General features: G+C 69.2%; 199 protein-coding genes, 1 other RNA gene, 4 pseudogenes and 1 riboswitch (2 of these 205 running past the window's edge). Of the genes and pseudogenes, 108 read left to right on the top strand and 96 right to left on the bottom strand.

The genetic code is table 11. The annotated features are described in order from the left end of the window. The 3 genes from recQ to Tchl_RS18255 all read right to left on the bottom strand — a co-directional run. On the bottom strand, positions 1-953 hold the 5' portion of the coding sequence (gene recQ, locus Tchl_RS03300) for a DNA helicase RecQ (RefSeq protein ID WP_232311645.1). 895 nt of this gene lie to the left of the window's left edge; 953 of the gene's 1,848 nt are visible here — the first part of the coding sequence; it begins with the start codon at positions 951-953; its stop codon lies beyond the left edge, outside the window. Positions 954-1,073: 120 nt separating this feature from the next. Then, complete coding sequence (locus Tchl_RS03305; RefSeq protein WP_268810521.1) at positions 1,074-2,309, bottom strand: Na/Pi symporter; 1,236 nt, start codon at positions 2,307-2,309, stop codon at positions 1,074-1,076. Next, positions 2,231-2,671, bottom strand: coding sequence for a Na/Pi symporter (locus tag Tchl_RS18255; RefSeq protein WP_268810520.1), 441 nt, complete (start codon positions 2,669-2,671; stop codon positions 2,231-2,233). Before Tchl_RS18255 ends, Tchl_RS03305 begins: the two co-directional genes overlap by 79 nt. A 376-nt stretch (positions 2,672-3,047) precedes the next feature. Here Tchl_RS18255 and coxB point away from each other — a divergent pair, with 376 nt between their 5' ends. The 11 genes from coxB to Tchl_RS03355 all read left to right on the top strand — a co-directional run bounded on the left by coxB (position 3,048) and on the right by Tchl_RS03355 (position 11,932). Further along, positions 3,048-3,878 carry a cytochrome c oxidase subunit II gene (gene coxB / locus Tchl_RS03310; RefSeq protein ID WP_075147136.1) on the top strand — a complete coding sequence of 277 codons (831 nt, stop codon included), beginning with the start codon at positions 3,048-3,050 and terminating at the stop codon, positions 3,876-3,878. Positions 3,879-4,027: 149 nt separating this feature from the next. Continuing rightward, positions 4,028-5,548, top strand: a complete 1,521-nt coding sequence (ctaD, locus tag Tchl_RS03315) for a cytochrome c oxidase subunit I (RefSeq protein WP_103893825.1) — start codon at positions 4,028-4,030, stop codon at positions 5,546-5,548. A gap of 5 nt (positions 5,549-5,553) precedes the next feature. Continuing rightward, the gene (locus Tchl_RS18090; protein ID WP_232311646.1) at positions 5,554-5,667 is read left to right on the top strand and encodes a cytochrome oxidase small assembly protein; all 114 of its coding nucleotides are present in this window, start codon (positions 5,554-5,556) and stop codon (positions 5,665-5,667) included. Then, positions 5,664-6,257, top strand: a complete 594-nt coding sequence (locus Tchl_RS03320; RefSeq protein ID WP_075147138.1) for a cytochrome c oxidase assembly protein — start codon at positions 5,664-5,666, stop codon at positions 6,255-6,257. Before Tchl_RS18090 ends, Tchl_RS03320 begins: the two co-directional genes overlap by 4 nt. After that, positions 6,254-6,481 carry a DUF2970 domain-containing protein gene (locus Tchl_RS03325; protein WP_075147139.1) on the top strand — a complete coding sequence of 76 codons (228 nt, stop codon included), beginning with the start codon at positions 6,254-6,256 and terminating at the stop codon, positions 6,479-6,481. The genes Tchl_RS03320 and Tchl_RS03325 overlap by 4 nt, the downstream gene beginning before the upstream one ends. A gap of 68 nt (positions 6,482-6,549) precedes the next feature. Continuing rightward, complete coding sequence (locus tag Tchl_RS03330) at positions 6,550-7,425, top strand: cytochrome c oxidase subunit 3 (RefSeq protein ID WP_075147140.1); 876 nt, start codon at positions 6,550-6,552, stop codon at positions 7,423-7,425. Between the two features lie 112 nt (positions 7,426-7,537). Continuing rightward, positions 7,538-8,374 (top strand): SURF1 family protein, encoded by an 837-nt coding sequence (locus tag Tchl_RS03335; RefSeq protein WP_075147141.1) that lies wholly within the window; start codon positions 7,538-7,540, stop codon positions 8,372-8,374. Next, positions 8,340-9,062 (top strand): hypothetical protein, encoded by a 723-nt coding sequence (locus Tchl_RS03340; protein ID WP_198158980.1) that lies wholly within the window; start codon positions 8,340-8,342, stop codon positions 9,060-9,062. Before Tchl_RS03335 ends, Tchl_RS03340 begins: the two co-directional genes overlap by 35 nt. A gap of 92 nt (positions 9,063-9,154) precedes the next feature. Beyond that, the gene (locus tag Tchl_RS03345) at positions 9,155-10,246 is read left to right on the top strand and encodes a COX15/CtaA family protein (RefSeq protein ID WP_075147142.1); all 1,092 of its coding nucleotides are present in this window, start codon (positions 9,155-9,157) and stop codon (positions 10,244-10,246) included. Further along, the gene (locus Tchl_RS03350; RefSeq protein ID WP_075147143.1) at positions 10,243-11,139 is read left to right on the top strand and encodes a heme o synthase; all 897 of its coding nucleotides are present in this window, start codon (positions 10,243-10,245) and stop codon (positions 11,137-11,139) included. Before Tchl_RS03345 ends, Tchl_RS03350 begins: the two co-directional genes overlap by 4 nt. Before the next feature lie 148 nt (positions 11,140-11,287). Beyond that, entirely contained in the window at positions 11,288-11,932 is a 645-nt protein-coding gene (locus tag Tchl_RS03355) for an SCO family protein (RefSeq protein ID WP_075147144.1), read from the top strand. A 56-nt stretch (positions 11,933-11,988) separates the two neighbouring features. Here Tchl_RS03355 and rpoH read toward each other — a convergent pair whose 3' ends face one another. Then, the gene (gene rpoH, locus Tchl_RS03360; RefSeq protein WP_075147145.1) at positions 11,989-12,840 is read right to left on the bottom strand and encodes an RNA polymerase sigma factor RpoH; all 852 of its coding nucleotides are present in this window, start codon (positions 12,838-12,840) and stop codon (positions 11,989-11,991) included. A 271-nt stretch (positions 12,841-13,111) separates the two neighbouring features. On the opposite strand from rpoH, the gene Tchl_RS03365 reads away from it, so the two are divergent. From Tchl_RS03365 to Tchl_RS03380, 4 genes are all read left to right on the top strand, one after another. Then, on the top strand, positions 13,112-14,179 hold the full coding sequence (locus Tchl_RS03365; protein ID WP_075147146.1) for a porin: 1,068 nt from the start codon (positions 13,112-13,114) through the stop codon (positions 14,177-14,179). Positions 14,180-14,381: 202 nt separating this feature from the next. Beyond that, the gene (locus Tchl_RS03370; RefSeq protein ID WP_075147147.1) at positions 14,382-14,795 is read left to right on the top strand and encodes a type II toxin-antitoxin system HicB family antitoxin; all 414 of its coding nucleotides are present in this window, start codon (positions 14,382-14,384) and stop codon (positions 14,793-14,795) included. A 304-nt stretch (positions 14,796-15,099) separates the two neighbouring features. Further along, positions 15,100-15,513, top strand: a complete 414-nt coding sequence (locus tag Tchl_RS03375) for a hypothetical protein (RefSeq protein ID WP_075147148.1) — start codon at positions 15,100-15,102, stop codon at positions 15,511-15,513. A gap of 241 nt (positions 15,514-15,754) precedes the next feature. Further along, entirely contained in the window at positions 15,755-16,276 is a 522-nt protein-coding gene (locus tag Tchl_RS03380) for a peroxiredoxin family protein (RefSeq protein ID WP_075147149.1), read from the top strand. Positions 16,277-16,350: 74 nt separating this feature from the next. Here the strand turns inward: Tchl_RS03380 and Tchl_RS03385 are convergent, their stop codons facing one another. The 5 genes from Tchl_RS03385 to Tchl_RS03405 form a co-directional block, all read right to left on the bottom strand. Further along, positions 16,351-16,677, bottom strand: a complete 327-nt coding sequence (locus tag Tchl_RS03385; RefSeq protein ID WP_075147150.1) for a type II toxin-antitoxin system PemK/MazF family toxin — start codon at positions 16,675-16,677, stop codon at positions 16,351-16,353. Continuing rightward, on the bottom strand, positions 16,671-16,907 hold the full coding sequence (locus Tchl_RS03390) for an AbrB/MazE/SpoVT family DNA-binding domain-containing protein (RefSeq protein WP_075147151.1): 237 nt from the start codon (positions 16,905-16,907) through the stop codon (positions 16,671-16,673). Before Tchl_RS03390 ends, Tchl_RS03385 begins: the two co-directional genes overlap by 7 nt. Positions 16,908-17,076: 169 nt before the next feature. Beyond that, the gene (locus tag Tchl_RS03395; RefSeq protein ID WP_075147152.1) at positions 17,077-18,117 is read right to left on the bottom strand and encodes a porin; all 1,041 of its coding nucleotides are present in this window, start codon (positions 18,115-18,117) and stop codon (positions 17,077-17,079) included. Positions 18,118-18,210: 93 nt separating this feature from the next. Beyond that, positions 18,211-19,062: a class I SAM-dependent methyltransferase gene (locus tag Tchl_RS03400; protein ID WP_075147153.1), complete on the bottom strand. Its 852-nt coding sequence runs from the start codon at positions 19,060-19,062 to the stop codon at positions 18,211-18,213. Positions 19,063-19,188: 126 nt separating this feature from the next. Next, the gene (locus Tchl_RS03405) at positions 19,189-21,330 is read right to left on the bottom strand and encodes an alkaline phosphatase D family protein (RefSeq protein ID WP_198158981.1); all 2,142 of its coding nucleotides are present in this window, start codon (positions 21,328-21,330) and stop codon (positions 19,189-19,191) included. A gap of 361 nt (positions 21,331-21,691) precedes the next feature. Here Tchl_RS03405 and Tchl_RS03410 point away from each other — a divergent pair, with 361 nt between their 5' ends. From Tchl_RS03410 to Tchl_RS03450, 9 genes are all read left to right on the top strand, one after another. Beyond that, on the top strand, positions 21,692-22,153 hold the full coding sequence (locus Tchl_RS03410) for a CopD family protein (protein WP_075147155.1): 462 nt from the start codon (positions 21,692-21,694) through the stop codon (positions 22,151-22,153). Between the two features lie 105 nt (positions 22,154-22,258). Continuing rightward, a complete protein-coding gene (locus Tchl_RS03415) occupies positions 22,259-22,996 on the top strand; it encodes an SDR family oxidoreductase (protein ID WP_232311647.1) in 738 nt (245 codons plus the stop codon). A 126-nt stretch (positions 22,997-23,122) separates the two neighbouring features. Further along, a complete protein-coding gene (locus Tchl_RS03420; RefSeq protein WP_075147157.1) occupies positions 23,123-24,703 on the top strand; it encodes a thymidine phosphorylase family protein in 1,581 nt (526 codons plus the stop codon). A 76-nt stretch (positions 24,704-24,779) separates the two neighbouring features. After that, positions 24,780-25,679 carry a ribose-phosphate diphosphokinase gene (locus Tchl_RS03425; protein ID WP_075147158.1) on the top strand — a complete coding sequence of 300 codons (900 nt, stop codon included), beginning with the start codon at positions 24,780-24,782 and terminating at the stop codon, positions 25,677-25,679. A gap of 173 nt (positions 25,680-25,852) precedes the next feature. Further along, on the top strand, positions 25,853-26,767 hold the full coding sequence (locus Tchl_RS03430) for an adenylate/guanylate cyclase domain-containing protein (protein ID WP_075147159.1): 915 nt from the start codon (positions 25,853-25,855) through the stop codon (positions 26,765-26,767). 76 nt (positions 26,768-26,843) lie between these two features. Then, a complete protein-coding gene (locus Tchl_RS03435) occupies positions 26,844-27,833 on the top strand; it encodes an efflux RND transporter periplasmic adaptor subunit (protein WP_075147160.1) in 990 nt (329 codons plus the stop codon). Positions 27,834-27,843: 10 nt separating this feature from the next. Continuing rightward, positions 27,844-30,963 (top strand): efflux RND transporter permease subunit, encoded by a 3,120-nt coding sequence (locus tag Tchl_RS03440; RefSeq protein ID WP_075147161.1) that lies wholly within the window; start codon positions 27,844-27,846, stop codon positions 30,961-30,963. A 67-nt stretch (positions 30,964-31,030) separates the two neighbouring features. Beyond that, positions 31,031-33,685 (top strand): sensor domain-containing protein, encoded by a 2,655-nt coding sequence (locus Tchl_RS03445; RefSeq protein WP_075147162.1) that lies wholly within the window; start codon positions 31,031-31,033, stop codon positions 33,683-33,685. An 18-nt stretch (positions 33,686-33,703) separates the two neighbouring features. Continuing rightward, entirely contained in the window at positions 33,704-34,279 is a 576-nt protein-coding gene (locus Tchl_RS03450) for a TMEM165/GDT1 family protein (RefSeq protein WP_075147163.1), read from the top strand. 85 nt (positions 34,280-34,364) lie between these two features. On the opposite strand, the gene cysN is transcribed toward Tchl_RS03450, so the two are convergent. The 7 genes from cysN to Tchl_RS03480 are packed head-to-tail and all read right to left on the bottom strand — an operon-like array spanning position 34,365 to position 40,585. Further along, a complete protein-coding gene (cysN, locus tag Tchl_RS03455; RefSeq protein ID WP_075147164.1) occupies positions 34,365-35,645 on the bottom strand; it encodes a sulfate adenylyltransferase subunit CysN in 1,281 nt (426 codons plus the stop codon). A gap of 38 nt (positions 35,646-35,683) precedes the next feature. Beyond that, entirely contained in the window at positions 35,684-36,598 is a 915-nt protein-coding gene (cysD, locus tag Tchl_RS03460) for a sulfate adenylyltransferase subunit CysD (RefSeq protein WP_075147165.1), read from the bottom strand. A gap of 7 nt (positions 36,599-36,605) precedes the next feature. After that, positions 36,606-36,758 carry a hypothetical protein gene (locus Tchl_RS17915; RefSeq protein WP_198158982.1) on the bottom strand — a complete coding sequence of 51 codons (153 nt, stop codon included), beginning with the start codon at positions 36,756-36,758 and terminating at the stop codon, positions 36,606-36,608. Between the two features lie 2 nt (positions 36,759-36,760). After that, the gene (locus tag Tchl_RS03465; RefSeq protein ID WP_075147166.1) at positions 36,761-37,531 is read right to left on the bottom strand and encodes a phosphoadenylyl-sulfate reductase; all 771 of its coding nucleotides are present in this window, start codon (positions 37,529-37,531) and stop codon (positions 36,761-36,763) included. Further along, positions 37,528-38,082: a DUF934 domain-containing protein gene (locus tag Tchl_RS03470; protein ID WP_075147167.1), complete on the bottom strand. Its 555-nt coding sequence runs from the start codon at positions 38,080-38,082 to the stop codon at positions 37,528-37,530. Before Tchl_RS03470 ends, Tchl_RS03465 begins: the two co-directional genes overlap by 4 nt. Continuing rightward, complete coding sequence (locus tag Tchl_RS03475; protein WP_075147168.1) at positions 38,075-39,757, bottom strand: nitrite/sulfite reductase; 1,683 nt, start codon at positions 39,755-39,757, stop codon at positions 38,075-38,077. Before Tchl_RS03475 ends, Tchl_RS03470 begins: the two co-directional genes overlap by 8 nt. A gap of 48 nt (positions 39,758-39,805) precedes the next feature. Continuing rightward, positions 39,806-40,585, bottom strand: coding sequence for a sulfite exporter TauE/SafE family protein (locus Tchl_RS03480; protein WP_075147169.1), 780 nt, complete (start codon positions 40,583-40,585; stop codon positions 39,806-39,808). Between the two features lie 106 nt (positions 40,586-40,691). Here Tchl_RS03480 and cysB point away from each other — a divergent pair, with 106 nt between their 5' ends. Further along, entirely contained in the window at positions 40,692-41,633 is a 942-nt protein-coding gene (gene cysB / locus Tchl_RS03485) for an HTH-type transcriptional regulator CysB (protein WP_075149554.1), read from the top strand. 42 nt (positions 41,634-41,675) lie between these two features. Here the strand turns inward: cysB and Tchl_RS03490 are convergent, their stop codons facing one another. The 4 genes from Tchl_RS03490 to Tchl_RS03505 are packed head-to-tail and all read right to left on the bottom strand — an operon-like array spanning position 41,676 to position 47,048. Then, positions 41,676-42,731: an asparaginase gene (locus tag Tchl_RS03490; protein ID WP_083945142.1), complete on the bottom strand. Its 1,056-nt coding sequence runs from the start codon at positions 42,729-42,731 to the stop codon at positions 41,676-41,678. Between the two features lie 11 nt (positions 42,732-42,742). After that, positions 42,743-44,500 carry a cation:proton antiporter domain-containing protein gene (locus tag Tchl_RS03495; protein WP_075147170.1) on the bottom strand — a complete coding sequence of 586 codons (1,758 nt, stop codon included), beginning with the start codon at positions 44,498-44,500 and terminating at the stop codon, positions 42,743-42,745. Positions 44,501-44,529: 29 nt separating this feature from the next. After that, positions 44,530-46,386 (bottom strand): ABCB family ABC transporter ATP-binding protein/permease, encoded by a 1,857-nt coding sequence (locus Tchl_RS03500; RefSeq protein ID WP_075147171.1) that lies wholly within the window; start codon positions 46,384-46,386, stop codon positions 44,530-44,532. An 8-nt stretch (positions 46,387-46,394) separates the two neighbouring features. Continuing rightward, complete coding sequence (locus Tchl_RS03505; protein ID WP_075147172.1) at positions 46,395-47,048, bottom strand: LysE family translocator; 654 nt, start codon at positions 47,046-47,048, stop codon at positions 46,395-46,397. Between the two features lie 276 nt (positions 47,049-47,324). Here Tchl_RS03505 and Tchl_RS03510 point away from each other — a divergent pair, with 276 nt between their 5' ends. The 19 genes from Tchl_RS03510 to Tchl_RS03605 all read left to right on the top strand — a co-directional run bounded on the left by Tchl_RS03510 (position 47,325) and on the right by Tchl_RS03605 (position 69,796). Next, entirely contained in the window at positions 47,325-49,820 is a 2,496-nt protein-coding gene (locus tag Tchl_RS03510) for an acyl-CoA dehydrogenase (protein WP_075147173.1), read from the top strand. Positions 49,821-49,853: 33 nt separating this feature from the next. After that, positions 49,854-50,324 (top strand): acyl-CoA thioesterase, encoded by a 471-nt coding sequence (locus Tchl_RS03515; protein ID WP_083945143.1) that lies wholly within the window; start codon positions 49,854-49,856, stop codon positions 50,322-50,324. 31 nt (positions 50,325-50,355) lie between these two features. Beyond that, the gene (locus Tchl_RS03520) at positions 50,356-52,749 is read left to right on the top strand and encodes a 3-hydroxyacyl-CoA dehydrogenase/enoyl-CoA hydratase family protein (protein WP_075147174.1); all 2,394 of its coding nucleotides are present in this window, start codon (positions 50,356-50,358) and stop codon (positions 52,747-52,749) included. Positions 52,750-52,763: 14 nt separating this feature from the next. Beyond that, positions 52,764-53,963 (top strand): acetyl-CoA C-acyltransferase, encoded by a 1,200-nt coding sequence (locus Tchl_RS03525; protein ID WP_075147175.1) that lies wholly within the window; start codon positions 52,764-52,766, stop codon positions 53,961-53,963. A 210-nt stretch (positions 53,964-54,173) separates the two neighbouring features. Beyond that, a complete protein-coding gene (locus Tchl_RS03530; RefSeq protein WP_075147176.1) occupies positions 54,174-55,526 on the top strand; it encodes a Na(+)-translocating NADH-quinone reductase subunit A in 1,353 nt (450 codons plus the stop codon). Between the two features lie 2 nt (positions 55,527-55,528). Further along, positions 55,529-56,743, top strand: a complete 1,215-nt coding sequence (locus Tchl_RS03535) for an NADH:ubiquinone reductase (Na(+)-transporting) subunit B (protein ID WP_075147177.1) — start codon at positions 55,529-55,531, stop codon at positions 56,741-56,743. Next, entirely contained in the window at positions 56,733-57,524 is a 792-nt protein-coding gene (locus Tchl_RS03540) for a Na(+)-translocating NADH-quinone reductase subunit C (RefSeq protein WP_075147178.1), read from the top strand. Before Tchl_RS03535 ends, Tchl_RS03540 begins: the two co-directional genes overlap by 11 nt. Before the next feature lie 2 nt (positions 57,525-57,526). Then, entirely contained in the window at positions 57,527-58,195 is a 669-nt protein-coding gene (locus Tchl_RS03545) for an NADH:ubiquinone reductase (Na(+)-transporting) subunit D (protein WP_075147179.1), read from the top strand. Between the two features lies 1 nt (position 58,196). Continuing rightward, positions 58,197-58,805: an NADH:ubiquinone reductase (Na(+)-transporting) subunit E gene (gene nqrE / locus Tchl_RS03550; RefSeq protein ID WP_075147180.1), complete on the top strand. Its 609-nt coding sequence runs from the start codon at positions 58,197-58,199 to the stop codon at positions 58,803-58,805. A 15-nt stretch (positions 58,806-58,820) separates the two neighbouring features. Further along, positions 58,821-60,044 (top strand): NADH:ubiquinone reductase (Na(+)-transporting) subunit F, encoded by a 1,224-nt coding sequence (gene nqrF, locus Tchl_RS03555; protein WP_075147181.1) that lies wholly within the window; start codon positions 58,821-58,823, stop codon positions 60,042-60,044. A 143-nt stretch (positions 60,045-60,187) separates the two neighbouring features. Further along, positions 60,188-60,988, top strand: coding sequence for an enoyl-CoA hydratase/isomerase family protein (locus Tchl_RS03560; RefSeq protein ID WP_075149556.1), 801 nt, complete (start codon positions 60,188-60,190; stop codon positions 60,986-60,988). A 131-nt stretch (positions 60,989-61,119) separates the two neighbouring features. Then, entirely contained in the window at positions 61,120-61,500 is a 381-nt protein-coding gene (locus Tchl_RS03565) for a RidA family protein (protein ID WP_075147182.1), read from the top strand. Between the two features lie 27 nt (positions 61,501-61,527). Beyond that, positions 61,528-63,588: an ATP-dependent DNA helicase RecG gene (gene recG, locus Tchl_RS03570; protein WP_075147183.1), complete on the top strand. Its 2,061-nt coding sequence runs from the start codon at positions 61,528-61,530 to the stop codon at positions 63,586-63,588. A gap of 113 nt (positions 63,589-63,701) precedes the next feature. Then, complete coding sequence (gene ubiA / locus Tchl_RS03575; RefSeq protein WP_075147184.1) at positions 63,702-64,574, top strand: 4-hydroxybenzoate octaprenyltransferase; 873 nt, start codon at positions 63,702-63,704, stop codon at positions 64,572-64,574. A gap of 283 nt (positions 64,575-64,857) precedes the next feature. Further along, entirely contained in the window at positions 64,858-66,243 is a 1,386-nt protein-coding gene (locus tag Tchl_RS03585; RefSeq protein WP_075147185.1) for a Fic family protein, read from the top strand. Between the two features lie 83 nt (positions 66,244-66,326). Further along, entirely contained in the window at positions 66,327-66,572 is a 246-nt protein-coding gene (locus tag Tchl_RS03590) for a hypothetical protein (RefSeq protein ID WP_075147186.1), read from the top strand. 216 nt (positions 66,573-66,788) lie between these two features. Further along, entirely contained in the window at positions 66,789-67,616 is an 828-nt protein-coding gene (gene pyrF, locus Tchl_RS03595; RefSeq protein ID WP_075147187.1) for an orotidine-5'-phosphate decarboxylase, read from the top strand. A 100-nt stretch (positions 67,617-67,716) separates the two neighbouring features. Beyond that, the gene (ubiD, locus tag Tchl_RS03600) at positions 67,717-69,207 is read left to right on the top strand and encodes a 4-hydroxy-3-polyprenylbenzoate decarboxylase (RefSeq protein WP_075147188.1); all 1,491 of its coding nucleotides are present in this window, start codon (positions 67,717-67,719) and stop codon (positions 69,205-69,207) included. A gap of 169 nt (positions 69,208-69,376) precedes the next feature. Beyond that, positions 69,377-69,796, top strand: a complete 420-nt coding sequence (locus Tchl_RS03605) for a DUF4870 family protein (protein ID WP_075149557.1) — start codon at positions 69,377-69,379, stop codon at positions 69,794-69,796. 12 nt (positions 69,797-69,808) lie between these two features. Here Tchl_RS03605 and Tchl_RS18335 read toward each other — a convergent pair whose 3' ends face one another. Both Tchl_RS18335 and Tchl_RS03610 read right to left on the bottom strand, forming a co-directional pair. Next, complete coding sequence (locus Tchl_RS18335) at positions 69,809-70,231, bottom strand: D-alanyl-D-alanine carboxypeptidase (protein WP_332307153.1); 423 nt, start codon at positions 70,229-70,231, stop codon at positions 69,809-69,811. Then, positions 70,159-71,322 (bottom strand): D-alanyl-D-alanine carboxypeptidase/D-alanyl-D-alanine-endopeptidase, encoded by a 1,164-nt coding sequence (locus tag Tchl_RS03610; protein ID WP_332307154.1) that lies wholly within the window; start codon positions 71,320-71,322, stop codon positions 70,159-70,161. The genes Tchl_RS18335 and Tchl_RS03610 overlap by 73 nt, the downstream gene beginning before the upstream one ends. A 136-nt stretch (positions 71,323-71,458) precedes the next feature. Here Tchl_RS03610 and Tchl_RS03615 point away from each other — a divergent pair, with 136 nt between their 5' ends. The 3 genes from Tchl_RS03615 to Tchl_RS03625 all read left to right on the top strand — a co-directional run bounded on the left by Tchl_RS03615 (position 71,459) and on the right by Tchl_RS03625 (position 73,606). After that, the gene (locus Tchl_RS03615) at positions 71,459-71,815 is read left to right on the top strand and encodes a hypothetical protein (protein ID WP_075147189.1); all 357 of its coding nucleotides are present in this window, start codon (positions 71,459-71,461) and stop codon (positions 71,813-71,815) included. A 224-nt stretch (positions 71,816-72,039) separates the two neighbouring features. Continuing rightward, a complete protein-coding gene (locus Tchl_RS03620) occupies positions 72,040-72,837 on the top strand; it encodes a lysophospholipid acyltransferase family protein (RefSeq protein WP_075147190.1) in 798 nt (265 codons plus the stop codon). A 16-nt stretch (positions 72,838-72,853) separates the two neighbouring features. After that, complete coding sequence (locus Tchl_RS03625; protein WP_075147191.1) at positions 72,854-73,606, top strand: glycosyltransferase family 2 protein; 753 nt, start codon at positions 72,854-72,856, stop codon at positions 73,604-73,606. A gap of 22 nt (positions 73,607-73,628) precedes the next feature. Here the strand turns inward: Tchl_RS03625 and fabG are convergent, their stop codons facing one another. The 17 genes from fabG to lptM all read right to left on the bottom strand — a co-directional run bounded on the left by fabG (position 73,629) and on the right by lptM (position 88,680). Beyond that, positions 73,629-74,348: a 3-oxoacyl-ACP reductase FabG gene (fabG, locus tag Tchl_RS03630; RefSeq protein ID WP_075147192.1), complete on the bottom strand. Its 720-nt coding sequence runs from the start codon at positions 74,346-74,348 to the stop codon at positions 73,629-73,631. Further along, positions 74,345-74,824, bottom strand: a complete 480-nt coding sequence (locus Tchl_RS03635) for a hydroxymyristoyl-ACP dehydratase (protein ID WP_075147193.1) — start codon at positions 74,822-74,824, stop codon at positions 74,345-74,347. Before Tchl_RS03635 ends, fabG begins: the two co-directional genes overlap by 4 nt. Further along, a complete protein-coding gene (locus Tchl_RS03640) occupies positions 74,821-75,672 on the bottom strand; it encodes a beta-ketoacyl synthase chain length factor (RefSeq protein ID WP_075147194.1) in 852 nt (283 codons plus the stop codon). Before Tchl_RS03640 ends, Tchl_RS03635 begins: the two co-directional genes overlap by 4 nt. Next, a complete protein-coding gene (locus Tchl_RS03645; protein WP_075147195.1) occupies positions 75,669-76,856 on the bottom strand; it encodes a beta-ketoacyl-[acyl-carrier-protein] synthase family protein in 1,188 nt (395 codons plus the stop codon). Before Tchl_RS03645 ends, Tchl_RS03640 begins: the two co-directional genes overlap by 4 nt. A gap of 35 nt (positions 76,857-76,891) precedes the next feature. Beyond that, a complete protein-coding gene (locus Tchl_RS03650) occupies positions 76,892-77,665 on the bottom strand; it encodes a class I SAM-dependent methyltransferase (protein WP_075147196.1) in 774 nt (257 codons plus the stop codon). After that, positions 77,662-78,441, bottom strand: a complete 780-nt coding sequence (locus Tchl_RS03655; protein WP_232311648.1) for a polysaccharide deacetylase family protein — start codon at positions 78,439-78,441, stop codon at positions 77,662-77,664. The genes Tchl_RS03650 and Tchl_RS03655 overlap by 4 nt, the downstream gene beginning before the upstream one ends. A 48-nt stretch (positions 78,442-78,489) precedes the next feature. Further along, positions 78,490-80,853, bottom strand: coding sequence for an MMPL family transporter (locus Tchl_RS03660; protein WP_075147198.1), 2,364 nt, complete (start codon positions 80,851-80,853; stop codon positions 78,490-78,492). Then, positions 80,850-81,425, bottom strand: a complete 576-nt coding sequence (locus tag Tchl_RS03665; RefSeq protein WP_075147199.1) for a LolA family protein — start codon at positions 81,423-81,425, stop codon at positions 80,850-80,852. Before Tchl_RS03665 ends, Tchl_RS03660 begins: the two co-directional genes overlap by 4 nt. Beyond that, the gene (locus tag Tchl_RS03670; protein ID WP_075147200.1) at positions 81,422-82,372 is read right to left on the bottom strand and encodes an LpxL/LpxP family acyltransferase; all 951 of its coding nucleotides are present in this window, start codon (positions 82,370-82,372) and stop codon (positions 81,422-81,424) included. Before Tchl_RS03670 ends, Tchl_RS03665 begins: the two co-directional genes overlap by 4 nt. A gap of 142 nt (positions 82,373-82,514) precedes the next feature. Further along, positions 82,515-82,823: a 3-hydroxylacyl-ACP dehydratase gene (locus Tchl_RS17920; protein ID WP_075147201.1), complete on the bottom strand. Its 309-nt coding sequence runs from the start codon at positions 82,821-82,823 to the stop codon at positions 82,515-82,517. Continuing rightward, the gene (locus Tchl_RS03680) at positions 82,820-84,166 is read right to left on the bottom strand and encodes an AMP-binding protein (protein WP_232311649.1); all 1,347 of its coding nucleotides are present in this window, start codon (positions 84,164-84,166) and stop codon (positions 82,820-82,822) included. The genes Tchl_RS17920 and Tchl_RS03680 overlap by 4 nt, the downstream gene beginning before the upstream one ends. Positions 84,167-84,224: 58 nt before the next feature. After that, a complete protein-coding gene (locus Tchl_RS03685) occupies positions 84,225-84,878 on the bottom strand; it encodes a COG4648 family protein (protein WP_075147202.1) in 654 nt (217 codons plus the stop codon). A gap of 151 nt (positions 84,879-85,029) precedes the next feature. Continuing rightward, positions 85,030-85,326, bottom strand: a complete 297-nt coding sequence (locus Tchl_RS03690; protein WP_075147203.1) for a phosphopantetheine-binding protein — start codon at positions 85,324-85,326, stop codon at positions 85,030-85,032. Between the two features lie 31 nt (positions 85,327-85,357). Next, positions 85,358-86,599 carry a beta-ketoacyl-[acyl-carrier-protein] synthase family protein gene (locus Tchl_RS03695; protein WP_075147204.1) on the bottom strand — a complete coding sequence of 414 codons (1,242 nt, stop codon included), beginning with the start codon at positions 86,597-86,599 and terminating at the stop codon, positions 85,358-85,360. Positions 86,600-86,610: 11 nt separating this feature from the next. After that, positions 86,611-86,841, bottom strand: a complete 231-nt coding sequence (locus tag Tchl_RS03700; RefSeq protein WP_075147205.1) for an acyl carrier protein — start codon at positions 86,839-86,841, stop codon at positions 86,611-86,613. Positions 86,842-87,199: 358 nt separating this feature from the next. Further along, the gene (lysA, locus tag Tchl_RS03705) at positions 87,200-88,510 is read right to left on the bottom strand and encodes a diaminopimelate decarboxylase (RefSeq protein ID WP_075147206.1); all 1,311 of its coding nucleotides are present in this window, start codon (positions 88,508-88,510) and stop codon (positions 87,200-87,202) included. Next, the gene (gene lptM, locus Tchl_RS03710; RefSeq protein WP_075147207.1) at positions 88,507-88,680 is read right to left on the bottom strand and encodes an LPS translocon maturation chaperone LptM; all 174 of its coding nucleotides are present in this window, start codon (positions 88,678-88,680) and stop codon (positions 88,507-88,509) included. The genes lysA and lptM overlap by 4 nt, the downstream gene beginning before the upstream one ends. Before the next feature lie 45 nt (positions 88,681-88,725). On the opposite strand from lptM, the gene cyaY reads away from it, so the two are divergent. Then, positions 88,726-89,052 (top strand): iron donor protein CyaY, encoded by a 327-nt coding sequence (gene cyaY, locus Tchl_RS03715; RefSeq protein ID WP_075147208.1) that lies wholly within the window; start codon positions 88,726-88,728, stop codon positions 89,050-89,052. A gap of 27 nt (positions 89,053-89,079) precedes the next feature. On the opposite strand, the gene Tchl_RS03720 is transcribed toward cyaY, so the two are convergent. Continuing rightward, positions 89,080-91,509, bottom strand: coding sequence for a penicillin-binding protein 1A (locus Tchl_RS03720; protein WP_075147209.1), 2,430 nt, complete (start codon positions 91,507-91,509; stop codon positions 89,080-89,082). 175 nt (positions 91,510-91,684) lie between these two features. Between Tchl_RS03720 and Tchl_RS03725 the strand changes: the two genes are divergently transcribed. From Tchl_RS03725 to Tchl_RS03785, 13 genes are all read left to right on the top strand, one after another. After that, on the top strand, positions 91,685-92,761 hold the full coding sequence (locus Tchl_RS03725; protein ID WP_075147210.1) for a pilus assembly protein PilM: 1,077 nt from the start codon (positions 91,685-91,687) through the stop codon (positions 92,759-92,761). Continuing rightward, on the top strand, positions 92,758-93,348 hold the full coding sequence (locus Tchl_RS03730; protein ID WP_075147211.1) for a PilN domain-containing protein: 591 nt from the start codon (positions 92,758-92,760) through the stop codon (positions 93,346-93,348). Before Tchl_RS03725 ends, Tchl_RS03730 begins: the two co-directional genes overlap by 4 nt. Then, on the top strand, positions 93,345-94,061 hold the full coding sequence (locus Tchl_RS03735) for a type IV pilus inner membrane component PilO (RefSeq protein ID WP_075147212.1): 717 nt from the start codon (positions 93,345-93,347) through the stop codon (positions 94,059-94,061). The genes Tchl_RS03730 and Tchl_RS03735 overlap by 4 nt, the downstream gene beginning before the upstream one ends. Beyond that, positions 94,058-94,576, top strand: coding sequence for a pilus assembly protein PilP (locus Tchl_RS03740; RefSeq protein ID WP_075147213.1), 519 nt, complete (start codon positions 94,058-94,060; stop codon positions 94,574-94,576). The genes Tchl_RS03735 and Tchl_RS03740 overlap by 4 nt, the downstream gene beginning before the upstream one ends. Continuing rightward, positions 94,573-96,741, top strand: coding sequence for a type IV pilus secretin PilQ family protein (pilQ, locus tag Tchl_RS03745; protein WP_198158983.1), 2,169 nt, complete (start codon positions 94,573-94,575; stop codon positions 96,739-96,741). The genes Tchl_RS03740 and pilQ overlap by 4 nt, the downstream gene beginning before the upstream one ends. An 84-nt stretch (positions 96,742-96,825) precedes the next feature. Further along, entirely contained in the window at positions 96,826-97,356 is a 531-nt protein-coding gene (locus Tchl_RS03750) for a shikimate kinase (RefSeq protein WP_075147214.1), read from the top strand. Then, positions 97,344-98,426, top strand: coding sequence for a 3-dehydroquinate synthase (aroB, locus tag Tchl_RS03755; protein WP_075147215.1), 1,083 nt, complete (start codon positions 97,344-97,346; stop codon positions 98,424-98,426). Before Tchl_RS03750 ends, aroB begins: the two co-directional genes overlap by 13 nt. 120 nt (positions 98,427-98,546) lie before the next feature. Continuing rightward, positions 98,547-99,671 (top strand): deoxyguanosinetriphosphate triphosphohydrolase, encoded by a 1,125-nt coding sequence (locus tag Tchl_RS03760; protein WP_075147216.1) that lies wholly within the window; start codon positions 98,547-98,549, stop codon positions 99,669-99,671. 361 nt (positions 99,672-100,032) lie between these two features. Then, positions 100,033-104,730 carry a glutamate synthase-related protein gene (locus Tchl_RS03765; protein ID WP_075147217.1) on the top strand — a complete coding sequence of 1,566 codons (4,698 nt, stop codon included), beginning with the start codon at positions 100,033-100,035 and terminating at the stop codon, positions 104,728-104,730. Beyond that, entirely contained in the window at positions 104,731-106,194 is a 1,464-nt protein-coding gene (locus Tchl_RS03770) for a glutamate synthase subunit beta (protein ID WP_075147218.1), read from the top strand. It abuts the gene before it with no gap. A 208-nt stretch (positions 106,195-106,402) separates the two neighbouring features. Next, a complete protein-coding gene (locus tag Tchl_RS03775; RefSeq protein ID WP_075147219.1) occupies positions 106,403-107,365 on the top strand; it encodes an AEC family transporter in 963 nt (320 codons plus the stop codon). Positions 107,366-107,442: 77 nt separating this feature from the next. After that, the gene (gene aroQ / locus Tchl_RS03780) at positions 107,443-107,880 is read left to right on the top strand and encodes a type II 3-dehydroquinate dehydratase (protein WP_075147220.1); all 438 of its coding nucleotides are present in this window, start codon (positions 107,443-107,445) and stop codon (positions 107,878-107,880) included. Between the two features lie 203 nt (positions 107,881-108,083). Beyond that, complete coding sequence (locus Tchl_RS03785) at positions 108,084-109,964, top strand: LTA synthase family protein (RefSeq protein WP_232311650.1); 1,881 nt, start codon at positions 108,084-108,086, stop codon at positions 109,962-109,964. A gap of 76 nt (positions 109,965-110,040) precedes the next feature. Here the strand turns inward: Tchl_RS03785 and ggt are convergent, their stop codons facing one another. The 4 genes from ggt to Tchl_RS03805 form a co-directional block, all read right to left on the bottom strand. Beyond that, complete coding sequence (gene ggt, locus Tchl_RS03790; protein WP_075147221.1) at positions 110,041-111,780, bottom strand: gamma-glutamyltransferase; 1,740 nt, start codon at positions 111,778-111,780, stop codon at positions 110,041-110,043. 104 nt (positions 111,781-111,884) lie between these two features. Beyond that, complete coding sequence (locus tag Tchl_RS03795; RefSeq protein WP_075147222.1) at positions 111,885-113,090, bottom strand: acetate/propionate family kinase; 1,206 nt, start codon at positions 113,088-113,090, stop codon at positions 111,885-111,887. Further along, positions 113,087-114,490: a bifunctional enoyl-CoA hydratase/phosphate acetyltransferase gene (locus Tchl_RS03800; RefSeq protein ID WP_075147223.1), complete on the bottom strand. Its 1,404-nt coding sequence runs from the start codon at positions 114,488-114,490 to the stop codon at positions 113,087-113,089. Before Tchl_RS03800 ends, Tchl_RS03795 begins: the two co-directional genes overlap by 4 nt. A gap of 71 nt (positions 114,491-114,561) precedes the next feature. Next, positions 114,562-115,068: an HAD domain-containing protein gene (locus Tchl_RS03805; RefSeq protein ID WP_075147224.1), complete on the bottom strand. Its 507-nt coding sequence runs from the start codon at positions 115,066-115,068 to the stop codon at positions 114,562-114,564. A 181-nt stretch (positions 115,069-115,249) separates the two neighbouring features. Here Tchl_RS03805 and fabI point away from each other — a divergent pair, with 181 nt between their 5' ends. Continuing rightward, positions 115,250-116,029, top strand: coding sequence for an enoyl-ACP reductase FabI (gene fabI / locus Tchl_RS03810; protein ID WP_075147225.1), 780 nt, complete (start codon positions 115,250-115,252; stop codon positions 116,027-116,029). Between the two features lie 8 nt (positions 116,030-116,037). Then, positions 116,038-116,634 carry a hypothetical protein gene (locus Tchl_RS03815; protein WP_075147226.1) on the top strand — a complete coding sequence of 199 codons (597 nt, stop codon included), beginning with the start codon at positions 116,038-116,040 and terminating at the stop codon, positions 116,632-116,634. A 41-nt stretch (positions 116,635-116,675) separates the two neighbouring features. Here the strand turns inward: Tchl_RS03815 and Tchl_RS03820 are convergent, their stop codons facing one another. Continuing rightward, positions 116,676-117,125: a MaoC family dehydratase gene (locus tag Tchl_RS03820; protein WP_075147227.1), complete on the bottom strand. Its 450-nt coding sequence runs from the start codon at positions 117,123-117,125 to the stop codon at positions 116,676-116,678. Positions 117,126-117,472: 347 nt separating this feature from the next. Between Tchl_RS03820 and glmU the strand changes: the two genes are divergently transcribed. After that, positions 117,473-118,834 carry a bifunctional UDP-N-acetylglucosamine diphosphorylase/glucosamine-1-phosphate N-acetyltransferase GlmU gene (glmU, locus tag Tchl_RS03825; RefSeq protein WP_075147228.1) on the top strand — a complete coding sequence of 454 codons (1,362 nt, stop codon included), beginning with the start codon at positions 117,473-117,475 and terminating at the stop codon, positions 118,832-118,834. Between the two features lie 100 nt (positions 118,835-118,934). After that, entirely contained in the window at positions 118,935-120,773 is a 1,839-nt protein-coding gene (gene glmS / locus Tchl_RS03830) for a glutamine--fructose-6-phosphate transaminase (isomerizing) (RefSeq protein ID WP_075147229.1), read from the top strand. Between the two features lie 332 nt (positions 120,774-121,105). On the opposite strand, the gene Tchl_RS03835 is transcribed toward glmS, so the two are convergent. After that, positions 121,106-122,509, bottom strand: coding sequence for a heavy metal sensor histidine kinase (locus Tchl_RS03835; protein WP_075149561.1), 1,404 nt, complete (start codon positions 122,507-122,509; stop codon positions 121,106-121,108). Between the two features lie 2 nt (positions 122,510-122,511). Continuing rightward, positions 122,512-123,192 carry a heavy metal response regulator transcription factor gene (locus Tchl_RS03840; RefSeq protein WP_075147230.1) on the bottom strand — a complete coding sequence of 227 codons (681 nt, stop codon included), beginning with the start codon at positions 123,190-123,192 and terminating at the stop codon, positions 122,512-122,514. A 250-nt stretch (positions 123,193-123,442) separates the two neighbouring features. Here Tchl_RS03840 and Tchl_RS03845 point away from each other — a divergent pair, with 250 nt between their 5' ends. The 6 genes from Tchl_RS03845 to Tchl_RS03870 all read left to right on the top strand — a co-directional run bounded on the left by Tchl_RS03845 (position 123,443) and on the right by Tchl_RS03870 (position 132,892). After that, positions 123,443-123,943, top strand: coding sequence for a cupredoxin domain-containing protein (locus Tchl_RS03845; protein WP_075147231.1), 501 nt, complete (start codon positions 123,443-123,445; stop codon positions 123,941-123,943). Between the two features lie 102 nt (positions 123,944-124,045). Continuing rightward, a complete protein-coding gene (locus Tchl_RS03850) occupies positions 124,046-124,393 on the top strand; it encodes a copper-binding protein (RefSeq protein ID WP_075147232.1) in 348 nt (115 codons plus the stop codon). A 133-nt stretch (positions 124,394-124,526) separates the two neighbouring features. After that, entirely contained in the window at positions 124,527-125,834 is a 1,308-nt protein-coding gene (locus Tchl_RS03855) for a TolC family protein (RefSeq protein WP_075147233.1), read from the top strand. A gap of 14 nt (positions 125,835-125,848) precedes the next feature. Next, positions 125,849-127,387 carry an efflux RND transporter periplasmic adaptor subunit gene (locus Tchl_RS03860; RefSeq protein WP_075147234.1) on the top strand — a complete coding sequence of 513 codons (1,539 nt, stop codon included), beginning with the start codon at positions 125,849-125,851 and terminating at the stop codon, positions 127,385-127,387. A gap of 1 nt (position 127,388) precedes the next feature. Next, positions 127,389-130,622 (top strand): efflux RND transporter permease subunit, encoded by a 3,234-nt coding sequence (locus Tchl_RS03865; RefSeq protein WP_269745438.1) that lies wholly within the window; start codon positions 127,389-127,391, stop codon positions 130,620-130,622. Positions 130,623-130,666: 44 nt separating this feature from the next. After that, on the top strand, positions 130,667-132,892 hold the full coding sequence (locus Tchl_RS03870; protein ID WP_408646129.1) for a copper-transporting P-type ATPase: 2,226 nt from the start codon (positions 130,667-130,669) through the stop codon (positions 132,890-132,892). A gap of 130 nt (positions 132,893-133,022) precedes the next feature. Here the strand turns inward: Tchl_RS03870 and fdhE are convergent, their stop codons facing one another. After that, positions 133,023-133,931 carry a formate dehydrogenase accessory protein FdhE gene (gene fdhE / locus Tchl_RS03875; protein ID WP_075147237.1) on the bottom strand — a complete coding sequence of 303 codons (909 nt, stop codon included), beginning with the start codon at positions 133,929-133,931 and terminating at the stop codon, positions 133,023-133,025. A gap of 172 nt (positions 133,932-134,103) precedes the next feature. Here fdhE and Tchl_RS03880 point away from each other — a divergent pair, with 172 nt between their 5' ends. After that, entirely contained in the window at positions 134,104-134,778 is a 675-nt protein-coding gene (locus tag Tchl_RS03880) for an SDR family oxidoreductase (protein ID WP_075147238.1), read from the top strand. A gap of 68 nt (positions 134,779-134,846) precedes the next feature. Here Tchl_RS03880 and Tchl_RS03885 read toward each other — a convergent pair whose 3' ends face one another. Then, positions 134,847-135,902 carry a porin gene (locus tag Tchl_RS03885; protein ID WP_075147239.1) on the bottom strand — a complete coding sequence of 352 codons (1,056 nt, stop codon included), beginning with the start codon at positions 135,900-135,902 and terminating at the stop codon, positions 134,847-134,849. Positions 135,903-136,166: 264 nt separating this feature from the next. Here Tchl_RS03885 and Tchl_RS03890 point away from each other — a divergent pair, with 264 nt between their 5' ends. Continuing rightward, a complete protein-coding gene (locus Tchl_RS03890) occupies positions 136,167-137,282 on the top strand; it encodes an S-(hydroxymethyl)glutathione dehydrogenase/class III alcohol dehydrogenase (protein WP_075147240.1) in 1,116 nt (371 codons plus the stop codon). Positions 137,283-137,372: 90 nt separating this feature from the next. On the opposite strand, the gene Tchl_RS03895 is transcribed toward Tchl_RS03890, so the two are convergent. The 4 genes from Tchl_RS03895 to Tchl_RS03910 all read right to left on the bottom strand — a co-directional run bounded on the left by Tchl_RS03895 (position 137,373) and on the right by Tchl_RS03910 (position 141,859). Continuing rightward, entirely contained in the window at positions 137,373-137,801 is a 429-nt protein-coding gene (locus tag Tchl_RS03895) for an acyl-CoA thioesterase (RefSeq protein ID WP_160113138.1), read from the bottom strand. Between the two features lie 88 nt (positions 137,802-137,889). Next, positions 137,890-138,411: a MaoC family dehydratase gene (locus Tchl_RS03900; protein ID WP_075147242.1), complete on the bottom strand. Its 522-nt coding sequence runs from the start codon at positions 138,409-138,411 to the stop codon at positions 137,890-137,892. Between the two features lie 15 nt (positions 138,412-138,426). After that, on the bottom strand, positions 138,427-138,987 hold the full coding sequence (locus Tchl_RS03905; protein ID WP_075147243.1) for a DUF2889 domain-containing protein: 561 nt from the start codon (positions 138,985-138,987) through the stop codon (positions 138,427-138,429). A gap of 121 nt (positions 138,988-139,108) precedes the next feature. Continuing rightward, positions 139,109-141,859 carry a molybdopterin-dependent oxidoreductase gene (locus Tchl_RS03910; protein ID WP_075147244.1) on the bottom strand — a complete coding sequence of 917 codons (2,751 nt, stop codon included), beginning with the start codon at positions 141,857-141,859 and terminating at the stop codon, positions 139,109-139,111. Positions 141,860-142,117: 258 nt separating this feature from the next. Between Tchl_RS03910 and ampD the strand changes: the two genes are divergently transcribed. Together ampD and Tchl_RS03920 are read left to right on the top strand one after the other, a co-directional pair. Next, positions 142,118-142,735, top strand: a complete 618-nt coding sequence (ampD, locus tag Tchl_RS03915; protein ID WP_408646118.1) for a 1,6-anhydro-N-acetylmuramyl-L-alanine amidase AmpD — start codon at positions 142,118-142,120, stop codon at positions 142,733-142,735. Between the two features lie 363 nt (positions 142,736-143,098). Beyond that, positions 143,099-143,899: a lytic transglycosylase domain-containing protein gene (locus Tchl_RS03920; RefSeq protein ID WP_075147245.1), complete on the top strand. Its 801-nt coding sequence runs from the start codon at positions 143,099-143,101 to the stop codon at positions 143,897-143,899. A 103-nt stretch (positions 143,900-144,002) separates the two neighbouring features. Here Tchl_RS03920 and Tchl_RS03925 read toward each other — a convergent pair whose 3' ends face one another. Next, positions 144,003-145,850, bottom strand: coding sequence for a phosphoenolpyruvate carboxykinase (GTP) (locus Tchl_RS03925; protein ID WP_075147246.1), 1,848 nt, complete (start codon positions 145,848-145,850; stop codon positions 144,003-144,005). Between the two features lie 401 nt (positions 145,851-146,251). Here Tchl_RS03925 and Tchl_RS03930 point away from each other — a divergent pair, with 401 nt between their 5' ends. The 4 genes from Tchl_RS03930 to Tchl_RS03945 all read left to right on the top strand — a co-directional run bounded on the left by Tchl_RS03930 (position 146,252) and on the right by Tchl_RS03945 (position 152,434). Next, positions 146,252-148,525, top strand: a complete 2,274-nt coding sequence (locus tag Tchl_RS03930; protein ID WP_075147247.1) for an NADP-dependent malic enzyme — start codon at positions 146,252-146,254, stop codon at positions 148,523-148,525. Between the two features lie 168 nt (positions 148,526-148,693). Beyond that, positions 148,694-149,770 carry a D-alanyl-D-alanine endopeptidase gene (gene pbpG, locus Tchl_RS03935; protein WP_075147248.1) on the top strand — a complete coding sequence of 359 codons (1,077 nt, stop codon included), beginning with the start codon at positions 148,694-148,696 and terminating at the stop codon, positions 149,768-149,770. Positions 149,771-149,949: 179 nt separating this feature from the next. Next, the gene (locus tag Tchl_RS03940; RefSeq protein ID WP_075147249.1) at positions 149,950-151,818 is read left to right on the top strand and encodes a thiamine pyrophosphate-dependent enzyme; all 1,869 of its coding nucleotides are present in this window, start codon (positions 149,950-149,952) and stop codon (positions 151,816-151,818) included. A gap of 10 nt (positions 151,819-151,828) precedes the next feature. After that, entirely contained in the window at positions 151,829-152,434 is a 606-nt protein-coding gene (locus Tchl_RS03945; RefSeq protein ID WP_075147250.1) for an indolepyruvate oxidoreductase subunit beta, read from the top strand. A gap of 39 nt (positions 152,435-152,473) precedes the next feature. On the opposite strand, the gene Tchl_RS03950 is transcribed toward Tchl_RS03945, so the two are convergent. After that, the gene (locus Tchl_RS03950) at positions 152,474-153,205 is read right to left on the bottom strand and encodes an IclR family transcriptional regulator (protein WP_232311708.1); all 732 of its coding nucleotides are present in this window, start codon (positions 153,203-153,205) and stop codon (positions 152,474-152,476) included. Between the two features lie 286 nt (positions 153,206-153,491). On the opposite strand from Tchl_RS03950, the gene Tchl_RS03955 reads away from it, so the two are divergent. From Tchl_RS03955 to Tchl_RS03980, 6 genes are read left to right on the top strand one after another with little or no spacing between them, the layout of a single operon-like run. Continuing rightward, positions 153,492-156,353, top strand: a complete 2,862-nt coding sequence (locus Tchl_RS03955) for a monovalent cation/H+ antiporter subunit A (protein ID WP_075147252.1) — start codon at positions 153,492-153,494, stop codon at positions 156,351-156,353. After that, complete coding sequence (locus Tchl_RS03960; protein ID WP_075147253.1) at positions 156,354-156,749, top strand: Na+/H+ antiporter subunit C; 396 nt, start codon at positions 156,354-156,356, stop codon at positions 156,747-156,749. Further along, positions 156,746-158,269 (top strand): monovalent cation/H+ antiporter subunit D, encoded by a 1,524-nt coding sequence (locus Tchl_RS03965; protein ID WP_075147254.1) that lies wholly within the window; start codon positions 156,746-156,748, stop codon positions 158,267-158,269. The genes Tchl_RS03960 and Tchl_RS03965 overlap by 4 nt, the downstream gene beginning before the upstream one ends. Then, positions 158,266-158,793, top strand: coding sequence for a Na+/H+ antiporter subunit E (locus Tchl_RS03970; protein WP_075147255.1), 528 nt, complete (start codon positions 158,266-158,268; stop codon positions 158,791-158,793). Before Tchl_RS03965 ends, Tchl_RS03970 begins: the two co-directional genes overlap by 4 nt. Next, entirely contained in the window at positions 158,790-159,059 is a 270-nt protein-coding gene (locus Tchl_RS03975) for a K+/H+ antiporter subunit F (RefSeq protein ID WP_075147256.1), read from the top strand. The genes Tchl_RS03970 and Tchl_RS03975 overlap by 4 nt, the downstream gene beginning before the upstream one ends. Before the next feature lie 7 nt (positions 159,060-159,066). After that, positions 159,067-159,468, top strand: a complete 402-nt coding sequence (locus Tchl_RS03980) for a Na+/H+ antiporter subunit G (protein ID WP_075147257.1) — start codon at positions 159,067-159,069, stop codon at positions 159,466-159,468. A 30-nt stretch (positions 159,469-159,498) separates the two neighbouring features. Here Tchl_RS03980 and Tchl_RS03985 read toward each other — a convergent pair whose 3' ends face one another. Then, positions 159,499-159,912, bottom strand: a complete 414-nt coding sequence (locus Tchl_RS03985) for a transcriptional regulator (RefSeq protein WP_075147258.1) — start codon at positions 159,910-159,912, stop codon at positions 159,499-159,501. 270 nt (positions 159,913-160,182) lie between these two features. Between Tchl_RS03985 and Tchl_RS03990 the strand changes: the two genes are divergently transcribed. Next, positions 160,183-162,015: a sensor domain-containing diguanylate cyclase gene (locus tag Tchl_RS03990; RefSeq protein ID WP_075147259.1), complete on the top strand. Its 1,833-nt coding sequence runs from the start codon at positions 160,183-160,185 to the stop codon at positions 162,013-162,015. Between the two features lie 173 nt (positions 162,016-162,188). Next, complete coding sequence (locus tag Tchl_RS18095) at positions 162,189-163,409, top strand: pseudouridine synthase (RefSeq protein ID WP_075147260.1); 1,221 nt, start codon at positions 162,189-162,191, stop codon at positions 163,407-163,409. Positions 163,410-163,493: 84 nt separating this feature from the next. Here the strand turns inward: Tchl_RS18095 and mnhG are convergent, their stop codons facing one another. The 23 genes from mnhG to Tchl_RS04115 form a co-directional block, all read right to left on the bottom strand. Next, positions 163,494-163,862, bottom strand: coding sequence for a monovalent cation/H(+) antiporter subunit G (gene mnhG / locus Tchl_RS04000; RefSeq protein WP_075147261.1), 369 nt, complete (start codon positions 163,860-163,862; stop codon positions 163,494-163,496). Next, entirely contained in the window at positions 163,859-164,272 is a 414-nt protein-coding gene (locus Tchl_RS04005) for a monovalent cation/H+ antiporter complex subunit F (protein WP_083945147.1), read from the bottom strand. The genes mnhG and Tchl_RS04005 overlap by 4 nt, the downstream gene beginning before the upstream one ends. Then, entirely contained in the window at positions 164,269-164,796 is a 528-nt protein-coding gene (locus Tchl_RS04010) for a Na+/H+ antiporter subunit E (protein WP_075147262.1), read from the bottom strand. Before Tchl_RS04010 ends, Tchl_RS04005 begins: the two co-directional genes overlap by 4 nt. A 2-nt stretch (positions 164,797-164,798) precedes the next feature. Further along, positions 164,799-166,292, bottom strand: coding sequence for a proton-conducting transporter transmembrane domain-containing protein (locus Tchl_RS04015; protein WP_075147263.1), 1,494 nt, complete (start codon positions 166,290-166,292; stop codon positions 164,799-164,801). Further along, positions 166,289-166,771, bottom strand: coding sequence for a sodium:proton antiporter (locus Tchl_RS04020; protein WP_075147264.1), 483 nt, complete (start codon positions 166,769-166,771; stop codon positions 166,289-166,291). Before Tchl_RS04020 ends, Tchl_RS04015 begins: the two co-directional genes overlap by 4 nt. Positions 166,772-166,920: 149 nt before the next feature. Next, complete coding sequence (mbhE, locus tag Tchl_RS04025) at positions 166,921-169,695, bottom strand: hydrogen gas-evolving membrane-bound hydrogenase subunit E (RefSeq protein ID WP_075147265.1); 2,775 nt, start codon at positions 169,693-169,695, stop codon at positions 166,921-166,923. 139 nt (positions 169,696-169,834) lie between these two features. Beyond that, complete coding sequence (locus Tchl_RS04030; protein ID WP_075147266.1) at positions 169,835-170,050, bottom strand: hypothetical protein; 216 nt, start codon at positions 170,048-170,050, stop codon at positions 169,835-169,837. 214 nt (positions 170,051-170,264) lie between these two features. Beyond that, a complete protein-coding gene (locus tag Tchl_RS04040) occupies positions 170,265-173,435 on the bottom strand; it encodes a type I restriction endonuclease subunit R (RefSeq protein WP_075147268.1) in 3,171 nt (1,056 codons plus the stop codon). Continuing rightward, positions 173,432-174,940: an RNA-binding domain-containing protein gene (locus Tchl_RS04045; protein WP_075147269.1), complete on the bottom strand. Its 1,509-nt coding sequence runs from the start codon at positions 174,938-174,940 to the stop codon at positions 173,432-173,434. Before Tchl_RS04045 ends, Tchl_RS04040 begins: the two co-directional genes overlap by 4 nt. Continuing rightward, the gene (locus Tchl_RS17925) at positions 174,940-175,305 is read right to left on the bottom strand and encodes a DUF1016 N-terminal domain-containing protein (RefSeq protein ID WP_083945148.1); all 366 of its coding nucleotides are present in this window, start codon (positions 175,303-175,305) and stop codon (positions 174,940-174,942) included. Before Tchl_RS17925 ends, Tchl_RS04045 begins: the two co-directional genes overlap by 1 nt. Further along, complete coding sequence (tnpC, locus tag Tchl_RS04055; protein ID WP_075147270.1) at positions 175,245-176,861, bottom strand: IS66 family transposase; 1,617 nt, start codon at positions 176,859-176,861, stop codon at positions 175,245-175,247. Before tnpC ends, Tchl_RS17925 begins: the two co-directional genes overlap by 61 nt. 29 nt (positions 176,862-176,890) lie before the next feature. Further along, positions 176,891-177,250 (bottom strand): IS66 family insertion sequence element accessory protein TnpB, encoded by a 360-nt coding sequence (tnpB, locus tag Tchl_RS04060; protein ID WP_083945149.1) that lies wholly within the window; start codon positions 177,248-177,250, stop codon positions 176,891-176,893. Next, on the bottom strand, positions 177,250-177,561 hold the full coding sequence (tnpA, locus tag Tchl_RS04065; protein ID WP_075146703.1) for an IS66 family insertion sequence element accessory protein TnpA: 312 nt from the start codon (positions 177,559-177,561) through the stop codon (positions 177,250-177,252). Before tnpA ends, tnpB begins: the two co-directional genes overlap by 1 nt. 204 nt (positions 177,562-177,765) lie before the next feature. Beyond that, positions 177,766-179,175, bottom strand: coding sequence for an ATP-binding protein (locus Tchl_RS04070; RefSeq protein ID WP_075147271.1), 1,410 nt, complete (start codon positions 179,173-179,175; stop codon positions 177,766-177,768). Then, entirely contained in the window at positions 179,172-180,437 is a 1,266-nt protein-coding gene (locus Tchl_RS04075; RefSeq protein ID WP_075147272.1) for a restriction endonuclease subunit S, read from the bottom strand. The genes Tchl_RS04070 and Tchl_RS04075 overlap by 4 nt, the downstream gene beginning before the upstream one ends. Then, entirely contained in the window at positions 180,434-181,558 is a 1,125-nt protein-coding gene (locus tag Tchl_RS04080; RefSeq protein WP_232311651.1) for a PDDEXK nuclease domain-containing protein, read from the bottom strand. Before Tchl_RS04080 ends, Tchl_RS04075 begins: the two co-directional genes overlap by 4 nt. Continuing rightward, complete coding sequence (locus tag Tchl_RS04085) at positions 181,548-183,095, bottom strand: class I SAM-dependent DNA methyltransferase (protein WP_075149565.1); 1,548 nt, start codon at positions 183,093-183,095, stop codon at positions 181,548-181,550. Before Tchl_RS04085 ends, Tchl_RS04080 begins: the two co-directional genes overlap by 11 nt. 155 nt (positions 183,096-183,250) lie before the next feature. Next, a complete protein-coding gene (locus Tchl_RS04090) occupies positions 183,251-184,450 on the bottom strand; it encodes an ABC transporter permease (RefSeq protein ID WP_075147273.1) in 1,200 nt (399 codons plus the stop codon). Between the two features lie 5 nt (positions 184,451-184,455). Further along, positions 184,456-185,664 carry an ABC transporter permease gene (locus Tchl_RS04095; RefSeq protein ID WP_075147274.1) on the bottom strand — a complete coding sequence of 403 codons (1,209 nt, stop codon included), beginning with the start codon at positions 185,662-185,664 and terminating at the stop codon, positions 184,456-184,458. A 115-nt stretch (positions 185,665-185,779) separates the two neighbouring features. Then, a complete protein-coding gene (locus Tchl_RS04100) occupies positions 185,780-186,472 on the bottom strand; it encodes an ABC transporter ATP-binding protein (RefSeq protein WP_075147275.1) in 693 nt (230 codons plus the stop codon). 33 nt (positions 186,473-186,505) lie between these two features. Next, the gene (locus Tchl_RS04105; protein WP_075147276.1) at positions 186,506-187,657 is read right to left on the bottom strand and encodes an efflux RND transporter periplasmic adaptor subunit; all 1,152 of its coding nucleotides are present in this window, start codon (positions 187,655-187,657) and stop codon (positions 186,506-186,508) included. Positions 187,658-187,670: 13 nt separating this feature from the next. Next, complete coding sequence (locus Tchl_RS04110; RefSeq protein ID WP_232311652.1) at positions 187,671-187,820, bottom strand: nucleotidyltransferase domain-containing protein; 150 nt, start codon at positions 187,818-187,820, stop codon at positions 187,671-187,673. 24 nt (positions 187,821-187,844) lie between these two features. Further along, positions 187,845-189,587 (bottom strand): glutamine--tRNA ligase/YqeY domain fusion protein, encoded by a 1,743-nt coding sequence (locus Tchl_RS04115; protein WP_075147277.1) that lies wholly within the window; start codon positions 189,585-189,587, stop codon positions 187,845-187,847. Positions 189,588-189,768: 181 nt separating this feature from the next. On the opposite strand from Tchl_RS04115, the gene crcB reads away from it, so the two are divergent. Together crcB and Tchl_RS04125 are read left to right on the top strand one after the other, a co-directional pair. After that, positions 189,769-190,152, top strand: a complete 384-nt coding sequence (gene crcB, locus Tchl_RS04120) for a fluoride efflux transporter CrcB (protein WP_075147278.1) — start codon at positions 189,769-189,771, stop codon at positions 190,150-190,152. A gap of 126 nt (positions 190,153-190,278) precedes the next feature. After that, positions 190,279-190,944 carry an OmpA family protein gene (locus Tchl_RS04125; RefSeq protein WP_075147279.1) on the top strand — a complete coding sequence of 222 codons (666 nt, stop codon included), beginning with the start codon at positions 190,279-190,281 and terminating at the stop codon, positions 190,942-190,944. An 80-nt stretch (positions 190,945-191,024) separates the two neighbouring features. Here Tchl_RS04125 and Tchl_RS04130 read toward each other — a convergent pair whose 3' ends face one another. The 3 genes from Tchl_RS04130 to thiD all read right to left on the bottom strand — a co-directional run bounded on the left by Tchl_RS04130 (position 191,025) and on the right by thiD (position 197,192). Further along, on the bottom strand, positions 191,025-194,303 hold the full coding sequence (locus Tchl_RS04130) for a DEAD/DEAH box helicase (protein ID WP_075147280.1): 3,279 nt from the start codon (positions 194,301-194,303) through the stop codon (positions 191,025-191,027). 82 nt (positions 194,304-194,385) lie between these two features. Next, the gene (thiC, locus tag Tchl_RS04135) at positions 194,386-196,305 is read right to left on the bottom strand and encodes a phosphomethylpyrimidine synthase ThiC (RefSeq protein WP_075147281.1); all 1,920 of its coding nucleotides are present in this window, start codon (positions 196,303-196,305) and stop codon (positions 194,386-194,388) included. Next, complete coding sequence (thiD, locus tag Tchl_RS04140; RefSeq protein ID WP_075147282.1) at positions 196,302-197,192, bottom strand: bifunctional hydroxymethylpyrimidine kinase/phosphomethylpyrimidine kinase; 891 nt, start codon at positions 197,190-197,192, stop codon at positions 196,302-196,304. Before thiD ends, thiC begins: the two co-directional genes overlap by 4 nt. After that, positions 197,185-197,280: riboswitch (TPP riboswitch) on the bottom strand. (Overlaps the previous gene by 8 nt.) Positions 197,281-197,429: 149 nt before the next feature. Between thiD and Tchl_RS04145 the strand changes: the two genes are divergently transcribed. From Tchl_RS04145 to Tchl_RS04155, 3 genes are read left to right on the top strand one after another with little or no spacing between them, the layout of a single operon-like run. Next, positions 197,430-198,083, top strand: coding sequence for a protein-L-isoaspartate O-methyltransferase family protein (locus Tchl_RS04145; protein ID WP_075147283.1), 654 nt, complete (start codon positions 197,430-197,432; stop codon positions 198,081-198,083). A 15-nt stretch (positions 198,084-198,098) separates the two neighbouring features. Continuing rightward, positions 198,099-198,422: a rhodanese-like domain-containing protein gene (locus tag Tchl_RS04150; RefSeq protein WP_075147284.1), complete on the top strand. Its 324-nt coding sequence runs from the start codon at positions 198,099-198,101 to the stop codon at positions 198,420-198,422. A gap of 28 nt (positions 198,423-198,450) precedes the next feature. Continuing rightward, positions 198,451-199,776, top strand: coding sequence for a TolC family outer membrane protein (locus Tchl_RS04155; RefSeq protein WP_075147285.1), 1,326 nt, complete (start codon positions 198,451-198,453; stop codon positions 199,774-199,776). A 55-nt stretch (positions 199,777-199,831) separates the two neighbouring features. Here Tchl_RS04155 and waaA read toward each other — a convergent pair whose 3' ends face one another. Next, positions 199,832-201,124, bottom strand: coding sequence for a lipid IV(A) 3-deoxy-D-manno-octulosonic acid transferase (gene waaA / locus Tchl_RS04160; RefSeq protein ID WP_075149566.1), 1,293 nt, complete (start codon positions 201,122-201,124; stop codon positions 199,832-199,834). 282 nt (positions 201,125-201,406) lie between these two features. On the opposite strand from waaA, the gene Tchl_RS04165 reads away from it, so the two are divergent. Further along, positions 201,407-202,204 carry a symmetrical bis(5'-nucleosyl)-tetraphosphatase gene (locus tag Tchl_RS04165; protein ID WP_075147286.1) on the top strand — a complete coding sequence of 266 codons (798 nt, stop codon included), beginning with the start codon at positions 201,407-201,409 and terminating at the stop codon, positions 202,202-202,204. A 68-nt stretch (positions 202,205-202,272) separates the two neighbouring features. On the opposite strand, the gene Tchl_RS04170 is transcribed toward Tchl_RS04165, so the two are convergent. From Tchl_RS04170 to Tchl_RS04185, 4 genes are all read right to left on the bottom strand, one after another. Further along, on the bottom strand, positions 202,273-202,551 hold the full coding sequence (locus tag Tchl_RS04170; RefSeq protein WP_075147287.1) for a Txe/YoeB family addiction module toxin: 279 nt from the start codon (positions 202,549-202,551) through the stop codon (positions 202,273-202,275). Beyond that, positions 202,541-202,798, bottom strand: a complete 258-nt coding sequence (locus Tchl_RS04175) for a type II toxin-antitoxin system Phd/YefM family antitoxin (protein WP_075147288.1) — start codon at positions 202,796-202,798, stop codon at positions 202,541-202,543. The genes Tchl_RS04170 and Tchl_RS04175 overlap by 11 nt, the downstream gene beginning before the upstream one ends. A gap of 22 nt (positions 202,799-202,820) precedes the next feature. Beyond that, positions 202,821-203,654, bottom strand: coding sequence for a lysophospholipid acyltransferase family protein (locus Tchl_RS04180; protein ID WP_103893821.1), 834 nt, complete (start codon positions 203,652-203,654; stop codon positions 202,821-202,823). A gap of 131 nt (positions 203,655-203,785) precedes the next feature. After that, positions 203,786-204,565 (bottom strand): GNAT family N-acetyltransferase, encoded by a 780-nt coding sequence (locus Tchl_RS04185; protein WP_075147289.1) that lies wholly within the window; start codon positions 204,563-204,565, stop codon positions 203,786-203,788. A gap of 165 nt (positions 204,566-204,730) precedes the next feature. Between Tchl_RS04185 and Tchl_RS04190 the strand changes: the two genes are divergently transcribed. Next, on the top strand, positions 204,731-205,666 hold the full coding sequence (locus tag Tchl_RS04190) for a carbohydrate kinase family protein (RefSeq protein ID WP_075147290.1): 936 nt from the start codon (positions 204,731-204,733) through the stop codon (positions 205,664-205,666). Beyond that, entirely contained in the window at positions 205,660-206,133 is a 474-nt protein-coding gene (locus tag Tchl_RS04195) for an outer membrane lipoprotein (protein WP_075147291.1), read from the top strand. The genes Tchl_RS04190 and Tchl_RS04195 overlap by 7 nt, the downstream gene beginning before the upstream one ends. Positions 206,134-206,355: 222 nt before the next feature. Here Tchl_RS04195 and Tchl_RS04200 read toward each other — a convergent pair. From Tchl_RS04200 to Tchl_RS04225, 6 genes and pseudogenes are all read right to left on the bottom strand, one after another. Continuing rightward, a pseudogene (locus Tchl_RS04200) lies at positions 206,356-207,024 on the bottom strand (zinc-ribbon and DUF3426 domain-containing protein); the annotation flags it as partial. 7 nt (positions 207,025-207,031) lie between these two features. Continuing rightward, positions 207,032-207,934 (bottom strand): 50S ribosomal protein L11 methyltransferase, encoded by a 903-nt coding sequence (prmA, locus tag Tchl_RS04205; protein WP_075147292.1) that lies wholly within the window; start codon positions 207,932-207,934, stop codon positions 207,032-207,034. A 3-nt stretch (positions 207,935-207,937) separates the two neighbouring features. Continuing rightward, positions 207,938-209,296, bottom strand: coding sequence for an acetyl-CoA carboxylase biotin carboxylase subunit (accC, locus tag Tchl_RS04210; protein WP_075147293.1), 1,359 nt, complete (start codon positions 209,294-209,296; stop codon positions 207,938-207,940). A gap of 7 nt (positions 209,297-209,303) precedes the next feature. Beyond that, positions 209,304-209,756 carry an acetyl-CoA carboxylase biotin carboxyl carrier protein gene (gene accB / locus Tchl_RS04215; protein ID WP_075147294.1) on the bottom strand — a complete coding sequence of 151 codons (453 nt, stop codon included), beginning with the start codon at positions 209,754-209,756 and terminating at the stop codon, positions 209,304-209,306. Between the two features lie 362 nt (positions 209,757-210,118). Then, complete coding sequence (locus tag Tchl_RS04220) at positions 210,119-210,667, bottom strand: TlpA family protein disulfide reductase (protein WP_075147295.1); 549 nt, start codon at positions 210,665-210,667, stop codon at positions 210,119-210,121. Then, complete coding sequence (locus Tchl_RS04225; protein WP_075149567.1) at positions 210,664-211,284, bottom strand: hypothetical protein; 621 nt, start codon at positions 211,282-211,284, stop codon at positions 210,664-210,666. Before Tchl_RS04225 ends, Tchl_RS04220 begins: the two co-directional genes overlap by 4 nt. 81 nt (positions 211,285-211,365) lie before the next feature. Between Tchl_RS04225 and mpl the strand changes: the two genes are divergently transcribed. Further along, the gene (gene mpl, locus Tchl_RS04230; RefSeq protein WP_075147296.1) at positions 211,366-212,739 is read left to right on the top strand and encodes a UDP-N-acetylmuramate:L-alanyl-gamma-D-glutamyl-meso-diaminopimelate ligase; all 1,374 of its coding nucleotides are present in this window, start codon (positions 211,366-211,368) and stop codon (positions 212,737-212,739) included. 22 nt (positions 212,740-212,761) lie between these two features. Here the strand turns inward: mpl and Tchl_RS04235 are convergent, their stop codons facing one another. The 3 genes from Tchl_RS04235 to Tchl_RS04245 are packed head-to-tail and all read right to left on the bottom strand — an operon-like array spanning position 212,762 to position 214,534. After that, entirely contained in the window at positions 212,762-213,367 is a 606-nt protein-coding gene (locus tag Tchl_RS04235; protein WP_075147297.1) for a BON domain-containing protein, read from the bottom strand. A gap of 55 nt (positions 213,368-213,422) precedes the next feature. Next, positions 213,423-214,016, bottom strand: coding sequence for an SIS domain-containing protein (locus tag Tchl_RS04240; RefSeq protein ID WP_075147298.1), 594 nt, complete (start codon positions 214,014-214,016; stop codon positions 213,423-213,425). Between the two features lie 44 nt (positions 214,017-214,060). Continuing rightward, positions 214,061-214,534, bottom strand: coding sequence for a YraN family protein (locus Tchl_RS04245; RefSeq protein ID WP_075149568.1), 474 nt, complete (start codon positions 214,532-214,534; stop codon positions 214,061-214,063). Between the two features lie 58 nt (positions 214,535-214,592). Here Tchl_RS04245 and rsmI point away from each other — a divergent pair, with 58 nt between their 5' ends. The 12 genes and pseudogenes from rsmI to Tchl_RS04295 form a co-directional block, all read left to right on the top strand. Beyond that, positions 214,593-215,474, top strand: a complete 882-nt coding sequence (gene rsmI / locus Tchl_RS04250; protein WP_075147299.1) for a 16S rRNA (cytidine(1402)-2'-O)-methyltransferase — start codon at positions 214,593-214,595, stop codon at positions 215,472-215,474. A gap of 133 nt (positions 215,475-215,607) precedes the next feature. Beyond that, the gene (pyrC, locus tag Tchl_RS04255) at positions 215,608-216,645 is read left to right on the top strand and encodes a dihydroorotase (protein ID WP_075147300.1); all 1,038 of its coding nucleotides are present in this window, start codon (positions 215,608-215,610) and stop codon (positions 216,643-216,645) included. 418 nt (positions 216,646-217,063) lie between these two features. Next, positions 217,064-217,198, top strand: a pseudogene (locus tag Tchl_RS18370) (HAMP domain-containing protein); the annotation flags it as partial. Continuing rightward, a pseudogene (locus tag Tchl_RS18375) lies at positions 217,193-217,810 on the top strand (methyl-accepting chemotaxis protein); the annotation flags it as partial. The pseudogenes Tchl_RS18370 and Tchl_RS18375, both read left to right, overlap by 6 nt. A gap of 276 nt (positions 217,811-218,086) precedes the next feature. After that, positions 218,087-218,377, top strand: a pseudogene (locus Tchl_RS18380) (cache domain-containing protein); the annotation flags it as partial. Between the two features lie 88 nt (positions 218,378-218,465). Continuing rightward, positions 218,466-218,896, top strand: an RNA gene (rnpB, locus tag Tchl_RS04265) — RNase P RNA component class A. A gap of 303 nt (positions 218,897-219,199) precedes the next feature. Beyond that, a complete protein-coding gene (gene mraZ, locus Tchl_RS04270; protein ID WP_075147302.1) occupies positions 219,200-219,643 on the top strand; it encodes a division/cell wall cluster transcriptional repressor MraZ in 444 nt (147 codons plus the stop codon). Then, positions 219,640-220,578, top strand: a complete 939-nt coding sequence (gene rsmH / locus Tchl_RS04275) for a 16S rRNA (cytosine(1402)-N(4))-methyltransferase RsmH (protein ID WP_075147303.1) — start codon at positions 219,640-219,642, stop codon at positions 220,576-220,578. The genes mraZ and rsmH overlap by 4 nt, the downstream gene beginning before the upstream one ends. Then, complete coding sequence (ftsL, locus tag Tchl_RS04280; protein ID WP_075147304.1) at positions 220,575-220,841, top strand: cell division protein FtsL; 267 nt, start codon at positions 220,575-220,577, stop codon at positions 220,839-220,841. Before rsmH ends, ftsL begins: the two co-directional genes overlap by 4 nt. After that, positions 220,838-222,604: a peptidoglycan D,D-transpeptidase FtsI family protein gene (locus Tchl_RS04285; RefSeq protein ID WP_075147305.1), complete on the top strand. Its 1,767-nt coding sequence runs from the start codon at positions 220,838-220,840 to the stop codon at positions 222,602-222,604. The genes ftsL and Tchl_RS04285 overlap by 4 nt, the downstream gene beginning before the upstream one ends. Next, positions 222,601-224,106, top strand: a complete 1,506-nt coding sequence (locus Tchl_RS04290; protein ID WP_075147306.1) for a UDP-N-acetylmuramoyl-L-alanyl-D-glutamate--2,6-diaminopimelate ligase — start codon at positions 222,601-222,603, stop codon at positions 224,104-224,106. The genes Tchl_RS04285 and Tchl_RS04290 overlap by 4 nt, the downstream gene beginning before the upstream one ends. Continuing rightward, positions 224,103-224,622, top strand: the start of a protein-coding gene (locus Tchl_RS04295; RefSeq protein ID WP_075147307.1) for a UDP-N-acetylmuramoyl-tripeptide--D-alanyl-D-alanine ligase. 881 nt of this gene lie beyond the right edge of the window; only the first 520 of its 1,401 coding nucleotides appear in the window; the start codon lies at positions 224,103-224,105; the stop codon falls past the right edge of the window. Before Tchl_RS04290 ends, Tchl_RS04295 begins: the two co-directional genes overlap by 4 nt.

Here is a 224,622-nt window from a genome sequence, read left to right on the forward strand (position 1 = left end):
TGGGCGACGAAGCGCACGTCGGGCTTGTCGATCCCCATGCCGAAGGCGATCGTCGCCACCATCACCAGGCCGTCCTCGCGCAGGAAGCGCGTCTGGTGCCCGGCGCGCAGCTCCTGCGTCATGCCGGCGTGGTAGGGCAGGGCGTTGACCCCATGCTCGCACAGCCACGCCGCGGTTTCCTCGACCTTGCGCCGCGACAGGCAATAGACGATGCCGGCCTGTCCCGGGCATTCCTCGCGGATGAAGGCGAGCAGCTGGCGGCGCGGGTCGTCCTTGTCGACGATGGTGTAGCGGATGTTCGGGCGGTCGAAGCTGGAGATGAAGCGGCGCGCGTGGGTGAGGTTCAGGCGCCGGGCGATTTCCTCGCGCGTCTGGCGGTCGGCGGTGGCGGTGAGGGCGATGCGCGGAATCGCCGGATAGCGCTCGGGCAGGATCGATAGCTGCAGGTACTCGGGGCGGAAGTCGTGCCCCCACTGCGACACGCAGTGTGCCTCGTCGATCGCGAACAGCGCCAGGCGGCCGGTGTCGCGCAGGTGGTCGAGCTGGTCGAGGAAGCGCGGCGTCATCAGGCGCTCGGGAGCGACGTAGAGGAGGTCGAGCTCGCCCACGTAGGCTGCGCGTTCGACCGCGCGCGCGGTGTCGGCGTCCTGGCTGGAATTGAGGAACGCGGCCCGCACCCCGGCTTCGACCAGCGCGCTGACCTGGTCCTGCATCAGCGCGATCAGCGGCGACACCACGATTGCGGTGCCTTCGCGCAGCAGCGCCGGAATCTGATAGCACAGCGACTTGCCGCCGCCGGTGGGCATCAGCACCAGGGCGTCGCTGCCGGCGGCGACGTGCTCGACGATCGCCTGCTGCTCGCCGCGGAAGGCGGAATAGCCGAAAACGTGGGCGAGGACTTGCTGGGCGCGGCCGCCGGTGGCCGGCGGCGGGGAGGGGGTGTCGGCAAACATGGACCGCATTCTAGCGCTGTCCCGGCGCATCCCGGCCGCTCCCGGGGCCGCCGAATGCGCCCGCCAGCGCCGCAGGAAATGTCATCCGCCTTGCTGACGAAGCATTTCGGCCATTCCCGCTCAGCTCTCGGGGTGCCCATTGCCGTCATCGACGGCGTTTGCCTGTGCCGCCTGCTGCGGGCTCAGGTCGCCGTCGAGCACCGCCAGCATGCGCGCGGCCTTGGCTACCTGCTCGGTGGCGCGCCGCTGCAGGCTGGCCAGGCGCAGCCAGTCCTGCATGGTGGCGATGTCGATGCGGGCGTGCGCGCCGTGCAGCAGCAGCGCTTCCTTGAGCGCCTGGTAGTGCGCTTCGACCTCTTCCAGCAGGACTTCCACCGCGGCGGCGCTGAATTCGCCGCGGCTCGCATCGGCGCTCGCGGCGAGCGCCGCCACCGCCTGGCGGAAGGTGGCGACGGCGGCGTCGAGTGCAGCGCCGGGCGCCGCGCCCAGCGTCGCGCCCAGGCTACCGGCCTGGCGCACGGCGGCGACGGCGCTCTCCTGGTATTGCAGCGTGCGCAGGCTGTGGGCGAGCGCTTCGACCAGCGCCGCGGGCAGGGTCGCGCCGCTGAGCTTGCCGATGTAGGCGGTGATCTCCGGGGCGAGGGCGTCCAGGGTCGATGCCTGGCGCTCGATCCAGGGCGCGTCCGGTGGAACCCGGGCGGCGGCGGTCAGCGCGGTGGTGGTGAAGGACTGGGTACGGCCCAGTTCCTGGCGCAGCGCATGCAGGGCGAGGTCGGGAACGGTCAGCGAAGGCGGGTCGAGGTGGCGGGGGCGGGCGATTTCCTCTTCCTGGCTGCGGAACCGGCGCGACAGCAAGCGCAGCATCGGCGCCGCCAGCGCCACCATCAGCAGCACGCCGAGGAGGTTGAACGCGGTGTGGAACATCGCCACCATCACCGCGGGCGTTGCCGGCTGCTCGAACCATGTGCGCAGCAGCCCGAGCAGGCCGATCAGCAGCGGCAGCATCAGCAGCGCGACGCTGCCGGTGACGAGGTTGAACATGACGTGGGCGGCGGCCAGGCGGCGGGCGCTGGAGGTGGCGCCGATCGCCGACAGGATGGCGGTCGAAGTGGTGCCGATGTTGGTGCCGATCACCATCGCGCAGGCCGCCTCCACCGACATCAGCCCGCCCTGCGCGGCGGTGATGATGAGTGCGATCACCGCGCCCGAGGCCTGCATCAGCACCGTCAGCACGGTGCCGATGGCGACCAGGGTCAGCCAGCCCGCCACCCCCGGCATCACGTAGTCCTGCAGGCTGATGGTTGCGCCGAAGCCGGAGAAGGCGTCCTTGAGCACGTCGATGCCGAGGAACAGCACGCCGAAGCCGGCCAGGGCCTGGCCCAGCGCACGCTGCGCGCGGCCAGCATCAGCACCGCGCCGACGCCGACGAAGGGCAGGGCGAAGGCGTCGATCCTGAAGCTGAAGCCGAGCGCCGCCACCAGCCAGGCGTTCATCGTGGTGCCGACGTTGGAGCCGAAGATCACCCACATCGCGTTCTTCAGCGACAGCAGGCCGGTGTTGACGAAGCCGATGCTGGCGACCGTCACCGCGGTCGATGACTGCACTGCCGCGGTCATCAGCATGCCCGCGGCGAGGCCGCGCGCCGGGGTCGCGGTGCCGCGCTCGAGCAGGGCGGGGAGCGCGCGGCCGGCGGCGAGCTTGAGGCCTTCGGTCAGCATGTGCATGCCGATCAGGAACAGGCCGATGCCCCCGGCGAGGGCGGCGGCGGCGTCGAAGGCGTCGACAGCGGCAAGGGGGAGGGCGGCGGGGTCCAGGGCAAGGCTCCAGGGGTGGCGTGCGACAAGGGTAATCCCGCCGCGGCCGATTGTGGAGCGGGGCGGTGGCGCAGCCGGAAAGACGGATATTGCGGCGCAGCAAACGAACCCATGGGAAAACCCCGAATCGCCCTGCCGAAGCCTTGCGGCTCGAGGCTGCTAGCAGATCGTGCGCTGCACGATATTGACTTTTATCAAAAAACCGTGTTGCGGCGATGTTTTTCGCTATGGCAACATCGTTGGCACCTGCCGAAAACGAAGCGGACTTGGGGGTGATGCCATGACATGTGCAGGCCGCACAGCAGGCTGGATCGCGATCACGGCCGCGACCGCGACACCGGCGCTCGCGCAGGATCTGCCCGCCCGCTACAACATCCCGGCGCCGGTCACGTCGATCGCCGCGCAGATTCACGACCTCCACACCCTGATGCTGGTGATCTGCCTGCTGATCTTCGTCGGCGTGTTCGGCGTGATGTTCTGGGCGGTGTTCCGCCACCGCAAGTCGCGCGGCGCGGTGGCGGCGAATTTCCACGAGAACACCGCGGTCGAGATCGCGTGGACGATCGTGCCGGTGCTGATCCTGCTCGGCATGGCGTGGCCGGCGACCAGGACCGTGATCGAGATGAAGGACACCTCCAACCCCGACCTCACGATCAAGGCCACCGGCTACCAGTGGAAGTGGGGCTACGACTACCTCCAGGGCGAGGGCGAAGGCATCCGCTTTCTTTCCAGCCTGGCTACGCCGCGCGCCCAGATCGAGGGCGCCGCGCCCAAGGGCGAGACCTATCTGCTGGAAGTCGACAACCCGCTGGTGGTGCCGGTCGGGAAGAAGATCCGCGTCCTGCTGACCGCCAACGACGTCATCCATTCGTGGTGGGTGCCGGCCTTCGGCGTCAAGCAGGACGCCATTCCCGGCTTCATCCGCGACACCTGGTTCCGCGCCGAGCGGGAAGGCGTGTTCCGTGGCAACTGTGCCGAGCTGTGCGGACGCGACCACGGCTTCATGCCGGTCGAAGTGCACGTGGTGTCGGCCGAGCGTTACCGCGCCTGGGTGCGGGAGCAGCGCGCCGTGCCGAGCGCGCTGGCGGACGCGGCGCGGGCGCCGCGATGAATCCGTCCCCGCCCGCCCCCGCCGCCATCCGACAGGAGGATTTCCGCATGGCCGCCGCCCCGCACGACCTGCCGCACGCCCCTCACGCCCCTCACGCCCCTCACGCCCCTCACGCCCCTCACGCCCCTCACGCCGGCCCCAGCGGCCTGATGCGCTGGATCACGACGACCAACCACAAGGACATCGGCACGATGTACCTGGTGTTCAGCTTCGTCATGTTCCTCTCCGGCGGGGTGATGGCGCTGACGATCCGCGCCGAGCTGTTCCAGCCCGGGCTGCAGGTGGTGCAGCCGGAGTTCTTCAACCAGCTCACCACCATGCACGGCCTGGTGATGGTGTTCGGCGCGATCATGCCGGCCTTCGTCGGCTTCGCCAACTGGCAGATCCCGCTGATGATCGGCGCCTCCGACATGGCCTTCGCGCGCATGAACAACTGGAGCTTCTGGCTGCTGCCGCCGGCGGCGATCCTGCTGCTCGCGTCCTTCTTCGTCCCCGGCGGCGCCACCGCCGCGGGGTGGACGCTGTACGCGCCGCTGTCGGTGCAGATGGGGATGGGGATGGACCTGGCGATCTTCGCCCTCCACATCCTGGGGGTGAGCTCGATCATGGGCGCGATCAACATCGTCGTCACCGTGCTCAACATGCGCGCCCCCGGGATGACCCTGATGAAAATGCCGCTGTTCTGCTGGACGTGGCTCATCACCGCCTACCTGCTGATCGCGGTGATGCCGGTGCTGGCCGGGGCGGTGACCATGATCCTGACCGACCGCCACTTCGGCACCCACTTCTTCAACGCCGCCGGCGGCGGCGACCCGGTGATGTACCAGCACATCTTCTGGTTCTTCGGCCATCCCGAGGTGTACATCATGATCCTGCCGGCGTTCGGCATCATCAGCCAGATCATCCCCGCCTTCGCGAGGAAGCCGCTGTTCGGCTACGCCTCGATGGTGTACGCCACCGCCTCGATCGCGATCCTGTCGTTCGCGGTGTGGGCCCACCACATGTTCGCCACCGGCATGCCCGCCGCCGGCCAGCTGTTCTTCATGTACGCGACGATGCTGATCGCGGTCCCCACCGGGGTGAAGGTGTTCAACTGGGTGGCGACGATGTGGCGCGGGGCGATGACGTTCGAGACGCCGATGCTGTTCGCCACCGGCTTCATCTTCGTGTTCACGATCGGCGGCTTCACCGGGCTGATCTGCGCCATCGCGCCGATCGACATCCAGGTCCAGGACACCTACTACGTGGTCGCCCACTTCCACTACGTGCTCGTCGCCGGCAGCCTGTTCGCGCTCTTCGCCGGAGCCTACTACTGGCTGCCAAAATGGACCGGCCACATGCCGAATGAAACCCTCGGGCGGTTGCACTTCTGGTGCTCGATGGTGTTCTTCAACATCACCTTCTTCCCGATGCATTTCCTCGGCCTGGCCGGCATGCCGCGGCGCATTCCCGACTACGCGCTGCAGTTCGCCGACTTCAACATGCTGGCCTCGATCGGCGCCTTCGGCTTCGGCCTGTCGCAGCTGATCTTCCTCGCCGTGGTGATCCGCTGCATCCGCGGCGGCGAGCGTGCCGCCGCCCGCGCCTGGGAAGGGGCCGAAGGCCTGGAATGGACGGTGCCCTCGCCCGCCCCCCACCACACCTTCGAGGACGCGCCGCTGGTGCGCTGAAGATCATGCACCCCAGCGACCGCAGGACCGCCAACCGCCGCACCGGGCTGATGCTCGCCGCGGTGGCTGCCGCCTTCTTCGTCCTCGTCATCCTCAAGTACAAGGTCTTCGGCCAATGAACGCCCCCGCCCGCGATCGCCGCGCTGCCGACAACCGCCGCCTGCTGCTGCGCCTGCTGGTGTCGGCGGTGGTGATGTTCGGCTTCGGCTTCGCGCTCGTGCCGTTCTACGAACAGATCTGCGAAGTCACCGGGATCAACAACTTCCTCCGCCCCGAGGCCGAGCAGGGCGCGCGCGCGGCGGCGGGAAATTCCCAGGTCGATGCCGGGCGCCGCATCCTCGTCCAGTTCGACGCCAACCTGCACGACCTGCCGTGGCGCTTCCAGCCATTGCAGCGCTCGATCGAGGTCCATCCGGGGCAGCTGGTGCACGTCGACTACGAAGTGTCGAACCCCGGCGCGGTGGCGGTCACCGGCCAGGCCGTGCCGAGCTACGGCCCGCAGCGGGCGGCGCGCTACTTCAACAAGATGGACTGCTTCTGCTTCACCCAGCAGACCCTGGCGCCGGGCGAAGTGCGGACCATGCCGGTGGTGTTTGTCGTCGATCCGGCGCTGCCGGACGATATCGGGGTGATCACCCTGTCCTATACCTTCTTCATGCTGCAGGGGCGCAGCACCTCCGCCGCGGTGAACGCGCCGGGGGCGACATGAGTGGCGGGGAGGCACCGCCGCCGCGCCGCGCCGGGTTCTGGGCGACGCTGCGTGCGGTGCTGTGGTCCTTCGTCGGCATCCGCAAGCGCCGCGCCTGGCATGAGGACGCAGCGCAGCTCGACCCCAGGGCGGTGGTCGTGGCCGGGGTGCTGGTGGGGCTGGCCTTCGTCCTCGGCCTGGTGGCGATCGTGCAGTGGGTGCTTGCGCGTGCCGGAGCCGCGTAGGCGGCGCGGCGGGGCGGACAGGCTGGCGGGGCCGACAGGGAAACGGGGAACGCAACGGAGAGCAGATCATGAACCAGGCTTCCAGCATGCACTCGGCGGAGCGCTATTTCGTTCCTGCGCCGTCGACCTACCCGATCATCGGCGCGCTCGCGCTGCTGCTGTTCGGCGCCGGTGCGGCGCTGTGGCTGAACCGGGTGGCGTCCGGGCCGTGGCTGTTCTTCGGCGGCGTTGCGGTTCTCGTCTACATGCTGTTCGGCTGGTTCGGGCAGGTCGTGCGCGAATCCGAGTCCGGCCTCTACGGGCGGCGGGTGGGGCGCTCCTTCCGCTGGTCGATGGGCTGGTTCATCTTCTCCGAAGTGATGTTCTTCGCCGCCTTCTTCGGCGCCCTGTTCTACGCCCGCGTGCTCGCCGTGCCCTGGCTCGCCGCGGGTGCCAACGAGGCCCTGCTGTGGCCCGGCTTCACCAGCGCCTGGCCCACCGCCGGGCCGTACACGCCCAGCGGCGCCGACCCGTTCACACCGGTGGGGGCCTGGGGCATTCCCGCGCTCAACACCCTGATCCTGCTCAGCTCGGGCGCCACCCTGACCTGGGCGCACCATGGCCTGCTGCAGGCGCGGCGCGGCCAGCTCAAGCTCGGGCTGGCGCTGACCATCGCCCTCGGCCTGCTGTTCATCGGCCTGCAGGCCTACGAGTACGGCCACGCCTGGCGCGAGCTCGGGCTACGGCTGGACAGCGGCATCTACGGCGCCACCTTCTACCTGCTCACCGGCTTTCACGGTCTGCACGTGACGATCGGCGTGCTGATGCTGATCGTGATGCTGTGTCGCGCATTTGCCGGGCATTTCAGCCCCGCACGCCACTTCGGTTTCGAGGCTGCGGCCTGGTACTGGCATTTCGTCGATGTCGTGTGGCTGATCCTGTTCGTCGTCGTGTATTGGTTGTGAGCGGCTTGTGATCGGGCACCGGGGCACATCGATGTCGACGCCGGGCGTCCGCGGACTGCCGTCCGGGGGCCCGGCGGGACGGCGGGGAGGGAAGAGGGCAGTGGGGCGCGGCATGGGGCGGGCCTGGCTGCGCCACGGCCTTCCCCTGCTGGCGGGCGTGGCGGTGGTCGCGCTCACCGTCGCGCTCGGCAACTGGCAGCTGCGGCGCGCGCAGGACAAGGCCGCGCTGCAGGCCGCGCTCGATGCCGCCGCGCAGGCTCCGCTACGCAGCGCCCCGGCCGACGCGGCGCTCGCCGCCACGCCCGCGGCCCCCGGCCTGCGCCCCGGGCAGCGCCTGCGGCTGGAAGGCGAATGGCTGGCTGCGGCCACCGTCTTCCTCGACAACCGCACCCACCAGGGGCGTGCCGGTTATCACGTGCTGACGCCGCTGCGCCTGGCCGACGGCTCGGGCGTGGTGCTGGTCGATCGCGGCTGGGTGGCGGCCGGAGCCGACCGTGGCGCGCTGCCCGAAGCACCGCTCGCCGCCGGGCGCGCGGTGCTGGAAGGGCGCCTGCACCTGCCCGAGGCTTCGCCTTTCACCCTGGTCCGGGGGGGGACGGAGGTGTACGAACCTGAGGTGGGCGGGCCGGACGCGGGCGGGCGGCGGTGGCAGGTGCTCGACCCGGCGCGGCTCGGCGCCCAGCCCGGGGTTGGTCTGCCGCCGTGCGCCGGCGCCCCGGCGGGGGCGGGATGCGTCGCGCCGTGGATCGTGTTGCAGACTTCGGCCGCGGCCGACGGCCTGGTGCGCGACTGGCCGTTGCCCGCGGCCGGCATCGAACGCCATCGCGGCTACGCCTTCCAGTGGTATGCCCTGGCGGCGCTCGCCGCCGTGCTGACCGCCGGCTACGCCCGGCGCCTGATCTTGTGGAGACGCCATGACCAGCCCGACCCTCCCGCTGCCGGACGCTGAGCCGCTCCGCCCGCTGCCGCCCGCGGCGCGCCGCCGCGCGCGCCGCACGCTGCTGCTGCTCGCCGTGGTCTGCGTGCTGCCGGTGGTGGCGTCCTACCTGATGTTCTACCTGTGGCCGCCGCAGGGGCGGGTGAACCACGGCACCCTGCTCGAACCGGCGCCCCTGCCCGCCACCGTCCTCGACGGCGCCGGCGGGCAGCCGGCGCTGGCGCGGGCCGAACTCGAAGGGCGGTGGACGCTGCTCCTCGCCGCCCCCGCAGCCTGCGACGCCGCCTGCACTCGCGCGCTCTACGTGATGCGCCAGGCGCGCCTCGCCCAGGCCAGGGAGATGGCGCGCGTCGGCCGGGTGTGGCTGATTACCGACGGCGGCGAGCCTGCCGCCGAGGCGCTCTTCAGCGCCGTGTCCGGCACCTCGCCCGGACCTTCGCCCGGCACCGCGTCCGGCACCGCATCCGGGACTTCGCCTGCCGACGGGCTGCGCCTCGCCCGCGCCGATGCCGCCTGGCTGGAGGCGCTGGCACCGGCGGCGCCGGGCACGATCTACCTGGTCGATCCGCGCGGGCAGCGGATGATGCGCTTCGACGACACCTCCGGACGCACCGCTGCGGCGCAGGCGCTGAGCCGCGACCTGCAGCGCCTGCTCAAGTATTCCGCCCTCGGGCGCACCCCGCCGGGAGCGCGGCCGTGAGCGCCGGCGCCGGTTTGCCGCCGTGCCGTGCGCCTGCTGTCGTCCAGCCTCTGGCGCCGCCCCTTGCGCCTGCGCAAGAAGGCGGCGGCGCCTTGGCGCTCTACCGCGGGCTGGTGCTCGCGGCGCTGGTGCTGACCTTGGTCGTCGTCGTCTTCGGCGCCTACGTGCGCCTGGCCGATGCCGGCCTTGGCTGCCCGGACTGGCCGGGCTGTTACGGCACCCCCAGTCCGGCGCACGCCGCGGAGGCGATCCGCGACGCCCAGGCCGCCGCACCCGACGGTCCGGTGAGCCTGCCCAAGGCGTGGAAGGAGATGATCCACCGCTATCTTGCCGCCGGCCTCGGCCTGCTGCTCGTCGTCGTCGCCGCGCTCGCCTGGCGCCTGCGCGCCAGCCCGCGCGCCGCGCCTGCGGTAGCCTTCGCCCTGCTCGGGGTGGTGCTGTTCCAGGGCCTGCTGGGCAAATGGACGGTGACCCTGCTGCTCAAGCCGGCGATCGTCACCGCCCACCTGCTCGGCGGGTTGACGACGCTGGCGCTGCTCGGGTGGCTGACGCTGCGCGCCGGCGCTGCGCTGCAGATCGGCACCGTTGCGCCCGCGGGGGCGCGATCGTTCCGCGCGGGGGCATCGGGGCGGCTTGGGCGGCTGCGTGCGGGGGCCTGCCTCGCCTTCGTCCTGCTCGTCCTCCAGATCGCCCTCGGGGGCTGGACCAGCACCAACTACGCCGCCCTTGCGTGCGCCGATTTCCCCACCTGCCACGGCAGCTTCGCGCCCGCGGCGGACTACGCCAACGCCTTTCACCTCGTCCGCGAGCTGGGGATGACGGCCGACGGCGAGCTGCTGTCGAACGCCGCACTCACCGCGATCCACTGGTCGCACCGCCTCGGCGCGCTCGCCGCCGGTGGGGCGCTCGCCGTGCTCGGCGCGGCGCTGTGCCGGCGCCGCGCCACCGTCGACCTGGGCGCGGCGCTGCTCGCCGTGCTCGCGCTGCAGCTCGGCCTGGGCATCGCCAACGTGCTGCTGTCGCTGCCGCTGGCGCTGGCCGCCGCACACAACGCCGGCGCGGCGCTGCTGCTCGGGGTGATGGTGTGGATCGTGTTCCGCCTCGGCACCCCGCGCCCGCTGCCGGTCGCCGGGGCACGGGGTGGGGCCACTGCGCCGCAGACGATCGAGGAGAAAAGAGGATGAAGAGCTTCGCCCTGGACGCCGCCCGCGCCAACCGCCTGCGCGCCTTCTACGCCCTGACCAAGCCGCGGGTGAATACCCTGATCGTGTTCTGCGCGGTGATCGGCATGTTCCTCGCCGTGCCCATGGGCCTGCCCGATGCGCTCACCGTGTTCGCCGCCACCGTCGGCATCGCCTGCGTCGCCGGGGCGGCGGCGGCGATGAACTGCCTGCTCGAACAGCAGCTCGACGCCCGCATGACGCGCACCCGCGCCCGCCCGCTGCCGCGTGGCGAGCTGGCGCCGGGCGAGGCGCTGGCCTTTGCCGGCGTGCTCGGCGGCTGCGGCCTGACGGTGCTGCACCAGGCGGTCAATCCGCTGACGATGTGGCTGACGCTGGCCACCTTCGTCGGCTACGCGGTGGTGTATACGGCGTTCCTGAAGCCGCGCACGCCCCAGAACATCGTCATCGGCGGGGCGGCCGGGGCGATGCCGCCGGTGCTCGGCTGGGCGGCGGTGGCGGGGGAGGTTCCGGCCGATGCGCTGCTGCTGTTCCTGATCATCTTCGCGTGGACCCCGCCGCACTTCTGGGCGCTGGCGCTGTACCGCAGCGCCGACTACGCCCGCGCCGGCCTGCCGATGCTACCGGTGACCCACGGGCCGGCGTTCACCCGGCTGTCGGTGCTGCTGTACACGCTGATCCTGTTCGGCGTCACCCTGCTGCCGTTCGCCACCCGGATGAGCGGCGTGCTCTACCTGGGGGTGGCGCTGGCGCTGGGCGCGGAGTTCATCCGCCGCGCCTGGCAGCTGTACCGCGGCTACAGTGATGCGCGCGCGCGGCGCACCTTCCGCTTCTCGATCACCTACCTGTTCGGGCTGTTCGCCGCGCTGCTGGCCGACCACTACCTGCGGTGGTGAGTGCGTGCGCAAGGGGGCGGCACGGCAAGGGCGGCACCGCAGGGATGGCAGGGCAAGGGCTGCGGCACGGTGTCGCAGCGGGTTCCGGCCGGGGCGGCAAAGGGCTACCATCGAGCGATTGCCGAATCGCGATAGCACAGGTCCTGCCATGGGTTTCAGCGTTACATCCACCGCCGCCTCCACCTCCACCCTCTATCCGCGCCTTCTGCGCCGGCTGCGCGCGGCTGCGCTCGGGCTGCTCGCGCTCGGCGCGCTTGCCGCCTGCACGCCGCCCGAACCGGTGTTCCGCAGCACCGACATCAGCGGCGCCGACTACGGCAAGGGTTTCACCCTCACCGATCATCACGGCCAGGTGCGCACTCTGGCCGATTTCCGCGGCAAGGTCGTGACCCTGTTCTTCGGCTATACCCAGTGCCCGGACGTCTGCCCCACCGCGCTGTCGGGGATGAGCGAGGTCGTCGGCCGCCTCGGCGCCGACGGCGAGCGCGTGCAGGTGGTGTTCGTCACCGTCGACCCCGAGCGCGACACCCCCGCGCTGCTCGCCGAATACGTGCCGCTGTTTGATCCGCGCTTTCTCGGCCTCACCGGCAGCGCCGAGGAAATCGCCGCGGTGGCGAAGGAATTCCGCGTGTTCTACCGCAAGAGCGGCGATCTCGAAGGCCATTACACCGTCGACCACTCGGCCGGAACCTACGTCTTCGACCCCCAGGGCCGACTGCGCCTGTACCTGCGCCACGGCGAAACCGCGGAAACGGTGGTTGCCGACATCCAGGCGCTGCTCGACGGCAAGTAGGCGCCGGAGCGGGCGCCGGCCTTCGGCCTTCGGGGCTGCGCGGGAAGCGCTCCGCGTTACGCCACCGCGGCGAGCATGCCCCGCATCTTCTGCATCGCCTTGGCTTCGATCTGTCGGATGCGCTCGGCCGACACGCCGTATTCGGCCGCCAGCTCGTGCAAGGTGGCGCTGCCGTCTTCGGTGAGCCAGCGGCGCTGGACGATGGCGCGGCTGCGCTCGTCGAGCCCGGCCAGCGCGCTCTTCAGGCCGCGGTCCTGCAGATGGGCGAGCTGGGCCTGCTCCAGCACTTCGGACGGTTCGGCGTGAGGGTCGGGCAGGTAGGCGATGGGGGCAAAGCGCTCGTCCTCGTCGTCGCTGCCGGCATCGAGCGGGATGTCGCGCCCGCCGAGGCGGGTTTCCATCTCCACCACTTCTTCGGGCTTGACCCCGAGCTGGGTGGCGATGGCGTCGACTTCGCCGGGGTTCAGCGTGGTGCTGTCGCGCTTCAGGCTGCGCAGGTTGAAGAACAGCTTGCGCTGGGCCTTGGTGGTGGCGATCTTCACCAGGCGCCAGTTCTTGAGGATGTATTCGTGGATCTCGGCCTTGATCCAGTGGATCGCGAACGACACCAGGCGCACGCCGCGCGTCGGGTCGAAGCGCTTGACCGCCTTCATCAGGCCGACATTGCCTTCCTGGATCAGGTCGGCGTGGGGCAGGCCGTAGCCCAGGTAGCCGCGGGCGATCGCGACGACCACGCGCAGGTGCGACATCACCAGCTGGCGTGCGGCTTCCACATCGGCTTCTTCGCGCAAGCGCGTCGCCAGTTCCACTTCCTGCTGCTCGCTGAGCATCGGCATCCGGTTTACGGTCTGGATGTACTGGTCCAGGCTGCCGGCGGCGGGAACGGGAAACGTCAGGGCTTGGGACATGGGTTCGATTCCTCCTTTCGGGCAAATATTAGCACTCGCGGCGTGGGAGTGCTAAGAGAGGGATGAGTTCCGGGGGAGGTGTTCCGCACCATCGCTTACCCGGGCGTTCTGTTGCACGGCTGCAACAAGAATCCCCGGAATGTGGCGTTTCGGTGCGCTCGAGCTTGCAAGGGCGGCGGGTGGTTTGCAGAATCGTTGCAACTTCTCGCCAGAGAGGTGAGTAGGGCCGAGGCGAACGCCTGGGTCTCAACTTCAATTTGAGGAGAAACACATGCAGAAGAAACTGATCGCGCTGGCCGTCGCCGGCCTGGTTTCGGCCCCGGTCTTCGCCCAGTCGAACGTGACTGTGTATGGTATCGCCGACGTTTACTACGGTTTCGGCAAGTACGACGACAACAAATTCAACGGCATCGAGAGCGGCGGCATCGCCGGTTCGCGTCTGGGTTTCAAGGGCAGCGAAGACCTCGGTAACGGCCTGAAGGCGCTGTTCACCCTCGAATACAGCATCGATCTCGACAAGAACGAAGGCGTCGGCACCACCGGCCTGCGTTCGCGCCAGCAGTTCGTCGGCCTGCAGGGCGGCTTCGGCTTCATCGGTGCCGGCCGTCAGTATGCGCCGGGCTACTTCTACGTCGCCAAGTACGATACCTCGGCGATCGTCCCGCTCAGCCCCTACCACAAGTTTGTCGGCGCCAACGGCTCCAACATCCAGGCCGGCAGCGCGTCCCGCGTCAACAACTCGATCAACTACATCTCGCCGGACTTCGGCGGTCTGACCGTGAACGCCATCTACGGCTTCAACGAAGTCAACCAGGACAACAACCGCACCGCCGGTGACCTCGCCCAGATCGGCGCCCAGTACAACAACGGCCCGGTGTCGGTCGGCCTGATCTACAGCCAGGTCAAGCAGGATGCCGCTGCGATCCCCGCTGGCTATGCGATCGCCGGCTCCGACGAAACCAAGAAGGAATGGTTCCTCGGCGCGTCCTACGACTTCAAGGTCGTCAAGGTTACCGGTATGTACAACACCGTCAAGGACGCCACCGTCGATGGTGACGACAACAACGTCTGGGCGCTGGGCGCCATCGTTCCGGTGAGCGCTGCCGGCTCGGTCCGCCTGAGCTATGCCTCCGCCGACAACGACACCGACGACACCGACGCCGATGGCTGGACGGTGTACTACTTCCACAGCCTGTCGAAGCGCACCACTCTGTACACCGGCTACGCCCGCATCAGCAACGACGATGCGACCCGTCACTCGCTCCTCGCCAGCACCGCGGGCCAGGGCACCGACGAAAACGCCAGCAGCTTCGTGGTCGGTGTGAACCACACCTTCTGATCTGTCTTTCCGACAGCTTGGAAAATCAAAACGGGCCTTCGGGCCCGTTTTTTCGTCTACGGCGGCTGAAACCGGAGGGCGCTATTTGCAGATGGGTCCTGATTCAGGTGGGTGCTCTGCTCGTCCCGGCACACCGACCGATCAAGCCGGTGTATGTGCGCCGCTTCGTGGCGCTGGTCGATAAAGTGAAGGAGTCGCAAGCATGAGCGAAGTCGACAGCATTCCCCGTGTCGTTCCGCCCTGGCCGTTCGAGGCTTACGCGCACATCATCAGTCCGATTGCCGCGGAGGACGGTGGCGGCTACCTGATTACTTTTCCCGATCTTCCCGGCTGCATGTCCGATGGCGAAACCGAGGCCGAGGCGGTCGAAAATGGTCGCGATGCGTTCATTGCCGTGGTTTCCGCACTTGCCGACATGGGGCGCGACATTCCCGCACCGTCATTCAGCCCGGACGATGCAGCCGCGCCGGGCGCATCCGGCAAGTTCGTCGCGCGCGTGCCGAAATCCATCCACGCCAAGCTCACCACACGCGCCAGGGCCGAAGGCGTGTCGCTCAATACGCTGGTACTGGCGCTGATCGCAGAAGGACTGGGAAGGCGCGAAAGCCGCGCCTGATTCAGGCGGGTGGGATTACGGGACACGACTTTCCCCTGCCGTCCCCCCCTGAAAAAAACCGGCGCCCAGGCGCGTAAAGCGCGGCAAGCCCGAGCGCGATCGCCGGGTGCGCGACAGATGCGCCCCCGCCCCCGACGCTTCCGCCCGCGTGCGGCTGATCCCTTCAGCGCCCGTCGAAAGCGGATCCTATAATCGAAGCGGTCGGGTAGCCGAATGTAAGGTTTCATTGCCTCGGCACGACCAACCGGTGTGCGATGACACAGTCTGAGCACACCTGGGACAGTTGAAGAAAAAGGAGGCAGTCATGTCCACCGCGATTCGGAAACAAACTTCAAGGTATCTGGCCGGTTTGCTCACGGCCTTGATGCTGGTGTCGCCAGCGGCGTTCGCCGAGACGATCAATGGCAAGATCAATGGCCTGCAGTGTGCGATATCGGGCTTTGTCTGCCCGGTCGATCAGGTCGATGCAATGGTGACGCTCGAGCGCGACTTCGTGCTGCAGCAGGCCGACGGGGTCTACTACACCCTGACCAACGTCGATCGCGGCGTGAAGGCACGCTATGCGCTGCAGGAGGCGACGGTGACAGGGAAGGTGAACAAGTTCTACAAGGCCGTCGACGTGGATACCCTGCAAGTCGGGGGCAAGACCGTCTGGTCGAAGAAGATGCAGCAGGAACTGGCCGATGAGCTGTATAAGAGCCTGTACGCAACCCCATAAGCCTTGAGCTCGGCACCGCCAGGGGTCGAGCGTTATCCGCCGTCCGCCCGCGCGACCGTGCGCCCGCCTTGTCGAGGCAGGCAGCAGGGCTGCGCGGGCGGACGGCGCGTATCGAAGCCGTGACCCGCAGCGCGCCTCTTCCGTCGGCGCCAGCGGGGAGGATGGATCTATGTCGATATCATCAATTTTCGGAGGCCGCTGGTTCGGGCGGCATCGGCCCGCGGGGGGGCGCGTGCTTGCGATGGGGGCCGCGTTGCTGCTGGCCATCGCTGCCGCTCCGGTGCGTGCGGCGCAGGCCGCGGTCGCGGACGGGGCTCTGGGCAGCCTGGTCGAAGTGGAGGGGATGCCACAGGCGCCGGAGTTCGAACTCAGCGACACCGAAGGCAAGCGCCACCGCCTGTCCGCTTACCGGGGCAAGGTCGTGGTGGTGAATTTCTGGTCGGTGTGGTGCGCCCCGTGCCGCAAGGAAATGCCGGCCATGCAGCGCGCGTGGGAGCAGATACGCGACCGCGATGTGCTGATCCTGGCGGTGAATTTCGACGACAGGCCCGAGCAGGTCAGCCAGTTCTTTTCCGTGATTCCGGTGCAGTTTCCCGTCCTCCTCGGTGGCGACCGGCCGATGCTGAAGGCGTGGTCGGTCCACGGCCTTCCCACCACCTATGTGCTCGACCCGCAGGGACGGTTGCGCCATCGAGTCGTCGGCGAGTACCACTGGGATCAGCCCGAGGCGCTCGAACTCCTGCTCGGCTTGCGGGGGAAATAGCGGAATCGGCGGAGTCGGTCAAATTTTCCGACAGCTTGGAAAATCGAAACGGGTCTTCGGGCCCGTTTTGTCGCCTACTCCAGCATCTGCAGCAGTACGCCGTGCCAGAGGCCGGGCTCGATCTCGCCCAGTTTGCCAGCAAGGCGCAGCTTGTCCACGCAGCGGATCTGATCCAGCAGCACGCGTGCCGGCTTGCCATTGAGGGTGAGATCCGGCCGACAACCCAGCGCCTGCCCCTTGCTGGTGATGGGGGCCACGATCACACGTGGCAGAGCTGCGTTCATGTCGTCGGGCGACACCACCAGTGCCGGCCGTGTCTTCTTGATCTCGGTTCCGACGGTGGGGTCGAGGTTGACCCAGTAGACCTCGCCGCGCCGGACTGGCGCCGGGTTCTTTACCATGCCCAGTCCCCGCTGTCGGCCTCGGGTGGCAGTCCTTGCCACGCATCCACGTCGTCCTCGGCGCGGTAGCCGTCGAACCAGCCCTGGCGCGACGGCTTGGCAGGTTCGATGATGATCCGGGTGCCTTCCAGGCGCAGATCGATCTCGTCAGTGATGCCGCATTCGGCCAGCACTGCGGCCGGGAGCAGCACCCCGCGCGAGTTTCCGATCTTTCGCAGCGTTGTGCGCATGACTGTCTCCAGGAGTAATAACAACGTTATTACATCCGATCGCGCCGGAGAGCGCAACGTCTACGCTCGGCTGGGGAGTACGGGGATGGAGCACGGCTTTCTCCTGCCGTCCCTCCTCCCCGAAAAAAACGGGCGCCCAGGCGCCCGTTCGATGTGGCCGCGAGCGGGCTCAGAAGGTGTGGCGCACGCCGACGACGAAATTGTCGCTGTCTTCGCCGAAGACATCGGCGCCGTCGATCTTGTTGCTGGCGAGGTTGGTCTGCTTGGTCAGGCTGCCGTTGTCGTTGCGCAGGAAGCCGGTGTACAGCGTGGTGCGCTTGGACATCGGATAGGTGTAGGCGAGCACCCAGGACTTGACGTCGTAGTCACTGCCCTGGTCGGCGTCGAGCTTGCCCCAGGCGACATGGACCTTGCCGCTGCCGGCGGGGACGACGGCGCCGATCTGGACGATCTTGTCGGTGTTGCCGGCCTTGCCGATGACGTCCTTCACCTGCTGGTAGGAGCCGAGCACGGTCGCCACGCCGAAGTCGTAGGCGGCGCCGAGCATCCATTCCTTCTGGTCATCGCGGTCGTCGCCGCCTTCGATCTGCTGGAAGGTCAGGCCGGCGGCGAGGGGGCCGTTCTTGTATTCGAGGCCGAGGCCGAGCTTGTCGTTGCTGCGGCGGTCGTCGTCCTGGTTGGTCTCGTTGAAGCTGTAGATGGCGTTGACGCTGAGGCCGCCGAAGCTGGGTGACTTGTAGTTGATCGCGTTGTCGAAGCGCGAGCCGCTGCCGGCATCGATCGTCGCCTTGGCCGCCTTGGCGAGCTGGATCTGCGGGCTGAGTGCGCTTGAGCCGGCGGTGGCGTCGTACTTGTTCACGAAGTAGCCGGGCGCGTACTGGCGGCCGAGGCCGAGAAAGCCGAAGCCGCCTTGCAGGGCGACGAACTGCTGACGTGCACCGCCGGTGCCGACACCTTCGTTCTTGTCCAGGCTCAGGGTGTATTCGAGGGTGAACAGCGCCTTCAGGCCGTTGCCGAGGTCTTCGCTGCCCTTGAAACCGAGGCGCGCGCCCGACAGGCCGCTGCTGTTGACCCCGGTGAATTTGTTGTCGTCGTACTTGCCGTAGCCGAAGTAAGTGTCGGCGACGCCATACACGGTGACATTGGACTGCGCCAGCAGCGGCGTGGACACGGCGCCCGCGAGCGCCAGGGCGATGAACTTGGCCTTCATGGTTTCTCCTTGACCGGATGAAAGGGATGAAATCAGGAAGGGCAGTTTCGCAACACGGTGTTACATGGGTGCTACAGCCGGGGCCGGCCTTGCTCAGGGTTTGAAAAAGCGCGTTTCCAGCTCTTCCAGCCCGAGCGTGGCGAGCAGCTCGGCGAGCCGTTCGGCGGCGCGGCGGCCGGGCTGGTCGTGGCGGCGGGCGATGATCAGCTCGTTCTTCATCGAATGCTCCCAGCCCACCAGCTCGGTGACGCTGACCTGGTAGCCGTGCGCTTCGAGCTGCAGGCAGCGCAGCACGTTGGTGAGGTGGCTGCCGAACTCGCGCGTGTGCAGCGGGTGGCGCCACAGCTCGGCGAGGCTGTGCCTGAGCGCCTGCGCCTTGTGCTTGCGCAGCACGGCGGCGACTTCGGCCTGGCAGCACGGCACCAGGACGATGAAGCGGGCCTCCTTTTCGAGGGCGAAGCGGATTGCGTCGTCGGTGGCGGTGTCGCAGGCGTGGAGCGCGGTGACGAGGTCGATGCGCGCGGGCAGGCGCGCCGACGTGATCGAGTCGGCCACGCTCAGGTTGTGAAAGCGCATCCGGGCGGAAAAGCCGAGCTTGTCGGCGAGCCGGCGCGAGCTCATCACCAGCTCGTCGCGGGTCTCGATGCCGTGGATGCGTCCGGCGGGCGCGTGCTGCTTGAAGAACAGGTCGTAGAGAATGAAGCCGAGGTAGGACTTGCCCGCGCCGTGGTCGACGAGCTCGATCTCGGGGCGGGCGGCGAGCGCCTCGGCGAGCAGTGGCTCGATGAACTGGTAGAGGTGATAGACCTGCTTGAGCTTGCGCCGGCTGTCCTGGTTGAGCTTGCCGTCGCGGGTCAGGATGTGAAGCTGCTTGAGGAGCTCGATCGACTGCCCGGGGCGGATTTCGGGGTGGGCGGCGAGTGGGGCGGTGGGCGGCGTGGTCATGGGTGGGCGCGGGGGTCTGGAAGGTTGTTCGGAAACGATGGAATGGCGCGGACTGTACTCCCCGGCGGGGGGCGGGACCAAGTCCGATCCGGCGCTGCGGCCGGGGAACGCCCCCGGCGGGGCGCCTTACTCCCAGCGCGACTCGGCTTCCGCGCGCAGGAAGCGCACGCTGCGGCCGTCGCCGAGGAGCTCGCGGATGCGCCACGGCGCGCCGTCGGCGTCGAGTTCGACGAGGCCGATGCCGCTGCCGTTGAGCAGGCGGCGCCCGGGCGCGGCGCCTTCCGGAGTGCGCGGGATCACCCGCATCCGGCGCCGGCGGGTGAGCCAGTTCAGTGGCGAGCGCGGCGAATACAGCCAGCGGTTGGCGCGGTCGAGCACGGCGAGCAGGCGCGGGGGGAATTCGTTGCGCACGCCGCTGCTGCAGATCTGCCAGATGTCCGGGCCGCGCACCCGGCCGCGGAGCTCGACGTCATAGACGAAGGAGTAATGGACGTCGCCCGAGAGCACGACGAAGTGCCGCGGCGTCTTGCGGTGGCGGAAGATGTTGAGGATCGCCTGGGCCGCGCCGCGGTGCGCCATCCAGTTTTCCGCATCGACCAGCAGCGGATGGCCGAGCCAGGTGAACAGGCGCTGGATCACTTCGATCAGCTTGACGCCGAAGATCGGCGCCGGCGACACCAGCAGCACCGCGGGGTGGCCACGCAGGGTGTGCTGGAGGTCGGTCAGCGCTTCCCAGTCCATCAGCCCGGAGGGGCGGCGGGCGGCGAGTTCGGAGCGCCAGCGGTGGGTGCGGGTGTCGATCACCACCAGCGGCGGGGTGGTCGGCCATGCGTAGTGCCAGGCATCGAAGGCCTGCAGCTGCTCGATGCAGGCGTCGTGGGCCGCGCTGCCGGGCGCGGCCAGCGCGCCGGCGAGGGCGTCGAGCAGCGCCGGGGGGAAGGCTTCGGGGCAGTTGCCCCAGCCCTGGTTGATCAGGTAGGCGGCGAGCGCGTTGCCCAGCACGCGGCGCGAGAAGGCGTGGCCGTAGGCGGTTTCCTCCCACTCGCGGCTCAGGTTCCAGTCGTCGGTGATGTCGTGGTCGTCGAAGATCATCGCCACCGGCAGGTGGGCGAACACCCGGCGCACCGCCGGCAGCTCGGCGACGAAGGCTTCGAGCGCGCGCTGCTCCTGCGCGAACAGCGCGCGCTCGCGGGCATCGAGCGTGGGCGGCGGGTCGATCTCCAGGCCCTGCCAGGGAACGGGCGACCACACCAGCAGGTACATCGCCAGCACTTCGGCGAGGGTGATCAGGTGGTTGTGCGCGTTCGCGGTGGTGAACACCGGCTTTTCCGCGCCGCCGAACAGGATGTCGACCAGCGCGCGGTGGTGGGGCAGGCGCGGTAGCAGGGCTTCGCGCCGGTAGTAGCCGGCCGGGTGCGCATACAGCGCGCCGGGTTCGGCGAGGGCGGGGTCGCCGGTGCCGGGGAGGGCTTCGGCGGGCAGGCCGAGGGCGGCAATCAGGCGGTGGATGGCGCGCAGCATGGGGCCGGCGACGTCGTCAGCGTAGATCTGGTCGCCCGACATCACCAGCGCCGAGGGCCAGGCGGGGAGCGCGTCGCCGCCCGCGTCCGCGCCGGCGTCCCGGCCCGGGGGCGCGGCGGGTGCGGCGTGGCCGGTGTCGGCAGCGTCCTCGTCGGGGCCGTCTGGGGCGACGCCGGCGTGTGCCCCGCCTCCGGCCGTGCCGCCCGCCGCGTGCGCCGCTGCGCAGGCGGGGCGGTCGGTGCCGGCGGCGATGCAGCGTGCGAGCAGGCGGTCGGCGGCGGCCAGGCCATCGCCGCCGAGGTGGTGCGGCCTGCGGCAGGAGCCGTGAAGCAGGGCGTGCACCGTGGGCATCAGGACGAAGCCGGGCGAGCTTTTGCCCGGATAGCACAGGTCCGGCGCCCAGTCCTGCCAGCCCTGCCAGACCGGCTCGTCGCCGTCGAGGGGCTGCAGCGCCAGGTCGTAGCCGATCCAGCAGCCGGTGGGCAGCGCGGGATCGAGCGCCAGCTCGAGCAGCAGGTAATGCAGCCGGGCACCGGCGGCGAGATGGCGGCAGCCGGCCTCGCCCGGCGCGAGGGTGTGGCGGCGTGGGGTGCCGTCGCCGGCGTCCAGGCTCAGGCGGACGCGCGCCGGGGTGCGCAGGGCGAGCCAGATCGTCAGCCGCGCGGGGGTGAGCCGGCGCAGGATCGGGCCGGCGAGGACGAGGGGCGCGGCGGGGGCGGTCGACGGGGCGCTGGGGGAGGTCGGCATGGGGCGGGGCGGCAGGGAGCGGGCTGCGGGCTGCGGGATGGGGGGCTCGAAAGGGGCCGGAAGGGTGAAGAATGCCGCCTCGCGCCGGCCCCGCAGAGGGTGGCTTGCGGCAGGGCGGATGTGCGCAAGGGCGGGGCGATTATCGCCCAGTTCGAACCGCGGCTGCGCCATCGGAGCCGGGGCGCCGCCGCCGTTTTGCCGTCTCCTTGCGCAGGGGCGCGGGCCGCCGCGGTTTCGATGCGCGCGCGGGGCGTATGTACCCGGCACCCCGGGCGAACCCGTATGTGCCGTTTCGACGTGCGCGCGTGGGGCGCATTTGCGGCACAATCCCCTTTACCTGTCAGCCCGGGAGTCCGCAGTCATGATGCTCGATCCCTTCTTGCTGTTGCTGCACATCGCCGGTGTCGTGGTCTGGGTCGGCGGCATGTTCTTCGCCTACATGTGCCTGCGCCCGGAAGCGGCCAGCCAGCTCGAGCCACCGCCGCGGCTGCGCTTGTGGCGCGGCGTGCTGGCGCGCTTCTTCGCCTGGGTGTGGGCGGCGGTGGCGGCGGTGCTCGGCAGCGGCCTGCTGCTGGTCGGGCGCGCGGGCTTTGCCGCGGCGCCGCTCAACCAGCACCTGATGCTGCTGCTCGGGCTGGCGATGATGGCGATCTTCGTATACGTGGTGTTCGTGCCCTATGCCGCCCTCGCCAGAGGGGTGGAGGCTGCGGACTGGAAAGGCGCCGGCGCTGCGCTCGGGCGCATCCGCCAGCTGGTGGGGACGAACCTCGTCCTCGGCCTGCTGACGATCGCGCTCGCGACCGCCGGGCAGCTGTTCGGCTGACGCCGGCCGGCAGCCCGGTGGGGGGGGCCGCCGTGACGCCCCGCCCCGCCCCGTGGCGGCGGGCGCGTGGCGTGCGGCGCTGGCCGCGACGAGGAGGAAATGCACATGATCAAGGCCATCGTCAGCGGCCATAGCCGCGGCCTCGGTGCCGCCCTTGCCGACGAGCTGCTCGCACGCGGGATCGCGGTGCTGGGGCTCGCGCGCCATGCCAATCCGGCACTGGCAGCGCGCCACCCCGGCCGGCTGCAGGAGGCGGCGCTCGATCTCGCCGATCCTGCTGCGCTTGCCGCGTGGCTGGACGGCCCTGCGCTGCGCGACTGGCTCGCCGACGCCGGCACCGCGCTGCTGGTGAACAACGCCGGCACCCTGCAGCCGATGGGCCCGCCCGCGCTGCAGGACCCCGCCGCGGTGGCGCGCGCGGTGGCGCTCAACGTCGCCGCGCCGCTGATGCTGAGCGCCGCCCTGTGCGCCGCCGCCCCGGCGTCCTGCATCCGCCGCGTGCTGCACGTCTCCAGCGGCGCCGCGCGCAAGCCCTATCCGGGCTGGAGCGTGTATTGCGCGACCAAGGCCGCGCTCGACCACCACGCGCGCGCGGTGGCGGCCGACGACGTGGCGGGGCTGCGCATCTGCAGCCTGGCGCCGGGCGTGCTCGACACCGGCATGCAGGCCGAAATCCGTGCCACGTCGCTGGCGCGCTTTCCACTGCGCGACCGCTTCGCCGAAATGCAGCGCAGCGGCGGCCTGGTGGCGCCGGAAGAAGCCGCGATGCACCTCGTCGATTACCTCCTCGACGACGGCTTCGGCGCCGAGCCGGTGGCCGATCTGCGCGAACTCACCGGCTGAGCCGGGGGCGGGGAGGCTTTCCCGCGGGCACGCCCGCGCCCGCACGGCCCGCCGCAGCGTGGTGGCCGGTGGCGTGGGGCGGGGCGGGTTGCGGCCCGGGGGCGCCGCGGGTGTAATCTTGCTGCCATGAATGCCGACCTTCCTTCCCCGCCCGCCGAGGGCGAAACCGCCTTTCCGCTCACCCTGCGCCGGGTCGCGGTCGACACCTACCGCGAGAATGTCGCCTACCTGCACCGCGACTGCGCGATCTACCGCGCCGAGGGCTTCCAGGCCCTGGCCAAGGTCGAAGTGCGCGCCAACGGCCGGCGCATCCTCGCCACCCTCAACGTCGTCGATGATCCGGCGATCGTCGGCTGCGGCGAGATCGGCCTGTCGATCGACGCCTTCGCCCAGATGGGCGTGGCCGACGGCCACCCGGCGATGGTCGCGCAGGCCGAGCCGCCGTCGTCGATCCCCGCGCTGCACCGCAAGATCGCTGGCGAGCGCCTCGGCCGCGAGGACTTCCGCGCGATCGTGCGCGACATCGCCGAGCACCGCTATTCCAAGATCGAGCTGACCGCCTTCGTCGTTGCCAGCAACCAGGGCGAGCTCGACCGCGAGGAAGTGCTGTTCCTCACCGAGGCGATGGCCGCGGTCGGCCACCGTCTCGACTGGCGCGAGCGCCCGGTGGTGGACAAGCACTGCATCGGCGGCATTCCCGGCAATCGCACCTCGATGCTGGTGGTGCCGATCGTCGCCGCCCACGGCATGCTGTGCCCGAAGACCTCGTCGCGCGCGATCACCTCACCGGCGGGCACCGCCGACACCATGGAAGTGCTGGCCAACGTCGAGCTGCCGATGGAGGTCTTGTCCGACATCGTCCGCGCCCACCGCGGCTGCCTCGCCTGGGGCGGCACCGCCCACCTGTCGCCGGCCGACGACGTGCTGATTTCGGTCGAGCGCCCGCTGTCGATCGATTCGCCGGGACAGATGGTCGCCTCCATCCTGTCGAAGAAAGTCGCCGCCGGCTCCACCCACCTGCTCCTCGACATCCCGGTCGGGCCGACCGCCAAGGTGCGCTCGATGCCCGAGGCGCAGCGCCTGCGCAAGCTGTTCGAGTTCGTCGCCGGGCGCATGAACCTGGCGATCGACGTCGTCATCACCGACGGCCGCCAGCCGGTGGGCAACGGCATCGGCCCGGTGCTGGAAGCGCGCGACGTGATGCGCGTACTCGAGAACGACCCGCGCGCGCCCAACGACCTGCGCCAGAAGGCGCTGCGCCTGGCCGGGCGCATGCTCGAATTCGACCCCGACGTGCGCGGCGGCGACGGCTTTGCGATCGCCCGCGACATCCTCGACTCGGGGCGCGCGCTGGCGAAGATGGACGCCATCATCCGCGCCCAGGGGGCGAAGCCCTTCGACCACAATGCGCCCCGGCTGGCGCGCCTGAGCTTCGAGCTCCAGGCCGAGGCCGATGGTGTGGTCATCGGCATCGACAACCACCAGCTCGCGCGCGTCGCCCGCCTCGCCGGTGCGCCCAAGGTCCAGGGCGCGGGAGTGGACCTGCTGAAGAAACTCGGCGAGTCGGTGCGCCGCGGCGAGGCCCTGTACCGTGTCCATGCCGACTACCCGGCCGACCTCGAGTTCGCCCGCCAGGCGGCGCAGCGCGCTTCGGGCTACAGCCTGGGCGAAGCGGGCGAAATGCCGCTGCTGTTCGTGGAATTCTGAGCCTGCCGGGTGCCTTGGGCGGTGGACGGTGTGCTCCACCCGCCGTGAACCGAACAACGTTTTTCCGGGGACCGCGATGACGACTGCCGAGACCTTGCTGCTGTATTTCGACGACGAGGCCGGCCCCGCGCTGCGCCTGGCCGCGCATGCCGGGCTGGCGGCGGCGGCAATCGAGCGCCACCGCTTTCCCGACGACGAACTGCGCCTGCGCCTGCCGCCGCTGCTGCCGCCGCAGGTGGTGGTGTACCGCGGCCTGCACCGCCCCAACGACAAGCTGGTCGAGCTGCTGCTGGCGGCGCGCACGGCGACGACCCTGGGTGCCCGCCGCCTGGGCCTGGTCGCACCCTATCTCGCCTACATGCGCCAGGACACGGCCTTCCACGACGGCGAGGCGGTGAGCCAGCGCATCGTCGGCGATTTTCTCGCCGGGCTGTTCGCGGCGGTGATCACCATCGACCCCCACCTGCACCGCGTCGCCACCCTCGCCGAGGCGGTGCCGGTGCGCCACGCCGTTGCCCTGTGCGGGGCGCCGTTGCTCGCCGGGCTCGCCGTCGCCCGGCGCGCCCGGCCGCTGCTGGTGGGGCCGGATGCCGAGTCCCGCCAGTGGGTGGAGGCGGCGGCGCGGCGTCACGGCCTGGAGGCGGTGGTGTGCGCGAAGACGCGGCGTGGCGACCGCGAGGTCGACATCGCACTGCCGCCGCAGGCGCCGGTGGCCGGACGCGCGGTGGTGCTGGTGGACGACGTCGCCAGCTCCGGGCATACCCTGGCGCGCGCCGCCGAGCGGCTGCGCGCCGCGGGTGCGGCTTCGGTCGATGTCGCGGTCACCCATGCGCTGTTCGCCGACGGCGCGCTCGATCTGATCCATGCCGCCGGCGTCGGCGAAGTGTGGAGCACGGACTGCATCGCCCATCCGAGCAACGCGGTGAGCGTCGCGCCGATGCTCGCCGCCGCGCTGCGGGAGATCGACCTGGGCTGAACACCGCGGCCGGCGGCGGCATTCGGGTGGCGGCATTCGGGCCGAGCGCATTCGGATGGAGCGGTGACGGCCCGCGGCCGGAATGCTAGCATCGGGCATTCCCGCAATGCAGCGATAGCCGCGTGCTCCGCCGTGCCGGGGCGGCGGGCAGATAGCCAGAGAAGAGGGGCGGTGTGGAGCAATCGACGAGGACCGTGGTATTCGCCGACCTGACAGGAAGCACCGGTCTGTTCGAGTCGGCGGGCAACGTGGTGGCGACCCAGATCGTCACCCGGTGCACGCACGTCCTCGGCCGCCACCTCGCCGCCGCCGGGGGCGACGTGGTGAAGTTTCTCGGCGACGGCGTGCTGGTGCTGTTCGACGACCCGATCGCCGCGGTGCAGGCCACCGCGCGTATGCAGGACGTGCTGCAGGAGCTGGCCACCGTCGAGCTGCGCTGCGCCCCGCTGGGGGTCAAGACCGGCATCGACCGCGGTGCCGTGGTCGAATACGACGGCGACTGCTACGGCGATCCGGTCAACGTCGCCGCGCGCCTGTGCGACCGCGCCCAGGCCGGTGAAGTCCTGATCGGCGAGCCGGTGTTCGGCAGCCTGCCCGAGGGCCTGCGCCTGGCCTGCCACAGCCTCGATCGCATCACCCTGAAGGGCAAGGCCGAGCCGCTGCGGGTATGGCGGGTGGACTTCGCGCGTACCGCCGAAACCACCCTGGCGAGCCTGCTCGACTACCGCGAGCTGCTCGACGGCGTGCGCCCGCTGCAGCGCATCGACCTCGGCCGCCTCGACCAGCATATCGAGCTGCACCCCGGCGACGGCCCGCTGATCATCGGTCGCGGCGAAGGCGCGGGCTTCGCGGTGGACGATCCGCGCGTGTCGCGACGCCATGCGCGCATCGAATGGGCCGGCGAGCAGTGCGTCCTCACCGACTTCAGCAGCAACGGCAGCTGGGTGCATTTTTCCGGTGCCGCGGCGCCGGTGCAGTTGCGCCGCGAACGATGCACGCTGCACGGCGAGGGCGAAATCTTCCTCGGCACGGCGCCGGACGACTTTACCGCGCCGACGCTCGGCTTCCGCGTCATCGATGAGCGCTGAACGGGCCGCCGTTCCTCCGCTTCCCGAGCGCTCGCTGCCCCTCCGCCCACTTCCCGATCCTGCGCCTGCTGCCCCGATGAAGCTTCTCACCGCCCTGCTGGCCTTGTGGCCGCTGTTCGTCTTCGCCCAGGACTGGAGCAGCCGCCCGCTGTCGGCAATCGCCCTCTACCCCGAGTTCCGCGCTCCGGCCGCGGTGCACCCGCGCGAAGAGGCGAGCCTCGCGGCCGAAGTGGCGGCGCGGGTCGTCGCCCTGCCGCTGCGCGAAGGCGAGGCCGCCGCGCGCGGCGCCGAACTGGCGCGCCTGGATGACGCCGCCTATCGCATCGAGCGCGAGCGCAGCCGGGCCCAGCTCGTCCTCGTCGAGCGCCGCATCGGCCTCGCCCGCGCCCAGCTCGAGCAGGCGCGCGCGCTGGCCGCGCGCGGTTTCATCAGCGCCGATGGCCTGCGCATCCGCGAGACCGAGCTCGGCGTGCTGCAAAGCGAGCGTGCCGCCGCCGCGGCCGCCCTGGCGGGGGCCGAGCTGGCGCTCGCGCGCTGCGTGGTCCGCGCCCCCTTCGCTGGGGTGGTGCGCGCGCGCCTGGCCGGCGTCGGCGATCTGGCCGCGCCCGGCACGCCGCTGCTGCGCTTCACCGCCAGCGCCGATGCCGAAGTGCGCGCGCAGGTGCCGGCGGGGCGGATCGACAGCCTGCTCGCCGCCGCCGAATGGACCCTGGAAGCCGGCGGCGGCAGCCATGCGCTGCGCCTGTTGCGGGTGTCGCCGCTGCTCGAGGCCGCGGGCCAGGTGCGCGAAGCCGTGTTCGCCGCCGATGCCGCGTTGCCGCCCGGTCTTGCCGGCGAGCTGCGCTGGCGCAGCGCGCAGCCCCACCTGCCGCCGGCCTACGTGCAGCAGCGCGACGGCGTGCTCGGGGCCTGGGTCGAGCGCGACGGCCGGCCGCTCTTCGTTGCCCTCCCCGAAGCGCAGGCCGGCCGCCCGGTGGCGGTGGACTGGCCGCCCGCTACCGCGCTCATCGACGAGGGCCGCTTCGCCCTCGAGCGCGCCGCGCCCGCAGTGAAGGCGGCGCCGTGAACAGCGCGTGATGAAGTCCCTCTACGCGCGCCTGATCGGCAACGCGCCGCTCGCCAACATCACCTTCATCATGGTGCTGCTCGGCGGGCTGCTGAGCTATCTGACGATGCCGCGGGCGCAGGACCCGGAGATCAACTTCAACTGGGTCAGTATCGTCACCAGCCTGCCCGGGGCGTCGGCCGAGGACGTCGAGCGCGAGCTCACCGGGCCGCTTGAAGACGCGATCCGCCAGGTCAAGGACATCCGCTTCGTGTCCTCGTCCAGCCGCGAGAGCGTGTCCTCGATCCTGGTGCGCTTCGAGGAATTGTCCGAGCGCCAGTTCGACAAGCGCGTCAACGACTTGCGCCGCGAAATCCAGAACAAGGCGGCGGCCGAGCTGCCGGCCGAGGCGAAGGACCCGGTGGTGGTCGAGATCACCAGCTCGAACGGCTTTCCGACCGCGATCCTGGTGCTCCACGGGGCGGGCGGGGAGCCGTTGCGGCGCGCCGCGTTCACGATGAAGAAGGCGCTCGAAGGCCTCGCCGGGGTCGACCAGGTGATCGCCGCCGGCTTCGACGAGCCGCAGCTGCAGGTCGATTTCGATCCGGTACAGGTGGCCGCAGCGGGGCTGTCGCCGGTCGCGCTCGCCGACGGAGTGGCGGCCTGGTTCCGCAACACCCTCGCCGGCCGGGTGCGGGTGGCGGACCGCGAGTGGCTGGTGCGTCTCGAGGGCAAGACCCCCGACCCCGAGACGCTGGCGCAGGTGGCGGTGGTGACCCCCGCCGGGCGGGTGGCGGTGGATGAGGTGGCGGCGGTGGTGCGCGGCCACGAGCGCGCCGACCAGCTGGTCAGCTACCACGGGCGGCCGGCGGTGATGCTGTCGATCACCAAGCAGGTCGGGACCAACACCTTGGCGCTGGTCGAGCGCCTGCACGGCTTCGCCGCCGAGCGCAATCCGCTGCTTGCCGGCGAGGGGCTGCAGCTGACGCTGGTCGACGACCAGACCCATGCCACCCGCCAGGCGATCGGGGTGATGGAGACGAACGCGCTGTTCGGCCTCGCCGCGGTGCTGGGGATGTGCTGGGTCTTCCTCGGCTCGCGCCTGGCGCTGCTGGTCGGGCTGGGGGTGCCGTTCGCGCTCGCCGGCACCTTCATCGCCGCCGACCTGATCGGCTCGACCCTGAACCTGACCGTGCTGCTCGGCGTGGTCATTGCGCTCGGCATGCTGGTCGATGACGCGGTGGTGGTGGTGGAGGCGATTTACTACCGCTTGCAGCGCGGCGAGGCGCCGGCCGCGGCGGTGATCGGGGGCGTGGGCGAAGTGGGCCTGCCGGTGCTGAGCGCGGTGCTGACCACGATCGCCGCCTTCCTGCCGCTGATGCTGCTCCCCGGCATCCTCGGCAAGTTCATGTTCGTGGTGCCGTTCGTGGTCACCGTCGGCCTGCTGGTGAGCCTGTTCGAGGCGTTCTGGATCCTGCCCGCGCACGTCCTCGGCCTGCGCCTGCAGCTCGCCCGCCGGCGCACCCGGGCGCAGGCGCTGCGCGAGCGCTTCACCCACGCGCTGCGGGTGAAGTACGCCCGCGCCCTGGTCGGCGTGCTGCGCCGGCCACGCCTCGGGCTGGGCGTGCTGGTGCTGGTGATGGCGGTGGCGGGGGGCGCGGTGGCGGGTGGGCTGGTGAAGATCCAGTTCTTCGCCTTCGATTCGAAGCGCCTGTTCTACGTCAGCGTCGACATGCCCGCCGGCACCCCTCCCGAGCGCACCCTGGCCGCTGCCGAGCGTGCCGCCGCGGTGCTGGAGAAGGCGCTCGACGGCGCCGGGCTGCGCGCGATCACCAGCTACGCCGGGCTCAAGTTCACCGATACCGAGCCGGTGTATGGCGACCAGTACGGCCAGGTGCTGGTCTCCCTGCTGCCGCGCGCGGACGGAATGCGCGACACCGGCGAGATCGTCGCCGCCGTGCGTCCGCTGGTCGCTGCGCTGCAGGGCGAGGCGCGCTACGCCTTCCTCGAAGTGAAGGGCGGGCCGCCGACGGCGAAGCCGGTGTCGGTGAAGCTGAAGTCCGACGATTACGCCCGGCTGCGCGCCGCGGCCGATGCGCTGCGCGCCGAAGTGGCGCGCCTGCCCGGGGTCCGCGACCTGACCGACGACGACGTTCCCGGGCGCGACGAGATGCGCCTGCTGCTCAACCGCGAGAAGCTTGCCCGCGCCGGTGTCGCTCCGGCCGAAGTGACGCGCCTGCTGCGCCTGTACGGCGAAGGCGAAGTCGTCGCCACCACCCGCGACGCCGGGGAGAAGGTGGAAGTGGTGGTGCGCGCCCGCCCCGAGACCTTCGCCGACGTCACCGCGCTGCTGCAGCGTACGGTGCCGCTGGCCGGCGGCGGCAGCGTCCAGCTCGGCGAGCTGCTCGACCGTGAGCTGCGCCTGTCGAAGGGCTACATCCGCCACTACCAGCTCACCCGCGCGATCACCGTCGAGGCCGAGCTCGACCGCAGCCAGCTCGACACCGTGGCGGCCAACGACCGCCTGAAGGCGGCCTGGGCGCGACTCGGGCCACAGCATCCCGGGGTCGAGCTCGACTTCTCCGGCGAGCTCGAGGACATCGAGGAAAGCCTCGATGCGATGGGCAAGCTCTTCGTCCTCGGCCTGGGCCTGATCTACCTGATCCTCGCCACCCAGTTCCGCAGCTACTGGCAGCCCTTCATCATCCTGCTGACGGTGCCGCTGGCGTTTACCGGGGTGGTGTTCGGGCTGCTGCTGTCGGGCAACCCGTTGTCGCTGTATACGCTGTACGGGGTCATCGCCCTGACCGGGATCGCGGTCAACTCGGCGATCGTGCTGATCGATGCCGCCAACGAGCGCCGCGCCGCCGGGATGAGCGTGCAGCACGCCGCGATCTACGCCGGACGGCGGCGGGTGGTGCCGATCCTGATCACCTCCACCACCACCATCGGCGGCCTGTTCTCGCTCGCGGCGGGGCTGGGAGGAAAATCGTTGATGTGGGGGCCGGTGGCGGCGAGCATCGTCTGGGGGCTGGGGTTCTCCACGGTGCTGACGCTGTTCGCGGTGCCGCTGGTGTATCGGATGGCGATGCGGGGCGCGGGGGGGTCGGCGCGGGCGGGCAGGCTGTTACATTCCGGGCATCCGACGTGAACCATTTCCTCGCGGCCGACGTGCGCAAGCGTGCATGCTGGCTCCAGAGCAATCAGGATCTGTCGATATGAGCAAGCCCGCCCGCCGCCATCCTCCCGCCCGCAGAGCGCTGCTGGTGGTGCTCGCCTATGCGCTCGGCGCGGGTCTGTGGATTGTGTTTTCCGACGCCTGGCTGGTACGGCTGGTGAGCGAGCCGGAGCGCCAGGCCCCGCTCCAGACCTGGAAAGGGTGGTTTTTCGTCGCCGTCACCGCCGGCCTGCTGTTCGCGCTGCTGCTGGCGCAGTTCCGCGCGCTCGAAGCCTCGAACGCGCGCGCGCGCCGCCTGGCCGGGCGCCTGAAGCTGATTCTGGCGTCGATGGACGACCTGGTGTTCGTGTTCGACGCCGACAACCGCATCGTCGACCACTATCCGGCGGACCATCCGCTGCTGTTCGTTCCGCCGTCGGCGTTCCGCGGCCATCCGGTGGACAAGATCGGCCTGCCCGCGCAAGTGGGCGCAGCCTACCTCGCCGCGCTGGCGGCGGTGCGCGCCGGGGGGCAGGCGCAGACCATCGACTACGCGCTGTCCTACGACGGCCAGCGGCGCTGGTTCAGCGCCCGGCTGTCGCCGATGACGAGCGAAGCGGGGGCGGAAAGCGGGGACGATGTGCTCGCGGTGGTGCGCGAGATCACCGACCTGAAGAGCAGCGAGCAGCGCTTCCGTGCGCTGTTCGAGGACGTCGAGCACATCGCCGTGCAGGGCTACGATGAAAACCGCCGGGTGCTGTTCTGGAACGCGGCGAGCGAGGGGCTGTACGGCTATTCCCGGGACGAGGCGCTCGGGCGCTGTTTCGACGAACTGATCGTGCCCCCGGAGATGCGTGCCGAGGTGCGGCGCCTGCATCGCGCCTGGGTCGAGGGCGGGCGGCCGATTCCGGCCGGCGAGATCGAAATGCTCGCCAAGGACGGCAGCCGCGTCCCGGTGTTCTCGAGCCACACGATGCTGCGCAATGCGCGCGGCGGCCGGGAGATGTACTGCATCGACATCGACCTGCGGGCACAGGCCGAAGCGCGCGAGCAGCTGCGCCTGGCCGCCCAGGTGTTCGAAAACAGCGGCGAGGCGATCCTGATCGTCGATGCCGGGCACCGGGTGATCGCCGCCAACCGCGCGTTCAGCCGCATCAGCGGCCATGCCGAGGCGGAGGTGCTCGGGCGCGAGCCCACCTTCCTGTGCGGCGAGGCCGGCGACGACGCCGGCACGCTCGCCGGGATCTGGGCCGCGGTCGAGGCGCACGGCCACTGGCAGGGCGAGGTGCGCAGCCGGCGGCACGACGATACGCCGTATCCGGCCTGGCTGGTGGCGAGCGCGGTGCGCGACGAGGGGGGCGCCCTGACTCACTACATCGTGATTTTTGCCGACATCGGCGAGCGCAAGGCGATCGAGGCCCGGCTCGCCTACCTCGCCCACCACGACGTGCTCACCGGGCTGCCCAACCGGATGCTGGCGCGCGACCGCCTGGAACAGGCGCTGGCGCTGGCGGCGCGTGCGCAGCAGCGGGTGGCGCTGATGTTCCTCGACCTCGATCACTTCAAGAACATCAACGACACCCTCGGCCACGGCGTCGGCGACAGGCTGCTGCAGTCGGTGGCGGCCCGGCTCGAGAGCTGCGTGCGGCGCAGCGACACGGTCAGCCGCCAGGGCGGGGACGAGTTCCTGATCGTGCTCACCGCACTGAGCGAGCTCGACAGCGTGTCACGCATCGCCACCGACATCCTGGAGGCGATGGCGCCCGGCTTCGAGGTCGATGGCCATGCGCTGGCGTGCAGCTTTTCGATCGGGATCGCGCTCTATCCCGACGATGGCGCCGACTTCGACACCCTGCTGCTGAAAGCCGACACCGCGATGTACCACGCCAAGGAAGCGGGGCGGAACGCCTACCGCTTCTTCACCGAGCACATGAACGCCGAGGCCCGCGAGCGGCTGCAGATCCAGAGCCTGCTGCACGGCGCCGCCGAGCGCGGCGAGCTGTGCCTGCACTACCAGCCCCAGTTCGACCTGGTCTCGGGCGAGCTGGCCTGTGCCGAGGCCTTGCTGCGCTGGAACAGCGCCGAGCTCGGGCAGGTGTCGCCGGCGCGTTTCATTCCCGTCGCCGAGGAAAGCGGGCTGATCGTGCCGGTCGGCGAATGGGCGCTGCGCGAGGCCTGTCGCCAGGCCGAGAGCTGGCGCCGGACAGGCTTTGCGGTGCCGGTGGCGGTCAACCTTTCGGCCCTGCAGTTCCGCCGCAGCGACCCGGTGGAGCTGCTCGAGCGGGTGCTGGCCGAGAGCGGCCTGCCGGCGGCACAGCTCGAACTGGAGCTGACCGAGTCGGTCCTGGTGCAGGACAGCGGGGGGGGTACCCTCGAGCGCCTGCGCCGGCTGAAGGCGCTGGGGGTGAGCCTGGCGATCGACGACTTCGGCACCGGTTTTTCCAGCCTCGCCTACCTGCGCCGCTTCCCGATCGACAAGCTGAAGATCGACCAGGCGTTCGTGCGCGATATCGCCACCGACCCGGAGGACGCGGCGATCGTGAACCTGGTCATCGAGCTTGGCCGCATCCTGAGGATCAGGACGGTGGCCGAAGGGGTGGAGAGCGAGGCGCAGCTGCGCTTTCTGGCCGAGCGCGGCTGCGACATGGTCCAGGGGTATCATTTCGCCCGACCGATGACGGCCGCGCAGTTCGAGGCACAATACCGCGCCCCATGATGAACTCGCTCCGCTCGAATGAATGCCTTTCTCGTTTCCACCGCCATCGTCGCGCTCGCCGAAATCGGTGACAAGACCCAGCTCCTCGCCTTTCTGCTCGCCGCCAAGTTCCGCCGCCCGTGGCCGATCGTGCTCGGCATCTTCGCCGCGACCGTGGCCAACCATGCCTTCGCCGCCGCGCTCGGAAGCTGGCTGACCACGCTGCTCGGGCCGCAGGCCCTGCGCTGGGTGCTCGGGCTGTCCTTCATCGCGATGGCGCTGTGGACGCTGATCCCGGACAAGCTCGACGAGGACGATGCCCGGCTGCCGCGGCTGGGCGTGTTCGGCGCCACGCTGGTGGCGTTCTTCCTTGCCGAGATGGGCGACAAGACCCAGGTGGCGACGGTGGCGCTGGCGGCGCAGTACCAGGCCCTGGTCGCGGTGGTGGCCGGGACCACGCTGGGGATGATGATCGCCAACGTGCCGGCGGTGCTGCTCGGCGAGCGCATCGCCCAGCGCATGCCGGTGAAGCTGGTGCATGGGATCGCCGCCGCGCTCTTCGCTGTGCTCGGGGTCGCGACCCTGTTCGGCGCCGGGGCCGCGCTGGGGTTCTGAGCGTGCCGCGGGGGCACATGAAAAACGGGGCCGCCCGGACGGCCGGCGACCCCGTGACGCCCGGCCCGGGCGCGGTGTGAAGCCTCTAGCCGATCATGCCGGCGCCGACGGTGTTGTTGGTGCTCTCGTCGATGATGATGAAGGCGCCGGTGGCACGGTTGTCGGCGTAGCGGTCGGCGACGATCGGCTGCGCAAGCTTGAGGGTGACGCGGGCGATGTCGTTCATTGCCAGGCCGCTGGCGGCTTCGTGCTCGAGGGTGTTGACGTCGAGCCGGTAGTCGATCTTCGCCAGCTTGGCCTTCACTTCGCGGGTGGTGTGGCGCACGAGGTAGGTGCGCGCCGGCGACAGCGGCGCCTCGGCGAGCCAGCACACGGTGGCGTCGATCTGCTTGACCGGCTCCGGCGCTTCGGCCGACTTGACGATGAGGTCGCCGCGCGAGATGTCGATCTCGTCTTCCAGCAGCAGGGTCACCGACTGCTCGTGGATCGCGCGCGGCAGTGCGGCGGCGCCGAGTTCGATCGCCTTCACCCGGCTGCTGGCGCCCGAAGGCAGCACGGTGACGGCGTCGCCGACGGCGATCTCGCCCGATTCGACCCGACCCATGAAGCCGCGGTAGTCGTGCAGCGCAGGGTTGGCCGAGTCCTGCGGACGGCACACGAACTGCACCGGGAAGCGGAAATCCTCGGCCTGCTCGGTGTGGGCGGCGGGGGCGTTCTCGAGGATGTCGAGCAGCGTCGGGCCGTCGTACCAGGACAGGCGCTCGCCGCGGTCGACGATCATGTCGCCGGCCAGCGCCGAGATCGGGATGAAGCGCACGTCCTTGATGCCGAGTTTTCCGGCGAAGGCGAGGTAGTCGGCCTTGATGCGCTCGAACACCGCCTGGTCGTAGTCGACGAGGTCCATCTTGTTCACCGCCACCACCAGGTGCGGGATGCCGACCAGGCTCGCCAGATACGAGTGGCGGCGGGTCTGGGTGAGCACGCCGCGGCGGGCGTCGATCAGGATGATCGCGAGGTTGGCGGTGGACGCCGCGGTCACCATGTTGCGCGTGTACTGCTCGTGCCCCGGGGCGTCGGCGATGATGTACTTGCGTCGGCCGGTGGAGAAGTAGCGGTAGGCGACGTCGATGGTGATGCCCTGCTCGCGCTCGGCCTGCAGGCCGTCGGTGAGCAGCGACAGGTCGACCGCGCTCATGCCGCGCTTGGCTGAGGTCTTCTCGATCGCGTTGAGGGTGTCGGCGAGGATGGTCTTGGTGTCGAACAGCAGGCGCCCGATCAGGGTGCTCTTGCCGTCGTCGACGCTGCCGCAGGTGAGGAAGCGCAGCAGGCCGTTGTCGATCTCGGGCAGGTGTTCAGGGGCGGACATGGTCATGATTCCTTCAATTCTCTGTGTTCGGTCGCGGGTCAGAAGTAGCCTTCTTTCTTGCGCTGCTCCATCGACGCTTCGGAGGTCTGGTCGTCCATCCGCGTCGCGCCGCGCTCGGTGATCGTGGTGGTCGCGGTTTCGGCGAGGATCTTGTCCACCGTGTCGGCGTCGGATTCGACCGGCGCGGTGCAGGTGATGTCGCCGACGGTGCGAAAGCGCACCCGGATGTTTTCCACCACGTCGCCGTCCTTCGCCGGGGTGACCTCGGTCACCGGCTGCAGCAGGCCGTTCTTCCTCACCACCGGGCGCACGTGGGCGAAGTAGATCGACGGCAACTCGAGCTGCTCGCGCTCGATGTATTGCCAGACGTCGAGTTCGGTCCAGTTGCTGATCGGGAAGGCGCGGATGTTCTCGCCCTTGTGGCTGCGCGCGTTGTACAGGTTCCACAGCTCGGGGCGCTGGTTCTTCGGGTCCCACTGGCCGAACTCGTCGCGGAAACTCATGATCCGCTCCTTCGCCCGCGCCTTTTCCTCGTCGCGCCGCGCGCCGCCGATGCAGGCATCGAAGCCGAACTCCTCGATCGCTTCGAGCAGGGTTACCGACTGGTGCTTGTTGCGGCTCTCCAGTGCGTGCTTGAGCACCACCGTGCCGCGCGCCATCGAGTCTTCCACCGAGCGCACGATCAGGCGCTCGCCCAGTTCAGACGCGCGCTTGTCGCGGAAGTCGGTCACTTCCCGATAGTTGTGGCCGGTGTCGATGTGCATCAGCGGGAAAGGGAAGCGCCCCGGGCGGAAGGCCTTCTCGGCCAGGCGCAGCAGGCAGATCGAATCCTTGCCGCCGGAGAACAGCAGCACCGGGTTGGCGCACTGGCCGGCAACTTCGCGCAGGATGTGGATGGCTTCGGCTTCGAGCCAGTCGAGATGGGTGAGCGTCTGTTTGGTCAGCGTGGACATGATGTGGTTACCGTTGCGGATGCTTGATCGGGTGTGAGCGCAAGGCGCGCAGGGCGGCCCGCAGCCCGGCGTGGAAGGCGGCGAGGCGCTGCTGCAGGCTGCGCCGGTCGGCGCCGACGACCGCGCCGTGGGGCGTGCGGGCGGGATGCTTGCCGTGCATGGTCAGCCCTTCTTCACGTGAAGGCCGCATTCCTTGCTGGCCGGATCTTCCCACCACCAGCGCCCGGCGCGCACGTCCTCGCCGAGGGCGATGGCGCGGGTGCACGGGGCGCAGCCGATGCTGGGGTAGAACTGGTCGTGGAGTGCATTGTAGGGAAGGTCGTGGATGCGGATATAGGCCCAGACCTCGGTCTCGCTCCAGTCCGACAGCGGGTTGAGCTTGTCGAGGCCGTTGGCGGCGTCGAATTCGCGCACCGGCAGGCCGCTGCGGGTCACCGATTGCGCTGCGCGCAGGCCGGTGATCCAGGCCTTCTTGCCCGCCAGGGCGCGGCGCAGCGGTTCCATCTTGCGCACCCCGCAGCACGCCTTGCGCAGCTCGACCGAGTCGTAGAAGGCGTTGATGCCGTGGCTGCGGACGTAGTTCTCGACCGCGCCGGCGTCGGGGAAATAGATCTTCAGCTTCGTGCCATAGCGCCGCTCGACTTCGCCGATCAGGGTGTAGGTCTCGGCCGGCAGGCGCCCGGTGTCGAGCGAGAAGATCTCGATCGGCAGCGCGTTGGCGAGGATCAGGTCGCTCAGCACCATGTCTTCGGCGCCGAAGCTGTTGGCGAAAGTGAGTTCGCCGCCGGTGCCGAATTCGGCCACCGCCTCACGCAGGAACTGCAGCGCAACGGCGGCCTTGGCGTCGACCGCGGCACGCAGCTCGGCGCTCAGCTGCGGGCGGGTGGCCGGGTTGGCCGCGGGCGGGCGCAGCGCGGAGACGGCGCCGCTCACCGTTGCACCTGGGGCGGCGTGCTGCGTTCGACGCGGCGGAACAGCGGCAGCGGATCCTGTACCGAGCGCTGGTAGGGCTGGCTGAAGTCGCCGATGCTGGCGAGCGCGGCGGCGAGCTGTTCGTCGGTGTAGCGCCCGGGGCGCGGCTGCAGGGCGTCGAAACCGCAGCGGGTGAGGTAGTTGAACTGGTCGCGCAGCACTTCGCCGATCGCGCGCAGTTCGCCGCGGTAGCCGTAGCGGGTGCGCAGCGCGGTGGCGGCCGAGTAGCTGCGGCCGTCGGTGAATTTCGGGAACTGGAGGGCGATCACGGTCAGGGTGTCGAGGTCGTCGGCGAGCGCGGCGACGTCCTCGCCGGCGGCCAGCCAGACCCCCAGCTCGCCGCCTTGCGCGCGCGCCAGCAGCGCGTCGCGGCGCGCCTGCCACACCGCCAGCGGCACCAGCACCGGACCGGCGGGCACGGCGATGTCGGCTGCGGCTTCGCCTTCGGCGAGAACGACGAGCCGGTGCTCGTCGGTGACGATGCGGCCGTTCTTGATGAGCTTGTCAGACATGGGCGGGGTTCCTTTGCGGCTGGCGCTCGGCATAGACGCGGTCCTTGAAGGGGTCGATGCCGAGGCGTTGGACGGTGTCGATGAAGCGCTCGTCTGCATGACGCAGTTCGAGATAGGTCTGGATCAGCTGCTCGATGACGCCGACCACTTCGTCGTGGGCGAACGACGGGCCGATCACCTTGCCGAGCGCGGTGGCGTTGCCCTGGGTGCCGCCGATGGTGATCTGGTACCACTCCTGGTTGTTCTTGTCGACGCCGAGGATGCCGATGTGGCCGACGTGGTGGTGGCCGCAGGAGTTCATGCAGCCGGAGATGTTGATGTCGATCTCGCCGATGTCATGGAGGTAGTCGAGGTCGTTGAAGCGCTGCTGGATCGCCGCCGCGATCGGAATCGAGCGGGCGTTGGCGAGCGCACAGAAGTCGCCCCCGGGGCAGCAGATGATGTCGGTCAGCAGGCCGATGTTGGGCGTCGCCAGCCCGGCCTCGCGGGCGAGCTGCCACAGCGCGAACAGGTCGGCCTGGCGGACGTCGGCGAGCGCCACGTTCTGCTCGTGGGTCATGCGCGCTTCGCCGAAGCTGAAGCGGTCGGCGAGATCGGCGATGAGGTCCATCTGCTCGGCGCTGACGTCGCCCGGAGCGATGCCGGTCTTCTTCAGCGACAGGACCACCGAGGTGTAGCCGGGTTGGCGGTGGGTGCGCACGTTGCGCTTCACCCAGGCGGCGAAGGCCTTGTTGGCGGCGAGCAGTTCATCGAAGGCGGCGTCCTGGGCGGGCAGGGCCTCATACGGCGGCGGAGCGAAGTGCGCGGCGACGCGCGCGAGCTCGGCTTCGGTCAGGGTGTTGGGGCCGTCCTTGAGCGGGGCCCATTCGTCCTCGACCAGGCGGCGGAATTCGTCGACGCCGAGCGCCTTCACCAGGATCTTGATCCGCGCTTTCCAGGCGTTGTCGCGCCGGCCGTAGCGGTTATAGACGCGCAGGATCGCCTCGCAGTAGGTGATCAGCTGCGGCCACGGCACGAATGCGGCGATTTCCTCGCCGAGGATCGGGGTGCGCCCGAGGCCGCCGCCGACCAGCACCCGGAAGCCCAGTTCGCCGGCGCCGTTCTTGATCAGGTCGAGGCCGATGTCATAGACGCGGAGGACGACGCGGTCTTCGCGCGCGCTGTTGAAGGCGATCTTGAACTTGCGCGGGAGGTAGGCGAACTCCGGGTTGTAGGTCGACCACTGGCGCAGGATCTCGGCGAACGGGCGGGGGTCGGCGATCTCGTCGGCGGCGACGCCGGCGAACGGATCGGCGGTGATGTTGCGGATGTCGTTGCCCGAGGTCTGGTTGGAATGCATCTGCACGCTGGCGAGCTGGGCGTGCATTTCGGGAATGGCTTCGAGCGGCGACCAGTTGAACTGGACGTTGGTGCGCGTGGTGAAGTGGGCGTAGCCGCGGTCGTAGGTGCGCGCGAGGTGGGCGAGCATGCGCAACTGGCGGCTGGCGAGGTTGCCGTAGGGCACCGAGATGCGGTACATCGGCGCGTGGCGCTGGATGTACAGTCCGTTCTGCAGGCGCAGCGGGCGGAACTCGTCGTCGCTCAGTTCGCCGGCGAAATAGCGCTGGGTCTGATCGCGGAACTGGGCGACCCGCTCGTCCAGGAGGCGCTGGTCGTATTCGTCGTACTGGTACATGGTGTCTCTCTCGTCGGGTCCGTAGGGAATGGCGGGATTCGTTGCAGTTCAGTGGCTGATCAGCTTGGCGCCCACCAGCACCAGCATCGTCGCCAGGATCGGGCGCAGCACGCGGTCCGGGATGCGGGTCGAAATGTGGGTGCCGAGCCAGATGCCGGGCAGCGAGCCGATCAGCAGGCTGCCCAGCAGCAGCCAGTCGACGCTGCCGAGGAACCAGTGGCCGAGGCCGGCGACCGCGGTCAGCGGCACGGCGTGGGCGATGTCCGAGCCGACGATGCGCAGCGCGGGCATCGCCGGGTAGAGGAAGAATAGCGCGGTGACGCCGAGGGCGCCGGCGCCGACCGAGGAAATCGACACCAGCACCCCCAGCACCGCCCCGGTGAACACGGTCAGGCGTGCGGTGCGCGCCGGGTTCGGTGTGCCGCTGAAGCGTGCCAGGGCGAGGGCCTGGATGTGCTTGCGGAAAATCAGCGCGACCGCGGTCAGGAGCAGGGCGAAGCCGAGTGCGACCTTGATCAGGCTGGCGGCGCCGTCGATGCCGCCGGGGGCGAAGCGCCCGACCAGCACCAGGGTCAGCACCGCGGCGGGCAGGCTGCCGGTGGCGAGCAGGCGGGTGATCTTCCAGTCCACCGTGCCTTTCAGGCCATGGGCGAGGGTGCCGCCGGTCTTGGTGATCGCGGCGTAGAGCAGGTCGGTGCCGACCGCCACCGAGGGGTGGATGCCGAACAGCAGCACCAGCAGCGGCGTCATCAGCGAGCCGCCGCCGACCCCGGTCAGGCCGACGATGGCGCCGACGGCGAAACCGGTGATGGTGTAAGCGAAGTCCATGTGTGCTGTGCTCCTCGATGGTGCAGCGCATCGTAAAGATTTTGCTTAGCCCGGAAAATAAGTTTTAAGTTAGACTTTAAGAACCTGTTGTTATATGGGCCTGGGCATGAACCTGCAGCAGCTGCGCTACATCCACGAAGTCGCCCGCCGTGGGCTCAACGTCTCCGAGGCCGCCGACGCCCTGTTCACCTCGCAGCCGGGCGTGTCGAAGCAGATCCGCCAGCTCGAGGCCGAGCTCGGGGTCGAGATCTTCGAGCGCCACGGCAAGCGCCTGGTGGCGGTCACCGAGCCGGGGCGCACGGTGCTGGTGATCGCCGAGCGCGTGCTGCGCGACCTCGACAACCTGCAGCAGGTCGGCGACGAATTCGCCAACGAGGCGGTGGGCAGCCTGTCGATCGCCACCACCCACACCCAGGCACGCTACGTGCTGCCCGGGGTGGTGCGCGATTTCATGCAGCGCTACCCGCAGGTCAAGCTCTCGCTGCACCAGGGCAATCCGCGCCAGGTGGGCGAGATGGTGCTCGACGGCACCGCCGACCTCGCCATCGCCACCGAGGCGATCGCCGAGTTCGACGAGCTCGTGATGCTGCCCTGCTACCAGTGGAACCGCTGCGTGGTCGCCACCCCGCGCCACCCCATCCTGCGCGAGACGCCGCTCACCCTGGAGGCGATCGCGCGCTACCCGATCATCACCTACGACGACGCATTCACCGGCCGCGGCCTGATCAACAAGGCCTTTCTCGGCCGCGGCCTGAAGCCCAACGTGGTGCTGTCGGCGATCGACTCGGACGTGATCAAGAAGTACGTCGAGCTCGACCTCGGGATCGGCATCCTCGCGCGCATGGCCTACGACGCCGACGAGGACCGCCGCCTGGGGATGGTCGATGCCTCCCACCTGTTCGAGTCCAGCACCACCCGCATCGGCCTGCGCCGGCGCGCCTGGCTGCGCACCTACGTGTACGCCTTCATCGAGGGCTTCGCCCCGCACCTGTCGCGGCGCATGGTCGAGACCGCGCTCGCCGGCGGCGGCACCGACCCCGGCCTGTGACGCCGGGGCGTGCCGCGCTGGCGGCCCGCGGCACGGTGGCGCTCAGGCTTGCTCGAACCAGCGCTGCAGGCGGGCGCCGCGCAGGCCGGCGGCGAGGGCGGCGATCAGGCGCACGCGCGCCTTCAGTGCATCGAGGGGGCCGGCGTGCAGCCAGTGCGCGGGAAGTGCGTGGCCGCGCGTGACGGTGCCGCCGCCGCAGCGGCTGGCGAGCACCACCGGGATCGTCGGCGGCAGCGCTTCGAGCGCAGTCCGCCAGGGTTCGGGCAGGCTGGCGTTGCCGGGCAGGGCCAGCACCAGGCCGCCGCCGGGGCGGGAAGGCCCTCGGCGCGGCCGTGCCGTGCCTGCGTCGCTCGTGCCGATTTCTTCCCCGCCGTCGGGGGCGTGGCGCAGGCTCCGCGCTGCTGTGCCGAGCAGGGCCGGTGTGCTGCCGGCGGCCACGGTCAGGATTTCCACCGCCGGCAGCTGCACCAGTCCGGCAGGCAGGCGCAGCGGGGCGGCCGGAGGGCGGGCCAGGGCCTGCAGGGCGATGTCGCTGGCGGTCACGGTGAGCGCACCGGGCTGGGCAAAGGCGTCGACGGCGCTGGGGTGGCGCTTGGTGAGCATGGCCGCGGGCAGGATGCGGTCGCCAAGCACAGCGAGCACGCCGGCGCGCGCGGCCGCCGGGCGGGCGGCGAGCTGCACCGCCTGATAGAGGTTGAGCGGGCCGTCGGCCGACAGCGCGGTGGCCGGGCGCATCGCCGCAGTGAGCACCACCGGCTTGCGGCGGGCGACGGTGAGGGCGAGGAAATAGGCGGTCTCCTCCAGCGTGTCGGTGCCGTGGGTGATGACGATGCCGTCCACCGCGGGGTCGTCGACGAGCGCCTGCACCCGGCGCGACAGCGCCAGCCAGTGCGCGGGCGTCATGTCCTTGCTGTCGAGGGCGAACAGGGCCTCGGCGCTGACGGTGGCGAGTGCGGCGAGCTGGGGCACGGCAGCGAGCAGGTCGGCGGCGCCGAGCTGCCCGGCGGTATAGCCACGGGTGTCGATGGCCGAGGCGGCGGCGCCGGCGATCGTGCCGCCGGTGGTGATCAGGGTGATGCGAGGACGGGGGGAGGGCACGGGGAAGGTCCTCAGGGGGTGGGTGCGCCGTCGTCGCGCAGGGCGACGATGCGCCGTTCGCGCTCCTGCTCGAGCAGGCGCAGCGAGGCTTCCGGCGGCACGCCCAGGCTCTCCAGCACCCAGCCGGTGAGCTGGAGGCCGGACTCCAGCGTTTCCGGCACCACCACCGAAGCGCCGGCTTCGCGCAGGCGCAGCGCGTGGCGCTCGTCGCGGGCGCGGGCGATGATGCGCAGCATCGGCATCAGGCGGCGGATGCCGCGCACCGCATGCTCGGCTGCGGCGGTGTGGTCCATGGTCAGCACCACCGCCTGCGCCCGGTCGATGCGCAGCTTGCGCACCAGCTCGGGGCGGCTGGCGTCGCCGAACACCAGCGGCACGCCGGCCTTGCGCTGCTGGGCGACGAGCTTGGCGTCGTTCTCGATGGCGACGAAGGGCACGCCCTGTTCGGCCAGCATCTGCCCCACCATCTGCCCGACGCGGCCGAAGCCGGCGATGATGACGTGACCGTGGAGCGCGCCCAGCTCGGCATCGGGCGCCGCTTCGGGCGGCACCAGGCGGCGGTCGATGAGGTTCCCCAGGCTCTGGCCGAAGCGGGCGACGAGCGGTGCGCAGAGCATCGACACGCCGACCACGATCAGCATGAACTGGCCGATTTCGCGCCCGAGCAGGCCGAAGCCCAGCGCCAGGCCGATGACGATGAAGGCGAACTCGCCGCCTTGGCCGAGGAGCAGGCCGCCTTCGGCCGCGCGCCCCCAGGACAGCCCGAAGCGGCGCAGCAGGACGACCAGGATCAGGCCCTTGAGCGCCAGCAGGCCGAGCACCGAGAGCGGAATCCACAGCGGTTCGGCGAGCAGCGCGCGCAGGTCGATGCCCATCCCCACCGACATGAAGAACAGGCCCATCAGCAGGCCCTTGAATGGCTCGATGGTGATCTCGACTTCATGGCGGAACTCGGTCTCGGCGATGATCAGGCCGGCGAGCAGGGCACCGAGCGCCATCGACAGCCCCGCCATCCAGGTCAGCGTGGCCACGCCCAGGGTGGTCAGCAGGGTCAGCGCGGTGAAGGTGTCGGGCTGGCGGCTGGCGGCGATCTGGTGGAACAGCGGGCGGATCACGCGGCGCCCGATCAGGTATAGCGCGAGCACCGTCAGCACGCCCTTGAGCAGCGCGCTGCCGAGCAGGAGCGCGAAGCTGCCTTCGCCGGCGGCGGCGCCGAGGATGCTGATCAGCACCAGCAGCGGCACCACCGCGAGATCCTGGAAGAGCAGGATCGCGAACGCCGCCTGGCCCAGCGGCGTCCCCATCTCGCGGCGCTGGATCAAGAGCTGCATCACGATCGCGGTGGACGAGAAGGCCAGCACCACGCCCAGGATCACCGAGGCCTCGACGGCGTTGCCGAAGGACCAGGCCAGCCCGCCGACCGCCGCCGCCGACAGCGCCACCTGCAGTCCGCCGAGCCCGAACACCAGGCGGCGCATCGACCACAGGCGCTCGACCGACATCTCGAGGCCGATCATGAACATCAGGAAGATGACCCCCAGTTCGGCGAGGAACTCGACGTCTTCGGGGCGGGCGAAGGTGAGCCACGACAGCAGCGGCCAGGCGTCGGCGTGGCTGGCCAGGCCGTAGGGGCCGAGCACGGCGCCGACCGACAGGAAGCCGAGCACCGGGTTGATGCGCAGCCGCCCGAGGAGCGGAATGAGCACGCCGCTGAGGGCGAGGAAGAGGATGATTTCCTTCAGGAAGGGAAAGCTGTCGTGGGTGTCCATCGAGGCTTCGCTATGGGTGGGCGCGGGGGTTACGCCACGCCGGGCGTGGGCGTCGTTCGGGGGCGTGCTGCGGCCGGGGCAGCGCCGTCGTCGCCCTCTTCCTGCTGCTGCAGCAGCCACATCTGGGCGTAGGCGCCGTTGCGGGCGAGCAGCGCGGCGTGGCGTCCGCGCTCGACGATGCGCCCGGCGTCGAGGACGATGATTTCGTCGGCGTCCATCACCGTCGACAGCCGGTGTGCGATCACCAGCGCGGTGCGGCCCTGCGCGGCGCGCTCGATCTGGGCCTGGATCGCCTTCTCGGTCTTCGAGTCGAGCGCCGAAGTGGCCTCGTCGAAGATCAGGATCGCCGGGTCCTTGAGCAGCGCGCGGGCGATCGCGACGCGCTGCTTCTCGCCGCCGGACAGCTTCAGGCCGCGCTCGCCGACCCGGGTGTCGTAGCCTTCGGGGAGCTGGGCGACGAAATCCTCGAGCTGGGCGGCGCGGGCGGCGGCTTCCACTTCGGCGCGGCTGGCGGTGGGGCGGCCGTACTGGATGTTGTAGACCAAGGTGTCGTTGAACAGCACCGTGTCCTGGGGAACGATGCCGATCGCCGCGCGCAGGCTGTCCTGGGTGAGCTGGCGCAGGTCGTGGCCGTCGATGCGGATGGCGCCGCCCTGGACATCGTAGAAGCGGTACAGGAGGCGCGCCAGGGTCGATTTGCCCGACCCCGACTGCCCCACCACCGCTACCGTGCTGCCGGCGGGGATGTCGAAATCGACGTCGAACAGGATCGGCCGGCGGGCATCGTAGGCGAAGCCGACATGCTCGAAGCGCACCCCGGCCGGGCCGGGCGGCAGCGCCACCGCGTCGGCGGCATCGGCAATCTCGCGGTGCTCGTGCATCAGGCCGAACATGCGTTCGATGTCGGTGAGCGCCTGGCGCAGTTCGCGGTACATCACGCCGAGGAAGTTGAGCGGGATGTAGAGCTGGATCAGGAAGGCGTTGACCAGCACGATGTCGCCGATCGTCATCACCCCGCCCGCCACCCGGTCGGCGGCCTGCCACATCATCACGGTGACGCCGACGGCGATGATCGCGGCCTGGCCGATGTTGAGCGCGGACAGCGAATACTGGTTGGTCTCCTGCGCCTGCGTCCATTTCTGCAGTTCGTCGTCGTAGCGGCGCGCTTCGAATTCCTCATTATTGAAGTACTTCACCGTCTCGAAGTTGATCAGGCTGTCGATCGCGCGCGCGTTGGCCGCCGAGTCGAGCTCGTTGGCGCGGCGGCGCAGCGCGGTGCGCCAGTTCGTCACCTGCACCGTGAACACGATGTACAGCGCCAGCGTCACCAGGGTGGTGATCGCGAACACGGCGTCGTATTGCACGAGCAGGATGCCGATCACCAGGCCGATCTCGACCAGGGTGGGCAGGATCGAGTACAGCGTGTAGCTGATCAGCGAACCGATCGAGCGCGTGCCGCGCTCGATGTCGCGGGTCAGGCCGCCGGTCTGGCGCTCGAGGTGAAAGCGCAGCGACAGCGCGTGCAGGTGGCGGAACACGCGCAGCGAGATCGCCCGCACCGCCTGCTGGGTGACGCGGGCGAAGACGATCTCGCGCAGCTCGGTGAACAGCGAGGCGGAAAAGCGCAGCACCCCGTAGGCCAGCAGCAGCGCGGCCGGCACCACGATGAACGCCTGTCCGGTGGTGAGCGAGAGGTCGTCGATCAGGTGCTTGAAGATGATCGGGACGGTGACGTTGGCGCCCTTGGCCGCGAGCAGGCAGCCGAGCGCGAAGATCACCCGGCCCTTGTAGGCCCAGATGAAGGGCAGCAGGCTCTTGAGCGTCTGCCAGTCGTGGCGCTGGGCGGGTTCGGGGCCGGGCAGGGCGGCGGCGGGGGCGCGTCGCATCGCCCGCCTCAGCGCGCCGCGGCGGGCAGGGGGGCGTCGTCGACCGCCAGGCGCAGGGCGAGGCCGATGAAGACGATGCCGGCGATGCGCTCGAGCCAGGCGCCGGCGCCAGGGCGGCGGGCGAGGAGGCGGCCGATGCCGCCGGCGGCGAAGGCGAGGGCGCCGAAGATGAGCACCGTCTGGGCGGCGAAGAGCAGGCCGAGCTGGGCCATCTGCAGGCTGGCGGCGCCGTCGGCGGGGCGCACGAACTGGGGCAGGAAGGCGAGGAAGAAGAGCGCGACCTTGGGGTTGATCGCGTTGGCGATGAAGCCGCGGCGCAGGTAGGTGTGCCACGGCGCGGGGGCCTGCTCGCCGGCCGGTTGCAGGCGCACCGCGGCGGCATGGCGCAGGGCGTTGATGCCGATCCAGGCGAGGTAGGCGGCGCCGGCGAGCTTGAGGGCGAGGAAGGCGGTGGGTGAGGAAGCCAGCGCCGCGCTCACCCCCAGTGCCGCCCACAGGGTGTGGGTGAAACAGCCCAGCGCACAGCCCAGCGCGATGCCGAATCCGGCCATCCGCCCGCGCGCCAGGCTTTGTCCCAGCACCATCAGGTTGTCGGGGCCGGGGGCGAGGGTGATCAGGAAGCTGATGCCGAGGAAGGCGAGGGCGGTGTCAAAGTCGAGCATGGCTGAACGGTGGGTGAGGTGGCGTTGGGGGGCCGCCGGCCGGCGTTGCCGGCGCGCCCGCCGTGGCCGCTGGAAGGGGGCGTGGAGGGGGCTGGCGGAAGGGGGCCGGTGCGGATTTCCGCCATTATGCGGCCCGGTTTGCGGCGGTGCACGGACAATCTTGCCGGCGTGTGCGATTGCCCGGCGGCGCGGCATGGCGGCTATGATGCAGGCTGAGTGGCGCCGGAAGGCGCTCCCGAAAGCCGGAAGAGGGCTTTGCCGAGCCTGGAGACAACGATGAGCTGGATCGTCCTGATTGCCCTGCCTGTGCTGGTCGTCGGCCTCGCCGCCCGGCGTGCGTCATCCTTCGCCTGGCTGTGGGCGGGGCTGGCCTGGCTCGCGGCGCTGGGCTGGGCGGCGGACTGGGCGGCGGCGCTGACCGTGCTGGCGATGGCCGCCTTCGCCGCGGCGATGCACGTGTTGCGCGCCCCGGCGCTGCGCCGCAGGTGGCTGACGGTGCCGGTGTTCACGCTTTTCCGTCGTGCCCTGCCGGCGATGTCGCAGACCGAGAAGGACGCTCTCGAAGCCGGCACCGTGTGGTGGGAAGGCGAGCTGTTCGCCGGCCGCCCGGACTGGGCGAAGCTCGCCGCCTACCCGTGGCCGACGCTGAGCGCCGAGGAGCAGGCCTTCCTCGACGACGACACCGAGGAACTGTGCCGGATGGTGCGGGACTGGGACTGCACCCGGCGCCAGGACATGCCGGCCGAAGTCTGGGCGTTTATCCGCGCGCGCGGCTTTCTCGGCATGATCATCCCGAAGGAATACGGCGGGAAGGGCTTCTCCGCCCTCGCCCATTCGGAAGTCATCACCCGGCTGGCGACCCGGTCGTCGACGCCGGCGGTGACGGTGATGGTGCCGAACTCGCTCGGCCCCGCCGAGCTGCTGCTGCACTACGGCACCCCTGAGCAGAAGCAGCACTACCTGCCGGGGCTGGCGAGCGGGCGCGAGATCCCCGCGTTCGCGCTCACCAGCCCGTGGGCGGGGTCGGACGCCGCCTCCATTCCCGATGCCGGGGTGGTGTGCCGGGGGCAGTGGAACGGCGAGGATGTGCTCGGCATGCGGGTCAGCTTCGACAAGCGCTACATCACCCTGGCACCGGTGTGCACCGTGTTCGGGCTGGCGTTCCGCCTCTACGACCCGGAGCGCCTGCTCGGTGGCGACGAGGACATCGGCATTACCTGCGCGCTGGTGCCGCGCGACCATCCGGGCGTCGACATCGGCCGCCGCCACGCCCCGCTCGACGCGGTGTGGATGAACGGTCCGGTCCGCGGCAAGGACGTATTCATGCCGCTGGAGTTCATCATCGGCGGCCCGCGGATGGCCGGGCAGGGCTGGCGGATGCTGATGGAGTGCCTGGCGGCGGGGCGCTCGATCTCGCTGCCGGGCTCCAACGCCGGCATGCAGCAGCTCACCGCGCGTGCGGTGGGGGCCTACGCGCGCGTGCGCCAGCAATTCAAGACGCCGATCGGGCGCTTCGAAGGGGTCGAGGAGGCGCTCACCCGGATCGGCGCCAACACCTACCTCAGCGACGCCGCGCGGGTGCTGACCGCGGGTGCGCTCGACCTCGGCGAGAAGCCGGCGGTGGTGTCGGCGATCGTCAAGTACCACGTCACCGAGCGCGCCCGCCAGACCGTCAACGACGGCATGGACGTGATCGGCGGCAAGGGCATCTGCCTCGGCCCGCAGAACTTCCTCGGCCGCGCCTATCAGCAGATTCCGGTCGGCATCACCGTGGAGGGGGCGAACATCCTCACCCGCAGCCTGATCCTGTTCGGCCAGGGCGCGATCCGCTGCCATCCCTGGGTACTCGCCGAAATGGACGCCGCCCGCGGCGGCGATCTCGACGCCTTCGACCGCGCGCTGTGGGGGCATGCCGCGTATACCGCGTCGAACGCCGCGCGTGCGCTGGGGATGGGGCTGACCGGCTCGCACTTCGTCCGCGTCGGCGCCGACGTCGCCCCCGAGACCCGGCGCTACTACCAGCAGCTGACCCGCTTCTCGGCCGCGTTCGCGTTCCTCGCCGATCTCTCGATGGGCATCCTGGGCGGCGCACTCAAGCGCAAGGAGAAGCTGTCGGCGCGGCTCGGCGACATCCTGTCGCTGATGTACCTGGCGAGCGCGACGCTCAAGCGCTACGAGGCCGAAGGCCGCCAGGCCGCGGACGCGCCGCTGATGCACTGGGCGATCTGGGACTGCATGTTCCGCATCCAGCTCGCCTTCGAAGGGGTGATCGCGAACTTCCCCAGCAAGTTCGCCGCCGCGCTGCTGCGCCGGGTGGTGGTGTTCCCCCTCGGCCATCCCTACGTGGTGCCTTCCGATCAGCTCGGCCACCAGGTCGCGGCGCTGCTGATCGAGCCCTCTCCCACCCGCGACCGCCTGACCGCCGCGGTCCATCTGCCGCAGGACGTCGACGAGCCGCTGGGGGCGCTCGAAGCCGCGCTCGCCGCTACCCTCGCCGCCGAGCCGGTCGAGGCACGGCTGAGGCAGGCCGAGCGCGAGGGCCGCTTCAGCCCCGGCGTGCTCGCCAGCGGCGACGTCGATGAAGTGTGGCGGCGCGCGCGCGATGCCGGCGTGATCGGCGCCGAGGAATACGCCCTCGTCGAGCGCCGCAACCGGCTCCGCGACAAGGTCATCCGCGTCGACGATTTCCCTCTCGATTTCGGCCTCGCCGAGGCCCTCGGCGCCGCATCCGCGGGTCGTAACCCGGGTCGTAACCCTACTCCTGCGCCCTGAGCGGCGCGACCTTGCCGTGGAGCCCCTTCGACGATGAACGATAGCCCCGATCCCCGGACCTGCCTGCCGGCGCACCGGCAGCCCGAGCTGCGGGTGATGCCGATGCCGGCCGACCTCAACCCCGAAGGCAATGTCTTCGGCGGCTGGATCATGTCGATGGTCGACATCGCCGGCGCGATTCCCGCCCACCGTCGCGCCCGGAGCCGGGTGGCGACGGTGGCGGTGAATTCCTTCGCTTTCCGCCAGCCGGTGTCGGTCGGCGACCTGGTCAGCTTCTACGCCGAAGTCGTCGCCACCGGGCGCAGCTCGGTCACCGTCGACGTCGAGGTCTATGCCGAGCGCGACCTCGAGAACCCGGTGGTGGTGAAAGTGACCGAGGCGCGCCTGACCTACGTCGCGCTCGACGAGCACGGGCGCAAGCAGCTGATTCCTCCGGCGGCGCCGGCCGCGCCCGGGCCTGCCGCGGGCGGGCCCGACCGGCCCGCTCCACCGACCCATTCCTGAGCACACCGCACACCGCGGGGAGGAGGCGCAAGTGAATCGACTGATCATCCGCAAGGTCGCCGTGCTCGGCGCCGGCGTCATGGGGGCGCAGATCGCCGCCCATTGCGCCAGTGCCGACATCCCGGTGCTCCTGTTCGACCTCGCCGCGGCGGAGGGCGCGGCCAACGCCGTCGCCGCGCGCGCCATCGCCGGGCTCGCCAAGCTCGATCCGGCGCCGCTGGCGGCGCGCGGCTGTGCGCACTACATCGAGGCCGCCAGCTACGAGCACGACCTCGCCCGGCTGGCCGAGTGCGACCTGGTGATCGAGGCGATCGCCGAGAAAATGGAGTGGAAGCTCGCGCTCTACGCCCGTGTCGCCCCCCACCTGCGCGCCGACGCGGTGTTCGCTTCCAACACCTCGGGGCTGTCGATCGCCGCGCTCTCGGCCGGGCTGCCGGCGGCGCGGCGGGCACGCTTCTGCGGGGTCCATTTCTTCAACCCGCCGCGCTACATGGCGCTGGTCGAGCTGATTCCCACCGCCGACACCGAGCCGGCGCTGGTCGATGCGCTCGAGGCTTGGCTGACCACCCGCCTGGGCAAGAACATCGTGCGCGCGCAGGACACTCCCGGTTTCCTCGCCAACCGCGTCGGCGTGTTCTCGATTCTCGCCGTGATTCACCACACCGCGCGCCTCGGTCTGGCCTTCGACGACGTCGATCTGCTCACCGGCACCCGCATCGGTCGCCCGAAGAGCGCCACCTTCCGCACCGCCGACGTGGTCGGGCTGGACACCCTCGCCCACGTCATCGGCACCCTGCAGGCGACGCTCGGCGATGATCCCTGGCATGCCCACTTTGCCGTGCCCGACTGGCTGCAGGCGCTGATCGCACAGGGCGCGCTGGGGCAAAAGCGCGGCGCCGGGATCTACCGCAAGCACGGCGGACGCGTCCAGGTGCTCGACCCGGCGACGGGGGGCTACCGCGACAGCGCTGGCGAGCTGTTCCCCGACGTCGAGGAGATTCTCGAGCTCAAGGACCCGGTGGAGAAGTTCGCCGCGCTCGCCGCCCATCCGCATCCCCAGGCGCAGCTGCTGTGGTCGGTGTTTCGCGACCTGTTCCACTACTGCGCCCACCATCTCGGCACCATCGCCGGCAACGCGCGCGACGTCGACCTGGCGATGCGCTGGGGCTTCGGCTGGGCGCTGGGGCCGTTCGAGACCTGGCAGGCGGCGGGCTGGCGCGAGGTGGCAGCGATGATCGAGGACGACATCGCCCATGGCCGGGCGCTGGCGGCGGTGGCGCTGCCGGCCTGGGTGGCCGGGCGCGACGGTGTGCATGCGCCGGCCGGCTCCTACAGCGCCGCCGCCGACACCCTGGTGGCGCGCGCCGCGCTGCCGGTGTACCGGCGCCAGCTCTACCCCGAGCGGGTGCTCGGCGAGGCGCCCGATGCGCGCGGCGAAACCTTGTGGGAAAGCCCGGCCGGGCAGGGCGGGGTGCGCCTGTGGTGCCGCCCCGACCAGGACGCGCGGATCGGCATCGTGTCGCTCACGGGCCGGGTGCATGCGATCGGCAGCGTCGCCGTCGACGGCCTGCTCGAAGCGATTGCGCGCGCCGAGGCCGAACTCGACGGCCTGGTGATCTGGCATTCGGCGCCGTTCGCGGTCGGTGCCAACCTGCAGCAGCTCGCCGAAGCCTGCGGCGCAGGCCAGTTCGCCCTCCTCGAGCGCATGGTGGCGAAATTCCAGCGGGTCTCGATGGCGATCCGCCATGCCCAGGTGCCGGTGGTGGCCGCGGTGCAGGGGATGGCCCTGGGCGGCGGCTGCGAGTTCGCGATGCACGCCGCGCACCGGGTGTTCGCGCTCGAGAGCTATGTCGGCCTGGTCGAGGCCGGGGTCGGGTTGATTCCGGCCGGCGGCGGCTGCAAGGCCTTCGCCGTGCAGGCGCATGCGCTGGCGCAGCGTGCGGCCGGCGGCGATGTCTTCCCCTATATCCAGAACGCCTTTCAGACCATCGCCCTGGCCACCGTGGCGAAGAGCGCGCGCGAAGCGGTCGAACTCGGCTTCGGTACCCCCGCCGACGACATCCTGTTCCACCCCGCCGAGTTGCTGTACACCGCGATCCGGCGCGCGCGTGCGCTGGCGGAGTCGGCCTGGCATCCGCCGCTGCCGAACCCGGCGGTGACCGTGGCCGGGCGCAACGGCATCGCCACCTGCGAGCTGATGCTGGTGAACATGGCCGAGGGCGGTTTCATTTCCGCACACGACTACCGCGTCGCCCGGGCCGCGGCCACCGCGCTGTGCGGCGGCGAGGTCGATTCGGGGGCGGCGGTCAGCGAGCAGTGGATCCTCGACGTCGAGCGTGCCCAGTTCGTCGCCCTGCTGCAGACCGAACAGACCCGGCAGCGCATCGCCCACATGCTGGAAACCGGCAAACCGCTGCGCAACTGAGCGAGGAACGAGCCATGAGCAAGCAGATTCAGGACGCCTACATCGTCGCCGCGCTGCGCACTCCGGTGGCGCGGCGCAACGGCGCCTTCCGCCACGTCCGCCCGGACGACCTGCTGGCGCAGGTGCTGGCCGCGGTAGCGGCCGCGGTGCCCGCGCTCGACGCCGGCGAGATCGGCGACGTGATCACCGGCTGCGCGATGCCCGAGGCCGAGCAGGGCATGAACGTGGCGCGCATCGGGCTGTTGCTCGCCGGCCTGCCCGAGCGCGTGCCCGGAGTCACGATCAACCGCTTCTGCGCTTCCGGCCTGCAGGCGGTGGCCGATGCCGCCGCCCGCATCCGCCTCGGCGAGGCCGACGTGATGATCGCCGCCGGCACCGAGAGCATGAGCGCGATGCCGCAGATCATGGGCAACAAGGTCAGCCTCAACCCGGCGATCTTCGCCCGTGCCGAGAACGTCGGCATCGCCTACGGGATGGGCCTGACCGCGGAGAAAGTTGCGGCGCAGTGGCAGGTGAGCCGCGCCGACCAGGATGCCTTCGCCCTCGAGTCGCACCGTCGCGCCTGCGCGGCGATCGCCGGCGGGCGCTTCGCCGACGAGATCCGGCCATACACGGTGCGCGCCCATGTGCCGGGCGAGGACGGCACGGTGCGGGTGATCGAGCGTGTCGTGGAGCACGATGAAGGACCGCGCGCGGACGCTTCGGCCGAAGGCCTGGCGAAGCTCAAGCCGGTGTTCGCCGCGCGCGGCTCGGTGACCGCGGGCAACAGCTCGCAGATGTCGGACGGTGCGGCCGCGGTGCTGCTGATGAGCGAGGCGGCGCTGAAGCGCTACCAGGTGACCCCGGTCGCCCGTTTCGCCGGCTATGCGGTGGCCGGCGTGGCGCCACAGCTGATGGGGATCGGGCCGGTCGAGGCCATTCCGCGCGCCCTGGCGCGCGCCGCGGTGGGGCTCGGCGAGATCGGCTGGATCGAGCTCAACGAGGCGTTCGCCGCCCAGGCACTGGCGGTGATGCGCGAACTCGGGCTCGATCCGGAAAAGGTCAATCCGCTCGGCGGCGCGATCGCGCTGGGCCATCCGCTCGGCGCCACCGGGGCGATCCGCAGCGCGACCCTGATCGCGGCGATGCGGCGCGACCCCGCCCTGCGCTACGGCATGATCAGCATGTGCATCGGCACCGGGATGGGCGCGGCAGGGGTGTTCGAGCGCGTTTGAGGGCGCCCGCGGGCGCTGCTGCGCGGGCCACGCGCGGGCAGAAAACGCAATTGACGTAAACGTCAGCCAAAGTCGGGGTGATCGTTCGGTAACAATCTTTTATAATCCGCCCGTTTGTCGACGCGAGGCCTGTCCCGCCGTCCGGTAGCCGAAGGCTGCCAAGGGGGGAAAGGCCTCGTTCATTCTCACGAGTCTTTGGGCGAGAAGCGCATGATAAGAATCAAACGCGGCCTGGACCTGCCCATCACCGGTGCGCCGGCGCAGCGCATCGAGGCCGGGCGTGCCGTGCGCAGCGTGGCCGTCATCGGCTTCGACCACCACGGCATGAAGCCGACGATGGCGGTGCAGGTCGGTGACCGGGTCAAGCTCGGACAGGTCCTTTTTTCCGACAAGAAGACGCCCGGCGTGGTGTACACCGCGCCGGGGGCCGGTACGGTCGGCGCGATCCATCGCGGCGAGCAGCGCGTGCTGCAATCGGTGGTGATCGACCTCGACGACGAGAAGTCCGCCGACAGCGCGGTCGAATTCGCGCGCTACCGCGATGCCGAACTCGACGCCCTGGCCGACGCCGATGTGCGCGACAACCTGATCCGCTCCGGGTTGTGGACGGCGCTGCGCACGCGCCCCTTCAGCAAGGTGCCGGCGGTCGACGCGAAGCCGAGCTCGATCTTCGTCACCGCGATCGACACCCATCCGCTGGCGGCCGATCCGGTGGTGGTGATCGCCGAGCACAAGGCCGACTTCGAGCGCGGCCTGAAAGTGCTGGCGCGGCTTGCCCGCGTCGTCGTCTGCCACGCCGCCGGCGTCCAGCTGCCGGGCGCCGGGCTCGCCAACGTCGGCGCCGAAGCCTTCGCCGGCCCGCATCCGGCGGGCCTGCCGGGCACCCACATCCATTTCCTCGATCCGGTCGATGCGCACAAGAGCGTGTGGTATCTGAACTACCAGGACGTCATCGCCGTCGGCAAGCTCTTCGCCAGCGGCCGGCTGTGGGTCGAACGGGTGGTCGCGCTCGGCGGGCCGATGATCGGCAAGCCCCGCCTGGTGCGCGCCCGGCTGGGGGCGAACCTCGACGAGCTGACCGCCGGCGAGATCCGGGTCGGCAAGAAGGTGCGGGTGATTTCCGGGTCGGTGTTCGGCGGGCGCACTTCGCGTGGCGCCTGCGCCTACCTCGGCCGTTACCACCTGCAGGTGTCGTGCCTGGAAGAGGGCACCGAGCGCGAGATGCTGCATTACCTGCGCGCCGGGGTGAACAAGCATTCGGTGATGAACCTCTACCTCTCCAAGCTCGACCCCGCGCGCCTGTTCGACTTCACCACCAGCACCAACGGCAGCCCGCGGGCGATGGTGCCGATCGGCAACTACGAAGAAGTGATGCCCCTCGACATCCTGCCCACCCAGCTGCTGCGGGCGCTGATCGTCGGCGACACGGAGATGGCGCAAAAGCTCGGCGCCCTCGAGTTGGACGAGGAAGACCTCGCCCTGTGCACCTACGTCTGTGCCGGCAAGTACGAGTACGGTCCTATCCTGCGTGACAACCTCACGCGCATCGAGAAGGAGGGTTGAGCATGAGTCTGCGCTCCTGGCTCGACAGCATCGAGCATCATTTCGACAAGGGCGGCCGCTACGAGAAGTTCTACGCCCTGTTCGAAGCCATCGACACCGCCCTGTACAAGCCGGCCAGTGTCACCCGCAGCACCGCCCACGTGCGCGACGGCCTCGACCTCAAGCGGATGATGATCACGGTCTGGCTATGCACCTTCCCGGCGATGTTGTTCGGGATGTGGAACGCCGGCTACCAGGCCAACACCATCCTCGCCGCCAATTCCGGGCTGATGGCGGCGCAGGAAGGCTGGCGCCTCGGCCTGGTGAGCCTGTTCGCCGGCTTCGACCCCGGCAGCCTGTGGGACAACTTCATCCACGGCGCGGCCTTCTTCCTGCCGATCTACCTCGTCACCTTCATCGTCGGCGGCTTCTGGGAAGTGCTGTTCGCCTCGATCCGGCGCCACGAAGTCAACGAGGGCTTCTTCGTCACCTCGGTGCTGTTCGCGCTCACCTGCCCGCCGTCGATCCCGCTGTGGCAGGTCGCGCTGGGGATCAGCTTCGGCGTCGTGATCGGCAAGGAAGTGTTCGGCGGCACCGGCAAGAACTTCCTCAACCCGGCGCTGACCGGGCGCGCCTTCCTGTTCTTCGCCTATCCGGCGCAGATGTCGGGCGACGCCGTGTGGACCACCGTGGACGGCTACACCGGCGCCACCGCGCTGTCGCAGGCGGCCGCCGGCGGCATCGACCAGGTGGTGGCGAGCGGTCTGACCTGGAGCGACGCCTTCCTCGGCTTCATGCCCGGCTCGATCGGCGAGACCAGCACCCTGGCGCTGCTGATCGGCGGCGGCGTGCTGCTGCTGATGAAGATCGCCTCCTGGCGCATCGTCGCCGGCGTCATGCTCGGCATGATCGCGATGAGCCTGGGGTTCAACGCCATCGGCTCGGACACCAATCCGATGTTCTCGATGCCCTGGCACTGGCACCTGGTGGTCGGCGGCTTCGCCCTGGGGATGATGTTCATGGCCACCGACCCGGTGTCGGCGTCGATGACCGACACCGGCAAGTGGATCTTCGGCGCCCTGATCGGCGTCATGGTGGTGCTGATCCGGGTGGTGAACCCGGCCTTCCCCGAAGGGATGATGCTGGCGATCCTGTTCGCCAACCTGTGTGCGCCGCTGATCGACCATTTCGTGGTCGCGGCCAACATCAAGCGGAGGCTCGCGCGCAATGTCCAGTAAGAAGGAATCGACCGCCCGCACGTTGCTGGTGGCGCTCGCGGTCAGTCTGGTCAGTTCGATCTTCGTCGCCGGCGCGGCGGTGTCGCTGAAGCCGGTGCAGATCGAGAACCGCCAGCTCGACAAGCAGCGCAGCATCCTCGCCATCGCCGGGCTGGGCGAGGCGCGGATGTCGGGGCGCGAGGTGAAGACGCTGTTCGCCGAACGGATCAGCGCGAAAGTGGTGGATCTGGAAACCGGCGACTACACCGAGGCCTACGATCCGGCGGTGTTCGACCCGTTGAAGGCGGCCCGGGACCCGAAGCTGTCGACCGCCCTGGCGGGCGAGCAGGACATCGCGCTGATCAAGCGCCGCGAGCGCTTCACCACCGTGTACCTGGTGGAGAAGGACGGCGCGCTCGACACCCTGATCCTGCCGGTGCGCGGCTACGGCCTGTGGTCGACGCTGCACGGCTTCATGGCAGTGAAGGCCGACCTCAACACCGTGGTCGGCTTCGGCTTCTACCAGCACGCCGAAACGCCGGGCCTGGGGGGCGAAGTCGACAACCCGAAGTGGAAGGCGCTGTGGCCGGGCAAGACCTTGTTCGACGAGGCCGGCAAGCCGGTGATCCGCATTGTCAAGGGCGGCGTCGATCCGGCGAGCGCGGACGCCGGCCATCAGGTCGATGCGCTGGCCGGCGCCACGCTGACCAGCAACGGCGTCGATCGTCTGCTTCAATTCTGGCTCGGCGAGCAGGGCTTCGGCTCCTACCTCGCCCGGCTGCGTAGCGCACAGGGGGCCTGATCATGTCCAAACCCACCGTCAAGGAAGTCCTGCTCAACCCGATTTTCCACAACAACCCGATCGGCCTGCAGATCCTCGGCATCTGTTCGGCGCTGGCGGTCACTTCGAACCTGCAGACCGCGCTGGTGATGTCGATCGCGCTGACCCTGGTGACCGGGTTCTCGAACCTGTTCATCTCGATGATCCGCAGCCAGATCCCGGGCTCGATCCGCATGATCGTGCAGATGGTGATCATCGCCTCGCTCGTGATCGTGGTCGACCAGATCCTCAAGGCCTATGCGTTCAGCCTGTCCAAGCAGCTGTCGGTGTTCGTCGGCCTGATCATCACCAACTGCATCGTGATGGGGCGCGCCGAGGCCTTCGCGATGCAGAACCCGCCGGGCCTGTCCTTTTTCGACGGCATCGGCAATGGCTTGGGCTATAGCGCGATGCTGCTCACGCTGGGGGTGATCCGCGAACTGTTCGGCGCCGGCAAGCTGTTCGGCGTCGAGATCATCCCCCTCGCCAAGGACGGCGGCTGGTACGTGCCCAACGGCCTGCTGCTGCTGCCGCCCTCGGCGTTCTTCCTGATCGGCCTGATCATCTGGGCGCTGCGCACCTGGAAGACCGAGCAGGTCGAGAAACCGGCGTTCCGGATGGCGCCGCAGGTGATCACCAAGGAGGCCTACTGAGATGGAGCATTACATCAGCCTCTTCGTGCGCGCGGTGTTCATCGAGAATATGGCGCTCGCCTTCTTCCTCGGCATGTGCACCTTCATCGCCATCTCGAAGAAGGTCGAGACCGCGATCGGCCTCGGCATCGCGGTGGTCGTGGTGCAGACGATCACCGTACCGGCCAACAACCTGATCTACACGTATCTGTTGCGCGACGGCGCGCTCGCCTGGGCCGGCCTGCCCGACGTGGACCTGTCCTTCCTCGGCCTGCTGTCCTACATCGGCGTGATCGCGGCGATCGTGCAGATCCTCGAGATGCTGCTCGATAAGTACGTGCCCAGCCTCTACAACGCGCTCGGCGTGTTCCTGCCGCTGATCACGGTCAACTGCGCGATCATGGCCGGCTCGCTGTTCATGGTCGAGCGCGACTACAACCTGGCCGAGAGCACGGTGTACGGGATTGGCTCGGGGGCCTCGTGGGCGCTGGCGATCGCGCTCCTTGCCGGCATCCGTGAGAAGCTCAAGTACAGCGACGTGCCCGCGGGGCTGCAGGGCCTGGGCATCACCTTCATCGCCATCGGGCTGATGTCGCTGGGCTTCATGTCCTTCTCCGGCGTGCAGCTGTAAGGAGGCAGTGAACCCATGAACACCGAAATCATCCTTGGCATCGGCATGTTTACCGCGATCGTGCTCGCGCTCGCGGTCTTCATCATCGTCGCCCGTTCCCGCCTGGTGGCGAGCGGCGACGTCACCATCGACATCAACGGCGAGCACCAGCTGACCGTGCCCGCCGGCGGCAAGCTGCTCCAGACCCTCGCCGGCAACGGCCTGTTCCTGCCCTCCGCCTGCGGCGGCGGCGGCACCTGCGCCCAGTGCAAGTGCATCGTCAAGGAGGGCGGCGGCTCGATGCTGCCCACCGAGGAATCGCACTTCACCAAGCGCGACGCCCGCGCCGGCTGGCGCCTGTCGTGCCAGACTCCGGTCAAGCAGGACATGACGATCCAGATCCCGGAAGAAGTCTTCGGGGTCAAGAAGTGGGAATGCACGGTCGAATCGAACCCCAACGTCGCCACCTTCATCAAGGAGCTGACCCTGCGCCTGCCGGAAGGCGAGAGCGTGGATTTCCGTGCCGGAGGCTATGTCCAGCTCGAGTGCCCGCCGCACGTGGTCAAGTACGAGGACTTCGACATCGAGGACCGATTCCGCGGCGACTGGGACAAGTTCAACCTCTGGCGCTTCGTCTCCAAGGTCGATGAAACCGTGATCCGCGCCTATTCGATGGCGAATTACCCGGACGAGAAGGGGGTGGTGAAGTTCAACATCCGCGTCGCCTCCCCTCCGCCGGGGCGCGACGACATTCCGCCGGGGAAGATGTCGTCCTGGGTGTTCGGCCTCAAGCCGGGCGACAAGGTCGCCGTGTATGGCCCGTTCGGCGAGTTCTTCGCCCGCGACACCGATCACGAGATGGTGTTCATCGGCGGCGGCGCCGGCATGGCGCCGATGCGCTCGCACATCTTCGACCAGCTCAAGCGCCTGCACAGCACGCGCAAGATCACTTTCTGGTACGGCGCGCGCTCGATGCGCGAGGCCTTCTACGTGGACGAGTTCGACAAGCTGGCCGCGGAGAACCCCAACTTCACCTGGCACCTGGCGCTGTCCGATCCGTTGCCCGAAGACAACTGGACCGGCTACACCGGCTTCATCCACAACGTGCTGTACGAGAACTACCTCAAGGACCACCCGGCGCCCGAGGACTGCGAGTTCTACATGTGCGGCCCGCCGATGATGAACGCCGCGGTGATCAAGATGCTGCTCGATCTCGGCGTCGAGCGCGAGAACATCATGCTCGACGACTTCGGCGGCTGAGTCCCGCGCCACCGGGCGCAACGGCCGGCGGTGTTCGCCGGCCACGCGTACCGGCTGCGTCGGCCCCGCCTCTCCGGCGTCCCTCCATGCCCGCTGCCCGCCGTGTCGAACGCGGGCACGGGCATTTTTATTCGAGGATCTTCATGGCTGGAACCGTACTGCTCGACGTCCGCGACGATGTCGCCACCCTCACCCTGAACCGCCCCACGGCGCTCAATGCGCTGTCGGTGGAAATGATGCAGGACCTCGGCGCCGCCGTGCGCGAACTGGCCGCGCGCCATGATTACGGCGTGGTGGTGATCGCCGGCGCCGGGGATCACTTCATGGCCGGCGGTGACCTGAAGGATTTCGCCCGCCATTTCAGCCTGTCGAAGGAGAGCCGCCAGGCGGCGTTCCGCGCCCTGATCGAGCAGCACGTCAATCCGGTGATCGACACCCTGCAGCGCCTGGAGCAGCCGGTGATCGCCCGCGTGCGCGGGGCCTGTGCCGGCTTCGGCCTGTCGCTGATGGCCGGCTGCGATTTCGCCGTGGCCGCGGACAACGCCTTGTTCACCACCGCCTATGTCGGCATCGGCCTGCCCGGCGATGGCGGCGCGTCCTACTTCCTGCCGCGCATCGTCGGCCGCCGTCGCGCCGCCGAGCTGCTGCTGCTGGGTGATCGCTTCGACGCCGCCGAAGCGCTCCGGCTCGGGCTGCTCAACCGGGTCGCCGCACCGGCCGCGCTCGATGCCGAAGTCGCGCGCCTGGCCACCCGCCTGCTGGCCGGACCGCGTCGCACCCAGGCCGAGATCAAGCGTCTGCTGCTCGATTCGCACGACGCCTCGCTGCAGGCGCAGCTGCAGAGCGAGGCCGAAGCGTTCGGCCGCTGTTCCGCGGATGCGGATTTCGTCGAAGGCGTCAGCGCCTTCCTCGACAAGCGCAAGCCGCAGTTCAAGGCTGGCTGAAGGCGGCCGGGCCGGTCGTGCCCCGTCGCCCGTTCCGGTGGCGATGCGCACGACCGCACGGGGGGATTGCCGGCGTGCAGGAAGGAGGGCCCGGTTACAATGCCGGCTTTCTCATCCCCGAGGTTCATGTCATGGCCCGAAGCATCGTCTCCACCCCCAACGCCCCCGCCGCGATCGGCCCCTATTCCCAGGCGGTGAAGGCCGGCAAGCAGGTTTTTCTGTCCGGCCAGATCGGCCTCGATCCGGCGACGATGGAGCTGGTCGAGGGCGTCGACGCCCAGGCCGTGCGCGTGTTCGACAACCTGAAGGCGGTGGCCGAGGCGGCGGGCGGCTCGTTCGCGGACGTCGTCAAGATCACCATCTACCTCACCGACCTGGGCAATTTCGGCACCGTCAATGAAGTCATGACGCGCTATTTCGCCGCGCCCTACCCGGCGCGCGCCACCGTCGGCGTGCGCGAACTGCCGCGCGGCGCGCTGGTCGAGGCCGACCTGGTGCTGGTGCTCGACTGAGGACAGGCGGGCAGCAGGGTACCGGGCGTGGCCGGACCGGAACAGGGCTGGAGCGGGGTCGGTGGCGCGCTTGCCGCGCGGCTGGCGAAGCTCGACCTGCACCGCCCGCGCGATTTGCTGCTGCACCTGCCACTACGCTACGAGGACGAGACCCGGCTGACGCCGATCGCCGCGCTGCGCCCCGGTTTTCCAGCCCAGATCGAGGGCGAGGTGGCGTCCTGTGAGGTCGTGCAGCAGCCGCGCCGCCAGCTCGTCGCCCGCGTGCGCGACGCCAGCGGCATGCTGGCCGCACGTTGGCTTCATTTCTATCCCTCGCAGCAGAAGCAGCTTGCCGTCGGCCGCCGCGTGCGCCTGTTCGGCGAAGTGCGCGGCGGTTTCTTCGGCGACGAGATGGTGCATCCGCGGGTACGCGTGGTGGCTGCGGACGAAGGCCTGCCCGAGGCGCTGACGCCGGTGTACCCGACGACCGCCGGGGTCGGCCAGGCCACCTTGCGCAAGCTGGTGGAGCGCGCCCTGCACAGCGAAGCGCAGGACGAGCTGCTGCCCTCATCCTGGCGCGCACGCCTCGATCTGCCCGGCTTTGCCGCCGCGCTGCACGATCTGCACCATCCGCCGCCCGATGCCGACCCGGTGGCCCTCGAGCGGCGCGAACACCCGGCCTGGCGGCGGATCAAGTTCGAGGAGCTGCTGGTCCAGCAGCTGTCGCTGCGCCGTGCCTACCTCGCCCGCCGCGCGCGCGCCGCACCGCCCTTGCCGCGATGTGGCACGCTGGCTGCGGCCCTGCTCGCGGCGTTGCCGTTCCGCCTCACCGCGGCGCAGGCGAGGTCGGTGGTCGACATCGCCGCCGACCTCGCCGCGCCGCACCCGATGCAGCGTCTGCTGCAGGGTGACGTCGGCAGCGGCAAGACCCTGGTCGCCGCGCTGGCGATGCTGCAGGCGGCGGAAAACGGCTGGCAGGCGGCGATGATGGCGCCCACCGAGATCCTCGCCGAGCAGCACTGGAAGAAGCTCGCCGCCTGGCTGGCGCCGCTTGGGCTGGAGGTGGCCTGGCTGTCGGGCAGCCGCAGGAAGCGCGAGCGTGAGGCCGAACTCGCGCGCCTTGCACGCGGCGAAGTGCTGCTCGCGGTCGGCACCCACGCGCTGATCGAAGACCCGGTGAGCCTGCCGCGGCTGGCGCTTGCCGTTGTCGACGAACAGCACCGCTTCGGCGTGCGCCAGCGCCTGGCGTTGCGTGAGAAGGGGGGCTCCGGCGCGGACCCGGCGCTGCGCCCGCACCTGCTGATGATGTCGGCGACGCCGATCCCGCGCACGCTGGCGATGACCCATTACGCTGACCTCGACGTTTCGGTGCTCGATGAACTGCCGCCCGGGCGCACCCCGATCCGCACCCGGCTGGTGTCCGAGGCGCGCCGCGACGAAGTCGTCGCCCGCCTGCGTGCGGCATGCGCGGGCGGGCGCCAGGCCTACTGGGTGTGCCCGCTGATCGAGGACTCCGAAGCCCTGCAGCTGCAGACTGCGCAGGAGACCTTCGATGCCCTCGCCGCGGCGCTGCCCGAACTGCGCGTCGGCCTCGTTCATGGGCGGCTCAAGGCCGACGCCAAGTCTGCCACCATGGCCGCGTTCGCCGCCGGCGCGGTGGACGTGCTGGTCGCCACCACGGTGATCGAAGTCGGCGTCGATGTGCCCAACGCCAGCCTGATGGTGATCGAGCACGCCGAACGCTTCGGCCTCGCCCAGCTTCACCAGCTGCGCGGCCGGGTGGGACGCGGCGCGGCCGAATCGGAGTGCATCCTGATCTTCGCCCGGCCGCTGTCGGACGCCGGCCGCGCGCGGCTGAAAGTGATCTACGAGCACACCGACGGCTTTGTCATTGCGCGGGAGGATCTGCGCATCCGTGGTCCGGGCGAGTTCGTCGGCGCGCGCCAGAGCGGGGTGCCGCTGCTGCGCTACGCCGACCTCGAAGCCGACGCCGCGCTGATCGAACCCGCGCGCGAGCTTGCCGAGCACCTCCTGAGCCATGAGCCTGCCCTCGCGCAGGCGCTGATGACCCGTTGGCTGGGTGGGCGCGAAGCCTTGCTGCGCGCCTGAGCGAGGGGGGCGGCAGGTTTCGGTCGACGGCTCGGCTGGCGATGGCTCGGATGGAGTGCCATGCGGCCTTGCGGGCGCGGTATCATCGGCCGGTTTTCCCGGGAGCCGGATCGATGACGCTGACCGACAAATTACCCCTCTACGCCCGCCTGATGCGGATCGACAAGCCGATCGGCACCCTGCTGCTGCTGTGGCCGACGCTGTGGGCGCTGTGGTTCGCCGCCGACGGCTGGCCGCCGCTGCATATCCTGGTGATCTTCGTCGTCGGCACTTTCCTGATGCGCTCGGCCGGCTGCGTGGCCAATGACTACGCCGACCGCGGCTTCGACGGCCACGTCGAGCGCACCAAGAGCCGCCCGCTCGCCACCGGCGCGGTGAGCGTGAAGGAAGCCTTGCTGCTGGCGAGCGCGCTCGCGGCGATTGCCTTCGTCCTGATCCTGCCGCTCAACCCGCTCGTACGCTGGCTGTCGCTGCCGGCGCTGTTCCTCGCCGTGAGCTACCCGTTCACCAAGCGCTTCTTCGCCATCCCCCAGGCCTATCTCGGCATCGCCTTCGGCTTCGGCATTCCGATGGGGTTCGCCGCGGTGCTCGGCGAGGTGCCGCCGCTGGCCTGGCTGATGCTGCTCGCCAACATCCTGTGGGCGATCGCCTACGACACCGAGTACGCGATGGTCGACCGCCCCGACGACATCCGCATCGGCATCAAGACTTCGGCGATCACCTTCGGCCGCTTCGACGTCGCCGCGGTGATGGGCTGCTACGCGGCGGCCTTCGCCCTGCTCGCCCTGGCCGGCGCGCTCGCCGGCAGCGGGCTGCCCTTCTATCTCGGCCTGCTCGCCGCCTGCGGCCTCGCGCTGTACCACTACACCCTGATCCGCGGCCGCGAGCGCGCCCCCTGCTTCAAGGCCTTCCTGCACAACAACTGGGTCGGCGGGGCGATCTTCGCCGGCATCTTCATCGACGACCTGCTGCGCCGGCTGCATTGAGCCGGTGCTGCTGCGCAGCCAGCAAGGCCCCGGCGGGGAGAGTGGCATCGCGCCCGAAGCACTCCGGCCCCCCCTGCGGCGGCCCCCGCACCCCGGCGAAACCCTGCGCGAGGATGTTTTGCCGGCGTTGGAATTGACGGTCACCCAGGCGGCACAAGAACTCCTTGAGTGTCTGGAAGGACTTGCGCGACACAATTAAGTGTCGCGATAATGGTTTTGCGACACATTATCCTGTTTAGTGTCGCAATTTAGGCGATGCGCGACAGGAAGAACCGTGGCCAGAATGATCCCGACAGAGACCTACGAGGCGGTTCTTGAAGCCATCGCTCGCTTTCCCGACGGTGCCAGCATCGAGCAGATTGAAGAAAACCTGTCTGCGCCGCCGAGCCGTCGAACGCTGCAGCGCTGGCTCAACAGCCTGATTGCTCAGGAGCGAATGCGTCGTGAAGGCCAAGGGCGCGCGGTCAAATATCTGCGTGGCAAGGTGGTCAGGGGACAGGGAAATGTCGCCCTGACGATAACTGCAACCGCTCACGCAGGAATCCTGATTCCCCTGTCACCTGAAGCGAAAGCGGTCGAGAAACAGGTCCGGCAACCCTTGGAGCAGCGCACGCCCGTTGGCTACAACCGCGCATTTCTGGATGACTACCGACCCAACGAAACCTACTACCTCAGCGAAGTGGTTCGAGACGAACTGCTATCAAAGGGTCAAGCCGTCAGCAGCAATGAACCTGCGGGAACCTATGCACGGCAACTGGCCAATCGTCTGCTGATCGACCTCTCCTGGAACTCCAGTCGACTGGAGGGCAACACCTATTCCCTGCTGGAAACCGAACGATTGATTTCGGCTGGCGAGGCTGCATCAGGTAAGGATGCACTCGAAGCACAGATGATTCTGAATCACAGGGAGGCCATCGAGTTCTTGATCGACTCGGCCGGGGAGATTGGCTTCAACCGCTATACCCTGCTCAACCTGCACGCCTTGCTGTCCGACAACCTGCTGGACGATCCCACCGCCAGTGGCCGCTTGCGCACGATTGCCGTTGGCATTGGCCGGACCACATTCCTGCCGCTGGAAGGGCCACAACGGATCGAGGAGTGTTTTGACCAGGTGCTGGATACGGCCGCTGCCATACGAGACCCCTTCGAACAGGCGTTTTTTGCCATGGTGCATTTGCCGTATTTGCAGCCCTTTGAGGATGTCAACAAGCGGGTTTCCCGCCTGGCTGCCAATATTTCGCTGATTCGGCGCAACCTCTGCCCGCTGTCCTTCGTCGATGTCTCGCAGACAACTTACATCAGCGCCATGTTGGGTATCTATGAACTCAATCGCATCGAGCTGTTGCGCGACGTCTTTGTATGGGCATACAAACGATCCTGTGCGCGCTATTCTGCTGTGCGCCAGTCGCTGGGCGACCCTGATCCCTTCCGTTTGCAGCACAGGCAGCACATCACCCAAGTGGTCGCCACCGTGGTTCGTGAAAAACTGAGCAAGCCACAGGCAATCAGCCATATCCACCACTTTGCGCAGGAGCGGATCGAGGCACCGGATCGCGAACGATTCATTGAAGTGGTCGAGACCCAACTGCTCAGTCTTCACGAAGGCAACATTGCCCGATATCGCCTAAGGCCCAGTGAATTTCATGCTTGGCGCGAGCTCTGGAAATAAATCCGGTCGTCATCTGCGCAACCCTTCGCCGCGTGGCCGGTCAACGAGGAGCGGGCAGGTGCCCGCACCCCAGGAGAGCCACAATGAAAATCCGCTATCCGCTGCTGGCCGCGCTGGCCGTCCTGTCTTCCTCGGCGGCGTTTGCCTTCCACTGCCCGGCCGACATGAAGAAGATCGACGAGGCGCTGTCGATGAAGCCGGCGCTCAGCGCCGAACAGCTCGCCGAAGTGCAGAAGCTGCGCGCCGAGGGTGAAATGCTCCACCAGGCCGGCAAGCACCAGGAGTCCGTCGATACGCTGGCCAAGGCGATGAAGATGCTCGGCCTCTGAGCGCATCGCGCCCCCGCCCGTGTCGCCGCCTGCTGTGCGCGGAGGGCGGGGTGCTGCCCGAAAGGCATCTGCGCAATCTTCGCGGTGACTTTTCCGACCACTTTTCCGGCGATTTCTCCCGCAATTTTTTCCGTACCTCCGGGCGGCGCGCGCATGCGCTCCCGGGCGGCGATCCGGCTTATCATTCAGCCCGCACCCAACCCGGACAGTTCTCCCATGCATTTCATGAGCGCCCTTCGCGCCGCGTGGCAGCAGCGCGACAGCCTGCTGTGCGTCGGCCTCGACCCCGATCCGGCCCGCTTCCCCGCCCACCTCGAGGGGCGCGCGGACGCCGTCTTCGAGTTCTGCAAGGCCATCGTCGATGCCACCGCCGACCTCGTCTGCTGCTTCAAGCCGCAGATCGCCTACTTTGCCGCGCAGCGCGCCGAGGACCAGCTCGAAGCCCTGATCGCCCACATCCACGAGCGCCATCCGGCCACCCCGGTGGTGCTCGACGCCAAGCGTGGCGACATCGGCAGCACCGCCGGGCAGTACGCGGTGGAGGCGTTCGAGCGCTACCGGGCGGACGCGATCACGGTCAATCCGTACATGGGGCGCGACTCGGTCGAGCCCTACCTGGCGTACTCCGACAAGGGCGTGATCCTGCTCTGCCGCACCTCCAACGCGGGCGGCTCCGACCTGCAGTTCCTCGAGGTCGGCAGGCCCGGCGGCGGGGTGGAAAAACTCTACGAGCGCGTCGCCCGCCTGGTCGCCGAGGAGTGGAACGCCAGCGGCAACTGCGGACTGGTGGTTGGCGCCACCTTCCCCGACGAGATCGCCCGCGTGCGCGCGCTCACCGGCGAGATGCCGCTGTTGGTGCCGGGCATCGGCGCCCAGGGCGGCGACATCGCCGCGACCGTGGCTGCCGGGCGCAGTGCCGACGGCAGCGGGCTGATGATCAACTCCTCGCGTGCGATCCTGTACGCCGGCGCGGACGAGGACTTCGCCGCCGCCGCCCGCCGCGTCGCGCTCGCCACCCGCGACGCGATCAACGCCCACCGCTGAGCCCGCGCCGGTGCGCGGCGGGCCGGTCCGCCTCGGTCGCGGTCCGCCCGCGCACTTTCTCACCCCTTCCGTCCCTCTTTCGCCTCGCCCGAGACCCCGCATGAAATACGACGATCTGCGCGACTTCCTCACCCAGCTCGAAGCCCGCGGCGAACTCAAGCGCATCAGCGCGCCGGTCGACACCCACCTCGAGATGACCGAGATCGCCGACCGCGTGCTGCGCGCTGGCGGCCCGGCGCTGCTGTTCGAGCAGCCGCTGACGCAGGGCGTGGCGCAGGCCATCCCCGTGCTCGCCAACCTGTTCGGCACGCCGCAGCGGGTGGCGATGGGGATGGGCGAGGACGTTGCCGACGGCGACTGGCGCACGCCGCTGCGCGAAGTCGGCAAGCTGCTGTCCTTCCTCAAGGAGCCCGAGCCACCGAAGGGGCTGAAGGACGCCTGGGAGAAGTGGCCGGTGCTGAAACAGGTGCTCAACATGACGCCGTCGGTGCTGCGCTCCGCGCCCTGCCAGCAGCTGGTGTGGGAGGGCGATCAGGTCGATCTGGCGAGGCTGCCGATCCAGCACTGCTGGCCGGGCGATGCCGCACCGCTGATCACCTGGGGCCTGGTGGTGACGCGCGGGCCGCACAAGAAGCGCCAGAACCTGGGCATCTACCGCCAGCAGGTGATCGGTCGCAACCGGGTGATCATGCGCTGGCTGGCGCATCGCGGCGGCGCGCTCGACTTCCGCGAACACCAGCTCGCCCACCCCGGTGAGCCCTTCCCGGTGGCGGTGGTGCTCGGTTGCGATCCGGCGACCCTCCTCGGCGCGGTGACGCCGGTGCCGGACACGATCTCCGAATACCAGTTCGCCGGCCTGCTGCGCGGGGCGAAGACCGAGCTGGTGCGCTGCCTCGGCTCCGAGCTGCAGGTGCCGGCCTCGAGCGAAATCGTCCTCGAAGGCGTGATCCACCCCGACGACATCGCGTCCGAAGGCCCCTACGGCGACCATACCGGCTACTACAACGAGGTCTCGGAGTTCCCGGTGTTCACGATCGAGCGCATCACCATGCGGCGCGACCCGATCTACCACAGCACTTATACCGGCAAGCCGCCCGACGAGCCGGCGATGCTCGGGCTGGCCTTGAACGAGGTCTTCGTGCCGCTGCTGCAGAAGCAGTTTCCCGAAATCGTCGACTTCTACCTGCCGCCCGAAGGCTGCTCCTACCGCCTCGCCGTGGTCAGCATCCGCAAGCAGTACCCGGGCCATGCCAAGCGCGTGATGTTCGGGATCTGGAGCTTCCTGCGCCAGTTCATGTACACCAAGTTCATCATCGTGGTGGACGACGACGTGGACATCCGCGACTGGAAGGAAGTGATCTGGGCGCTGACCACGCGCATCGACGCCACCCGCGACACCACGCTGGTCGACCACACCCCGATCGATTACCTCGACTTCGCCAGCCCGGTCGCCGGGCTGGGGAGCAAGATGGGGCTGGATGCGACCAACAAGTGGGCGGGGGAGACGAACCGCGAATGGGGCCGTCCGATCGTCATGGATGAGGCCGTCAGGCGCCGGGTCGACGCGCGCTGGGCCGAGTTCGGCTTGTGAGTTCCGTGCGCGCGCAGGCCGGTCCGGGGTATTGTTCCGGTGCGTGTGCCGGGACCGGGCACATGATCCGGCCGGCTGCCGGCTGCCTCCGGGTGGGGGCGGTGGTGGCACGGCGTGGCCCCGGTCCGGCGGATTTTCCATTCCATCCCGAGCGGAGGCTGTGCTGCCGATGAACTACCCCGAACCTTCCCCCCCACCCCTGCAGGCCGGCCAGCCGAGCGAGAACATGGTCACCGTCGCCCATCTGGTCTATGCCCTGCACGCCTTCGCGGTGTTTTCCGGGGTCGTCGGCTCGGCGACCATCGTCGGCAGCTTCATCGCCAGCCTGCCGTCGATCGCCGCGGTGGCGCTGAACTACTGGAACCAGGCCGCGGTGCGCGGTACCTGGCTGGAGAGCCATTTCCGCTGGCAGATCCGCACCTTCTGGTTCGCCGTGCTGTGGGTCGCGCTGGCGGTGCTGATGGTGCTCACCGTGATCGGCTTTCCGTTCGCGCTGCTGGTCGTCGCCCTGGTCGGACTGTGGGTGGTGTACCGGGTGGTGCGCGGCTGGTGGGTGCTGGCCGGGCGGCGCACGCTGCCGATGCACTGAGCGGCGGGCCGCCTACGGCGCCCCGTTGGCCCACAGCCATTCGAGCAGCGCGTCCTGGGCGGCGGCAGCGCTCGCGGCTTCGGGGTGGGCGACCATCATCACCACCGCGTGGCGGCGGCCGTGGCGGTCGAGCAGGTAGCCGGCCATCGTCCGGACGCCGTCGAGGGTGCCGGTCTTGATGTGGGCGTGGCCGCGCGCCGGGCTGGCGGCCAGGCGCCCGCGGGCGGTCCCATCGACGCCCGCAAGCGGCAGCGCAGCGAGGAATTCCGGCATCCACGGCCGCCGCCAGGCGGCGAGCAGGAGCTGGCCCAGGCTGTCGGCGCGGATGCGCTCGATGCGCGACAGCCCGGAGCCGTTTTCGATCACCAGCCCGGTCGCGTCGATGCCGGCGGCAGCGAGCGCCGCGGTCGCGCTGCGCGCGCCGTCGGCGACCATGTCCGGCACCGGCGGCCGATCCCCGGGCGTCGCCGGGGGAGGGCGGTGTCCGCCTCAGCGTCGCCGATTGTGCTGTGCGCGCCGAGGGTGGCGAGGAGCTGGCGGGCGATGACGTTGCTCGACCACTTGTTCATCTCGCGCACGACTTCGGCCAGCGCCGGGGAGTCGTCGCCGAGCAGTTCGCGGCTGGCGGCGGGCAGCACCCCGGGGCGCACCCTGCCGTCCACCCTGCCGCCCACTTCGGCCCACAGCCCGGCCACCAGGGCGATGCCGAAGTCGGCCGGCGGCAGCGGCGCCGCGCTCCATGTGCGGGGCCCGCAGGCGGCCGGCAGGCTGCCGCTCAGCACCAGGCGGGGGCCGGCTTCGAGGCGGGCCTGGAGATCGCCATACCACAGCCCGCAGGGCGCGTCCGAGGTCAGGATGCGGTTGTCGATGACGACGCCGGCGAGCGGCGGTTCGGCGGCGAGTGCCACCGGTTCACTGGCGGCGCGGCCCGGAAACAGGCCGAGGAGCAGGGTGTTGTAATGCAGCAGCAGGCCGTGCGGGCCGCTGTTGTAGGGGCGCAGGCCGCGGCCGTCGAAGGCGTCGGGGTCGTGCGGCGGCAGGCGCAGCGCCGAGGCGTCGAGGACGATGTCGCCGGCGATGCGCTCGATGCCGAGCGCGCGCAGCCGGCGCAGCAGCTTCCACAGGCGCTCCTGGCCGAGCATCGGGTCGGCGCCGCCCACCAGGTAGAGGTCGCCGTGCAGCACGCCGTCGCGCAGCGTGCCGCTGGCGGCGATCCGGGTGCGCCAGGTGTGGGCGGGGCCGAGCCGTTCGAAGGCGGCGAAGGCGGTGACCAGCTTCATCACCGAGGCCGGATTCATCGGCTCTCCGGCGTTGAGCGCGAGGACCGGCTGCTGCCCATCGACCGGCTGCGCCCAGACCGCGACCGCTGCGGCGGGGATGCCGGCGGCGCCGAGCGCGAGCGCTACCGGCGGCGGCAGGGCGCGGTCGGCGAGCGCCGCCTGCTGGAGGCCAAGTGTCAGCCCCAGCGCCAGCCCCAGCGCGGCGAGCAGGCGCCGGAAGGGTGTCAATGTGAAGTGAATTGGCATATGCGAACTTCCTGCACAGGGGGCGCCGCAGAGGGGTAGAATCCCTGCCTCCGGCGCTCCGGTGATGGCGTCATTTTAGCCGCAGCAGCGACCTACGACGCCGGCCCGGGGGCGCAGCCAGAGGACGGGAAAAAGCATGAGTGGATTCGGGCACTACGATCAGACTGCACAGGCGCTCGAACGGGAAATCCGCCGTTACGGGATCGCGATCGGGCTGGACTGGAGCGACAGCGCGCGCTTGCGCACGCTCGCGCGCGAGGCGCTGAGCTGCACTTCGGAGTGCCGCATCGGCCTGCTGCGTCACCCGGACTACATGGAGCGGCACAAGGGCGAGCTGTTCGCGCTTTCCGAGCTGATGCTGGTCACCATGCGCCAGAGCGCGCAGATCGGGGTGCACACCCACGGTGGGGCAGCGTGGAAGGCGTTCGGGCGGGCGCTGTACGAGGAGGCGGAGCGCGCGCGTGGGGCGGGCGAAGGGATGTCCCGCGGCTAGCGGAGCGTCGGCGCCATGGCCCGGCCTGGTGCGAGCGGTACATCCGGTAAAATTTTCGCCGCTCAGCATGATTTCGGTTGATTTCGGAGACTTATGGCACTGAATCCAGGTTGTTGTCGGGGTCGCGAGGCGACGCGGATGCCTGAGCGCGCGCAGATGGCGGCGAAGGCCTGTGCCATGGGCGTCACCGGCTGCGGTATGGTCTGCGCTGCGGGTGGAGGCTGATGAGTGAGATGCGCGCGGCTGCGCGCCGGCTCATCGAGCACGTCCTGCTCTGGCTCGGGCTGGGCTACCTCGGCGTGATGTGCCTCGCGTGGGTCCCGGTTGCGATGCTGCTCCATCCGCTGCTGCCGGCCGCCGCCGCGCGCCGTTTCGGGCGGCGCATGATCATGGCCGGTTTTCGCAGTTACACCGGTTTTCTTGCCGCGATCGGCGCCTGCCGCTTCGATCTGGCCGCGCTCGATGCCCTGCGCGGGGCCGGCCCCCTCATCCTCGCGCCCAACCATCCGTCGCTGCTCGACGCGGTGATGCTGATCTCGCGCCTGCCCGACGTGGCCTGCATCATGAAGGCGGGGCTGATGGACAACCTCTTCCTCGGCGCCGGAGCGCGGCTCGCGCGCTACATCCGCAACGATGCGCCGCTCTCCATGGTGATCGGTGCGAGCGAGGAACTTGCCGCGGGTAGCCAGCTGCTGGTGTTCCCCGAGGGCACCCGGACCACGCGCCTGCCGGTGAACCCGCTGCTGAGCAGCGTCGCGCTCATCGCCCGGCGCGCGCGGGTGCCGGTGCAGGCGATCTTCATCGAGACCGCGTCGCCCTATCTGACCAAGGGCTGGCCGCTCTTGCGCCGCCCCGACATGCCCGTAACCTATCGTGTGCGCCTGGGTGCGCGCTTCGATCCGCCGGGCGACGTGCCCGCCTTCATGCACGCGCTCGAACGCCACTTCGCCACCGAGCTCGCCCACGTGCCGCTGCCCGCGCTGCCCTCCGCGAACCGTGCCGCCGTGGCGTCGAACTCCTGACTCTTCATCCCCGTCCATGACCCTGCCCTCGCTCACCCACCTCGTCCTCATCCCAAGCTACAACCCCGGCGAGAAAGTGTACGAGACGGTGCGCGCGGCGCGCCGCCAGTGGCATCCAGTGTGGGTGGTGGTCGATGGCAGCACCGACGGGACCGCCGAGGGGCTGCAGGCGCTCGAGGCACACGACCCCGGTCTGCGCGTGATCGTGCTGCCCGGCAACTGCGGCAAGGGTGCGGCCGTGCTGCACGGGGTCGAACTCGCTATGCGCGAAGGCTACACCCATGCGCTCACCATCGATTCGGACGGCCAGCATCCGGCCGAGCTCATCCCGCGCTTCATGAGCGCCTCGCAGGAGCGCCCGGAGGCGATGGTCCTCGGCGTGCCGGTGTTCGACGCGAGCGCCCCGCGGCTTCGTGTGCGCGGGCGCCGGATCTCCAACTGGTGGGCGAACCTCGAGACGCTGTGGGCCGGCATCGGTGACTCGCTGTACGGCTTCCGCGTCTATCCGATCGCGCCGCTCGTGCGCGTGATGCGTGGGCAGCGCTGGATGCGCCGCTTCGACTTCGACCCCGAGGCGGTGGTGCGCCTGGCGTGGCTGGGCGTGCCACCGGTGAACCTGCCGGCGCCGGTAAAATACTTTCGGGCGGAGGAGGGCGGTGTGTCGCACTTCAACTATACGCGCGACAATCTGCTGCTCACCTGGATGCACACCCGGCTCTTCCTCGGCTTCGTGCTGCGGCTGCCGGTGCTGCTGCGGCGGCGGTTGTGAGCTCCGTCCGTGCCGCGCTGCCTCAGACCATCCCGCCGTTGATCGAGATCACCTGACTGGTCACGTAGGCGGCCCGCTCGGAGGCGAGGAATCCTACCAGCTCGGCCACTTCTTCTGGCCGGCCGGCGCGCTTCATCGGCACCATGCGGGCGATCGCGTCGGCGCTGAAGGCGTGCTCGCTCATGGCGGTGTCGATGATTCCGGGTGCGACCACGTTTACCGTGATGCCGCGGCTCGCGAGCTCCTGCGCGAGCGACTTGCTCGCCGAATGCAGTGCTCCCTTGGCCGCGGCGTAGTTCGCCTGGCCGCGGTTGCCGGTGATCGCGGCGATCGACGAGACGGTCACGATGCGCCCCCAGCGGGTGCGGATCATCGGCAGGGTGAGCGGCTGGGTGACGTTGAAGAAGCCGTTCAGCGATACGTCGATCACGCGCTGCCACTGCTCGGGGCGCATGCCGGGGAAGACCGCGTCGTCGTGGATGCCGGCGTTGTTCACCAGCACCTGGATCGGGCCCTCGGCGAGGATCGCCTCGAGCGCGCTGCGGGTGGCCGCGGCGTCGGTGACGTCGAACACCACCGCGCTTGCCCGTCCGCCTGCCGCCTCGATCTCGGCGGCGAGCGCGCGGGCCTTCTCGGCGCCGCGGTTGGCGTGGATGAATACACGGCAGCCGTCGGCGGCGAGGCGGCGACAGATGGCGGCGCCGATGCCGCCGCTGCCGCCAGTGACGAGGGCGTGCTTCAAGCGGGACTCCCGAAAGGTGCGCCGGCCAGCCGGCCGGCATCGAGGATCACCGCGGCGCGGCCACTGGCCACGGGGGCGCCGGCGGCGCTCACGGTGAACGCGTAGAGGACGCTGTTGGCATCGCCCGAGACGCGCTCGGCGCGGATCTCGAGTTCGGCCGCGAGCGCATCGAGGCGCGCGACATGGAACGTGACGCTGCGCACGCTTGCGAGAAAGCCCATGCGCGGGGTTGTCGCGGGCGGGGCGAGCAGCGCCCCGTGCACCGCCATCGCCTGCGCCGCGTACTCGATCGCGCTCGCGGCAGGCAGTGCGCCGCCTTCGCGCAGCGGGTTGTCGGCGGTGCGATGGCTCGTGGCACGGCAGCGGATCGTGTGCTCGTCCCAGGCCTCGACCGCATCGAGCAGGCACATCCCGCCCTGATGCGGGATACGCGCGGCGATGGCGGCGCGGTCGAGCGTGGCTGGCGCGGCGCTCATCGACACGCTGCTACGTTCCGCAGCCCGGACGAAGCCCCGGCGGAATCCGCGGCCAGATCGGCCGCGAGCTGGGTGCCGTCAAGGTAGTCGAGCACCACGCGGCCGCCCTGGCCGCGGGCGATGGCGGTGAGCAGCGGCAGGCTGCGGGCGGCCGGGATGCTTGCCCGCAGCGCTTCGAGCGCGGGATCGTGGAGCCGGTCGGCGCAGGCCTGGGTGAGCTGTAGCGACAGGCGGCCGAAGCTCCCCTGCGCCGGCTTGGGAGTGAGCAGCAGTGCTACGCCGAAGGCATCGGGCACCGGTCGCACCGACCTGAGCGGCGCTGGATAGTCGGTGTCGTAGGCGATCAGCAGGCAGGCGATGCGCTCGACCGCCACCTGCACCACCGCTTCGAGTAGCCCCGCGCTGAAGCTGGCGTCGTGGGCGCACAGCACGGAGGCCGGTGCGGTGGCGCCGGTGGCGATGCTCCAGTAGCCGGCGGCGGCGTTGTGCACCGAGTTGTGGAAGCGGGTGGGCGAGATCTGGCGGTCTTCGGAGGCGAGCGCCTCACAGATCTGGTGGCAGTTGAGGCCGTCGCCGCTCGACGAGCTGAAAATGGTGGCGAGCGTGGCCGCGTCCGCACCGGCCGCGGCCACGGCTTCCAGGCCGAGCGTGAGGGCGAGCTTCACCATGCGCCCGGTGCGGCGCCGCTCCGCGGGTGGCAGGATCTGCGGCGCGGTGAGCACGGTGGGTGCGGGCTGCCAGGCAGCGTGCCCGGCGAGCACTTCGGCCGCGGCGGGCCAGTCGCGCAGGCCCGGGCCGAGCAGGCTGACGGCGGCGATGTGGGCGGCGGGAGGCAGAGTCGCGCTCATACGGGGCGCCCCAGGACGAGGCTGCAGTTCGTGCCGCCGAACCCGAAGGAGTTGCTGAGGGTGCGATGCAGACGGGCGCTGCGGCTTGCCCGTACGTAATCGAGGCCGGGCATCGGGTCGCGCGTATTGACGCCGCCGGGGATGAAGCCGTCGGCGAGCGCGATCGCGCACGCCACCGCTTCGACCCCCCCGGCCGCGCCCAGGGTGTGACCGGTGGCGCCCTTGGTCGAACTGCAGGGCACGGCGTCGCCGAAGAGCTCGCCCACCGCCTTGCCCTCGGCCGCGTCGTTGCTCGGCGTCGCGGTACCGTGCAGGTTGATGTAGTCGATCTCGCGTGGCGCGAGTCCGGCACTCCCCAGCGCCGCGGCCATCGCCTGACGCGCGCCACGCCCTTCGGGATGGGGGGAGGACATATGGTAGGCATCGCTCGATTCGCCCACGCCCAGAAGCAGCACCGCGTTCGCGGGCGGGGCGACCGGGCTGCGTTCGACAAGCGCAAACGCCGCCGCTTCGCCGATCGAGATGCCGTCGCGCGCCACGTCGAAGGGGCGACAGGCCTCGGGCGAGGCGAGCTCGAGCGAGTTGAAGCCGTAGAGCGTGGTCAGGCACAGGGTGTCGACACCGCCCACCACCGCGGCGTCGATCACGCCGGCCGTGATCATGCGCGCAGCCGAGGCGAACACTTTGGCGCTCGACGAGCACGCTGAGGAGGCCACCGCGGCGGGCCCGGTGAGCCCGAACCAGGCGCGTACGAAGGCGCTCACGGAGTAGGTGTTGTGCGTCTCGGCGTAGCGGAAACTGGGCGGCAGGGCGCCGGTCTCGGGATCACGCCGGCGGTAGGCGAGCTCGGTCTGGAGGATCCCCGCGGTGCTGGTGCCGAGGAATACCGCGATCCGGTCGCGCCCCCAGCGTGCGGCTGCCTCGGCCACCGCCCCGGCGAAGCCGTCCTGACCCAGGCCGAGCTGGGCGAGGCGGTTGTTGCGACAGTCGTAGGCCGCGAGGTCCTCGCGCAGCACCTCGTCGTCGACGCCCTCGACCTCGCCGATCCAGGTCGGCAGCCGTACCGTCTCGAAGTCGCAGGGCTTCAGGCCGGAACGCCCGGCGACCAGCGCCGTGCGCATCGCGTCCAGGCCGTGCCCGAGGCAGGTCGTGGCGGTGTAGCGGGAGAGGAGGAGCGGCTCCACGATCGTTTGCGTATCCTTGAAAGGGCGCAAGTCTATCAAATCGCGCCCGCTGACCCGAGCGGGCGGGTGTCCGTATCCGATTGTGCCGCCTCGGGAAGGCGCGCCACCAGCATGACGTTGGCGAAGGGCTTGCCTTCGCTCATCGGCTGCGAGTCGACGGTGAAGCCCAGCCCTTCGAGGAGCGCCCGCCATTCGGAGAGCGGGCGGCACCAGAGCCGCGGCAGACGGTGGCCGCGCACGAAGGTCACGACCTGGTCGACCCAGTTGCTGATGCGAAAGGGCAGCCCCCCGTTGGCGTCGCCGATGCGCAGGATGAGCCGCCCGCCCGGCGTCAGCGCCGCGCGCACCCGGCGCAGCACGTCGTGCTGGCGTGGCGGGTCGATGTAGTGGAGCACGTCGAGGATGGTCACCACGTCCACCGTGCCGAAATCGCACGCGCAAATATCCCCGAGCTCGATGCGCGCCAGCGGATGGGCGGCGCCGAGCGCCTGGTGGGCGCGCGCCACGTCGCGCGGCATGAGCTCGATGCCGCGCAGGGTCGCGATGCGCGGCGCTTCGGGCCAGCCCGCGGGCCAGTGGCCCGCTTCGTAGAGGCGGCGGGCGGCGAGCAGCCACGAGGCGAACACCGCCTGGCCGCAGCCCAGATCGAGAATACGCCCCCCCGAGGGGATCAGCCCCTGGCGCAGCAGGCTGCGGAAGATCGGGTCGGTGCCGAGCTTGCCGCGGGCGAAGTGGTAGGCGAACTTGCCGCCCGGGCGGTAAGGCTCGGTTGCCGCATCGAGCAGGGTGGCGAGGAAAGTCTGGCTCATGGCAAGGGCGAGGAGTCGGTGGTGGGAAGCGCCGCGCGCAGCGTGACCGGGCGCAGCCCGGCTTCGGCACAGGCGGCGAGCACGCGCGGCAGCGCCTCGAGGATGACCGGGGTGCCGCGGGCGCTGCGGGCGGCGTTGCCGTCGTGAAGGAGCAGGATGTCGCCGGCGGCCAGCCGCCCGGTGAGTCGTGCCACCACTGCCCCGGCGTCGCCGTTGCGGGTGTCGAAGGCGCGTCGCGTCCACGCAGCCAGGGTGAGGTCGAGGCGCGCGAGCACCGGTTCGAGGAAGGGGTTGCGCAGGCCGGCGGGGGCGCGGAAGAAGCGCGGCGTCTCGCCGCAGAGCTCGGCGAGGGTGGTCTGCGCGGTGCCGATCTCGTGCGCGAGCGCGCGCGGGCCGAAGAGCGAGAAGCGCTTGTCGTGTGCCTCGCTGTGGTTTTCCACGGTGTGGCCGCGGGCGACGATCTCGCGCGCGAGCGCCGGGTGGCGGCGTGCTGCGCGGCCGATCACGAAGAAGGTGGCGCGCGCGTCGTAGCGATCCAGGCAATCGAGCACGTGTGGCGTCACCACCGGATCGGGGCCGTCGTCGATGGTGAGGGCGATCTCGCCGCGCGCCGCAGCGGCCGGCGGCAGCCGCGTCCAGTTGGGCCCGAGGAGCCGGCTCCTGGGCCACAGCCCGGCAGCGGTCAGCATGCCGTGGTTGGCGGCGAGTGCGCCGATCGCCCACGGCCACGCCTCCGGCCGCCACGCGAGGCCGGCCGCTGCCGCGGCGTGCAGCACAGCGGAGAGCCGGATGAGGGGTGTGGGTTGCCAGGGACGGGGCATGACTCAGGACGGTCGCAGGTCGGGTGCCGGACGGCTGGCGGTGATCGCCGAGAACACGAGGGCAAGAATCGCGCCCGGGCCAACCGTGGTGCCGATCGCCTGCAGCACCGGCACCGAGGAGAAGGCCAGCAGCCCGAAGCCCGCCACGGTGGTGAGGGTCGCGAAGAGCATGGAGGCGAGCGTGCGCGGCGTGGGGCCGGCCGCGCCCGCGGCCCGGTCGAAGAAGAGTGCGTAGTTGGAGCCCACCGCGACGATGAGGAGCAGTCCCACCAGGTGCAGGATGGTGAGCGTGACGCCCGACAGCAGGAGCCCGGCCACGACCGCCAGCACGGCCGCGGCGAGCGGCGTGAGCACACCCGCCACCCGGCGGGCCGAGCGCAGGGTGAGAGCGAGGAGGGCCACGATCGCCGCCAGACCGGCGAACGCGAGCAGCCGCGCCTCCTGCAGGTAACCGGCGTACAGGCGGTCGGACTCCCCCTTGGTGTCGACGAATACCGCCTGCGCGCCGTCGTTCGTGGCGAGCGCGGCGCGTACCCGCGCGGCGTCGATCGCGCGCGCGCCCCCGTCGGGTGCGGTGAGCGGCAGGAGCGCGCTCCAGTGGCCGTGCTGGCGTACCAGCAGCGAATCGGCGGCGAGCGCGAAGCTCGTGCCTTCGAGGTCCTCGCGGGTGAGCGGGGCGCGCCGGCGCGCGGCCTCGACTTCGGCGAGAAAGGGGGCGAGCCGCTCCGCGGAGAGCGGCAGCCCGGCGGTCGCATCAGCGAGGCGCGTCGCGAGGAGGCCGGCCTCGGGCAGGCTCGCGCGGCGTGCGAGCTGGGTCGCCTGTGAGGGCAGGTAGTGGGCGGGGCTTTCGTAGCCGCCGAGGACCCCTTCGCCAAGCAGCGGCTCGAGCCGCCCGCCCACCTCTTCTGCGCCGGCGAGCGCCGCCTCGCGGTCGGGCGCGCTCACCACCACGACGTAGCGCACGTCGGGCGCGCCCAGATCGGCGCGCAGGGCCTGATCGAGCGCCTGCGCGGTTGTCGGTACCGGACTCAGTGCCGCGAGCTCGTGGTTCCACACCCGGTCGCGATGGAGGTGGATCGCCGCCGCCGCGGCGAGCGTGAGGGCGACGAGCGGCCAGCGCAGGCGGTGTGCGCCGGCGACCAGATGCTGCAGGCGTCGCCCCAGGGGGCTCACGTCGCGGATGCGGAAGCCGGACGGCAGGAGCGCCGGCAGCACGAAGCGTGCCGTCGTCGCCGCCACCACGAGTCCGGTGACCGAGTAGAGCCCGAGCTGCGCGAGACCGGGAAAGCCCGAGAAGAGCAGCGCCGCGAACCCGCAGATGGAAGTCATCACGCCGAGCCGGATGGTGGGCCAGAAGGCGGGGCGTGCGTCGTGCCCGTCCTCGCCGGCGGGGTCATGCTGGACGAAGAGGTAGATGGCGTAATCGACCGCCTCCCCGACCAGGGTGGTGCCGAAACCCAGGGTGATGCCGTGGACCATGCCGAAGCCCAGGCTCACCGCGGCGACCGCCGCCACTGCGCCGGTCACCACCGGCAGCAGTCCCAGCACGAGGGCGGGGAGCGAGCGGTAGATGAAGAGGAGCAGGGTGACGACGATGGCGGTCGACAGCAGCGCGAGCCGCGTCACCTCCCCCCTGATCGTGGCGCGGGCGTCGACCGCGAAGACGCCGGGGCCGCTCATCACCAGGGACAGTCCGGCTGCTGCCGCGCCGTGGCGCGTGGCCTCGAAGGCGCTGCGCACCGCGGCGATGGCCGCTTGCTGGGCGTCCATGTCCGAGCCCGCGGCGCGGGTCTGGACGAGCAACAGTGCGCGCTCGCCGTCGCGTGAGGCCCATGCGCCTTCGGCCTGCGCGGGGCGGGCGCCGGCCTCGAAGCGCTCGACGAGCGCGAGCATCTCGCCGGTGGGGTCCGCCGGCAGCAGCGACTTGGTGAGCATCCCGAGCGGCGAGGCGAGCAGCGCGACCGACTCACCGATCGCGGCCTCGAGGCCCACCGCGGTGAAGCGCTCGGGGGCGACCGCCGGGCTCAGCAGGTAGCGGTTGTGGTAGAGGAGCTTGCGGTCGTGTTCCTCGTGCACCGGCTCGCCGTTGGCGACCATGCCGAAGGCGGGATCCGCCCGCAGGCGCTGTGCGAGGGCGCGCGACGCGTCGGCCCGTGCCTTCGCGTCGCCGCCCTCGATGGCGACGAGCAGCAGGCGCGAGACCATGCCGTCGGTGAGCTGGTCGACCAGCAGCTGCTGCTCGGCGGTCGGGGTGCGCGGCAGGAAGGCGGACAGGTCGGCGGTGAAGCGGGTCTGGGCGATCACCGCCACGCAGGCGACGAGGAGCGTGACCCAGGCGGCGAGCGCCGCGGCGCGACGCGGTCTCATCGGGTGGGCACCGCGTCGCGGATCGTCATCACCGAGCGGTCGCCGTCCGCCAGCAGGACTTCGATCTCGGAGAGGGTGGCGTCGCTGCCGCGAATGGTGATGCGCAGCACCCGCTCGGCCAGCTTCGGGTCGCGCGGCAGGAGGCTCAAGGTCCAGCGCGCGCGCGCGCCGGAAAGATGCAGCGCGTAGGTGCGCTCGAGCGCGGCATGATCGCCCGCGAGGGTGCTGCGGATGCTGTCGACGAAGGCTGCCGCCTGCGGGTAGTCGGCGAGCCTCACCACCTGGCGGCGCGCCTCGCGTGTGACGGTGAGGGTGTCGCCGTCCAGCACCAGCGACTCGGGGCGCGGTGCCTCGGTGATCTTCTCTAGCCGGTCCGGGGCGCGAAAGCGCAGCACGCCGGAGGACAGGACCGGTGCAGCGAGGATGGCGAGATGCTTGCTCTCGCTGAAGCGGGCCTCGCCGCTGCGCTGCTCGGCGAGCCGGTGCATGAGCGCGACCAGATTCCATTCGGCGCCGAAAGCGGCAACCGGCAGCAGGAGAGAGGCGGTGAGGGCGAAGAGACGGCGGATCATGCGGCGTCGGAGCGGCGAGGGTCGGGCACACCCTGCCAGAAGTCGAAGAAGTTGAACCAGTTGTACGGCGCCTCGCGCAGGTAGTGCTCGAGGCGCGCCGCGTAGCGGGCGATCGCCTCGCGCTGCACCGCCTCGCGGCTGTCGCGTCCCACTGCGGAGAAGTCGGCGAGCGGCTCGAAGTGGATGTCGTAGCGGTTGCCGCCGCGGTACAGGCCGAGCATGAGGAACACCGGCCGGCGCAGCATCGCCGCCATGCGCCACGGACCCGCGGGAAAGGCTGCCGGCGCACCGAGGAAGTCGACCGCCACGTTTGCATCGCCGCCCAGCCCGCGGTCGCCCAGCATGCCGATGATCATGCCGTCCTCGAGCCGCGCCTTCACCTGCAGCATCGAGTCGAGCTGCCCGAGGGGGATGATGTCCTGGGTCGCGGCCGGGTTGATTGCGGCCAGCGCCTCGTTGATCTTCCGTGCGTTGTCCTCGTACATCACCATTGCCACCCGCATGCCCGGCTGCTGGCGGCCGACGGCACGGATCACCTCGAAGCTGCCCATGTGCGCGCCCATCAGGAGGACGCCTTCGCCGCGCGCGACCTGCTCGAGCAGCAGCGTGGCGCCGTGCACCCGGATGTCGAGGAGGTCGAAGCGCTCGTTGAGCAGGTAGATCCGGTCGTGCACGGTGGACGCGAAGGCGTGGATATGCCGGAAGAGCTCGGCCATGCGTGGGGCGCGGCCGAGGCGCCGGGTGAGGTAGGTGCGCGAGGCGCGCCGCGCCGTGGGGGCGAAGAGGAGGAAATAGCCCGCGATGAGGGCGAGCACGACGCGTCCCGCGCGGCGGCCCAGGGCGAGCGAGATCCAGGTCATGAGCCGCAGCGTCGCCGCGTTGCTGCGCTCGGGGCGCCGGGCCCACTCAGCGTGCGCGGCCTTGGGGGAGGGTGGCGGCGAGCTCACCGCGAGGCCTCCGAGACCCGTCGTCCGGATGGCGCCTCGGCCGAATCCGGGGGCGGCGACGAAAGCATGCACGGCGGTGCAACGAGCATCGCCGTTACCGCATGCCATTGCATCCCATCCGGGCTGCAAGGTTGTATGGATCTCATGCGTTCGGGCCGAACGTGCGTACGGTGCCGGTGGCCACCGTGCCGGCCCCGGCGAGCACGTCGAAGCGCCACGTGCCGCTCGGCTGCAAGGTGTGGCGCAGGGTGAGGGGGGTGCCGGGGCCGACCGGGCACAGGAATTTGGCCGAGGCGATGTCGCAGGCCGTGGCCGGCCATCCGGTGGCCGCCTCCAGCGCCTCGAGTGCCCAGGCGAGCAGCACCACGCCGGGCAGGACGGGGCGGCCCGGGAAGTGCCCGGCGAAGGCGGGGTGGTCCGGCGGCACGACGCGGGTCGTCTCGTGGATCACGCGGCGCCTCCGCCGAGCAGTGCGGCGAGTGCTGCGCGCGGCAGCTTGCCGGTGGCGTTGCGCGGCAAGGCGTCGGCGAAGAGCAGCGGCCGCGGCAGGAACACCGGATCGATGCGCTCGCGCAGCGCTGCGAGCAGGTGCGAGCGGTCGAGCCCGGGCGCCACCACCACCGCGGTAAGCCGTGCGATGCCGTCGCTGTCGTCCTCGTCGGGCAGGAAGAAGCTTCCGTCCACCACGCCCGGGATGGCGTTCAGCTGATGGTTGAGGAAGCCCAGCGAAGTCCGCTTGCCGGCGACGTTCACCAGGTCGGCGGTGCGCCCGTGGAGCAGGAAGCGGTCCGCGGCGGTGGGCTCCACCACGTCGGTGAGCGGTGTAGGTGCCTCCACGTGGCCGCCGTGGGCGATCGCCCGGCCGTCCTCCATGCTCAGGCGCACGCCGGGAAAGAGCTGCCACTCGGCGGTGAGCGCGGTGCGGCGGGTGGCGGTCTGGCCCGTCTCGGTGCAGCCGTAGATCTCGATCAACGGGCAGCCGAGGCGCGTCTCGACGTCGACCGCGAGGTTGGCCGAAAGCGGCGCGGTGGCCGAAACCAGCAGGTCGAGGGGCGGAACGGGTAGCTCGGCCGAAAACAGCGTGCGCAGATGGAAGGGGGTTGTCACCAGCACCCGCGGGGACGGGATCGCCTCGAGCGCCGCGACGATGTCGGCCGGGTAGAAGGGGCGTGCGCCCCAGAACGAGCCGCCCGCGAGCAGCGAGATCAGCACCGTGGACTCGAAGCCGTACATGTGCTGCGCCGGCACCGTGCCCACCAGCGCGTGCGGGTGCACAAGCATGCCGAGGCGCTCGGCTTCGGCGCGGACATTCTTCACCAGCGCGCCCCAGCGCTTGGCGTGTGGCACCGGCGCGCCGGTGGAGCCGGAGGTGAACACCCAGGCCACCAGCCGGTCGGGCGGCAGCGTAGGGACGGGGCCCGCGTCCTCGGCCGGCGCGAGCTCCGGCCAGGCCATCTGTAGCAGCGCGATGTCACAGGGGAAGCTGTCGGTGAGGCAGAAGGCGTCCGGCGCGAAGTGCCTGAGCTGGCGCACCGTCTCGGGCGTGTGGGTCGAAGGCAGCAGGCTCACCTTGCCCGCGAGCAGGCTTGCTGCGAGGCCCACCGTGAACCGGTAGCGGTCGGCGCACACGTTGAGGACGTGGCCGCCGGCCGGCATCAGGGCCGCGACCCGCCGCGCGTCGGCGAGAAAGCGCGCCGCGCTGATCGGCCCGTCGGCGCGCCACGCGAGTGGCGCCTCGAGCGAGGCATGGGCGAGCAGCGGCAGGGCGTGGGCTTCGGGCGTGGGGCTCATCATGCCCCCGCCGGGCTACGTGGCCGCGGCTCGAACGTGCGAAGGCGTGGAACAGGATGTTTCATCGGTCGGAGGGGGTGGCGGGGGCGCTGCTGCGCCAGTAGGCGCGCACCGCGTCAAGCACTCCGCTGCGGTCCTCGGGCGGCAGCACGCACCGGCGTACCGCGTACTCGGCGGCGAACATCAGCGCCACCAGCGGCAGCGTCAGCAGGTTGGCGAAGGCCGACCACACGGTGATTGGCGCGAAGGCGAAGAGCAGCACGGAGGCTGTGCTCATGAGCGCGAAGAAGAGCGACCACGCCACCGTGATCTGGCGGGTGTAGCGCTCGAGGCGGGGGCTCAGCTCGGGGTGGACGAGCGCCGCGAGCCCGGTGCACATCGGCTTGCGGCCGTGCCCCAGGGTGCGCCCGAAGGCCACGCCCAGCAGCGCGTTGGTGCCCACGTGCTGCACGAAGTAGAGCCAGCCGACGTTTTGCACGAGTTGTGGCCACACCGCGGTGAGCCCGGCTGCGGCGAGCGCGAGCAGCGCCAACATCGCCGGCCGGTGCGGCGAGCGCCAGGCGAAGGCGGTGGCGATGGCCGCGAGCGGGGACAATCCGAGCAGGGCGCCCCAGGCGGACGACGCGACCAGCGCGCTGGTGTAGTGCGCCGCCGCCGCCCAGGCGACGACCGCCACTGCGATTGCCGCGGTGCGCGCGGCTTCCCGGATGTTCATCGCGCTGCCCCGGCGCTCCGCAGCCCGGATGGCGTGCAACGGAACCCGGGGCAGGCGGGCGGTCGCCCGCCGCCGTTCCCGGATTCCGCCGGAACGTCACCCAGCCTACCCATTTGCAGCCTGGAATTGCTCAGGGTCGGCACCGGCCGGCTCATTGCGTGCGGTGCGTGGCGATGTGCTCGGTGAGGGTGCGCAGCGAGGTAAAGATGCGCACGTTGTTCTCGTCGTCGGCGCGCAGCTGGAAGCCGTAGCGCTTGGACACGACCAGCGCTACCTCCAGGATGTCGATGGAGTCAAGCCCGAGGCCATCGCCGAACAGCGACGCGTCGGGGTCGATCTCCCCGGGCGCGGTCTCGAGATTAAGCGCTTCCACGACGAGGCCGGCCACTTCCGACTGGAGTGCGGCGAGCTGTTCAGGGGCGAGCAGGGGATGGACGTTGGCGTTCATGAGCGGACAGGATCTGGCAAGGAACTGAATTCTAATGGGCGCGGAACGCGAGTACGGCGTTGCTCCCGCCGAAGGCAAAGGAATTGGAGAGCGCGGCGCGCACCGGCAGGTTCTCGGCCCGGGCGGCGATGTGGCGCACGCCGGCGCAGTCGGGATCGAGTGCATCGAGCCAGGCCGTGGGCGGAACGGCACCGCGGCGCATCGTGAGCACGGTGACGATGGCCTCGACCACCCCGGTGGCGCCGAGCATGTGTCCGTGCATGGATTTCGTCGCGCTCACCGCGACGCCGGCCGCGCGGGGGCCGAAATAATCCCGGATCGCGGCGATCTCGGTGGGGTCGCCCTCGCGGGTGGCGGTGCCGTGGGCATTGATGTAGTCGATCTCCTCGGGTGCGAGCCCGGCGTCCTCCATCGCGAGCGCGATGGCGCGCCGCTGTCCGGCCGCCTCGGGCCGCACCAGGTGGGCGTGGTCGCAAGTGCTGCCGTAGCCGGCGAGCTCGGCGAGGATGGTGGCCCCGCGCGCGAGCGCGTGCTCGCGTTCTTCCAGCACGAGGGCGCCGGCGCCCTCGGCGAGCACGAGGCCGGCACGCTCCCGGTCGAAGGGCCGGCAGGCGCGCGGCGCACTCTCGGCATCGCCTGGCGCGAGCACCCGCAACGCCTCCCAGGCACGCACCACGCCGTAGGCGTGCGGCGCGTCCGAGCCGCCGGCGAGCATCACCTCCGCCGCTCCGGCCCGGATGCGGCGAAAGGCCTCGCCGATGGCGATCGCCGACGAGGCACAGGCCACGGTGTAGGACAGGCAGGCGTTGGCGAGCCCGAGCAGGATGGCGGCGTGGGAAGCGGCCGCGTTGTTCATGCCCAGCACCACCGACAGGGGCGACACCCGCGGGCGGCCGGCGAGCCACAGCTCGCGGTAGCCGCGCTCGTAGGCGAGCGTGCCGCCGAGCGCTGTGCCCCAGGCTACGCCGCAGTGCGGCTTCTCGCTCCGGTCCCCGGGGTCGAAGCCGGCGTCGCGCCAGGCGTCGAGTGCCGCGACGGTGCCGAGCTGGGCGAAGCGATCCATGGTGCTGGCGAGCGCGCGGCCGAGCAACGCGTCGACGTCGAGGGCCGCACAGCGCACCGCCGGAATCGCGAGCGGACGAGGCACGTCGTCGGTTTCGTACAGGCGGACTGCGGATTCGCCGGCGAGCAGGCGCTCGAAGAAATCGGCCGCATCGCCGCCATAGGGGCTGACGAGGCCGACCCCGGTGATGACGACGCGCCGTCCGCTCATGCCCGCTCCGCTCAGCGGCCGCTCAGGCCGTCGATCAGGGCGACGAGCTCGCCGACCGTCCTGGGGGCCTTGATGTCGCGCGGCAGCGGCGTGCCCAGCCGCTCCTCGAATTCGAACATCAGCTCGAGCAGCATCAGCGAATCGACACCGAGATCGGCGAGCGCGGCGGGGGGCTGCACCTCGCCGGGGGGCACTGCGAGGCGCTCGTCGAGGAATTCGCGGATGATGGCAAGACTGTCCATGCTGCTCGTACGGTATCGCGGGCCGGGATCGGGTGGGAGCGTTCTGTGGGGCTACTGCGGACTGAAGGATGGGCCGCGAAAGAGCGTGAGAAACCAGGAGCCACCACTCGCGCAATCGAGTGAAACAATTATAAACATATTATTGTGATTAATATGGTTGCGCCCTGCAAGAAGCAAAAGTCATGCCCGCAGATTGGCGCCCGAACTCTGGGCGCGTGCGTGGACGAAGAGGCCTTCGCTGTAGAGCTTCAGTCGGTACTGTTTTTCGGTGCACTTCGCGCACCGATAGCCCCGCTTCGGCCTGCGCACCTCCGTGATCGTGGCCGGTGCGGCTTCTCCTGGTGGCCGATTGCGATGTTCAATCGAGCGCTTTCTCCCCCGCGTAGAGCTCGGCCACGGTCTCGCGCGCGCGCACCAGGTGCGCGCTGCTGCCGTCGACGATGACTTCCGCGGCGCGCGGCCGGGTGTTGTAGTTCGAGCTCATCGTCATGCCGTAGGCGCCGGCCGAAAGGAGGGCGAGGAGGTCGCCCTCGGCCACCGCCAGGCTGCGGTCGTGGGCGAGGAAGTCGCCGCTTTCGCAGATCGGGCCGACGATCTCGTAACGCTGCGCCGCCGTCGCGCGCGGCGCCACCGCCACCACTTCGTGCCAGGCGTCGTACAGGGCGGGGCGGGCGAGATCGTTCATCGCCGCGTCGACGATGGCGAAGTTCTTTGTCTCGCCCGGCTTCAGGTATTCGATGCGGGTCAGCAGCAGGCCGGCGTTGCCGACCAGCGAGCGTCCGGGCTCGAAGCACAGCTCCTGCGGGCAGCCCTCGAAGGCCTCCAGCAGCGGGGCGAGGTAGTCGGCGACGGTGGGCGGAGCCTCGTCGCGGTAGCGGATGCCGAGGCCGCCGCCGAGGTCGACGTGCCCGAGCGCGATGCCGTCGGCGGCAAGCCGCTCGACCAGCCCGCGCACTTTGCGCGCGGCCTCGGCCATCGGCGCGGGGTCGAGCAGCTGCGAGCCGATGTGGCAGGCGACGCCGGTGACGCGCAGGTTGGGCAGCGCCGCGGCGCGCCGGTACAGCGACAGGGCGTCGGCGAAGGCGACGCCGAACTTGTTGCCCTTGAGGCCGGTGGAAATGTAGGGGTGGGTCTTCGGGTCGACGTCGGGATTGACCCGCAGCGCGACCGGGGCGCGGGTGCTGAGTTCGCCGGCCACCGCGTCCAGGCGTTCGAGTTCGGCGGCCGACTCGACGTTGAAGCAGCGGATGCCGGCCTGCAGGGCCTGGCGCATTTCGGCACGGGTCTTGCCGACGCCGGAAAACACCACCTTGCCGGCTTCGCCGCCGGCCGCCAGCACGCGTGCCAGCTCACCGCCCGAGACGATGTCGAAGCCGGCGCCGAGACGGGCGAACACCGACAGGATGCCGAGGTTGGAGTTGGCCTTCACGGCGTAGCAGACGAGCGCGCGGCGTCCGGCGAGGGCCTCGCGCCAGCTGGCGAAGGCGGCTTCCAGCGCGGCTTTCGAATACACATAGGTCGGCGTGCCGAAGCGGGCGGCGAGGTCGGCGAGGGCGAGGCCTTCCAGCCACAGCGCGCCGTCGCGCGCCTGCAGGGTGGGGATCGGCGGGAATGGGAGCGCTGCGGCCGGGGTGTGTGCGGCCGGAATATGCGGGGCAGGGGTGTTCATTCGATCAGGGGTTCGGAAATCAGGTCCGGCGGGATGACGGGTTTGCTATGATCGGCGCCCGGTTCCGGCTGGCCGGGGGTGCCGGGCGCGGGGAGGTAGAGCGGACCCTTGATACCGCAGGCCGTCAATAGCGCGCAGGCAAGCGCGATCGCAGGAAGTTTGGCTCGCATCGCCGTCGTTCGCAAAAAACCGGAATCCTAACAGAAGGAGTCAGCATGGAAGAGTCTGCATTCAATGCCCTCGCGGAGGCCGAGCTCGCCCGCATCGAACATGCGCTGGAAGACTGCGGCGTCGACATCGACATCGAGCCCAAGCCCGGCGGCGTGCTCGAACTCGAATTCGACAATGGCACGAAGATGATCCTCAACCGCCACACCGCGGCGCGTGAAATCTGGGTCGCGGCCAAATCGGGGGGCTTTCACTTCCGTCCCGAAGGCGGGCGCTGGGTCAACACCCGCGACGGCACCGAGCTGTGGACGATGCTCGCGGCGCTGCTTGGTGCGCAGGCGGGAGAAGCGGTCGATCTGCAGCCGCCGGCCTGAGCTGGCGGTGCAGGGTACGCCCTGCGCTCAGCGCCGGATCGGTACCGGCGCACGCTCCTCGACCGGTGCGGGCGCCTGCGCCGGGCGGGGCAGCGGGCGCGGAGCGGGAAACGCCGGAATCGCCTCCTCGGGGGCTTCCATCGGGGCGTGGATGACCTGCCGGGGCTTGTCGTCGGCGAACAGCTGTTCGAGCCAGCTCGGCGCCGGCGCCGGCTCGGGCGGGGCGTATTCGGCGTAGTGGTAGTCCTGCCCGTTGTGCAGGCCGTTGTCGACCAGGATCAGGCCGTCGGGGCGCGGGCGCTGCACTTCGGGGACGCCTTCGAGCGCGCTGCCCATATAGTTGATCCAGATCGGCAGTGCGGCGGCGCCGCCGGTCTCGCCGCGCCCGAGGTTGCGTGGCTGGCTGTGGCCGACCCAGGCAACGGCGACGAGCTCGGGGTGGTAGCCGCAGAACCAGGCATCGACGTAGTCGTTGGTGGTGCCGGTCTTGCCGGCGAGATCGCTGCGCTTGAGGCTGCGCGCCCGGGTCGCGGTGCCGTGCTGGACCGTGTCGCGCATCATCGAGTCCATCAGCCAGGCATTGCGTGCGTCGATCACCCGCGGTGCGCTGCGACCGGCAACAGGGGGGTCGATGCGGGCGATCAGGCGGCCTTCGCCGTCGTAGATTTCCTTCACCACGTAAGGCTCGATGCGGTAGCCGCCGTTGGCGAACACCGCGTAGCCGGTGGCCATCTCCCACGGGGTCGTCGCGCCGGCGCCGAGCGCCATGGTCAGGTAGGGGGGGTGGCGGGCGGCGTCGAAGCCGAAGCGGGTGATGTAGTCGCGCGCGTATTCGGGCGTGATGCGCTCGAGCAGACGGATCGACACCATGTTCTTGGAGCGCGTCAGCGCTTCGCGCAGCGTCATCGGGCCGGCGTATTTGCCGTCGTAGTTCTTCGGTTCCCAGTCCTGGCTGCCGGTGACGCCGGCCGGGTAGTACAGCGGTTCGTCGGCGAGCACGTCACCGGGGCCCAGCTCGCGTTCGAGCGCAGCCGAGAAGATGAAGGGCTTGAAGCTCGAACCCGGCTGGCGCAGCGCCTGGGTGACATGATTGAACTTGTTGCGGTCGAAGTCGAAACTGCCGACCAGGGCGCGCACCGCGCCGCTGTGCGGGTCGAGCGACACCAGCGCGGCCTGGACTTCGGGTAGCTGGGCGAGTTCCCAGTCGCCCTTGCCGGTGTCGCGCAGGCGCACGATCGCGCCGCGGCGGATGCGCCGGCTCTGCGGCGCCTTGTCGGCCAGCATCGGCGCGGCGAAGCGCAGGCCCTTGCCGTCGATGCGGAGTTCGCGGCCGCGGCGATACACGACGACTTCTTTCGGCGAAGCCTTCAGCACCAGCGCGGCGAGCAGGTCGCCGTGATCGGCAGTGTCGCCGAGCAATTCGTCGAAGCGCTCGGCACCGGTTTCACTCACCGCCAGATCGACGAAGGCTTCCGGGCCGCGGTAGCCGTGGCGGCGGTCGTAGTCGAGCACCCCCTTGCGCAGCGCCGCGTAGGCTGCTTCCTGGTCCTTGCGCGTCACCGTGGTGACGATGCGGATGCCGAGCTCGTAGGCCTGCTCGCCGAACTGCTCGACGGCGATCTGGCGTGCCATCTCGGCAACGTGTTCGCCGCCGGCGACGAACAGGTCCTGCTGGCGGCGCCCTGCGGTGTTGTCGCGCTGCCCCTGCTTTGGGGTGGCGAAGCTCAGGGCATGCTCGTACTGGGACGGGTCGATCAGCCCGGTCTCGAGCATGCGGCGCAGCACGTATTGCTGGCGCACCGCGGCACGTGCCGGGTTGACCACCGGGTTGAAGGCCGACGGCGCTTTCGGCAGCCCGGCGAGCATCGCCGCTTCGGGCAGGGTCAGCTCGTCCAGGTGCTTGCCGTAATAGGCGCGTGCGGCCACCGCGAAGCCATAGGCGCGCTGGCCGAGGTAGATCTGGTTGATGTAGAGCTCGAGGATCTGGTCCTTGGACAGGTTCTGCTCGATCTTGAGCGCGAGCAGGATCTCGTACAGCTTGCGGTTGTAGGTCTTCTCGCGCGTCAGGAAGAAGTTGCGCGCGACCTGCATGGTGATCGTCGACGCCCCCTGGCTGCGGCCGCCGGAAGACAGGTTGGCGAGCGCGGCACGCACGAGACCGAGCAGGTCGATGCCGGGGTGCTCGTAGAAGCGCTCGTCCTCGGCGGCGAGGATCGCGTGCTTGAGTACCGAGGGGACTTCGGCGATGCGCACCACGTCGCGCCGCTCTTCGCCGAATTCGCCGAGCAGGTGGCCGTCGGCGGTATAGACGCGCAAGGGGACGCGCGGCCGATAGTCGGTCAGGGTGTCGAGGGCGGGCAGGTTCGGCCAGGCGAACAGGGCCATCGCCGTGAGCGTGGCAAGACCGAGAATGATCAGCGCGAACAGCGCTCCGACCGGATACAGGACCCAGCGCATGGGCAATCCAGGGGGTGTGGAACGGGCGAGCATTATAGAGGATGCGTCCGGACCCGGCTGTGAGCGCAGATTATCCGCGACAGGCTTCGCTTTACACCCCTCCGGCTTGTTGCTAGCATCCTTGGGTCCGGTCAAGGTGTTGATCGTAACATAAAGAAATTAAAGGGTTTTCTTTGTGATTGATCTCCCGCTCTTCAGCTCGGCGACACGCCAGCTTGCCGGGCTCGATATTTCGTCTTCATCGGTAAAGCTGGTCGAGCTGTCCGGGAGCGACAAGGACGCTTACAAAGTCGAGCGTTACGTGATCGAGCCGCTGCCGCGCGATACCGTCGTCGATGGCAACATCGTCAAGCTCGAACCGCTCGGCGAAGCGCTCAAGCGCGCGTTGCGCCGCTTCGGCTCCGACGTGCGCAACGTCGCCGTCGCGTTGCCGTCCTCGTCGGTGATCACCAAGAAGATCGTCCTCCCCGAAGGCCTGCGCGAAACCGAAATGGAATTCGCCGTCGAGGCCGAGGCCAGTCAGTACATTCCGTTCGCCCTCGACGAGGTCAATCTCGACTTTCAGGTGATCGGCCCGGCGCCCGGCGCGGCGGGAGAAGTCGAGGTGATGATCGCGGCTTCGCGCAAGGACAAGGTCGAGGACCGCGTCGCCGCGGCCCAGGCCGCCGGGCTCAGGGCCGTGATCGTCGATGTCGAATCGCTCGCCACCGAATCCGCGCTCGAGCTCGTGTGCCGGCAGCTGCCGGGCGGCGGCGAGGACCGGGTCATCGCCCTCGTCGACGTCGGCGCGAACGTGATGAACGTCAACATGTTCCGCAACCGCCTGTCGGTGTACACGCGCGAACAGGCTTTCGGCGGCTTCCAGCTCACCCAGGACATTGCCCGCCACTACGGCATGGGCCTGGACGAGGCCGAAGCCGGCAAGCGCGCCGGGTCGCTGCCCGAGACCTACCCGCGCGAGCTGATGCGTCCGTTCATGGACAGCCTCGCGCTCGAAGTGTCGCGTGCGCTGCAGTTCTTCTTCACTTCCACCCAGTACAACCGGGTCGATCACGTCATGCTCGCCGGTGGCTGTGCGCTGATGCCGGGCCTGGCCGAAGTGGTGGCGGCGCGCACCCAGGTTCCCACCCAGATCGCGAACCCGTTTGCCGGCATGATGTCGAGCGAACGGGTGCGCCCGCGCAACCTGCTCGCCGACGCGCCTTCGCTGATGGTGGCCTGTGGCCTCGCGCTGCGGAGGTTCGACGCATGATCCGCCTCAACCTGCTGCCGCATCGCATCGAAAAGCGCCGCCAGCGCCGCCAGCAGTTCTATCTGCTGGCGGGGGCGATGGTCGTGCTCGGCGCGCTGATCGGCTTTGCCGTCCATGCCGTGTACGATCTCCGGGGCGAGCGCCAGGAGGCGCGCAACGCCTTCCTCAAGACCGAGATCGCCCGCCTCGACCAGGACATCGTCGAAATCCGCCGCCTGCGCGAGCAGATCGACGCCATGCTCGCGCGCAAGCAGGTGATCGAAGCCTTGCAGAGCACGCGCGCCGAAACCGTGCATCTGTTCAACGAACTGGCGCTGAGCTTCCCCGAGGGGGTGTATCTGAAGTCGATCAAGCAGGGTGGCCGGCGTGTCACCCTGGCCGGCTTCGCCCAGTCCAATGCGCGCGTGTCGCACCTGATGCGCAACCTCGATGCCTCGGCCTTTCTCGAGCAGCCGGTCCTGATCGAGGCCAAGGCCGCCGCCGAAGAGAACCGCCGGGTCAGCGCATTCACCCTCGGCATCGGCATCGTGCCGCCGCAGGCCGAAGCGCCCGAACCGCCCCGCGGCGGCAAGGGAGGCGCGAAATGAAGCGCCTGCTGTCGCGCAAGGCCTCTGCACCCGCCCCGGTCGCACGCAAGCGCCTCGCCCGTGCCGACCTGCAGCGCCTGGCGCAGGACTTCAAGGACCTGGACCCGAACGACCCCGGCCTGTGGCCGCTCGCGCCGCGGCTGGCGGCGGCGCTCGCGGTGTTGCTCGCCACGGTCGCCGCCTTCTGGTGGTTCGACTGGCGGGGCCAGGCCGAGCGCCTCGAGCGCAGCGCGGCCGAAGAGCTGCAACTGCGCGAAAGCTGGGTGACGAAGAAGCGCCAGGCGGTCAACCTGGACGAGCATCGTCGCCAGCTGGCCGAGATCGACCGCCAGTTCGGCGCGCTGCTCAAGCAGCTGCCCAATCGGGCGGAAATGGATTCCCTGCTGTCCGACCTCAACCAGGCCGGCCTGGGGCGCGGCCTGCAATTCGAGCTGTTCAAGCCGGGAGCGGACCTGGTCAAGGAGTTCTATGCCGAAATGCCGATCGAGATCCGCGTCACCGGCGGCTATCACGAGCTGGGCGAATTCGTCAGCGACATCGCGCGCATGCCCCGGATCGTGACCCTCAACGACATCGCCCTCGAATCGGGCAAGGACGGCCGCCTCGAGCTCGAGGCGAAGGCGGTGACGTATCGCTACCTCGATGAAGAAGAACTGGCGCAGCAGCGCCAGGCGGCACAGGCTGAGCAAGCCGCGCGAGGGAAGAAGAAATGAACAAGGCAGGAGTGCTTGCCGCCTGCCTGCTGCTGGCCGGTTGTGCGGGCGGAAATCAGGACGACCTTCACGTCTGGATGGAGGAGCAGACGCGCGGGATGCGTGGCGTAGTGCGCCCGTTGCCCGAACTGCGGCCCTTTCCGGTGGTGGGGTACGCCGGCGCCCAGGGCGACGATCCGTTCCGCAGCGCGCGCATGCAGCCGCAGCGGGTGTCGAGCAGCAGCGCGGGGCCGGACATGAACCGCCGCCGCGAGCCGCTCGAGGGCCATGCGCTGGAGACGCTGCAGATGGTCGGGGTGCTGACCCGCGGCGGCACCACGCATGCGCTGATCCGGGCGGGTGACACCCTCCACCAGGTGCGCCCGGGCAATTACATGGGGCACGATTTCGGCGTCGTCATCCGGATCACCGAGAATGAGGTGACCTTGCGCGAACTCGTCGAGGACGTTTACGGCGACTGGGTCGAGCGCACCAGTTCGCTGATACTGCAGGAGCGGCAGGAGGCCGGAAAATGAAACACCGTATCGGAATGCTGCTGCTGGCGGCCGCTTGCGCAGGCCTTGTGCCCGCGGCCGCCCTGCGCGCGCAGGAGGCAGGGCAGGTCCAGGCATCGAACAACCGCATCGAAGGGCTGGAAGTGGCCGAGCAGGGCGGTTCGCTGTTTGTCCGGGTGAGCCTGACGGAGGCGCTTACCCGCCTGCCGCCCAGCTTCAGCGTGGCCGAGCCGGCCCGCATCGCGTTCGACTTCGCCGCCACCGCCAACGCCCTCGGGCGCAGCGTGCAAAGCGTCGAGCAGGGCGATCTGCGCAGCGCCAACATCGTCCAGGTCGGCGATCGCACCCGCCTGGTGCTGAACCTGGTGAAGATGAGCCCCTACGAAGCGCGCATCGAGGGGCGCGACCTGGTGATCGCGATCTCGCCGCTGCGCCTTCCGGCGGCGCAGGCGAGCGCGCTCCCGGTGCCCCAGGGCAACTTCGCCGAGCCTTCCGCGGCGGCGGGGGTGGCCGTGCGCGATGTCAGCTTCCGCCGCGGCAGCGAAGGCGAAGGGCGGGTGGTGGTCGACTTGTCGAGCGCCGACGCCGGCATCGACATCCGCCAGCAAGGCGGCAACCTGGTGGTCGATTTCCTCCAGGCGGCGCTCCCCGAGCATCTGCGCCGGCGCTCCGACGTCACCGACTTCGCCACCCCGGTCACGTCGATGAGCACGCAGCAGCTCGGCGACCGCGTGCGCCTGACGGTGACGCCGAACGGTCTGTGGGAACACAACGCCTATCAGAGCAACGACCGCTTCGTGCTCGAAGTCAAGCGCATCGTCGAGGACCCCGGCAAGCTGGTGCAGGGCTCGCGCGGCCAGTTCCAGGGTGAGAAGCTGTCGCTCAACTTCCAGAACGTGGATGTGCGCTCGGTGCTGCAGGTGATCGCCGATTTCACCGACTTCAATATCATCACCTCCGACTCGGTACAGGGCAGCCTGACCCTGCGCCTGAAGGACGTGCCCTGGGACCAGGCGCTCGACATCATCCTCCAGGCCAAGGGCCTGGACATGCGCAAGAACGGCAACGTGATCTGGATCGCGCCGGGCGAGGAGCTCGCCGCGCGCGAGAAGCAGCAGCTGGAAGCGAAGGCGCAGATCAGCGACCTCGAACAGCTGCAGACCGAAAGCTTCCAGATCAACTACCACAAGGCCAAGGAGATCTTCGATTTCCTCAAGAGCAAGGACCAGACCATGCTGTCGGCGCGCGGCAGCGTGGTGGTCGATGAGCGCAGCAACAAGGTCTTCGTCACCGACGTCGGTTCGCGCCTGCAGGCGCTGCGCCGGCTGGTGCAGGAGATCGACGTCGCGCCGCGCCAGGTGCTGATCGAGGCGCGGATCGTCGAGGCGAACAAGACCTTCGCCCGTGACCTGGGGGTGCGGCTGGGCTTCGGCAGCCGTGGATACGCTTCGCTCGGCAATGGGGCGAAGATCGGTTTCGGCAACTCGGAGTTCGTTTCCCTGGTGCCCGATGAGCAGACGGGGGGCGCCAAGATCGACCGCACGGGGGACTTCCCGGTCACCGACATGATGCAGATGGTTGGCGAGTCGGTGAGGGTCGGTGGCGGCGATTTCATGCCGAGCGGATATGGCGCGTTGAATCTGACTCTGTTCAACAAGGGATTGACCCGTTTCCTCAACCTCGAGCTGCAGGCGCTCGAGTCCGACGGCCGGGGCCGGATCGTGTCCAGTCCGCGCGTGCTGACCGCCAACCAGGTCGAGGCCTCGATCGAGCAGGGCACCGAGATCCCCTACCAGGAGGCGACCAGTTCGGGGGCGACCAACGTCGAGTTCAAGAAGGCGGTGCTGTCGCTGAAGGTGAAGCCGCAGATCACTCCCGACGGCCGCCTGCAGCTGGCGATCGAGGTCAACAAGGACCGCCCGCTGTACGAGAACATGCTGCTCGGCGTACCGCCGATCGAAACCAAGAACGTCAAGAGCGAGGTGCTGATCGAAAACGGCGGCACCGTCGTCATCGGCGGGATTTACGAGGAAGAGGAGGCCAGCGGTGTCGACCAGGTGCCGCTGCTGGGCGACATCCCGGTCGTGGGCAACCTGTTCAAGTCGCGGACCACCGTATCCAACCGCAAGGAACTGCTGGTGTTCATCACTCCGCGCATTGTCGCCGACACGCTGACCCTGCGATAAGCCCTCCGCTCTGCTGATACAATGCCGGGGCGGGCCTCCCCAGAGGGGCCCGCCCCTTTTTTCTGGACTTCCGGCGAATCACGCGTGAGCTGTCTGATACTGATCGGCATGATGGGCGCCGGCAAAACCACGGTCGGCAAGGAACTGGCGAGGCGGCACAAGGTGCGCTTCGCCGACTGCGACCACGAGATCGTCGCCCGCACCGGGGTGAGCATCCCGACGATCTTCGAGATCGAGGGCGAAGCCGGTTTCCGCAGGCGCGAGACGCAGATGATCGACGAGCTCACCCGCGAGTCCGACATCGTCATCGCCACCGGCGGCGGGGTGGTGACGACGCCGGCCAACCGTGCGCTGATGCACGAGCGCGGCATCGTCATCTACCTCAACGTGCCGCCGCAGATCCTCTACGAGCGCACCCGCCACGACCGCAACCGCCCGCTGCTGCAGGTGGACGATCCACGTCAGCGCATCATCGACCTGCACCACCAGCGCGACCCCCTGTACCGCGAAGTGGCCGACCTCGTCGTCGACGGCGGGCGCGGCAACCCCGGCACCATGGTGCGGCTGGTCGAGGCCGCCCTCCAGCATTTCCACAAGAGCCCATGCAAACCCTGAACGTTGCCCTCGGCGATCGCGCCTATCCGATCCACATCGGCCGCGGCCTGCTCGGCCGTGCCGACCTCGTCCGCGCGCAGCTGAAGACACCGCGGGTGGCGATCGTCACCAACGACACCGTCGGCCCGCTCTACCTGGGCGGACTGCGCGCCGCACTGGAGCAGGCGGGCGTGAGCGTGAGCGTGGTGAGCCTGCCCGACGGCGAGGCGTACAAGACCTGGGAAACGCTGAACCGCATTTTCGACCTGCTGCTCTCCGAGCGCTGCGAGCGTTCGACCACGCTGATCGCGCTCGGCGGCGGGGTGGTCGGCGACATGGGCGGCTTTGCCGCCGCCTGCTACCAGCGCGGGATGCCCTTCATCCAGATTCCGACGACCCTGCTCGCCCAGGTCGACTCCTCGGTCGGCGGCAAGACCGCGATCAACCATCCGCTGGGCAAGAACATGATCGGCGCCTTCTACCAGCCCCGGCTGGTGCTGGCCGACATCGACACCCTGGCGACGCTGCCCGAGCGCGAACTGGCCGCCGGCCTCGCCGAAGTGATCAAGTACGGCCTGATCCGCGATCCCGACTTCCTTGCCTGGCTGGAAGCAAACCTCGAGCGTCTGCGCGCGCGCGACCCGGACGCGCTGATGTACGCGATCGAGCGTTCCTGCCGCAACAAGGCCGAAGTGGTGGCGGCCGACGAGACCGAGCAGGGCGAGCGCGCCCTGCTCAACCTCGGCCACACCTTCGGCCACGCCATCGAGACCGGACTCGGCTACGGCGAATGGCTGCATGGCGAGGCGGTGGCCGCAGGCACGATGATGGCCGCCGAACTGTCGCGCCGCCTCGGCTGGCTCGCCGCGGACGATGTCGATCGGATCGAGGCGCTGTTCGTGCGCGCGAAGCTGCCGGTGTGGGGGCCGAAGCTGGGCGCGGCGCGCTACCTCGCACTCATGGCTCATGACAAGAAGGTCGAGGCCGGGCGCCTGCGCCTCGTGCTGCTGCACGCGCTCGGTCGTGCGCGGGTGTACGGCGAGGCGGCGCTGAGCGAGATTGCCGCGGCGATCGAGGCCCGCTGCCGCTGAATCCGGGCCGTCCCGGCCGGGCGGCTGCGGGAACACATGGCTCCTGCGGCAGGCCCCCCGGGGAGGCCTCCTGCACAAACGACGGGAACCGCGATCGACTTCGGCCCGGAGGAAAACCGCATGCTCCAGCTCGCCCCCTATGCCGTCACCGAGGCCGCTTCCCGCGGCCGCCAGCACGATGAGCCGGCTCCGCTCGCGCGCGGCCAGTTCCAGCGCGACCGCGACCGCATCGTCCATTCCACCGCCTTCCGCCGTCTCGAATACAAGACCCAGGTGTTCGTGAACCACGAGGGCGACCTGTTCCGCACCCGCCTCACCCACAGCATCGAGGTCGCCCAGATCACCCGCGGCATCGCCCGCCAGCTCGGCCTCAACGAGGACCTCGCCGAAGCCGTCGCCCTCGCCCACGACCTCGGCCATACCCCGTTCGGCCACGCCGGCCAGGAAGCGTTGAACGCCTGCATGAAGGAACATGGCGGCTTCGAGCACAACCTGCAGTCGCTGCGCACCGTCGATCTGCTCGAAGACCGCTACGCCGCATTCGACGGCCTGAACCTGATGTTCGAGACCCGCGAGGGCATTCTCAAGCACTGTTCGCACGCCAACGCGCTGCGCCTCGGCGAGCTCGGGCAGCGCTTCCTCGAGCGCACCCAGCCTTCGCTCGAAGCCCAGCTCGCCAACCTCGCCGACGAGATCGCCTACAACAACCACGATGTCGATGACGGTCTGCGTTCGGGGCTGATCACGCTCGAGCAGCTCGAGGACGTGAGCCTGTTCGCCACCCAGCGCCGCGAAGTCGAAGCGCGCTGGCCGGGCCTGGGCGGGCGCAAGCTGATCAACGAGACCGTGCGCCGGATGATCCAGCTGATGGTGATCGACCTCATCGCCCAGACCCGCGCCAACCTCGCCACCAGTGGCGTAGGGACCCTGGCCGAGGTGCGCGCCGCCGGCCGCCTGGTGGCCTACTCCGACGGCTTGCTGCCGCGCCTGCGCGAACTGAAGACTTTCCTCCACCAGAAGCTGTACCGCCATTACCAGGTGCTGCGCATGACCAACAAGGCGCGCCGCATCGTCACCGAGCTGTTCGATGCCTTCATGGCCGATCCCCACATCCTGCCGCCGCAGTACCAGGCGATGGCACGCGAGGACACGCCGCGCGCGATCGCCGACTACATCGCCGGGATGACCGACCGCTACGCGATGAAGGAGCACCGCCGGCTGTTCGCGGTGGGCGAGATCCACTGAAGCCGCATTGCCGGATGCGGCCGGCGGTAGCAGGCGGAAGGCGGGCGCACGTCTCGCGGACGCTGCGGGGCACGGCCGTGCCGCAGTGCAAAAACTCCTTGAACCCTGGAGTTCTCGGGCGTATAGTTTTTTTGTCAACAGCGAGGCTGGTGGCGGTGTCCAAAATGGTGCATGCGGAGCCTCCGCTCCTGCGGTCCTGGTCATCAAACAGTTGTTTTTGCACCAGTCTGGTGCAAATCACAAAGCCGGTGCGCGCGCGCCCGGCTTTTTTGTGCGCGTTCGGTTTATCAGGCCTTCCGGTTTGAAAGGCCTTTGTCGGCCCCCATGCGCGTGATCTTGCGTGTCGTTTGAGGAAAAGAAGATGGATCAGCCCCAAAAGCAGGGTCTTTACGACCCCGCCAATGAACACGATGCCTGTGGCGTGGGTTTCATCGCCCACATCAAGGGCGAGAAACGTCATGACATCATCCTGCAGGGCCTCGAAATCCTGAAAAACCTCGATCACCGGGGCGCGGTCGGTGCCGATCCGCTGCAAGGTGACGGCGCCGGCATCCTGATCCAGATCCCGGATCAGCTCTACCGCGAGGAGATGGCGCAACAGGGCGTGGCCCTGCCGCTCCCCGGCGAGTATGGCGTCGGCATGGTGTTCATGCCCAAGGAAGCCGCCTCGCGCCTCGCCTGCGAGGAAGAAATCGAGCGTGCGGTGGTCGGCGAAGGCCAGGTCGTGCTCGGCTGGCGCGACGTTCCGGTCAATCACGCCATGCCGATGTCGCCGACGGTGAAGGCCAAGGAGCCGGTGATCCGCCAGATCTTCATCGGCCGCGGTGCCGACGTCATGGTCACCGAAGCGCTCGAACGCAAGCTCTACGTCGTGCGCCGCCGCGCCGCCAATGCCATTGCCGCGCTGCAGCTCAAGCACGGCAAGGAGTTCTACATGGTGTCGATGTCGGCACGCACGGTGAACTACAAGGGCCTGCTGCTGGCGAACCAGGTCGGCGAGTACTATCGCGACCTCGTCGATCGGCGCGCGGTCTCGGCGCTGTCGCTGGTGCACCAGCGCTTCTCGACCAACACCTTTCCGAAGTGGAACCTCGCCCATCCGTTCCGCTACATCGCCCATAACGGCGAGATCAACACCTTGCGCGGCAACTACAACTGGATGCGCGCGCGCGAAAAGGGGGTGCATTCGCCGCTGCTCGGCGCCGACCTGGAAAAGATCTGGCCGCTGATCTACCCCGGCCAGTCCGACTCGGCCTCCTTCGACAATGCCCTCGAACTGCTGGTGATGAGCGGCTACTCGCTCGCCCACGCGATGATGATGATGATTCCGGAAGCCTGGGAGTCGCATTCGCAGATGGACGAGAAGCGCCGCGCCTTCTACGAGTACCACGCGGCGATGATGGAGCCGTGGGACGGCCCCGCCGCGGTGGCGTTCACCGACGGCCGCCAGATCGGCGCCACGCTCGACCGCAACGGCCTGCGCCCGGCGCGCTACCTGGTCACCGACGACGACCTTGTCGTCATGGCCTCCGAGTCCGGTGTGCTGCCGATCCCCGACAGCAAGATCGTCAAGAAGTGGCGCCTGCAGCCGGGCAAGATGTTCCTGATCGACATGGAGCAGGGGCGCATCATCTGCGACCAGGAACTCAAGGAGTCGCTCGCCAACGCCCGGCCCTATGCTGACTGGCTGCGCCGGATCAACATCAAGCTCGACACCCTCGAAGTGCCCGCCGTGGCTGACACCGCCGCCGCCCGCGGCGAGCGCGTCGCGCCGCTGCTCGACCGCCAGCAGGCCTTCGGCTACACCCAGGAGGACATCAAGTTCATCCTCGAGCCGATGGGCAAGAGCGGCGAGGAAGGCACCGGCTCGATGGGCAACGACTCGCCGCTGGCGGTGCTGTCGAGCAAGAACAAGCCGCTGTTCAACTACTTCCGCCAGCTCTTCGCCCAGGTCACCAACCCGCCGATCGACCCGATCCGCGAGCAGATGGTGATGTCGCTGGTGTCCTTCATCGGCCCCAAGCCCAACCTGCTCGAGATCAACGAGATCAACCCGCCGTTCCGCCTCGAGGTCAGCCAGCCGGTGCTCGACTTCGCCGGCATGGCCAAGATCCGCAACATCGCGCGCTACACCCAGAACAAGTTCCGCTCCGCCGAGCTCGACATCTGCTATCCGGCCGAATGGGGCAAGGAAGGCGTCGAGGCGCGCCTGGCCTCGCTGTGCGCGGACGCCGAGAACGCGGTGCTGGGCGGCAACAACATCCTGATCGTGTCCGACCGCAAGCTGTCGGCCGAGCGCATCGCGATTCCCGCGCTGCTGGCGCTGTCGGCGATCCACCAGCACCTGGTGGCGAAGGGCCTGCGCACCCGCGCCGGCCTGGTGGTGGAGACCGGTTCCGCGCGCGAAGTGCACCACTTCGCCGTGCTCGCCGGCTACGGTGCCGAAGCCGTCCACCCCTATCTCGCGCTCGAGACCCTGCAGCACATGGCCGACGACACCGAGACCGCGGCCAGGTACGTCAAGCACTTCGTCAAGGCGATCGGCAAGGGCCTGATGAAGGTGATGTCGAAGATGGGCATCTCCACCTACATGTCCTACACCGGGGCGCAGATCTTCGAGGCCGTCGGCCTCAAGCAGGCGCTGCTCGACAAGTACTTCACCGGCACCACCAGCCAGGTTGAGGGCATCGGCGTGTTCGAGGTCATGGAAGAGTCGATCCGCCTGCACAAGGCCGCCTTCAGCACCGACCCGGTGCTCCACGACATGCTCGAGGCCGGCGGCGAGTACGCCTTCCGCACCCGCGGCGAAGAGCACATGTGGACGCCGGATGCGATCGCCAAGCTCCAGCACGCCACCCGCTCGGGCAGGTCCGACACCTACAAGGAATACGCCCACATCATCAACGACCAGAGCCGCCGGCACATGACCCTGCGCGGCCTGTTCGAGCTCAAGGCGTCGGCCACCCCGGTCGCGCTCGACGAGGTCGAGCCGGCGAAGGAGATCGTCAAGCGCTTCGCCACCGGGGCGATGTCGCTCGGCTCGATCTCGACCGAGGCCCACACCACGCTGGCGGTGGCGATGAACCGCATCGGCGGCAAGTCGAACACCGGCGAAGGCGGCGAGGACCCGATGCGCTTCAAGCCGCTGACCGAGGCGATCCGGCTGTCGCAGGTGATCGGTGAGAACCGCATCGCCCGCGACCTCGAACTGAACGCCGGCGATTCGCTGCGCTCGGCGATCAAGCAGGTGGCCTCGGGCCGTTTCGGCGTCACCGCCGAGTACCTGGCCAACGCCGACCAGATCCAGATCAAGATGGCCCAAGGCGCCAAGCCCGGCGAGGGCGGCCAGCTCCCCGGCCACAAGGTCTCCGAGTACATCGGCTTCCTGCGCCATTCGGTGCCGGGCGTCGGCCTCATCTCGCCGCCGCCGCACCACGACATCTATTCCATCGAAGATCTGGCGCAGCTGATCCACGACCTCAAGAACACCAACCCGGCGGCGAGCATTTCGGTGAAGCTGGTATCCGAGATCGGCATCGGCACCGTGGCCGCCGGCGTGGCCAAGGCCAAGGCCGACCACATCGTCGTCGCCGGCCATGACGGCGGCACCGGGGCGAGCCCCTGGAGCTCGATCAAGCATGCCGGCTCGCCGTGGGAGCTGGGGCTGGCCGAGACCCAGCAGACCCTGGTGCTCAACCGCCTGCGCGGGCGCGTGCGGGTGCAGGTCGACGGCCAGATCAAGACCGGCCGCGACGTCGTCATCGGCGCCCTGCTCGGCGCCGACGAGTTCGGCTTCGCCACCGCACCGCTGGTCGTCGAAGGCTGCATCATGATGCGCAAGTGCCACCTCAACACCTGCCCGGTCGGCGTCGCCACCCAGGACCCGGTGCTGCGCGCGCGCTTCTCCGGCCAGCCCGAGCACGTGGTGAACTACTTCTTCTTCATCGCCGAGGAAGTGCGCGAACTGATGGCCCAGCTCGGCATCCGCAAGTTCGACGAGCTGATCGGCCGCGCCGACCTGCTCGACATGAAGAAGGGCATCGCCCACTGGAAGGCGCAGGGCCTGGACTACTCGCGCATCTTCTACCTGCCGCCGGTGCCGGCCGAAGTGCCGCGGCTGCACGTCGATACTCAGGACCATGGGCTCGAAGGCGCGCTCGACAAGCAGCTGATCGCCCTTGCCCGGCCGGCGCTGGAGAAGGGCGAGAAGGTCAACATCGACCTCGCCGTGCGCAACATCAACCGCACCGTCGGGGCGATGCTGTCCGGTCAGGTGGCGGCGAAATACGGCCATCCCGGCCTGCCCAGCGACACCATCCACATCCGCCTCAACGGCACCGCGGGACAGAGCTTCGGCGCCTTCCTCGCGCGCGGCATCACCCTCGAGCTGGTCGGTGAAGGCAACGACTACGTCGGCAAGGGCCTGTCGGGCGGGCGCATCATCGTGCGCCCGAAGGCCGAGTTCCGCGGCGAGACCGGCAGCAACATCATCGTCGGCAACACCGTGCTGTACGGTGCGACCGAAGGCGAGGTGTACTTCGCCGGCGTCGCCGGCGAGCGCTTCGCGGTGCGCAACTCGGGCGCCACCGCGGTGGTGGAGGGCGTGGGCGACCACGGCTGCGAATACATGACCGGCGGCACGGTGGTGGTGCTTGGCCAGACCGGGCGCAACTTCGCCGCCGGCATGTCGGGCGGTGTCGCCTATGTCCTCGACGAGGACGGCAGTTTCGAGCAGCGCTGCAACATGGCCCAGGTGGCGCTCGAGCCGCTGCCCGACGAGATCGCCGCGCGCAAGGGTTCCGAGTCCGGTGACGACCTCGAATCCCACGGCCGCGTCGACATCGACCACCTGACGATGGGCGACGAGCTCATCCTGAAGGGCCTGATCGAGCGCCACGTCCGCTTCGCCGGCAGCGTGCGCGCCCGCGAGATCCTGAACAACTGGGCCACCTGGCGCAAGAAGTTCGTCAAGGTGTTCCCGCACGAGTACCGTCGCGCGCTGGCCGAAATGGCCGAAACGAGGAACGGGCAGCGCGAAGCAAAGAAGGAGGCCGCATAAATGGGCAAGCCCACTGGTTTCATGGAATATCAGCGCCTGTCGGAGGCTTACGAGCCGGTCGACAAGCGCGTGAAGAGCTACAAGGAATTCGTTGCCCGCCTCACCGACGAGCAGGCCTCGATCCAGGGCGCGCGCTGCATGGATTGCGGCGTCCCGTTCTGCAACAACGGCTGTCCGGTCAACAACATCATCCCGGACTGGAACGACCTGGTATATCGCGGCCACTGGCGCGAGGCGATCGAGGTGCTGCACTCGACCAACAACTTCCCCGAGTTCACCGGCCGCATCTGCCCGGCGCCGTGTGAGGCCGCATGCACGCTGAACATCAACACCGACGCGGTGGGGATCAAGTCGATCGAGCACGCGATCATCGACAAGGCCTGGGAAGAAGGCTGGGTCCTTCCCCAGCCCGCCGCCGCGAAGACCGGCAAGAAGGTGGCGGTGGTCGGCTCCGGCCCGGCCGGCCTGGCGGCCGCCCAGCAACTGGCACGCGCCGGCCACGCGGTGACCGTGTTCGAGAAGAACGACCGCATCGGCGGCCTGCTGCGCTACGGCATTCCCGATTTCAAGATGGGCAAGGGGCTGATCGACCGCCGCGTCGAGCAGATGCAGGCCGAAGGCGTCACCTTCCGCACCGGGGTGCTGGTCGGCGCCAGGGAGATGCCGGCCGGCATCGTCAATGACGCCAGGGAAACGATCGACGCCGAGCAGCTGCAGCGCGAGTTCGATGCCGTCGTGCTGGCGGGGGGAGCCGAAGTGCCGCGCGACCTGCCGGTGCCGGGGCGCGAGCTCGGCGGGGTGCATTTCGCCCTCGAATTCCTGATCCCGCAGAACAAGCAGGTCGCCGGCGACAAGCCCAACCCGATCTCGGCCAAGGGCAAGCACGTCGTCGTCATCGGCGGCGGTGACACCGGCTCCGACTGCGTCGGCACCTCCAACCGCCACGGTGCCGCGAGCGTGACCCAGTTCGAGCTGATGCCGATGCCGCCCGCACAGGAGAACAAGCCGCTGGTGTGGCCGTACTGGCCGACCCGGCTGCGTACCTCGTCCTCGCACGAGGAGGGCTGCGAGCGCGACTTCGCCGTTGCCACCAAGGAGTTCATCGGCAAGAACGGCAAGGTCAAGGCGCTCAAGGCCTGCCGCCTGGAATGGAAGGACGGCAGGATGTCCGAAGTGCCGGGCTCGGAGTTCGAGATCAAGGCCGACCTGGTGCTGTTCGCGATGGGTTTCACCCAGCCGGTGGGCGGCGTGCTCGACGCCTTCGGCGTCGACAAGGACGCGCGCGGCAACGCCAAGGCGAGCACCGATGGCGAAGGCTGCTACGCCACCAGCGCACCCAAGGTGTTCGCCGCCGGCGACATCCGCCGCGGCCAGTCGCTGGTAGTGTGGGCGATTCGCGAAGGCCGCCAATGCGCGCGTGCAGTCGATGAGTTCCTGATGGGCGAGAGCCTCCTTCCCCGGTGAACGGCTTATCGCCCTGCGCGGGGCGAGTGGACGATTGCGGGCCGACCGGCCCGCAAGGCGAAGGTCGCCAATGCGCGCGTGCAGTCGATGAGTTCCTGATGGGGGAAAGTCTCCTTCCCCGGTGAGCGGCGCGCTGAAGCGGGTTACCATAGGCATTCTTCGAGGCGGTCTGCGGACCGCCTTTTCATTGCATGGGGTTCGCACGCGGATGCTGGATATTCTCGCCATCACCACGCCCGTTTTCATCCTGATCGGGGCCGGCTTCGGCGCGGTACGCGCCGGGCTTTTTTCCAGCACCGACGTCCGCGCGATGGGGCGCTTCGTGATCCAGTTCGCCCTGCCGGCGATGCTGTTCAAGACCTTGTCGCAGCGCAGCATCGGCGAGATCATGAACCTGCGTTTCCTCCTCGCCTATCTGCTCGGTTCGCTGCTGGCCTGTGCCGCAGTGGCGCTGTTCGCCCGCTACGCGGCAAGGCGCGCGCCGCTGACGGCGGTTCTCATCGGCATGGGCGGCTCGATGTCGAACAGCATCTTCCTCGGCCTGCCGATCGCGCTGCAGGTGGTCGGGCCGGTGGCGTCGGTGATCGTCGCCCTGGTGGTGATGGTGGAGAACCTGATGATGCTGCCGTTGCTGCTGGCCGCGGCGGAAAGTCTGGGCAAGCCGGGCGCGGGCCTGCTCCCCGCGCTGCTGCGGATCTTCGAGCGACTGCTGAAGAATCCGCTGGTGATCGCGATCAGCGCGGGGTTTCTGGCCTCGCTGCTCGAACTGACGATTCCCACGCCGGCGGTCAAGGCGATCGACCTGCTGTCGGTGACCTCGGCCGGGGTGGCGCTGTTCGTCGTCGGCGGCAATCTCGCCCGGGCGCCGGTCGGCGGCATGCTCGGCGACGTCGGCCTGATCGTCTTCGCCAAGCTCGTGCTCCATCCTGCAGCGGTGGTGCTGGCGCTGCTGCTCGTGCCCGGGATCGAACCCGCCTACCAGGCGGTGGCGGTGCTGATCGCCTGCGTGCCGATGATGAGCATCTATCCGATCTTCGGCCAGCAGTACGGCCAGGAAAACCTGTGTTCGGCGGCGCTGGTGGTGACCACGGTGGTTTCTTTCGCCAGCATCACGCTGTGGATCTGGGCGCTCGGCAGGGCGGGCCTGCTGGCCGGGGCCGGCCTGGGTTAGGCAACCCGGCCAGGGGAGCATGTTCCGCGCGTGCGCCTGCGGGCCGTTCCATCCTTCATTCACCAGGAGTGATCTTCATGAGCAAGGTTCTTGTCATCAACGGACCCAACCTCAATCTGCTCGGCACGCGCGAGCCCCACATCTACGGCGCGACAACGCTGGCCGACGTCGAGAACGGCCTGGTTGCGCAGGGCAAGGCGCTCGGCCTCGAGGTGTCCTGCTTCCAGAGCAACCACGAAGGGGCCATCGTCGAGCGCATCCACCAGGCCCGCGGCGAAGGGGTCGCGTTCGTGCTGATCAATCCGGGCGCCTACACCCACACCAGCGTGGCGATCCGCGACGCGCTCGCTGGAGTGGCGATCCCCTTCGTCGAGCTGCACATCTCCAACGTGCACAAGCGCGAGCCCTTCCGCCACCATTCCTACCTGTCGGACCTCGCCGAGGCGGTGATGGCCGGCTTCGGTACGCCAGGCTACGGCCTCGCCCTGCAGTACATCGCCACCAGGCTGCGCTGAACGGGGCGAGCGGGCGGAGCCGCCCCGGGGCGAGGGATGGCAAAACCTTGTCGCAATTTCCGCCACCGGAAAGGCGCGGAATCCGCCCCCCGGCGAGGTTACGGAATTATGATGCGGCCTCCCGCCTCCGTCTCCGCCTCCGCGATGCCCGACTTCGAATCCCGCTCCGCCCCTGCTGTCGTTCCCGCCCCCGGCACCGGCCGGTGGTGCGTGAATGGGGCTGGGCACTGGCGCTGGTCGCGGCCTGGTATGTCGTCGCGCAGTGGGGGATCCACCTTTTCTTCGGCGTCGGACCTGGCTCCGGAGCCTGGGCGCGGGATCTCGCCGCGCATCTGCTGATCGGCGCCGTGATGTTCGCGATGGCGCGCAGCCTGGCGCGCTTCGCGGTGGCGATGGGTGTGCTGTTCTCCGCGTTCACCCTCGGCAACGCGATCAAGCTCGCCGTGCTCGGCGGGCCGGTGATGCCGGACGACTTCGTCGCGGCAAGAAACCTGTTCCTGCTGCTGGAAGGCTGGCAGCTGTGGGCCAGTGTGGCCATGCTCGTGCTGCCGCCGGCCTTCCTCGCCTGGATGTTCGCCTGGCGCCGGCCGCAGGCGTGGGCGGTGCTCGGCCTGGCGCTCGCCGCGCTTTCGGCCTTGCTGGCGCAGCCGGCGCCGGCCGGTGCCTGGCTGGACGCGCGCTTCGGTGACTGGGTATGGAACCAGCGCGGCAACTACGAAATGCGCGGCCTGCCCCTGCACCTGGTGCAGGAGTCCGTCCGCAACTTTGCCCGCCGCGGGGCGGCGCCGGCGGCCGGCGACGTCGACGATGCGCTGGCGCTGCTCGGCAGTGGGCAGCCCGATCCCTTCCTGAAGGCCGCCGCGGGGGCGGCGCCGCGCGGCGGGCGCAACGTCCACATGATCGTGCTCGAATCGTTCTGGGATCCGACCGCGCTGAACGCCGCGGGACTGTCGGCTGACCCCTTCGACCCGGCCTTCCGCCGCCTGTGGAAGGCCGCCGGCCATGCCCGCGCGCTGTCGCCGGTGTTCGGCGGCTACACCGCGAACGCCGAGTTCGAGGCCTTGTGCGGTTTCCCGGTGAAGACCGACGCGGTGTTCTTCGAGGGCCGGCTGCGCCGCGACGTGCCCTGTCTGCCGCGCCATCTCGGCGAGGCGGGCTATCGCAGCGTCGCCTCGCATCCGAACGCGGCACCGTTCTGGAACCGCATCAACGCCTACCACCGGGTCGGCTTCGAGCAATACTGGTCCGCCCGCGACTTCGTCCTCGACGACATGAACGGCGAGTTCCTCGGCGACGCTTCGCTCTACCGCCAGGTGCTCGAGCGCATCGGACCGCAGCTCGACGGCGCGCAACCGGTGTTCAACTATGTGCTGACCTATTTCGGCCATCTCGACTATCCGCTCAACGAACGCCGTCCCGAACGCATCACGACCACGGACGACAATCCCCTGGTCCGCGCCTATGCCAACACGGTCTATTACAAGTCGCGCGAGCTGATGGCCTTTCTCGGCGAACTGCGCCGCCGCGACCCCGATGCGATCGTGGTGCTGTTCGGCGACCACCTGCCGTCGCTGGGCTGGAACCATGGCGGGTATGTCGAGTCGGGCCTGCTCGCGCCCGACCGCGCCGAGTTCGACGATGAAATGTTCCGCACCCTGGTGGCGACGCCACTGGTGGTGATCGACGGCCGGCGCGGGCCGCTGCGCACCGGTGATCTGCCGATCTACGCGCTGCCTGCGCTGATCCTCGATCTGCTCGGTGACGGGCGCGACACCATGCTCCGTTTTACCGCCCGCAGCAATGACGTGGTGCGCGTGCGCCCGCTGCCGGGGATGCACTTCGCCGTCGAGGGCCGGCAGCTGACGGTGTGCCGCGGCGGTGAACGCCTGCCCGGCTGCGAACCGTCCACGGCCTGGGTCGAGGCGGTGGATATCCTCAAGCGCGACCTGTTCAGCGGTGCCCAGCATGCGCTGCAGGCACCCGCGCGCCTGCGTGCGCTGCAGACGGTGGAGCTGGAGGCCGCCGACATCGCGCCCGAATCCGCCCTCGAAGCGGGGGCTGGAGATCCCCAGCCCGAAGCCTGAAGGTTTTGCAGCCGGGCTGCTTTTTTGCCCACCCGCGCACCCCCACGAGGGGGGCCCGAGCCTGCTGGCTCCGGGCCTATGGCCGCTGCACGATCGCGCTGCCGCCGCCGTGGCGCAGCGGCTCGCTGACCGCGGTCACGCTGCCGTCGGCGTTGAAGCGGATGCCGTTGGCGGCACCGATCTGGGCGGTCTCGCGCCAGCGGTGCCCCTTTGCGGCGAGCGCCTGCGCCTGCGCGCTGGCGGGAAAGTCGAGCAGGGTCTCGACCAGGGTGGTGTCGCCGTTGCGCTGGCTCATGCGCGGTGCGGCCACGGCATCGGCCAGGCTCATGCCGAGATCGATGTGGTTGACGAGGATCTGCAGCACGGTGGTGATGATCGTCGAGCCGCCCGGCGAGCCGATCGTGAACGCCGCTGCGCCGTCGCGCAGCACGATGGTCGGGCTCATGCTCGAGCGCGGGCGCTTGTAGGCTTCGGGCAGGTTGGGGTGCGGGCCCTTGAAGTCGAAGTCGGTCAGCTCGTTGTTGAGCAGGAAGCCGCGCCCGGGGACGACGATGCCGCTGCCGCCCCAGTCCTCGATGGTGAAAGTGTAGGCGACGACGTTGCCTTCGCGGTCGGACACCGCGAGGTGGGTGGTGTGCATCGACTCCTGCGCGAGCGGGCTCGGCTGCGGGCGTAGCGGCACCGAGCGGTCGTCCTCGAAGGCGTAGGGATCGCCCGCCGCGACCTTGCCCGCCGCGGCGGTGGCGCCGATGCGCTGCGCGCGCTGGCGGGCGTAGGCCTTCGACAGCAGACCGTCCTTGGGCACATCGACGAATTCCTCGTCGGCGAGGTAGGCGTTGCGGTCGGCGAAGGCCAGGCGCGAAGCTTCGAGGTAGAGGTGCTCGATCTCGGCGCGCGGCCGGCCGGCGAGCTCGAAGCTCTCGAGCAGGTTGAGCGCCTGGGCGATCGCGATCCCCCCGCTCGAGGGGGCGGGCATGCCGTAAATCTCGTAGCCGCGGTAGGTCGAGCGGATCGGTTGGCGGATGCGCGCTTCGTAGTCCTTGAGGTCGGCCATCGTCATGTTGCCGGCGAGCGCTTCGATGCCCGGACTGGCTGGCGGGTGCCGGACCGCGGCGACGATGCTGGCTGCGATCGGCCCTTCGTAGAAAGCCTTCACGCCACCGTCGGCGAGGGCGCGGTAGGTCCGCGCCAGATCGGGGTTGCGGTGTACGCTGCCGAGCGGCAGCGCCTTGCCGTCTTGCAGGTAGAGCGCGGATGCGGTGGAAAAGCGTGCGAACTTGGCCTCGTTGGCGGCGTTGATGCGGTGGAAATTGGCGCCGACGGTGAACCCTTCCTCGGCGACGCGGATCGCCGGCGCCAGCACCTGCGCCAGGCCCATCGTGCCGTAGCGCGCCAGCGCCTCGTGCCAGCCGCGCACGGTGCCGGGCACCCCCACCGAGAGGCCGCTGGCCACCGCGGCCTTCCACGCCATCTCGCTGCCGTCGGCGTTCCCGAACATGCCCGGATGAGCGCTCGCCGGGGCCGCCTCGCGGTGGTCGATGGCGATCACACGCCTGTCCCTGGCGGCATAAATCAGCATGAAGCCACCGCCGCCGATGCCGCAGCTGAAGGGCTCGGTGACGCCGAGCGTGGCCGCCGCGGCGACCGCGGCATCGACCGCGTTGCCGCCGCCGTCGAGGATCTCGATCGCGGCCCGGCTGGCTTCGTCGGAAACGGTGGCGACGGCGCCGCCGCGGCCGGTATCGACCGGCTGCTTCGCCAGGGCGCCGAAGGCGGCCATCATGACCGCGGCGGCGAGCAGGATCTGTCTTCTCACGGGCTGCTCCGTCGTGCCGGGGAGCATGACGGTAGCACCGGGCAGCGACCGTGCCCAAGGCGGGAATACCCGGGTGGGCGCCGCCGGGGCGTCGCGGCAGGGCGTTACAGCCCGAGGGTCTCGGCGGTATACCGCGCGATCATGCGCTCCTCGTCGGTCGGCACCACGGCGACCGCGACGCGGCTGCCTGCGGTGTCGAGGCGGCGGGCGTGGCCGGCGGGGGTGGCGTTGGCGGCGGGGTCGATCGTGATCCCGAGCCAGGCCGACCACGCGGCGACTTTCTCGCGCACCGGGGCGGCGTGCTCGCCGATGCCGCCGGTGAACACCAGCGCGTCCAGCCCGCCGGCGGCGGCGGCGAGCGAGCCGAGTTCGCGCGCGATGCGGTAGCAGAACAGGTCCACCGCTTCCTCCGCCTCGGGCGCGGCCGAGGCGAGCAGGGTGCGCATGTCCTGGCTGATGCCGGAGACGCCGAGCAGGCCCGACTCCTTGTAGAGCAGCTTGGTCAGGGTTTTCGTGTCCATCCCCTTCTGCTCCATCAGGTAGAGCATCACGCCGGGGTCGAGGCTGCCGCTGCGGGTGCCCATCATCAGGCCTTCGAGCGCGGTGAAGCCCATCGTCGAGGCGACGCTTTTGCCGTCGCGCAGCGCGCACATCGAGGCGCCGTTGCCGAGGTGGGCGATCACCACCGCGCCCTTGGCGCGCTCGCCGATCAGCGCGGGCAACTGGCGTGCGACGTAGTCGTAGGACAGGCCGTGAAAACCGTAACGCTTGATGCCTTCGGCCGACAGCCGGCGTGGCAGCGCGAAAGCCTGCGCGAGCGCGGGCTGGGTGCGGTGGAAGGCGGTGTCGAAACAGCCGACCTGGGGCACGCCCGGCATCAGCGCTGCGACCGCGCGCACCGCGCGCAGGTTGTGCGGCTGGTGCAGGGGCGCGAGCGGGACGAAGGTGTCGAGCGTGCGCAGCACCGCTTCGTCGAGCCGGGTGGGGGCGCTGAAGCGCTCGCCGCCGTGCACGATGCGGTGGCCGGCGGCGGCGATGTCGAGCGCCGGGTTGTGGCGGACGAGCAGACCGAAGACGTGTTCGAGCGCGGCGCGGTGTTGTTCGCCCTGGCCGCCGGCGGTGGCGACCGCTTCGCGGATGCGCTCGCCGGCCGCGGTCTCGAGCGTGACTTCCGGGCTGGCGCCGATGCCGTCGACCTGGCCGCAGACCGCCGGCGCCGCGGCGACCCGCGCGCCGGCCGTGTCGTCGATCGGATAGAGCGCAAACTTCAGGCTCGAGGAGCCGGCGTTGAGGACGAGGACGGCCTTCATGCTTTGAGCGCCTCGCGCTTCTTGTGCGCCATCAGCTGCACCACGGCGCAGGAGGCGGTGCGTGTCTCCGCGGTGTCGGCGCGGCTGGTGAGCACGATCGGCACGCGCGCACCCAGTACCACCCCGGCCATCAGCGCGTTGGCGAGGTATTCGAGCTGCTTGGCGACCATGTTGCCGGATTCGAGGTCGGGTACCACCAGGATGTCGGCCTGGCCGGCGACCGCCGAGCGAATGCCCTTGGTCTTGGCCGCGACGAGCGAGACGGCGTTGTCGAAGGCGAGCGGGCCGTCGAGCAGCCCGCCCCGGATCTGGCCGCGGTCGGCCATTTTGCACAGCGCGGCGGCGTCGATGGTGGAGCGGATCTTGGGGGTGACGGTCTCGACTGCCGACAGGATCGCGACCTTGGGGTCGGGCAGGCCGAGAATGTGGGCGAGGTCGATCGCGTTCTGGATGATGTCGACCTTGTCCATCAGGGTCGGCTCGATGATGATCGCGGCGTCGGTGATCATCAGCGGATGGGGGTAGCTCGGCACGTCGGCGAGAAAGACGTGGCTGATGCGACGGCCGGTGCGCAGGTGGCGGATGACCTCGCTCATCATTTCGTCGGTGTGCAGCGAGCCCTTCATCAGCGCTTCGGCGCCGCCGTCGCGGCACAGCGCCACCGCAACCTCGGCCGAGGCGTGGCTGTGCTCGGTGTCGACGATGCGCAGTCCGGCGAGGTCAATGCCGTGCTCTTCGGCGACGCCGCGGATGCGCGCTTCGGGGCCGACCAGGATCGGCTCGACCAGCCCGGCGCGGGCGGCCTGCACCGGGCCGAGCAGGGACTCGCGGTCGCAGGGGTGGGCGACCGCGATCGGGATCGGCGCCAGCCCGGACGAGATCGACAGCAGGTGGCGGTAGCGCAGCTCGCGGTCGGAGATCGTGACTTCGGGGAGCACAACGCGCGGGCGGCTGACCTTCTCGGTTGGTGCCAGCACTTCGGCGACGCCGTCGATGACCTTCAGCCCGTCCTGGTTCAGCGCCAGGCAGTCGAAGCGGATGTGGTGGTCGTGCTCGAACTTTTCGCGGCAGGTGACGGTGATCGTCAGCGTGTCGCCGATCGTGATCGGGCGCCAGAAGTGCAGCCCCTGCGACACATACACCGTGCCGGGGCCGGGAAATTCGGTGCCGAGGATGGTGGAGATCAGCGTGCTGCCCCACATGCTGTGGCCGACCACTTCGCGGAACTGGCCGGAGCGGGCATATTCGAGATCGACGTGGGTGGGGTTGACGTCGCCCGACATCGCCGCGAACAGGTGGATGTCCTCGGGGCGCAGGGTGCGGACGAGCTGGGCGAAGTCGCCGACCTGGATCTCGTCGAAGGTGCGGTTCTGGATGAGCGGCGGCGCGGCATGTTCCATTGCGGGTCTCTTCGTGATGTGCGGTTGCAGCATGCGATTCTAGACGTTGCCGGGGAAGGCGTATTCACCCTTCAGGCGCAGCGGATGAAACCTTCCTGCTGCGCCCGGGCCCGGGGACGGGTCCCCTGGCGGAGCGCTTCGAGCATGTGCTGCAGCGCCGTTGCGTCTTCCTCGCCGAAGCCGCGCTTGAAATCGGTCAGCACCAGCCGGGAACGTGTCGGCCAGTTGCCGGGGGCATCGTCGATCGCGCACCAGGCGGTCGTCGCCGCATCGAGCTGACGGTGGGAAAGCCAGAGCATCGCTTCGCGCTCGCGCAGCCCGTACAGCTCCGCCTCCTGGTGGGCGAACAGCTGTGGCGTGGTGTCGAGCACGCGCGGGCGGATGTCGGGTGAAAAGCGGCCGCTCAGGCGGGGGAGCGAATACAGCATGCGCCAGTCCGAAGAGATGATGATGCGCGCCTCGTCGTAGTCGCGCAGGACGCCTTCGATCAGCGGCAGGCTGCGAAAATCCTCGACTCCGCCCAGGGGGTGGGTGACGCCGTCGAAGTCCATGAAAATGTAGGTTTTCTGTGCCGTCATGGTCGGGGTGCAAGAGGCGGGCGGAGGGCCGGGGGAATCTGGATGTTGCGGTGCGCAATATACTTGAATCATACTGCAATGTGGATATCAGTATTCACTTCATATGCGGCGGAGGTCGCCCGACGGGCTTGTGCCCGGGCGTGCCGCATTTTCAGCGCTTGATTCCGCAGGAGAATGATCCGTGCAACCCATTGTTGATCTTCAGGGCAAGGTCGGCCTGATCACCGGTATCGCAAACGAGAAATCCATTTCCACGGGGGTGGCGGAAGCCTGTGCCCAAGCCGGCGCGCGACTGGTGATCACCTACCAGAACGAGCGCACTCGCGCCTTCATCGAGCCGGTGGTCCATCGCCTGGGGGTCGAGGATGTCTACCTGCTCGATGCGACCCGGCCGGATACCCAGCAGGAGGTGTTCGAGCGCATCCGTGCGCGCTTCGGCAAGCTCGATTTCGCCGTGCACAGCATGGCCTTTGCCAAGCGTGACGACCTGCACGGCCGGGTCGTCGATACTTCGGCCGACGGCTTTGCGCTGGCCATGGATGTGTCCACCCATTCCTTCATCCGCCTGGCGCGCATGTGCGAGCCGCTGATGGAGCTGGCCGGTGGCGGATCGCTGGTGACGATGACCTATCTGGGCAGTGAAAAGGTCATTCCGAACTACGGCATGATGGGGCTGTGCAAGGCCGCGCTGGAAGCCGCGACGCGCTACCTGGCGGCAGAGCTCGGCCCGCGCAACATCCGCGTCAATGCGGTGTCTCCGGGGCCGCTGATGACGCGCGCCGCCTCGGGCATCGCCGGTTTCGACGGTCTCATGGCGGCGGCGGTGGACCGTGCGCCCATGCACAGGCTGGTCACGCCGGAAGACATCGGTGCGCTGACCGCCTTCCTCGTCTCCGATGCGGGGCGGCTGGTGACGGGGGGCGTGCACTTCCTCGATGCCGGCTACAACATCATGGCTTGAGCACGGCCATGGACGCTTTTGAAGAAGCCGGCCCCGAGGCCCTGGTGCGGGGCATCGTGCTGCCCGATCCGGTTCCCTCCCACCCGCTGCTCGAGGGCAAGGCCGAGATCGGGCGGGGCGAATACAGCATCGTCTTCGACAAGGGGGATGGCGAGCGCGTCTACAAGGTGGTGAGTTCGCCGGCCGATTATTTCCTGCTGACCGCCGACGACCGTCCGCAGGGGCGGCATTTCCCGATCGTTCATGTCGATCACGGGGTCATCGGGCGGGCGCAGTCGGGCTACCTGTTCCACCTGCTCGAGATGGAAAAGCTGTATCCGCTGGTCCCGCAGTCCTCCTCCGCGGCACTGGCCTTGCGCTTGGCGGCGCTGTACTGGGAAGCCTGCCGGCAATGGAGCCAGCTGGGAGCGGACATGGGCCGCATCGCCCTGCACCAGATCGCCACCGGGCCGACCGAGTTCCAGGGGTCGATGCACGAGGCCTTGCGTGCGCTGGATGAGTTCGTCGAGGGCTATCAGGTGCTGCCCGACCTGCTGCATGCGGACAACCTGATGATGCGCAAGGACGGCACGCTGGTGTTTTCCGATCCGGTGTTCATCGCCTGACCCGCCCGCCGTCCTGAAAGAGCAGGGCGGCGGGCGGGAGCCTAGGTGCGGGCCGGCACCATCAGCTCGGCCTGGCCTTCGAGCACGACCCTGCCGCCTACCGTGCATACGGTGTCGAAGCTCGCGCGCCGGCGCTCCGGATTCAGTGCGGTGAGGGTGACGCGCGCGATCACGGTGTCGCCGGGGCGCACCGGCGCCTTGAAGCGTAGGGACTGCGAAAGATAGATGCTGCCGGGGCCGGGCAGGCGGGTGCCGAACACGGTGGACAGGTAGCTTGCCGACAGCATGCCGTGGGCGATGCGCCCTTCGAACATCGAGGCCTCGGCCAGCTCCTGGTTCATGTGCATCGGATTGGTGTCGCCGGACACGCCGGCGAACATCAGGATGTCGGCGTCGGTGATGGTGCGCGCCAGCGCTGCGCTCATCCCGACTTCGAGATCCTCGAAGTGGTAACCGTAGAATTCGTCGAAATTCCTGTTCACATCAGTCATGTGTTGTACCTCGCGTCGGGGAAACCGGATCGTTGTGTTGGCAACGGGGGGTGCTTCTGGCTTGCTGCCGCCGTGCCAATGGCATAGGCATGAGGTGCCGGTGCCGCCTGGCCTGCTTGCGATTGCGTGAGGTGATGAACGAAGGCGGTGCCTGCTGCCGTCGTTGATGATGATAGGAGAATATGTGATCTGCGGCTCCGCGGCCAGTCCCGGGCGCCGTCCACATGCGCGCCGATGATCCGGGGGCAGCGCGTGCCGGTCGTGATGCGCGGCAGGAGGCGTCCGCTTCGGGTTGGGGCGTGCGTGCTAAACTCCGCGCCACTCCCCGCCACCCCGCTGGAAACCTCATGGAAGTCGTCGTTCTCGCCGCCGGTCAGGGCAAGCGCATGCGCTCGGTCCTGCCCAAGGTTCTCCAACCGCTCGCCGGCCAGCCGCTGCTGGCCCACGTGCTCGCCGCCGCGCGCGCGCTCGAGGCGCGGCGCATCTGCGTGGTGCATGGCCACGGCGGCGAAGCGGTGCGCGCGCGCCTGGATGCGCCCGACCTCGCCTGGGCGCGGCAGGAGCCGCAGCTGGGCACCGGTCACGCGGTGCAGCAGGCGCTGGCGCACCTCACCGACGGCGAACTGGCGCTGGTGCTGTACGGCGACGTGCCGCTGATCGGCGTGCCCACGCTGCACCGGCTGGTGGCCGCGGCTGGCGACGGGCGCCTCGCGCTGCTGACCGTGAAGATGGACGACCCCACCGGCTACGGCCGCATCCTGCGCGATGCCGCCGGCCGCGTCGTCCGCATCGTCGAGGACAAGGACGCCCGCGCCGAGGAGCGCACGGTGAAGGAAGTCAACACCGGCATCCTCGTCGCCCCGGTGGCCCGCCTGCGCGACTGGCTCGGGCGCATCGGCAACGACAACGCCCAGGGCGAGTACTACCTGACCGACATCATCGGGCTGGCGGTCGCCGACGGCGTCGAAGTCGCCGCCGTGCACCCGGATACCGTCGCCGAAACCCTCGGCGTCAACAGCAAGGCCCAGCTCGCCGAGCTCGAGCGCGTCTACCAGGCCGGCATCGCCCGCCGCCTGCTCGACGAGGGCGTCACCCTGATCGACCCCGCGCGCCTCGACGTGCGCGGCGCGCTCCGCTGCGGACGCGACGTCGAGATCGACGTCAATTGCGTGTTCGAAGGCGAGGTCGAACTCGGCGACGGCGTGCACATCGGCGCCCATTGCGTGATCCGCAACGCCCGTCTCGGCGCCGGCACCCGCATCGCGCCGTTCAGCCACCTCGACGGCACCGCGATGGGGCGCGACTGCGTCATCGGCCCCTACGCCCGCACCCGCCCCGGCACCACGCTGGGCGACGACGTCCATCTGGGCAACTTCGTCGAGGTCAAGAACAGCGCGATCGCCGACCACTCGAAGGCCAACCACCTCGCCTATATCGGCGATGCCGACGTCGGCCGTCGGGTCAACATCGGCGCCGGCACCATCACCTGCAACTACGACGGCGTCAACAAGCACCGCACCGTGATCGAGGACGAGGTCTTCATCGGCTCCGACTCCCAGCTCGTCGCCCCGGTGCGCGTCGGCCGCGGCGCCACCCTGGGCGCGGGCACCACCCTGACCAAGGACGCGCCGCCCGATCAGCTCACCGTGTCGCGGGCGAAGCAGATGTCCATCGCCAGCTGGAAGAAACCGCTCAAGCAGCCGCGCTGAATTCCCGCGGGCATGGCGGCAGGGCGCAGTGACGGGCTGTGGTCGCCGCCCGCGCCGGACCGGCAGCAGTTACACGACAACCGAACAAGGAAGCTCCGCCATGTGTGGCATCGTCACCGCCATCGCTCCCCACAACGTCGTCCCCGTGCTCCTCGAGGGCCTGCGCAAGCTCGAATACCGCGGCTACGACTCGGCCGGCCTCGCCGTGCTCGCCGGCACGCTCACCCGCCTGCGCTCGGCCGGGCGTGTCGCCGAACTCGCCGCGCTCGCCGATGCGCACCGGCTTTCCGCCCACGTCGGGATCGCCCACACGCGCTGGGCGACCCACGGCGTGCCCTCCGAGCGCAACGCCCACCCGCACATTTCGGGCGGCCTCGCGGTGGTGCACAACGGCATCATCGAGAACTTCGAGGCGATCAAGACCCGCCTGCAGGGCGAAGGCTACGTGTTCGCCTCCGAGACCGACACCGAGGCCATCGCCCACCTCATCCACCGCACGCTGCAGGACACGCCCGATCTGTTCGAGGCGGTGCGCCTGGCCACCGCCGAACTCGTCGGTGCCTACGCCATCGGCGTGATCGCCGAGGCTGAGCCGGAGCGCGCCATCGTCGCCCGCCGCGGCTCGCCGCTGCTCCTCGGCATCGGCGGCGATGGCGGCGTAGACGGCATGTACGCCGCCTCCGACACCGCCGCGCTGCTGCAGGTCACGCGCCGCATCGTCTATCTGGAAGACGGCGACCTCGCCGAGCTGCGCCGCGACGCTTACCGTATCGTGCGCGCCGACGGCACCCCGGTCGAACGCGCCGAGCACCTGTCGAGCCTGTCGGCCGATGCCGTCGAACTGGGCAAGTACCGCCACTACATGCAGAAGGAAATCTTCGAGCAGCCCCAGGCGCTCGCCAACACCCTGGAGCTGATCGCCGGCGGCGGCGGGATCAGCGCGCAGCACTTCGGCGCGCGCGCCGCGGAGGTGTTCGGCGGCGTGCGCCGGGTGCTGGTGCTGGCCTGCGGCACCAGCTATCACGCCGGCCTGGTGGCGCGCTACTGGATCGAGTCGATGGCGAAGATTCCGGTCACGGTCGAGATCGCCAGCGAATACCGCTATCGCGAATCCGTCCCCGACCCCGACACCCTGGTCGTGGTCATCTCGCAGTCGGGCGAGACCGCCGACACCCTCGCCGCGCTCAAGCACGCCAAGGCGCTCGGCATGGCGCGCACGCTGGCGATCTGCAACGTGCCCGAATCGGCCATCGTGCGCGAGACCGCGCTGCGCTTCATCACCCGCGCCGGGCCCGAGATCGGTGTCGCCTCGACCAAGGCGTTCACCACCCAGCTCGCCGCCTTCGCGCTGCTGACGCTGGCGCTCGCGAAGCTCGCCGGCCGCCTCAGCGAAGCCGACGAAGCCCGCCACCTCGGCGCGCTGCGTCACCTGCCAGTGGCGGTGCAGAAGGTGCTCGAACTCGAACCCGAAATCGAAAAATGGGCGCAGCGCTTCGCCGCCAAGGAGCACGCGCTGTTCCTCGGCCGCGGCCGCCACTGGCCGATCGCGATGGAAGGCGCGCTCAAGCTCAAGGAAATCTCCTACATCCACGCCGAAGCCTACGCCGCCGGCGAACTCAAGCACGGTCCGCTCGCGCTGGTGGACAAGGACATGCCGGTGATCGCGGTGGCGCCCGCCGACGAGCTGCTGGAAAAGCTCAAGTCCAACCTGCAGGAAGTGCGCGCCCGCGGCGGCGAGCTCTACGTGTTCGCCGACGCCGGCAGCGAGATCCCCGAGTCCGAAGGCGTGCACATTCTCCACATGCCCGAGCACTACGGCATGCTGTCGCCGGTGCTGCACGTGATCCCGCTGCAGCTGCTGTCCTACCATGCCGCGCTGGTGAAGGGGACGGACGTGGACAAGCCGCGGAACCTGGCGAAGTCGGTTACGGTGGAGTGAGGGGCGGGACCGCTGCCGCAGTTGTTCCTTGCCAATAAAGTCGACAACGTGGAAATAAAGTCGAAAACGCCCGGGAGCTACCCGGGCGTTTTCGTTTCGGACGATGTTCGTGTTGGAGAACTCGGGGGCGCTCTCTATTCGGCGGCCGACGGTCGCCGTGAGTCCGACTGGCTCGCCAACCTGCTCATGCCGAGTCCTCAGGATGGCTGCATAACCGGTTGAACGTGAACGACTTTCCCGGGGGAATCCATGTCATCGGAATTCGATGGCCCTGGATGGCAAGCCGACTTCAGCATCACATTCCCGTCAGACACCCAGCTGTCTTCGCCCGATCAAGGCGTCGGTGGTGCCCCGTGCGGAGGCAAGGTGATCGTGAAGCCGGTGACACCGTCAGCGGATTGGGCAGTGATTTTCCCCCCGTGGGCCCGGACGATGGAGCGCGTGATCGCAAGCCCGAGCCCTGCGCCTTCACCGCGGGACTCGCGCTGGGCGCTACCGCGATGGAAGCGTTCGAAGATCCGCTCGATCTGATCGGCGGGGATCGGGTCGCCGACATTGCAGACTGCGAGATGGATGCCGGCGGCGGCGGCGTCGATCCTGATCGTGATCCGCCCCCCGTCCGGGGTGTGGCGCAGGGCGTTCGAGATCAGGTTCGACAAGGCACGTCGCAGCATCAGGCGATCACCCTGAACGCTTGCTTGGCCCTGGCGCACGATGCCGACCTGGCGCTCTTCGGCCAGGGCTTCGTAGAAATCGATCAGTGCATCCGCCTCCAGGGCCAGGTCGACGGGTTCGCTGGCGTGCGCGAGGGTGTTCTGGTCGGCCTTGGCGAGAAACAGCATGTCGCTGACCATGCGCGCGATGCGCTCGTACTCCTCGAGGTTCGAGGCCAGGATGTCCTGATATTCGGTGATCGTGCGCGGCCGCGACAGCGCGACCTGGGTCTGGGTCATCAGGTTCGAGATCGGCGTGCGCAGTTCGTGGGCAATGTCCGCCGAATAGTCGCCGAGGCGCTGGAAAGCGGCTTCGAGCCGAGCGAGCATGCCATTGAAGGCCTCGACGTGGTCGCGCACCTCGAGCGGTGCATCATCGATGGCGAGACGCTCGGCGAGCTGCCGTGCCGACAGCCTGCGGGCGGTCTCGGTGACCCGGCGCAGGGGGGCCAGGCCCCGGTGCGCGGCAAACCAGCCGAATAGCGCTGCCGCCAATGCCGCTGCGACCACGCCCGCCCAGGTTGCATTGCGCACCGACGTGAGGAAATGGGCGTGATGCGAAAGGTCGAGTGCGACCAGCGCCTCGATCGTCTGGTCGGTCGAGCCGATGCGCGGTAGCGCGATGCCGACCTCGACCCCTCGATGAGGGCGCTCATCCACGGTCCAGTCGGCCGACGCCCCCGGAAGGCGCTCTCCAGCCCGCTGGGCAGCGGTGAAGTGCTCGGGATGGATGACGTACAGGACGCGCCCGTCGACGTCGCGAAGCAGGACACCGAGGCTTTCATGTCCAACGAAGGCGCGTTCGAGCGCCTGGATGCGTTCCGGTCGTCCGCCTGTCGCCGCATCTTCTTGCAGCGCGTTGCGGATGAGCGTGACCTTGCCCTGCAGTTCGTGCAGGTCGAGCTCCTGGAAATGCGCCTCCAGCATACGGCCAAAGAGAACCGCCACCAGCACCAGCAGGCTTGCGGTGAGGGCGGCAAAAAGCGCTGCCAGTCGGGCCGTCAGCGAGTGGATGCGGATCACCGTCACGCCGGCTCCATCGCCTCGAGGACGTAGCCCATGCCGCGCACCGTGCGGATCAGCTTCGGTTCGAAGGGGTCGTCCACCTTGACCCGCAAGCGGCGCACCGCCACCTCGATCACGTTGGTGTCGCTGTCGAAGTTCATGTCCCACACCTGCGAGGCGATCAAGGATCGCGGCAGCACCTCGCCCTTGCGGCGCAGCAGCAACTCGAGCAGGGAAAACTCCTTGGCGGTGAGGTCGATGCGCTGTCCGCATCGGGTCACGCGGCGGCGCAGCAGATCCAGCTCCAGGTTCGCCGAGCGCAGGATCTCCGGTTCGTGGTTTCGCCCGCGACGCAGCAGGGTGCGCACCCGCGCAAGGAACTCGGAAAACGCGAAGGGCTTGACCAGGTAGTCGTCGGCGCCGAGCTCGAGGCCCCGGACCCGATCCTCGACCTGATCGCGTGCGGTCAGGAACAGCACCGGCGTCTCACGACTGCTGCGGCGCAGTGTCTGCAATATTCCCCAGCCGTCCAGCGACGGCAACATCACGTCGAGCACGATGAGGTCGTAGTCGCCATTGAGTGCGAGATGAAGCCCATCAAGGCCATCCCTGGCAAGGTCGACGACGAGCCCGGCCTCGGTCAGCCCCTGGCGCAGGTAGTCGCCGGTCTTCACTTCGTCTTCGACGATCAGGATTTTCATTGCTTCGCTCCTACACGTTTCGTGCTGCCTGTGGCCGATTTTGCCCCCGGGGTGCTGGATCGCACCAAGGATTACAAAAATGTAATTCCCCGGTCAGGCCGACGACAGGCAGGCGGATGCAAGATGCCCTGTGTGGCACAGCGTTCCGTATCACCACGGCGCCCTCCCAGCCGCGCCGAACTGAACACCCGGGCGCGGAGCGATGGCCTCCCACGCTCCCGCGATTCAAGCAACATGGACAGGGATTCCCATGAAAAGTCGTCGCCGATTTCTGGCCACCAGCCTTGCCGCCGGTGTGCTTGCCGTTCACCGCAGCGCGTTCGCCCATGGCAATGCCGAGCATGCCGCCAAAGCCGCGTCCGCGCCCCCCAGCGAGCAGCTGGACTGGGGGATTGCGGGCGATGGGAGATCGGTCTCGCGCACGATCGCCATCGTGATGACCGATGAAATGCGCTTCGTACCCGGCCACATCGAGGTCCGCCTGGGCGAGACGATCCGCTTCACCCACGAGAATCGAGGCGCGGTGATGCACGAGATGGTGGTCGGCACGCCCGCGACGCTTGCCGAGCACGCGGAGCTGATGCAGCGCTTCCCCGGGATGGAACATGACGAGCCATGGATGGCGCATGTCGCGCCCGGCGGGCGCGGCGAGATGATCTGGCACTTCAACAGTGCGGGGGAGTTCCAGTTCGCCTGCCTGATCCCCGGCCATTTCCAGGCCGGGATGATCGGCACGATCAAGGTTGGCTGACGGAAATGTAATCCCTGCGTCAGCGTCCCGTCGGTGAGCGCTTCGCATAATGGCGCCGACGTTCGAATCCACCCAGAATTTCAACCCCTGGAAAAACCGATCATGAAGAAGACCCTCATCACCACGGCACTCCTGGCCCTGCTCGGTGGCACCGCTCCGATGGCGTTGGCGCAGGCCGATCACAGCGCCCATCACGGCGGGGCGAGCGCCCCGAGCGAGGCTGACGCCAGGCTGGCCGACGGCACGGTGAAGAAGCTCGACAAGCCGGCCGGCAAGCTCACCATTGCCCATGGCCCGCTCGAGTCGCTGGGCATGCCGGCGATGACCATGGTGTTCCGCGCGGCCCAGCCGGGCCTGCTCGATCAGGTCAAGGTCGGCGACAAGATCCGCTTTTCCGTCGAGAGGGTCGGTGGTGTGCTGACCGTGACGTCTCTCGAAACTGTCCAGTGACACGGACCCTGCAGGTACGTCGTGCTCCACTCTGACCATCCACCCCGGGCATGCTCTCCCGGCTGGATCAACGCTGAGGCGGGTGGCGAAGTGCCTGTGCATGCACTCGACCGCCTGCCGGAATCGTTTCTCGATGAAATCCCCGTTCGCAGTACCCTCATCCCGCCTGCCCCGTCCTGCAGCGCTTGCACTGGTGTTGGCATTCACACTGGGAAGCGGCAGTGCCTGGACCCAGGGCTCGTCCGATACTCCGGCGCTCGGCACGAGCCCCCAGGCGCTGGTTGAATATGCGCGCCAACGCAACCCCGGCTTTGCCGCCGCCCGCGCGGAAGCGTCCGCAGCGTATGAGCGCGTGACCCCTGCGGGTGCGCTGCCCGACCCGACGCTCGAGGTCGAGCTGATGGACGCCACCAACACCATGAACGGGCGCCCGGCCTCGCTGCTGCCCGGCCAGGTGGGGGAGACGCGCTACCGCATCACCCAGCCGCTGCCCGGGTGGGGCAAGCGCGACCTGGCGGTGAAGGCCGCCGAGGCGCAGGCGACCCAGGCCGATGCGATGCGTGACGCCGCCTGGGCCGAGCTTGCGGCGAAGATCGAGACGCTGTGGTTGCGCTACTACGCCGCCGACCGCGAGCGGGTCCTCAACCGCGAGGGGCTGACCCTGCTGCAAAGCCTGGAAGAGCTTGCACTGGCCCGTTACGCGCTGGGTCTGCTGCCGCAGCAGGCGGTGTTGCGCATGCAGCGCGAGATCACCTCCCAGCGCCTCGCGCTGGTCGAGGTCGAGCAGCGCCGCAAGGGCCTCGCGACGGGGCTCAATGGCCTGCTCGGCCGCGCGCACGACGCGCCGCTCGCCGCGCCCGCCGATCCGCCGCTCCTGCCCGAGGGGCTGGCGCCAGGTGCCCTGTTCGAGGCGGCCGCCGGTACCAACCCGGAGGTCCAGGTCGCCGCCAACGACATCGACGTCGCCCGCGCCGGGCGCGAGCGCACCTACCGCGACCGCCTGCCGGACTTCGCCGTCGGCGTGACCAACAACCGGCCGTACGAAGGCAAGTCCTCGTGGGATGTGATGTTCGAGGTGATGATCCCGCTGCAGCAGTCCAGCCGTCGCGCCAGGGAGCGCGAAGCCGAGTACATGCTGATGGCGGCCGAGGCACGGCGCGAGGACGCCAGGGCGCGCGCGTCGGGGGAGCTCGGCACCGCCTGGTCGATGTACGCGCAGGGCCGCGAAACCTTGCGCCTGCTCGAACATACGCTGCTGCCGCAGGCGCAGGCCACGCGGGATGCCAGTCAGGCCGCGCTCAGCAGCGGCAAGGTCGACTTCGACAGCGTGATCGAAGCCGAGCGCCAGCTCATCGACATCCGGACTCAACGCTTGAAGGCCGAGCTCGACACGCGCCTGGCGCTGACCGAAATCAAGAAACTGACGGGGGATTTGAAGTGAGCTCAGCCGTTCGAATGACGGCGATCGCGGTGGGCGTGGCGATTGCCGCAGGCGCAGGGTACGGGGTTGCGCACCTGCAAAATACCGGAAATCCAGTTCCGCCGATCGGCGCAAGCCAGGCGCAGGCCGATCGCGCGGCCCCGGCCGAAGGCGAACGCAAGATCCTCTATTACCGCAACCCGATGGGCCTGCCCGATACCTCGCCGGTGCCGAAGAAGGATTCGATGGGCATGGACTACATCCCGGTCTATGCCGACGACAAACCGGACGATAGCGGCGCGGTGGCGGTCAGTCCGGTGCGCATCCAGACCCTGGGGGTGAAGACCGCCGAGGTCGAACTGCGCGCGGTGGACGCCGCGGTGCGTGCCAGCGGCCGGATCGAGATCGACGAGCGCACCCAGGTCGTGGTCGCGCCGCGCTTCGAGGGCTGGATCGAACGCCTGCACGTGAATGCGGTGGGCGATCCGGTGAACAAGGGCCAGCCGCTGTTCACCGCCTACAGCCCCGAGTTGCAATCGACCGGTGAGGAATTGCGCATCGCCGAGCGCCTGGCCCGCCAGAGCGCCGCCCACGACCCGGTCGCCAGCGAATCCGCCCGGCGCCTGGCCGAGGCGACGCGGACGCGCCTGCGCAATCTGGAGGTGGCCGGCCAGGCCGGGGCGCGCCAGGTCTTCCACGCCCCGGTGAGTGGCGTGGTACTGGACAAGATGGCGATCGAGGGCGGGCGCTTCATGCCCGGCGAGGCGCTGTTCCGCATCGCCGACCTGTCGAAGGTGTGGATCATCGCCGACGTCTACGAGCAGGACCTCGCCCGCGTGCAGGTTGGCCAGGGTGCGCAGATCACGCTCGACGCCTGGCCCGGGCGCAGCTTCGCGGCGCGCGTCGACTACCTGTATCCCACGCTCGACCCGGCCACGCGCAGCACCCGGGTGCGCCTGGAACTGGACAACGCGCAAGGCCTGCTGCGCCCCGGGATGTTTGCTCAGGTCTCGCTCGCGGCGGGCGACGCCAGCCCGAGGACGGTGGTGCCGAGCTCGGCGATCATCGACGATGGCGAACGGCGGGTCGTGCTGATTGCGCTCGGCGAAGGGCGCTTCAAGCCGCAGCCGGTGAAGCTGGGCGAGCGCGGCCGCGAGGTGGTCGAGGTGCTCGAAGGCGTGGCGACGGGCGATCGCGTCGTGGTGTCAGCCAACTTCCTGATCGACTCGGAAAGCCAGCTCAAGGCGGCACTCTCCAACTTGGTCGAGCCCGATGCCGGCGATCAGTCCCAAGCGAGCCCGACCCGTTACGAAGCGCAAGGGACGTTCGATGCACTCGACGCCGAAGGCGGCAGCGTGACGATGACGCATGGCGAGATCCCGGCCCTCCAGTGGCCGGCGATGACCATGGACTTCATGATTGCCGATCCGGCGCTGGTGAAGAGCATCGCCCCAGGCTCGCCGGTGCGGTTCGTCTTCGAGGCGGGTGAGCCAGGCGAGTACATCATCACCGGGATCGAGCCGGTTGCAGGCACTGCGCCTGCACCGAGCGCCGGCGGTCACGGGGGGCACTGAGATGCATGCCCCTGTGACAGACTCTTCGAACGTCGTGCCAACCGACGCGGCAGCCAGACCGGCAGCACCCGGCCTGCTCGACCGCGTCATCGACTGGTCGGCGCGCAACGTCTTCCTGGTACTGCTGGCCACGCTGTTCCTGATCGGGGGTGGCGTGTATGCGGTCAAGCACACGCCGCTCGACGCGCTGCCCGACCTGTCCGACGTGCAGGTGATCGTCTACACCGACTACCCCGGCCAGGCGCCGCAGGTGGTCGAGGACCAGGTCACCTATCCGCTCACCACCTCGATGCTGGCGGTGCCGCGGGCGAAGGTGGTGCGCGGCTTCTCGATGTTCGGTGCCTCCTATGTGTATGTGATCTTCGAGGACGGCACCGACATCTACTGGGCGCGCTCGCGCGTGCTCGAGTACCTGAGCTCGGCCGCCGGCCGCCTGCCGCAGGGGGTGTCGCCGCAGATCGGGCCGGACGCCACCGGCGTGGGCTGGGTCTACCAATATGCGGTGCTCGGCCGCGACATGAGCCTGGCCGACACCCGCAGCGTGCAGGACTGGTACGTGCGCTACCAGCTCACCAAGGCGCAAGGCGTGTCCGAGGTGGCGAGCCTGGGCGGCTTCGTGCGCGAGTACCAGGTCACCGTCGATCCGCTGCGCCTGGCCGGCTACGGCATCACCCTCGATGCGGTGACGCAGGCGATCCGCGCCTCCAACCGCGACGTCGGCGGCCGGGTCGTCGAACTCGCCGAAAAGGAATACATGGTGCGCGGGCGCGGTTACCTGCGCAGCGTGGAAGACATCGCCGACATCGTGTTGAAGGCCGAGCGCGGCACCCCGGTGCGGGTGGGCGACGTCGCCCGCGTCGAGCTGGTGCCGGCCGAGCGGCGCGGCATCGCCGAGCTCAACGGCGAAGGCGAGGTCGCCTCCGGCATCGTCATGGCGCGCTTCGGCCAGAACGCGCTCGACGTGATCGCCAACGTCAAGGCCAAGATCGCCGAGATCGCTCCCGGCCTGCCCGCGGGCACCGAGATCGTGCCGGTGTACGACCGCTCCGAGCTGATCGAGCGTGCAATCGCCAACCTGAAATGGACCCTGCTCGAGGAGAGCCTGATCGTCGCCGCGGTGTGCGTGATCTTCCTGCTCCATGTGCGCAGCGCGCTGGTGGCGATCATCACCCTGCCGCTCGGGATCCTGTTCGCCTTCATCGCCATGCGTTCGCTCGGCCTGGGCTCGAACATCATGAGTCTGGGCGGCATCGCGATCGCGATCGGGGCGATGGTCGATGCGGCGATCGTGATGATCGAGAACGCGCACAAGCACATCGAGCGGCTGCCCGCAGGCGCGACCCAGAAGCAGCGCGGCGCCGCGATCGTGCTCGCGTGCAAGGAGGTCGGGCCGGCGCTGTTCTTCTCGCTGCTGATCATTACCGTCTCCTTCCTGCCGGTGTTCGCGCTCGAAGGCCAGGAGGGGCGGCTGTTCTCGCCGCTCGCCTTCACCAAGACCTTCGCCATGGCCGGCGCCGCGCTGCTGTCGGTGACCCTGGTGCCGGTGCTGATGCTGTTCTTCGTGCGCGGGCGGATCCTGCCCGAGGCGAAGAACCCGGTGAACCGCTTCCTGATCTGGGTGTACCGGCCGATCATCCAGGGCGTGCTGAGGTTCAAGCTCGTCACGCTGGTGCTGGCCGTGCTGGCGATGGCCGCGACCCTGGTGCCCGCACGCCAGATCGGCTCGGAGTTCATGCCGACCTTGAACGAAGGCACGCTGTTCTACATGCCGGCGGCGCTGCCGGGGATGTCGGTGACCGAAGCCGGGCGCCTGCTCGCTACCACCAACCGCATCATCAAGACTTTCCCCGAAGTGGAATCGGTCTACGGCAAGGCCGGCCGCGCCAACACTGCGACCGATCCGGCGCCACTCGAGATGTTCGAGACCGTGATCAACTTGAAGCCGCAGGACCAGTGGCGCCCAGGAGTGACGACCGACACCCTGATCGCCGAGATGGACGCCGCGCTCAAGTTCCCCGGCCTCGCCAACTCGTGGACGATGCCGATCAAGGCCCGCATCGACATGCTCAGCACCGGCATCCGCACCCCGGTGGGGGTGAAGGTGTTCGGCAAGGACCTGGAGACGCTGGAGAAAGTCGCCCAGGCGGTGGAAGCGGCGGTGCGCAAGGTCCCCGGCGCGAGCAGCGCCTACGCCGAGCGCGTGGCCGGCGGCTACTACGTGGACATCGTGCCGCGCCGCGACCAGCTCGCGCGCTACGGGCTCACCATCGACAGGGTGCAGGACGTGATCGCCACCGCGCTCGGCGGCGAGATGGTGACGACCACGGTCGAGGGCCTGGAGCGCTACGGCGTGTCGGTGCGCTACGCGCGCGGCCTGCGCGACGATCCGGCACGCCTTGCGTCCGACGTCTATGTGCCGACGATGAACGGCCCGATCCCGCTCGGCCAGGTCGCCGAAGTGAAGCTGACCCGCGGCGCGCCCGGCATCCGCACCGAAAACGCGCTGCTCGCGGCCTATGTGTATGTCGACACCCGCGAGGCCGACCTCGGCGCCTTCGTCAAGCGCGCGCAGCAGGCGGTGGCCGAAGCAGTCGCCTTCCCGCAGGGCTACTACGCCACCTGGAGCGGTCAGTTCGAGAACATGGAGCGGGCCAAGGAGAAGATGAAGGTCGTCGTGCCGGTGACCTTGATGCTGATCTTCGTGCTGCTGTACCTCAACTTCCGGCGGCTCACCGAAACGCTGATCGTGATGCTGTCGGTGCCCTTCGCGCTGGTGGGCGGGGTGTGGCTGATGTGGTGGCTGGACTACCAGATGAGCGTGGCGGTGGCGGTCGGCTTCATCGCGCTCGCCGGGGTGGCCGCCGAGACCGGCGTGATCATGCTGATCTACCTCGATCACGCGTGGCAAGAGGTCCGTGCGCGCTGCCAGGCTGAAGGCCGCGCGGCCGGGGTCGCCGATCTGTACGAAGCGATCATGGAAGGCGCGGTCGAGCGCGTGCGGCCGAAGATGATGACCGTGGTCGCGATCATGGCCGGCCTGTTGCCGATCATGTGGAGCAGCGGCACCGGCAGCGAGGTGATGAGCCGTATCGCCGCACCGATGGTCGGCGGCATGGTGTCCTCGACCGTGCTGACGCTGGCGGTGATTCCGGCGCTGTATGCGCTGGTCAAGCAGTGGGAGTTGCGCCGGGGCGTCCAGCCGGCGCTGACGGCCGCAACGGTATCCGGTTCCTGACGTCTCGGTCAGTGGAAAGGAGAAGCACCATGACCCAACAACATATGCATGGTGACCATTCCGGCCCCGCCCATCCTCACGATCATCCATCACCAGGCCAGGACACCGATCCGGGGCGGTATCTGGCACCGGAGACAAGTCAGCCTTCAACGGAGCCCGCACCGGTGCCCGGCACCGAATACACCTGCCCGATGCATCCGGAAATCCGCCAGATCGGACCCGGCACCTGCCCGAAATGCGGCATGACGCTCGAGCCGGTGATGCCGGGCCTCGAGGAGGGGGACAATCCCGAGCTCACCGATTTCCGCCGCCGCTTCTGGTGGACGCTGCCGCTGACGGTGATCGTCACCGCGATCGCCATGTCCGGTGGGTTCTTCGATCCGATACTGGGTGCGGCGCGCCCCTGGGTCGAGCTGGCACTGGCGACACCGGTCGTGCTCTGGTCCGGTTGGCCATTCTTCGTGCGCTGCGCCCAATCGATCGGCAACCGCAGCCCGAACATGTGGACCCTGATTGGGCTGGGAGTTGGGGCGGCCTATCTGTATAGCGTCGTCGCTACGGTTGCGCCCGAAGTATTTCCGTCCTCCTTCCGCATGGGCGAACACGTCGCGGTGTACTTCGAGGCAGCAGCGGTGATCATCTCGCTGACCCTGCTCGGCCAGGTGCTGGAGCTCAAGGCGCGCTCGGAGACCGGCGCCGCGATCAAGGCGTTGCTCGGTCTCGCGCCCAAGACCGCGCGACGCATTCGCGCGGATGGCACGGAAGAGGATATTCCGCTGACCCACGTTCATCCCGGCGACCGCTTGCGCATTCGCCCCGGTGAGAAGGTGCCGGTCGATGGCGCCGTTGCCGAAGGCGAAAGCGCGGTCGACGAGTCGATGCTGACCGGCGAGCCGATCCCGGTGACCAAGCGCCCCGGCGACAAGGTGATCGGCGCGACGCTCAACACCAGTGGGGCGCTGGTCATGGTCGCCGAGAAGATCGGCGCCCAGACCATGCTGTCGCAGATCGTGCAGATGGTCGCGCAGGCCCAGCGCTCGCGCGCGCCGATGCAACGCCTGGCGGATGTCGTCGCGGGCTGGTTCGTCATCGTCGTCGTGCTCATCGCCCTCACCACGTTCGTGGTGTGGGGGCTCTTCGGACCCCAGCCGAGCTGGGCCTATGGCCTCATCAACGCGGTGGCGGTGCTGATCATCGCCTGCCCCTGCGCACTGGGCCTAGCCACGCCGATGTCGGTGATGGTGGCGACCGGCAAGGCCGCCACCCAGGGCGTGCTGTTTCGCGATGCGGCGGCGATCGAGTCGCTGCGCAAGGTCGACACCCTGATCGTCGACAAGACCGGCACCCTGACCGAAGGACGCCCCGCCTTCCATAGTGTGGTGGCGGCGCCGGGCGGGACGGAGGCCGACGTGCTTCGCATCGCAGCCAGCCTCGATCAGGGTAGCGAGCACCCACTCGCCCAGGCCATCGTGAGCGAGGCTCGCGAGCGCGGTCTCGCGCTCAGCACACCGGACACCTTCGAATCCTCTTCCGGCATCGGCGTGCGCGGCACAGTCGATGGCCAACGTGTGGTTCTGGGGAACACCGCCCTGATGGACGATGAGCGCATCGATTGGCGCGGGCTCGCGGAACGCGCCGAGGCTCTGCGCCTTGAGGGCGCAAGCGTGATGTACCTCGCCGCAGAGGGCGTGCTCGTCGGCCTCATCGCCGTTGCAGATCCGATCAAGGCTTCGACCCCGGAAGCGCTCGATGCGCTGCGGGCGAGCGGGCTCAGGATCATCATGGCCACGGGCGATGGGCTCACCACGGCGCGTGCGGTCGGTGCCCGCCTGGGCATCGACGAGGTCTATGGCGAAGTGAAGCCCGCCGACAAGAATGAGCTCGTCGGCAAACTGCAGGCCGAGGGGCATATTGTCGCCATGGCTGGCGACGGCATCAACGATGCCCCGGCGCTCGCACGCGCGAACGTGGGCATCGCGATGGGCACCGGGACCGACGTCGCCATGAATAGCGCCCACCTGACCCTGGTCAAGGGCGATCTGCGGGGCATCGCCACCGCGCGTGGCATCTCCGTCGCTACCGTGCGCAACATGCACCAGAACCTCGTGTTCGCCTTCCTGTACAACGCGGCGGGCGTGCCGATCGCAGCCGGGGTGCTCTATCCGGCGTTCGGACTGCTTCTTTCCCCGCTGATTGCCGCCCTCGCAATGAGCTTCAGTTCGGCGTCCGTGGTGGGGAACGCGTTGCGTCTCGGACGGAAAAGGATCTGATCGTCTTCAATCCGCCCGCACGGAAAGCCGGGCAGGCGAATCGCGTGACGGCTTGTTTCGGGAAAGGGGCCGGGCAAGCCGTGGCCCGCCTCCGCCGGCGGGCCGCAGCCGGGATGCGCTGGCCAGGGGCTTACTCCGCCGCGCCGATGAGCAGGTAGTTCGGGCCGCTGCGCACGAAACCGGCGTCATCGACCAGCATGTCGAGCGCGACGGAGGCGAGGTCGTCGGCGATGGGGTCGATGCGGACGTTCCTGCCCTGGACGATGAGCTTGGTGTAGCTGTCGCAGGCGCCGCAGGATTCGGCGCGGGCGATGCCGTCGTCGCCGTCGATCTCGTGGAGGGTGACCTTCTCGCTGTCGCCGCAGGTCACGCAGGTGGCGTGCGGCACGCGCCATTCGGTGTTGCACAGGGTGCAGTGGACGTAGCGCAGGCCGGCGGTCGGGCCCTCGCTGCGGATCACGCTCACGACCGGGTGGCTGCCGCACACCGGGCAGGTGCTGTGGGCTTCCATCAGCGCCAGCCCGGCGGCATCGAGCTGGCTGGCGATTGCGGTGAGCACCACCTGGATCGCGGCCGCAACGTAGGGCAGGCGGGCCATGTCGGCGCGATCGGGCTCGCCGTCGAGGAGCTTCCCCGCCAGTTTGTCGAGTTCCTCGGCGCTGGTGACGAGGAGCGCATCGAGCGTGTCGCGGGCGCCGACCGGGGCGTTCTCGAGGAGATCGCCGACGATGTCGCGCAGGATGTCGCGCCAGACCGCGGGGCGCTCGAACGAGGCGACGCTGATCGGGGGCATGCGGTGCGTGCGCGCCCGCGCCAGCACGTCCGCTGCGGGCGGGGTCAGGTCGTGCCCGGCTGCCGCCAGGGCCTTGTGCTGGGCGCGCGAGAGGCGGCCGAGGAAGCCGAGCCATTCGCCAAGGCCGTGGTGCAGGGCCAGCGCCTCGAAACGCTCGGCACGCGCAAGGAAAACGTGATCGGGATCGGGCAGGATGATCGCCGGGGCCTGGCCCGGCGACTGCAATTCGGTGGCTGGGGTGTTCATGGTTTCTCAACAATGGAAAGCGTGCGCAATGATCGGTGCTGTGTTCTGCCGAACGCAAGGGAAACGGCGAAAAAAGATGTGGCCCGGCGCATCGGTGTCGTCCGCCAGGCGCCGTTAACAGGCGTTGGCGATCGCGCTATTCTCGAGGTTTTTCCTGACCGAAGGAGCTGCAATGACCAAGACCGCCCTGATCATCGGCGCTTCCCGGGGGCTCGGCCTGGGCCTCGTGCGGCGCTTTCGCGAGCAGCACTGGGAGGTGGTCGCGACCTGCCGCGACGACCGCGGCGCGCAGGCGCTGGGTGCGCTCGACGGGGTGGAGGTCGAGCGCGTGGACATCTGCGCGCCCGCCAGCCGCGAAGCGCTGGCCGGACGCCTGGAAGGCCGGACCTTCGACCTCGTGTTCATCAATGCCGGCATTCCGGGGCCGGCGCACCGCCAGGTCGCGCCGGCGACCGCGGAGGAGGCCGGCACGCTGTTCCTGACCAACGCCATCGCTCCGGTGCAGATGGCCGAGCGCCTGCTCGGGCGGCTCGCGCCGGACGGCGTGCTCGGTTTCATGAGCTCGGTGATGGGCAGCGTGGAGCTGGCCCAGGCCCAGCACCGCCTCTACGGTGCCAGCAAGGCGGCGTTGAACCACCTCGTGCACAGCCTGTGGGCCGGTCTGGGCGAAACCCGCCTGACCCTGCTCTGCCTCCATCCGGGCTGGGTGCAGACCGACATGGGCGGCGCCGAGGCGCCGCTGGACGTGGGCACGAGTACCGCGGGGGTGTGCCGCGTGCTGGCGGGTGCTGCGGGGCGGGGCGGGGTGCACTTCATCGACTACCGTGGGCAGGCCTTGCCCTGGTAGGGCGGGCGCAGGCCGTTCCCCGCGCGGAAAGCGCAGGGGGGCGCCTGGGCGTGGCCCGGTAGCGGCGATCAGAAATCGTAGCGCAGGCCGGTCATGAATGCCTTCCCGCCGCGGATGCTGCCGTCGAAGTCGGCCAGGCCGCCGCGCTCATCGGTGATCGCGGCGGTTTCCTGCTCGTAGTAGTACTCGACGAACACTTTCAGGCGCTCGGAGTACTGGTGGTCGATGCCGAGGTGGATGATGTCCTCGCCGTAATTGTCGACTTTGGCCAGCATCGCCTTGATGGTGTTTTTTCCGACGGTGTAGCTGGCGAAGAGGTTGATGGCCTCGTTGCCGTCGCGGGCAAAGCTGCCCGGCGACTTGTTGCCGGTGTCGAAGGTCTCGTATTTGGCCGCCAGATAAAGGTTGCCCAGGCGCTGGCTGAGGGCCAGGCCGTACAGCCGGTTCCGCCCGTACCCGGCATCGCCGCGGTCGTCCATCCCCACGGCAAGCCGGGTGTCGTCGAGGACGTAGGTCGCGCTCGCCTGTATCCGTTCGTCGTCGATGCGGGAGGTGGATCTGCGGTTGCCGTCGCCAGCCGCCCGGGCGATGGCGAAGCTCAGGCCGTGCAGGTCGGGACTGACGTAAGCCAGGGTTTCCCGCAGGCGGAAGACGGTATAGGTGGCGAATCCGCTGTAGTAGCTACTGAACATATCGACGGGGGCGGCGATCGCATTGTAGTAGGGCATCCATTGCTGGCCGTAGCTCAGCGTCCCCAGGTCGCTGCGGACGCCGAGCAGGGCGAGGCGGAAGCGCTCGCCGCTGGAGCGCCCGGCGCCGCCCTGGTCGTAGGGGTCGCGGACTCTCAGGTTCGCGGTGTCGAGCGGCATTTCCAGCTGGCCGAACAGGGTCAGGTGCTCATTGACGGTATGCGTGCCCTGGATGCCGAAGCGGGAATAGGCGTCACGGAACGCGTGGTAGCGATCGAAGGCGCTGGAGCGGTCCGGCGCCACCGATTCGATCTGGGTGCGCAGCGATGCATAGAGGCTGAAACCGCTGTTGTCTGCGGCGTTCGCGCACAGCGGCGCCAGGCCGAGCGCGAGCGCGGCGGCGAAGGAAGGGATGGGGTGAATCGATCCGGTCATGCGGGCTCTCCGGGTTGTAGGTCGGCGTCGGGCGGGGACGGTTGCGGAGCCGGCGCGCGGCAGCGCACGCACAGATGGATTTTTAATGTTTGTGCAAACATAGAAGGCGGGCATGATACCGGCTGGCGCCGGATCGTCAAACCGGGCGGCGGCCCGGGATGGCAGCCGGCGCGCGCCGCCGGGACCGCCGCCGAATCCGCTCTGCTATATTCGAGGGACGAAGCGATCCCGCCCCGACCTTTCCCTCCGCCCCTGTCCCGAGCCATGACCATCAAATCGCGCGCAGCCGTCGCCTTCGCGGCCAACCAACCCTTGCAGATCGTCGAAGTGGATGTCGAGCCGCCGAAGAAGGGCGAAGTGCTGGTGCGCATCGTCGCCAGCGGCGTCTGCCACACCGACGCCTACACGCTGTCGGGCGACGACCCCGAAGGGGTGTTCCCGGCGATCCTCGGCCATGAGGGCGGCGGCATCGTCGAGGCGCTCGGCGAGGGGGTGACTTCGCTCGCGGTGGGCGATCACGTGATTCCGCTGTACACCGCCGAGTGCCGTGAATGCAAGTTCTGCAAGTCGGGCAAGACCAACCTCTGCCAGGCGGTGCGCGCGACCCAGGGCAAGGGCCTGATGCCCGACGGCACCACCCGCTTTTCCTACCAGGGGCGGCCGATCTACCACTACATGGGGACGTCGACCTTTTCCGAATACACCGTGGTGCCCGAGATCGCGCTGGCGAAGATCCCCGGGGACGCGCCGCTGGAAAAAGTCTGCCTGCTCGGCTGCGGCGTCACCACCGGCATCGGCGCAGTGCTCAACACCGCCAAGGTCGAAGAAGGCGCCACGGTGGCGATCTTCGGCCTCGGCGGCATCGGCCTGGCGGCGATCATCGGTGCGACCATGGCCAAGGCCGCGCGGATCCTTGCGGTGGATATCAATCCGGGCAAGTTCGAGATCGCGAAGAAGCTGGGCGCGACCGATTTCGTCAACCCGAACGACCACGACAAGCCGATCCAGGACGTGATCGTCGACCTGACCGACGGCGGCGTGGACTACTCCTTCGAATGCGTCGGCAACGTCAGGCTGATGCGCGCCGCGCTCGAGTGCTGCCACAAGGGCTGGGGCGAATCGACCATCATCGGCGTCGCCGGTGCCGGGCAGGAGATCAGCACCCGGCCGTTCCAACTCGTCACCGGCCGGGTCTGGCGCGGCAGCGCGTTCGGCGGCGTGCGCGGCCGCACCGAGCTGCCGGCCTACGTGCAGAAGGCGCAAAGAGGCGAGATTCCGCTCGACGACTTCATCACCCACACGATGGCGCTGGAGGACATCAACCGCGCCTTCGAGCTGATGCACGAAGGCAAGAGCATCCGCAGCGTGATCCATTTCTGACCGCCCGCGCCCGCGCCGGCGCCGCGGCCGACTCCCGCGACGGCTGCCGCCTGCGGATGGCGGCGGGGTGAAGAACGCGGGCGGGGCGCTTCAGGCGCCGGGGGCCGCGCCCGAGAGCAGGGCGACGATCCGCGGCGGCAGCGGCTTCGCCCGGATCCGCCCCTGTTCGGGGTCGAACGCGGTCCAGACCCGGGTTTCGCTGCATTCGACCGCGATCGTGTCGCCGTTGCGGACGAGGTGGCGGATCTCGAACGCACTGCGATGCACCGCCGCAATCCTCGATTCGATGACGATGTCGTCGCCCCAGCGGGACGGCGCCTTGAACCGGGCCTGGTTGTCGACGAGGGGGATGCCGTCGATGCCGAACTCGTCGATCATCGATTTCAGCGTCAGCCCGGCGCGCCCGAGCAGGGCATGCACCGAGAAATCGAACCAGACGAAGTAATGCGGGTTGAAGACGATTCCGGACGGATCACAATGGCCGAATTCGACCTGCAGGGTTCGGGTGTTGGCGAGCACGCGGGGTCCTTTTCGTGGCGGGGGCGGTTCCGGCGTTGCGGCCGGCATCGGGCAGAGGCCGCGGCCGACGGCCTCGGCCCGCGGATCGTCATGCCCCGGGGGTGGTCCGGCAGCCGACCAGGTTGACCGCGAGCATGCTCAGCACGACTTCGCCGCGCTGGTTGAGCACTTCGATTTTCGAGCGCACGATTCCCCGGTCCGGCTTCGACGCCGAGCGCCGCGCCTCGATCACCGTGACCCGGGTGCTCAGCACGTCGTCCGGGCGCACCGGCACGAGCCAGCGCAGCTCGTCGAGCCCGGGCGAGGACAGGCTGGCGTTGGCGCTCAGGTAGTGCTCGGCGTACATCCGCATCATCAGGCCGCAGGTCATCCAGCCGCTGGCGATCAGGCCGCCGAACACCGTGCCGGCAGCCTTGGCGGGGTCGGTGTGGAAGTCCTGTGGGTCGTAGCGCCGGGCGAACTCGATGATTTCCCGTTCGGTCACCCGCATTTCGCCGAAGCGGTGGACGGCGCCGGGGAGGTAGTCCTCGAAGTAGCGGTCGTCGATCGGGGTGGAGAAGGTGCCCGGGTGGGTGGGTTCGGGGGCGGTCGGTTTGTATTGTTCAGTCATGGTCGTGTGGGGGCGTCAGTCCTTTGCCAGTTCCGGATATTCGCGGCGCACGGTGTCGCCGCCGTGGCGCCAGGCCTTGCACTCGCCGACGAAGGCGGTCACGCGCGGGTCGGTCCAGCGCCGGGGGTCGGGTTCGGCCGCGAGCTGGCGGGCGATCCGGTCCGGCCAGGAGGCCTGGGTGTAGGTGTTGCCGACCTGGGTGATGAGGTCGGTCAGGTGCACGCAGCCTTCCTCGCCGCCGACGCGCTCGCGCACCTGGCGCATGAAGCCCGCTCCGATCTGCAGGCCGATCAGGCGGCGGTAGGCGGCCAGGCTTTCCGGACAGGTGGGCCAGGGGGCGGTCTGCATCCGGGCCTCGACGTCGCGGATGGTGAACTCGCCGTCGATCAGGAAGGCGATCGTCAGGTCGTGGAGATTCCTCCCCGGCTGCACCGACTCGCGCGAGCGGAACACCATCTCATGGGCTTTTTCGTCGGTCACCGTGGCCTCGATTTCCCACAGCCCGTCCTTGCGCCGATACGCGCGGCAGGTGATCTGTCGCGTGTGCATCAGCTCGCGCTCGCTGCCTCCAAACATTGTTCCGGTTCCCTTTACGGAGCGGCGGCGGACTCCGCCGCCGCAATGGCAAAGCCCGCATGATACGGGGAGCGGATCAGGAGATGCCAACCCCTGGCGCGGTGGCAGGGTGCGCGCGCCGTCATTGCCCGCCACCGACCCGCTTCACCCCCACCGGCACGATGTCGCCGGCCGAGCCGGTGGCGTCGGTGAGGTCGAGCAGCATCGGCACCAGGCTGTTCATGCTCGTGACCTTGAAGTCCTTCGCCGTCGGCGTCGCCCAGTGGTCGAACTGGCCGATCATCAGCAAGGTGTCGGGGCGGATGCCCTGGCGCAGCACCACGCGGCCGCGGGTGGCGCGCAGCGGCGAGCGCACTTCGATCAGGTCGCCGTCCTCGATGCCGAGCTTTGCCGCGGAGGCGGGGTTCATGATCACGCCGCGGTGGCCGGCGACGTTGGCGGCGACTTCGCGCACCATCTGCAGGCTGACGTTGCCGCCCCAGGCGTACTGCATGCTGCGCGAAGTCAGCAGCCAGAACGGGAAGTCTTCCTCGCGCCCGCCGAGGTTGGAGATCACCGCGTCCTTGATCAGGTGCGAGAAATCGTGGAACTCGGGCAGCGGGCGGTATTCGTCGAGCTGGCGGTCCCACCACTGGATGCCGGCTTCGTGGAGGCGGCGGCCGAGCTCGGTGCCGACGCGCAGGATGCGCTCCTGGTAGGGCATCTCGAAGCGCAGGCCGTGATCGACCAGGTGGGGGTAGAGATACCACTGCAGGCGCGGGAAGCCGATGGTGCGAAAGCCGTGCTCGCGCCACCAGTCGAGGCCGTGGTCCTCGGTGCCGCCGGTGAGTTCGGCGCTGGCGGCGCGGCAGCTGGCGTCCCAGATCGTCTCCACGCTGTGGGCCTGGTCGAGGGGCAGCGAGTAGTCGTAGTCCGCCCCTTTCAGCGGCACCCCGGCGGCGCCCTTGTTGATCGCCTTGTTGTAGTTTTCGAGTACGCCGGTGCGCCGCGCCAGCTCGGTGGTGATCCAGGTGAAGTCGCGCGCCTCGCCCTGCGGTGAAACCGCCGGCTGGCGCAGGGCGAAGCCCTGCTGATCCCAGAATTGCTCGACGTACTTGGTGCCGCCGATGCGCATCAGCTGCAGGCCTTCGAGGTCGGTGCAGTCGGGCAGCAGGATGTCGGCGAAGTGGTTGGTCTCGTCGCGGGTGTAGGTGAACGCGACGACGAACGGAAAGCGCTCCAGCGTCTTCGCCACCTGGGGGGTGTCCCAGAACGAGATCACCGGATTGGTGCGGTAGAAGAACCAGACCTCGGGCTGGGTCGGCTCGGGGAAGTGCTCGAAGCCCTGCACCTGCTGCATCCAGGCGAGGTGGGTGGGGCCGAGCGCCGCGCTCCAGGCCGAGTTCGCCACCAGCGGCACGAGGGTGCGGTTGGCGTTGCGGATCTGCGGGCGGGAGACCCAGTTTTCCTTGTCGGTGGGGTTGAACGGGTAGTCCATGAAGCCGTCGGGGCCGGGCTTGGCGCTGCTCTGGCGGTCGTTGGCGGGGCGGTTCAGGCGCACCGCGGTGCCCAGCGTGCCGCCGGGGACGTCGAGGGCGCCGACCAGGCAGGCCATCAGGGTGCGCGCCCAGCAGCAGTCGTAGCCGCCCCAGCCGTTGTTGACGGTCTTGCCCAGGGTGATCGCCACCGGGCGCAGGGGCAGGGTGCGGCCTTCGATCTCGATGGTGGCGCCGATCTGGGCGTGGTCGAGGTATTCGTTGGCGACGCGGCGGATGGTGCCGGCGGGGACGTCGCAAACCTTCGCCGCCCATTCCGGGGTGAATTCGCGCTCGTGTTCGAGGAGTTTGCCGAACGCGGTGCTGACGCTGACCCCGGTGTGCTCGAAGCGCTCGCCGTCGGCGCCGAGTTCGAGGCCGTTGGCGGCGAAACAGCCTTCCAGCGCGGGGTCGGTGTCCGCGGTGTCGAACGGCACCGCGGCGGCGCGCTTCAGGTCCCACACCAGCGGCTTGCGCGTGTCCGGATCGCGCAGGTAGTAGCCGTTGGGCGCGACCAGGTAGGGCGAAGCGGTCATGTGCTTGAGGAAGTCGATGTCCAGGCGTGTGCGCGCGTTCTCGAACAGCATCACGTGGATCATCGCGTGCATGAACGCGGGGTCGGTCTTGGGCTTGATCGGCACCCACTCGGCCGAGCAGCCGCCGGTGATCGACAGGTGGGGCTCGACCTGGACGCGCTTGATGCCCTGCTCGACGCGTGCCGCGGCGTGGCGCCAGACGCCGCACACGCCGCCGGAGGCCTCGATGTTGCTGCCGAAGGAGACGACGTATTTTGTGCGCGGGGTGTCCGGGCAGACGGTGAAGGCGCGGTGCCAGAGCTCGCCGTAGAGGTGTTCGGAGTGGGTGCACTTGACCCCCTGGCCGCTGCCGAAGCTCAGGTCGACCGGCCCCCAGGCGGAAAGGAAGGCGGGGAAGGTGCCCATGTAGGCGGTGGGGGTGCCGCCGCCGCCGAAGCTCGCCGCCACGCGCGGGTAGCCGGACGTGTCGAGCAGCCCGTTCGCGCACACCGTGTTGAGCTTGGCGGCGATCATGTCGAGCGCCTCGTCCCACGAGATCGGCACGAAGCCGGGGTCTTCGTCGCGCCCCTTCTTCGGGTTGGTGCGCTTCATCGGGCTCAGCACGCGGTTCGGGTTGTAGGTCTTCTGTACCAGGCCGAAGGCCTTGACGCAGACCCGGCCGTCGGCCGGGTGCACGCCTTCGGCGTCGAAGTTGGGCTCGATCGCGGTCGCCACGCCGTCTTCGACCTTGACCTTGAACAGATCCGGTCCGGCCACGCACTGGTAGCAGTAGCCGGCAACCCGCTTCACTGCCGGTGATTCAACGTTTGATACCGTTTGCATGGCGACCTTCCTCCCTCCTGCTGGCGCAGCCGTTACCGGGAGTCCGGAATGGGCAGGCAGCAAATATGAATGACCGTTCAGTCATTCTTTGCGAAGGGGGTGGAAAAGTCAAGGTTGGTGTTTCCGCGAGGGGTGCGGGTGGGGGCGTGGCGGTCCGGCGGCGTGAATGTGCAAGTCTTGTTGACAGCGCTTGCTGCCGGCGGCCCGCTCCGCATAGGCTGTCGGTCCCACGCAGAGCGGTGCCGGAGATCCCGGGCAGTGACGAAAAAGCCGATCGACGAAGTGCGCACGCGGGTTCCGCTGCCCTTGCCTGTGCCCGATGGTGCCTCCTGGCGCAGTGCCGGGCGCGGCGCTGCCGGCGCGTGGTGCCGGGTTGATTCGCCCAACCACGATGCCCGCCCCGAGGGCGAAACGGTCCGTCTGGTCGTGATCCACGCGATCAGCCTGCCGCCCGACGAGTTCGGCGGCCCCGGAGTCGAGCAGCTGTTTACCAATACGCTCGACCCCGCAGCCCATCCCTATTACGCCGCCATCCACGGTCTGCGGGTATCGGCGCATTACTTCATCCGCCGCGACGGGGGGCTGATCGAGTTCGTCGATCCGGACCGGCGTGCCTGGCATGCGGGCGTGTCGTGCTGGGAAGGGCGTGAGTGCTGCAACGACTTTTCCGTCGGCATCGAACTCGAAGGCTGCGACACCCGGTCTTTCGAGCCGGCGCAGTACCGGCGCCTGGCCGATCTGCTCCGGATGTTGTGCCGGCGCTACCCGGTCGAGGGCGTGGTCGGGCATTCGGACATCGCGCCGGGCCGTAAAACCGACCCCGGACCCTGCTTCGACTGGGCGGCGCTCGCGCGCGCGCTGGGGCGGCGGATCTAGCGGGGGAGGGGGAGGAAGGCCGGGCGGCAGCAGATATGTTTTGACAAAATGTTTGCTGGACAATAAAATCCGCTCCCTGTTGCTATGCAGCATTTCTATTCCGGCCTGTTCCGGTATTTCTACTCGTTACGGTGCGGCGCCTTCCTCGCAGGGGAGACGCAGTTTCATGGACGCACGCACCGCGGGGCCCGTCGTCTGGTTGCGGCGATGGGCTTGACACCTACTGGCGACCGAGCATGTCTGCCCGCCACTGCGGCCCATCCGCTGCATGGCGCTCGCCCTGCCTACCGTGCAGGGCGATTCGGATCCCCCGATACGGGAGGCTCCTCAGGCAGCGGCTCCGGCCACAGCATGGAGGACACCATGAAACACGCAACTCGATTCGATACGCTCGCCCGCGAGACGGGCGGCGCCGTGCTCAGCATGGCGCACGCCGCGGTTCTTTCCTTCGGCCTGCTGGGCATGGCGCAGATGGCCGGTCAGGACGATGCCGCCGGGCACGCGCGGTTTTCCACGGTCTTTGCGGACACCGCGCCGGCGCCAGCCGAGCGCGCCGCGCCGCTGAGTGCGGCCGTCCAGCTGGCGCCCGCTCCGGTCCAGGCGGCGGGCGCGGGACGCTCGCTGGTCAGGGTGCGGGGGCTCGATGCGCTGGCGGCCGATCCTTTTGCGCGCGCAGCCGATGATTTGTCGACCGAGATGGCCCGGGTGCGCGACTGGATCGCCGACACCTACCGGGTTTCCGAAACCGCCCTCGTTCCCGCACTGGTCGCGGCCGAGACTTCGGCGCAGGAACTCGGCTTCGATCCCTTGCTGATCGTCGCGATCATGGCGGTGGAGTCCAGCTTCAATCCGCGCGCGGTCAGCAACATGGGCGCGCAGGGGCTGATGCAGGTGATTCCGCGCTATCACCAGGACAAGATCGGCCCGCAGCGCAGTAAAAACGCCTTGTTCGACCCGAAAGTGAATGTACGCGTCGGCACCCTTGTGCTGCACGAAGGCTTGCAGCGCTACGGCAGCATGCAGCGCGCGCTGCAGTACTACAACGGCGCCCTCAAGGACCCCAACGCACGCTACACGCGCAAGGTCATGGCGCTGAAGAAGCGCCTGATGACGATCGCCGGGCGCAGCGCCGGCACGCGCGGCGAGGCCGGGCAGGCGAGCTGATCCCGCCGCCGCCCCGCTTGCCGCAACGCGCTTGCACGGGGACGAAAAAACGAAAAAAGCGCCGCATGCGGCGCTTTTTTGACGACTGCGCCTGCGGCGCGGGTCAGTCGGCGTTCAGCGCCAGTTCGAACAGCTCGCGCTTCAGGACCAGTTGGCGCGGCAGACGGTCTTGCAGCTTGTCGAACCATTCCTTGTGCAGGTTCAGCTCGCTCTTCCACGCCTGTGCATCGACCTGGGTCAGGGCATCGAACTCTTCGCGGGTGACGTCCGCTCCGGTCCAGTCCAGATCCTCGAAGCGCGGCATCCAGCCGAGCGCGGTCTCCTTGGCGGAGATGCGGCCCTTGCAGCGGTCGACGATCCACTTCAGTACGCGCATGTTCTCGCCGAAGCCGGGCCACATGAATTCGCCCTTCTCGTTCATCCGGAACCAGTTCACGCAGAAGATTTTCGGCGTGTTCTCGACCACGTGACCCATCTTCAGCCAGTGGTTGAAGTAGTCGCCCATGTGGTAGCCGCAGAACGGCAGCATCGCGAACGGGTCGCGCCGGACCACGCCCTGTGCGCCGAAGGCTGCGGCGGTGGTTTCGGAACCCAGGGTGGCGGCCATGTAGACGCCGTAGTTCCAGTTGAACGCCTGGTACACCAGCGGCACGGTGGTGGCGCGACGGCCGCCGAAGATGAAGGCCGAGATCGGCACCCCGGCGGGGTCTTCCCAGGCCGGGTCGATCGACGGGCACTGGCCGGCCGGGGCGGTGAAGCGCGAGTTCGGGTGCGCCGCCTTGCGCCCGGTTTCCCTGGCGATTTCCGGCGTCCAGTCCTTGCCCTGCCAGTCGATCAGGTGCGCCGGGGCTTCCTTGGACATGCCTTCCCACCACACGTCGCCGTCGTCGGTCAGGGCGACGTTGGTGAAGATGATGTTTTCCTTCAGCGTCGCCATCGCGTTGTAGTTGGTCTTTTCCGACGTCCCCGGGGCGACGCCGAAGAAGCCGGCTTCGGGGTTGATGGCGTAGAACTTGCCGTCCTTGCCCGGCTTGATCCAGGCGATGTCGTCGCCGACGGTGGAGATCTTCCAGCCGTCGAAGGACTTCGGCGGGATCAGCATGGCGAAGTTGGTCTTGCCGCAGGCCGACGGGAAGGCGGCGGCGACGTAGGTCTTCTCGCCTTCGGGCGACTCGACGCCGAGGATCAGCATGTGCTCGGCGAGCCAGCCTTCGTCGCGCGCCATGGTGGAGGCGATGCGCAGGGCGAAGCACTTCTTGCCGAGCAGGGCATTGCCGCCGTAGCCCGAGCCGTAGGACCAGATCTCGCGCGTCTCGGGGAAGTGCACGATGTACTTGGTGGTCGGGTTGCACGGCCAGCGGCTGTCCTTCTCGCCGTGGGCGAGCGGGGCGCCGACGCTATGCACGCAGGGGACGAAGTCGCCGTCGGTGCCGAGCACCTCGATCGCGCCGCGACCCATGCGCGTCATCGTGCGCATGTTGGTGGCGACGTAGGGGCTGTCGGAAATTTCGATGCCGATGTGGGCGATCGGGCTGCCGAGCGGCCCCATCGAGAACGGCACCACGTACATCGTGCGCCCGCGCATCGAGCCCTTGAACAGGTCGTTCAGGGTCCCACGCATGACCTTCGGGTCTTCCCAGTTGTTGGTGGGGCCGGCGTCGGCCTGGTTCTGCGAGCAGATGAAGGTGCGGTCTTCGACGCGGGCGACGTCCGAGGGGTCGGAGCAGGCGAGGTAGGAATTCTTGCGCTTTTCCGGGTTCAGCTTGATCAGCATGCCGGAGGCGACCATCTCAGCGCACAGGCGGTCGTATTCTTCCTGGGAGCCGTCGCACCAGACGACACGATCGGGCTCGGTGAGCGCGGCGATTTCGCCGACCCACTTCTTGAGGCCTTCGTGGCGAACATAGTCGGGTGCGGCGGCAATGGCCGCCGTGGCGTGGCTTTGAGTCATGATTTACAGCTCTCCCGTGTGCTGTGGTGCAAAACCATCCCCGTCGGTCGGCCAGCGCTGCAGGAGGAGGCCGCCTGGCCGGCGGGCTGCACGGGCGCGGCGGCGCCCGTTTACGCGACCGCGGCGGTCCCGAGGGTAAACCGCAATCGGCGAAAGCCCGTGATTATGCCATGACCGGAGGGCTTCGATGAATGGCGGGGCGACGATCGTTGATCAGATTCTGTATGAAACTGAAACGGTCTGTTTTCACATCGCAATTTTGTTTTTCGTAATGCGGAAGATGCGTGATCCGCGTTATCCTTTGCAGCCTGGCGCAACCGGGATCGGGGCTGCGCGCTCGCCGGCGCGGCAGCTTCCACTTCTGGCGCACGGCACTCCAACGACGAGACGGGAGGACACTCATGGATGAACTGCTTCGCACCGCGGCCCTCGACTACCACCGCTACCCGCGCCCCGGGAAGATCTCGGTGATGCCGACGAAGGTGCTGTCCAACCAGCGCGACCTGTCGCTGGCCTACTCGCCCGGCGTGGCCGCGGCCTGCGACGCGATCGTCGAGGACCCGGCGCAGGCCGCCGAGCTGACCGCGCGCTCGAACCTGATCGGCGTCGTCACCAACGGCACCGCGGTACTCGGCCTGGGCAACATCGGCCCGCTCGCGGCGAAGCCGGTGATGGAAGGCAAGGGGGTGCTGTTCAAGAAGTTCGCCGGCATCGACGTGTTCGACCTCGAGATCGACGAGCCCGACGCCGACAAGCTGATCGACATGATCGCCGCGCTCGAGCCCACTTTCGGCGGCATCAACCTCGAGGACATCAAGGCCCCCGAGTGCTTCTACATCGAGCAGAAGCTGCGCGAGCGGATGAAGATCCCGGTGTTCCACGACGACCAGCACGGCACCGCGATCGTGGTCGGCGCCGCGGTGCTGAACGGCCTCCACCTGCAGGGCAAGGACCTCAAGAAGGTCAAGCTGGTGACCTCCGGCGCCGGCGCCGCGGCGCTCGCCTGCCTCGGCCTCTTGGTCAAGCTCGGGGTGCCGGTCGACAACATCTGGGTCACCGACATCGAGGGCGTGGTCTACGAGGGCCGCAGCGCGCTGATGGACCCGATCAAGGCACGCTACGCGAAGAAGACCGAGGCCAGGAAGCTCGCCGAAGTCATCGACGGCGCCGACGTCTTCCTCGGCCTGTCGGCCGGCGGCGTGCTCAAGGGCGAGATGGTGGCGAAGATGGCGGCGAATCCGCTGATCCTCGCGCTCGCCAACCCGACCCCGGAGATCCTCCCCGAAGAGGTCAAGGCGGTGCGCGGCGATGCGATCATTGCCACCGGCCGTTCGGACTACCCGAACCAGGTCAACAACGTGCTGTGCTTTCCCTTCATCTTCCGTGGCGCGCTTGACGTCGGCGCGACCACGATCACCGACGCGATGCAGCTTGCCGCGGTGAAGGCGATCGCCGAACTGGCGCGCGTCGAGCAGAGCGACATCGTCGCCGCCGCCTACGGTGAGAAAGTGGGCGGTTTCGGCCCCGAGTACATCATCCCGCGCCCCTTCGATCCGCGCCTGATCGTCAAGATCGCGCCCGCGGTCGCCGCAGCGGCGGTCGCCTCGGGCGTGGCCACGCGCCCGCTCAGCGACTGGGACGCCTATCGCAGCCAGCTCAACAACTTCGTCTGGCATTCCGGCCTGATCATGAAGCCGGTGTTCGCCGCCGCACGCATGAATCCGAAGCGGATCATCTTCTCCGAGGGCGAATCGGAGAAGGTGCTGCGCGCGGTGCAGCAGGTGGTGGACGAAGGTCTCGCCCGCCCGATCCTGATCGGCCGCCCGGACGTGGTGATGCACAACATCGAGCGCTTCGGGCTGCGCATCGCCGTCGATAGCGATTTCGAACTCGTCAACCCCGATTCGGACCCGCGTTTCAACGAGCTCTGGCAGCACTACCACGGCCTGATGGAGCGCCGCGGGGTGTCGGTGGAATACGCCAAGAAGGAAGTGCGCCGGCGCACCACGCTGATCGGCACGCTGCTGCTCAAGTTCGGCTACGGCGACGGCCTGATCTGCGGCACCTACGGCATGCACCGCCTGCACCGCGAGTTCGTCGAGACCGTGCTCGGCCGCCGCGAGGGGGTGAATCACTTGTACACGGTGAATCTGCTGAACCTGCCCGAGCGCACCCTGTTCCTCGCCGACACCTACGTGAACTACGATCCGACGCCGGCGCAGATCGTCGAGATGACCCTGCTTGCCGCCGAGGAAATGAAACGCTTCGGCATCGAGCCGCGGGTGGCGCTGCTGTCGCACTCGTCCTTCGGTGCGGCCGACTCGCCCACCGCGGAGAAGATGCGGGCGGCGTTGCGCACCCTCCACGCCGAGCATCCCGGCTTGCCGGTGGAAGGCGAAATGCAGGGCGACGCGGCGCTGGATGCGAAGCACCGGCTGCAGATATTCCCCAACGCGAGGATGCGCGAGGACGCCAACCTGCTCATTTTCCCCACCCTCGATGCGGCCAACATCGCCTTCAACCTGCTCAAGAACGCCGCCGGCGAGGGCATGACGGTTGGCCCGATCCTGCTCGGGGCGTCGAAGCCGGTGCATATCCTCACCCCCTCGGCGACGGTGCGCCGCATCATCAACATGACTGCATTGACGGTGGTGGAGGCCGGGCAGGCCGGCTGAGCCTTCTGCTTCCGGCGCGCATCGGCGTATTTTCGATGCGCGTCAGGGCGGGCAGGAGCGGAATGTGGGAAAATTTCCCGGCAGATTTCGAAAATACTTGAAAATAAATTTGTATCTGCTTATTTTTTAAATAGAAACATTCCGCAATCCTTCACCGGGCTGTCGACCATGAAGCTCAGATTCCTCGGCGCTGTGTTCGCAGCGCTGTTTGCGCTCCAAACCGGGGTGGTCGGTGCGGCATCGACTTCCGCCAGCAGTGCGCCGGCGAGCAAGCACGCGGCTGCAAAAAGCAGCGCCAAGCCGAAGGTCGCAGCCAAGCCGTCGGCGAAACGCGCCGTAACCAAGAAGAAGGCCGGGGCAAAAGCGAAGAAGCCCGCGGCGGTGCGGGCTGCAGCGAAAAAAACCATCACCGCGCCAGCGGCCGCCGCCCTCGACCACGGCAAGGAGGGCGCGGACTCCGCCGGCGCGCTGCCGGAGCTGGGCTCGAGCGCGTTTTACGTGGTCAACCAGAATACCGGCGAGGTGTTGCTCGAGCGCAATGGCGGCGCGGTGCTGCCGATCGCCTCGATCACCAAGCTGATGACCGCGATGGTGGTGCTCGATGCCGGGCAGAGCCTCTCCGAGCGCCTGAGCATCACGGGCGACGACATCGACCACCTGAAAGGCACCGGCTCGCGCCTGTCGCTCGGCACCGCGCTGACGCGCGAGGAAATGCTGAACCTGGCGCTGATGTCGTCGGAAAACCGCGCCGCCTCCGCGCTGGCACGCAACTACCCGGGCGGTGAGCACGCCTTCATCGAGGCGATGAACGTCAAGGCCCGCCTGCTCGGGCTGTGGAGCACCCGCTTCCACGACAGCACCGGCCTCAACCCGGCCAATGTCTCCAGCCCGCGCGACCTCGCCCGGCTGGTGTCCGCGGCCTCGTCCTACGCGCTGATCCGCGAGTTTTCCACCGCGCCCGAGCGCTACGTCGCCGTGCGCGGCCATTCGATGCGCTTCGGCAACACCAACGCGCTGGTGAAGAGCCCGGAATGGGCGATCAGCGTGTCGAAGACCGGCTACATTTCCGAGGCCGGCCGCTGCCTCGTGATGCAGACCTGGCTGAACCAGCAGCCGGTGGTGATGGTGCTGATGGATTCGGCCGGGCGCTACACCCGCACCGCCGACGCCAAGCGCGTGCGCAAGTGGCTCGAGCAGATGCTGCCCCAGCGTCTGGCGTCGGCGCGGCACCTCTCCGGCGGCTAGCCGGCGCTCGCGCGCAGGACGCGCGCCGGCGCTGCGGCCCGCCACTTCCTCCCCGTTTCAGGGACCCCCGCTGGCCGGCGCGTCCGTGCACCCGGTTGACCAAGATCAATCGGAGGCACGGATGCGCCGACTAGACTCGCGGGTTCGACTTACGAAACGACTGACGAGAGGAAGCTTCCATGGGTGCAGCCCTCCCCGAACCGGCCCCGAGCCGCTTGTTCCTGTCCGGTAACGACGCCGTTGCGCTCGCCGTGCGCGACGCCGGCTGCCGCGTCGCCGCCGCCTATCCGGGCACGCCGTCGACCGAGATCCTGGAGGTGCTCGCGCGCTATCCGGACCTGTACACCGAGTGGTCGATCAACGAGAAGGTCTCGCTCGAAGTGGCGCTCGGCGCCTCCATGGTGGGCGCGCGCGCGTTCTGTGCGATGAAGCACGTCGGACTCAACGTCGCCGCCGATGCGCTGATGACGATGACCGTCACCGGCACCGAAGGCGGCCTGGTGATCGCCGTGGCCGACGACGTCGGCATGTCCTCGTCGCAGAACGAGCAGGATTCGCGCTTCTGGGCACGCTTCGCCCATCTGCCGCTGTTCGAGCCGGCCGACGCGCAGGAGTCGTACGACATGACGCGCGCGGCGTTCGCGCTGTCGGAGCGCTTCTGCTGCCCGGCGATCCTGCGCCTGACCACCCGCATCTGCCACGTCAAGGGCCGGGTGATCGCCGGCGAGCGCGAAACCCACGAACCGGGCGGCTTCGTCAAGGACCCCCAGCGCTGGGTGATGGTGCCCGGCAACGCCAAGCCGCGCGTGGCGCGGATGCACGAGCGCGAAGAGGCGCTGCGTGCCGCGAGCACGGAAAGCGCGTTCAACGTGCTGCTGCCAGGCGAGGACCGGCGCATCGGCTTCGTCGTCTCCGGGCCGGCGTTCATGCACGTGCGCGAAGCCTTTCCCGCGGCGCCGGTGTTCAAGCTCGGCCAGTCCTATCCGCTGCCGCTCGAGCGCGTGCGCGAACTGGCCGCCGGCGTGGATCAGCTCCTGGTGGTCGAAGAGACCGAGGCGCTGGTCGAAAACGAGCTGCGCGCCGCGGGCATCGCCTGTTCCGGCAAGGACACGCTGCCCCGGGTCGGCGAGCTCTCGCCCGACGTGTTGCGCCCGGCGGTCGCCCGCCTGCTCGGCGAACCCGTGCCGGCGAAGGCGCATCTGGCGCCACAGCAGGTGTTCCCGCGTCCGCCGACGATGTGCGTCGCCTGTCCCCACCTGGGGATCTATTACACCCTTGCCCAGCTGCGCAACATCACCATCTCGGGCGACATCGGCTGCTACACCCTGGGGGCGGGCCAGCCCTGGAATGCGCTCGACACCTGCATCTCGATGGGGGCGTCGATGGGGGTGGCGCTGGGCATGGACAAGGGCCGCGGTGAAGCCGACGCGAAGAAGTCCGTGGTCGCCGTGATCGGCGATTCGACCTTCATGCACATGGGCATGCAGGGCCTGCTCGACATCACCTGGAACCGGGGCAACGTCACCGTCCTGCTGCTCGACAACCGCGCGGTCGGCATGACCGGCGGCCAGGACAACCCGGGCACCGGCCGCGACATCCACGGCGAGACGGTGCCGCGCATCGATTTCGCCAAGCTGTGCGAAGCCCTGGGGGTGAACAAGGAGCGCATCCATGTGCTCGACCCCTACCAGCTGCCGGTGCTGTTCAAGACGCTGCGCGAGGAGACCAAGGTCCGCGAGCCTTCGGTGATCATCACCAACCGCCCGTGCGTGCTGATCGACGACTACCAGCCGGCCCAGCCCTACAAGGTCATCGCCGACCAGTGCACCGGCTGCGGCAACTGCCTCGACGTCGGCTGTCCGGCGATCCACGTCACCCGCCGGGCGAAGGAAGTGAAGCCTTCCGGCAAGGAAGTCGAGCTCGCCTTCACCCGCATCGAGACTTCGGCGTGTACCGGTTGTGGCCTGTGCGTGCAGCCCTGCGCGCCGGAGGCGATCGTCCATGCCGCGCCCGAGCATCCGGTGAAATTCCTGCACGCGAAGATCTGAGGAACCGACCATGACCATCACCAACATCGCGGTTTGCGGCATCGGCGGCCAGGGCGTGATGACCGCCACCGAAATCCTCGCCGAGGCGGCGCTGTCGCTCGGCTTCGACGTCAAGAAGACCGAAGTTGCGGGCATGAGCCAGCGCGGCGGGGTGGTGACCTCGCACCTGCGCTTCGGCCCCCAGGTGCTGTCGCCGCAGATCGTGCCCGGGGAGGCCGACCTGCTGGTCGGCTTCGAGGCCGCCGAAGCCTTGCGCTGGTCCCACATGTTGAAGCCGGGCGGCGTCGCCCTGGTGAACCAGGGGCGCTTCGTGCCGCCGGTGGTCACCATCGGCCTCTACGACTACCCGGCCGATCCGATCGCCGAAATGCGCGCGCTGGGGGTCGAAGTGTCCGACTTCGACGCCAGCGCGCTCGCGCTCCAGCTGGGCAACATCCGCCTGGGCAACACCGTGATGCTGGGGGCGATGTCCGACCGCCTGCCCTTTCCCGCCGACGTGCTGCGCAACGCGGTGCTGGCGCGCTTCGGCGTGCGCAAGCCGGCGCTCGTCGACCTCAACCGCCAGGCCTTCGAGTTGGGGCGTGCCGCGGTCGCCCGGATGGGCGCCGCCGCCTGAGGTCGCACCGCCGGGGCGCGAAGCCGCCGCGGCGCCGGTTCAGCCGGCGTGCGGCGGGGCGTGGCCCAGGGCGCGGGAGATTTCGTCCGCGGTCTCGCGCACCAGGGGGGCCCAGTCGGGGTTGAAGCGCTCGGACGGGGTCGACAGCGACAGGCCGGCGATCAGCGCGCCGGAGTCGTCGCGGATGCCGGCGCCGATGCAGCGCACCCCCGGTTCCACTTCGTCGAGGTCGAAGGCGACGCCATGGCGGCGGACGCGGTCGAGCTCCTTTTCGAGTGCGGGCAGGGAGGTGATCGAGGCCGCCGTGGACGCCGGCAGGCCGGTGCGGCGGGCGTAGTCGCGGATGCGCTCGAGCCCGTCCTCGACCAGGAACAGCTTGCCGGTGGCGGTGGTGTGCAGCGGCGCGCGCGCGCCGACGATGTGCACCACGCGCACCGAGGAGCGTCCGCTCGAGGTGCGCTCGACATAGACGATCTCGTCGCCGTCGCGGATCCCCAGGTTGACGCTCTCGCCGGTCGCCGCGTGCAGCCTGAGCATCAGCGGCATCGCCGTCTCGCGCAGCGAAATGCGCGACTTCACCAGGCTGCCCAGTTCGAGCAGGCGGATGCCGAGCCGATACACTCCGGCGTCCGAGCGCTCGACGAAGCCGCTCTGCGTCATCGCCCCCAGAATGCGGTGCGCGGTGGACGGATGCAGCCCGGTCTCGAGCGCGAGCTGCTTCAAGGGCACAGGGTCGGCATGCTGGGCCAGCACCTCGAGCAGCTTCATCATCCGGTCGATGACCTGGATCGGGTTCTTGGCTTCGCTGGCAGGAGGGGCGGGATCGTTCTTCGGCGTGGGCACGGCGGTGGCGCTGACTCGGGTTGCGGTGAACGAGGATGGTAACCGCCCGGGTTGATTTCGCCTAATGAAATGCATTGCCGTGTAGTGAGTACGGGGCGACGACGATATACTCTGCCCCGAATCTTCGCGGCCGCGGCCTGCCCCCGTCCCGGCGGGCGCTGCCGTGGCCTGCCGTGCAACCTATCGGCGCCGTCCGGCGCCGGCGGACTGATCGATGAACCTTGTCCTGGTCGTGCTGTTGCCCTTTATCGGCGCGCTGCTCCCGGCGCTGATGATCCGTGCCGGGCGCAACGCCTGTGCGACCGCCACCTTCGCCTTCACCCTGCTCGCCTTCGCCCTGCTGCTCTCGCACGCCCCGGCGGTGTTCCGCGGTGAAGTGGTGCACGCGGGCTGGAGCTGGCTGCCCGCGCTCGGCCTGGAGGCGAACTTCTTCCTCGACGGGCTGGGCTTCTTCTTTGCCGGGCTGATCCTGGGGATCGGCCTGCTGATCATCGTCTACGCCCGCTTCTACCTCGCCAAGGACGACCCGATGGGGACGTTCTACAGCTACCTGCTGCTGTTCCAGGGGGCGATGGTGGGGATCGTGCTGTCGGACAACATCCTGCTGCTGCTGGTGTTCTGGGAGCTCACCAGCCTGTCGTCGTTCCTCCTGATCGGCTACTGGAAGCACCTCCCCGAAGGCCGCCAGGGCGCGCGCATGGCGCTCACCGTGACCGGCGCCGGCGGCCTGGCGATGATCGCCGGGATGCTGATGCTGGGCGAGATCGCCGGCTCCTACAACCTCACCGACATCCTGCAGCAGAAGGAAGCGATCCAGGCCTCGCCGCTGTACCTGCCGGCGCTGCTGCTGATCCTCGGCGGCTGCTTTACCAAGAGCGCCCAGTTCCCCTTCCATTTCTGGCTGCCGCACGCGATGGCGGCACCCACCCCGGTGTCGGCCTACCTGCATTCGGCGACCATGGTGAAGGCCGGCCTGTTCCTGCTCGCGCGGATGTGGCCGGTGCTCGCCGGCACCGCGGAATGGTTCTACCTGGTCGCCACCACCGGCCTCTTGACGATGCTGATCGGTGCCTTCATCGCCCTGTTCAAGGACGACCTGAAGGGGCTGCTGGCGTATTCCACGGTCAGCCATCTCGGCCTGGTGACGATGCTGTTCGGCTTCGGCACGCCGCTCGCGGCGGTCGCCGGGGTGTTCCACATCCTCAACCATGCCACCTTCAAGGCTGCGCTGTTCATGAACGCGGGGATCGTCGACCACGAGGCCGGCACCCGCGACATCCGCCGCCTCGGCGGCCTGCTCCAGCTGATGCCGGTGAGCGCGACGCTGGCGCTGGTGGCGGCGGCGTCGATGGCCGGCCTGCCGCCGCTGAACGGCTTTCTCTCCAAGGAGATGATGCTGCACGAGGCGGCCGCGACCGCGTGGCTGGGCAACGGCTGGGGGGTGGCGGCGCTGGCCACGCTCGCGGCCTGCTTCTCGGTGGCCTATTCCCTGCGCTACATCGTGCACGTCTTCTTCGGCCCCAAGCGCGACGACTACCCGCACCCGCCGCACGACCCCCCCGCCGGGATGTGGCTGCCGCCGGCGCTGCTGGTGGCGCTGGTGGTGCTGATCGGGCTGTTCCCCGAGACCCTCGCCGGGCCGCTGGTGGCGGTGGTGTCGGGCGCGGTCACCGGCGGCGCGGCGCCCGACTACCAGCTCGCGCTGTGGCACGGCTTCACCCCGGCGCTGGGCCTGTCGGCGATCGCGCTGGCGGTCGGCGGCGGTGCCCTCGTCGCCTATCCGCGGCTGCGCGCGCTGTGGCAGGCGGGGGCCCATCCCGAGGCCAAGGCGATCTTCGATGGCGTGCTCGCCGCCGCGGTGGCGGGCAGCCGGCGGCTGATCCACGGCGTCCATAACGGTTCCCAGCAGCGCTCGGTGGCGTTCCTGGTCGGGGCGGTGACCGCCGCCGGCTTTGCCGCCTTTTCCGCCGCGCCCCATGGCGCGGGTACGCGCGCGCTGCTGCCCGCGGTGCCGGTCGCGGTGGTCGCCTGGGTGCTGCTGCTGGGCGGCTGCGCGCTCGCCCTCCTGCTCTATCGCAAGCGCCTGCTCGCGGTGGTGGCGGTGGGGGCGGTCGGCCTCATCGTCTGCGTCGCCTTCCTCTACCTGTCCGCGCCCGACCTCGCCCTGACCCAGATTTCGGTCGAAGTCGCCACCGTGATCCTGATCCTGCTGGCGCTGTATTTCCTCCCCAAGGAAGGGCCGCTCAGCTCCAGCATCGAGCGCCAGCCGCTGCGCCATCTGCGCGACGGCGTGCTGGCCGGCGCCGCCGGCCTGGGGATGGCGCTGGCGAGTTGGGCGATGCTGACCCGCGACGGCAGCTCGCTGTCCGGCTACTACCTGGAAAACGCGGTTTCGGGCGGAGGCGGCACCAACGTGGTGAACGTGATCCTGGTCGACTTCCGCGGCTTCGACACCTTCGGCGAGATCACCGTCCTCGGCATCGCCGCGCTCGCCATCTACGCGCTCCTCGACGGCGCGCTGCACGGCCGCGTCGGGCGCCGGCTGAGCGCGTGGACGCCGGATCTGCCGGTGTCGGTCGACCGCCACCCGATGATCATGGTGGTGGCGACCCGGGTGATGCTGCCGCTGGCGCTGCTGGTCGGGGCCTACATCTTCCTGCGCGGCCACAACCAGCCCGGTGGCGGCTTCATCGCCGCGCTCGTGGTGTCGATCGCGCTGATCATGCAGTACATGGCAAGCGGCTTCGGCTGGGCGGCGCAGCGGGTCAAGGTCGATTACCACGCCCTGATCGGCGCCGGGGTGCTGATCGCCGCCGTCACCGGCATCGGCGCGATGGTGCTCGACCAGCCCTTCCTGACCTCCACCTTCGGCCATTTCCACCTGCCGCTGGTCGGCGAGTTCGAGCTGGCGAGCGCGATGGCCTTCGATACCGGGGTGTTCCTGACCGTGGTCGGCGCGGTCATGCTCGCCCTCGCCAACCTGTCGCGGATGGGCCGGCGCGCCGGCCACCTGCCGGTGAACAAGGCGCCGATGGACATCGACCCGAGCGCGGTCCCGCCCCAGGAGCAGAACTGAATGGAATTTCTCGTCGCCACCGCGATCGGCGCGATGACCGCCGCCGGCCTCTACCTGGTGCTGCGCGCGCGCACCTTCCCGGTGGTGCTCGGCCTGTCGCTGCTGACCTATGCGGTCAACCTCTTCCTCTTTGCCACCGGCCGGCTGGCGGTGAATCGGCCGCCGGTGATCGGCGCCGAGGCGATCGGCTACGTCGACCCGCTGCCGCAGGCGCTGGTGCTGACCGCGATCGTGATCTCCTTCGGCATGACCGCGGTGATCGTGGTGATGGCGCTGCGCGCCTACCTCGAAACCGGCAACGACCACGTCGATCTGCCCGGCGACGCCGACCCCGAAGCCCGCGTCGACGACTGGAAGCAGCGCCCGCGCCGGGCCGCTGGCGGAGAGCGGCGATGAACCACTGGCTGATCCTGCCCATCCTGCTGCCGGCGGTGGTCGGTGCCGTGCTCGTCATCGCCGTCCGCCACGACGTGCTGCTGGCGCGCATCTTCGCCCTCGCCTCGGGCGTGCTGCTGCTCGCGGCCGGCCTCGCGCTGCTGGTGATGTCGGCCGATGGCGAGGTCCGCGTCTATGCCCTCGGCGCCTGGCCGGCGCCGTTCGGCATCGTGCTCGCGCTCGATCGCCTGGCGGCGCTGATGCTGGTGCTGACCGCGGTGCTCGGGCTGGCAGTGCTGGGCTACGCGGTCAATGGCTGGGACGAGCGCGGGCGGCACTTCCATCCGCTGTTCCAGTTCCAGCTGATGGGCCTCAACGGCGCCTTCCTGACCGGCGACTTCTTCAACCTGTTCGTGTTCTTCGAGGTCCTGCTGATCGCCTCCTACGGCCTGATGGTGCATGGCGGCGGCGGGCTGCGGGTGAAGGCCGGAGTGCAGTACGTGGTGGCGAACCTGATCGGCTCCTCGGTGTTCCTGATCGCCGTCGGCCTCATCTACAGCGTCACCGGCACCCTCAACATGGCCGACCTGGCGCTCAAGGTGCCGCAGGTCGCCGCCGCCGACCAGGCCTTGCTCCACACCGGGGCGGTGCTGCTGCTGCTGGTGTTCGCGCTCAAGGCGGCGCTGGTGCCGCTGCACTTCTGGCTGCCCGGCACCTATGCCAATGCGCCGGGACCGGTGGCGGCGCTGTTTGCGATCATGACCAAGGTCGGTGCCTATTCGATCCTCCGCCTGTACATCCTCGCCTTCGGCGCCGAGGCCGGCGGCGCGGCCTGGCTGGCCGCACCCTGGCTGCTGCCGGCCGGGTTGCTGACCCTGGTGCTGGGCATGCTCGGCGTGCTCGCGGCGCGCAGCCTGGGGCAGATGGCGAGCTTCGCGGTGATCGGTTCGATGGGCATGCTGCTGGCGACGGTGGCGCTGTTCACCGTGCAGGCGACCGCCGCCGCGCTCTACTACCTGCTCCATTCCACCCTCGCCGCCGCGGCCCTGTTCCTGATCGCGGACCTGGTGGCCGAGCGCCGCGGCGTGCACCGCGACCGTTTCGACCTCGCCCCGCGGCTGGCGCAGGGGGGGCTGGTCGCCGGCCTGTTCTTCGTCGCCGCCATCGGCATCACCGGGATGCCGCCGCTGTCGGGCTTCATCGGCAAGCTGCTGATCCTCGACGGCGCGCGCACCGCCACCCAGGCGGGCTGGTTCTGGAGCCTGATCCTGGGCACCTCGCTGATCGCCATCGTTGGCTTTTCGCGTGCCGGCAGCCTGCTGTTCTGGAAGTGCAGCGCGCTTGAGGCGGGGCCTCCGGCCTACCGTCCGGCACCGGCGCTGCCCTTCGTTGCGGTCGGCAGCCTGCTCGCCGGGCTGGTGGCGTTGACCGTCTTCGCCGGCCCGCTGCATCGCTGGCTGGAACTCACCGCGGCGCAGCTCTACGCCCCGGCGGGCTATATCGAGGCGGTGCTCGGCGCCGCGGGAGGACCCCACCGATGAGCCGCAACTCTGCCGCCGGGGGCGGGCGCAGCCGGGCTGCGCGCTGGCTGCCGCATCCGCTGCTGACGCTGGTGCTGGTGGCGCTGTGGATGCTGCTGCTCAACAGTTTCAGCGTCGGCGGGCTGCTCGTCGGCCTGGGCCTGGGGCTGCTGATCCCGATCGCCACCAGCGACTTCTGGCCCGGGCGCCCGCCGGTGCGCGCCTACCGCAAGGTGCTGTCCTACTCCGCGCTGGTGCTGTGGGACGTGATCGTCGCCAACCTCCAGGTCGCGCGCCTGATCCTGTTCCGCCGCAACGAGCGCCTGCGCGTGCGCTGGGTCGCGCTGCCGCTGGAGCTGCGCTCGCCCGAGGCGATCACGATGCTCGCCGGGACGATCACGATGACCCCGGGCACGGTGTCCTGCGACCTCTCCGCCGACGGCCGCAGCCTGCTCGTGCACTGCCTCGACGCGCCCGACGCGGAGGATGCGGTGCGCCAGATGAAAGAGCGCTACGAGGCCCGCCTGAAGGAGATCTTTCCATGATCGAGCCTGCCCTCGACTTCGGCTTCTTCGCCGTCTCGCTGGCCCTGCTGCTGAACCTGTGGCGCCTGTGGCGCGGACCCACGGTGATGGACCGGGTGCTGGCGGTCGACACCATGGTGATCAACGCCATCGCCCTGATCATCCTGTTCGGCATCGAGCAGCGCACCACGATGTTCTTCGAGGCCGCGCTGCTGTTCGCGATGTTCGGCTTCATCTCCACCGTCGCCTACTGCCGCTTCATCCTGCGCGGCGACGTCATCGAATGAGGCGGCGATGAACTTCCTGCTCGAACTGGCGATCGCCGCGCTGATCGTGCTCGGCGGCGTGTTCGCCCTCGTCGGCTCGATCGGCCTGGTCAAGCTCCCCGACCTGCTCACCCGCCTGCATGCCCCGACCAAGGCGACCACGCTCGGCGTCGGCGGCGCGCTGGCGGCGTCGATGCTGTTCTTCTTCGGCATCGAGGACCGGCTGTCGATCCACGAACTGCTGATCAGCGTGTTCCTGTTCCTGACCGCGCCGATCACCGCCCACTTCATCGCCAAGGCCCATCTCCACGAGCACGTCGACCTGCGCGACCGGCTCCCGCCCACCGGCCGCCCGCAGGGCTGGAGCACCTTCGACGGCGTGCCCGAAGCGGACGACGCCGAGCGCGACAGCGACCCGCCGCCGCGCTGAAGGCCGGCCACGGCGGCGGCCCGCCCGCGCTCAGCGCGGCGGCTCGGCCGCGCCCTTGTCGCCGTAGGCCGCGGCAAAGGCTTCGATGACCTGCTGCACGATGCGGCGCTGTTCGGGCGGCAGGCACAGGAAGGCATCAAGGCTGGCGCGCTCGGCATAGCTCAGCTGCGCCCAGCGTTCCTGCGCTGCGCGCACCGAGCGCACCGCGTCCTCGCCGAAGCGCAGCACCTGCGGCTCCACTTTCAGCCACTCGGCCAGAACCTGGAGCTTGTCCTGGGCGGGGATGGCTTCTCCGCGCAGCCACCGCCTCACCGCCTGCAAGCTGATCGGCCTGCCCCAGTACCGGCGATTGAATTCCCGCTCCAGCACGCTCGGGCGCAAGGGCACCCCCTGGGCCTGCATCGCGCTGCATAAGCGGGCGCCAAAACTTTCTTTTTCATTCATGAACAGAACGTGAAGTTTTTGGCATCAGTACTTATTCATTGCGGTTTAAGATCGAGTGAAAAGTTGGTTCATCCGTGCCCGAGTGCACGCGCCCCGCTTCCACCCCCTTGGGTCGTTTTCCGCGTCCTCTTATGCTTTTCGCCGAGGGGTCGCCACCGAAGCCGAGGGCGGCAGGGGACGCGGCCCCTTGCATTATTTCCCCGCTGGCAGCCGGTGGCGTGGTCCGTACCCGGCACCTTGCAGCCAGACCCACCCTTTATGGAGCCCGACATGAACCCCCCCGGACCACCCGGCACCGCTCCCGCCGCGGGCATCGCCAGAGTGCCGCTCGCTGCCGCCGGCGTGCTGCTCGCGGGGGCGTACATCGCAGTCGCCCTGGGGGCGATCCTGCTGTCCCGCGAATCGGGCAAGATAGCGATCCTGTGGTATGCCAATGCAATGGCCGTGGTGTTCTTCCAGTTCCGCCCCAGCCGCGACTGGGCGGTGCTGACCGGAGCCCTGGCGGTAGCGGTGATGGCGGTGAATGCGTTCACCGGCAAGGACTTCGGGCTGTCCCTGGTTTTTCTCCTCGGCAATGGCTTCGAGGTTCTGCTCGGCGCGGCCTTGCTGCGGCGCTTCTGTTCGCCGGCGGCGAGTCTGCAGGAGGTTTGCGCACTGCTGAAGGTCCTGCTGCTGGGCGGGGTGGTTCCGCCGTTTTTCAGCGCGCTGATCGCCGCCGCGGCCTTGTCCGCCGGTGGGGGGGATGATTTCCTGGCGATCTGGCTGATCTGGTTCGAGGGCAGCGCGCTCGGCATGGTCGCGCTCCTGCCGCTGGGCATGCTGCTGCTGGTGCGGGGCTGGCGCAGCGTGTCGCAGGAGGTGTCGCGCCCCGAAGTCGTGCTCGGGCTGGTGCTCGTGTCCGCGGTCGCGGGGTGGGCGCCGCAGTGGGTGGAACACCCCTACATCTATGTTTCGACCAGCCTGGTCCTGCTCGCTGCGATCGGCCACATGGCGGGCGCGGCGAGCGCGGTCCTGCTGGTTTCGATCATCGTCGGCATCCTCACCGCAAAAGGCGCGTTCGGCCCCGTGGCAGACACCGATGCGTTCGGCGAGGCGCTGTTCTATCTTCCCCTGATCCTCACCCTGGTGCCGCCGGTCCTGCTCGCCGCCAGCCTGGAGCGGGTGCGGCGCACCCTGCGCCGGCTCGCCGAAAGCGAAGAGGACTTCCGCATCCTGTACAACGAAACTCCGGCGATGATGCAGGCCGTCGATCCGCAGGGAAAGCTGGTCAGCGTCAGCGAGGCCTGGTGCCGGCGGCTGGGTTATTGCGCCGAAGAGGTGATCGGCCAGCGTCCGTCCGAATTCATGACTGCGGAGTCGCGGGAGCGGGCGCTCGAGGAAATTTGGCCCCGCCTCCTGCGCGAAGGGCGAATCGATGGTGCCGAGCTGCAGATGCGCACCCGCAGCGGCGCGCCGGTCGACGTCCGGATCTCGGCGATCCGGCAGCGCAGCCTGGATGGAGGCCTGCTGCGCACGCTGGCGGTGTTGACCGACGTCACCGAAGAAAAGCGCCTGGCCGAGCAGATGACCTACCTGGCGCACCATGATGCCCTGACCGGGCTGCCCAACCGGATGCGCTTCGAGGACGGGATCCAGCACGCCTGTGTGCACGGTCATCGCCACCACGACCGCTTCGCCGTCCTCTACATGGACCTCGACCAGTTCAAGCACATCAACGATACCCTGGGGCATGGCGTCGGCGATGAGCTGCTCAAGGCCGTCGCCCAGCGCCTGAACGCGACCCTGCGCGACAGCGACATGGTGTCCCGCCTCGGCGGCGACGAGTTCGTGATGTTGGCGAAAAACCTCTGCAGCCGCGAAGACGCCGGGGCGATCGCACGCAAGCTCGTCAAGCGCGTGGCGCAACCCGTCCTTGTCGGAGATGCCACGATCAACGTCAGCATCAGCCTGGGCATCGCTGTCTTTCCCGACGACGGCAAGACCCCTGCGGCCTTGATCACGCACGCGGACCAGGCGATGTACCGTGCCAAGCGCAACGGCCGCAACCAGTTCTGCTTTTTTTCCGAGGCTGCACCGGAAGGGGACGCACCCGCGCAGGCTTAGCGCGGTGAGGGGCGCGCGCCAGCGACTGAAACCGCTGCGGCCTGCGGAGGGGTTTGGGCGATAATGGCGGCCTCGGGCGTGCCGCCGGTGCCGCCGGCGCGATCGCGCCGACTGCCCGCCGCCCCGCCTCCTTTTCCCCGCCCGCTGCGCTTGCGGGTCCTCCAGGAACGCTCGTGAACACTGTACGCCGAACGCCTCCCGCGCCCGCTCCGTCCCGCATCCGCGGCACCCTCAAGCTGCGCCCCCGCGCGAGCGAAGAACAACCCGCCACGAGCGAAGACGAGCACGGCCAGCCGCCCGCCCGCCCGGCACCGGAGGCGCTTCCCGCGGGACGCAAGCGTCCGCTTGACGAGGGGAAGGCGCGTCCGCCCCGTACCCACGGCGCCGACGCGGGCAAAGGCAAGGCGGGCACGCCTTCCGCGGGCAAGAGCAAGGACGCGGGGAAGGGTCCGGGCAAGGGCAAGGGCACGGGCAAGGCTCCGGAGCGCCCGCGCCCGGCGGGCGGCGGCAAGCCGGGGCACAGCGCCGGGGAGCGCAGCCGGCTTCCCCCGGCGCCGGCTGCGGCGGAGCGCGGGCCGCGCCCTGAGCGCGGGGCACGCGCCGCCGGGCCGGCTCCTTCCCGCCCGGCGCCGGCCGCGCCACCGCTGCCGCCGGCGGCACCTCCGCCGGACGGCGTGCGCCTGTCCAAGGTGATGGCCGAGCGTGGGATCTGCTCGCGCCGCGAGGCCGACGAGTTCATCGAGCGCGGCTGGGTCTTCGTCGATGGCAAGCGGGTGTCCGAACTGGGCGTGCGGATCGATCCGCAGGCGCGCATCACGCTCGCGCCCGAGGCGACGCGCACCCAGCAGCAGCGCGTCACCATCCTGCTGCACAAGCCGGTGGGCTACGTCTCCGGCCAGCCCGAGCCCGGCTACGCCCCGGCGGTGAGCCTGATCGGCGCCGACAACCAGTTCGATCGCGACAGCGCACAGCGCTTCCACCCCAGCCAGCTGAAAAACCTCGCTCCGGCCGGCCGGCTGGACATCGACTCCACCGGCCTGCTGGTGCTCACGCAGGACGGGCGCATCGCCCGTCAGCTGATCGGCGAACATTCGGAAGTCGACAAGGAATACCTGGTCCGCGTCGAAGGCAGCCTCACCGCCGACGGCCTCGCCCTGCTCAACCACGGCCTCGAACTCGACGGCCGCAGGCTGCGCCCGGCCAAGGTGGAGTGGCTCAACGACGACCAGCTGCGCTTCGTGCTGCGCGAAGGGCGCAAGCGCCAGATCCGACGCATGTGCGAGCTGGTCGGGCTGACGGTGGTGGGCCTCAAGCGCGTGCGCATCGGCCGCGTCAGGCTTGGCGAGCTGCCGCTGGGCCAGTGGCGCTTTCTGCGCGACGACGAGCCGTTCTGAACGTCGCCCCGGAAGCGGCCGCTTTTTTCGCTTCTGCACCCGCCTGCGGCGGTCGTCGCGCCGGGTGTTGCGGCGCCGCTGGGGTCAGGGGGGCGGTTCTTCCTCCGCCCGCCGTTCTGCCTGCAGGTCGCGCGCGAGAGCGTCGCCCAGCGCGCCGGTCTTCGGCGTCATGCCGCTGCGATGGGCGGCGCGGGCCACCGCATGCGCGGCCAGCGGCGCGGTGGCGAGCACGATGACGAGCGCGAAGACGGCGCCGAGCGCGCTCGCGCCGCTGCTTGCGGCGGCCACGCCGCCGAGCACGAGGGCGGCCCCCAGGGCCCCCGCCTTGCTTGCCGAATGCATGCGGGTGTAGCTGTCGGGCAGGCGCAGCACGCCGATCGCGCCGACCAGGCCGACGAGCGCGCCGCCCAGCAGCAGCGCCGACGGCAGCCAGGCGAGCAGGCCGTGGCTCATGGCGTGTCCTGCCCGGGAGGTGCGCCTTCGGGGGCGCGCCCGAGCGCCGGCGGATTCCGTTCCGCGCGGGCTGGCGCTGCCGCGGCGGGCGGCAGGGGGGCGTCGGCCGCGGTCACGCGCTCGTCGGGGCCGCGGCCGCGGCGGCGGAACATCGGGATAAAGGCGGTGGTGCCGAGGAAGGACACCAGCGCCAGCACCACCGCGGCGTCGACCAGCACGGCCTGGGCGGTGGCCAGCGCGAGCAGGGCGATGACGCCGATGCCGATCATGGTGAGGGCGTCGATCGCCACCACGCGGTCGGTGGCGTGCGGCCCGCGGATCAGGCGGATCAGGATCAGCGCCGCGCTGACGCCCTGCAGGGCGAAGGTGAGCGGCAGCACCCAGGCCGCACCGGCGATTTCGCTCATCATGGCGCGTGCTCCCCGGAGCGGGGCGCCGGTGGGGAAGGCGCCGGTGGGGGGGCTTCGCCGGCGTCGATCCAGCGCAACAGCCGGCGTTCGATCTCGCGCACGCCGTCTTCGACCGCATCGGCGTCGTCTGCGTCGAGGGCGTGGATGTACATCAGCCCCGACTGCGGCGCGTAGTCGAGGGCGAGGGTGCCCGGGGTGAGGGTCAGCAGGCAGCCCAGCAGGGTGGCGATGCGCTCGTCGGCGCGTGCGAGCCGCACGCGCACGACGGCCGGCGCGGGGGCGACGCGGCGGCCGAGGACGATGCGGGCGACGTGGACGGTGGCCTTGAAGACCTCGGCGATGAACCACAGGCCGAAGGCGGTACCGATTTCGAGCCGGCGGACGTAGCGGCGGATGCCGAGCAGCTCGGCCGCGAGGCGCAGCGCGAGGTGGACGACGAGGAAGGCGGCGACCACGCCGAGCGGGCTCAACGCACCGCCAAAGGCGGCCAGGCCGAGCGCGAGCAGGATGTGCACTCCGAGCATGTTCAGTGTCCTCCGTCGCGGGTGACCGCGGCGATGTAGCCGGCGGGGGCGCCGAGCTGATCGGCCGCGGCCACCGCGTAGTCCATCACCGGCCCGGCGCCGAGGCCGATCGCCACCGTCAGCGCCGCGAGCCCGCCCACCGCCCAGAGCGCCGGGCGGATGCCGCCGGCGCTGCGCTCGCCCGCGTGCCCGGCCGGATGCGGCTTGAGGAAGGCCTCGTTCCAGATCTTGCTCATCGACAGCAGGGTGAGGAGGCCGGTCGCCAGCGCCACCGCCGCGGCGGTCCAGGCGCCGGCGTCGAGGCCGGCCCTGACCAGCGCGAACTTCGCCCAGAAGCCCGACAGCGGCGGAATGCCGGCGAGCGACAGCGCGGGGATCGCGAACAGCAGCGCCAGCCCGGGGGTGCGCGCATACAGCCCGCCCATCGCCGCGAGCCGCTCCGAACCGGTCAGGCGTGCGGCGATGCCGCCGATGAGAAACAGGTTGGCCTTCACCACGATGTGGTGGATCAGGTAGAAGATCGCCCCGGCGAGCGCCAGCGGCGTCGCCAGCGCGAGGCCGAGGATCATGTAGCCGACCTGGCTGACGATGTGGAAGGACAGGATGCGCCGCACTTCGACCTGGGCCGCGGCACCGAGCACGCCGATCAGCATGGTGGCGCACGCCACCCACAGCAGCACCTCGTGGACGATGCCCGGTTCGGGCCAGAACAGGGTGACGCTGCGGATCAGCGCATACACCCCGACCTTGGTCAGCAGCCCGGCGAACAGTGCCGACACCGGGGTCCAGGCGACGTGGTAGGACGCCGGCAGCCAGCCGAACACCGGGAACAATGCGGCCTTGATCGAGAACGCGGTGAGCATCAGCACCACCGCGGCGTGCGCGCTTGCCGGCACCTCGCCGGCGGCGAAGGCCTGCGCCAGCAGCGCCATGTTGAGGCTGCCGCTGGCGCCGTAGAGCATCCCGGCGGCGAGCAGGAACATCAGCGTCGCTACCAGGTTGAGCACCATGTACACCACCGTCCCCGCCAGCCGGCGCTTGCCGCCGCCGAGCACCAGCAGGGCGAAGGAGCCGGCCAGCAGCACCTCGAACCAGACGTAGAGGTTGAACACGTCGCCGGTGACGAAGGCGCCGCACACCCCCACCAGCAGGCCGTGCACCAGCGGATGGAAGTCGCGCCCGCGGGCCGGATCGTCGTCGCGGGCCATCGCGAAGGCGATGGTTGCGGTGCCGACGATGCCGCTGATCGCGACCATCGCCGCCGACAGGCGGTCGATGACCAGGGTGATGCCGTAGGGCGCCGCCCAGCCGCCGGCCTGGGCGGCGAGGATCTGGCCCTGCGCGGCGAGTCCGACCAGCGCCAGCCCGGCCGCGGCAAGCGCGAGCGCGCCGGCGAGGCTGAGCGCGCTCACCGCGCGTGGCGAGCGGCGCGCGAGCAGGGTCAGCACCAGGGTGGCAAGCGGGATCAGCAGCGGGGCGACGATCAGCGTGTTCATGTGCAGCCCCCGTCCGCGCTGCCTGCCCGCGCGGCGCCGGGCTGCGCCGATGCGCAAGTGGGTACGGCCGGGCGTGCGGTCGCAGCGGCCGGAGTGGGGGCGGTGGTGGGGGCGGCGGCGGGTCGGTCCGGCGCCGGCTCCTCGGCCACCGCGGTGATGCGATCGGTCTCGATGTGGTCGTGCAGCTCCCAGCTGCGCTTGAGCACCGCGAGCGCGAACACGAACAGGGCGAAACCGATCACGATCGCGGTCAGTACCAGCGCCTGCGGCAGGGGGTTGGCGGCGAGCGCCGGGGCGCCGGCCTCGGTGACGAAGGCGGCGGCGCGGCCGTCGAGCCGTCCGGCGGAAAACACCGCCAGGTTCACCCCGTTGCCCAGCACCACGATGCCGAGCACCACGCGCAGCAGCCCGCGGTCGAGCAGCATCCAGGTGCCGATCGCGACCAGCAGGCCGACGGTGATGGAGAGGATGATTTCCACTTCAGTATGCGCCGAGCCGCCTCAAGCGTACTGACACCCCCTTGGGGGGAGAGGCAGGGATTTCGCGGCGCACCGCGCCGTGCCTGCCGAACGGGTCGGCTGTGCAAAGCGGACCCTCCGCGAACGCAGTGAGCGTGGGGGTGGTTTCATCAGGCTTCCCGTGCCAGCAGACGGAACAGCATGTGCAGCACCGCGCCGAGCACGGTGAGGAACACGCCGAGGTCGAACAGCAGCGGGGTGCCGAGCGCCAGCCCGGCGGGGAAGATCCACCGCCCGGCAAGGAAGGCCTGGCCCTGCAGCAGGCCGATCAGGCCCGCGCCGGCGGCCACGGCCAGCCCGATCGCCAGCAGCGCCAGCGGCGGCAGGCGCAGCACCGCACGCGCCCGATCGACGCCGAAGGCCAGCGCCAGCAGCACCGCGGCGCAGGCTGCCACCAGGCCGCCGATGAAGCCGCCTCCGGGCAGGTTGTGGCCGCGCCACAGCAGCACCAGCGCGATCAGGGCGAGCAGGGCGGACAGCGGCAGGATGCCCTGGCGCAGCAGCACCGAAGCGAAATCGGCGCTGCCTTCGCGCGCGCCCCCGGTGTGCTCGTCGACGGAGCCGTTTCCCATGCGCCTGGCGGCGTGCCGGCTTCGCCTGCCGCCGCCAAGCAGGGGGGCGGCGGCCAGCCCGGCGAGGGCGACGACGAGGATCTCGCCCAGGGTGTCGAGGGCGCGGAAGTCCACCAGGATCACATTGACCACGTTGGCGCCCTTGCCCGCGGCCAGGCTGTGCTCGAGATACCACTGCGCGATGTCGCCGGGCAGCGGCTGGCTCACCGTGATCAGCATCATTGCGGCGACCACGGTGCCGATGACGATGGCGACGATGGCGTGGAAGCGCCGGGCTGCCGGCTTGCGCGAGCCCACCTGCCGCGTCGGCGGCAGCCGGCGCAGCACCAGGGCGAGGAAGATCACGGTGAGCGTCTCGACCATCAGCTGGGTGATCGCCACGTCCGGTGCGCGCGCGGCGAGAAAGATCAGCGCCAGGCCGAGGCCGCTCGCCCCCAGCGTGGCGACCAGCGCGACGCGACCGGGCATCGTCGCGGCGGCGGCGGCGCCCGCCATCGCGAGTACACAGCCGAGCAGCGCGGCGACGTTCACCGGACTGGCCACCTCCGGCCACACCAGGTTGTCTGCGCTCGAGGCCACCAGCCCGATCAGCGCGAAGCCGGCGATCGCCAGCACCAGCGCGCTGATGTGCTGGCGCAGCGAGCCGTGCTGGAAACGGTCGGCCACCCGCGTAGCGAACGCGAACACGCGCTTGAGCAGGCGGTCCCAGATCATGTCGCCGCTCACCCGCCACAGCACCCGCCACAAGGATAGCCGGCGCCGCAGCCGGGTGCGCTGGAGGTAGAACAACACCCCGAGCGCCACCGTGAGCAGGCTGGCGAGCAGGGCCGGGGTGAAGCCGCTCCACAGGTAGAGATTCACCGGCACCGTGGTGCGCGACACCGCCTGCACCGCGGCATCGATCAGCCAGACCTCGGCGAGGTTGTTGAAGGCGCCGAAGATGAAGCCGCCGACCGCCAGCAGCATCGGCCCGATCCACATCGGCAGGCTGACCTCGTGCGGCGGGTGCGGATAGCGCCCCTCGCGGCCGAGGAAGGCGCGCACGAAGACGAGGCCGGCGGCGGTGAGCAGCAGGGCATTGGTGACGATCATCACCACGGTGGTGGCCCAGCCCGCCAGCCCCAGTTCGATCAGGCCGGCGTAGGTGAACTCCTTGGCGATGAAGCCGAAGAAGGGCGGCAGCCCGGCGTTGGAGAACGCCGCCAGCGCCACCGCGAAGCCGGTCAGCGGCATGTGCCGGATCAGCCCGCCCAGCAGCGCGATCTGGCGCGTGCCGGTGGCATGGTCGATGGCGCCCACCGCCATGAACAGCGCCGCCTTGTAGAGGGCGTGCGCCACCAGGTAGATGGCGAAGGCCTGCAGGCCGTAATGGGTGTTGGTGCCGAGCAGCATGGTGAGCTGGCCGAGCACGGTCACCGTGGTGTAGGCAAGCACGCGCTTGAGGTCGGTCTGGCGGATCGCCAGCACCGCGCCGACGAGCGCGGTGGCGGCGCCGACGCTGATCAGGATCGTGCCCCAGCTTGCCGAGCCGCCGAGCGCCGGGTTGAGGCGGGCGAGCAGGTACACGCCGGCCTTCACCATCGTCGCCGAGTGCAGGTAGGCCGACACCGGCGTCGGCGCCGCCATCGCGTTCGGCAGCCAGAGGTGGAAGGGCAGCTGCGCCGACTTGGTGAACGCGCCGATCAGCACCAGCGCGAGGATCGCCGGGTAGAGCGCATGGCCGGCGATGGCCTCGACCGCCAGCGTGGAGAACTGCCAGCTGCCGCCGACGTTACCGAGCAGGATCAGTCCGGCGAGCAGGGCCAGCCCGCCGCCGCCGGTGATCAGCAGCGCCTGCAGTGCCGCGCGGCGCGAATCCGCCTTGTCGTGCTGGAAGGCGATGAGCAGGAAGGAAGTGACGCTGGTCAGCTCCCAGAACACGAACATCGCGATCAGGTCGTCGGCCAGCACCAGGCCGAGCATCGCCGCCATGAAGCCGAGCAGATAGGCGTAGAAGCGCCCGAGGTGGTGGTGGTCCGACAGATAGGCGCCCGCATAGAGCACGATCAGGGTGCCGATCCCGCTGATCAGCAGCGCGAACAGCAGGGACAGGCCGTCGAGGCGGAAAGTGATTCCGATCTCGAGTGCGGGCACCCAGGCCAGGGTTTGGGTGAGGGTGCCGCCCTGCGCCACTTCGGGCACGAGCGACAGGAAATGGCCGAACACCGCCAGCGGCGCCAGGGCCAGCAACCATCCGGCGCGCTCGTCGAAGGCGCGCGCGAGCAGAGGCGCGAGCAGCATCGCGCAGGCGATGAGGCCTACGCTCGCGAGCATCGCCCAGTCCTTTCATGCCGCATCCGGCCCGCCTCCCCGAACGGCGCCCTGCGGCGCCTTTTTGTTCTGATCGTGGAAAACAGACCGCCCGCCTCGCTTCGAGGTTCCGCTGCCGCCCTGGCCGGAAGCGGCCGCGCGTTCAGTGCACGGCGTGCGGCGCGTGGCGGTGGATCAGGGCCTTGAACTCGGGATGCGCTTCGTACAAACCGCTGCGTCGGGCAAAGCAGTGCGCGAGCGGGCAGGCCTGCCCGGGCGGGCAGCCGTGTTCGCAGGCGCATTCGCGGCGGGTTTCATCGAGCAGCACCATTTCGTGGACGACCTCACAGCGGCCGATCGGGGCGTCGAAAATGCTCATGATGATCTCCTTGAACGGTAACGCAATGCGCTGGATCGTGACCGATGTCACAACCGGCTTCCTTTCAAGTCTAGGCTCGGGCAGATTTCTTGCTGGGAGATCGGAGCCGGACTTGATTGAAATCAAGCCAGGAGCCTCGGTGGGTGAGGTGCAGCGCGGGATCAGGCGCTTGCCGGCGGTGATGTCCGGGTAGGTTCGAGCAGAACCGGCGGCGCTACGTCATCCACATCTCGCCCAGCGCCTTGGCCTGCTGTAGCACCAGTTCCACCGCGCCTTCCTGCTGGTCGGGCGGGTATTTGTACTTGCGCAGGATGCGTTTGATCATGAGGCGCAGCCTGGCACGTACGCTCTCCCGCGCCGACCAGTCGACGCTCAGGTTCTGGCGCAGGTTTTCGGTGAGTTCGTGGGCGATCTTCTTCAGGGTTTCGTCGGAAAGTTCGCGCACCGCCGATTCGTTGTCGGCCAGGGCGTCGTAGAAGCGAAGCTCATCCTCGCTCAGTCCCAGCTGCTCGCCCCGGCTGGCGGCGGCGCGGAATTTCTTCGCCATCCCGATCAGATCTTCGATCACCTGGGCGGTTTCGATGGTGCGGTTCTGGTAGCGCTTGATGACGTTGGCGAGGAGCTCGGAGAACTTCTTCTCCTGCACCAGGTTGCCGCCGAAGCGGCTCTTGATCTCGCCTTCCAGCAGGCGCTCCAGCAGTTCCACCGCCAGGTTGCGCTCGGGCAGATTTTTTACTTCGGCGAGGAAGGCGTCATCGAGGATGCCGATGTTGGGTTTGTCGAGGCCGACGGCATCGAACACGTCCACCACGTCTTCCGACACCACGGCGGCGCCGATGATCTGGCGGATGGCCCGCTCCCGTTGTTCGTCGGTTTTCTTCTGCAGGCTGAGATCGCGCTTGGTGAGGATCACCTTCACCGCCTGCAGGAAGGCGACTTCCTCGCGCAGGGCCCTGGCTTCGTCCAGGGTGCAGCACAGGGTGAAGGCCTTGCTCATCGCCAGGGCGGTATCGGCAAAGCGCTTCTTGCCGTCCTTCTGCCCCAGCACATGGTTGGCCGCCCCGGCCAGGCGCTTGTGGCTGGCGCTGAGAAAATCGCTGTAGTCGTAGCCGTGCAGCAGGGCGCGCAGGATGTCGAGCTTCTCCTCCAGCACCGCGTAGGCTTCCGCGGCATCCACCGTCGGGCGGCCGCGGCCCTTGCTCGCGGTGTATTCCTTGAGCGCGCTCTTGAGCTCGTTGGCAATGCCGATGTAATCGACCACCAGCCCGCCCTGCTTGTCCTTGAACACCCGGTTCACCCGGGCGATGGCCTGCATCAGGTTATGCCCCTTCATCGGCTTGTCCACGTACAGGGTATGAACGCAGGGGGCGTCGAAGCCGGTGAGCCACATGTCACGCACGATCACCAGACGCAGCGGGTCGGCGGGATCCTTGAAGCGCTTCTCCAGCCGCTTTTTCACCTGGGCGCTATAGAGGTGCGGGCGTAAGAGCGCCTTGTCGCTGGCGGACCCCGTCATCACGATCTTGATGGCGCCTTGCTCCGGGTCCGGGCTGTGCCAGTCGGGGCGCAGCTTGATGATCTCGTTGTAGAGATGGACGCAGATTTCCCGGCTCATCGCCACCACCATGGCCTTGCCGCTCTGGGCTTGGTTGCGCTCCTCGAAATGGGCCACCAGATCGGCGGCGACGCTGGCGATACGCGGCTCGGCGCCGACCACCTTTTCCAGCGCCGCCCATTTGCTCTTCAGCCGGGCCTGCTGGCTTTCTTCCTCGTCTTCGGCGAGCTCATCGACCTCGTCGTCGATGGCCGGCAGGTCTTCCTGCTTCAGCGACAGCTTGGCCAGGCGGGATTCGAAGTAGATCGCCACCGTGGCGCCGTCTTCCTTGGCTTGCTGCATGTCGTAGACGTGGATGTAGTCGCCGAACACGGCGCGGGTATCGCGGTCCTCGCTGGACACCGGGGTGCCGGTGAAGGCGACGAAGGTGGCGCGGGGCAGGGCGTCGCGCAGATGCTGGGCGTAGCCCACCTGGTAGCGCGCCACGGGCTCCGCCGCTTGCAGTGCCTGCCCGTCGTTGGCGGCGGCGCTGGCAATGGCCCGGGGCTTGAAGGTCCTGAGCCGGGCCTCGAAGCCGTACTGGGTGCGGTGGGCCTCGTCGGCGATCACCACGATGTTGTGCCGATCGGAGAGCAGCGGAAAAACGTCCTCGTCCTCGCCGGGCATGAACTTCTGGATGGTGGCGAAGACGATACCGCCCGAGGGGCGGTTGCCGAGCAGCCGGCGCAGTTCCTGGCGGGTGCCGGCCTGCACCGGCTGTTCGCGCAGCAGATCCTGCGCCAGGCTGAAGACGCCAAAGAGCTGGCCGTCCAGATCGTTGCGGTCGGTGATGACCACGATGGTCGGGTTCTCCATCGCCGCTTCGCGCATCACCCGGGCGGCAAAGCAGGTCATGGTGATGCTCTTGCCGCTGCCCTGGGTGTGCCACACCACGCCGCCCTTGCCTTTGGTTGTGGCCGGGCCGTCGGGACGGGAAGCCGTCACCACCTGCTGGATCGCAGCGCGCACCGCATGGAACTGGTGATACCCCGCCACCTTCTTGACCAGGGTGCCGTCGTCCTCGAACAGCACGAAATAGCGCAGGTAGTCGAGCAGCATGGCTGGCGCCAAGAGGCCGCGCACCAGGGTTTCCAGCTCGTTGAACTGGCCCAGCGGGTCGAGCGTCACGCCGTCGATGGTGCGCCACTGCATGAAGCGCTCGGCGCTGGCGGAGAGCGATCCCAGCCGCGCCTCGCTGCCGTCGGAAATCACCAGTAGCTCGTTGTACTGGAAGACGTCGGCAATCTGTTCCTTGTAGGTCTGGATCTGGTCGAAGGCCTTCCAGATGTCGGCGTTCTCGTCCGCCGGGTTCTTCAGCTCGATCAGCACCAGCGGCAGGCCGTTGATGAACAGGATGATGTCGGGGCGGCGGGTGTGGTGCGCTCCCTTGGTCGAGAACTGATTGATGGCCAGCCACTCGTTGCGCGAGGGCGATTTGCCAAACTCAGCCCAGTCGATCAGGCGCACGAAATCGCCCCGGGTGTCGCCTTCCACCGGGTACTGCACCGGCACCCCATTGACCAGGAACTTGTGCAACTGCCGGTTGGCCGCCAGCAGCGAGGGCACGCCCAGCTCCATGACCTGCTTGTAGGCATCTTCCCTGGCCGAGGCGGGAATCTGCGGGTTCAGGCGGTGGATGGCCTCGCGCAGGCGGAACGGCAGCAGCACCTGGCGGTAATCCGCCCGCTCGGGCGTGTCGCCATCCGGGGCAATGTCCGGGCCGTAGCGGTGGCTGTAGCCGACTTCCGCCAGCCAGCCGAGGGCTTCCTGTTCGAGTTGGTCTTCGGTCAATTCAGAACCTCCCAGTACCCGCCTTTGTTGGGGCCAACGCGCCGCAGTCTGTCTCCGGCTTTGAGCTTGGCTAGTTGCAGCTCGATGGCACGCTGGCTCAGGTCGAGCTGTGCCGCCAGCTGGCGGGCTGTCAGGCTTGGGGTTTGTTTCAACAGGGCAAGCACCCGGCTTGCGGTTTCTTCCGAAGTTTCTTCCGAAGTTTCTTCCGAAGTTTCTTCCGAAGTTTCTTCCGAAGTTTCGGTGAGCTTGGCGCTCCCCGGCGCCCAGCTCATCTCCAGCACCGTCTGGTCAAACGGCTCGAAGCTGTCGAACAGGCGTAGCCCATGACCTTCCTGCTCCCAGCCGCTGCGAATCTTCGGCACCCCGGACCCGGCCCGTTCGCCCAGATTGATCAGCAGGAACATCTGGTGCAGCGTCCGGTTGCGGCAATCGCTGGCGCCGCCGTGCAGCGCCTGGGCGACCGGCAGGCGCATCGTGCCGGGGTTGCGGAAGCTGAAGCCGCCGGGCGACTTCACCACCAGCACCGAGGCCCGGTCCGAGTAATCGGCATGGATCAGGCAATTCACCAGCGCCTCGCGCAGCGCCTGGTGGGTTGGCGTGTCGTCGATGCGCACCCCGTCCCTGAGTGCGAACGGCACCTTCAGATCCGCCGTCAGCTTGCGGATCACCCGCCGGAAAAAGTCGTACAGATTGCCGGACCACGAACCATCGGGCACCACCCGATCCAGCCAGCGGGTTGGCGAATCCGGGTCGCCGGTCTGCTCCTGATAATCGACAAAATACAGCGGAAAGGCTTCGGGAATCGCCGGCCAGCGGCCAAACATCAACAAGCCTGCCGCCGTCAGCCCTGACTGACCGGAAGTTCTATCCTCGCGCCAGCCGCCCGCCCTCTGCAGAAATGCCTGGTCATCCAGTGCAATCCACGGATGCCCGGGGCGATGCACGGCAAAGGCGTTCCGGTACGCGTGCAGGCTGTCCAGGTCCAGATCATCCAGCCCGAACTTGTCCAGAATGCGCGTATCCCGGCTGTCCTCCAGTTGCTCGGCCAGCAGGCGCTTGACCGTTGCCTCGTCGCACTGCCGGTCGCCATCATTCAGCCGCCGCCAGGTCTGGCCCAGCGGCTGGCCGTTGAGGAACACCGGCCGCTGCTGGCGGGTGGCAGCGGGAATGCGCACGACCAGAATCGACTTGCCCTCAATGCGGACTTCTTCCACATCGGCATCGCTCAGCAGATTGACGCTGACCTTGGCGCGGTTGTTCAGTGTGTTGAACAGGTCGGCGCGCAGCTTGGCAGGGTTTTCCAGTCCGGCAATGCTGAAGCGGCCAGCCTTTTCCCGCACCCCCAGCAAGACCACGCCACCATGGGCATTGGCCATGGCCGAATAGGTCGGCCAGAAATCCCTCGGAATTTCTCCCTTGCCGTCCTGCCCTTGGGCGAGTTTGCATTCCAGCTCCCCGGTTTCGGCGAGATGGCTCAGATCGTCGAGGATTTGCAGGTTGAACATCAGATGGCCTTGACCCTTTCGCTCTCGGTCACCCGCATGGCGAAGTTCAGCAGTGCCCGAAATGAGAACATGTCCAGTCCAGGCCCCTTGGCACCCCAGCCTTGGGCTTCCTGCCGCGTCAGAATCTCCTGCCCGATGCGCTCGTAAAGCTGCACCAGTTCGGCATTGACCGCCAGCGCTGCCCGTTGCCGGGCACGGGCGATGTCCGGGCCGTAGCGAGGGGTGTAGCCGACTTTCGCCAGCCAGCCCAGTGCTTCCTGTTCGAGTCGGTCTTCGGTAAGCGGTAACTGCCCGGCGTCCTTGCCTACTTCGAGATTTCGAAGAGATCGGATCGCAGCGGATTGGCCGCGAAGTGTTGCTTCCACAGCCTTGGGGTGAGCTGCGCCACGTTGGCGGCCGGATACTGGCCGATGCGCTGGAGCACATCGACCAGGTACGTATAGGGGTCGATGTCGTGCAGGCGGCAGGTGGCGATCAGACTCTGCGCGATGCCCACGTACTTTGCCCCGACCTCGGTCCAGCAGAAGAGCCAGTTGCGACGGCCCATCGGCACCACGCGTAGCGCCCGCTCCAGATGGTTGGTGTCGATCGGCACCTCGGGATCGGAGAGGTACACCTCGAGGGCGGCCCGGCGCTCGCGCACGTACGCCATGGCGGTGGTGAGCGGTGAGCTGGGCAACAGGCCCTGGGATTCGAACTGGGCGTCGACCCAGGCGAAGAACTGCTGGAGCACGGGCTTGGCCTGCGCGAGCCGATGCGCGCGGCGTGCCTCACCGACGAGCCTGGCCTCGCGGATGTGCTTCTCCACCGCGTACAGTTTTCCGATCATCTCCAGCGCCTGGCCCGCACGCTCGGGCTCGAGCGCCTGCGCATCGAAGAACTTCCTCCTCGAGTGCGCCCAGCATTGCGCGTGCGTGAGCCCGCATTTTTCCGCGTAGCGTTCGTAGGCCGCATAGCCATCGGTAAGCAGCACCGCCCCCTCGGGCGGCGGGTCGGTGCCCAGGGTCTGCGCAATGTGCTTGCCACTGCGCCCCTCGTGATAGGCGAAGCAGATTTCGTCACGCTCGCCATAGACCGGCCAGAAGTAGCCGCCCTTCATCTTGCCCGGGCCGGCCCGGCCGGCCTTGATCGGGGTCTCGTCCATCGCCTTGATGCGGCTCGCGCGGATCGAGTCGAGTTGGGCCGTGAAGATGGGTTCGAGCAGCGACAGCGCCCCGTGAGTGAGCTGCGTGAGCCACGGGCGCGAAACCTTGATGCCGTTGTCCCCGAGCCGCTGGTGCTGGCGGTACAGCGGCTGGTGGTAGCAGAACTTGTCGGTGATGAGCCCGGCGACGAAGCTCACATCGGCGCGGCTGCCGCGAATCACCCCCTCGGGTGCCGCCGGGCAGGAAATCGCCTGGGTGTCGAGGCGCTTGATCACCGGACGCACATACTTGAGGATCACGTAGCTGCCCGGGCGCTGTGCCAGGCGGTGACTGACCTTCTCGCCGATCACCTCGAACTGGTCGGCGGTGAGCCCGTCGATTTCCGGGTTCGCCACGGCGATGGTCTCGACCGGCACGCGGGCTTCGTCGAAGAACAGCGCCGATGCGTCGCCCGCGGCGTAATCGGTGGTGCGGGCCCGGCGGGTGTGGGCGGCGATGTCCTTGGCAGGGGGCGGCGGCGAGGATTCGGGCACCGGCAACTCGCCCAGGTTCATCTGATGCGGGCTCGCATCGACGATGCGCTTCTCGCTCTTCGCCCCGAAGAGCTGGCGCCGGAACCACTCGATCTGATGCTTCATCGCCTGGAACTCGAGCTGCAGGGCATCGAGTTGGCGGGCGGCGGCCGCGTTCGCCTGGGCCAGTGCGACGATTTGCTCGGGCGCCCAGCGGGCGGCCTCGGCGGGCGTCGGAATGGTCAGCGAAACGGGCGTCGTCATGGCCGGAATTTTACCGTAAAACCCAGCATTCATGCGGGCTTGGCGGCCACTTCCGGGAGCTTGAAACGGCGCTTGAAGCGCGCCGGCTCGATGCCTTCGAGCAACAGCTTCAGCCCGGTCCAGTCCATCTGGCGAGTGACCCCCCGCGACCAGTCGGACACGAACCGTCCCTGCTCGAGGCGCTTGGCCCACACGCAAAAGCCGCTGCGATCCCAGTACAGCACCTTCATCTGCGTGCCGCGCCGGTTGATGAACACGAACAGCTCGCCCGACAGCGGATCGCACCCAAGTGCGTGGCGGGTGAGCGCGTACAGCCCATCGAAGGACTTGCGCATGTCAACCGGGCGGCCATAGACATGCACCCGCACCGCCCCTTCGGGGAAGAACATCAGCCGCGCACCAGATGCAGCACGACACCGCCACCCAGATCGAGCTTGAGCTCGAGCCGGCCTGCACCGCCGCCAACGTCGACCAGGCCCGCATCGACAAAGCCCGCACGAGCGCACGCATCGCCGCGATCGGCGACGCTCGACGCCTCACCGGCCAGCAGGCCGCGCCAGCGCTCGAAACTCGACTTGCTCAAGCCCTCGCTGTCGCAGAACTGCCGGATGCTCAGACCGCTTGCCGCAAAGCGATCGAACACCGCCCGCCATTCCTCGTGGCCGCGTCGCCGCCATTTGCTCCTCACCGTCGATGCCATCACTGCCAATCCCGTCGTCGTTGAACATGGCGAGAATTATTCAACGATCGCTACGCCGCGAGAAGGACGCCGCTCAGTTACCGGTTACGGTCTTCGGTCATTGCGCACCCACCCCTGCTTTGCATTTAAACACTCAAGCTGCTGTTTTTATTAAGATAATAAAAATCTTCTGTGCTGCTGTGAGTTTGCATTTAAGCACTGCCTTCAGGCCCAGAAGGGTAGATAGCGTGCGTACCGGGTTGAGGTCGTTTCCGACTCGTCGGCCTTGATCAGACCGGCGTCTTTCGTTGCACCGATGACCTGAGAGGCCGTCACCGCCTTGGACTCCGGCAGCTTGAAGCGCTCGCGCAGGCTCTGATTCGACATCCGGTCGTTGCTGACATATTTCAGGCAGCAGTGCTGGTAGCAGGCCCGTACACGGTCGGGTTTGCTCATCTTGGCAAAGTCCTGATGTGCAAACAGGATGGCTGTGGTGCGCGTCTCGCTGGTCCGGAAATCCGGCGCAGGCAGCTGATACACCTCGGCGAGGTGAACCACCTTGTCGATCCCGCTGCCCTTTTCCTCGCACAGGCCCATGCGGCGCATCAACTCTGCCAGCCGTTCGTTGCGCGAGCGGAACTCATCGATGAAGCGCTCCACCTTGATCGGCGGCAGGCCCGGGTTCGATACCTCGAGGCGGTCAGCATACATCTCGATCATGACCGACTGCCCAGTGGCTTCGAAATCCTGGTGCACCAGCGCGTTCGCCACCAGTTCACGGATCGCCTGACGAGGAAACATCTTGACCTCTTCGCGCACCACCTGCTCCACGAAGCGGTTGAGCGGCGCGGCGGAGTGGATGAAGTCGATCAGGCTCTCGAAGCCCGCCGCATAGCCGCGCACGCCCGGTTTGTCCTCTCGTGTGACCAGCTTGTTGCCCCCCTCGTAGATCACCACGCGCGGGGCCTTGCGCGCGAGATCCGGCGAGAAGGCATCGAGCCGCTTGGCCAGCAGGATCGCCGCGAGGTTGGTGATGCGCCAGCCACCTGAGTGCATCTCGATCAGCCGCTCCTGCGCCAGACGTGCCAGCACCCCGTCGCGCGTCGTCGGGTAAGGCAGACCATACAAATCGAAGAACGATTGCGTGTCCAGCAAGGCCACCACCTCATCGGCGCTCGCGCCCTCGCGGGCGGGCCGCTCGAACCAATCCGGCCCGCCTTCCGACAGGATGCGCTTGAGCTGGTCCGGCGTCATCGGTACCAGGTCCTCGTCGGTACGCATCAGGTAGGTACCCTCGTAGTGCAACGGTGTTCCCACCGGACGCGACGGCACCTCGAACACCAGCACCCGCCCATCGGGATGTGTCAGCTCCTGCACCACCACGCGGATGCGCAGGACTTCGAGGATGCGCGCGGTGATGCCGCTCGGGTTCGGGAAGGCATGTGTGCCCACGACCCGGCGCGGACGCTTGTCGCTCACCCCGAGGACCAGATGGCCGCCGCCCTCGTTGGCCAGCGCGACGCAGTAACGCAGCAGCTTGGTGGAGTCGTACTGCTGCCGGGCTTCCTTGAATTCCAGATGCTCGCTCTCGGGTGCCGTGGCGAGCCAGTGTTCGAGTGCCTCCAGGGTGATCATGAGAGCGCTTCCGCGATGCGGGTTTCGGCCTCCGGCAGGCGCAGCTGGCCGGAAATCAGGCGGGGGAGCAGGGTGTCGCGGAGGGTGGCGAGGGTTTGGGCTTGCTGCTCATTCTGGGTCAGCCGATCGAACAGGGAGGCGGCGATATTGACGAATGCCTCAATCACCTGCGGCAACGGCACCAGCACGGGTATGGGCCGGAAAGCCTTTTTGCTGATTTCCATAAAGGTGGAGCCATTGGCTCTGCCCTTGATATTTTCCATGTTCTGCCGGCACCAGAAAAGCATGAACAGTGGCGGCAAGGTGCTTTGCGGCAGCATGGCGATGTAGCCCTGATTGATGGCAACAGGAACTTGTGCAATCGCCAGGTAGCCAATGGGAGCGCGCGAAGACATCAGCAGTGTGCCGGCTGGCAGCAAGCCGGAACTGACCTTGCTCAACCCCAGGCTGGAAAGCTTCCGTTCGGTGCCAAGCAATACCGGGGCCGAGTTGCCGGACAGATCCTTCGGGGTGGTCCAGCAATACTCAGGCGGCTCCCAGTAGCTGGGTTCCTTCGTGTCTGGTGTCCCCCCGCCGACTGTTTCAACAACCTGCCCCAATGTCCCAACCCGCCATCCCTTCGGCAGCAAGCCCAATTCCGATTCCTCGAAGCTGTCGGGAAAGAGGGCGGCGGTGGCATCACTCATGCCTTCCGGGGCCAGGCCCTGCTGCTTGGCGCGGACGGGGTCGAAATCGACGAACCAGGACTTGAACAGCGCCTGGGTGATGGCTTCGAGGGTGGCGTTGGTTTCGCGTAGGAGGGTGATGCGGCTGTCGAGGGCGCCGAGAACGCTAACAATTTGTGCTTGAACCCTCTGTGGCGGACAAGGCACTTCTATTCGATTCAGATTTCCCTGTGTGAGCTTGGGCATTACGGCGCCGGTCAAATAGGCGCTAATGTCAGCGCCGAGTAATGCGTATTGCAAGAAGCGCGTACTGGCCTTCTCATTGCCCAGAACAATGTGCGCGTGGTTATTGACCCAGAACTTTCCGGTGGCCATGAACGCAATCGGAATTTGCCTCGTCCTTAAGTTCTCACCGTCTTCAGCAATCAGGAGGTACTCACCTTCAAATAGGTAGCCATCAACGTAATCAACGATGCCGGATGCGCCATAGTAAGGGAATGGCCCCGGCCTCCGGTCTGACTCTTTTACTGGTTTTCGGCGCGTATCCAGATTTATAGTCAGATCACCAAGGGGCAGATATGGCCACTCAGAACTCATACCCCAGCCCTCCCAACTTCTACCGGATCGTTTGCCCCCAGTTCCCGCTCGATTTCTTCAATGCTAGGCAAACTGGCACTCAGATCTTCCGGTAAGGCGCGGGTCAATTGGGTGTCCCAGTCGGCCACGCTGATCGGCTGCGTGCTGCCGCCGAGGGCGTATTCGACCAGCAGCTGGTTCTTCTCGCGCACCAGCAGCAGCCCTAGGGCGGGTTTGTCGTCCGGGTGGTTGAGCAGGCGATTGACGGCGGTCATGTACATGCCCAGTTGCGCGCCGTCGCCGGGTTGAAACGAGCGCGCCTTCAGTTCGATGACGATGTAACGCCGCAGCTTGAGGTGGTAGAACAGCAGGTCGAGGTAGAAGTCCTGATCGCCCAGTTCCAGATGCACTTGCCGGCCGACAAAGGCAAAACCCTGCCCGAGTTCGATCAGGAATTTCTGGAGATGGTCCATCAGGCCCTGTTCAAGCTCCTTTTCGCGCCGTGGGCCGGCCGTGCCCAGAAAATCAAAAAGGTAGGGATCTTTGAACACCTGCGTCGCCATGTCGGAATCGGGCGGCGGCAGGGTGAGCGCAAAATTGCTTTGTGCCTTGCCGTGTCGGTCGATGGCCCGGGCTTCGATCTGCATGGCGAGGATGTTGCGCGACCAGCCGTGTTGCAGGGCTTGCCGGGCGTACCAGAGCCTTTGCTCGGCATCGGGCAGTTTTTCGAGCAGCGCGATGTTGTGATACCAGGTCAATTGTGCAAGGACTGCTTGCACAATTTCACGATCCGGCCAAACCTCGGCAAAACGGCGCATGTATTTGAGGTTGCGCGGCGAGAAGCCCTTCATGTCAGGAAAGGCTTCCTGCAGATCGGCCGACAGCCGGTCTATGACCTTTGCGCCCCAGCCTTCGTGATGTTGCTTGTCGAGGATACGTTCGCCGATGTCCCAGTACAGCAGCACCATCGCCGCGTTACTGGCCAAAACGACGCGCAAGCGTTCGCGACGGATACGTTCCTTGAACTCACCCAGCACGGCAGCGTAACCGTCCGGTGCATCGTGCCGGGCGGGCGCCACGGGAAACATGGCACTGCGGTCGACCTTGCCGCGTTGTTTGCGCGGTTGTTGCTCAGAATTCATACCCCAGCCCTCCCAGCTTCTGCCGGATCAGTGCATCCAGTTCCGCCCCCTTGGCCATCTGCTCGCCCAGCTTTTCGGTCAGCTTCTGCATCTTGTCGGCAAAGGCTTCGTCGTCATCCTCGACTTCTTCGGCGCCGACGTAGCGGCCCGGGGTCAGCACATGGCCGTGCTGGGCGGTTTCTTCCAGCTTGACGCTGCGGCAGTAGCCGGGGATGTCGGCGTAGTCACCGTTTTCACCACGCCAGGCGGCGACGGTGTTGCCGATGCGTTCGATCACTTCGTCGCTCAGCTCCGCCTGCACCCGGCTGATCATGCGGCCGAGCTTCCTGGCGTCGATGAACAGCACTTCGCCCTTTCGTGTGGTTTTCTGCTTGGCGAGGAACCACAGGCAGGCGGGGATCTGGGTGTTGAAGAAGAGTTGGCCGGGCAAGGCGACCATCACTTCCACCACGTCGCCCTCGACCATCGCGGCGCGGATGGCGCCCTCAAAGTTCTGGCTGGAACTCATCGAGCCGTTGGCCAGCACGATGCCGGCGCGGCCGTTGGGCTTGAGGTGGTAGAGCATGTGCTGCAGCCAGGCATAGTTGGCGTTGCTTTGCGGCGGGGTGCCATAGACCCAGCGCGGATCGCCTTCCAGGCTGCCGTGCCACCAGTCGCTGATGTTGAACGGCGGATTGGCGAGGATGTAGTCAGCGCGCAGATCCGGGTGCTGGTTGCGGGTGAAGGTGTCGGCCGGTTCCTTGCCCAGGTTGAAGTCGATGCCGCGGATGGCGAGGTTCATCGCCGCCAGGCGCCAGGTGGTGGGGTTGGATTCCTGGCCGTAGATGGAGACATCGCCCAGCTTGCCGCCGTGCGCTTCGATGAATTTTTCCGACTGCACGAACATGCCGCCGGAGCCGCAGCAGGGGTCGTACACCTTGCCGTGGTGGGGGGCGAGGACGGCGACCAGGGTCTTGACGATGGAGGCCGGGGTGTAGAACTGGCCGCCCTTCTTGCCCTCGGCGCTGGCGAACTGGCCGAGGAAGTATTCATAGACCTGGCCGAGCACGTCGCGGGCGGCGCTTGGGTTTTCACCAAAGCCGATGGTGGAGATCAGGTCGACCAGCGCGCCGAGCTTGCCGTCGGGCAACTGGGCGCGGGCGTAACGCTTGTCGAGGATGCCCTTGAGCTTGGGGTTTTCGGCTTCGATCAGGGTCAGCGCATCGTCGATGCGCTTGCCGATGTCCGGCTGCTTGGCGGCGGCGCGGATCGCTTCCCAGCGCGCAGCCTCGGGCACCCAGAAGACGTTGACCTCCTTGTAGTAGTCGCGGTCTTCCAGCTCTTCGGCGAGCAGTTCGTCGTCGCAGTCGTGCAGGAAGTAGTCGTCGGCCGCGTCGGCAAAGCGGCGGGTGAGTTCGGCGCGGCGGGCGGCGAAGGTGTCGGAGATGTACTTGAGGAAGATCAGGCCGAGGACGAGGTGCTTGTATTCGGCGGCGTCCATGTTGGCGCGCAGCTTGTCGGCGGTGGCCCAGAGGGTTTTCTTGATGTCGTCGAGCATGAGGTGTTGTGCAGGAAGCGGCGGCGGGCAGCCGGGCGCCATGCCATGTGCTTCGGTTGGAAAGCGGTTAGATTACAACGGCAAGGCCTGTGTCGGTGCCGGATGGCCACGGCCATCGGTGCGTGGGCCGGCAGCGCGCGCAAGTACGGTGATGCTCACTCGGCGCGCAGCGCCTCCACCGCGTCCAGCCGCGCTGCCCGGCGCGCCGGCAGCACCCCCGCGGCCAGCCCGATCAGCACCGCGAGCAGTTCGGCGGCGGCGACGAAAGGCCACGGCGTGGCCACCGGCAGCGCCGGCAGCAGCAGCGCGGCGGCCTGCGCCAGGCCGGCGCCGAGCACCAGGCCGAGGGCGCCGCCGGCCGCCGCGAGCACCACCGCCTCGCCCAGGAACAAGGCGAGGATGGTGCGCCGGCGCGCACCGAGGGCGACCAGCAGGCCGATCTCGTTGGTGCGCTCGGACACCGCGATGGTCATGATGGTGACGATGCCGACCGCGCCGACGAGGAGCGAGATCCCGCCCAGCGCCCCGACCGCGGCGGTGAGGATGGCGAGGATGTTGGACAGGGTGGCGAGCATGTCCTCCTGGGTGATCAGGGTGAAGTCCTCGCGCCCGTGGCGCGCGCTCATCAGCGCCCGGACGTCGGCGGCGACCGTTGCCGCGGCCAGTGCCTCGTCGTAGGTGAGGGCGATCTCCATCACCCCGTCGCGCTTGAACAGCGCCAGGCCGCGCGCCACCGGAATGTAGGCGGCGTCGTCGAGGTCGACGCCGAGGAACTGGCCCTTTTCTTCCATGATGCCGATCACGCGGAAGCGCTCGGCGCCGATCTGCACGCGCTCGCCGAGGGCATTGCCGGCACCGAACAGCTCGCGCTTGAGCCTGGCGCCGAGGACCACGAAGGCGCGCGCATGGGCGTCGTCGTCGGGCGGCAGGAACTGGCCGATGCCGACGTGGATGGAATACACCTGCTGCATCTGCGGGCCGACCCCGAGCACCGTGGTGCGGCGCACCCGGCCGCGGGCGCGGACTTCGGCGTTGCCGCTGACCGAGGCGCTGAGGTGGAGCACCCGGGGCAGGCGGGCGAGCGCGGTGGCATCGTCCAGGGTCAGCTCGCGCGCGGTCGAGGGTAGCCCCGGCGGGCCGCCGCGTGCGCCCTGGCGGCCCGGGGTGAGGCTGATGACGTTGGTGCCGAACTGGCTGAATTCGGCGAGCACGAAGCGGTGCAGGCCCTCGCCGATCGACGTCAGCAGGATCACCGCGGCGATGCCCACGGCGATCCCGAGCAGGGTCAGGAAGCTGCGCAGCCGGTGTGCGCTCAGCGCGCGCAGGGCGAGGTGGAGGGCGTCTTGCCAGCGCATCGCGATCAACGCCGGGACAAGGCCTGCACCGGGTCGAGGCGGGCGGCGCGGCGCGCCGGCAGCACGCCGAACAGGATGCCGGTGCCGAGCGCGGTGGCGAGCGCGGCGAGCACCGCCCAGTCCGGCGGCCACGCCGGCAGCACCGGCCACGCCAGGCGTACGCCCCAGGCGCCGGCGTGGCCGAGGGCGAAGCCGGCGAGTGCGCCGGCCAGCGACAGCAGCGCGGCCTCGGTCAGGAAGGCGGTGCGGATCGTCACCGTGCCCGCGCCGAGCGCCTTCAGCAGGCCGATCTCGGTGGTGCGCTGGGTAACCGCGACCAGCATCACGTTCATCACCAGGATCCCGGCCACCGCCAGGCTGATCGCGGCGATGCCGGCCACCGCCAGGGTCAGCGCGCCGAGGATGCGGTCGAAGGTGCCGAGCACCGCGTCCTGGGTGATCACGGTGATGTCGAGCTCGCCGTCGCGCCGCATCCGCAGCAGCGCCTCGATCTGATGCTGGGCGGCGGGCAGGGCGTCGCGGCTGCGGGCCTCGACGAAGATGCGGAACAGGCCGTTGGTGTCGAACATCGCCTGCGCGGTGGCGACCGGCACCAGCACCAGCTCGTCGGTCGTCATTCCCAGCCCGCGCCCGGCCGGGGCGAGCACGCCGATCACGCGCAGGCGATGGTCGCCGATGCGGATCATGCGCCCGAGCGCGCTCTGGTTGCCGAACAGCTCACGGCGGATGGTGTCGCCGATCACCGCCACCGCCGAGGCGCGGCCGAAGTCCTCGCGCGGCAGGAAGCTGCCGTGGCGGAGGTGCAGGCCGCGCAGGGCGAGGAAGTCGGTGCTGGTGCCCACCACCATCACTTCGCGCAGCCGCCCGGCGGCGGCCACTTCGCTGTTGCCCACCGCCAGCGGCGCCACCCGCTGCACCAGGGGCAGGCGCAGGAGGGCGGCGGCGTCGTCGTTGGTCAGCTCGCGCGGGGTGCTGGTGATGAAGCTGCCGGGATTGACGCCGCCGGTCTCGGTGCGCCCGGGGAGCACGATCAGCAGGTTGGCGCCGAGCGCGGCGAACTCGTTGACGACGTAGCGTCGCGCGCCGTCGCCGAGCGCGGTCAGCACCACCACCGCGGCGACCCCGATCGACATTGCCAGCATCATCAGCGCGGTACGCAGCGGGTAGGCGGTGGCGGCGCGGGTGGCAAAGCGCAGGGTGTCGGCAGGGTGCATGGCCGCCTCTTTCAGCGCCGGCCGGCCGGGGCCGGCGGCGTGGGGCGGGGGCGGCGTCCCGGCGCGCGCCCGCTCCGGCGAAGGGGCGCGGTTGGGGGACGGGCAGCGGGCGCGGTCATGCGATCTCCGCGGTGCGCAGGTCGTGCGCGATGGCGCCGTCCTCCATCAGGATCCGGCGCCGCGCGCGCGCGCCCATCGCCGGGTCGTGGGTGACGACGATCAGCGTGGTGCCGGCGGCGTTGAGCGCCTCGAGCAGGGCGGTGACTTCCTGGCCGGTGGCGCGGTCGAGGTTGCCGGTCGGCTCGTCGGCGAGCAGCATCGCCGGGCGCATGATGGTGGCGCGGGCGATCGCGACGCGCTGGCGCTGGCCGCCGGAGAGCTCTTCGGGGCGGTGGCGGGCGCGCTCTTCGAGGCCGAACTCGCGCAGCGCCTGCGCCACCCGCGGCGCCCGCGCGGCGGCGGGGACGCCGGCCAGCATCAGCGGCAGGCCGATGTTCTCGGCCGCGGTCAGGCGCGGCACGAGGTGAAAACTCTGGAACACGAAGCCGATGCGCGCGCGTCGCACCGCCGCCTGCTCGTCGGCGGACAAGGTGGTGACGTCGCGTCCTTCGAGGCGGTAAGCGCCGCGGTTGGGGCGGTCGAGCAGGCCGAGCAGGTTGAGCAGGGTGGACTTGCCCGAGCCCGACGGCCCCATCACCGCGACGTATTCGCCGGCCTCGATGCGCAGCGAGACCTCGCGCAGGGCGTGCACTTCGCTGTCGCCGAGGTGGAAGCGGCGGTCGATGCCGTCGAGTTCGATCTGGGCCATGAGGTTTTCCGCAGCGCGCCGGCGGGTCCGGGTTCAGGGCGCCGCCGGGTCCGGCGGCACCGTCACCGCGGCTCCCGCGACCACGCCTTCGCGCTCCAGCGAGGTGACGATGCGTTCGCCGGCGGCGAGGCCTTCGAGCACCTCGGTGTATTCCCAGTTGGCGATGCCGGTCTTGAGGCGGCGCTCGGCGAGGACGCCGCCCTCCGCGACCAGCACGGTGCCGCCTTCGCGCAGCGCCGCGGTGGGGATGCGCAAGGTGTCGGCGCGGGTGGCGAGGACGATCTCGACGTCGGTGCTGTAGCCGACCAGCAGGCCGCGCGCTTCGTCCGGGGCGACGAAGTCCACATCCACCGCGACCGTGCGCGCCTGCTTTTCGACCGCGGTGATGTAGGGCGCGATGCGCCGCACGCGGCCTTCGAAGACCTTGCCGGGAATCGCCTCGAGGGTGATCCGCACCGGCAGGCCGGGCTCGATCCGGGGCGCGTCGATCTCGTCCATCGGCGCCTTCACGTACAGGCAGGCGTTGTCGATGAGGTCGATCGCCGGCGGCGTCGGCACCCCCGGCGGGGAGGGAGTCGAGATCTCGCCGAGCTCGCCGCTGATCTTGGCCACGGTGCCGGCGAAGGGCGCGACCAGCACCAGGCGCTGGCGCTCGGTGGTGGTGGCGGCGAGCTGCGCCGCGGCGGTGTCGGTGTCGGCGCGCGCGGTGTCGCAGGCGGTGCGGCGCGCGTGTGCCTCGGTGCGGGCCTTTTCCTCGGCGCTGGTGGAGACGAAGCCGCGCCCGGCCAGCGCCGTCTGGCGTGCCGCTTCGCGCTCGGCGTTGTCGGCCACGGTGCACGCTTCCCGTGCGCGCTGCTGTGCGGTGGCGAGCTGCGCCCGGTTCACCGCCAGACGGGCGTCGAGGTCGCCATGCCACAGTCGCATCAGCACCTGCCCGGCCTCGACCCGGTCGCCTTCCTTCACTCCCAGCCATTCGATGCGCCCGCCGGCGATGGTCGCCATCTTCGCCCGCTGGCAGGCCTCCACCTCGCCCGCCCGGGTGTTGGTCAGCGTCGCCTCCACGGTGCCGCGCGCGACCTCGTGCAGCAGCACTTCGACCGGCTTGGGCCGGGTGAACCACCAGATGCCCGCGGCGATCAGTCCGGCCAGCAGCGCGAGAAGGAGAATGCGGCGCAGGGTCTTCATCACGAGGGTGAGCTTAAAGATCGTCGAAGAAGTCGCTGTCCTCGCCGGCGTCTCCGCGTGCTTGCGAGCCGAACACGATCACCCGGCTGCCTGGAGGCAGACGGCCGCGCAGGCAGGCGAGCGAGGCGGCGATCGGGTCGGTTGTACGGTCGGCTCTGGCCATGCTCGCTCTCCTGTCAGCGCGGCGTTACTTCCCGCCCTTCGCCCACGAATCCTTCAGCGTCACGGTGCGGTTGAACACCGGAGCGCCGGGGCGTGAGTCGGCGCGGTCGGCGACGAAGTAGCCGTGGCGTTCGAACTGGAAGCGGTCCTCGGCCTGCGCATCCTTCAATGCCGGTTCGAGGTAGGCGGTGATCACGCGCTTGTTGTCCGGGTTGAGGTCGTCGATGAAGTCGCGCTCGGCGTCCGGGGCGTCGCCCTCGCGGCGCTGGCCGGGGTGGGGGTGGGCGAAGAGGCGGTCGTAGAGGCGCACTTCGGCCTGGTAGGCGTGCGCGGCCGAGACCCAGTGCAGGTTGCCCTTGACCTTGTAGTTGTCGGCGCCGGGAGTGCCGGATTTGGAATCGGGCAGGTATTCGGCGAGCACCGCGGTGAGGTTGCCGGCGGCGTCCTTCTCGCAGCCGGTGCAGCGGACGACGAAGCCGTAGCGCAGGCGCACCATGTTGCCGGGGTAGAGGCGGTGGAAGCCCTTCACCGGCTCTTCCATGAAGTCCTCGCGCTCGATCCACAGCTCGCGCGAGAACGGCATGTCGCGCTTGCCCAGTTCGGGCTTGAGCGGGTGGTTGGGCGCCTGGCACAGCTCGGACTGCCCTTCCGGGTAGTTGGTGAGGACGAGCTTCAACGGATCGAGTACGGCGACGCGGCGTTCGGCGGCCTCGTTGAGGTCGTCGCGCATGCATTCTTCGAGCACGCTCATGTCGATCCACGAATCCGCCTTGGACACCCCGATGCGTTCGGCGAAGCGGCGGAAACCGGCCGGGGTGAAGCCGCGCCGGCGCGCGCCGGCGAGGGTCGGCAGGCGCGGGTCGTCCCAGCCGTCGACGTGGCCGTCGTTGACCAGCTGGATCAGCTTGCGCTTGGAGAGCACGACGTAGGTGAGGTTGAGGCGGGCGAACTCGATCTGCTGCGGCAGCGGGCGCGGGAAGCGGCCGGCGCTGGCGAGCGCATCAAGCAGCCAGTCGTAGAACGGGCGCTGGTCCTCGAACTCAAGGGTGCAGATGGAATGGGTGATGTGCTCGATCGCGTCCTCGATCGGGTGGGCGAAGGTGTACATCGGGTAGATGTGCCAGGCGTCGCCGGTGCGGTGGTGGGCGGCGTGGCGGATGCGGTAGATCGCCGGGTCGCGCAGGTTGATGTTGGCGCTCGCCATGTCGATGCGGGCGCGCAGCACGTGGCTGCCCTCGGCGAACTCGCCGGCGCGCATGCGGGCGAAGAGGTCGAGGTTCTCGGCCACGCTGCGGTTGCGGTACGGGCTGTCCCGGCCCGGCTCGGTGAGGGTGCCGCGGGTGGCGCGCATCTCTTCGGCCGACTGCGAATCGACGTAGGCCTTGCCGGCCTCGATCAGGCTCTGCGCGCAGGCGTACATGGTGTCGAAGTAGTCGGAGGCGAAGTACAGATGCGCGCCCCAGTCGAAGCCGAGCCAGCGCACCGCCTCGATGATGGCGTCGACGTATTCCTGCTCTTCCTTCTCCGGGTTGGTGTCGTCGAAGCGCAGGTGGCAGACGCCGCCGTAGGCCTGGGCGAGGCCGAAGTTCAGGCAGATCGACTTGGCGTGGCCGTAGTGCAGGTAGCCGTTGGGCTCGGGCGGGAAGCGGGTCTCGACGCGGCCGCCCCATTTGCCGGAGCGATTGTCTTCGTCGAGGAGGCTGCGGATGAAGTTGGAGACGACGGGGGCGTCGACGAGCGGGGCGGCGGAGTTCTTTGCGGGTTTCATCGGAAGGTGGCGTGCGGGATGACGGCCGGGCGGGCCTGGATGCGGATCGGCCCGATTGTAGCCGATCCGCCGGGCGGAACCCGGCCGCCGCCGCCGGGGGTGGGTAGAATCGGGGGCATTGCCATTTTCAGCGGGATACGGACATGCGCGGCGCGGGCGTTGCTACGGCGGGGGCGGGGCGGTGAGCGGGGCGGCGTTCGCCGCGGTCGGATTGGGCGCGGCCTGCGGCGCGTGGCTGCGCTGGGGGCTGGGGGTGTGGCTCAATCCGGCCTTTGCCCTCGTCCCGCTCGGCACGCTGGCGGCGAATCTGGTGGGCGGGCTGCTGATGGGCTTCGCCCTGGGGGCGGTGCAGGCGTGGCCGACGATGACGCCGGCGCTGAAGCTGCTGCTGACGACCGGCCTGCTCGGCGGGTTGACGACTTTTTCGACCTTTTCCGCGGAAGCCTTTCACCTCCTGCAGCGCGGCGCCCTGGGCTGGTTCGGCCTCCATCTGCTGATCCATGTCGCCGGTTCGGTGCTGATGACCTGGGCGGGATACGCGCTGTTCCACGCCCTGCGCGGTTGAGCGCAGCCGCGTGCAGAGCGTTGCCGCCGCCCGCCGTTGTCATGTCCTGTTGCACTCCGATGGGCTAGAGTGGAAGCGCCACCCGGCGATAATTCCCGAACCCGCAATCCAACGGAGGCAAACAACATGAACAAGCTCGTCCTTTCCCTTTCCGCCCTCACCCTGGCGATCGGTGGCCTGTCCGGCTGCGCCAACATGAGCGAGACCCAGCGCGACACCGGCATCGGCGCGGGGATCGGCGCGGTGACCGGGGCGATCATCGGTCGCGCCACCGCCGGCGGCGACAAGTCCAAGAGCACCGCGACCGGCGCCGCGGTCGGTGCCGCGGTCGGTGCCGCGGGCGGCTACCTGTGGTCGCAGCGCATGCAGGAGCAGAAGGCGGCGATGGAGCAGGCGACCGCCGGCACCGGCGTCGGCGTCAGCCAGACCGCCGACAACCAGCTCAAGGTCGACATCCCGAGCGACATCTCCTTTGACACCGGGCGCTACGACATCAAGCCCAACATGCGCCCGGTGCTCGACCGCCTCGCCACCAGCCTGAACCAGCACCCGGTCACCACGGTGACGATCATCGGCCATACCGACAGCACCGGCTCGGACGCGATCAACGATCCGCTGTCGATCAATCGCGCCGCTGCGACCCGCGACTACCTGGCGATGCGCGGGGTGTCGGCGCAGCGCATCGCGATCGACGGCCGCGGCTCGCGCCAGCCGATCGCCGACAATGCGACTGCGGCTGGGCGGGCGATGAACCGCCGGGTGGAAATCTTCATCGCCGAACCGGCGCGCTGAGCCGGCCTCGCGCCGGATGACGCCCGGCCCGGGTTCGCCCGGCCGGGCGTTTGCACGTCTTACGGCTTCGCCGGCCGCGGTCAGCGCGCGGGTATGGGCAGCGGCGCGAGCAGGGCGGCGATGTCGGCCTCGCCGAATTTGGCCAGCGCGTCGGCATCTTCGGAGAGCACGCCGGCGGCCAGTGCGGCCTTTTTTTCCTGCAGGGCGAGGATCTTCTCCTCGATGCTGCCGGCGCAGATCAGCTTGAACACGAACACCGGCTTGTCCTGGCCGATACGGTGGGCGCGGTCGGTGGCCTGGTTCTCGGCTGCGGGGTTCCACCACGGGTCGTAGTGGATCACGGTGTCGGCGGCGGTCAGATTCAGCCCCACGCCGCCCGCCTTCAGGCTGATCAGGAACACCGGCACGCGGCCCTTCTGGAAGTCTTCCACCGGGATGCGGCGGTCGCGGGTGTCGCCGGTGAGCGAGACCCAGCCGATCCTGGCCTTGTCCAACTCGGCGGCGATCAGCCCGAGCATGGTGGTGAACTGCGAGAACACCAGGATGCGCCGGCCTTCGGCGATCAGCTCGGGGAGCATGTCCATCAGCAGGTCGAGCTTGGCGCGTTCCTTCACCCGGGCGGCGGCGGGCGACTTCAGCAGGCGCGGGTCGCAGCACACCTGGCGCAGCTTGAGGAGCGCGTCGAGGATCACGATCTGGCTGCGGGCGAAGCCTTTGCCGGCGATTTCGGCGCGGACCTTCTCGTCCATCGCCGCGCGCACCGTTTCGTAGAGGTCGCGCTGGCCGCCATCGAGGCTGACGCTGCGCACGATCACGGTTTTCGGCGGCAGCTCGGTGGCGACATCTTCCTTGCGCCGGCGCAGGATGAAAGGCTTGAGGCGGGCGGCGAGGAGGTCGCGGCGCACGGCGTCGCCGTGTTTTTCGATCGGCGTGCGCCAGGTCGCGGTGAACTGCTTGTGGCTGCCGAGAAAGCCCGGCAGCAGGAAGTCGAACTGCGCCCACAGCTCGCCGAGGTGGTTTTCCAGCGGCGTGCCGGTGAGGCCGAGGCGGTGGCGGGCCTGCAGCCGGCGGATCACCTGCGCGCCCTTGCTCGCGGCGTTCTTCACCGTCTGCGCCTCGTCCAGGATCAGCAGACTCCATTCGCGCGCCTGCAGCGCTTCGGCGTCGCGCCACAGCAGCGGATAGGTGGTCAGCGCCACATCCACGCCGTCGAGCTCCTCGAAGCGGGCGTGGCGGTCGGCGCCGTGCAGGTTCAGCACCTTCAGCGTGGGGGCGAAGCGTTCGGCTTCGGCCTGCCAGTTGAACACCAGCGAGGTCGGCAGGATCACCAGCGCCGGCTGCCCGAGGCGGCCGGCGTGTTTTTCGGTGAGCAGGTGGGCGAGCGCCTGGGCGGTCTTGCCCAGGCCCATGTCGTCGGCGAGGATGCCGGCGAGATCGTGGCGCACCAGGTGCTGCAGCCAGGCCAGGCCTTCGAGCTGATAGGGGCGCAGCTCGGCGCGGAAGCCTTCCGGGGCGCTGATCGCGGCGATGCCCTCGGCGGCGCGCAGGCGGGCGGCGAGGCCGGCGACGAGTTCGCCGCCGCGCCCGGGCAGATCGAGCTCGGCGAGGCGCACGGCATCGAGCCGGGACAGGCGCCAGTCGCCGTCGGGGCGGTCGAACAGGTCGACCAGCGCCCGCACCAGCGGCTTCAGCCGGCCGGCGCTGATGCGCAGGCGGCCGAGTCCGGGGTCTTCCAGGATCAGGGCTTCGTGGTCGTCGATGGTGTCGAGGCGGCCGGACAGCCAGCGCGGGTCTTCGGCGAACAGGCCGGCGAGCAGCGGGGCGAGCGGCAGGCTGCGGCCGTCGATCTCGATCCCGGGCGACAGGCCCAGCCAGCCGTCCTCGCCTTCGTCGACGTCGAGGATCAGGGCGTCGATGTCGATCGCGTGGTGGCGGAAATCGACCGGCAGCTCGATCTCCCAGCCCTCGGCGCGCAGGGCGGGGAGGGCGTCGGCCATGAACGCCGGCCAGGCGGCTTCATTCGCCAGGCCGAGGGCGTCGGCCGGCAGGCTGCCGCAGGTGAGCTGCACGGCGCCGGGCGGGACGCGGGCGAAACCGGCGGCGGCGAGCTTCTGCGCGGCGCTGCGCTCGGCGGCTTCGTCGCGCACGAGGCGGGCGCTGCGGCCGTCGGGCAGCGGATGGAAGGTGCGCGCGTCATTCGCATCGACGGTCAGCGGGCCATAGCGGAACGCGAGCGTGGCGAAATCGAAGACGTAGGTGCCGTAGGCTGCGTAGTTGCGGAAGTGGGCGTGATTCACCGGCCGGGTGGCGAGGCGCAGCACCGGTGACGGGGTGCCGCCGAGTTCGACCGGCGGCTCGCCGCGCAAGGTGGGGGCGGGCAGCGCGGGGGCGACTTCGGCCAGGGTGTCGGCGACGAGCTCGGCTTCGGACTGGGTCAGCGGGGGCAGCCACAGCAGGCGATGGACCAGCTCGGCGGGGACGTCGAGGGCGATCGGTCCGGCCTGTGCCGCGGCGAGATCGATGTACCACGGCGGCAGCAGCGGCAGCACGACTTCGGCCGGCGGTTCGACGCACACAGTGGGCGCGCGCAGACCGTCTTCGGTGAGGCGCCAGTCGGCCCGCCCGGGACGGGGACCGCCGGCGCCCAGCGCCGGTGCGTCGAGGGTCGGAAAGTGCAGCCGGCCGCTGTCGAGCAGCCGGGTCAGCAGGGCTTCGCTGTTGCGCCCCTCGAGCGGCAGGCTGCCGGGATGGACGCGCCCGCGCGGGCGGTGGGCCCACAGCAGGCGCAGGATTTCGAGATCGGTCTCATCGACGAAGGCGGGCGGCGCCTGCAGCGCGCGTTCGATGTTGCTCCAGCTTTCCTTGTGGCGGATGTGTCCGCCCTGGTCGAGGCGGACCTTGTGGCAACTGAGCTGGTAGTCGCTGCCGTAGGCCTGCTGTTCGATCAGGTAACGCAGCGCATGCGCGCCGGCGCCGGTCTTGCGCTTCGGCCGGGCGCCGGGCGCCAGCGCCGCGGCGGCATGGCGGAAGCCTTCGACCCACGCCAGCACCTGCTCGCGCGGGCGATCGGGGCTGCGGCGCTGGTGCAGCCACATCAGCATCATCGCCGCGACGTGCTTGCAGTCGTAGCCCATCGGGCAGGTGCATTCGCTGTGCAGCTGGCGGCGGCCGCCCTTGTCGCGGACTTCGGCGAAGACGTCGTAAGGGGTGCGCTGGCGGCCCTTCACCAGGGCCGAGACCGTTTCGCCGTCGGTGGACAGGGTGCTGACCCGGCTCAGATAGCCGAGGCCTTTGGCGACGGTCGGGTAGCCGAGCGCGGCGATCAGATCGTCCTGGGTGAAGCGGTCGAGAGGCGTCATGGGGGCAGGCAGGGGCAGACAAGGCACAGGCCGCGAGCGCGGCCTGTGCCAACGGGCGGGGCTCGTCGAGCCGGGCGCGAGCTTACACGTTCCGATACACCTCGGCGCCGCTCTCGACGAACTCCACCGACTTCACCTCCATGCCCTTCTTCAGCGCCTCGGCTTCGCCGATGCCCTGGGCGGCGGCGAAGTCGCGCACGTCCTGGGTGATCTTCATCGAGCAGAAGTGCGGCCCGCACATCGAGCAGAAATGCGCCACCTTGGCCGAGTCCTTGGGCAGGGTCTCGTCGTGGAAGTCCTTCGCCTTGTCCGGGTCGAGGCCGAGGTTGAACTGGTCTTCCCAGCGGAACTCGAAGCGCGCCTTGCTCAAGGCGTTGTCGCGGATCTGCGCGCCCGGGTGGCCCTTGGCGAGGTCGGCGGCGTGGGCGGCGAGCTTGTAGGTGATGATGCCTTCCTTGACGTCCTGCTTGTTGGGCAGGCCGAGGTGCTCCTTGGGGGTCACGTAGCACAGCATCGCGGTGCCGTACCAGCCGATGGTGGCCGCGCCGATGCCGCTGGTGATGTGGTCGTAGCCGGGGGCGATGTCGGTGGTCAGCGGCCCCAGGGTGTAGAACGGGGCTTCCTTGCAGTGCTCGAGCTGGAGGTCCATGTTCTCCTTGATGAGGTGCAGCGGCACGTGGCCCGGACCTTCGATGATGGTCTGCACGTCGTGCTTCCAGGCGATGTCGGTGAGCTCGCCGAGGGTCTTCAGCTCGCCCAGCTGGGCCTCGTCGTTGGCATCAAAAATCGAGCCCGGGCGCAGGCCGTCGCCCAGGCTGAAGGCGACGTCGTAGGCCTTCATGATCGCGCAGATGTCTTCGAAGTGGGTGTAGAGGAAGCTTTCCTTGTGGTGCGCGAGGCACCACTTGGCCATGATCGAGCCGCCGCGCGAGACGATGCCGGTCATGCGGTTGGCGGTCAGCGGCACGTAGCGCAGCAGCACGCCGGCGTGGATGGTGAAGTAGTCGACGCCCTGTTCGGCCTGCTCGATCAGGGTGTCGCGGAAGATCTCCCAGGTCAGTTCCTCGGCCTTGCCGTCGACCTTCTCCAGCGCCTGGTAGATCGGCACCGTGCCGATCGGCACCGGCGAGTTGCGGATGATCCACTCGCGCGTCTCGTGGATGTTCTTGCCGGTCGACAGGTCCATCACCGTGTCGCCGCCCCAGCGGATCGACCAGGTCATCTTGTCGACTTCCTCGGCGATGCTGGAAGTGACCGCGGAGTTGCCGATGTTGGCGTTGATCTTCACCAGGAAGTTGCGGCCGATGATCATCGGCTCGGACTCGGGGTGGTTGATGTTGTTGGGGATGATGGCGCGGCCGCGGGCGATCTCGGAACGCACGAACTCGGGGGTGATTGCTCCCGGGATGCTGGCGCCGAAGTGCTGGCCCGGGTGCTGGCGCAGCATCATGTCGGCCATCTTCTGGCCCTTGAGGCCGCCGCTGGCGCGCAGCGAGGCGATGTACTGCTCGCGGTTGAGGTTCTCGCGGATGGCGACGTATTCCATCTCGGGGGTGATGATGCCGCGGCGGGCGTAGTGCATCTGTGACACGTTGGCCCCCGCCTTGGCGCGGCGCGGCTTGCGGTGCAGGCCGGGGAAGCGCAGCTCGTCCAGGGCTGGGTCGGCGGCGCGGGCGCGGCCGTATTCGGAGGACAGGTCGGGCAGCAGCTCGGTGTCGCCGCGTTCCTCGATCCACTGCTGGCGCAGCGCGGGCAGGCCGGAGCGGATGTCGATCTTGGCTTGCGGGTCGGAATAGGGGCCGGAACAGTCGTAGACGAAGATCGGCGGGTTCTGCTCGGCGCCGAAGGAGGCCGGGGTGTCGGACTGCGAGATCTCGCGCATCGGCACGCGGATGTCGGGGCGGCTGCCTTCGACGTAGATCTTGCGCGAGTTGGGCAGCGGCGCGATCGCGGCCGCGTCCACGTGGGCGGTGGCGGCGATGAATTTGTCGTGGGCGTTCATGTGCTCTCCTTCGGGGGTTCTTGTCTGCGCCATAGCGCATGAAAATGATGGACGGGGCCGTGGCCGTGGCCGACCGTCAGTTCGCCGGCGCGGGCGATCGCGCCCAGCAGCCACTGGCGCGCGTGGCGCACCGCGGCTTCGACCGGACGCAGGCCGCCGGCGGTCTGCGGCAGCAGCGCGGCGACCGCCGAGCTCAGCGTGCAGCCGGTGCCGTGGGTGTTCCGGGTGTCGATGCGCGGCGCCGGCAGCTCGACCATGCGGTCGCCGTCGAACAGCAGATCGACCAGCTCGCTGCCGGGCAGATGGCCGCCCTTCAACAGCACCCAGCGCTCGGAGGCCAGCGGCAGCAGCGCGCGCAGGCGCTCGGCGGCGCGGTACATCTCCTTCACCGACTCGGGCGCGCGCTGTTCGAGCAGCACGCCGGCCTCGGGCAGGTTGGGGGTGATCACGAAGGCCTGGGGCAAGAGCGCCTCGCGCAGCATCGCGAGCGCGCTTTTCGCCAGCAGGCTGTCGCCGCTCTTGGCCACCATCACCGGGTCGAGGACGACGTTGGCCGCCTGCCAGTGGGCGAGGCGGTCGGCGACGGTGGCGGTGACTTCGGCGCTGCCGAGCATGCCGATCTTGGTCGCGGCCAGCGCCACGTCGGCGAACAAGGTGTCGATCTGCAGGCGCAGGAAGTCGGTCGGCGGCACGTGCACGCCGGTCACGGTGCGGGTGTTCTGCGCGGTGAGGGCGGCGATCACGCCGCAGCCGTAGGCGCCGAGCGCGGAGAAGGTCTTCAGGTCGGCGAACACCCCGGCGCCGCCGCCGGGATCGACGCCGGCGATCGAGACCACGTTCGGGATGCGCCCGGCGGGGGCGGAAGCGGAGGCTGCGGAAGTATTCATCACGACGTTTCCCTACGCCGGTCCGAGCCGGATCAGGTTCCAAGGGTGTTTCTCAGCCCGTGCGGCGCGGGCACCCCCAACGAGACCGCTGAAGATACTTCATGCACCCCGCGCTCGCAAGGCATCGCCGCGAACTCCGCCGATCGCAGTGCAGCATCTGCGCTAGAATGGCGCGGTTTTGCCATTCCGGATGACGCTATAAATTAGCGTGTGCTAATATTTCGCCAGGAGCCCCTGATGAACTTCGAGAAAGCGCGCTTCAACATGGTCGAGCAGCAGATCCGCCCCTGGGAGGTGCTGGATCAAAACGTGCTCGACCTCCTGATGACGGTCCGGCGCGAGGAATTCGTTCCCGCCGGCCATCGCGAACTGGCCTTCGCCGAGGTCGAGATCCCGATCGGCTGCGGCCAGGTGATGCTGAAGCCGGTGATCGAAGGCAAGATCCTGCAGGCCTTGCGGGTCGAAAAGACCGACTCGGTGCTGGAAATCGGCGCCGGCTCGGGTTACTTCGCCGCGCTGCTGGCGGCGCGTGCCGAGTGGGTGCGCGCGGTCGAAATCGAGTGCGCGCTGGTCAAGCTGGCGAGCGAGAACCTCGCCCGCAACGGCGTCGACAACGTGGTCGTGGTGCACGGCGACGGCGTCGATGGCTGGGCCGAACGCGCCCCCTACGATGTCATCGTGGTGTCGGGCGGCCTGCCCTTCGTGCCCCAGGCCCTGCTCGAACAGCTCAAGGTCGGCGGCCGCCTGTTCGCCTTCGTCGGCGAAGCGCCGGTGATGAAGGCGCGGCTGATCACCTGCGAGGCCGAAGGCCGTTTCCGCACCGAAGACCTCTTCGAGACCGTGGTGCCGATGCTCAAGAACGCGCCGCGCCAGGACCCCTTCCGTTTCTGAGACCGCCCCGCCGCCATGCGCCAGATCAGTCCTGCCGAGCTTGCCCAGCGCCTGAGCGACCCCCACCAGCCCAAGCCCTTGCTGCTGGATGTGCGCGAGCCGTGGGAGTTCCAGATCTGCCGCATCGCGGACTCGGTGCCGATGCCGATGGGCAGCGTGCCGGCGCGGTTCGGCGAGCTCGAGCGCACGCGCGAAACCGTGGTCGTCTGCCATCACGGCGTGCGCAGCGCGCAGGTGTGCCTGTTCCTCGCCCATCAGGGCTTCACCGATGTGGTCAATCTGGCCGGCGGTGTCGCCGGCTGGGCGGCGCAGGTCGCCCCGACGATGGCGCGCTACTGAAGGCGGCCCCAAATCCGTGGAGAGTGCGATGAAGCGAATCGTGGCCGTTTCGGTCTGTGTCTCGGCCTGCATCGCAGGCCTGTTTCCGGGTGGCGCGGCGGCCGCCGACCTGATCGAGGTGTACCGGGAAGCGCTGGCCAACGATGCGAAATTCTCCGCGGCGCGGGCCCAGTTCGAGGCCGGGCAGGAAAAGCCGGTGCAGGGGCGCGCCGGCCTGCTGCCGCAGCTCGGGCTCGCCGCGAACACGACCTGGAATGAGCTCGACACGCGCTCGGCGACGGCCGCCCCGCTGCCCGACCGCAGCTACAACAGCAACGGCTACGGCGTGCAGCTGACCCAGCCGCTGTTGCGCTGGCAGAACTGGGTCCAGTTCAAGCAGGGCGAGCTGCAGGCCGCGCTCGCCGCAGCCCAGTTCGGCACGGCGCGCCAGGAGCTCGTGCTGCGCGTGGCCGACGCCTACTTCGAGGTCCTCAATGCCCAGGACACGCTCGCCGCGATCGGCCAGTTGCGCGCCGCCGCCGCCGAGCAGCTCGAACTGGCGAAGACCAGCTTCGAAGTCGGCACGGTCACCATCACCGACGTGCACGAGGCGCAGTCGCGCTTCGATCTGGCCTCGGCGCAGGAAATCGCCGCGCAGAACCAGCTCGAAGTCGCCCGCCACAGCCTGGCGCAGATCATCGGCAAGGACCCCGAGGCGCTCGCCGGTCTGCGCGAAGGCGTCCACCTCCAGCGCCCGCAGCCCGACCGCATCGTCGACTGGGTCGCCGCCGCCGAGACCGGCAGTTTCAGCGTGCAGGCCCAGCAGCTCGCGCGCGAGATCGCCGCGCGCGAAGTCGAGCGCGCCCGCGCCGGCCATCTGCCGACGGTGGACCTGGTCGCCACCCACGGCGTGAGCAACCGCCCGCAGACTTCGATCGAGCGCTCCGAAGCCACCACCGTCGGCCTTCAGCTCAACCTCCCGCTGTATGCCGGCGGCCGCGTGTCTTCGCTCTCCCGCGAAGCCGCCGCGCTGCGCGTCAAGGCCGACGCCGAACTCGAGGACGCCCGCCGCAGCGCCGCACTTGCCGCCCGCCAGTCGTGGCTGGGGCTGACCAGCGGCATGGCGCAGGTGAAGGCGCTCGAGGCCGCGCGCGTCTCCTCCGCCTCGGCGCTCGAGGCCAACAAGCTCGGCTACGAAGTCGGGGTGCGGATCAACATCGACGTCCTCAACGCCCAGACCCAGCTCGCCGACACCTTGCAGCGGCTCTCCCGCGCCCGCTACGACACCCTGCTCGCCCAGCTGCGCCTGAAGGCTGCGGCCGGCACCCTGGGCGAGGACGACGTCGCCGCGATCAACGCCTTGCTCGCCCCCTGAATCCGGCCCCGGGCGCCTGGTTCAGGCGTCCACCTCCTACTTCGGCGTCCACCTCCTACTTCGGCTCTGGCGGCGCAGAAGCGCGTCGGCGCGGGCGCAGACTTTCGAGCAGCGCCACCGTGCGCGCGGTGGCGCCCTGGTGGGTGGTGGCGAAGGCGCGCCCGGCGGCGGCGATGTGCTCCCGCCGCGCGGGGTCGGCGAGCAACTCGACGGCCGTGCGCACGCCGGCATCGGCATCGGCGGCGCGCAGTGCGGCGCCGGCGCGCACCGCCTCTTCGGCGACCGCCATGAAGTTGAAGGTGTGCGGGCCGAGGACGACGGGGGTGCCGACCGCACAAGCCTCGATCAGGTTCTGGCCGCCGAAGGGCAGCCAGCTGCCGCCGATCAGCGCGACCTGCGCGCAGCCGTAGTAGGCGAACATTTCCCCCATCGAATCGCCCAGCAGCACCCGGGTATCGGCGTCGATCGGGGCTTCGGCGCTGCGCCGCTGCAGCTTCAGCCCCTGCGCGGCGGCGAGCGCGGCGACCTCGTCGAAGCGCTGCGGGTGGCGCGGCACCAGCAGGAGCAAGGTGTCGGTGCCGGCGTGGCGGGCGAAGGCCGTCAGCAGCAGGGCCTCCTCGCCTTCGCGGGTGCTCGCCGCCAACAGCACTGGGCGCGTACCGATGCGGGCGCGCAAGGCCTCGGCCAGCGCCAGCGCGGCCTCCGGCGGCGTGATGTCGAACTTGATGTTGCCGGTCACGGCGACCCGGCGTGCGCCGAGCTGGCTCAGGCGGGCGGCATCGGCCGCGGTCTGCGCCCCGATCGCACTGAGCGCCTTCATCGTCAGCGCGGTGAGCGCGGGCAGGCGCGCATAGCGGCGCGCCGAACGTTCGGACAGGCGGGCATTGGCGAGCAGCACCGGAATGTCGCGGCGGCGGCAGGCGGCGAGCAGGTTCGGCCACAGCTCGGTTTCCATCACCACCCCGAAGACCGGGCGGAAATGACGCAGGAAGGCATGCGCGAAGCAGCCCAGGTCGTAGGGCAGGTAGGTGCGCAGCACGCGCGACTCGCCCTTGAACAGCACCTTCGCGGTATCGCGCCCGGTCGGCGTCATGTGGGTCAGCACCACGCTGTGCTCGGGCCAGCGCGCGAGCAGCGCGCGCACCAGCGGCTCGGCCGCCCGCGTTTCGCCCACCGACACCGCATGCACCCAGATCACCGCCGCCGGCGCCCGCACCCGGTAGCGTCCAAAACGCTCGCCGAGGTGCTTCAGATAGGCCGGCTGGCGCCGCGCCCGCCACAGCAGGCGCAGCAGCACGACGGGCAGGGCGACGATCCACAGCAGGGTGTAGGGCAGGCGGGTGAGCATCGGGAGCGGCGAGGGGACGAGCGTGCAAGTATAAGCAGTCGCTTCGGCGAAGTTCACCACCGGAGCGGAATGTGTGCGACTGCGTGCGATAATCCGCGCTCCCGTGTTTCGCTCCCGCTCCTTTTTTACTCCATGCCTTCCGCTTTTTTTGCTGCCGGGTCCGTTTCCGGATCCAGCTTTGCCGGGATGCCTGCCCTCGGAGATGCGGCACTTCGGCATCCGCTTGCTGCGACTCGTGAACGCCGGCCTTTGCCTGCTGCTCGCGGGCGGGGCGGGTGAGGCATGGCGACCTACGCAATCGGCGACATCCAGGGCTGCTACGCGCCGCTGGCGCAGATGCTGGAGCGGGTGCGCTTCGACCCTGCGGCCGACCGCCTGTGGGTGGTGGGCGATCTCGTCAACCGCGGGCCGGATTCGCTGCGCGTGCTGCGCACCCTGCGCGAGCTGGGCAGCGCGGCGACGATCGTGCTCGGCAATCACGACCTCTACCTGCTGATGGTGGCCGCCGGGCTGAAGCGGCGCCTGGGGGACGACACCTTGTTCCAGGTGCTCGAGGCGCCGGATCGTGACGAGCTGCTCGACTGGCTGGCGCGGCGGCCGCTGCTGCAGGTCGAGGGCGAACACGTGCTGGTCCACGCCGGGCTGCTGCCGCAGTGGTCGGTGGCGCACGCCCAGTTGCTCGCCGACGAGGTCGGTGCGGCGCTGGCCGGGGCGCAGGCGCGCGAATTCCTGCGGAACCTGGCCGGCGACCGACCGGCGCGCTGGAAGGAAGGGCTGAAAGGCTGGGGCCGGCTGCGGGTGATCGTCAATGCGCTGACCCGGCTGCGCTTTTGCAGCGCCGACGGGCGCATGGACCTGAGCGCCAAGGGCGCGCCGGACAAGGCGCCACCGGGCACCTTGCCGTGGTTCCGGGTGCCCGGCCGGCTCAGCCGCACCCACACCGTGGTCTGCGGGCACTGGTCGGCACTGGGGTTCTATCGCGAGCCCGGCCTGATCGCGCTCGATTCGGGTTGCGTGTGGGGGGGCAAGCTCACCGCGCTGCGCATCGAGGACGATGCGGTGTTTCAGGTGCAGGCTTAGGTGCCGCGGCGCTGACGACGGCAGCCGGTGCCGTCGGCGCAGCGTCATTTCATCGGACTGCAAGGGGCTTACTGGTAGTGGTAACGACAGGCGATCACCACCAGCGCCCGATCGTCGACGCAGTACACCAGCCGGTGGGTGTCGTCGATGCGGCGTGACCAGAAGCCCGCCAGGTTTTCTTTCAGGGGCTCGGGTTTGCCGATGCCTTCGAAGGGGTGGCGCAAGCCGTCCTTGATCAGGGCATTGATGCGTTTGAGGGTTTTGCGGTCCTGGCCTTGCCAGTATTCGTAATCCTCCCAGGCAGCCAGGGTCCAGGTCAGCCTGAGCGGCTTTTCTTCAATCGGCATCGACCAGATCCCGCGGCGTGACCTGGCCCTGGCGGTACTGCTCGATCGAGCGTGCCAGGTGGGCGGCATTGGCGGGGGACTTCAGTAGATGGACGGTCTCCATCAAGCCGTTGAAGGTGTCGAGCGACATCACCACCGCATTGGGCGCATCCCGGCGCGCGATGACCGTGTAGTCGGCGTCGTCGATGACCTGATCGATCACGTTCTTGAGGTTGTTCCGCGCCTCCGAAAAATTCACTACACGCATGATGATGCCTTTTTGAGTTGTGCTATTTATTGCACAAGTCTAGGGCGCTGTGTGCGCGATTGCAAGACTGGCGCCCATGACTGCGAGCAACTCCAGGCGCAGGCAGCGCTGCGCTGACGACGGCGGCCGGCGTCAGGCGGCTGGCTGCGAGCACCCAGTCGCGGGTGTGCTGCGCCAGGATGCGGCGGTCGACCCCGTCCGTGGTCGGGCACGGGGGGGCGATGCGGATGCGGACGATGCTGCGGCGGGTGGCGATGATGTTGGCGATGCACTGCCCCAGGCTGAGGTCGCCGTCGTAGGCCGGGGCGCGGTTGTGGCCGCCGTCCGTGCTCAGGTAGCGTAGCGCCAGCGGCTGCACCGGGCGGCCGCAGGCGATCGCCGGCTGCAGCAGGGCGGCATGGAAGTGGAGCACCTCGGTGCCGTCGGTGGTCGTGCCTTCGGGAAAGATCGCGACGTTGCCGCCGGCCTCGAGCCGTGCGGCGGTCTCGGCGTTGATGATGCGGGCGTGGCCGCGGCTGCCGCGGCGCAGGAAGAGAGTGTCGTTGGTCGCCGCGAGCCAGCCGATCAGTGGCCAGGTGCGTACTTCGGCCTTCGATACGAAGGCGGCCGGAGCGAGGGCGTTGATGGCGAAGATATCCACCCACGAGATGTGGTTGGCCACCAGCAGGCAGCCGGGGGCGATGGGTTCGCCTTCGGCCTCCAGCTCGATGCCGAGGATGCGCAGCAGGGCGCGCGACCAGCGCCGGCGCAGGGCACGGTGGATGTCGCGGCCGGTGAACGGGTAGACCAGTGCGACCGTCGCCACGCCGTACACGAGGTGCAGGCCGAGGCGCAGGTAGCGCCAGGCGCGCAGCACGGCAGGCGTGGCGGCGGTGGTGGCGGGGAGGGGGGCGGCGCGTTCGGTGCTCCCGGCGCCCTGTCCGGCGGGGAGCACGGGGGCGAGAGGGGCCAGAGGGGCGAAGGCGGCGGCGGGGGCGGCGGGCTTGTTCAGTCTTGGCGTCCCAGAAAATGGCGGGCGTAGCGGCCGTCGACCTGGTTCATCGGCATCAGGATCGGCAAATCGGCGGTGTTGAAGTCGGGGTCCCACGCCGGTTCGCCGCAGATCCATGCGCCGGCGCGCAGATAGCCCTTGATCAGCGCCGGCAGTTCGCTGGCGAGGTTGCCGCGCAGGGCGTCGAGCGGCAGCGGGCAGCGCGGGAAGACGTGGTATTCGAGCGGCGCCAGGTGCTCGCCGCGGAGGCGATTATACAGACTGGCCGCGGTGTGGCCGCCGTCGGCCATCGACACCGAGGCGCAGCCGATCAGGTATTCATAGCCGTTTTCCTGCATGTAGCGTGCCAGCCCCGACCACAGCAGCGCGATCACCGCGCCGCTGCGGTAGTCGGCGTCGATGCAGGCGCGGCCGATTTCCACCAGCCGGTGGCGCAGATGGTGCAGGCGGGTGAGGTCGAATTCGTTCTCGGAATAGTAGCCGCCGATCTTGCGTGCGGCGCTCGGCGACAGGATGCGGTAGGTGCCGACGATGCGCCCGGCGTCCTCGTCGCGCACGATCAGGTGTTCGCAGAAGGGATCGTAGAGGTCGCGATCGACCCCCGGGCTGCGGGTCGGCAGGCGCGCGCCCATCTCGTCGGCGAAGACCCGGTAGCGCAGTTTCTGTGCTTCGAGGATTTCGGTTTCGCAGCCGGCGAGGCCGACGTGCAGGTTGCGCGCCTTGCGCGGGGCGCGGTTCCGGTCGAGCTCGGGGGAATGGAAGCGGGGCTGGAGCATGGCGTGGTTCCGTCCTGTTCGGGTGGGGCCATTCTCGAAACCCGGCGTTGCGGGGCGGTGACGCAGCGGTTACGGTCCGGTGACGGGCCGGGTCCGTCCGCGGGGTCCGTCCGCCGGGTCCGTCCGTATAATGCGGACTTCGTTCATCCGCGCTGCCTTCCCTCCATGCCCATCCTCGTCTGCGGATCGGTCGCCTACGACTCGATCATGGTCTTCCAGGACCGCTTCAAGAACCACATCCTGCCCGAGCAGATCCACATCCTGAACGTGTCCTTCCTGGTGCCCGATCTGCGCCGCGAGTTCGGCGGCTGCGCCGGCAACATCGCCTACGGGCTGAAGCTGCTCGGCGCCGATCCGCTGGTGGTGGCGACCGTGGGCGAGGATGCGGGGCCGTATCGCGCCCGCTTCGAAGCCCTCGGCCTGCGCCAGGACTACGTGCGCGAAGTGCCCGGCACGTTCACCGCCCAGGCCTTCATCACCACCGACCTCGACGACAACCAGATCACCGCCTTCCACCCCGGGGCGATGTTCCATTCCCACCTCAACGACGTGCGCGAGGCGCGCGGGGCGGAGCTGGGCATCGTGTCGCCGGACGGCGCCGACGGCATGCTGCGCCACGCCGCCGGTTTTGCCGAGGCGGGGGTGCCGTTCGTGTTCGATCCCGGCCAGGCGCTGCCCATCCTCGGTAGCGAAGCGTTACTGAATTGCCTGCAGCAGGCGCGCTACTGTACGGTCAATGACTACGAGGCCCGCCTGATGTGCGACAAGACCGGGCGCAGCGAAGCCGAGCTGGCGCGCGAAGTCGAGGCCCTGGTGGTGACGCTGGGCGCGGAAGGCGCGCGCATCCACTGCCGCGGCGAACTGTTTACGGTGCCCGCGGTGACGGCCGATGCGCTCGTCGACCCCACCGGCTGCGGCGATGCCTACCGCGCCGGGCTGCTGTACGGCCTGGCCGCGGGCTGGGACGTGCGCAAGTGCGCGCGTCTGGCGGCGGTGATGGGGGCGATCAAGATCGCGCACCGCGGCGGGCAGAACTACCGGCCGGCGCGCGCCGAGATCGCCGCGCGCTTTGAACAGGCATTTGGAGAACAAGCATGGTGAAACGGATCGGAACGAAGTCGCGCGCGCTGGCCGGCGCGCTGGTCGCCGCGCTGGTGCTGGGCGGCTGCGCCCAGGGGCTGGGCGGGGGAAGCTACGCGCGCACCGAGGCGCGGCGGGCGATGACGGTGCAGTTCGGCACGATCGAGTCGGTGCGCGGGGTGCAGCTCGAAGGCACGAAGACGCCGGTCGGCCCGCTGGCCGGGGCGGCGGTTGGCGGCATCGCCGGCAGCTCGGTCGGCGGCGGCCGCGGCGCCGCGGTGGCAACGGTGATCGGTGCCGTTGCCGGCGGCCTGGCGGGCTCCGCGATCGAGGAAGGCGCGACCCGCACGGCGGGCGTCGAAGTGACGGTGCGCCTGGACAATGGCCAGTTCCTCGCCGTGGTGCAGGCCGACGAAGGCGAAGGTTTGCGTCCCGGCGAGCGCGTCCGGGTGCTGCGCGATGCCGGCACCACACGGGTGACGCGCTGAAACCGGAGGGCGTCGTCGATTGTTCGGCGACGGCAAGGGGTCAGGGGTAGAAGACGTACAGCCGGTAGCCGACCGGCGCCATGTCCGGGGTGGAAAAGGGCAGGCGGATGCCGAGGGCGCTGCGCCCCGGGAAGGCTTCGGCCGGATGGTCGGGGGGCAGCCAGTCGCGGGGGGCAGCACCCGCCGCGCCAGCGCCTGGTCGGCGGCGTCGTTCAGGGTCAGCTCCAGGTGGGGCCAGTCCTGCGCGTAGTCGGCGCGGTTGTTGATCGTCGCGTAAAGGACGAATTCGCCCGGCCGGCCGGGTTCTTCCTGCAGTTCGGTGGCTTCGATGGCGATCCGCTGTGCATCCCGCGGATAGGGCAGCGTGCACCCGGCGCGGGCGCAGGCGCTGGCCAGCAGGGGGCGCAGCCCGGGCAGGTCGCGGGCGATTTCGGCGCGGAACAGGTACAGCAGCTGGGCGCCCAGGGTGCCGGTCAGCAGGACCAGCGCCAGGGTGGTGGCGATGCGCACGAGCGGCGATGGGCGCTGCGGGCGGCCGCGAACACGGGGCTGCGGGCGAGGGGGCTCCGGGGGCGCGGGCCGTTCCGCGGGCGAGAGCGGCGGCGGTCCGGATTCGGGCTGCGGGGTGCGCCGCCCGGACTGTGGGCCGGGGAGCGGGCTCGCCGGGTCGGAAACTGGCTCCGGTGTTGCCGCGGGTGCCGGCGGATGCCGGCGGCGGCGCAACACGCCGGGGGCCTCGGCCGCGCTCGCCGTGTCCGGGGCGATTTTGTGCGCGACAGCGTCGAAGGGCCGCAGGCAGCGCCCGCAACGCACCTTCCCGCCCTGCGCATGGAGCTGCTCCGGACGCAGCCGGAACACCGTCTGGCAGGCGGGGCAGCGAGCGAGTGTCATGTGATCGTCATGGCCCGGGGCGCTGTCCTTCGAGCCGGACCCAGCCGTCCAGGCGGGCGCCGACCTGCAGCGCGATGAACGGCGCCCAGGCTTCGATGACCTGGTCGGCCTGGGTCTCGAGCACGCCCGACAGCGCCACTTGCCCGCCGGCGGCGACGCGCGCCGCGATCGCCGGGGCGAGCACGCACAGCGGATTGGTCAGGATGTTCGCCACCACCCGGTTGAAGGTCTCGTCGACCGGGATCGCGGAGTGCTGCAGGCGCAGGCGCACGCCGTTGCGCGCGGCGTTGTCGCGCGCGGCCTCCACCGCCTTCTCGTCGATGTCGACGCCGAGTACGTCGGCGGCGCCCAGCCGCGCCGCGGCAATGCCGAGGATGCCCGAGCCGCAGCCGTAGTCGAGCACGGTGCACCCGGGGCGCACGGTGTCGCACAGCCACTCCAGGCACAGCCGGGTGGTCGGGTGCGAGCCGGTGCCGAATGCCATCCCAGGGTCGAGCTCGATGTTGATCGCGCCGGGGTCGGGCGCTTCGTGCCACGAGGGCACGATCCACAGCCGCGCGGTGATGCGGATCGGGTCGAACTGGCTCTGCGTAAGCTGCACCCAGTTCTGCTCGGCGATTTCCGCGGTGGCGAACGGCGGCACGCCATCGAGGCCGGCGGCGTGCGCGGCCGCGGCGAGCATCGCCCCGAGTTCGGCGCTGCCGGTGTCGCCGTCGAACAGGGCGATGACCCGGCTATGCTCCCACAGCGCGCTGGGCAGGTGGCCGGGCTCGCCGAACTGGGGGGTTTCCGCGGCGGTGCCGGCGTCGGCGTCCTCGATCGACACCGACAGCGCGCCGGCTTCCATCAAGGCGTCCGACAGCGCTTCCGCACGGGCGGCATCGGCCTGCAGGGTGACCGAGATCCACATCGCTCAGCCCTTCACTTCGCTCTGGTCGGCGAGCTTGTGCTCCAGGTAGTGGATGCTGGTGCCGCCTTCGATGAAGCGCGGGTCGAGCATCAGGGTCTGGTGCAGCGGGATGTTGGTCTTGATCCCTTCGACCATCATCTCCGACAGCGCGATGCGCATGCGCCGGATCGCCTGGTCGCGGGTGTCGCCGTAGGCGATCAGCTTGCCGATCATCGAGTCGTAGTGCGGCGGCACGGTGTAGCCGTTGTACACGTGGGAGTCGACGCGGATGCCGGGGCCGCCGGGCGTGTGCCAGTTGCTGATGCGCCCGGGCGAGGGGGTGAACTTGAACGGGTCTTCGGCGTTGATCCGGCATTCGATCGAGTGGCCGCGGAATTCGATGTCGCGCTGGCGGAACCACAGCTTCTCGCCGGCGGCGATGCGCACCTGCGCCTGGACGATGTCGATGCCGGTGATCAGCTCGGTGACCGGGTGCTCGACCTGGACGCGGGTGTTCATCTCGATGAAGTAGAACTCGCCGTTCTCGTACAGGAACTCGAAGGTGCCGGCGCCACGGTAGCCGATGGTGCGGCAGGCTTCGGCGCAGCGTTCGCCGATCCTGGCGATCAGCTTGCGGTCGATGCCGGGGGCGGGGGCCTCCTCGATGACTTTCTGGTGGCGGCGCTGCATCGAGCAGTCGCGCTCGCCCAGGTACACCGCGTTGCCGTGCTGGTCGGCGAGCACCTGGATCTCGATATGGCGCGGGTTCTCGAGGAACTTCTCCATGTAGACGACCGGGTTGCCGAACGCCGCCTGGGCTTCGGCGCGGGTGGTGGCGACGGCGTTGAGCAGCGCCGCCTCGGTGTGCACCACGCGCATCCCGCGTCCGCCGCCGCCGCCGGCGGCCTTGATGATCACCGGATAGCCGACGGCGCGCGCGATCTTGATGGTCTCCTTCGCGTCTTCGGGCAGGGCGCCGTCCGAGCCGGGCACGCAGGGCACGCCGGCGGCCTTCATCGCGTCCTTGGCCGAGACCTTGTCGCCCATCAGGCGGATGGTGTCGGAGCGCGGGCCGATGAAAACGAAGCCGGATTGCTCGACGCGCTCGGCGAAGTCGGCGTTCTCCGACAGGAAGCCGTAGCCGGGGTGGATGGCTTCGGCGTCGGTGACCTCGGCCGCGGAGATGATCGCCGGTACGTTGAGGTAGCTCAGGCTGGACGGGGCGGGGCCGATGCACACCGACTCGTCGGCGAGGCGCACGTACTTGGCGTCGGTGTCGGCCTCGGAATGCACGGCGACGGTCTTGACGCCGAGCTCGCGGCAGGCGCGCAGGATGCGCAGGGCGATCTCGCCGCGGTTGGCAATGAGGATCTTCTCGAACATGGCCGAATCAGCCGATGACGAACAGGGGCTGGCCGTATTCGACCGGTTCGCCGTTGTCGACGAGGATCGCCTTGACCACCCCGCTGACGTCGGCTTCGATCTCGTTCATCAGCTTCATCGCTTCGATGATGCACAGGCGGTCGCCGGCGGCGACGCTCTGGCCGACGTCGGTCAGCGGCTTCGCCCCGGGGGAGCTGGCGCGGTAGAAGGTGCCGACCATCGGCGACTTGACCACATGCCCTTCGGGCAGGAGGTCGTCGCTGTCGGCGACCGGTGCCACGAGCGTGGCGCTGACGGTGGCGGCCGGCGCGGGGGCCGGCATGTGCGCGTAGTAGGCGCCGGGCACCGCCGCCGGATGCTTGGCGATGCGGACTTTTTCTTCGCCTTCGGTGACTTCCAGTTCGGAAATGCCCGATTCCTGGACGAGGTCGATGAGTTTCTTCAGCTTGCGCAGATCCATGGTTTTCTCCGGACAGGACGGCGCCGCCTGGACGGCGGTCGCGGTCGGGGATGGCTAGTGTTCTGGGTGCCGTCGGCGGGCGACGGAACGAAGGCGCGCGGCGGGCAGCTCGCAAGGCCGTGGCGGCCGGGCGCTGCCGGTGGGGCGGGAGGGGCGCGCGCCTCGCATGGGGCCTGCATCATGGCCCGGGATCGGGGCGGATCCGTCGGGCAAAACTACCGAAAAACCTTTTCCGGCGCGGTTCGGGCACGCTTTCAGGGTGGCTTCAGGTAGGCAGGTTGGGCGCTTCATGGCGGCAAGTTTGCCGCAATTGGCTGCACGTTGTCCACTTTTGGCGCATTTTGTGCGCGAATTCGGAGGGCTCAGGACGGCAGCAGTGCGCGGATTTTGCGCTCGAGTTCGTCGCGGTGCAAGGTGCCGAGCTTGATGTGGCGCACTTTGCCTTCGCGGTCGATGATGACCGTGAACGGCAGCGCGCGCGCGCTGTTGCCGAGCCCGGCGGCGAGTTCGAGCAGCTCGGGGCCGGCAATCAGCAGCGGGTAGGGCACGTTGAATTCTTCGTCGAAGGCGCGGACTTTGGCGGCGGCGTCCACGCTGATGCCGACGAACTGCACCGGGTGCGCGGCCAGGGCCTGGCTGACGGCGGAGAAGTCGGGGATTTCCTTGCGGCAGGGCGGGCACCAGGTCGCCCAGAAGTTGGCCACGATCACCTTGCCGCGCCATTGCGCCATGCCCTGCTCGACGCCAGACTCGTCGAGCAGGCGCAGGTTCAGCAGGCGGTCGACGGCGGCGCTGGAGACCCGCTCCATGCCGGGCGGGGGGGCGTGCCGGTCGCGGCTGGCGAGATAGCCGGCGACGCCGGCGGCGAAGGCGACGAGTGCGATCAGGACGAACTGGTGGCTGCGTTTCATGGGGTTTCGTTCCTTGCGCCAGAGAGCCCGGGGGCGCTGTCGAGCAGGGCTTCGACCTGGGGCAGGCGGGCCCGCTCCTGGCTGCGGCGCCCGCTGCGTTCGGCCGCCGAGGGGTAGACCGATACTTTCACCGGGACCTCGTCCCAGTCGAAGCTGAGGACGGCTTCGGGGGTGTGCGGCGCGGGGCGGCGCGGTTCGCGGTGCTCGTAGGCAAAGTCCTGGTTGAGGAAGAAAATCTCGACGTCCTTGGCGCTTTCGGGGAAAAGTTCGATCTCCAGTTCCGAATAGCGCCCGGCGGTGCCGTCGAGCGCGCCGCCGGTGAGGTAGGGGTGGAAGTCGGCGAGCAGGCGCATGACTTCGACCGCGGCGCTGCGCATCTCGAACAGGCGTTCGGGCTGCTCCTCGTCCTGGTACAGCGCCTGCCAGGCGCGCAGCTCGGTTTCGATCTCGGCGTTGTTGGGCAGGGCGTCGGCGTCGGTGGCGCCGAGCCGCTTTGCTGCCTTGCGCTTGGCGAAGCCGAAGTCGCTGATGCCGTCTTCGGCCATCATGCGTGCGGCGAGGGCGGCGATTTCGCGGCGCAGGCCGGTGCTGCGGGAGAAGTGGGCGTGTGAGGCCATGATCGCGCTCGGGTAAAATGCGCGGTCATTGTACACGGGCCGGTTTCATCCGGATGACGGCCCCTCGGAGCCCAGCGTCTCATGCACATTCACATCCTCGGCATCTGCGGCACCTTCATGGGCGGGGTCGCCCTGCTCGCGCGCGCAGCCGGCCACACCGTGACCGGCTGCGACGCCAATGTCTATCCGCCGATGAGTACCCAGCTCGAGGAGCAGGGCATCGGCCTGATCGAGGGCTACGATGTCGCCCAGCTCGAGCTGGCGCCCGACGTGTTCGTGGTCGGCAACGCGGTGGCGCGCGGCAACCCGCTGCTCGAAGCGATCCTCGACCGCGGCCTGCCTTATGTCTCCGGGCCGCAGTGGCTGGCCGAGCACGTGCTGGCCGGGCGCTGGGTGCTGGCGGTGGCGGGTACCCACGGCAAGACGACGACGACCTCGCTGCTGGCCTGGATGCTGGAGGACGCCGGACTCGCTCCGGGCTTTCTGGTCGGCGGGGTGCCGCAGAACTTCGGCGTGTCGGCGCGCCTGACCGAGTCGCCGTTCTTCGTCATCGAGGCCGACGAGTACGACACCGCGTTCTGCGACAAGCGCTCGAAGTTCGTCCATTACCGGCCGCGGACCGCGATCCTGAACAACCTCGAGTTCGACCACGCGGACATCTTCGCGGATCTGGCGGCGATCGAGACCCAGTTCCATCACCTCGTGCGCACCATCCCGGCGAGCGGGCGGATCGTCGCCAACGCCCGCGAGGACAGCCTGAAGCGGGTCATCGGGCGCGGCTGCTGGTCCGAGCTGGAGTGGTTCAACGATCCCGCGCAGTGGTCGGCGGAGGCCGGCGCGGACGAGGTGCAGGCGCTGTTCCGGCTCGCCGGCGCCGAGCTGGGGCGGGCGCAGATGCCGCTGGCAGGCAGCCATAACCGCGAGAACGCGCTCGCCGCGCTCGCCGCCGCGCGCCACGTCGGCGTCACCCCGGCGCAGGCGATCGCCAGCCTGGCGAGTTTTCGCGGCATCAAGCGCCGGCTCGAGCTGCGCGGCACGGTCGGCGGGGTGAGCGTCTACGACGACTTCGCCCATCATCCGACGGCGATCGCGCTGACCGTCGACGGCCTGCGCCGGCGCCAGAGTGGAGGGCGGATCCTGGCCGTGCTCGAGCCGCGTTCGAACACGATGAAGCTCGGGGTGATGAAGGCGCAGCTGCCGGCCAGTCTCGCCGCGGCCGACGCGGTGTTCTGCTACACCGCCGGCCTGGGCTGGGATGCCGGCGAGGCACTGGCGCCGCTGGGGGCGCGGGCGCACTGCCACGATACGCTCGACGCGCTGGTGGCCGAGGTGGTGGCGATGGCGCGCCCGGGCGATCAGGTGCTGGTGATGAGCAACGGCGGCTTCGGCGGCGTGCACCAGCGCCTGCTCGAGGCGCTGGCCGGGGGACTGGCCGGGGGACTGGCCGTGGCGTGAGCGCGCCCGGCCCGGCCGGCGTTCAGCGCTGGGCGCCGGTCGGGTTGTCGAGGCGGCGGGCTTCGTCGTCGCTGATGTACTCGAACACGCGCACCACCTTGCGCACGCCCTGGCTGGTGCGGGCGACCGCGGCCGCGGCGTCGGCTTCGGCGCGCGTCACCAGACCGAGCAGGAAGACCACGTTGGCCTCGGTCACGACCTTCACGTGGTGGGGGGAAAAGCGCTGCGCATCGACGAAGCGGGCCTTCACGTTGGAGGTGATGAGGGCGTCGTTGGCGCGTGCACTGAGGCTGGAGTGGGGGCCGACCACGACTTCGTTGACCACGCCGCGGACGTTCTCGACGCCGGCGACGAGCCCGTCGAGCTCGCCGCGCACGCCGGCGTCAGGGGCTTCGCCGGTGAGCAGGACGTTGCGGTTGTAGGAGGTGACGTTCACATGCACGGTGCCGCCGAAGCGCTGGCGGATGCGGTTCGAGACTTTCCATTCGATGCTTTCGTCTTCGACGTAGGCGCCGCCGGTGCGGCGGTCGGACACCATCGCGGCGCCGGCGCCGACGCCGGTGGCGACGATCGGGAAGCAGCCCTGGAGGAGCGGCAGCGCAGCCGCTGCGCCCAGGCCCAGCAGCAGCCGGCGGCGGCCGGCGCGAACCGGAAGGGAGTCGAGGGGGGGCGTGTCGGTTTCATCAGTCTTCCACTCCGAGTAGCAGGCAGTCGATACCGTCGCACAGGCAGTGCAGGATCAGCAAGTGCAGTTCCTGGATGCGCGCGCTGCGGTCAGCGGGGGCGGCCAGGTGGATGTCGGCCGGGCCGAGCCTTGCGGCGATGCGCCCGGCGTCGGCGCCGGTCAGCGCGATCACCCGCATGTCGCGCTCGTGGGCGGCGCCGATGGCGTCGAGGATGCGCATCGGTTCGCCGTTCGCGGCGATCGCCACGAGGACGTCGCCGGGGTGGCCGAAAACTTCGATCTGGCGCGCGAACAGGGTGCTGGTGTCGGGTTCGCCGGCGATCGGCGCGAGGGTGGAAGCGTCCGCGCTCAGCGCCATCGCGGCGAGCGAGGGGCGTTCGAGCTCGAAGCCATTGACCAGCTGGGCGGCGAAGCGGCGGGCGTCGCCGGCCGAGCCGGCTGCGCCGCAGACGAGGACCTTGCCGTTTTCCAGCAGGCTGGCGGTGATCAGCTCGACGGCGCCGGCGATCGGGGCGGCGAGCATTTCCAGCGCCTCGAGTGCGGTGCGCATGTTGTCCTCGAACTGGCGCGAGACGCGATCGATCAGGTTCATGCGGGGGAAATCATCGACAGGGCGGTCCAGTCTAGCATGCAGCCTCAACCGGCATCGAAGGCGCCGGGTAACCAGGTGATACGGCTGCGCTCGAGGGCGTCGAGGAGGACCGCGTCGAAGCGGCAGGCCGCGCCCTGGAAGCGCCGCCCCGCACCGCCCAGCCACCACTGGGCGGCGATCAGCACGCGCCGGCGCTTGCCCGCGGTGATGCTTTCGCCCGCGCCGCCGAAGCGGGCATTGCTGCGCAGGCGCACTTCGACGAACACGAGCTGGCCGCGGTCGAGGCAGATCAGGTCGAGTTCGCCGCCGCGGCAGCGCACGTTGCGGGCGAGGATGCGCAGGCCGTGTGCCGCGAGGTGTTCGGCGGCGAGCGCCTCGGCGGCGGCGCCGCGCGCTTGCGCTGGAGTCCGCGGGGAGCCGATACTGCGCGCGCCGGCCGCGGCCGCCTTGCCTGCGGGCGCCGTCGTCCCGTCCGGGTGGGTTTCCCCGGGGGGCGTTTTCGCCGTCGTCGCCACCATCTTCTTCTTCATCGCGCCTCCCTTCCGGACCCCCTTCGTCGACCCTTCGAACTCATCCATGACCGTCTCCGTGCCCCTTCCCGTCCGCCCCCTTTCTAGCACGCCGTCATTATATGTGGTGGCGACCCCGCTCGGTAACCTCCATGACATCACCTTGCGTGCGCTCGCCGTGCTGGGGGCGGTGGATGTGGTGGCGGCCGAGGACACCCGCCACAGCCAGCGCCTGCTCGATGCCTACGGCCTGAAGGTGCGGATGGTGGCGGTGCATCAGCACAACGAGCAGGCGGCGGCGGGGCCGCTGCTCGAGCTGCTCGCCGCCGGCCGCCAGGTCGCCCTGATCACCGATGCCGGCACCCCGGCGGTGTCCGACCCCGGCGCCCGCCTCGTCGCCCGGGTGCGCGCGGCCGGCCATCCGGTGGTGCCGCTGCCGGGGCCGTGCGCGGCGGTTGCGGCGCTGTCGGTATCGGGCTTCGCCGAGGGCGGCTTTCGCTTCGTCGGGTTCTTGCCGGCCCGCCCCGGGGCGCGGGTCGCGGCGCTCGCAGCCTTGCGCGACGAGGCTGCGGCGCTGGTGTTCTACGAGGCGCCGCACCGCATCGTCGAGTGTGTCGCCGATCTGCTGGCGGTGTTCGGCGGCGCCCGCGAACTGCTGATCGCGCGCGAGCTGACCAAGCTCCACGAGCAGACCGTGCGCCTGCCGCTGGCCGAAGTCGGGGTGTGGTTCGCGGCCGATCCGAACCGGGTGCGCGGCGAGTTCGTCCTGGTGCTGGCGGGAGCGCAGGCGGAGGCGGGGCTGAGCGCGGAAGCCGAGCGTGTGCTCGGCTTGCTGCTCGCCGAGTTGCCACTGAAGAGCGCGGCGCGGCTGGCGGCGGAGATCACCGGGGCGGGGCGCAAGCTGCTGTACGCGCGGGCGCTGGAGATCCGCGGCGAGGAAGACGCGTGAGCGGGGCGCGCGGAGCGAGGGCGGGTGGCGGTGACGGTCGCCTCCGCGGCGGGGCTTTCGCGTGCACGGTGGCGGTCGATCCGCCGCAGCGGGAAGCGCCTATAATCGGCACGCTGTCACGAGGACCCGCTCCATGCAATCGATTACCCTGATCCGCCCCGACGACTGGCATCTGCACGTGCGCGACGACGCCGCGCTCGCTGCGGTGGTGCCGCACACCGCGGCGCGCTTCGGCCGCGCCCTGATCATGCCCAACCTGAAGCCGCCGGTGACGACCACCGCGCAGGCGCTGGCCTACCGCGAACGCATCCTCGCCGCGGTCCCCGGCGCGGCGTTCGAGCCGCTGATGAGCCTGTACCTCACCGACAACCTGGCGCCGGACGAGATCGACCGCGCCCGGGCGAGCGGCCGGATCGTCGCCTGCAAGCTCTACCCGGCCGGGGCGACGACCAATTCCGACGCCGGTGTCACCGCGGTGGAGAAGATCCACCCGGTGCTCGAGCGCATGGAAAAGCTCGGCATGGTGTTGTGCGTGCATGGCGAGGCGACCGCCGCGGAGGTCGATGTCTTCGACCGCGAGCGGGTCTTCATCGAGCGCACGCTGTCGCCGCTGGTGCGCCATTTTCCCGGGCTGAAGGTGGTATTCGAGCACATCACCACCGCCGAGGCAGCCCAGTTCGTGCGCGCTGCCGGGGCCAACGTCGCCGCCACCGTGACCGCGCACCACCTGCTGCTCAACCGCAACGCGCTCTTTGCCGGCGGCATCCGCCCGCACCATTACTGCCTGCCGGTGCTCAAGCGCGAAACCCATCGCCAGGCGCTGGTGGCGGCGGCGACTTCGGGCAATCCGCGCTTTTTCCTCGGCACCGATTCCGCCCCCCATGCGCGCAGCACCAAGGAGAACGCCTGCGGCTGTGCCGGCTGCTACACCGCCCACGCCGGCATCGAGCTGTATGCCGAGGTGTTCGACGCCGCGGGGGCGCTCGACCGCCTCGAGTCCTTCGCCAGCCTCAACGGCCCGGCGTTCTACGGCCTCGCTCCGAATTCGACCACGATCACGCTGCAGCGGGAGGAATGGACCGTCCCGCCCGCCTACCCCTATCTCGCAGAGGACCCGCTGGTTCCGCTGCGCGCCGGGGAGCGGGTGAAGTGGAAGCTCGTCGGCGCATGAGCCGGTGAGCCGGGTGGTATGCGCCGTGGCGGGCGCGGACAGGTGGCCGCAGTGTGTGGTGGGGCCGTCTGTCCGTGTCCGCCGCGGCGTTTCGGGCCGGCCTGGAGGACGGGCCGGCGTTTCAAGGAGAGGGGAGAATACAAAAATGAATACAAATACAACGTGTAATGGGCTGGTCAAGGCGGGGTATTTCGCGCAAGGAGGGGGCGGTGCGGCGGCACGGCCGCAACGGCGAAAGGCCGTGCGCTGGCACCCGCTGGGGGCCGGGCTGTGGCTGCTGGGGCGGCTGCACTGGCTGGGCAAGTTCGCCGTGGTGTCGGTCGCCGCGCTCGCCGCCTCGATCGGTGGCGCGCTGGGCGGGCTGCCTGTCGCACTGACCGGTGCTGCGGTGCTGTTCTACCTGCTTGCGGCGCTGTGCATGGGGCAGGCCGAGGCGCTGAAGCAGTTGCGCCAGGCGATGGAGCGGACCGCTGCCGGCGACCTTCGAGCGCATACCCGTGTCGATGCCCGCGACGAACTGGGCGAGCTGTCCGGCCTGCTCGAGCGGATGGTCGAGTCCCTGTCCGCGGTCGTCGCCGACATCCGCAGCAATGCCGCGCTCGTCGCCCATGCCGGCCGCAGCCTGACCGTCGACAGCCGCGCCCTGTCCGAGCGCACCGAGGAGCAGGCCGCGAGCCTGGGGCAGACCGCCGCGAGCGTGGAGGAAATCTCCAGCACGGTGCAAAGCAATGCCCACACCGCCCGTGAAGCGGATCAGCGCACCACCCGGGTCAGCGCCGCGGTCGATGCCGGCGCCGAGGCGATGGAAAGCGCGGTGCGCTCGGTGGAGGTGATCCAGCAGGATGCGCGACGGATGAACGAGATCATCGGGGTGATCGACTCGATTGCCTTCCAGACCAACATCCTCGCCCTCAACGCCTCGGTCGAGGCTGCGCGCGCGGGCGAGCAGGGCCGGGGGTTCGCCGTCGTCGCTGGCGAAGTGCGCAACCTCGCGCAGCGCTCGGCCGAAGCCGCACGCGAGATCCGGCAATTGATCAAGACGTCGGTGCAGCAGGTGGAGCGCAGTGTCGAACTGATCCGCCACGCCGGAGACGGGATCGCGCAGATGGCTGCGGGCATTCATGGCGTGGCCGCGAGCATGAGCGAGATTTCCCATTCCAGCGGCGAGCAGAGCACGGGGCTGCGCGAGATCAGCACCGCGGTGCAGCAACTCGACCGCATCACCCAGGACAATGCGCACATGGTGAGCGCCGCGGTGCAGCATGCGGAGGCCCTGGAGGGGCGTGCGGCCACGCTCACTCATGCGGTGGCCGCATTCCGGCTGCAGCAGGGCACGGCCGATGAGGCGGTGGCGCTGGTCGAGCGGGCCGAGGCGCTGTGGCGCAGCGGCATCGGCCGCGAGCGCTTCCTGCACGCGATCACCGACCGGGACCAGCCTTATCACGACCGCGACATGTACCTGTTCGTGCTTGATGCGCAAGGCACCTACCTGGCTTTCGGCGGCAATCCGGGCAAGGTCGGCTCCCGGGTGAGGGACATTCCCGGAGTTGACGTCGAACGCCTGGTCGGCGACATCGTGGCGCAGGCCGAGCGCGGCCCGGGCTGGGTCGAGTACGACATCACCAACCCGGTGTCGGGCGTGGTGCAGACGAAGATGTCCTACGTCTGCAAGGCGGAGGACGATCTGTACTTCGGTTGTGGCGTGTACAAGGTGTTCACCGGTCGCGGCTGAGTCCCCGGAGGCTGCTTTCTCCGGCCTGGCGATGACAGGGGGCGACGGCGGCCGTTCCGCCCGCGCGATGTGCGTATAATCGATGCGGGAAGTTCGCCAGGCAGTCGCTGCGCAGCATGTCGTGCGTGGAGGAAAGTCCGGGCCCTGCAGAGCAGGATGCCGGCTAACGGCCGGGCGCCGTGAGGCGACGGAAAGTGCAACAGAGAGCAGACCGCCGATGGCTCGGACTTTGGTGCCGCAAGGCGCCAAAGTCCATATTGAAGAGTTCGCTCTTCAATGGAGATCAGGCAAGGGTGAAACGGTGGGGTAAGAGCCCACCGCAGGACTGGCAACAGGACTGGCACGGTAAACCCCATCCGGGGCAAGGCCAAATAGGGGAGCATCGGCGTGGCTCGCGCCGCTCCCGGGTAGGCTGCTAGAGCGCCGCGGCAACGCGGCGCCCAGAGGAATGACTGCCCGATGCTGCCGGTTCGCGCCGGCGGCGTTCGACAGAACCCGGCTTATCGGCGAACTTCCCCCATCTCTCTTCCTCGACGTTTCTCCCCCGGTTTTCCCATTTCCCGTCTTCATTTCCCACTTCCCCCCACCCCTCGCGAGGTGGGCTGCCCGCGTTCGCGTGAAATTTGAGCTTGCGGCGCTATATCCATTGATTTTTCAGGGATTATTTACCCCTTTGGTCTTTCATCTAAGTTGTTGTGTCATAAAGAAATTCTGACAAATCGATGTTGACCGGGTATTTCCTTTGAACTAAAGTGGGTTCCAGTGGAGAAAAGTGGGAGAAAGTGTCGTTCGGATGCTTTCCCGGCACCGTCAGGGGGGACGATGTTCCAAGGAGCCGCAGCGCTCAATCTCGATGCCAAGGGTCGCCTCGCGATCCCTGCGCGGCATCGTGACGCCCTCGCGGTGGAGGCTGGCCAGGTGGTGCTCACCGCCCACCCGCACGGCTGCCTGCTCGTCTATCCGGTGCCGGCCTGGGTGCCGATCCGCGACAAGGTCCTCGCTGCGCCAGGGCTCGATCCGATGTCGGCGATGCTCAAGCGCCTGCTCGTCGGTTTTGCTCAGGAAGAAGCGCTCGATGCCGCGGGGCGGGTGCTGGTCGCCCCCTCGCTGCGCCAGTTCGCCAAGCTCGAGAAACAGGTCTGGCTGGTCGGCCAGGGCAGCCATTTCGAGCTGTGGTCCGACGCCGGCTGGCAGCAGCAGCAGCAGGCGATGCTCGATCTGGTCAACACCGGCCTGCCGCCGGGTTTCGAGAGCCTGGCGCTGTGAATACCGTTCATCACCACGTCACCGTCCTGCTCGACGAAGCCGTCGATGCACTCGCCATCCGGGGCGACGGCATCTATGTCGATGGCACCTTCGGGCGCGGCGGCCACAGCCGCGCCGTGCTCGCGCGCCTGGGGGCGGCGGGGCGGCTGATCGCCTTCGACCGCGACCCGGCGGCGATCGAAGCCGGGCAGGCGCTGGGCGATCCGCGGCTGACCCTGGTGCACGCCCCGTTCAGCGATCTCGACGAGACCCTCGGGCGGTTGGGGGTGGCGCGGGTGGACGGCGTGCTGCTCGATCTGGGGGTTTCGTCCCCGCAGCTGGACGACGCCGCGCGCGGCATGAGTTTTCGCTTCGATGCGCCGCTCGACATGCGCATGGATACGAGCCGCGGGCACACCGCGGCGGAATGGCTGGCGGAAGCCTCCGTCGGCCAGATCACGGAGGTCATCAGGGATTATGGAGAGGAACGGTTTGCTCATGCGATTGCAAAGGCGCTTGCAGCTGCTCGGACAGGGGGGGCTGTTGCGACCACTGGACAGCTTGCCGCGATCGTGGAAAAAGCGGTCCGCACACGCGAGCCGGGGCAGCACCCGGCGACACGCACCTTCCAGGCTCTACGGATTTTCATCAATCAGGAGCTCGAGGAGCTGAGCCGGGTGCTGCCGGCCTGCGTCGATCGGCTGGGTGCCGGCGGCCGCCTGGTGGTGATCAGCTTCCACTCCCTCGAGGACCGCATCGTCAAGCGCTTCATGCGTGACGCATCGCGCCCCCCGGTGCTGCCGCGCCGTCTGCCGGTGCGTGCTGCCGATCTGCCGGCACCCCGCCTGAAGCTGGTGGGACGGGCGCTGCGGCCGGGCGAAGCCGAGGTCGCGGCGAACCCGCGCGCGCGCAGCGCGGTGATGCGGGTCGCCGAGCGCACCGGGGCGGCGCCATGATCCGCGCCGACGCGGTGCTTGTGGCCCTGGTCGTGGCCAGTGCGCTGGGCGTGGTGTCGGCTCAGCACCAGGCGCGCAAGCTGCATGTCGAGCACGAACGCGAGCAGGCGCGCGCGCGCGCCCTGGAAGTGGAATGGGGCCAGTTGCAACTCGAACAAAGCACCTGGGCGGCGCATGGACGCGTCGAGTCGCTCGCCCGCGACCGGCTGGGGATGCGTGCGCCGACGCCCGGCCAGGTGCTGGTGGTGGAGCCGCAATCATGAAAAATCAGCGTACCGTCACCTTCAATCACAATCCGCTGCTCAAGCACGCGCTGCCGGCCTGGCGCGCGCGCGTAGTGATGCTCGGGCTGATGGCCTGCTCGGTCGCGCTCGGCGGGCGGGCGCTCTATCTGCAGGGCGTGAACAACGACTTCCTCCAGGCCAAGGGCGAGTCGCGCTATGCGCGCACCCTCGAGGTCTCCGCCACCCGGGGGCGGATCACCGACCGCCACGGCAACGTGCTCGCAGTCAGCACGCCGGTGCGCTCGGTATGGGCCCTGCCCGCGGATGTGCGGCTGGAGCCGGCGCAGGCGCGGGAGCTGGCGCGGCTGCTGGAAATCGACATCAACGAGCTCAATGCCAAGCTCGGGTCGAGCCGCGACTTCGTCTACCTGAAGCGCCAGCTCGTCCCCGAAGTGGCGCAGCAGATTGCCGAACTCGGGCTGGCAGGCATCCACCAGCAGCCGGAATATCGCCGCTACTACCCGGGCGGCGAAGTGATGGCTCACATCCTCGGTTTCACCGACATCGAGGACAAGGGGCAGGAAGGGATCGAGCTCGCGTTCGAGAAACAGCTCGCCGGCCGTCCCGGGCTGCGCCGGGTGATCAAGGACCGGCGCGGCCAGATTGTCGAGGACGTGGAAGCGATCCGCCCGCCGCGCGACGGCGATGACGTGGCGCTGTCGATCGACGGCAAGATCCAGTACCTCGCCTGGTCGGCGCTGCGCGATGCGATGCAGCAGCACAAGGCCGGTGCCGGGGCGGTCGTGGTGCTCGATGCGCAGAGCGGCGAAGTGCTGGCGCTGGCCAATGCGCCGACCTTCAACCCCAACAACCGCGCCAATCTGAGTGGCGCCCAGCTGCGCAACCGGGTGTTTACCGACAGCTTCGAACCCGGCTCGGTGATGAAGCCCTTCATCGCCGCGCTCGCCCTGGAGAAAGGCAAGGTCAAGCCGGGTACCATGATCGACACCGGCAACGGCCGGCTGACGATCGGTTCGGCGACGATTTCCGATACCAAGCGCCACGGCCCGATCACCGTGTCCCAGGTGGTGCAGAAGTCGTCGAACATCGGCACGGTCAAGCTCGCGCAGCAGTTCGCGGCCGACGAGATGTGGCAGCTGTTCGATCAGCTCGGCTTCGGCGCGCCGCTCGACCTCGGCTTCCCCGGCGAGACCGCGGGCCGGGTGCGGCCGGCGAAGACCTGGCGGCCGATCGAGCAGGCGACCATGTCCTATGGCCACGGCATCGCGGTGAGCCTGATCCAGATGGCGCGGGCCTACCTCGTGTTCGCCCGCGACGGCGAACTGCTGCCCCTGTCGCTGACCCGCCTCGAGCGCGCTCCGGCGCCGGGGCGCAAGGTCTTTTCGGCGCAGACTGCGCGCGAGGTCCGGGCGATGCTCGAACTGGCCGCCGGCCCCCAGGGCACCGCGCCGCGCGCCCAGGTGGCCGGGTATACCGTGGCCGGCAAGACCGGAACCGCGCACAAGCTCGAAGGCGGGCGCTATGCCAGGAAGTACGTTTCGTCCTTTGTCGGCTTCGCCCCGGCCTCGAATCCGCGCATCGTGGTCGCGGTGATGATCGACGAGCCTTCGGCCGGCCAGCACTACGGCGGCGCGGTTGCCGCACCGGTGTTCGCGCGCCTGGTCGAAGGCTCGCTGCGCACCCTCGGGGTGGCCCCCGACATGCCGATCGCACCGTTGCATATCGCGCGCAAACCGACCGACGAGGCCGGGGACGGCAGGCCTGCGCGGGAGAGCATGTGAGCGCCGGACCGGTCCAGGAAATCCTTGCCCGCCTGCGCCAGGCCGGCGTCGTGCCGCAGGGGATCGGTGCGGATTCGCGCACCCTCGCACCGGGAGAAGTGTTCGCCGCCTGGCCCGGATTTCGCACCGACGGCCGTCGCCACATTGCCGATGCCATCGCCCGCGGGGCGGGAGCGGTGCTGTGGGAAAGCGGCGACGGCTTCGACCCCGGAGCGCTGCCCCTGCCCTCGCTCGCGGTCGCCGGCCTGAAAGAGCTTGCCGGTCCGCTCGCCGACGAGATCTACGACCGGCCTTCGGCGGCGCTGTGGGTGGCGGGCGTCACCGGCACCAACGGCAAGACCACGGTGAGCCAGATGCTCGCCGGCGCGCTGAGCGGGCTCGGCGCGCGCTGCGGCATCATCGGCACCCTCGGCTGCGGCTTTCCCGACGCGCTCGAGGCGGCGCTCAACACCACGCCCGACGCGCTCGAACTGCAGCGCTGGCTGGCGCGTTTCCGCGCCGGCGGGGCGGTGGCGGCGGCGATGGAAGTGTCCTCGATCGGGCTCGACCAGGGGCGGGTCAATGGGGTGCGCTTCGACCTCGCGATCTTCACCAACCTGAGCCGCGACCACCTCGACTACCATGGCTCGATGGACGCTTACGGTGAGTCCAAGGCGCGCCTGTTCGCGATCCCCGGGGTCGACACCTGCGTGATCAACATCGACGACCCGTTCGGAATGATGCTGGCGCGGCGCCTGGCGGGCGAAGGGCGCGACGTCATCGCCTGCACCTTGCGTGCGGACCATGCCGGCGCGGTCGCGGGCGCCCGCGTGCTGCTTGCCGACCGCCTCCAGGCGGGGCCGGCCGGTCTGCGCTTCATGCTGCACTGGGGCGGCCGCGAGGCCGATCTCGCGGTGCCCGTGGTGGCGCCCTTCAACGTTGCGAACCTGCTCGCGGTCGGTGCCGCGCTGCTCGCGCGCGGGGTGGCGTTCGAAACCGTGGCGTCGCAACTGGTGCGCCTGACCCCGCCCGCCGGGCGGATGCAGGTGGTGGGCGGCGAGCGCGAGCCGCTGCTGATCATCGATTACGCGCATTCGCCGGATGCGCTGGCGAAAGTGCTGGAAGCCCTGCGCGGCACGGTGCGGATGCGCGGCGGGCGGCTGGTATGCGTGTTCGGCTGCGGCGGCGACCGCGACGCCGGCAAGCGCGCGCTGATGGGCGAGGTGGCGCGCACCCTCGCCGACCGTATCGTCATCACCAGCGACAACCCGCGCAGCGAAGACCCGCTCGCGATCATCGCGGCGATCGCCGCGGGCAGCGGCGCGCAGGCCGAACAGGTGGTCGACCGGGCGCAGGCGATCCGCATCGCGGTCGGCGAAGCCGGCGCCGCCGACGTCGTCCTGATCGCGGGCAAGGGGCACGAGCCCTATCAGGAAATCCTCGGGCAGCGGCTGCCGTTCTCCGATCTGGAGCAGGCCCGACTCGCTCTCCAGGCCTGGCATGCGGAGGGGCGCAAGCAATGATGACGGTGCATGAGGCGGTGCGGGCGCTGGCCGCCCATCAGGCGCGCGCCCAGGGGGAGGCGCGCTTCGAATGCGTCGGCAGCGACAGCCGGGCGCTGGTTCCCGGGCAGCTGTTCGTCGCCTTGCGCGGAGAGCGCTTCGACGGTCACGACTTCGTCGCCGAAGCCGCAGCGCAGGGCGCCGCGGCGGCGCTGGTCGATGCCGAGTGGGCTGGCGGGCAGGCGCTCGCGCCGTTGCCGCTGATCGTCGTGGACGACACCCGGCGCGCGCTCGGTACCCTGGCGGCGAGCTGGCGTGCGCGCTTTGCGCTGCCGCTGGTAGGGGTGACCGGGAGCAACGGCAAGACCACGGTGAAGGAAATGTGCGCGGCGATCCTGCGCGCCCAGGCGCGTCGCGACGGCTTCGGCGACGACAGCGTGCTTGCCACCCGCGGCAATCTGAACAACGACATCGGCCTGCCGTTGACCCTGCTCGAACTGCGCGATTTCCACCGCGCGGCGGTGATCGAGATGGGGA

The sequence above is a fragment of the Thauera chlorobenzoica genome (assembly GCF_001922305.1).
Classification (GTDB): domain Bacteria; phylum Pseudomonadota; class Gammaproteobacteria; order Burkholderiales; family Rhodocyclaceae; genus Thauera; species Thauera chlorobenzoica.

What these genes read in the sequence shown, in the direction of transcription:
- Tchl_RS18255 (WP_268810520.1), bottom strand. Translation starts at nt 2,671, where the DNA reads ATGCTGACCGAAGGCCTCAAGCTCGCCGCCGGCCGCGCGCTCCCCGCC.
- coxB (WP_075147136.1), top strand. Translation starts at nt 3,048, where the DNA reads ATGACATGTGCAGGCCGCACAGCAGGCTGGATCGCGATCACGGCCGCG.
- ctaD (WP_103893825.1), top strand. Translation starts at nt 4,028, where the DNA reads ATGCGCTGGATCACGACGACCAACCACAAGGACATCGGCACGATGTAC.
- Tchl_RS18090 (WP_232311646.1), top strand. Translation starts at nt 5,554, where the DNA reads ATGCACCCCAGCGACCGCAGGACCGCCAACCGCCGCACCGGGCTGATG.
- Tchl_RS03320 (WP_075147138.1), top strand. Translation starts at nt 5,664, where the DNA reads ATGAACGCCCCCGCCCGCGATCGCCGCGCTGCCGACAACCGCCGCCTG.
- Tchl_RS03325 (WP_075147139.1), top strand. Translation starts at nt 6,254, where the DNA reads ATGAGTGGCGGGGAGGCACCGCCGCCGCGCCGCGCCGGGTTCTGGGCG.
- Tchl_RS03330 (WP_075147140.1), top strand. Translation starts at nt 6,550, where the DNA reads ATGAACCAGGCTTCCAGCATGCACTCGGCGGAGCGCTATTTCGTTCCT.
- Tchl_RS03335 (WP_075147141.1), top strand. Translation starts at nt 7,538, where the DNA reads ATGGGGCGGGCCTGGCTGCGCCACGGCCTTCCCCTGCTGGCGGGCGTG.
- Tchl_RS03340 (WP_198158980.1), top strand. Translation starts at nt 8,340, where the DNA reads ATGACCAGCCCGACCCTCCCGCTGCCGGACGCTGAGCCGCTCCGCCCG.
- Tchl_RS03350 (WP_075147143.1), top strand. Translation starts at nt 10,243, where the DNA reads ATGAAGAGCTTCGCCCTGGACGCCGCCCGCGCCAACCGCCTGCGCGCC.
- Tchl_RS03355 (WP_075147144.1), top strand. Translation starts at nt 11,288, where the DNA reads ATGGGTTTCAGCGTTACATCCACCGCCGCCTCCACCTCCACCCTCTAT.
- rpoH (WP_075147145.1), bottom strand. Translation starts at nt 12,840, where the DNA reads ATGTCCCAAGCCCTGACGTTTCCCGTTCCCGCCGCCGGCAGCCTGGAC.
- Tchl_RS03365 (WP_075147146.1), top strand. Translation starts at nt 13,112, where the DNA reads ATGCAGAAGAAACTGATCGCGCTGGCCGTCGCCGGCCTGGTTTCGGCC.
- Tchl_RS03370 (WP_075147147.1), top strand. Translation starts at nt 14,382, where the DNA reads ATGAGCGAAGTCGACAGCATTCCCCGTGTCGTTCCGCCCTGGCCGTTC.
- Tchl_RS03375 (WP_075147148.1), top strand. Translation starts at nt 15,100, where the DNA reads ATGTCCACCGCGATTCGGAAACAAACTTCAAGGTATCTGGCCGGTTTG.
- Tchl_RS03380 (WP_075147149.1), top strand. Translation starts at nt 15,755, where the DNA reads ATGGGGGCCGCGTTGCTGCTGGCCATCGCTGCCGCTCCGGTGCGTGCG.
- Tchl_RS03385 (WP_075147150.1), bottom strand. Translation starts at nt 16,677, where the DNA reads ATGGTAAAGAACCCGGCGCCAGTCCGGCGCGGCGAGGTCTACTGGGTC.
- Tchl_RS03390 (WP_075147151.1), bottom strand. Translation starts at nt 16,907, where the DNA reads ATGCGCACAACGCTGCGAAAGATCGGAAACTCGCGCGGGGTGCTGCTC.
- Tchl_RS03395 (WP_075147152.1), bottom strand. Translation starts at nt 18,117, where the DNA reads ATGAAGGCCAAGTTCATCGCCCTGGCGCTCGCGGGCGCCGTGTCCACG.
- Tchl_RS03400 (WP_075147153.1), bottom strand. Translation starts at nt 19,062, where the DNA reads ATGACCACGCCGCCCACCGCCCCACTCGCCGCCCACCCCGAAATCCGC.
- Tchl_RS03405 (WP_198158981.1), bottom strand. Translation starts at nt 21,330, where the DNA reads ATGCCGACCTCCCCCAGCGCCCCGTCGACCGCCCCCGCCGCGCCCCTC.
- Tchl_RS03410 (WP_075147155.1), top strand. Translation starts at nt 21,692, where the DNA reads ATGATGCTCGATCCCTTCTTGCTGTTGCTGCACATCGCCGGTGTCGTG.
- Tchl_RS03415 (WP_232311647.1), top strand. Translation starts at nt 22,259, where the DNA reads ATGATCAAGGCCATCGTCAGCGGCCATAGCCGCGGCCTCGGTGCCGCC.
- Tchl_RS03420 (WP_075147157.1), top strand. Translation starts at nt 23,123, where the DNA reads ATGAATGCCGACCTTCCTTCCCCGCCCGCCGAGGGCGAAACCGCCTTT.
- Tchl_RS03425 (WP_075147158.1), top strand. Translation starts at nt 24,780, where the DNA reads ATGACGACTGCCGAGACCTTGCTGCTGTATTTCGACGACGAGGCCGGC.
- Tchl_RS03435 (WP_075147160.1), top strand. Translation starts at nt 26,844, where the DNA reads ATGAAGCTTCTCACCGCCCTGCTGGCCTTGTGGCCGCTGTTCGTCTTC.
- Tchl_RS03440 (WP_075147161.1), top strand. Translation starts at nt 27,844, where the DNA reads ATGAAGTCCCTCTACGCGCGCCTGATCGGCAACGCGCCGCTCGCCAAC.
- Tchl_RS03445 (WP_075147162.1), top strand. Translation starts at nt 31,031, where the DNA reads ATGAGCAAGCCCGCCCGCCGCCATCCTCCCGCCCGCAGAGCGCTGCTG.
- Tchl_RS03450 (WP_075147163.1), top strand. Translation starts at nt 33,704, where the DNA reads ATGAATGCCTTTCTCGTTTCCACCGCCATCGTCGCGCTCGCCGAAATC.
- cysN (WP_075147164.1), bottom strand. Translation starts at nt 35,645, where the DNA reads ATGTCCGCCCCTGAACACCTGCCCGAGATCGACAACGGCCTGCTGCGC.
- cysD (WP_075147165.1), bottom strand. Translation starts at nt 36,598, where the DNA reads ATGTCCACGCTGACCAAACAGACGCTCACCCATCTCGACTGGCTCGAA.
- Tchl_RS17915 (WP_198158982.1), bottom strand. Translation starts at nt 36,758, where the DNA reads ATGCACGGCAAGCATCCCGCCCGCACGCCCCACGGCGCGGTCGTCGGC.
- Tchl_RS03470 (WP_075147167.1), bottom strand. Translation starts at nt 38,082, where the DNA reads ATGTCTGACAAGCTCATCAAGAACGGCCGCATCGTCACCGACGAGCAC.
- Tchl_RS03475 (WP_075147168.1), bottom strand. Translation starts at nt 39,757, where the DNA reads ATGTACCAGTACGACGAATACGACCAGCGCCTCCTGGACGAGCGGGTC.
- Tchl_RS03480 (WP_075147169.1), bottom strand. Translation starts at nt 40,585, where the DNA reads ATGGACTTCGCTTACACCATCACCGGTTTCGCCGTCGGCGCCATCGTC.
- cysB (WP_075149554.1), top strand. Translation starts at nt 40,692, where the DNA reads ATGAACCTGCAGCAGCTGCGCTACATCCACGAAGTCGCCCGCCGTGGG.
- Tchl_RS03495 (WP_075147170.1), bottom strand. Translation starts at nt 44,500, where the DNA reads ATGGACACCCACGACAGCTTTCCCTTCCTGAAGGAAATCATCCTCTTC.
- Tchl_RS03500 (WP_075147171.1), bottom strand. Translation starts at nt 46,386, where the DNA reads ATGCGACGCGCCCCCGCCGCCGCCCTGCCCGGCCCCGAACCCGCCCAG.
- Tchl_RS03505 (WP_075147172.1), bottom strand. Translation starts at nt 47,048, where the DNA reads ATGCTCGACTTTGACACCGCCCTCGCCTTCCTCGGCATCAGCTTCCTG.
- Tchl_RS03510 (WP_075147173.1), top strand. Translation starts at nt 47,325, where the DNA reads ATGAGCTGGATCGTCCTGATTGCCCTGCCTGTGCTGGTCGTCGGCCTC.
- Tchl_RS03515 (WP_083945143.1), top strand. Translation starts at nt 49,854, where the DNA reads ATGAACGATAGCCCCGATCCCCGGACCTGCCTGCCGGCGCACCGGCAG.
- Tchl_RS03525 (WP_075147175.1), top strand. Translation starts at nt 52,764, where the DNA reads ATGAGCAAGCAGATTCAGGACGCCTACATCGTCGCCGCGCTGCGCACT.
- Tchl_RS03530 (WP_075147176.1), top strand. Translation starts at nt 54,174, where the DNA reads ATGATAAGAATCAAACGCGGCCTGGACCTGCCCATCACCGGTGCGCCG.
- Tchl_RS03535 (WP_075147177.1), top strand. Translation starts at nt 55,529, where the DNA reads ATGAGTCTGCGCTCCTGGCTCGACAGCATCGAGCATCATTTCGACAAG.
- Tchl_RS03540 (WP_075147178.1), top strand. Translation starts at nt 56,733, where the DNA reads ATGTCCAGTAAGAAGGAATCGACCGCCCGCACGTTGCTGGTGGCGCTC.
- Tchl_RS03545 (WP_075147179.1), top strand. Translation starts at nt 57,527, where the DNA reads ATGTCCAAACCCACCGTCAAGGAAGTCCTGCTCAACCCGATTTTCCAC.
- nqrE (WP_075147180.1), top strand. Translation starts at nt 58,197, where the DNA reads ATGGAGCATTACATCAGCCTCTTCGTGCGCGCGGTGTTCATCGAGAAT.
- nqrF (WP_075147181.1), top strand. Translation starts at nt 58,821, where the DNA reads ATGAACACCGAAATCATCCTTGGCATCGGCATGTTTACCGCGATCGTG.
- Tchl_RS03560 (WP_075149556.1), top strand. Translation starts at nt 60,188, where the DNA reads ATGGCTGGAACCGTACTGCTCGACGTCCGCGACGATGTCGCCACCCTC.
- Tchl_RS03565 (WP_075147182.1), top strand. Translation starts at nt 61,120, where the DNA reads ATGGCCCGAAGCATCGTCTCCACCCCCAACGCCCCCGCCGCGATCGGC.
- ubiA (WP_075147184.1), top strand. Translation starts at nt 63,702, where the DNA reads ATGACGCTGACCGACAAATTACCCCTCTACGCCCGCCTGATGCGGATC.
- Tchl_RS03585 (WP_075147185.1), top strand. Translation starts at nt 64,858, where the DNA reads ATGATCCCGACAGAGACCTACGAGGCGGTTCTTGAAGCCATCGCTCGC.
- Tchl_RS03590 (WP_075147186.1), top strand. Translation starts at nt 66,327, where the DNA reads ATGAAAATCCGCTATCCGCTGCTGGCCGCGCTGGCCGTCCTGTCTTCC.
- pyrF (WP_075147187.1), top strand. Translation starts at nt 66,789, where the DNA reads ATGCATTTCATGAGCGCCCTTCGCGCCGCGTGGCAGCAGCGCGACAGC.
- ubiD (WP_075147188.1), top strand. Translation starts at nt 67,717, where the DNA reads ATGAAATACGACGATCTGCGCGACTTCCTCACCCAGCTCGAAGCCCGC.
- Tchl_RS03605 (WP_075149557.1), top strand. Translation starts at nt 69,377, where the DNA reads ATGAACTACCCCGAACCTTCCCCCCCACCCCTGCAGGCCGGCCAGCCG.
- Tchl_RS18335 (WP_332307153.1), bottom strand. Translation starts at nt 70,231, where the DNA reads ATGGTCGCCGACGGCGCGCGCAGCGCGACCGCGGCGCTCGCTGCCGCC.
- Tchl_RS03610 (WP_332307154.1), bottom strand. Translation starts at nt 71,322, where the DNA reads ATGCCAATTCACTTCACATTGACACCCTTCCGGCGCCTGCTCGCCGCG.
- Tchl_RS03615 (WP_075147189.1), top strand. Translation starts at nt 71,459, where the DNA reads ATGAGTGGATTCGGGCACTACGATCAGACTGCACAGGCGCTCGAACGG.
- Tchl_RS03620 (WP_075147190.1), top strand. Translation starts at nt 72,040, where the DNA reads ATGAGTGAGATGCGCGCGGCTGCGCGCCGGCTCATCGAGCACGTCCTG.
- Tchl_RS03625 (WP_075147191.1), top strand. Translation starts at nt 72,854, where the DNA reads ATGACCCTGCCCTCGCTCACCCACCTCGTCCTCATCCCAAGCTACAAC.
- Tchl_RS03635 (WP_075147193.1), bottom strand. Translation starts at nt 74,824, where the DNA reads ATGAGCGCCGCGCCAGCCACGCTCGACCGCGCCGCCATCGCCGCGCGT.
- Tchl_RS03640 (WP_075147194.1), bottom strand. Translation starts at nt 75,672, where the DNA reads ATGAGCGCGACTCTGCCTCCCGCCGCCCACATCGCCGCCGTCAGCCTG.
- Tchl_RS03650 (WP_075147196.1), bottom strand. Translation starts at nt 77,665, where the DNA reads ATGAGCCAGACTTTCCTCGCCACCCTGCTCGATGCGGCAACCGAGCCT.
- Tchl_RS03660 (WP_075147198.1), bottom strand. Translation starts at nt 80,853, where the DNA reads ATGAGACCGCGTCGCGCCGCGGCGCTCGCCGCCTGGGTCACGCTCCTC.
- Tchl_RS03665 (WP_075147199.1), bottom strand. Translation starts at nt 81,425, where the DNA reads ATGATCCGCCGTCTCTTCGCCCTCACCGCCTCTCTCCTGCTGCCGGTT.
- Tchl_RS03680 (WP_232311649.1), bottom strand. Translation starts at nt 84,166, where the DNA reads ATGATGAGCCCCACGCCCGAAGCCCACGCCCTGCCGCTGCTCGCCCAT.
- Tchl_RS03685 (WP_075147202.1), bottom strand. Translation starts at nt 84,878, where the DNA reads ATGAACATCCGGGAAGCCGCGCGCACCGCGGCAATCGCAGTGGCGGTC.
- Tchl_RS03690 (WP_075147203.1), bottom strand. Translation starts at nt 85,326, where the DNA reads ATGAACGCCAACGTCCATCCCCTGCTCGCCCCTGAACAGCTCGCCGCA.
- Tchl_RS03695 (WP_075147204.1), bottom strand. Translation starts at nt 86,599, where the DNA reads ATGAGCGGACGGCGCGTCGTCATCACCGGGGTCGGCCTCGTCAGCCCC.
- Tchl_RS03700 (WP_075147205.1), bottom strand. Translation starts at nt 86,841, where the DNA reads ATGGACAGTCTTGCCATCATCCGCGAATTCCTCGACGAGCGCCTCGCA.
- lysA (WP_075147206.1), bottom strand. Translation starts at nt 88,510, where the DNA reads ATGAACACCCCTGCCCCGCATATTCCGGCCGCACACACCCCGGCCGCA.
- lptM (WP_075147207.1), bottom strand. Translation starts at nt 88,680, where the DNA reads ATGCGAGCCAAACTTCCTGCGATCGCGCTTGCCTGCGCGCTATTGACG.
- cyaY (WP_075147208.1), top strand. Translation starts at nt 88,726, where the DNA reads ATGGAAGAGTCTGCATTCAATGCCCTCGCGGAGGCCGAGCTCGCCCGC.
- Tchl_RS03720 (WP_075147209.1), bottom strand. Translation starts at nt 91,509, where the DNA reads ATGCGCTGGGTCCTGTATCCGGTCGGAGCGCTGTTCGCGCTGATCATT.
- Tchl_RS03730 (WP_075147211.1), top strand. Translation starts at nt 92,758, where the DNA reads ATGATCCGCCTCAACCTGCTGCCGCATCGCATCGAAAAGCGCCGCCAG.
- Tchl_RS03735 (WP_075147212.1), top strand. Translation starts at nt 93,345, where the DNA reads ATGAAGCGCCTGCTGTCGCGCAAGGCCTCTGCACCCGCCCCGGTCGCA.
- Tchl_RS03740 (WP_075147213.1), top strand. Translation starts at nt 94,058, where the DNA reads ATGAACAAGGCAGGAGTGCTTGCCGCCTGCCTGCTGCTGGCCGGTTGT.
- pilQ (WP_198158983.1), top strand. Translation starts at nt 94,573, where the DNA reads ATGAAACACCGTATCGGAATGCTGCTGCTGGCGGCCGCTTGCGCAGGC.
- aroB (WP_075147215.1), top strand. Translation starts at nt 97,344, where the DNA reads ATGCAAACCCTGAACGTTGCCCTCGGCGATCGCGCCTATCCGATCCAC.
- Tchl_RS03760 (WP_075147216.1), top strand. Translation starts at nt 98,547, where the DNA reads ATGCTCCAGCTCGCCCCCTATGCCGTCACCGAGGCCGCTTCCCGCGGC.
- Tchl_RS03765 (WP_075147217.1), top strand. Translation starts at nt 100,033, where the DNA reads ATGGATCAGCCCCAAAAGCAGGGTCTTTACGACCCCGCCAATGAACAC.
- Tchl_RS03770 (WP_075147218.1), top strand. Translation starts at nt 104,731, where the DNA reads ATGGGCAAGCCCACTGGTTTCATGGAATATCAGCGCCTGTCGGAGGCT.
- Tchl_RS03775 (WP_075147219.1), top strand. Translation starts at nt 106,403, where the DNA reads ATGCTGGATATTCTCGCCATCACCACGCCCGTTTTCATCCTGATCGGG.
- aroQ (WP_075147220.1), top strand. Translation starts at nt 107,443, where the DNA reads ATGAGCAAGGTTCTTGTCATCAACGGACCCAACCTCAATCTGCTCGGC.
- Tchl_RS03795 (WP_075147222.1), bottom strand. Translation starts at nt 113,090, where the DNA reads ATGAAGGCCGTCCTCGTCCTCAACGCCGGCTCCTCGAGCCTGAAGTTT.
- Tchl_RS03800 (WP_075147223.1), bottom strand. Translation starts at nt 114,490, where the DNA reads ATGGAACATGCCGCGCCGCCGCTCATCCAGAACCGCACCTTCGACGAG.
- Tchl_RS03805 (WP_075147224.1), bottom strand. Translation starts at nt 115,068, where the DNA reads ATGACGGCACAGAAAACCTACATTTTCATGGACTTCGACGGCGTCACC.
- Tchl_RS03815 (WP_075147226.1), top strand. Translation starts at nt 116,038, where the DNA reads ATGGACGCTTTTGAAGAAGCCGGCCCCGAGGCCCTGGTGCGGGGCATC.
- Tchl_RS03820 (WP_075147227.1), bottom strand. Translation starts at nt 117,125, where the DNA reads ATGACTGATGTGAACAGGAATTTCGACGAATTCTACGGTTACCACTTC.
- glmU (WP_075147228.1), top strand. Translation starts at nt 117,473, where the DNA reads ATGGAAGTCGTCGTTCTCGCCGCCGGTCAGGGCAAGCGCATGCGCTCG.
- glmS (WP_075147229.1), top strand. Translation starts at nt 118,935, where the DNA reads ATGTGTGGCATCGTCACCGCCATCGCTCCCCACAACGTCGTCCCCGTG.
- Tchl_RS03840 (WP_075147230.1), bottom strand. Translation starts at nt 123,192, where the DNA reads ATGAAAATCCTGATCGTCGAAGACGAAGTGAAGACCGGCGACTACCTG.
- Tchl_RS03845 (WP_075147231.1), top strand. Translation starts at nt 123,443, where the DNA reads ATGAAAAGTCGTCGCCGATTTCTGGCCACCAGCCTTGCCGCCGGTGTG.
- Tchl_RS03850 (WP_075147232.1), top strand. Translation starts at nt 124,046, where the DNA reads ATGAAGAAGACCCTCATCACCACGGCACTCCTGGCCCTGCTCGGTGGC.
- Tchl_RS03855 (WP_075147233.1), top strand. Translation starts at nt 124,527, where the DNA reads ATGAAATCCCCGTTCGCAGTACCCTCATCCCGCCTGCCCCGTCCTGCA.
- Tchl_RS03860 (WP_075147234.1), top strand. Translation starts at nt 125,849, where the DNA reads ATGACGGCGATCGCGGTGGGCGTGGCGATTGCCGCAGGCGCAGGGTAC.
- Tchl_RS03865 (WP_269745438.1), top strand. Translation starts at nt 127,389, where the DNA reads ATGCATGCCCCTGTGACAGACTCTTCGAACGTCGTGCCAACCGACGCG.
- Tchl_RS03870 (WP_408646129.1), top strand. Translation starts at nt 130,667, where the DNA reads ATGCATGGTGACCATTCCGGCCCCGCCCATCCTCACGATCATCCATCA.
- fdhE (WP_075147237.1), bottom strand. Translation starts at nt 133,931, where the DNA reads ATGAACACCCCAGCCACCGAATTGCAGTCGCCGGGCCAGGCCCCGGCG.
- Tchl_RS03880 (WP_075147238.1), top strand. Translation starts at nt 134,104, where the DNA reads ATGACCAAGACCGCCCTGATCATCGGCGCTTCCCGGGGGCTCGGCCTG.
- Tchl_RS03885 (WP_075147239.1), bottom strand. Translation starts at nt 135,902, where the DNA reads ATGACCGGATCGATTCACCCCATCCCTTCCTTCGCCGCCGCGCTCGCG.
- Tchl_RS03890 (WP_075147240.1), top strand. Translation starts at nt 136,167, where the DNA reads ATGACCATCAAATCGCGCGCAGCCGTCGCCTTCGCGGCCAACCAACCC.
- Tchl_RS03900 (WP_075147242.1), bottom strand. Translation starts at nt 138,411, where the DNA reads ATGACTGAACAATACAAACCGACCGCCCCCGAACCCACCCACCCGGGC.
- Tchl_RS03905 (WP_075147243.1), bottom strand. Translation starts at nt 138,987, where the DNA reads ATGTTTGGAGGCAGCGAGCGCGAGCTGATGCACACGCGACAGATCACC.
- Tchl_RS03910 (WP_075147244.1), bottom strand. Translation starts at nt 141,859, where the DNA reads ATGCAAACGGTATCAAACGTTGAATCACCGGCAGTGAAGCGGGTTGCC.
- Tchl_RS03920 (WP_075147245.1), top strand. Translation starts at nt 143,099, where the DNA reads ATGAAACACGCAACTCGATTCGATACGCTCGCCCGCGAGACGGGCGGC.
- Tchl_RS03925 (WP_075147246.1), bottom strand. Translation starts at nt 145,850, where the DNA reads ATGACTCAAAGCCACGCCACGGCGGCCATTGCCGCCGCACCCGACTAT.
- Tchl_RS03930 (WP_075147247.1), top strand. Translation starts at nt 146,252, where the DNA reads ATGGATGAACTGCTTCGCACCGCGGCCCTCGACTACCACCGCTACCCG.
- pbpG (WP_075147248.1), top strand. Translation starts at nt 148,694, where the DNA reads ATGAAGCTCAGATTCCTCGGCGCTGTGTTCGCAGCGCTGTTTGCGCTC.
- Tchl_RS03940 (WP_075147249.1), top strand. Translation starts at nt 149,950, where the DNA reads ATGGGTGCAGCCCTCCCCGAACCGGCCCCGAGCCGCTTGTTCCTGTCC.
- Tchl_RS03945 (WP_075147250.1), top strand. Translation starts at nt 151,829, where the DNA reads ATGACCATCACCAACATCGCGGTTTGCGGCATCGGCGGCCAGGGCGTG.
- Tchl_RS03950 (WP_232311708.1), bottom strand. Translation starts at nt 153,205, where the DNA reads ATGATGAAGCTGCTCGAGGTGCTGGCCCAGCATGCCGACCCTGTGCCC.
- Tchl_RS03955 (WP_075147252.1), top strand. Translation starts at nt 153,492, where the DNA reads ATGAACCTTGTCCTGGTCGTGCTGTTGCCCTTTATCGGCGCGCTGCTC.
- Tchl_RS03960 (WP_075147253.1), top strand. Translation starts at nt 156,354, where the DNA reads ATGGAATTTCTCGTCGCCACCGCGATCGGCGCGATGACCGCCGCCGGC.
- Tchl_RS03965 (WP_075147254.1), top strand. Translation starts at nt 156,746, where the DNA reads ATGAACCACTGGCTGATCCTGCCCATCCTGCTGCCGGCGGTGGTCGGT.
- Tchl_RS03970 (WP_075147255.1), top strand. Translation starts at nt 158,266, where the DNA reads ATGAGCCGCAACTCTGCCGCCGGGGGCGGGCGCAGCCGGGCTGCGCGC.
- Tchl_RS03975 (WP_075147256.1), top strand. Translation starts at nt 158,790, where the DNA reads ATGATCGAGCCTGCCCTCGACTTCGGCTTCTTCGCCGTCTCGCTGGCC.
- Tchl_RS03980 (WP_075147257.1), top strand. Translation starts at nt 159,067, where the DNA reads ATGAACTTCCTGCTCGAACTGGCGATCGCCGCGCTGATCGTGCTCGGC.
- Tchl_RS03985 (WP_075147258.1), bottom strand. Translation starts at nt 159,912, where the DNA reads ATGAATGAAAAAGAAAGTTTTGGCGCCCGCTTATGCAGCGCGATGCAG.
- Tchl_RS03990 (WP_075147259.1), top strand. Translation starts at nt 160,183, where the DNA reads ATGAACCCCCCCGGACCACCCGGCACCGCTCCCGCCGCGGGCATCGCC.
- mnhG (WP_075147261.1), bottom strand. Translation starts at nt 163,862, where the DNA reads ATGAGCCACGGCCTGCTCGCCTGGCTGCCGTCGGCGCTGCTGCTGGGC.
- Tchl_RS04005 (WP_083945147.1), bottom strand. Translation starts at nt 164,272, where the DNA reads ATGATGAGCGAAATCGCCGGTGCGGCCTGGGTGCTGCCGCTCACCTTC.
- Tchl_RS04010 (WP_075147262.1), bottom strand. Translation starts at nt 164,796, where the DNA reads ATGCTCGGAGTGCACATCCTGCTCGCGCTCGGCCTGGCCGCCTTTGGC.
- Tchl_RS04015 (WP_075147263.1), bottom strand. Translation starts at nt 166,292, where the DNA reads ATGAACACGCTGATCGTCGCCCCGCTGCTGATCCCGCTTGCCACCCTG.
- mbhE (WP_075147265.1), bottom strand. Translation starts at nt 169,695, where the DNA reads ATGCTCGCGAGCGTAGGCCTCATCGCCTGCGCGATGCTGCTCGCGCCT.
- Tchl_RS04030 (WP_075147266.1), bottom strand. Translation starts at nt 170,050, where the DNA reads ATGAGCATTTTCGACGCCCCGATCGGCCGCTGTGAGGTCGTCCACGAA.
- Tchl_RS04045 (WP_075147269.1), bottom strand. Translation starts at nt 174,940, where the DNA reads ATGTTCAACCTGCAAATCCTCGACGATCTGAGCCATCTCGCCGAAACC.
- tnpC (WP_075147270.1), bottom strand. Translation starts at nt 176,861, where the DNA reads ATGACGACGCCCGTTTCGCTGACCATTCCGACGCCCGCCGAGGCCGCC.
- tnpB (WP_083945149.1), bottom strand. Translation starts at nt 177,250, where the DNA reads ATGTTCTTCCCCGAAGGGGCGGTGCGGGTGCATGTCTATGGCCGCCCG.
- tnpA (WP_075146703.1), bottom strand. Translation starts at nt 177,561, where the DNA reads ATGGCATCGACGGTGAGGAGCAAATGGCGGCGACGCGGCCACGAGGAA.
- Tchl_RS04070 (WP_075147271.1), bottom strand. Translation starts at nt 179,175, where the DNA reads ATGATCACCCTGGAGGCACTCGAACACTGGCTCGCCACGGCACCCGAG.
- Tchl_RS04075 (WP_075147272.1), bottom strand. Translation starts at nt 180,437, where the DNA reads ATGAGTTCTGAGTGGCCATATCTGCCCCTTGGTGATCTGACTATAAAT.
- Tchl_RS04080 (WP_232311651.1), bottom strand. Translation starts at nt 181,558, where the DNA reads ATGAATTCTGAGCAACAACCGCGCAAACAACGCGGCAAGGTCGACCGC.
- Tchl_RS04085 (WP_075149565.1), bottom strand. Translation starts at nt 183,095, where the DNA reads ATGCTCGACGACATCAAGAAAACCCTCTGGGCCACCGCCGACAAGCTG.
- Tchl_RS04090 (WP_075147273.1), bottom strand. Translation starts at nt 184,450, where the DNA reads ATGCGCTGGCAAGACGCCCTCCACCTCGCCCTGCGCGCGCTGAGCGCA.
- Tchl_RS04095 (WP_075147274.1), bottom strand. Translation starts at nt 185,664, where the DNA reads ATGCACCCTGCCGACACCCTGCGCTTTGCCACCCGCGCCGCCACCGCC.
- Tchl_RS04100 (WP_075147275.1), bottom strand. Translation starts at nt 186,472, where the DNA reads ATGGCCCAGATCGAACTCGACGGCATCGACCGCCGCTTCCACCTCGGC.
- Tchl_RS04105 (WP_075147276.1), bottom strand. Translation starts at nt 187,657, where the DNA reads ATGAAGACCCTGCGCCGCATTCTCCTTCTCGCGCTGCTGGCCGGACTG.
- Tchl_RS04110 (WP_232311652.1), bottom strand. Translation starts at nt 187,820, where the DNA reads ATGGCCAGAGCCGACCGTACAACCGACCCGATCGCCGCCTCGCTCGCC.
- Tchl_RS04115 (WP_075147277.1), bottom strand. Translation starts at nt 189,587, where the DNA reads ATGAAACCCGCAAAGAACTCCGCCGCCCCGCTCGTCGACGCCCCCGTC.
- Tchl_RS04125 (WP_075147279.1), top strand. Translation starts at nt 190,279, where the DNA reads ATGAACAAGCTCGTCCTTTCCCTTTCCGCCCTCACCCTGGCGATCGGT.
- Tchl_RS04130 (WP_075147280.1), bottom strand. Translation starts at nt 194,303, where the DNA reads ATGACGCCTCTCGACCGCTTCACCCAGGACGATCTGATCGCCGCGCTC.
- thiC (WP_075147281.1), bottom strand. Translation starts at nt 196,305, where the DNA reads ATGAACGCCCACGACAAATTCATCGCCGCCACCGCCCACGTGGACGCG.
- thiD (WP_075147282.1), bottom strand. Translation starts at nt 197,192, where the DNA reads ATGAATACTTCCGCAGCCTCCGCTTCCGCCCCCGCCGGGCGCATCCCG.
- Tchl_RS04145 (WP_075147283.1), top strand. Translation starts at nt 197,430, where the DNA reads ATGAACTTCGAGAAAGCGCGCTTCAACATGGTCGAGCAGCAGATCCGC.
- Tchl_RS04150 (WP_075147284.1), top strand. Translation starts at nt 198,099, where the DNA reads ATGCGCCAGATCAGTCCTGCCGAGCTTGCCCAGCGCCTGAGCGACCCC.
- Tchl_RS04155 (WP_075147285.1), top strand. Translation starts at nt 198,451, where the DNA reads ATGAAGCGAATCGTGGCCGTTTCGGTCTGTGTCTCGGCCTGCATCGCA.
- waaA (WP_075149566.1), bottom strand. Translation starts at nt 201,124, where the DNA reads ATGCTCACCCGCCTGCCCTACACCCTGCTGTGGATCGTCGCCCTGCCC.
- Tchl_RS04165 (WP_075147286.1), top strand. Translation starts at nt 201,407, where the DNA reads ATGGCGACCTACGCAATCGGCGACATCCAGGGCTGCTACGCGCCGCTG.
- Tchl_RS04170 (WP_075147287.1), bottom strand. Translation starts at nt 202,551, where the DNA reads ATGCCGATTGAAGAAAAGCCGCTCAGGCTGACCTGGACCCTGGCTGCC.
- Tchl_RS04175 (WP_075147288.1), bottom strand. Translation starts at nt 202,798, where the DNA reads ATGCGTGTAGTGAATTTTTCGGAGGCGCGGAACAACCTCAAGAACGTG.
- Tchl_RS04185 (WP_075147289.1), bottom strand. Translation starts at nt 204,565, where the DNA reads ATGCTCCAGCCCCGCTTCCATTCCCCCGAGCTCGACCGGAACCGCGCC.
- Tchl_RS04190 (WP_075147290.1), top strand. Translation starts at nt 204,731, where the DNA reads ATGCCCATCCTCGTCTGCGGATCGGTCGCCTACGACTCGATCATGGTC.
- Tchl_RS04195 (WP_075147291.1), top strand. Translation starts at nt 205,660, where the DNA reads ATGGTGAAACGGATCGGAACGAAGTCGCGCGCGCTGGCCGGCGCGCTG.
- prmA (WP_075147292.1), bottom strand. Translation starts at nt 207,934, where the DNA reads ATGTGGATCTCGGTCACCCTGCAGGCCGATGCCGCCCGTGCGGAAGCG.
- accC (WP_075147293.1), bottom strand. Translation starts at nt 209,296, where the DNA reads ATGTTCGAGAAGATCCTCATTGCCAACCGCGGCGAGATCGCCCTGCGC.
- accB (WP_075147294.1), bottom strand. Translation starts at nt 209,756, where the DNA reads ATGGATCTGCGCAAGCTGAAGAAACTCATCGACCTCGTCCAGGAATCG.
- Tchl_RS04220 (WP_075147295.1), bottom strand. Translation starts at nt 210,667, where the DNA reads ATGAAACGCAGCCACCAGTTCGTCCTGATCGCACTCGTCGCCTTCGCC.
- Tchl_RS04225 (WP_075149567.1), bottom strand. Translation starts at nt 211,284, where the DNA reads ATGGCCTCACACGCCCACTTCTCCCGCAGCACCGGCCTGCGCCGCGAA.
- mpl (WP_075147296.1), top strand. Translation starts at nt 211,366, where the DNA reads ATGCACATTCACATCCTCGGCATCTGCGGCACCTTCATGGGCGGGGTC.
- Tchl_RS04240 (WP_075147298.1), bottom strand. Translation starts at nt 214,016, where the DNA reads ATGAACCTGATCGATCGCGTCTCGCGCCAGTTCGAGGACAACATGCGC.
- Tchl_RS04245 (WP_075149568.1), bottom strand. Translation starts at nt 214,534, where the DNA reads ATGGTGGCGACGACGGCGAAAACGCCCCCCGGGGAAACCCACCCGGAC.
- rsmI (WP_075147299.1), top strand. Translation starts at nt 214,593, where the DNA reads ATGACCGTCTCCGTGCCCCTTCCCGTCCGCCCCCTTTCTAGCACGCCG.
- pyrC (WP_075147300.1), top strand. Translation starts at nt 215,608, where the DNA reads ATGCAATCGATTACCCTGATCCGCCCCGACGACTGGCATCTGCACGTG.
- mraZ (WP_075147302.1), top strand. Translation starts at nt 219,200, where the DNA reads ATGTTCCAAGGAGCCGCAGCGCTCAATCTCGATGCCAAGGGTCGCCTC.
- ftsL (WP_075147304.1), top strand. Translation starts at nt 220,575, where the DNA reads ATGATCCGCGCCGACGCGGTGCTTGTGGCCCTGGTCGTGGCCAGTGCG.
- Tchl_RS04285 (WP_075147305.1), top strand. Translation starts at nt 220,838, where the DNA reads ATGAAAAATCAGCGTACCGTCACCTTCAATCACAATCCGCTGCTCAAG.